At 59.7% G+C, this 226,963-nt stretch carries 207 protein-coding genes, 2 tRNA genes and 1 other RNA gene (2 of these 210 only partly in view); 117 read left to right on the top strand and 93 right to left on the bottom strand.

Annotated elements, in window-relative coordinates:
* Both AC2CGI_RS16965 and metC read right to left on the bottom strand, forming a co-directional pair.
* Positions 1-492 carry the 5' portion of a DedA family protein gene (locus tag AC2CGI_RS16965; RefSeq protein ID WP_004937300.1) on the bottom strand. Its footprint begins 171 nt before the window's first position, so 492 of the gene's 663 nt are visible here — the first part of the coding sequence; it begins with the start codon at positions 490-492; the stop codon falls past the left edge of the window.
* 145 nt (positions 493-637) lie between these two features.
* Positions 638-1,834: a cystathionine beta-lyase gene (metC, locus tag AC2CGI_RS16960; protein ID WP_033632075.1), complete on the bottom strand. Its 1,197-nt coding sequence runs from the start codon at positions 1,832-1,834 to the stop codon at positions 638-640.
* Positions 1,835-2,265: 431 nt separating this feature from the next.
* Between metC and exbB the strand changes: the two genes are divergently transcribed.
* Positions 2,266-3,246 carry a tol-pal system-associated acyl-CoA thioesterase gene (exbB, locus tag AC2CGI_RS16955; RefSeq protein ID WP_004937304.1) on the top strand — a complete coding sequence of 327 codons (981 nt, stop codon included), beginning with the start codon at positions 2,266-2,268 and terminating at the stop codon, positions 3,244-3,246.
* Positions 3,247-3,249: 3 nt separating this feature from the next.
* On the top strand, positions 3,250-3,672 hold the full coding sequence (gene exbD / locus AC2CGI_RS16950) for a TonB system transport protein ExbD (protein ID WP_004937307.1): 423 nt from the start codon (positions 3,250-3,252) through the stop codon (positions 3,670-3,672).
* Between the two features lie 57 nt (positions 3,673-3,729).
* On the opposite strand, the gene AC2CGI_RS16945 is transcribed toward exbD, so the two are convergent.
* From AC2CGI_RS16945 to AC2CGI_RS16910, 8 genes are all read right to left on the bottom strand, one after another.
* Entirely contained in the window at positions 3,730-4,773 is a 1,044-nt protein-coding gene (locus AC2CGI_RS16945; RefSeq protein ID WP_015379068.1) for a LacI family DNA-binding transcriptional regulator, read from the bottom strand.
* 21 nt (positions 4,774-4,794) lie between these two features.
* Positions 4,795-6,204 carry a sucrose-6-phosphate hydrolase gene (locus AC2CGI_RS16940; RefSeq protein WP_031300223.1) on the bottom strand — a complete coding sequence of 470 codons (1,410 nt, stop codon included), beginning with the start codon at positions 6,202-6,204 and terminating at the stop codon, positions 4,795-4,797.
* Complete coding sequence (locus AC2CGI_RS16935) at positions 6,204-7,574, bottom strand: sucrose-specific PTS transporter subunit IIBC (RefSeq protein WP_015379066.1); 1,371 nt, start codon at positions 7,572-7,574, stop codon at positions 6,204-6,206. Before AC2CGI_RS16935 ends, AC2CGI_RS16940 begins: the two co-directional genes overlap by 1 nt.
* A 63-nt stretch (positions 7,575-7,637) precedes the next feature.
* Entirely contained in the window at positions 7,638-9,047 is a 1,410-nt protein-coding gene (locus AC2CGI_RS16930) for a carbohydrate porin (RefSeq protein WP_044031944.1), read from the bottom strand.
* A gap of 194 nt (positions 9,048-9,241) precedes the next feature.
* Positions 9,242-10,168: an aminoimidazole riboside kinase gene (locus AC2CGI_RS16925; RefSeq protein WP_015379064.1), complete on the bottom strand. Its 927-nt coding sequence runs from the start codon at positions 10,166-10,168 to the stop codon at positions 9,242-9,244.
* A 178-nt stretch (positions 10,169-10,346) separates the two neighbouring features.
* Positions 10,347-11,873, bottom strand: a complete 1,527-nt coding sequence (abgT, locus tag AC2CGI_RS16920) for a p-aminobenzoyl-glutamate transporter (RefSeq protein ID WP_004937321.1) — start codon at positions 11,871-11,873, stop codon at positions 10,347-10,349.
* A gap of 100 nt (positions 11,874-11,973) precedes the next feature.
* A complete protein-coding gene (locus AC2CGI_RS16915) occupies positions 11,974-13,425 on the bottom strand; it encodes a M20 family metallopeptidase (protein WP_076740994.1) in 1,452 nt (483 codons plus the stop codon).
* Positions 13,422-14,738 (bottom strand): M20 family metallo-hydrolase, encoded by a 1,317-nt coding sequence (locus tag AC2CGI_RS16910; RefSeq protein ID WP_076740993.1) that lies wholly within the window; start codon positions 14,736-14,738, stop codon positions 13,422-13,424. Before AC2CGI_RS16910 ends, AC2CGI_RS16915 begins: the two co-directional genes overlap by 4 nt.
* 272 nt (positions 14,739-15,010) lie before the next feature.
* On the opposite strand from AC2CGI_RS16910, the gene AC2CGI_RS16905 reads away from it, so the two are divergent.
* Entirely contained in the window at positions 15,011-15,907 is an 897-nt protein-coding gene (locus AC2CGI_RS16905) for a LysR family transcriptional regulator (protein ID WP_076740992.1), read from the top strand.
* A gap of 26 nt (positions 15,908-15,933) precedes the next feature.
* On the opposite strand, the gene AC2CGI_RS16900 is transcribed toward AC2CGI_RS16905, so the two are convergent.
* From AC2CGI_RS16900 to AC2CGI_RS16825, 16 genes are all read right to left on the bottom strand, one after another.
* A complete protein-coding gene (locus AC2CGI_RS16900) occupies positions 15,934-18,057 on the bottom strand; it encodes a TonB-dependent receptor family protein (RefSeq protein ID WP_015379060.1) in 2,124 nt (707 codons plus the stop codon).
* Positions 18,058-18,217: 160 nt separating this feature from the next.
* Positions 18,218-19,354 (bottom strand): ABC transporter substrate-binding protein, encoded by a 1,137-nt coding sequence (locus AC2CGI_RS16895; RefSeq protein WP_076740991.1) that lies wholly within the window; start codon positions 19,352-19,354, stop codon positions 18,218-18,220.
* An 88-nt stretch (positions 19,355-19,442) separates the two neighbouring features.
* Positions 19,443-21,587 (bottom strand): phosphocholine-specific phospholipase C, encoded by a 2,145-nt coding sequence (locus AC2CGI_RS16890; RefSeq protein ID WP_076740990.1) that lies wholly within the window; start codon positions 21,585-21,587, stop codon positions 19,443-19,445.
* Between the two features lie 122 nt (positions 21,588-21,709).
* Positions 21,710-22,549, bottom strand: a complete 840-nt coding sequence (gene queF, locus AC2CGI_RS16885; protein ID WP_076741032.1) for an NADPH-dependent 7-cyano-7-deazaguanine reductase QueF — start codon at positions 22,547-22,549, stop codon at positions 21,710-21,712.
* Positions 22,527-23,423 carry a queuosine precursor transporter gene (locus tag AC2CGI_RS16880; RefSeq protein WP_004937338.1) on the bottom strand — a complete coding sequence of 299 codons (897 nt, stop codon included), beginning with the start codon at positions 23,421-23,423 and terminating at the stop codon, positions 22,527-22,529. Before AC2CGI_RS16880 ends, queF begins: the two co-directional genes overlap by 23 nt.
* A complete protein-coding gene (locus AC2CGI_RS16875; protein ID WP_004937341.1) occupies positions 23,424-24,038 on the bottom strand; it encodes a helix-turn-helix domain-containing protein in 615 nt (204 codons plus the stop codon).
* A gap of 529 nt (positions 24,039-24,567) precedes the next feature.
* Positions 24,568-25,869: a cytosine permease gene (locus AC2CGI_RS16870; RefSeq protein WP_004937343.1), complete on the bottom strand. Its 1,302-nt coding sequence runs from the start codon at positions 25,867-25,869 to the stop codon at positions 24,568-24,570.
* A gap of 20 nt (positions 25,870-25,889) precedes the next feature.
* The gene (locus AC2CGI_RS16865) at positions 25,890-26,579 is read right to left on the bottom strand and encodes a helix-turn-helix transcriptional regulator (RefSeq protein WP_004937346.1); all 690 of its coding nucleotides are present in this window, start codon (positions 26,577-26,579) and stop codon (positions 25,890-25,892) included.
* Between the two features lie 27 nt (positions 26,580-26,606).
* The gene (locus AC2CGI_RS16860; RefSeq protein WP_004937348.1) at positions 26,607-27,017 is read right to left on the bottom strand and encodes a GNAT family N-acetyltransferase; all 411 of its coding nucleotides are present in this window, start codon (positions 27,015-27,017) and stop codon (positions 26,607-26,609) included.
* Between the two features lie 427 nt (positions 27,018-27,444).
* Complete coding sequence (locus tag AC2CGI_RS16855) at positions 27,445-28,359, bottom strand: alpha/beta hydrolase (protein ID WP_049189060.1); 915 nt, start codon at positions 28,357-28,359, stop codon at positions 27,445-27,447.
* 638 nt (positions 28,360-28,997) lie between these two features.
* On the bottom strand, positions 28,998-29,882 hold the full coding sequence (locus AC2CGI_RS16850) for an ATP-grasp fold amidoligase family protein (protein WP_076740989.1): 885 nt from the start codon (positions 29,880-29,882) through the stop codon (positions 28,998-29,000).
* A 50-nt stretch (positions 29,883-29,932) separates the two neighbouring features.
* Positions 29,933-31,228 (bottom strand): lysine N(6)-hydroxylase/L-ornithine N(5)-oxygenase family protein, encoded by a 1,296-nt coding sequence (locus AC2CGI_RS16845; RefSeq protein ID WP_015379054.1) that lies wholly within the window; start codon positions 31,226-31,228, stop codon positions 29,933-29,935.
* 923 nt (positions 31,229-32,151) lie between these two features.
* Positions 32,152-33,012: a hypothetical protein gene (locus AC2CGI_RS16840; RefSeq protein WP_226883070.1), complete on the bottom strand. Its 861-nt coding sequence runs from the start codon at positions 33,010-33,012 to the stop codon at positions 32,152-32,154.
* 36 nt (positions 33,013-33,048) lie between these two features.
* Positions 33,049-33,531 (bottom strand): Hcp family type VI secretion system effector, encoded by a 483-nt coding sequence (locus tag AC2CGI_RS16835; protein WP_076740988.1) that lies wholly within the window; start codon positions 33,529-33,531, stop codon positions 33,049-33,051.
* Between the two features lie 47 nt (positions 33,532-33,578).
* Positions 33,579-34,061, bottom strand: a complete 483-nt coding sequence (locus tag AC2CGI_RS16830) for an Hcp family type VI secretion system effector (protein WP_004937362.1) — start codon at positions 34,059-34,061, stop codon at positions 33,579-33,581.
* A gap of 608 nt (positions 34,062-34,669) precedes the next feature.
* Positions 34,670-34,745 (bottom strand) — tRNA-Phe (locus AC2CGI_RS16825).
* A gap of 705 nt (positions 34,746-35,450) precedes the next feature.
* Here AC2CGI_RS16825 and speF point away from each other — a divergent pair.
* Positions 35,451-37,616 carry an ornithine decarboxylase SpeF gene (gene speF, locus AC2CGI_RS16820; protein WP_076741031.1) on the top strand — a complete coding sequence of 722 codons (2,166 nt, stop codon included), beginning with the start codon at positions 35,451-35,453 and terminating at the stop codon, positions 37,614-37,616.
* A 48-nt stretch (positions 37,617-37,664) separates the two neighbouring features.
* On the opposite strand, the gene mltC is transcribed toward speF, so the two are convergent.
* From mltC to mutY, 3 genes are all read right to left on the bottom strand, one after another.
* Positions 37,665-38,741 (bottom strand): membrane-bound lytic murein transglycosylase MltC, encoded by a 1,077-nt coding sequence (mltC, locus tag AC2CGI_RS16815; protein WP_004937402.1) that lies wholly within the window; start codon positions 38,739-38,741, stop codon positions 37,665-37,667.
* A gap of 63 nt (positions 38,742-38,804) precedes the next feature.
* Positions 38,805-39,077 (bottom strand): oxidative damage protection protein, encoded by a 273-nt coding sequence (locus tag AC2CGI_RS16810; RefSeq protein ID WP_004937404.1) that lies wholly within the window; start codon positions 39,075-39,077, stop codon positions 38,805-38,807.
* Entirely contained in the window at positions 39,074-40,174 is a 1,101-nt protein-coding gene (gene mutY / locus AC2CGI_RS16805) for an A/G-specific adenine glycosylase (RefSeq protein ID WP_004937408.1), read from the bottom strand. The genes AC2CGI_RS16810 and mutY overlap by 4 nt, the downstream gene beginning before the upstream one ends.
* 177 nt (positions 40,175-40,351) lie before the next feature.
* Here mutY and trmB point away from each other — a divergent pair, with 177 nt between their 5' ends.
* From trmB to AC2CGI_RS16775, 6 genes are all read left to right on the top strand, one after another.
* Positions 40,352-41,071 carry a tRNA (guanosine(46)-N7)-methyltransferase TrmB gene (trmB, locus tag AC2CGI_RS16800; protein WP_004937410.1) on the top strand — a complete coding sequence of 240 codons (720 nt, stop codon included), beginning with the start codon at positions 40,352-40,354 and terminating at the stop codon, positions 41,069-41,071.
* Positions 41,071-41,397, top strand: coding sequence for a YggL family protein (locus tag AC2CGI_RS16795; RefSeq protein ID WP_004937412.1), 327 nt, complete (start codon positions 41,071-41,073; stop codon positions 41,395-41,397). Before trmB ends, AC2CGI_RS16795 begins: the two co-directional genes overlap by 1 nt.
* A 95-nt stretch (positions 41,398-41,492) precedes the next feature.
* Positions 41,493-42,416 carry a glutaminase B gene (gene glsB / locus AC2CGI_RS16790; protein WP_004937414.1) on the top strand — a complete coding sequence of 308 codons (924 nt, stop codon included), beginning with the start codon at positions 41,493-41,495 and terminating at the stop codon, positions 42,414-42,416.
* 30 nt (positions 42,417-42,446) lie between these two features.
* Positions 42,447-43,169: a YggN family protein gene (locus AC2CGI_RS16785; protein ID WP_015379052.1), complete on the top strand. Its 723-nt coding sequence runs from the start codon at positions 42,447-42,449 to the stop codon at positions 43,167-43,169.
* 94 nt (positions 43,170-43,263) lie between these two features.
* On the top strand, positions 43,264-43,506 hold the full coding sequence (locus tag AC2CGI_RS16780) for a DUF4160 domain-containing protein (protein WP_004937418.1): 243 nt from the start codon (positions 43,264-43,266) through the stop codon (positions 43,504-43,506).
* A complete protein-coding gene (locus AC2CGI_RS16775) occupies positions 43,490-43,738 on the top strand; it encodes a DUF2442 domain-containing protein (RefSeq protein ID WP_004937422.1) in 249 nt (82 codons plus the stop codon). Before AC2CGI_RS16780 ends, AC2CGI_RS16775 begins: the two co-directional genes overlap by 17 nt.
* A gap of 36 nt (positions 43,739-43,774) precedes the next feature.
* Here the strand turns inward: AC2CGI_RS16775 and hemW are convergent, their stop codons facing one another.
* From hemW to AC2CGI_RS16745, 6 genes are read right to left on the bottom strand one after another with little or no spacing between them, the layout of a single operon-like run.
* Positions 43,775-44,917, bottom strand: a complete 1,143-nt coding sequence (gene hemW, locus AC2CGI_RS16770; RefSeq protein WP_076740987.1) for a radical SAM family heme chaperone HemW — start codon at positions 44,915-44,917, stop codon at positions 43,775-43,777.
* Positions 44,910-45,503, bottom strand: coding sequence for an XTP/dITP diphosphatase (locus tag AC2CGI_RS16765; protein WP_004937429.1), 594 nt, complete (start codon positions 45,501-45,503; stop codon positions 44,910-44,912). Before AC2CGI_RS16765 ends, hemW begins: the two co-directional genes overlap by 8 nt.
* Before the next feature lie 18 nt (positions 45,504-45,521).
* Positions 45,522-45,812 carry a DUF167 family protein YggU gene (yggU, locus tag AC2CGI_RS16760; protein WP_004948014.1) on the bottom strand — a complete coding sequence of 97 codons (291 nt, stop codon included), beginning with the start codon at positions 45,810-45,812 and terminating at the stop codon, positions 45,522-45,524.
* Positions 45,809-46,363: a YggT family protein gene (locus tag AC2CGI_RS16755; RefSeq protein WP_004937436.1), complete on the bottom strand. Its 555-nt coding sequence runs from the start codon at positions 46,361-46,363 to the stop codon at positions 45,809-45,811. The genes yggU and AC2CGI_RS16755 overlap by 4 nt, the downstream gene beginning before the upstream one ends.
* A gap of 31 nt (positions 46,364-46,394) precedes the next feature.
* Complete coding sequence (gene proC, locus AC2CGI_RS16750) at positions 46,395-47,216, bottom strand: pyrroline-5-carboxylate reductase (RefSeq protein WP_004937440.1); 822 nt, start codon at positions 47,214-47,216, stop codon at positions 46,395-46,397.
* 19 nt (positions 47,217-47,235) lie between these two features.
* Positions 47,236-47,943 carry a YggS family pyridoxal phosphate-dependent enzyme gene (locus AC2CGI_RS16745; RefSeq protein WP_076740986.1) on the bottom strand — a complete coding sequence of 236 codons (708 nt, stop codon included), beginning with the start codon at positions 47,941-47,943 and terminating at the stop codon, positions 47,236-47,238.
* A gap of 20 nt (positions 47,944-47,963) precedes the next feature.
* Here AC2CGI_RS16745 and AC2CGI_RS16740 point away from each other — a divergent pair, with 20 nt between their 5' ends.
* Positions 47,964-48,986 carry a type IV pilus twitching motility protein PilT gene (locus tag AC2CGI_RS16740; protein ID WP_075684624.1) on the top strand — a complete coding sequence of 341 codons (1,023 nt, stop codon included), beginning with the start codon at positions 47,964-47,966 and terminating at the stop codon, positions 48,984-48,986.
* On the opposite strand, the gene ruvX is transcribed toward AC2CGI_RS16740, so the two are convergent.
* From ruvX to AC2CGI_RS16710, 6 genes are all read right to left on the bottom strand, one after another.
* A complete protein-coding gene (gene ruvX, locus AC2CGI_RS16735; RefSeq protein WP_015379046.1) occupies positions 48,983-49,405 on the bottom strand; it encodes a Holliday junction resolvase RuvX in 423 nt (140 codons plus the stop codon). The two genes, AC2CGI_RS16740 and ruvX, sit on opposite strands and share 4 nt — an antisense overlap.
* Positions 49,405-49,968: a YqgE/AlgH family protein gene (locus AC2CGI_RS16730; RefSeq protein WP_004937452.1), complete on the bottom strand. Its 564-nt coding sequence runs from the start codon at positions 49,966-49,968 to the stop codon at positions 49,405-49,407. The genes ruvX and AC2CGI_RS16730 overlap by 1 nt, the downstream gene beginning before the upstream one ends.
* 133 nt (positions 49,969-50,101) lie before the next feature.
* Complete coding sequence (gene gshB / locus AC2CGI_RS16725; RefSeq protein WP_015379045.1) at positions 50,102-51,052, bottom strand: glutathione synthase; 951 nt, start codon at positions 51,050-51,052, stop codon at positions 50,102-50,104.
* A gap of 10 nt (positions 51,053-51,062) precedes the next feature.
* A complete protein-coding gene (gene rsmE / locus AC2CGI_RS16720) occupies positions 51,063-51,794 on the bottom strand; it encodes a 16S rRNA (uracil(1498)-N(3))-methyltransferase (RefSeq protein WP_075684625.1) in 732 nt (243 codons plus the stop codon).
* A 69-nt stretch (positions 51,795-51,863) separates the two neighbouring features.
* Entirely contained in the window at positions 51,864-52,559 is a 696-nt protein-coding gene (gene endA / locus AC2CGI_RS16715; RefSeq protein WP_015379043.1) for a deoxyribonuclease I, read from the bottom strand.
* Between the two features lie 101 nt (positions 52,560-52,660).
* Positions 52,661-53,173 carry a SprT family zinc-dependent metalloprotease gene (locus AC2CGI_RS16710; RefSeq protein WP_004937462.1) on the bottom strand — a complete coding sequence of 171 codons (513 nt, stop codon included), beginning with the start codon at positions 53,171-53,173 and terminating at the stop codon, positions 52,661-52,663.
* 349 nt (positions 53,174-53,522) lie between these two features.
* Here AC2CGI_RS16710 and fumA point away from each other — a divergent pair, with 349 nt between their 5' ends.
* Both fumA and AC2CGI_RS16700 read left to right on the top strand, forming a co-directional pair.
* Positions 53,523-55,169 (top strand): class I fumarate hydratase FumA, encoded by a 1,647-nt coding sequence (gene fumA, locus AC2CGI_RS16705; protein ID WP_004937467.1) that lies wholly within the window; start codon positions 53,523-53,525, stop codon positions 55,167-55,169.
* Between the two features lie 153 nt (positions 55,170-55,322).
* Positions 55,323-56,189, top strand: a complete 867-nt coding sequence (locus AC2CGI_RS16700) for a helix-turn-helix domain-containing protein (protein ID WP_004937469.1) — start codon at positions 55,323-55,325, stop codon at positions 56,187-56,189.
* Here the strand turns inward: AC2CGI_RS16700 and AC2CGI_RS16695 are convergent.
* Both AC2CGI_RS16695 and AC2CGI_RS16690 read right to left on the bottom strand, forming a co-directional pair.
* Entirely contained in the window at positions 56,113-57,165 is a 1,053-nt protein-coding gene (locus AC2CGI_RS16695; RefSeq protein WP_076740985.1) for an XdhC family protein, read from the bottom strand. The genes AC2CGI_RS16700 and AC2CGI_RS16695 overlap by 77 nt on opposite strands.
* 8 nt (positions 57,166-57,173) lie before the next feature.
* On the bottom strand, positions 57,174-57,758 hold the full coding sequence (locus AC2CGI_RS16690; protein WP_004937476.1) for a nucleotidyltransferase family protein: 585 nt from the start codon (positions 57,756-57,758) through the stop codon (positions 57,174-57,176).
* A 208-nt stretch (positions 57,759-57,966) separates the two neighbouring features.
* On the opposite strand from AC2CGI_RS16690, the gene AC2CGI_RS16685 reads away from it, so the two are divergent.
* From AC2CGI_RS16685 to AC2CGI_RS16675, 3 genes are read left to right on the top strand one after another with little or no spacing between them, the layout of a single operon-like run.
* Positions 57,967-60,756 carry a xanthine dehydrogenase family protein molybdopterin-binding subunit gene (locus tag AC2CGI_RS16685; protein WP_015379039.1) on the top strand — a complete coding sequence of 930 codons (2,790 nt, stop codon included), beginning with the start codon at positions 57,967-57,969 and terminating at the stop codon, positions 60,754-60,756.
* A complete protein-coding gene (locus AC2CGI_RS16680) occupies positions 60,753-61,307 on the top strand; it encodes a (2Fe-2S)-binding protein (protein ID WP_015379038.1) in 555 nt (184 codons plus the stop codon). Before AC2CGI_RS16685 ends, AC2CGI_RS16680 begins: the two co-directional genes overlap by 4 nt.
* Positions 61,304-62,539, top strand: a complete 1,236-nt coding sequence (locus AC2CGI_RS16675) for a cytochrome c (RefSeq protein WP_076740984.1) — start codon at positions 61,304-61,306, stop codon at positions 62,537-62,539. Before AC2CGI_RS16680 ends, AC2CGI_RS16675 begins: the two co-directional genes overlap by 4 nt.
* Before the next feature lie 66 nt (positions 62,540-62,605).
* On the opposite strand, the gene AC2CGI_RS16670 is transcribed toward AC2CGI_RS16675, so the two are convergent.
* Positions 62,606-63,982, bottom strand: coding sequence for an amino acid permease (locus tag AC2CGI_RS16670; protein ID WP_004937488.1), 1,377 nt, complete (start codon positions 63,980-63,982; stop codon positions 62,606-62,608).
* Positions 63,983-64,613: 631 nt separating this feature from the next.
* On the opposite strand from AC2CGI_RS16670, the gene pdhR reads away from it, so the two are divergent.
* The 6 genes from pdhR (at position 64,614) to yacL (ending at position 75,375) form a co-directional block, all read left to right on the top strand.
* Positions 64,614-65,378 carry a pyruvate dehydrogenase complex transcriptional repressor PdhR gene (gene pdhR / locus AC2CGI_RS16665; RefSeq protein WP_004937490.1) on the top strand — a complete coding sequence of 255 codons (765 nt, stop codon included), beginning with the start codon at positions 64,614-64,616 and terminating at the stop codon, positions 65,376-65,378.
* Positions 65,379-65,543: 165 nt separating this feature from the next.
* Positions 65,544-68,207 carry a pyruvate dehydrogenase (acetyl-transferring), homodimeric type gene (gene aceE / locus AC2CGI_RS16660; protein WP_004937495.1) on the top strand — a complete coding sequence of 888 codons (2,664 nt, stop codon included), beginning with the start codon at positions 65,544-65,546 and terminating at the stop codon, positions 68,205-68,207.
* Positions 68,208-68,220: 13 nt separating this feature from the next.
* Positions 68,221-70,104, top strand: coding sequence for a pyruvate dehydrogenase complex dihydrolipoyllysine-residue acetyltransferase (gene aceF, locus AC2CGI_RS16655; protein WP_004937497.1), 1,884 nt, complete (start codon positions 68,221-68,223; stop codon positions 70,102-70,104).
* Positions 70,105-70,337: 233 nt separating this feature from the next.
* Complete coding sequence (gene lpdA / locus AC2CGI_RS16650; protein ID WP_004937500.1) at positions 70,338-71,762, top strand: dihydrolipoyl dehydrogenase; 1,425 nt, start codon at positions 70,338-70,340, stop codon at positions 71,760-71,762.
* Between the two features lie 513 nt (positions 71,763-72,275).
* A complete protein-coding gene (gene acnB, locus AC2CGI_RS16645) occupies positions 72,276-74,873 on the top strand; it encodes a bifunctional aconitate hydratase 2/2-methylisocitrate dehydratase (protein ID WP_004937504.1) in 2,598 nt (865 codons plus the stop codon).
* Positions 74,874-75,012: 139 nt separating this feature from the next.
* The gene (gene yacL / locus AC2CGI_RS16640; protein ID WP_004937507.1) at positions 75,013-75,375 is read left to right on the top strand and encodes a protein YacL; all 363 of its coding nucleotides are present in this window, start codon (positions 75,013-75,015) and stop codon (positions 75,373-75,375) included.
* 32 nt (positions 75,376-75,407) lie between these two features.
* Here the strand turns inward: yacL and speD are convergent, their stop codons facing one another.
* The 3 genes from speD to AC2CGI_RS16625 form a co-directional block, all read right to left on the bottom strand.
* Complete coding sequence (gene speD / locus AC2CGI_RS16635; protein WP_004937510.1) at positions 75,408-76,202, bottom strand: adenosylmethionine decarboxylase; 795 nt, start codon at positions 76,200-76,202, stop codon at positions 75,408-75,410.
* Between the two features lie 27 nt (positions 76,203-76,229).
* Entirely contained in the window at positions 76,230-77,093 is an 864-nt protein-coding gene (gene speE / locus AC2CGI_RS16630) for a polyamine aminopropyltransferase (RefSeq protein ID WP_004937512.1), read from the bottom strand.
* A 125-nt stretch (positions 77,094-77,218) separates the two neighbouring features.
* Positions 77,219-77,566 carry a YacC family pilotin-like protein gene (locus tag AC2CGI_RS16625; RefSeq protein WP_004937515.1) on the bottom strand — a complete coding sequence of 116 codons (348 nt, stop codon included), beginning with the start codon at positions 77,564-77,566 and terminating at the stop codon, positions 77,219-77,221.
* A gap of 217 nt (positions 77,567-77,783) precedes the next feature.
* Between AC2CGI_RS16625 and cueO the strand changes: the two genes are divergently transcribed.
* Positions 77,784-79,451 (top strand): multicopper oxidase CueO, encoded by a 1,668-nt coding sequence (gene cueO, locus AC2CGI_RS16620; RefSeq protein ID WP_076740983.1) that lies wholly within the window; start codon positions 77,784-77,786, stop codon positions 79,449-79,451.
* 98 nt (positions 79,452-79,549) lie between these two features.
* Positions 79,550-80,086 carry a hypoxanthine phosphoribosyltransferase gene (gene hpt / locus AC2CGI_RS16615; protein ID WP_048234659.1) on the top strand — a complete coding sequence of 179 codons (537 nt, stop codon included), beginning with the start codon at positions 79,550-79,552 and terminating at the stop codon, positions 80,084-80,086.
* Positions 80,087-80,124: 38 nt separating this feature from the next.
* On the opposite strand, the gene can is transcribed toward hpt, so the two are convergent.
* Positions 80,125-80,781 (bottom strand): carbonate dehydratase, encoded by a 657-nt coding sequence (gene can / locus AC2CGI_RS16610; RefSeq protein WP_015379031.1) that lies wholly within the window; start codon positions 80,779-80,781, stop codon positions 80,125-80,127.
* A gap of 210 nt (positions 80,782-80,991) precedes the next feature.
* On the opposite strand from can, the gene AC2CGI_RS16605 reads away from it, so the two are divergent.
* From AC2CGI_RS16605 to AC2CGI_RS16595, 3 genes are all read left to right on the top strand, one after another.
* Positions 80,992-81,915: an ABC transporter ATP-binding protein gene (locus AC2CGI_RS16605; protein ID WP_021504747.1), complete on the top strand. Its 924-nt coding sequence runs from the start codon at positions 80,992-80,994 to the stop codon at positions 81,913-81,915.
* The gene (locus tag AC2CGI_RS16600) at positions 81,912-82,682 is read left to right on the top strand and encodes an ABC transporter permease (protein ID WP_004937535.1); all 771 of its coding nucleotides are present in this window, start codon (positions 81,912-81,914) and stop codon (positions 82,680-82,682) included. Before AC2CGI_RS16605 ends, AC2CGI_RS16600 begins: the two co-directional genes overlap by 4 nt.
* Positions 82,683-82,859: 177 nt before the next feature.
* The gene (locus AC2CGI_RS16595) at positions 82,860-84,140 is read left to right on the top strand and encodes a polysaccharide deacetylase family protein (RefSeq protein ID WP_015379029.1); all 1,281 of its coding nucleotides are present in this window, start codon (positions 82,860-82,862) and stop codon (positions 84,138-84,140) included.
* A 34-nt stretch (positions 84,141-84,174) separates the two neighbouring features.
* On the opposite strand, the gene panD is transcribed toward AC2CGI_RS16595, so the two are convergent.
* The 3 genes from panD to panB all read right to left on the bottom strand — a co-directional run bounded on the left by panD (position 84,175) and on the right by panB (position 86,373).
* On the bottom strand, positions 84,175-84,555 hold the full coding sequence (gene panD / locus AC2CGI_RS16590; protein WP_004937544.1) for an aspartate 1-decarboxylase: 381 nt from the start codon (positions 84,553-84,555) through the stop codon (positions 84,175-84,177).
* 145 nt (positions 84,556-84,700) lie between these two features.
* Positions 84,701-85,555 (bottom strand): pantoate--beta-alanine ligase, encoded by an 855-nt coding sequence (panC, locus tag AC2CGI_RS16585; protein WP_048325348.1) that lies wholly within the window; start codon positions 85,553-85,555, stop codon positions 84,701-84,703.
* A gap of 23 nt (positions 85,556-85,578) precedes the next feature.
* A complete protein-coding gene (gene panB / locus AC2CGI_RS16580) occupies positions 85,579-86,373 on the bottom strand; it encodes a 3-methyl-2-oxobutanoate hydroxymethyltransferase (protein WP_004937548.1) in 795 nt (264 codons plus the stop codon).
* Between the two features lie 166 nt (positions 86,374-86,539).
* On the opposite strand from panB, the gene qseB reads away from it, so the two are divergent.
* Together qseB and qseC are read left to right on the top strand one after the other, a co-directional pair.
* Entirely contained in the window at positions 86,540-87,202 is a 663-nt protein-coding gene (gene qseB, locus AC2CGI_RS16575) for a quorum sensing response regulator transcription factor QseB (protein WP_004937550.1), read from the top strand.
* Positions 87,199-88,557: a quorum sensing histidine kinase QseC gene (gene qseC, locus AC2CGI_RS16570; RefSeq protein WP_076740982.1), complete on the top strand. Its 1,359-nt coding sequence runs from the start codon at positions 87,199-87,201 to the stop codon at positions 88,555-88,557. The genes qseB and qseC overlap by 4 nt, the downstream gene beginning before the upstream one ends.
* Before the next feature lie 5 nt (positions 88,558-88,562).
* On the opposite strand, the gene folK is transcribed toward qseC, so the two are convergent.
* The 6 genes from folK to thpR all read right to left on the bottom strand — a co-directional run bounded on the left by folK (position 88,563) and on the right by thpR (position 93,664).
* Positions 88,563-89,063, bottom strand: a complete 501-nt coding sequence (gene folK, locus AC2CGI_RS16565) for a 2-amino-4-hydroxy-6-hydroxymethyldihydropteridine diphosphokinase (protein WP_004937558.1) — start codon at positions 89,061-89,063, stop codon at positions 88,563-88,565.
* Positions 89,063-90,610 carry a polynucleotide adenylyltransferase PcnB gene (gene pcnB / locus AC2CGI_RS16560; protein WP_071591451.1) on the bottom strand — a complete coding sequence of 516 codons (1,548 nt, stop codon included), beginning with the start codon at positions 90,608-90,610 and terminating at the stop codon, positions 89,063-89,065. The genes folK and pcnB overlap by 1 nt, the downstream gene beginning before the upstream one ends.
* 61 nt (positions 90,611-90,671) lie before the next feature.
* Complete coding sequence (gluQRS, locus tag AC2CGI_RS16555) at positions 90,672-91,583, bottom strand: tRNA glutamyl-Q(34) synthetase GluQRS (protein WP_004937564.1); 912 nt, start codon at positions 91,581-91,583, stop codon at positions 90,672-90,674.
* 195 nt (positions 91,584-91,778) lie between these two features.
* Entirely contained in the window at positions 91,779-92,234 is a 456-nt protein-coding gene (gene dksA, locus AC2CGI_RS16550) for an RNA polymerase-binding protein DksA (protein ID WP_004937569.1), read from the bottom strand.
* A gap of 183 nt (positions 92,235-92,417) precedes the next feature.
* Positions 92,418-93,125: a DNA/RNA nuclease SfsA gene (gene sfsA / locus AC2CGI_RS16545; RefSeq protein ID WP_076740981.1), complete on the bottom strand. Its 708-nt coding sequence runs from the start codon at positions 93,123-93,125 to the stop codon at positions 92,418-92,420.
* Positions 93,122-93,664: an RNA 2',3'-cyclic phosphodiesterase gene (gene thpR / locus AC2CGI_RS16540; protein WP_021504743.1), complete on the bottom strand. Its 543-nt coding sequence runs from the start codon at positions 93,662-93,664 to the stop codon at positions 93,122-93,124. Before thpR ends, sfsA begins: the two co-directional genes overlap by 4 nt.
* A gap of 190 nt (positions 93,665-93,854) precedes the next feature.
* On the opposite strand from thpR, the gene hrpB reads away from it, so the two are divergent.
* From hrpB to AC2CGI_RS16505, 7 genes are all read left to right on the top strand, one after another.
* Positions 93,855-96,293 carry an ATP-dependent helicase HrpB gene (gene hrpB, locus AC2CGI_RS16535; protein ID WP_175628162.1) on the top strand — a complete coding sequence of 813 codons (2,439 nt, stop codon included), beginning with the start codon at positions 93,855-93,857 and terminating at the stop codon, positions 96,291-96,293.
* A 118-nt stretch (positions 96,294-96,411) separates the two neighbouring features.
* Positions 96,412-98,904, top strand: coding sequence for a bifunctional glycosyl transferase/transpeptidase (gene mrcB / locus AC2CGI_RS16530; RefSeq protein ID WP_015379021.1), 2,493 nt, complete (start codon positions 96,412-96,414; stop codon positions 98,902-98,904).
* A 251-nt stretch (positions 98,905-99,155) separates the two neighbouring features.
* Complete coding sequence (gene fhuA, locus AC2CGI_RS16525; protein ID WP_015379020.1) at positions 99,156-101,348, top strand: ferrichrome porin FhuA; 2,193 nt, start codon at positions 99,156-99,158, stop codon at positions 101,346-101,348.
* A 47-nt stretch (positions 101,349-101,395) separates the two neighbouring features.
* Positions 101,396-102,193, top strand: a complete 798-nt coding sequence (gene fhuC / locus AC2CGI_RS16520) for a Fe3+-hydroxamate ABC transporter ATP-binding protein FhuC (RefSeq protein WP_076740979.1) — start codon at positions 101,396-101,398, stop codon at positions 102,191-102,193.
* Entirely contained in the window at positions 102,193-103,101 is a 909-nt protein-coding gene (gene fhuD / locus AC2CGI_RS16515; protein WP_076740978.1) for a Fe(3+)-hydroxamate ABC transporter substrate-binding protein FhuD, read from the top strand. The genes fhuC and fhuD overlap by 1 nt, the downstream gene beginning before the upstream one ends.
* Complete coding sequence (fhuB, locus tag AC2CGI_RS16510) at positions 103,098-105,086, top strand: Fe(3+)-hydroxamate ABC transporter permease FhuB (protein ID WP_076740977.1); 1,989 nt, start codon at positions 103,098-103,100, stop codon at positions 105,084-105,086. The genes fhuD and fhuB overlap by 4 nt, the downstream gene beginning before the upstream one ends.
* A gap of 312 nt (positions 105,087-105,398) precedes the next feature.
* On the top strand, positions 105,399-105,551 hold the full coding sequence (locus tag AC2CGI_RS16505; RefSeq protein WP_004937610.1) for a Hok/Gef family protein: 153 nt from the start codon (positions 105,399-105,401) through the stop codon (positions 105,549-105,551).
* Between the two features lie 124 nt (positions 105,552-105,675).
* Here the strand turns inward: AC2CGI_RS16505 and metK are convergent, their stop codons facing one another.
* Positions 105,676-106,830 carry a methionine adenosyltransferase gene (metK, locus tag AC2CGI_RS16500; RefSeq protein WP_004937596.1) on the bottom strand — a complete coding sequence of 385 codons (1,155 nt, stop codon included), beginning with the start codon at positions 106,828-106,830 and terminating at the stop codon, positions 105,676-105,678.
* Between the two features lie 530 nt (positions 106,831-107,360).
* Between metK and AC2CGI_RS16495 the strand changes: the two genes are divergently transcribed.
* The 13 genes from AC2CGI_RS16495 to AC2CGI_RS16435 all read left to right on the top strand — a co-directional run bounded on the left by AC2CGI_RS16495 (position 107,361) and on the right by AC2CGI_RS16435 (position 120,144).
* Positions 107,361-107,504: a hypothetical protein gene (locus AC2CGI_RS16495; protein WP_482822422.1), complete on the top strand. Its 144-nt coding sequence runs from the start codon at positions 107,361-107,363 to the stop codon at positions 107,502-107,504.
* A 234-nt stretch (positions 107,505-107,738) separates the two neighbouring features.
* Positions 107,739-109,715: a biosynthetic arginine decarboxylase gene (speA, locus tag AC2CGI_RS16490; RefSeq protein ID WP_004937600.1), complete on the top strand. Its 1,977-nt coding sequence runs from the start codon at positions 107,739-107,741 to the stop codon at positions 109,713-109,715.
* A gap of 841 nt (positions 109,716-110,556) precedes the next feature.
* Positions 110,557-111,051: a fimbrial protein gene (locus AC2CGI_RS16485; protein WP_076740976.1), complete on the top strand. Its 495-nt coding sequence runs from the start codon at positions 110,557-110,559 to the stop codon at positions 111,049-111,051.
* A gap of 115 nt (positions 111,052-111,166) precedes the next feature.
* Positions 111,167-111,679, top strand: a complete 513-nt coding sequence (locus AC2CGI_RS16480; protein ID WP_076740975.1) for a fimbrial protein — start codon at positions 111,167-111,169, stop codon at positions 111,677-111,679.
* A 128-nt stretch (positions 111,680-111,807) separates the two neighbouring features.
* Positions 111,808-112,482, top strand: coding sequence for a fimbrial biogenesis chaperone (locus AC2CGI_RS16475; protein ID WP_076740974.1), 675 nt, complete (start codon positions 111,808-111,810; stop codon positions 112,480-112,482).
* A 47-nt stretch (positions 112,483-112,529) separates the two neighbouring features.
* On the top strand, positions 112,530-115,058 hold the full coding sequence (locus AC2CGI_RS16470) for a fimbria/pilus outer membrane usher protein (protein ID WP_076740973.1): 2,529 nt from the start codon (positions 112,530-112,532) through the stop codon (positions 115,056-115,058).
* Between the two features lie 10 nt (positions 115,059-115,068).
* Positions 115,069-115,989 (top strand): fimbrial protein, encoded by a 921-nt coding sequence (locus AC2CGI_RS16465; protein ID WP_080497845.1) that lies wholly within the window; start codon positions 115,069-115,071, stop codon positions 115,987-115,989.
* An 11-nt stretch (positions 115,990-116,000) separates the two neighbouring features.
* Positions 116,001-116,540, top strand: a complete 540-nt coding sequence (locus AC2CGI_RS16460) for a fimbrial protein (protein WP_076740971.1) — start codon at positions 116,001-116,003, stop codon at positions 116,538-116,540.
* A 40-nt stretch (positions 116,541-116,580) separates the two neighbouring features.
* Positions 116,581-117,096, top strand: coding sequence for a fimbrial protein (locus AC2CGI_RS16455; protein ID WP_076740970.1), 516 nt, complete (start codon positions 116,581-116,583; stop codon positions 117,094-117,096).
* An 87-nt stretch (positions 117,097-117,183) separates the two neighbouring features.
* Positions 117,184-117,744 (top strand): fimbrial protein, encoded by a 561-nt coding sequence (locus AC2CGI_RS16450; RefSeq protein ID WP_076740969.1) that lies wholly within the window; start codon positions 117,184-117,186, stop codon positions 117,742-117,744.
* Between the two features lie 41 nt (positions 117,745-117,785).
* Positions 117,786-118,325: a fimbrial protein gene (locus tag AC2CGI_RS16445; protein ID WP_076740968.1), complete on the top strand. Its 540-nt coding sequence runs from the start codon at positions 117,786-117,788 to the stop codon at positions 118,323-118,325.
* A 408-nt stretch (positions 118,326-118,733) separates the two neighbouring features.
* The gene (gene speB / locus AC2CGI_RS16440; RefSeq protein ID WP_004937606.1) at positions 118,734-119,654 is read left to right on the top strand and encodes an agmatinase; all 921 of its coding nucleotides are present in this window, start codon (positions 118,734-118,736) and stop codon (positions 119,652-119,654) included.
* A gap of 337 nt (positions 119,655-119,991) precedes the next feature.
* Positions 119,992-120,144 carry a Hok/Gef family protein gene (locus AC2CGI_RS16435; protein ID WP_033638576.1) on the top strand — a complete coding sequence of 51 codons (153 nt, stop codon included), beginning with the start codon at positions 119,992-119,994 and terminating at the stop codon, positions 120,142-120,144.
* A gap of 110 nt (positions 120,145-120,254) precedes the next feature.
* Here the strand turns inward: AC2CGI_RS16435 and AC2CGI_RS16430 are convergent, their stop codons facing one another.
* A complete protein-coding gene (locus AC2CGI_RS16430; protein WP_076740967.1) occupies positions 120,255-121,496 on the bottom strand; it encodes an MFS transporter in 1,242 nt (413 codons plus the stop codon).
* A gap of 397 nt (positions 121,497-121,893) precedes the next feature.
* On the opposite strand from AC2CGI_RS16430, the gene AC2CGI_RS16425 reads away from it, so the two are divergent.
* The 14 genes from AC2CGI_RS16425 (at position 121,894) to AC2CGI_RS16360 (ending at position 134,864) form a co-directional block, all read left to right on the top strand.
* On the top strand, positions 121,894-122,211 hold the full coding sequence (locus AC2CGI_RS16425; RefSeq protein ID WP_004937614.1) for a non-heme iron oxygenase ferredoxin subunit: 318 nt from the start codon (positions 121,894-121,896) through the stop codon (positions 122,209-122,211).
* Positions 122,212-122,213: 2 nt separating this feature from the next.
* Positions 122,214-122,522 (top strand): recombinase-like helix-turn-helix domain-containing protein, encoded by a 309-nt coding sequence (locus AC2CGI_RS16420; protein ID WP_004937617.1) that lies wholly within the window; start codon positions 122,214-122,216, stop codon positions 122,520-122,522.
* A gap of 20 nt (positions 122,523-122,542) precedes the next feature.
* Complete coding sequence (locus AC2CGI_RS16415; protein ID WP_015379013.1) at positions 122,543-123,586, top strand: aromatic ring-hydroxylating oxygenase subunit alpha; 1,044 nt, start codon at positions 122,543-122,545, stop codon at positions 123,584-123,586.
* Positions 123,583-124,338, top strand: coding sequence for an SDR family oxidoreductase (locus AC2CGI_RS16410; RefSeq protein ID WP_076740966.1), 756 nt, complete (start codon positions 123,583-123,585; stop codon positions 124,336-124,338). The genes AC2CGI_RS16415 and AC2CGI_RS16410 overlap by 4 nt, the downstream gene beginning before the upstream one ends.
* A gap of 37 nt (positions 124,339-124,375) precedes the next feature.
* A complete protein-coding gene (locus AC2CGI_RS16405) occupies positions 124,376-125,170 on the top strand; it encodes an IclR family transcriptional regulator (RefSeq protein ID WP_004937625.1) in 795 nt (264 codons plus the stop codon).
* 109 nt (positions 125,171-125,279) lie between these two features.
* Positions 125,280-126,221: a VOC family protein gene (locus AC2CGI_RS16400; RefSeq protein WP_021504736.1), complete on the top strand. Its 942-nt coding sequence runs from the start codon at positions 125,280-125,282 to the stop codon at positions 126,219-126,221.
* Complete coding sequence (locus tag AC2CGI_RS16395; protein ID WP_076740965.1) at positions 126,218-127,429, top strand: NAD(P)/FAD-dependent oxidoreductase; 1,212 nt, start codon at positions 126,218-126,220, stop codon at positions 127,427-127,429. The genes AC2CGI_RS16400 and AC2CGI_RS16395 overlap by 4 nt, the downstream gene beginning before the upstream one ends.
* Positions 127,430-127,452: 23 nt before the next feature.
* Positions 127,453-128,709, top strand: coding sequence for an MFS transporter (locus AC2CGI_RS16390; RefSeq protein ID WP_015379009.1), 1,257 nt, complete (start codon positions 127,453-127,455; stop codon positions 128,707-128,709).
* A gap of 32 nt (positions 128,710-128,741) precedes the next feature.
* Positions 128,742-129,266, top strand: a complete 525-nt coding sequence (locus AC2CGI_RS16385) for a cupin domain-containing protein (RefSeq protein WP_004937634.1) — start codon at positions 128,742-128,744, stop codon at positions 129,264-129,266.
* Positions 129,266-130,084, top strand: a complete 819-nt coding sequence (locus tag AC2CGI_RS16380; protein WP_015379008.1) for an alpha/beta fold hydrolase — start codon at positions 129,266-129,268, stop codon at positions 130,082-130,084. Before AC2CGI_RS16385 ends, AC2CGI_RS16380 begins: the two co-directional genes overlap by 1 nt.
* The gene (locus AC2CGI_RS16375) at positions 130,081-130,875 is read left to right on the top strand and encodes an SDR family oxidoreductase (RefSeq protein WP_004937639.1); all 795 of its coding nucleotides are present in this window, start codon (positions 130,081-130,083) and stop codon (positions 130,873-130,875) included. The genes AC2CGI_RS16380 and AC2CGI_RS16375 overlap by 4 nt, the downstream gene beginning before the upstream one ends.
* 15 nt (positions 130,876-130,890) lie before the next feature.
* Positions 130,891-131,685: an aspartate dehydrogenase gene (locus AC2CGI_RS16370; protein ID WP_004937643.1), complete on the top strand. Its 795-nt coding sequence runs from the start codon at positions 130,891-130,893 to the stop codon at positions 131,683-131,685.
* Between the two features lie 16 nt (positions 131,686-131,701).
* Positions 131,702-133,171 carry an aldehyde dehydrogenase gene (locus AC2CGI_RS16365; protein WP_076740964.1) on the top strand — a complete coding sequence of 490 codons (1,470 nt, stop codon included), beginning with the start codon at positions 131,702-131,704 and terminating at the stop codon, positions 133,169-133,171.
* 52 nt (positions 133,172-133,223) lie between these two features.
* Entirely contained in the window at positions 133,224-134,864 is a 1,641-nt protein-coding gene (locus AC2CGI_RS16360; RefSeq protein WP_076740963.1) for a thiamine pyrophosphate-binding protein, read from the top strand.
* Between the two features lie 42 nt (positions 134,865-134,906).
* On the opposite strand, the gene loiP is transcribed toward AC2CGI_RS16360, so the two are convergent.
* Positions 134,907-135,659 carry a metalloprotease LoiP gene (loiP, locus tag AC2CGI_RS16355; RefSeq protein ID WP_004937650.1) on the bottom strand — a complete coding sequence of 251 codons (753 nt, stop codon included), beginning with the start codon at positions 135,657-135,659 and terminating at the stop codon, positions 134,907-134,909.
* 238 nt (positions 135,660-135,897) lie between these two features.
* Between loiP and tkt the strand changes: the two genes are divergently transcribed.
* Positions 135,898-137,892, top strand: a complete 1,995-nt coding sequence (tkt, locus tag AC2CGI_RS16350) for a transketolase (protein ID WP_033632127.1) — start codon at positions 135,898-135,900, stop codon at positions 137,890-137,892.
* Positions 137,893-137,961: 69 nt separating this feature from the next.
* On the opposite strand, the gene brnQ is transcribed toward tkt, so the two are convergent.
* The 3 genes from brnQ to AC2CGI_RS16335 all read right to left on the bottom strand — a co-directional run bounded on the left by brnQ (position 137,962) and on the right by AC2CGI_RS16335 (position 140,728).
* Positions 137,962-139,284: a branched-chain amino acid transport system II carrier protein gene (gene brnQ / locus AC2CGI_RS16345; protein ID WP_076741295.1), complete on the bottom strand. Its 1,323-nt coding sequence runs from the start codon at positions 139,282-139,284 to the stop codon at positions 137,962-137,964.
* A gap of 199 nt (positions 139,285-139,483) precedes the next feature.
* Positions 139,484-140,365, bottom strand: a complete 882-nt coding sequence (locus AC2CGI_RS16340) for a 2OG-Fe dioxygenase family protein (RefSeq protein ID WP_015379003.1) — start codon at positions 140,363-140,365, stop codon at positions 139,484-139,486.
* A gap of 30 nt (positions 140,366-140,395) precedes the next feature.
* Positions 140,396-140,728 carry a tRNA-binding protein gene (locus AC2CGI_RS16335; protein WP_004931561.1) on the bottom strand — a complete coding sequence of 111 codons (333 nt, stop codon included), beginning with the start codon at positions 140,726-140,728 and terminating at the stop codon, positions 140,396-140,398.
* 287 nt (positions 140,729-141,015) lie between these two features.
* Here AC2CGI_RS16335 and AC2CGI_RS16330 point away from each other — a divergent pair, with 287 nt between their 5' ends.
* From AC2CGI_RS16330 to AC2CGI_RS16315, 4 genes are all read left to right on the top strand, one after another.
* On the top strand, positions 141,016-141,933 hold the full coding sequence (locus AC2CGI_RS16330) for a DMT family transporter (protein WP_004931563.1): 918 nt from the start codon (positions 141,016-141,018) through the stop codon (positions 141,931-141,933).
* 168 nt (positions 141,934-142,101) lie between these two features.
* Positions 142,102-143,190 (top strand): ABC transporter substrate-binding protein, encoded by a 1,089-nt coding sequence (locus tag AC2CGI_RS16325; protein ID WP_041922370.1) that lies wholly within the window; start codon positions 142,102-142,104, stop codon positions 143,188-143,190.
* A gap of 78 nt (positions 143,191-143,268) precedes the next feature.
* On the top strand, positions 143,269-145,038 hold the full coding sequence (locus AC2CGI_RS16320; RefSeq protein WP_004931567.1) for an ABC transporter permease: 1,770 nt from the start codon (positions 143,269-143,271) through the stop codon (positions 145,036-145,038).
* Complete coding sequence (locus AC2CGI_RS16315; RefSeq protein ID WP_015379001.1) at positions 145,031-146,101, top strand: ABC transporter ATP-binding protein; 1,071 nt, start codon at positions 145,031-145,033, stop codon at positions 146,099-146,101. Before AC2CGI_RS16320 ends, AC2CGI_RS16315 begins: the two co-directional genes overlap by 8 nt.
* Positions 146,102-146,131: 30 nt before the next feature.
* Here AC2CGI_RS16315 and AC2CGI_RS16310 read toward each other — a convergent pair whose 3' ends face one another.
* The 5 genes from AC2CGI_RS16310 to AC2CGI_RS16290 all read right to left on the bottom strand — a co-directional run bounded on the left by AC2CGI_RS16310 (position 146,132) and on the right by AC2CGI_RS16290 (position 152,844).
* A complete protein-coding gene (locus AC2CGI_RS16310; RefSeq protein WP_076741296.1) occupies positions 146,132-147,097 on the bottom strand; it encodes a PDR/VanB family oxidoreductase in 966 nt (321 codons plus the stop codon).
* Between the two features lie 41 nt (positions 147,098-147,138).
* Positions 147,139-148,587 (bottom strand): NAD-dependent succinate-semialdehyde dehydrogenase, encoded by a 1,449-nt coding sequence (locus tag AC2CGI_RS16305; protein ID WP_015378999.1) that lies wholly within the window; start codon positions 148,585-148,587, stop codon positions 147,139-147,141.
* Between the two features lie 45 nt (positions 148,588-148,632).
* Positions 148,633-149,757 (bottom strand): aromatic ring-hydroxylating oxygenase subunit alpha, encoded by a 1,125-nt coding sequence (locus AC2CGI_RS16300; RefSeq protein ID WP_015378998.1) that lies wholly within the window; start codon positions 149,755-149,757, stop codon positions 148,633-148,635.
* A gap of 26 nt (positions 149,758-149,783) precedes the next feature.
* Positions 149,784-151,394, bottom strand: a complete 1,611-nt coding sequence (locus tag AC2CGI_RS16295) for a BCCT family transporter (protein ID WP_015378997.1) — start codon at positions 151,392-151,394, stop codon at positions 149,784-149,786.
* A gap of 364 nt (positions 151,395-151,758) precedes the next feature.
* Positions 151,759-152,844 (bottom strand): tartrate dehydrogenase, encoded by a 1,086-nt coding sequence (locus AC2CGI_RS16290; RefSeq protein ID WP_004931578.1) that lies wholly within the window; start codon positions 152,842-152,844, stop codon positions 151,759-151,761.
* Positions 152,845-152,926: 82 nt separating this feature from the next.
* On the opposite strand from AC2CGI_RS16290, the gene AC2CGI_RS16285 reads away from it, so the two are divergent.
* The 4 genes from AC2CGI_RS16285 to fbaA all read left to right on the top strand — a co-directional run bounded on the left by AC2CGI_RS16285 (position 152,927) and on the right by fbaA (position 157,644).
* The gene (locus tag AC2CGI_RS16285; RefSeq protein WP_274517900.1) at positions 152,927-153,886 is read left to right on the top strand and encodes a LysR family transcriptional regulator; all 960 of its coding nucleotides are present in this window, start codon (positions 152,927-152,929) and stop codon (positions 153,884-153,886) included.
* Positions 153,887-154,197: 311 nt separating this feature from the next.
* Positions 154,198-155,214: an erythrose-4-phosphate dehydrogenase gene (epd, locus tag AC2CGI_RS16280; RefSeq protein WP_004931582.1), complete on the top strand. Its 1,017-nt coding sequence runs from the start codon at positions 154,198-154,200 to the stop codon at positions 155,212-155,214.
* Positions 155,215-155,284: 70 nt separating this feature from the next.
* On the top strand, positions 155,285-156,448 hold the full coding sequence (gene pgk, locus AC2CGI_RS16275) for a phosphoglycerate kinase (protein ID WP_025160206.1): 1,164 nt from the start codon (positions 155,285-155,287) through the stop codon (positions 156,446-156,448).
* 116 nt (positions 156,449-156,564) lie between these two features.
* Complete coding sequence (gene fbaA, locus AC2CGI_RS16270; RefSeq protein ID WP_004931586.1) at positions 156,565-157,644, top strand: class II fructose-bisphosphate aldolase; 1,080 nt, start codon at positions 156,565-156,567, stop codon at positions 157,642-157,644.
* Positions 157,645-157,863: 219 nt separating this feature from the next.
* Here the strand turns inward: fbaA and AC2CGI_RS16265 are convergent, their stop codons facing one another.
* Positions 157,864-158,532, bottom strand: coding sequence for a DUF1345 domain-containing protein (locus AC2CGI_RS16265; RefSeq protein WP_075685374.1), 669 nt, complete (start codon positions 158,530-158,532; stop codon positions 157,864-157,866).
* Between the two features lie 205 nt (positions 158,533-158,737).
* On the opposite strand from AC2CGI_RS16265, the gene mscS reads away from it, so the two are divergent.
* A complete protein-coding gene (gene mscS / locus AC2CGI_RS16260) occupies positions 158,738-159,604 on the top strand; it encodes a small-conductance mechanosensitive channel MscS (RefSeq protein ID WP_015378992.1) in 867 nt (288 codons plus the stop codon).
* Positions 159,605-159,685: 81 nt separating this feature from the next.
* On the opposite strand, the gene AC2CGI_RS16255 is transcribed toward mscS, so the two are convergent.
* From AC2CGI_RS16255 to AC2CGI_RS16245, 3 genes are all read right to left on the bottom strand, one after another.
* Positions 159,686-161,035: an MFS transporter gene (locus AC2CGI_RS16255; RefSeq protein WP_076741297.1), complete on the bottom strand. Its 1,350-nt coding sequence runs from the start codon at positions 161,033-161,035 to the stop codon at positions 159,686-159,688.
* Positions 161,036-161,207: 172 nt separating this feature from the next.
* Positions 161,208-162,239, bottom strand: coding sequence for a methionine synthase (locus AC2CGI_RS16250; protein ID WP_004931594.1), 1,032 nt, complete (start codon positions 162,237-162,239; stop codon positions 161,208-161,210).
* A 25-nt stretch (positions 162,240-162,264) separates the two neighbouring features.
* Positions 162,265-163,242 carry a DUF1852 domain-containing protein gene (locus AC2CGI_RS16245; protein WP_033632135.1) on the bottom strand — a complete coding sequence of 326 codons (978 nt, stop codon included), beginning with the start codon at positions 163,240-163,242 and terminating at the stop codon, positions 162,265-162,267.
* A gap of 304 nt (positions 163,243-163,546) precedes the next feature.
* Here AC2CGI_RS16245 and AC2CGI_RS16240 point away from each other — a divergent pair, with 304 nt between their 5' ends.
* Positions 163,547-164,086: a DUF2058 domain-containing protein gene (locus tag AC2CGI_RS16240; RefSeq protein ID WP_004931599.1), complete on the top strand. Its 540-nt coding sequence runs from the start codon at positions 163,547-163,549 to the stop codon at positions 164,084-164,086.
* 7 nt (positions 164,087-164,093) lie between these two features.
* On the opposite strand, the gene AC2CGI_RS16235 is transcribed toward AC2CGI_RS16240, so the two are convergent.
* A complete protein-coding gene (locus AC2CGI_RS16235; protein WP_049186812.1) occupies positions 164,094-164,792 on the bottom strand; it encodes an RluA family pseudouridine synthase in 699 nt (232 codons plus the stop codon).
* 210 nt (positions 164,793-165,002) lie between these two features.
* On the opposite strand from AC2CGI_RS16235, the gene argO reads away from it, so the two are divergent.
* Entirely contained in the window at positions 165,003-165,620 is a 618-nt protein-coding gene (gene argO / locus AC2CGI_RS16230; RefSeq protein ID WP_004931603.1) for an arginine exporter ArgO, read from the top strand.
* Positions 165,621-165,741: 121 nt separating this feature from the next.
* Positions 165,742-166,473 carry an oxidative stress defense protein gene (locus tag AC2CGI_RS16225; protein WP_031300626.1) on the top strand — a complete coding sequence of 244 codons (732 nt, stop codon included), beginning with the start codon at positions 165,742-165,744 and terminating at the stop codon, positions 166,471-166,473.
* Between the two features lie 48 nt (positions 166,474-166,521).
* Here the strand turns inward: AC2CGI_RS16225 and AC2CGI_RS16220 are convergent, their stop codons facing one another.
* Positions 166,522-167,415, bottom strand: a complete 894-nt coding sequence (locus tag AC2CGI_RS16220) for a LysR family transcriptional regulator ArgP (RefSeq protein ID WP_004931613.1) — start codon at positions 167,413-167,415, stop codon at positions 166,522-166,524.
* A gap of 204 nt (positions 167,416-167,619) precedes the next feature.
* Between AC2CGI_RS16220 and rpiA the strand changes: the two genes are divergently transcribed.
* Together rpiA and serA are read left to right on the top strand one after the other, a co-directional pair.
* Positions 167,620-168,276, top strand: a complete 657-nt coding sequence (rpiA, locus tag AC2CGI_RS16215) for a ribose-5-phosphate isomerase RpiA (RefSeq protein WP_004931614.1) — start codon at positions 167,620-167,622, stop codon at positions 168,274-168,276.
* 292 nt (positions 168,277-168,568) lie between these two features.
* The gene (gene serA, locus AC2CGI_RS16210; RefSeq protein ID WP_004931617.1) at positions 168,569-169,807 is read left to right on the top strand and encodes a phosphoglycerate dehydrogenase; all 1,239 of its coding nucleotides are present in this window, start codon (positions 168,569-168,571) and stop codon (positions 169,805-169,807) included.
* 48 nt (positions 169,808-169,855) lie between these two features.
* Here the strand turns inward: serA and AC2CGI_RS16205 are convergent, their stop codons facing one another.
* From AC2CGI_RS16205 to zapA, 3 genes are all read right to left on the bottom strand, one after another.
* Positions 169,856-170,464: a 5-formyltetrahydrofolate cyclo-ligase gene (locus AC2CGI_RS16205; RefSeq protein ID WP_015378987.1), complete on the bottom strand. Its 609-nt coding sequence runs from the start codon at positions 170,462-170,464 to the stop codon at positions 169,856-169,858.
* A gap of 52 nt (positions 170,465-170,516) precedes the next feature.
* Positions 170,517-170,699, bottom strand: a non-coding RNA gene (ssrS, locus tag AC2CGI_RS16200) — 6S RNA.
* Between the two features lie 41 nt (positions 170,700-170,740).
* Positions 170,741-171,070: a cell division protein ZapA gene (gene zapA / locus AC2CGI_RS16195; protein WP_004931621.1), complete on the bottom strand. Its 330-nt coding sequence runs from the start codon at positions 171,068-171,070 to the stop codon at positions 170,741-170,743.
* A gap of 319 nt (positions 171,071-171,389) precedes the next feature.
* Here zapA and AC2CGI_RS16190 point away from each other — a divergent pair, with 319 nt between their 5' ends.
* From AC2CGI_RS16190 to AC2CGI_RS16155, 8 genes are all read left to right on the top strand, one after another.
* Entirely contained in the window at positions 171,390-171,968 is a 579-nt protein-coding gene (locus AC2CGI_RS16190; RefSeq protein WP_004931622.1) for a YecA/YgfB family protein, read from the top strand.
* A 55-nt stretch (positions 171,969-172,023) separates the two neighbouring features.
* Positions 172,024-173,340: a Xaa-Pro aminopeptidase gene (gene pepP / locus AC2CGI_RS16185; RefSeq protein WP_076741298.1), complete on the top strand. Its 1,317-nt coding sequence runs from the start codon at positions 172,024-172,026 to the stop codon at positions 173,338-173,340.
* A 1-nt stretch (position 173,341) separates the two neighbouring features.
* Positions 173,342-174,520 (top strand): 2-octaprenyl-6-methoxyphenyl hydroxylase, encoded by a 1,179-nt coding sequence (gene ubiH / locus AC2CGI_RS16180; protein ID WP_015378985.1) that lies wholly within the window; start codon positions 173,342-173,344, stop codon positions 174,518-174,520.
* Positions 174,521-174,601: 81 nt separating this feature from the next.
* The gene (gene ubiI / locus AC2CGI_RS16175) at positions 174,602-175,804 is read left to right on the top strand and encodes an FAD-dependent 2-octaprenylphenol hydroxylase (RefSeq protein WP_004931629.1); all 1,203 of its coding nucleotides are present in this window, start codon (positions 174,602-174,604) and stop codon (positions 175,802-175,804) included.
* Positions 175,805-176,310: 506 nt separating this feature from the next.
* On the top strand, positions 176,311-177,408 hold the full coding sequence (gcvT, locus tag AC2CGI_RS16170; RefSeq protein ID WP_004931631.1) for a glycine cleavage system aminomethyltransferase GcvT: 1,098 nt from the start codon (positions 176,311-176,313) through the stop codon (positions 177,406-177,408).
* 46 nt (positions 177,409-177,454) lie between these two features.
* Positions 177,455-177,841 carry a glycine cleavage system protein GcvH gene (gcvH, locus tag AC2CGI_RS16165; protein WP_004931633.1) on the top strand — a complete coding sequence of 129 codons (387 nt, stop codon included), beginning with the start codon at positions 177,455-177,457 and terminating at the stop codon, positions 177,839-177,841.
* 92 nt (positions 177,842-177,933) lie between these two features.
* Positions 177,934-180,813 carry an aminomethyl-transferring glycine dehydrogenase gene (gcvP, locus tag AC2CGI_RS16160; protein WP_015378983.1) on the top strand — a complete coding sequence of 960 codons (2,880 nt, stop codon included), beginning with the start codon at positions 177,934-177,936 and terminating at the stop codon, positions 180,811-180,813.
* 108 nt (positions 180,814-180,921) lie between these two features.
* Positions 180,922-181,887 (top strand): quinone oxidoreductase family protein, encoded by a 966-nt coding sequence (locus tag AC2CGI_RS16155; RefSeq protein WP_015378982.1) that lies wholly within the window; start codon positions 180,922-180,924, stop codon positions 181,885-181,887.
* A gap of 10 nt (positions 181,888-181,897) precedes the next feature.
* Here AC2CGI_RS16155 and AC2CGI_RS16150 read toward each other — a convergent pair whose 3' ends face one another.
* From AC2CGI_RS16150 to AC2CGI_RS16140, 3 genes are read right to left on the bottom strand one after another with little or no spacing between them, the layout of a single operon-like run.
* On the bottom strand, positions 181,898-182,425 hold the full coding sequence (locus AC2CGI_RS16150; RefSeq protein WP_031300620.1) for a GNAT family N-acetyltransferase: 528 nt from the start codon (positions 182,423-182,425) through the stop codon (positions 181,898-181,900).
* An 11-nt stretch (positions 182,426-182,436) separates the two neighbouring features.
* Complete coding sequence (locus tag AC2CGI_RS16145) at positions 182,437-183,843, bottom strand: ATP-binding protein (RefSeq protein WP_021505718.1); 1,407 nt, start codon at positions 183,841-183,843, stop codon at positions 182,437-182,439.
* A 4-nt stretch (positions 183,844-183,847) separates the two neighbouring features.
* On the bottom strand, positions 183,848-184,507 hold the full coding sequence (locus AC2CGI_RS16140; RefSeq protein ID WP_031300618.1) for a response regulator: 660 nt from the start codon (positions 184,505-184,507) through the stop codon (positions 183,848-183,850).
* A 189-nt stretch (positions 184,508-184,696) separates the two neighbouring features.
* On the opposite strand from AC2CGI_RS16140, the gene AC2CGI_RS16135 reads away from it, so the two are divergent.
* The 12 genes from AC2CGI_RS16135 to rbsK all read left to right on the top strand — a co-directional run bounded on the left by AC2CGI_RS16135 (position 184,697) and on the right by rbsK (position 194,774).
* Positions 184,697-184,930, top strand: coding sequence for a hypothetical protein (locus AC2CGI_RS16135; RefSeq protein WP_004931645.1), 234 nt, complete (start codon positions 184,697-184,699; stop codon positions 184,928-184,930).
* A 96-nt stretch (positions 184,931-185,026) separates the two neighbouring features.
* Entirely contained in the window at positions 185,027-185,773 is a 747-nt protein-coding gene (locus AC2CGI_RS16130; RefSeq protein WP_076741299.1) for an SDR family oxidoreductase, read from the top strand.
* Positions 185,774-185,850: 77 nt separating this feature from the next.
* Positions 185,851-186,174, top strand: coding sequence for a BrnT family toxin (locus AC2CGI_RS16125; protein WP_015378978.1), 324 nt, complete (start codon positions 185,851-185,853; stop codon positions 186,172-186,174).
* The gene (locus AC2CGI_RS16120; RefSeq protein WP_004931651.1) at positions 186,137-186,454 is read left to right on the top strand and encodes a BrnA antitoxin family protein; all 318 of its coding nucleotides are present in this window, start codon (positions 186,137-186,139) and stop codon (positions 186,452-186,454) included. The genes AC2CGI_RS16125 and AC2CGI_RS16120 overlap by 38 nt, the downstream gene beginning before the upstream one ends.
* Positions 186,455-186,835: 381 nt before the next feature.
* Complete coding sequence (locus AC2CGI_RS16115; protein ID WP_004931653.1) at positions 186,836-187,654, top strand: DeoR/GlpR family DNA-binding transcription regulator; 819 nt, start codon at positions 186,836-186,838, stop codon at positions 187,652-187,654.
* 47 nt (positions 187,655-187,701) lie between these two features.
* The gene (locus tag AC2CGI_RS16110; protein WP_076741300.1) at positions 187,702-188,685 is read left to right on the top strand and encodes a substrate-binding domain-containing protein; all 984 of its coding nucleotides are present in this window, start codon (positions 187,702-187,704) and stop codon (positions 188,683-188,685) included.
* A gap of 2 nt (positions 188,686-188,687) precedes the next feature.
* Positions 188,688-190,205: a sugar ABC transporter ATP-binding protein gene (locus tag AC2CGI_RS16105; protein WP_076741301.1), complete on the top strand. Its 1,518-nt coding sequence runs from the start codon at positions 188,688-188,690 to the stop codon at positions 190,203-190,205.
* Positions 190,198-191,184: an ABC transporter permease gene (locus AC2CGI_RS16100; RefSeq protein WP_015378975.1), complete on the top strand. Its 987-nt coding sequence runs from the start codon at positions 190,198-190,200 to the stop codon at positions 191,182-191,184. The genes AC2CGI_RS16105 and AC2CGI_RS16100 overlap by 8 nt, the downstream gene beginning before the upstream one ends.
* 10 nt (positions 191,185-191,194) lie before the next feature.
* Complete coding sequence (locus AC2CGI_RS16095; RefSeq protein ID WP_021505709.1) at positions 191,195-192,229, top strand: ABC transporter permease; 1,035 nt, start codon at positions 191,195-191,197, stop codon at positions 192,227-192,229.
* 31 nt (positions 192,230-192,260) lie between these two features.
* Entirely contained in the window at positions 192,261-192,932 is a 672-nt protein-coding gene (gene alsE / locus AC2CGI_RS16090) for a D-allulose 6-phosphate 3-epimerase (protein WP_015378973.1), read from the top strand.
* Between the two features lie 10 nt (positions 192,933-192,942).
* Entirely contained in the window at positions 192,943-193,851 is a 909-nt protein-coding gene (alsK, locus tag AC2CGI_RS16085; protein ID WP_076741302.1) for an allose kinase, read from the top strand.
* Positions 193,848-194,774: a ribokinase gene (gene rbsK / locus AC2CGI_RS16080; RefSeq protein ID WP_021505706.1), complete on the top strand. Its 927-nt coding sequence runs from the start codon at positions 193,848-193,850 to the stop codon at positions 194,772-194,774. The genes alsK and rbsK overlap by 4 nt, the downstream gene beginning before the upstream one ends.
* A gap of 40 nt (positions 194,775-194,814) precedes the next feature.
* Here rbsK and AC2CGI_RS16075 read toward each other — a convergent pair whose 3' ends face one another.
* Positions 194,815-195,423, bottom strand: coding sequence for an HD domain-containing protein (locus tag AC2CGI_RS16075; protein ID WP_004931670.1), 609 nt, complete (start codon positions 195,421-195,423; stop codon positions 194,815-194,817).
* Positions 195,424-195,606: 183 nt separating this feature from the next.
* On the opposite strand from AC2CGI_RS16075, the gene trhA reads away from it, so the two are divergent.
* Together trhA and AC2CGI_RS16065 are read left to right on the top strand one after the other, a co-directional pair.
* Entirely contained in the window at positions 195,607-196,281 is a 675-nt protein-coding gene (gene trhA, locus AC2CGI_RS16070; protein ID WP_021505704.1) for a PAQR family membrane homeostasis protein TrhA, read from the top strand.
* A 150-nt stretch (positions 196,282-196,431) separates the two neighbouring features.
* Positions 196,432-196,929 carry a DUF2165 family protein gene (locus tag AC2CGI_RS16065; RefSeq protein WP_044030541.1) on the top strand — a complete coding sequence of 166 codons (498 nt, stop codon included), beginning with the start codon at positions 196,432-196,434 and terminating at the stop codon, positions 196,927-196,929.
* A gap of 38 nt (positions 196,930-196,967) precedes the next feature.
* Here the strand turns inward: AC2CGI_RS16065 and ygfZ are convergent, their stop codons facing one another.
* On the bottom strand, positions 196,968-197,960 hold the full coding sequence (gene ygfZ, locus AC2CGI_RS16060) for a tRNA-modifying protein YgfZ (protein ID WP_015378968.1): 993 nt from the start codon (positions 197,958-197,960) through the stop codon (positions 196,968-196,970).
* A gap of 320 nt (positions 197,961-198,280) precedes the next feature.
* Here ygfZ and sdhE point away from each other — a divergent pair, with 320 nt between their 5' ends.
* Together sdhE and AC2CGI_RS16050 are read left to right on the top strand one after the other, a co-directional pair.
* Positions 198,281-198,547, top strand: a complete 267-nt coding sequence (gene sdhE / locus AC2CGI_RS16055; RefSeq protein ID WP_004931679.1) for an FAD assembly factor SdhE — start codon at positions 198,281-198,283, stop codon at positions 198,545-198,547.
* Positions 198,528-198,950, top strand: a complete 423-nt coding sequence (locus AC2CGI_RS16050) for a protein YgfX (RefSeq protein WP_004931681.1) — start codon at positions 198,528-198,530, stop codon at positions 198,948-198,950. Before sdhE ends, AC2CGI_RS16050 begins: the two co-directional genes overlap by 20 nt.
* Positions 198,951-199,015: 65 nt before the next feature.
* Here AC2CGI_RS16050 and fldB read toward each other — a convergent pair whose 3' ends face one another.
* Positions 199,016-199,534 (bottom strand): flavodoxin FldB, encoded by a 519-nt coding sequence (fldB, locus tag AC2CGI_RS16045; RefSeq protein WP_004931683.1) that lies wholly within the window; start codon positions 199,532-199,534, stop codon positions 199,016-199,018.
* Between the two features lie 106 nt (positions 199,535-199,640).
* Here fldB and xerD point away from each other — a divergent pair, with 106 nt between their 5' ends.
* From xerD to AC2CGI_RS16015, 6 genes are all read left to right on the top strand, one after another.
* Positions 199,641-200,540, top strand: a complete 900-nt coding sequence (gene xerD, locus AC2CGI_RS16040; RefSeq protein WP_004931685.1) for a site-specific tyrosine recombinase XerD — start codon at positions 199,641-199,643, stop codon at positions 200,538-200,540.
* A gap of 26 nt (positions 200,541-200,566) precedes the next feature.
* On the top strand, positions 200,567-201,283 hold the full coding sequence (dsbC, locus tag AC2CGI_RS16035) for a bifunctional protein-disulfide isomerase/oxidoreductase DsbC (protein ID WP_004931688.1): 717 nt from the start codon (positions 200,567-200,569) through the stop codon (positions 201,281-201,283).
* A 6-nt stretch (positions 201,284-201,289) separates the two neighbouring features.
* Positions 201,290-203,023, top strand: a complete 1,734-nt coding sequence (gene recJ / locus AC2CGI_RS16030; protein WP_015378966.1) for a single-stranded-DNA-specific exonuclease RecJ — start codon at positions 201,290-201,292, stop codon at positions 203,021-203,023.
* Between the two features lie 166 nt (positions 203,024-203,189).
* Positions 203,190-204,288, top strand: a protein-coding gene (prfB, locus tag AC2CGI_RS16025) for a peptide chain release factor 2 (protein ID WP_096242572.1) whose coding sequence is annotated in 2 segments (ribosomal slippage) — positions 203,190-203,264 and positions 203,266-204,288 — 1,098 coding nt in all. Because the reading frame shifts where the segments join, the coding sequence is not laid out codon by codon here.
* A 9-nt stretch (positions 204,289-204,297) separates the two neighbouring features.
* Positions 204,298-205,815 (top strand): lysine--tRNA ligase, encoded by a 1,518-nt coding sequence (lysS, locus tag AC2CGI_RS16020; protein WP_004931697.1) that lies wholly within the window; start codon positions 204,298-204,300, stop codon positions 205,813-205,815.
* Positions 205,816-205,962: 147 nt separating this feature from the next.
* A tRNA-Gly gene (locus AC2CGI_RS16015) sits at positions 205,963-206,036 on the top strand.
* A gap of 200 nt (positions 206,037-206,236) precedes the next feature.
* Here AC2CGI_RS16015 and AC2CGI_RS16010 read toward each other — a convergent pair.
* Both AC2CGI_RS16010 and AC2CGI_RS16005 read right to left on the bottom strand, forming a co-directional pair.
* A complete protein-coding gene (locus AC2CGI_RS16010; protein WP_044030560.1) occupies positions 206,237-207,547 on the bottom strand; it encodes an MFS transporter in 1,311 nt (436 codons plus the stop codon).
* Positions 207,548-207,632: 85 nt separating this feature from the next.
* A complete protein-coding gene (locus tag AC2CGI_RS16005) occupies positions 207,633-208,583 on the bottom strand; it encodes a 2-hydroxyacid dehydrogenase (protein ID WP_021505698.1) in 951 nt (316 codons plus the stop codon).
* A 571-nt stretch (positions 208,584-209,154) separates the two neighbouring features.
* Here AC2CGI_RS16005 and AC2CGI_RS16000 point away from each other — a divergent pair.
* The 4 genes from AC2CGI_RS16000 (at position 209,155) to AC2CGI_RS15985 (ending at position 213,631) form a co-directional block, all read left to right on the top strand.
* A complete protein-coding gene (locus tag AC2CGI_RS16000) occupies positions 209,155-209,625 on the top strand; it encodes a NanQ anomerase/TabA/YiaL family protein (protein ID WP_015378962.1) in 471 nt (156 codons plus the stop codon).
* Positions 209,626-210,000: 375 nt separating this feature from the next.
* Positions 210,001-210,588, top strand: a complete 588-nt coding sequence (locus AC2CGI_RS15995; RefSeq protein ID WP_015378961.1) for a sugar dehydrogenase complex small subunit — start codon at positions 210,001-210,003, stop codon at positions 210,586-210,588.
* On the top strand, positions 210,585-212,237 hold the full coding sequence (locus tag AC2CGI_RS15990; protein ID WP_004931708.1) for a GMC family oxidoreductase: 1,653 nt from the start codon (positions 210,585-210,587) through the stop codon (positions 212,235-212,237). Before AC2CGI_RS15995 ends, AC2CGI_RS15990 begins: the two co-directional genes overlap by 4 nt.
* A complete protein-coding gene (locus AC2CGI_RS15985) occupies positions 212,234-213,631 on the top strand; it encodes a c-type cytochrome (protein ID WP_076741303.1) in 1,398 nt (465 codons plus the stop codon). The genes AC2CGI_RS15990 and AC2CGI_RS15985 overlap by 4 nt, the downstream gene beginning before the upstream one ends.
* 119 nt (positions 213,632-213,750) lie before the next feature.
* On the opposite strand, the gene AC2CGI_RS15980 is transcribed toward AC2CGI_RS15985, so the two are convergent.
* From AC2CGI_RS15980 to AC2CGI_RS15970, 3 genes are all read right to left on the bottom strand, one after another.
* A complete protein-coding gene (locus AC2CGI_RS15980; protein WP_031300612.1) occupies positions 213,751-214,743 on the bottom strand; it encodes a LacI family DNA-binding transcriptional regulator in 993 nt (330 codons plus the stop codon).
* Positions 214,744-215,019: 276 nt separating this feature from the next.
* Positions 215,020-216,252 (bottom strand): cysteine desulfurase-like protein, encoded by a 1,233-nt coding sequence (locus tag AC2CGI_RS15975; protein WP_049240079.1) that lies wholly within the window; start codon positions 216,250-216,252, stop codon positions 215,020-215,022.
* Positions 216,249-216,863 carry a 2OG-Fe dioxygenase family protein gene (locus AC2CGI_RS15970; protein WP_226883068.1) on the bottom strand — a complete coding sequence of 205 codons (615 nt, stop codon included), beginning with the start codon at positions 216,861-216,863 and terminating at the stop codon, positions 216,249-216,251. Before AC2CGI_RS15970 ends, AC2CGI_RS15975 begins: the two co-directional genes overlap by 4 nt.
* A 607-nt stretch (positions 216,864-217,470) precedes the next feature.
* Here AC2CGI_RS15970 and AC2CGI_RS15965 point away from each other — a divergent pair.
* Together AC2CGI_RS15965 and AC2CGI_RS15960 are read left to right on the top strand one after the other, a co-directional pair.
* Positions 217,471-218,196, top strand: coding sequence for a hypothetical protein (locus AC2CGI_RS15965; RefSeq protein ID WP_130054947.1), 726 nt, complete (start codon positions 217,471-217,473; stop codon positions 218,194-218,196).
* 73 nt (positions 218,197-218,269) lie between these two features.
* The gene (locus tag AC2CGI_RS15960; RefSeq protein ID WP_076741305.1) at positions 218,270-219,529 is read left to right on the top strand and encodes a glycoside hydrolase family 75 protein; all 1,260 of its coding nucleotides are present in this window, start codon (positions 218,270-218,272) and stop codon (positions 219,527-219,529) included.
* Positions 219,530-219,587: 58 nt separating this feature from the next.
* Here AC2CGI_RS15960 and AC2CGI_RS15955 read toward each other — a convergent pair whose 3' ends face one another.
* Positions 219,588-220,157 carry an HdeD family acid-resistance protein gene (locus tag AC2CGI_RS15955; protein WP_076741306.1) on the bottom strand — a complete coding sequence of 190 codons (570 nt, stop codon included), beginning with the start codon at positions 220,155-220,157 and terminating at the stop codon, positions 219,588-219,590.
* Between the two features lie 149 nt (positions 220,158-220,306).
* Between AC2CGI_RS15955 and actS the strand changes: the two genes are divergently transcribed.
* On the top strand, positions 220,307-221,056 hold the full coding sequence (gene actS, locus AC2CGI_RS15950) for an amidase activator ActS (protein ID WP_031300610.1): 750 nt from the start codon (positions 220,307-220,309) through the stop codon (positions 221,054-221,056).
* A 34-nt stretch (positions 221,057-221,090) separates the two neighbouring features.
* On the opposite strand, the gene AC2CGI_RS15945 is transcribed toward actS, so the two are convergent.
* On the bottom strand, positions 221,091-221,948 hold the full coding sequence (locus AC2CGI_RS15945) for an AraC family transcriptional regulator (protein WP_076741307.1): 858 nt from the start codon (positions 221,946-221,948) through the stop codon (positions 221,091-221,093).
* Positions 221,949-222,128: 180 nt separating this feature from the next.
* Here AC2CGI_RS15945 and AC2CGI_RS15940 point away from each other — a divergent pair, with 180 nt between their 5' ends.
* Positions 222,129-223,898: an ABCB family ABC transporter ATP-binding protein/permease gene (locus AC2CGI_RS15940; RefSeq protein ID WP_033633586.1), complete on the top strand. Its 1,770-nt coding sequence runs from the start codon at positions 222,129-222,131 to the stop codon at positions 223,896-223,898.
* Between the two features lie 15 nt (positions 223,899-223,913).
* Here the strand turns inward: AC2CGI_RS15940 and betI are convergent, their stop codons facing one another.
* Complete coding sequence (gene betI, locus AC2CGI_RS15935; protein WP_049240074.1) at positions 223,914-224,510, bottom strand: transcriptional regulator BetI; 597 nt, start codon at positions 224,508-224,510, stop codon at positions 223,914-223,916.
* A 158-nt stretch (positions 224,511-224,668) separates the two neighbouring features.
* Here betI and AC2CGI_RS15930 point away from each other — a divergent pair, with 158 nt between their 5' ends.
* A complete protein-coding gene (locus AC2CGI_RS15930; RefSeq protein ID WP_015378949.1) occupies positions 224,669-226,213 on the top strand; it encodes a BCCT family transporter in 1,545 nt (514 codons plus the stop codon).
* Positions 226,214-226,219: 6 nt separating this feature from the next.
* Here AC2CGI_RS15930 and AC2CGI_RS15925 read toward each other — a convergent pair whose 3' ends face one another.
* Together AC2CGI_RS15925 and AC2CGI_RS15920 are read right to left on the bottom strand one after the other, a co-directional pair.
* Positions 226,220-226,651, bottom strand: a complete 432-nt coding sequence (locus tag AC2CGI_RS15925; protein WP_015378948.1) for a VOC family protein — start codon at positions 226,649-226,651, stop codon at positions 226,220-226,222.
* Between the two features lie 158 nt (positions 226,652-226,809).
* A protein-coding gene (locus AC2CGI_RS15920; protein WP_004931740.1) for a TIGR03571 family LLM class oxidoreductase crosses the window boundary here: on the bottom strand, positions 226,810-226,963 show its 3' portion. Its footprint extends 764 nt past the window's final position; only the last 154 of its 918 coding nucleotides appear in the window; the start codon falls outside the window, past its right edge; the stop codon is at positions 226,810-226,812.

Genomic DNA, 226,963 nt, shown 5'->3' with positions numbered 1-226,963 from the left:
CCAGATCGCCGCGCTCAGCCAGTTGAACACCTGGAAACGAGAGCTGTTGAGCCCGGAAATGCCGGCCATGGTCGGCAGCAGGGTGCGCACGAAACCGAGGAAGCGGCCGATCAGCAGCGCCGTCAGCCCGTGGCGGTTGAACAGGTTGTGCGCGCGCTGGTGGTACTGTGCCGGCAGTTGCAGCAGCCAGCTCTTCACCAGGCCGGTGTGGCCCAGCCAGCGGCCCTGGATATAGCTCAGCCAGCAGCCGAGACCGGCGGCGGCGGTCAGAATCAGCAGGGTGGGGGCAAAGCCCATCACGCCTTTGGCGATCAGCGCGCCCGACAGCAGCAGCAGGCTGTCACCGGGAAGGAAGGAGGCGGGCAGCAGTCCGTTTTCCAAAAACAGAGTGGTGAAAAGTACGGCGTAAACCACCCAAATTACGCTTGGATCGGCGAGGGCGATAAAGTCCTGCTGCCAAAGCGCATGAATAATCTCTCGTAATACATCCATTTTATGTCCTGTTGCATGCCGGTTGCGCCCGGGGTCACATTCTCCAGGATGCGGCGGTTACCGTATCTGACAGTTACCCGGTTAGTGTACCGCTAATAGCTTAAGCCGACATTAAACGAGACGAAGAAAATTATCGGAATCCGCCTTAGCGCACGCCGTTGAGGCGATCGAAGCCGGCCGCCAGATCGGCGATCAGGTCTTCGACGTTCTCCAGGCCGATATGCAACCGCACCAGCGTGCCGGAAAAATCGACGCCGCCCGCCGGGCGGATCGCTTCCAGTTCTTCCGGCTGGTTGGCCAGGATCAGCGACTCGAAGCCGCCCCAGGAGTAGGCCATGCTGAAGTGGCTGAAGTTATCCAGGTAAGCGGCCAACTGCGTATCGTCCAGCCGTTCCTTCAGCACGAAAGAGAACAGCCCGTTGCAGCCGCTGAAGTCGCGGCGGTAGAACTCGTGGCCCTTGCAGCTCGGCAGGGCCGGATGATTGACCGTCGCCACCTCCGGCCGCGCCGCCAGCCAGTTGGCGACCTCGATGCTGCTGCGTTCGTGCTGCTTCAGCCGCACGCTCAGGGTACGCAGGCCGCGGCTCGCCATGTAGGCGGTGTCGGCATCCACCATCTGCCCCATCAGATAGGAGTACTCGCGCAGTTGATCCCAACAGCGCGCGTTGGCGACGGCGGTGCCAAGCATGTAATCGGAATGGCCGATCAGGTATTTGGTGCCGGCCTGAATAGAAATGTCGATGTCGAAATCCAGCGCCTTGAACAGCACCCCCGCCGCCCAGGTGTTGTCGATCATGATCACCACGTCCGGCGCCACGGCGCGAATGGCCTGCACCATCGCCGGGATATCCTGCACTTCCAGGGTGATGGAGCCGGGGGATTCCAGGAACACCACGCGGGTATTGGGCTGGATCAGTTTGGCGATGTCGGCGCCGATCAGCGGATCGAAATAGGTGGTGCTGACGTTCATGCGGCCGAGGATATGGGTGCAGAAATCCTGGGTCGGCTCGTACGCAGAGCCGGTGACCAGCAGGTGATCGCCGGCGCCGACGAACGACAGGATCGCATTGGCCACTGCCGCCGCGCCGCAGGGGTACAGCACGCAGCCGGCGCCGCCCTCCAGCTCCACCATCGCATCCTGCAGGGCGAAGTGGGTCAGGGTGCCGCGTCGGCCGTAAAACAGCTCGCCGTGGGCGCGTTGCGCGGTGGCGTGTTTTTTGGCAGCGACGGAGTCGAAGACCAAAGAAGAGGCGCGTTGCGTGACGGGATTGACGGAGCCCTGGGTGTAGCGTTTGCCGCGGCCGGCGCCGATCAGCGCGGTTTCGATATGTTTTGACGTCATGGTACCTGGCTCACCTCTGGTTGCTCTGCACGTGCCCGTTTACGATAGCCCTTACGTTAACATGAGTTAATATAGCCATCCAGACGTTTTAACTTCCAGATATAGAAACGGCTATAATTGGCTGCCGGTCACGCATTTCTCGCGTAATCCTTCTGCCGAGTGGGAACAGAGAAGTCCATTCCTCGGCTGAGGCGCCGTTCGGCAGCGTGGCGTTGTTGCGCCGTTGTGGGATAAAAGTAACGAAATCACCCTATAAAAGGGGCATTTGGCGGTGAACGGACACAGATTGGCGCTTTGTAACGGGGCTGGCTAAAATTTTCTCGTTTATTTGGTAAATAATAATGAGAACCACTATCAATCCCCGGTTGGTTTGATATGATCGCACGCTGAATTATTCCTTAATTTTGATCGGTAATGGGTGGAGGCACAGCGTGAAAACGGCTGGCAAGAATTTAAATCAAGGATCGTTCGGCCAGGGCCGGGCGCAGTGGGGCAAGGCCTTCGGCCGCAGCCTGATGGCATCTATGGTGCTGGTCGTAGGGCTGGCCGGCAGCGCGCAGGCCGCGCCGGCGAGCAATCCGGCCGTTGCCGAAAGCGTTGCGCCGACCACCGCGCCTGCACCTGCTGCAGCCGCCGCGCCGGAGAGCATCACGCCGGTGAACCCGGCGCCAACGATCCAGCCACCGGAAACCCGCGGCATGGACCTGTCCGTTTGGGGCATGTACCAGCACGCCGACGCGGTGGTGAAAGCGGTAATGATCGGCCTGGTGCTGGCCTCGATCGTGACCTGGACCATTCTGTTCTCCAAAGGCAGCGAACTGCTGCGCGCCAAGCGCCGTCTGCGCCGCGAACAGCTGGCGCTGGCCGAAGCGCGCTCGCTGGATGAAGCCTCCGAACTGGCGCAAAACTTCGGTCCGGAGAGCGTCAGCGCGGTATTGCTGAACGACGCGCAAAATGAGCTGGAGTTGTCTGCGGAATCCAACGACAACAACGGCATCAAAGAGCGCACCGGCTTCCGCCTCGAGCGCCGCGTGGCGGCCTACAGTCGCAACATGGGCCGCGGCAACGGCTTCCTCGCCACCATCGGTGCCATCTCGCCGTTCGTCGGCCTGTTCGGCACCGTGTGGGGCATCATGAACAGCTTCATCGGCATCGCCCATTCGCAGACCACCAACCTGGCGGTTGTGGCGCCGGGCATCGCGGAAGCGCTGCTGGCGACCGCGCTGGGTCTGGTCGCGGCGATCCCTGCCGTCGTTATCTACAACATCTTCGCTCGCGTCATCAGCGGCCACCGCGCGCAGGTGGGCGACGTGGCGGCGCAGGTCTTGCTGCTGCAGGGCCGTGATTTGGATCTGGCCGCGACGGCGGAAGCCAAGCGCTCACAGCACGCGCACCAACTGCGGGCGGGGTGAGACATGGCGATGCGCTTAAATGAAGATCTGGACGACAGCGGCGAACTGCATGAAATCAACGTGACGCCGTTTATCGACGTCATGTTGGTGCTGTTGATCATCTTTATGGTGGCCGCGCCGCTGGCAACGGTAGATATCCGCGTCGATCTGCCGGCCTCCTCCGCCAAGCCGCAGCCGCGGCCGGAAAAACCGGTGTTCCTGTCGGTGAAGGCCGACAAACAGCTCTACGTCGGCGATCAGCCGGTGAATGCCGATCAGTTGACTTCGGTGCTGGATCAACGCACCCAGGCTAACAAAGAAACCACCATCTTCTTCCAGGCGGACAAGAGCGTGGACTATGAAACGCTGATGAGCGTGATGGACACCCTGCGTAAAGCCGGCTACCTGAAAGTGGGGCTGGTGGGCATGGAAGGCGCCGCCAAATAGCGGGCTGATGAAACAGAAAAGGGCGCTTCGGCGCCCTTTTTTACTGGTTCAGAGATATCACTCTTCGGCCAACAAAGCCCGGGAACCGGCATGGCGCCAGCGGATACGGCCCGGCAGATAAAGCGCGTTCTGTTCCAGAGGCCGCTCGTCGATCAGTGCGGTGACTTGGTCGAAGCTATGTTGCGCCAACGCCCGGCAGTCCTGTGCGACCGTATCGATCTTCAGCGTCATGCAGTCGAACAGGTAGTGATCGTCGAAGCTGCACAGGTGGATGTCGCTCTCCATCAGCTGATGTTGAGTCAGATAACGCAATACCCCTTCCAACAGGCCGCAGGCGGCGGTAAATAGCGCCTTGGGCGGCCGCCCCAGCTGGGCGCACAGCTGAGCGAACATCTCGTACCCTGAGCTGGGGTGATAGTTGCCGTTGATGATCCATTCCGGTTTGCACTCGATGCCGGCGCGCTGCAGGCCAAGCTGGAAACCGGCCAGCCGATCGCGGGTCGGCGAAATGCGCGGCTGCCCGCCGAGAAAATAGATCTCGTCCGGATGTTGGCGCGCGACCTTTTCCACCAGGTCGGCGGTCGAGTTGACCGAATCGGTGATCACCAGCGGCAGTTCGGAACCGGCGATCAGACGGTCCATCTGCACCACCGGCAGTCCGACATTGATCTTCTGGTATTCCGCGTCGTTTAGCTGGCTGGAGGCGACAATCAAGCCGTCCACCTGCCGCTGCACCAGACTGTTCACCGCCATCATCTCCTGCGCCGGGTTTTCATCGGTGCAGGCGATCAACAGCTGCAGGCCGGCTTCGCGGCACAGCGTTTCCAGCTCGCGCGAAATCACCGCAAAACCGTAGTTGGTCATCTCCGGCACCACCAACCCCAGCGTGTGGCTGCGGTTGGAGCGCAAAGAGCGGGCGTGGATGCTGGGCTGATAATGGTGTTCGTGCGCCAGCGCCAGAATGCGATCGCGGGTGTCGTCGGACACCCGGTATTCCTTGCTGCGGCCGTTCAGCACCAGGCTGGCGGTCGATTTCGACACCCCGGCCAGCGTGGCGATGTCACTGATGGTAATGCGTTTATTTTTTTTCACTGACGCCATCTGAAGTCATCGGAGGATGCGTCATTCTAGCATGCATGGCGTCAGCGGCCAGTATTCCAACGCCAGCGGCGCGCTCCCGCACAGCCGCAGTTGCGGCTCACCCGCCGGGAAGTAGCGTGCGCTCATCACCGCCTCGCCGTGGTTGATGAAAATCTCCACGCTGGAACGATCGAACAGCAGTTGCAGATGCGTGACCGGGCCGCGCCAGTAACGGTGCTCCGGCCGGCCGTCGGTCAGGGAAGCGCGCGTCAGCTGCAGCCTTTCGCCGTCCCATTTCAGCGTCATCGCGTCGCCAAAGGTTGCGTTGAATGGGCCCTGCGGCGTCAATTGCAGCTCCGCGGCCCCCAGCGCATAGGCGGGGGCGTTATCGGCGCGGCCTTGCCAGCCTGCTCGCTCACCGCGCAGCTGTTGCAGCTCGCGCGCCGGGCGCTGGTGGAGGCGGCCATGCCGCAGCGACAGTTCGCGCGGGCAGGTCATGGTGTGGATCCAGCCGTAACGGCGCGTCGGATGGGCTTCTTCATCTTGCTCGGGCACGCCCATCCAGCCGAACAGCAGGCGGCGGCCATCTTCCGCCAACGTCGTCTGCGGCGCGTAGAACTCGAAGCCGGCGTCCAGCTCGCGGAATTCGCCGTGGCTGAAGGCCGCCTGCCGGTAATCCAGCTTGCCGAGCAGATAACCGGCCTGATAACGGTTGAGATAGCGTTCCGGCTGCGGCGTCAGCCCCTGCGGACAGCAGATCAACACCTCGTCGCCGTCCAACGAGAACAGGTCCGGGCACTCCCACATGTAGCCGAATTCCTCTAAGCCGTTCAGTCCGGAACCGGCGATCTCTCCCAGCGCTTGCCAGTCGCGCAGATCGCTGGAACGAAACAGCAGCACCTTGCCGCGATCCTGCAGGTCACGCGCGCCGAGCACCATGTACCAGTCATTTTGATGACGCCACACTTTCGGATCGCGTACGTGACCGCTGTAGCCCTCCGGCAGCGGCAGCACCGGCCCGAGTTTGCGATATTCGCCCCGTTCGCTTTCCTGAGCCAGGCATTGGTAAGCGGTGCGTGAGCCGTCTGGGAATTTCACGTTGCCGGTGTAGATCAGCGTGATTTTGCCTTCCGCCACCACCGCCGAGCCGGAGTAACAGCCGTGGCTGTCGTAACAGGCGCCGGGCGCCAGGGCGATTGGCTGGTGCTCCCAACGCAGCAAATCAGCCGACTGCCAGTGTCCCCAGCATTTGTTGCGATGATCGCAACCCAGCGGATTCCACTGATAAAACAGATGATAAACGCCGTTGTGCTGGATAAAGCCGTTGGGATCGTTCAGCAGGCCAACGCTGGGTGCCAGATGCCAGTCCGGTCGGTGCGGATCGCGCAGCGCGAGCGGCTGGCCGTTCATTACCGCCCGCAGTGCCTGTTTGATTAAGCTGAGTTCTTCCATCATTGCGCGTCCGTGTTGTATTTCAGCAGTAGGGAGAGGACAAAGGCGCTGCCAAACGCGATCGCCAGGCCGATGATATAGCTGACCAGCGAGCTGGCCTGCACGATCGCCATGCCGGGGATCGCCGTCAGCCCGACCGCGTTCATGCCGACATGGTTGGCCACCACCCAGGCGCCGCCGAGCGCGCCGCCCGCCAGCGCCGCCAGGAAAGGCTTCACGAAGCGCAGGTTGATGCCGAACAGCGCCGCCTCGGTGATGCCGAGCATGGCGGAAAAGGCCGAAGGCACCGCAATGGCTTTGATTTTGGCGTCGCGGGTTTTGAAATAGACCGCCAGGCAGGCGCCGCCTTGAGCGATGTTGGCCATCGACCAGATCGGCAGCAGGAAGTTGACGCCGATATTGGGGTTGCCGAGCAGCCCGGCTTCTACCGCGTGGAAACTGTGGTGGATGCCGGTGATGACGATAGCGGAATAGAGGCCGCCGAACAGCAGCCCGGCTAACCACCCCGCATGGGCAATCAGCGTGCTGAGCACGAAGGAGATGCCGTCGCCCAGCGCGCGGCCGGCGGGGCCGATAAACAGCAGGGCGACAAAGCCTGAGATCACCACCGTCAGGAACGGCGTCAGGATCAGATCGAGCGCGTTGGGGATCACCTTGCGCAGCCGTTTTTCCAACAGGCTCATGAACCACACCGTCAGCAGCACCGGGAATACCGTGCCCTGGTAGCCGATCATGGCGATGTCCAGACCGAAGAAGTTCATGGTGTGGAACCCTCCGGCGACGCCCCAGGCATTGGTCAGCGCCGGATGCGTCAAAATGCCGCCGAGCGTGGCGCCCAGATAGGGATTGCCGCCGAATTCGCGTGCGGCGGTGAAGCCGATCAGAATCGGCAGAATAATGAACGCCGCCGAGCTGAACATATCCAACATGATGAACAACGCGCTGTTGGCATCGGCCCAGCCGTAGGTTTTCACCATGCCGAGCAGCCCCATCAACAGGCCGGAAGCGACGATCGCCGGAATGATAGGCACGAAGATGTTCGACAGCAGGCGGGCGATGCGCTGCAGCGGGTTGAGCTTTTTCGCCGCGATATCGGCGGCTTCGGCCTTGCTGGATTCGCTGACGCCCGCCGCCTTGATGAATTCCGCATGCACCTTATTGACCAGCCCGGTGCCGAAGATCACCTGGATCTGGCCGGCGTTGCTGAAGCAGCCTTTGACGCCGTCCAGTTTGCCGATGGCCTCTTTGTCCACCTTGCTGTCGTCCACCAGCACCAGGCGCAGGCGCGTGGCGCAGTGGGCGGCGCTGGCGATGTTCTCTTTACCGCCGAGCAGCGGCAACAGCGCGTTGGCGGTTGCGGTAATGTCCATGTTGTCCCCTTGCTAAATAAAAATGCCGCTGCGCAGTTTGCGGCGCAGCGACGTGAATCGATGTCAGAAGAAATACTTGAATCTGGCGCGCATGCCGTAACGCTGGTCGTTGTCGCCGTTGGCTATCTTGCTGTCGGCGTTGGCTTCCAGCAGCGAGACATAGGCGCCTAAATACAGGTTGAAATTCTTCATATTCATAATGTTAGGTATCTGATACGACGCATGAACGGTGTGGATGTCGTAGTTGCCCGGTTCGCTGAGCGGGTTGTGGATATCGGCGGCGATCCCGGCGGTATTGAACTCTTTGATATTGTTGTGCGCATAGATATAACCCAGTTCGAAGCGTCGCCACAGCACGTTGACGCCGGCGGTCAAGTCTTGCTCGCCGGCGGCATCCAGGTAGGCGGCGCTCAGGTTGGCCACCACGCCGTTATCCGGATCGGCCGCGTTGGTGTTCCAGCTCATGGTCATGCCGTAGCCGTTGCGCTTGGATTGATCGACGAAGCGGCCCTGGCTGTCCTGATAGCCGTAGGCGTTATTCACCACGTTGCTTTCCATCGCCGCCGCGATGCTGAAGGCGTCTTTCTTCCAGGCGATCACCGGGCGCAAATAGGCGACGTTTTTCTTATTTTCCAGCGCATTGCCGTGGTAGCTGTTGTCCTGGAACAGCGAGGTGCCGTCTTCTACCAGCGTGTTCAGTTCGAAATAGACATCCCCGGCGTATTTGCTCAGCATCAGGTTGCCGCCGCTGCTGCTACGGCCGCGGCCTTCTTTCATCATGTAGATATAGCCGAAGCCGTCGGCGTACAGGTCGTTGGCGGTATTGCCGGAGTATTGAATGAAGGTGTCCTGATTCAGCGGGAACATGTCGTAGGCTTCGAAGCGGCCGATTTTGGTTTGCCAGTTCTTTTCATTGCCGAAGAAGAAAGCGGCGTCGTCCAGGTTCATTTTGCCGCTCATGTCCGCCAGCGGCTGGACGCTGAAGCCGGAGAAGTTACCGTCCGGATTGCGGCGGTAGCCGTCCAGCCCGACCAGAATGCGGCCGTTGATGTCCCAGCGCTCTTTGTTGCCGGGTTTCCAGTCCTTGTGGTCGCTGCCTTTCAACGACGTCAGCTGGCCGCTGCGGCTGGCGCCGTCCAGGTTGAACTCCACGTCGCCATACAGTTTCAGATCGTTGAAACCGTTCAGTTTCAGCGCGCTGGTCGGAGAGGATTGCGTTTCCAGCGTGGCGGCGCGCTGCGCGACCTGCGCGGTTTGCCTTTCGGTGCTGGCGGTGCGCTGTTCCAGCTGTTGCGCCCGGCGTTCCGCCGCCGTGGCGCGGGTTTCAGCCTGAGCGGCGCGCCGTTCCGCCTGCGCCAGACGTTGTTCCAGCGCGTTGAGACGCGCCTCGATACTGTCGCCGCCCGAGGCCGCAGCGGCAGACGTGGAGAGGAAAAGCCCTGTTGTTATCGCCAAATAGCTGAGTTTTTTCATCATCGTCTATCATCCGGGAAGGGTTGTTATTATTTTTTGCTAAATTGCTAAACCGGTTTTTCATGGCGAAAGATAGCGATCGAGAAGCGGACTGGCAATCAAGTTTGCTAACCCGATTCAGCTATTGTGATCGAGTACGCAAATCGCGGGTTAAAAGACCACGGCGCTAAGGGGGGCGCCGTGGATGCAGGGGATCAACGCAGGAAAGCAGCCAACTCGTCGGCGCGGGGCAGGGCGGTCATGGCGCCCTTGGCGGTGGTGGCCAGCGCGCCGCAGGCCTGAGCCTGAGCGATAACCGCCGGCCATTGCGCTTCCTGCGGCAATGCGTGAAGGCGCGCCAGCGCCGCTAACAGTCCGGCGACGAAGGCGTCGCCGGCGCCGGTGGTATCGACCGGCACGACAGGCGGCGCGCGGAAATGGCGCAGACGATGCCCGTCGTGTACGCAGACGCCGTCGCCGCCCAGCGTCACCAGCAGCAGGCGCAGCGGATAGGTTTGCATCATCCAGCGCATGGCGTTCTCCAGATCGTCAAGATGGCTGATGAAAGCCAGCTCTTCGCGCGACAGTTTCACCACGTCCGCCAGCAGCAGCGCCTTTTGCAGGCAGGGGCGCAGCGCTTCCGGTTGGCGCCAGACCTCTTCGCGGATGTTGGGATCGAAACTGACCCGGCCGCCGACTGCCCGCATGCGTTCCATCGCCGTAAAGGCCGCGCTGCGGCTGGGCTCCTGCGACAGCGCGATGGAGCAGAGGTGCAGCCACTCGCCCCGCTGGAAAGCCGGCAGATCGTCGGGCTGCAAAAACAGATCGGCGCTGGGCTGCACCATAAACGTGAATGAGCGCTCACCCTGAAGATCGAGATCCACCACCACCGTGGAGGTGTGGTGTTCGGGATCCGGCCGCATATGGCCGATATCCACCCCTTCATCGCTCAGCACCTGCTGCAGAAAGGCGCCGAAGCTGTCTTGCCCCACCCGGCCGATAAAGGCGCTGTCGCCACCGAGGCGGGCGATACCCACCGCCACGTTCGCCGGCGCGCCGCCGGGGCATTTGAGATAACCGTTGGCATTTTCCGGCACCAGGTCGATCACGGCGTCGCCCAGTACCCATACGCGATTCATCATGCTTAATCCCTGTTTTTGTCGTTGTCAGATGGTGAGCTAAAATAGAAGAACCGGTTTAGCAAGGCAATGAAATAATCCTCAGAGCCGCTTGGTCAGTGAGGAAGATCAATCTTTCTGCTGGGCTTGGGGAGAAGGGGATCTGCCCCGCGAACCGGCGCGGGGAGAGATAGCGGTGCGTTTAGCCCAGCTTCGGATAGACGCCGGGACCGATTGGCAAGCCTAACGCATACCAGACCAGCAGCAGCAAAATCCACACGCTGAAGAACACCAAAGGATAGGGCAGGATCAGCACGTAATAGGTGCCGAGCTGCGCGTCTTTGCGGTAGCGCTGCAGGAAGCCGAGGAACAGCGGCAGGAACGGCGACATCGGCGCCAGCGGCAGCACCGCAGAGTCGGCGATGCGGAAGATCATCTGGGCGAACGCCGGGTGGAAACCGAGCAGCATAAACATCGGCACGAAGATCGGCGCCAAAATTGACCAGATCGCCGAGCCGCTGGCGATGAACATGCACAGGAAGGCGGAGAGGAACATCAGGCCGAGAAACGCCGGTGCGCCGCTCATGCCGGCGGCTTCCAGCATGTCGGTCAGGCCGACGGCCATAAACTTGCCCATGTTGCTCCAGTTAAAGAACGCCACGAACTGCGACAGCGGAAACACCATCACGATAAAACCCGCCATGCTTTTCATCGGATCGAGCAAGTGGTGGGGAATATCGTCCGGCCGCCGGATCTGTTTGGTGACCACGCCATAGGTAATGGCGACGGTGAAGAAGAACAGGATGATGATCGGCACAATACCCTTGATGAACGGGGAAGGGATCACCGAACCGGTGTTCGGGTCACGCAGCGGCGCGGCCTCCGGCACCACCAGAGCGGCGATGATGGCGATAAACACCAGCGCGGCGATGCCGCTCATCATCAGCCCCCGGTTCTGCAGCGGGGTCAGCGCTGCGATTTTGTCTTCGGCGCCGCCTTGCCACTTCGGCAGACGGGGCTCGATAAACTTGTCGGTGAGCAGCGCGCCGGCGATGGTCAGCACGATCACGGAGGTGGCCATAAAGTACCAGTTGTCGATCACGCTGACGTGAACCGCGCCATCCACCGCTTTGGTGGCTTCGGTGCTGATGCCGGAAAGCAATACGTCGGTGGTGACGATCAACAGGTTGGCGGTAAAGCCGGAGGCGACGCCGGCGATCGCCGCCAGCAGTCCGGCTATCGGGTGGCGACCCACCGCGATAAACATCAGCGCGCCGAGCGGCGGCATCACCACCAGCGCAGCGTCCGATGATATATGGCTGAAGAAGGCGATAAACAGCACCATATAGCTGGCGTAGCGGGCGCTGACGCGCGAGGCCATTTTGTACATCAGCGCCTGCAGCAGGCCGACCTTTTCCGCCAGGCCGGCACCTATCACCAGCGCCAAAATAGCCCCCAGCGGCGCAAAGCTGCTGAAGTTATGGATGATATTGGGAAATATCCACTGCATGCCCGCCACGCTCATCAGGTTATTCACCTTGATGAGCTCGCCGGTGGCCGGATTTTTCACCGCCACATCGAGCCAGGAAAACAGCGCGGTGGCCAGCATAAGCACCAGGATCAAATAGACGAACAGTAAAAACGGATTGGGGATCTTATTGCCGATGCGTTCCACCCAGTAAAAAACGCGTCCGGGGCTTTTATTGATTGGCGTTGTGGCCTCACTCATGATTTTACCCTCTGTGTTTGCTCTGTTGTGTGATTGTTATTATTTGATTTATTTATAATTATACTTAGTGGCCCGGTTGTCCGGGCCCTGTCTGTTCATGCTATTTCAATGGCGATGGTTGCACCCCCTGCGGGATTGGGCAGCGGTACGGCTGTTCGGCGCGCCGGCGCTCGAACTCGCTGCGGCAGCGCGCCAGCAGGGCGCTGTCGCTCAGCAGATCGATGGCGGTCGCCGCCATCACCTTGCCGGCCAGGCACATGCCCTTATGGGCGATAGCGGTGCGGCCCTGCGCCACCAGTTGCCAGGTGTGCAGCGGAGTGCCGAGTGCGAAACAGGGGCTAAAGCATTGGGCGGTCGGCGCCACCCAGCTCACGTCGCCAACGTCGGTAGAGCCGTACAGCAGATCGTCGGATTCCACATAAGGCGCGACCTCGTCCATCAGCACCTTATCTCCCAACTGCTGCACCCATTCGCGCCCGGCCGCGCCGCCGGTGCGGGCAATATTGAGTTTGGCGTTGCGCAGATCGTCGCGGCTCAGGGTTTGGCGGATTTCCTCGGCGAAGCGGCGCTCGGCGTCGCTGTACTCGGGCAGACCGAAATCGCACAGGTTTTGATACATCGCGCGTTCCAGGCTGCGGTTCGGCACATAATTGGAGCAGGCCTTGTCGAAGCGCACCTCCATCTGGGTGTCAGTCATCAGCGCTGCGCCCTTGGCGATGTTGATCACCCGCTGGTAAATGTCCTGCGCCTGATCGAGCTGCGGCGCGCGGATCAGGTACAACACTTCGGCATCGGCCTGCACCACGTTGGGGGAGCTGCCGCCGGTGTTGGTAACTGCGTAGTGCAGCCGCGCTTCCTGCACGATATGTTCGCGCAGGAAGTTGGCGCCGGTATTCATCAGCGTCACCGCGTCCAGCGCGCTGCGCCCCAGGTGCGGCGAGTTGGCGGCATGGGCGGCGACGCCCTTGAAGTGAAACGCCGCCTGGATGTTGGCCAGCGTGCTGGTATTGAACATGCCGCTGAAGCCTTCCGGGTGCCAGGTGAGTGCGGCGTCGACGTCATCGAACAGGCCTTCACGCACCATAAAGGTCTTGCCGGAGCCGCCTTCTTCGCCGGGGCAGCCGTAGAAGCGCAGGGTGCCGCTCAGCCGGTTCTGCTGCATCCACTCCTTGGCGGCGAAGGCGCCGGCCAGCGCGGCGGTGCCCAGCAGGTTGTGGCCGCAGCCATGGCCGTTGCCGTTTTCCACCAGCGGCTGCGGCGTGGCGCAACCGGCCTGCTGGCTCAGCCCGGCCAGCGCGTCGTACTCGCCCAGCAGCGCGATAATCGGGTGGCCGCTGCCGTAGCTGGCGATGAACGCCGTCTTGATGTCGCCCACGCCGCGTTCAACCGAGAAGCCTTCCTGTTCCAGCGCATCGGCCAGCAACGTGGCGGAATAGGTCTCGTTAAAGCGCGTTTCCGGGTGGTCCCAAATCGCGTCGCTCAGCGCGCTGAAGCGGGGCTGGCGTTGGTCAATGTAGTCGTCGATAAAGGCCTGCAGTTCTGAGTTGCTCATGCTCCGCTCCCGAATGTCGGCAGGTTCAGCGCCAGCGACGCCAGCGTTTTCACCGCCACCGCCATCACCTGCTCGTTGAAGTCGAATTTCTCGTTATGGTGCCCGGCGCTCAGTTCGGTGCCGAAAATGACGTATGAGGCCTGGCCGCCGCGGGATTTCACCCGTTCCATCATGTAGGTGGCGTCTTCTGAGCCGGCGGCCTGTTCGCGGCGATCGACCACCGAGGCCAGCTCGGTTATCTGCTGCGCCTGGCGGCGGATGTAATCCACCCACGGTTGGGTCGGTTTGCTGCTCTGCGCCGCGCCCATCAGCGCGATATCGCAGGCGACGCCGTGCATTTTGGCGGCGCCTTCGATGGCGTTCAGCGCCTGTTGATAGACAAACGCGTTGATCTCATTGGTGGCGCCGCGCGTTTCTACCTTCATAAACGCCCGATCGGCGATCACGTTGCGGCCGGTGCCGGCCTGCAGCACGCCGACATTGATGCGCGAGCTGCCTTCGCTGTGGCGCGGGATGGCGTAAAGCCCCAGCGCAGCCTGCGCCGCTGCCAGCAGCGCGTTGCGGCCGTCTTCCGGCTTGGCGCCGGCGTGGGAGGCGACGCCGCGGAAAGTAACGTCCAGCTTGCTGGTGGCCATAAAGCTATCGCTGCCGCACACCAGCTCGCCGGGCGGCACGCCGGTGCCGATATGCACCGCGGTGAAGAAATCGACGTCGTCCACCACGCCGGCCTCCACCATCGATTTTGCGCCGCGTGTGCCTTCTTCCGCCGGCTGGAAGATCAGTTTGACGGTGCCGCGAAGCTGGGATTCCAGGCTTTTGAACACGTGCGCCAGCCCCAGGCCGATGGTGGTATGGCCGTCATGACCGCATGCATGCATCATGCCGCTGTTGCAAGAGGCGAACCCTTCGAGGAACGGCAGGTGTTCGGGTTCCAGCAATTCGTTGAGATCGAGGGCGTCCATATCCACGCGGTAAGCGATAGTCGGGCCGGGGCGGCCGGTATCGAGCGTTGCGACGATGCCGGCGAAGCCGCCGGAAAAATGCGGCAGCCATTTCTCCAACGCCCCCTGATTGCGGGCGCGCTGTTCCTGCGCTTCCAGCTCGGCGGGCGAGGGCAGCCCCATGCGCGCCTCTGCCTTGATGACCTCGCGGCCCAGCTGCAGGCGATAGCCCAGCCGATCGAGTTCTTCCGCCACCAGGGTGGCGGTGCGGAACTCAAACCAGCCGGATTCGGCATAGCGGTGGAAGTCGCGGCGCCAGGCCTGCAATTGCGGGTACAAATCAGCCACCAACATCGAAAGCGAATTAGTCATAGTGATATCTCATAAGTTATCGCGCGCTGGATCGCTCCAGGCAGCAGTTATGCTCTGAACTGAAATCAGACGGTGAAGCTATTGCAAAGAAAAAGGTGCGTTTGGTTACTAACTGCCGTTAATGGCGCTTATTGGCGCAGAAAATGCGCTTAATTAAGCGAAATAAGAATTTGGTTATTTATTATGTTTTTTCCGAATGTACACAATGGAATCTGGCTAAATAAGATGCCAATATCTTGCTATTGATAAACAACGGTTATCGCCTTTCGCCTATGCCAGCCTCGATAAAATTGCACCAATTGCGTGCATTTGTGGACGTTAGCCGCCAGGGCAGCATCCGCGCCGCCAGCCGCACCTCTCGCCTTTCCCAGCCTGCGCTGACCAAGGCCATTCAGGAGCTGGAAGAGGTGCTGGGCGCCAAGCTGTTTATTCGCCGTAGCCAGGGGGTGGTATTGACCGACTGCGGCGATAACTTTTTCCAGCATGCCAGCCTGATCCTCGAGGAGCTGCGGGTGGCGCAGGAAGACATTCAGCAGCGGCTGGGGTTGGCGGGCGGCACGGTGAATATCGGCGTTGGCGGCAGCATTGCGCGCACCGTGATGCCGCAGGTGGTCACCCAGTTTCACCGTGAGTATCCCAACGTGAAGGTGCGCATCGTCGAGGGGCAACTGGTGTCGATGATCCCAGAACTGCGCCAGGGCGAGCTGGATTTTACCGTCAATACCTATTACCCCAGCAGCCTCGACAACGAGCTGCAGTATGAACGGCTGATGGAAAAAGAGTATCGGGTGGTGGTGCGCAAAGGGCATCCGATGGAGGGGGCGACCTCGCTGAAACAGCTGCAGCACTGCGACTGGACCATGCCGACGCCGAAAGGCAGTTACTATCGGCTATTGCACGATCTGTTCGGGGACTTGGGCATGGCGCCGTCGATCAGCGTGACCTGCGAGACCTTTATGGCCTGTACCAGCCTGGTGGCGCAGAGCGATTTTGTCAGCATTCTGTCGGTGGACGTGATTTCGGATCCGATTTTGGGCAAGCATTTGGTGCCGCTCGAGCTGAAAGAGCGTCTGCCGAAAGCGACGTTTTATCTTATCCAACGCAAGGACACCACCCTGACGCCGATGGGCGCGCACCTGGCGCGCCTGTTTCGCCTTTACTGTCGGTGATACCGAGGCCCTGCCGGGCCCCGGCATTAGAAGGCGATTGACCCCTGCACGAAGAAGGTGCGCGGTTCGCCGACGTACTTGCCGAAGTTGTTGTCGTTGGAGCGGGTGAAGTAGCGCTGATCGAACAGGTTTTTCACCCCGGCACCCAGCGTCAGGTTCGACAGCTGCGGCCCGAAGTTATATTCCCCGCGCATATTCCACACCATGTAACCGGCGATATTGCCGAACTGGCCATCGGCGCTTTCCTGCGTGATGTACTCCGGCCCGGTGCCCGGCGAATGCTGTTTCGACTGCGCATAACCGTCCAGATTCCATACCCAGCTGCCGGTGGCGTAACGTGTACCGACGGTATAGACCTGGCGCGAGTAGAACGGCAGATCTTTACCGGCGAAGTCGCCCTTGTCGGTGCTGGCCTTGGTGTAGGTATAGCTGGTGTAGACGCTGGCGCCGTCGAGCGCGCGATTCAGTTCGCTGAGATCGTAGCTGAGCGCCAGCTCGATGCCTTTGTGCTTGGTGGCACCCATGTTGGTCCAGCCCACGTCGTTGCTGATGTACTGCAGCTGGTTATCGAAATCGATGTAGAACAGCGTGGCCTCGGCCTTGACTACGGTGTCGTCGTAGCGGGTGCCGAATTCATAGGTGTGCGCTTTTTCCGCCGTTAGCCCCGGCGCCGGCTGGTTGCCGTTGCCGCCTTTGGTCAGTTGGAAATACTGCATGCTGCCGAAAGAAGTGTTGGCGTTGGCGAACAGTTTCCAGGCGTCGGACAGGTGGTACATCACGTTCAATGACGGCAGCGGCTCGCTGTAGCTTTTCTTGCGGCTGATGTTGTTGAACGAATCGTCCACGTGGGTACGGATGCTTTCATAACGCAGGCCCGGCGTGACCGTCCAGTTGCCGACGTTAATGGTGTCGTCGATATAGAACGCGTTGGCCGCGGTGCCGCCGGAGGTGTGCTGGTAATAATCCGGGGTCTCCGGCGTCGAGCCGATATTCGCCGGGTTATACCAGGCCGAACGCGACGCCTTTTCATCCATGGTTTCATTCAGATAGCGGTAACCGAGGGTGATCTCGTGCGCCATATCCCAGAAACGGAAGACCTGCGAATAACTTGGTTCGATAGCCCAGGTTGAATAGTGGCGCGGATAGGAGACCATGCGCCGCTGGCCCGCGTTTTTGCCTGTGCCTTCCGATTCGATGTTGCTGCCGCGGTAGCTGTCGGTGAAGTAGGTCAACACTTCGAACTGTTTGTCGTCTTCCTGATGTTTGTACTTGAACGACATATCCTTGCGGCGGCCTTCGAACTGGTCCCACGGCCGCGTGGATTGGAACGGGTTTTGCGCGTATTGCGCGGTGCTCAGCCCGCCCGGCATGCCGGCTTTGGCATCGTAGTAGTGGAAATTGGCCAGCAGCTCGTCACGATCGGTGAACGCATAACGCGTTTTCAACATGAAATCGTCGATGTCGGTGTTGTCGTTGTTGTCGCGGTAACCCTGGCCGTGCAGCCCGGAGTAGAGCAGTTCGGCACCGAGGCCGTTGTCTGCGGTGCCGCCCACGGAGGCGCTGGTCAGGGTCTTCAGGCCGCCGTGGCTGGCGCCCTGGGTTTGTACGCTGGCGGTGCCGCCAAACGTTTTGGGAATGTCACGGGTAACGAAGTTGATCACGCCGCCGACGTTCTGCGGCCCGTAGCGCACCGCGCCGCCGCCGCGCACCACGTCCACCGATTGCAGATTACCGATAGACAGCGGGGCCATCGACAGCTGCGGCTGGCCGTAAGGCGCGACCGCCAGCGGGACGCCGTCCATCAGAATGGTGGAGCGTGGAGAAAGACGCGAAGTCAGGCCGCGCACGCCGACGTTAAGCGAGATGTCACTGCCGCCGGTGCCGTTGCTGTCGCGCACTTGCACGCCGGGTACGCCGCGCAGGCTATCGGCGATGGTTTGGTCGCCCTGTTCGTGCATTTGCTGCTGGGTGACGATGGAACGCGCGCCCGGATGGTTGAGCAGCACCGAACTGGTATCGGGGTTGTCCAGCCAGTTGCCGACGACGGTCACGGTGTCGGTATCGTTCTGAGATGAGTTATCAGTAGCAAGGACAGGGAATGCGACGGCGATGGAAGCCGTCAGCAGAGAAAGCCGAAAAAGAGGTGACATAATAATGCCTTAAGAGTTTCAGACCCGGATGTGTTTTTTTAGAAAAGACAATCTTAATGATAATTATTGGCAAGTAAATAGAATTGTTACGGGATAGTTAAGCGGGTAACTAAATAATGAATGCGGGAAACAGGGCCCGGCTGGCGGGCCCTGGCGGGGGTTATTGCGGCGTAAGCCAGAAGACGCCGCTGTAATCCAGCGCGGTGAATTTCCGGTGCACCATTTCGATATCCGCTTGCGGATCAATATCTTTAAACAGCGCCGGGTGCAGGAACTTGGCGATCGCCTCAACCGCGATAAAGTTGAGCGGCGTGTCGTAAAATTGATGGTAAATCGCCATCACGCGTTTTTCTTTCACCGCTTTCAGCACGTTAATGCCGGTGCGATCCAGCAGATGCGCCAGTTTCTTTTGGCTGGTGGCCATATCGGTGGCGTAACCCAGCGGCACCGCCAGCGTGCCGCGATGCCCGCGGCTCCAGTCGGCGCCGGTCAGCAGATAGAAATCCGGGTTGCTGCTGATCACCTGTTCGACGTTCACTTCACCGCCCATGTCTGAAAACAGCGTGCTGCCGATATTATTGCCGCCGGCGGTCTCGATGAACTGCCCGAAGCTGCCTTTGCCGAAGGTGTTGCAGCACTGTTCGCCTTTGATGCCGGCGCTGCGCTCGATGAAGACGCTGGGGCGCTGCTCCGGTTTCAGCGTGGCGACCCGCTGCCGCACCAGCTCGAGGCGCTGCTGATAGAGACGGATGAAGGCGTCGGCATTGGGCTGCTCGTCAAATACTTTACCCAACAGCGCCATGCTGGCGACGGTGTTGGTCAGCGGCTGTTGGCGAAAATCGATGATCAGCACCGGGATGCCGACCTTTTCCAACTGGGTCAGCACGCCGCTGTCTTTCAATTTGCTCAGCAGGCCAATGTCGAAAATGACCAGATCCGGTTGGCGCACCACCGCGCTTTCCACGCTGAAATCACTGGTGTAGGGGTTGTCGAAGGTGGGGATCTGCATGACCTGCGGGAATTTTTTTGCGTAGGCCTCCACCAGATCCGGTGCTTTGACCTTCAGCGAGTTGTCCCAGGCGATGATGTTTTTCAGCGGTTCCTGCGGATGCAGAATATTGAGCGCCAACAGCGCACGGGCATCGGCCAGGATAACGCGTTTGGCCGGTTGCGGCAGAGTGACCTGACGGCCGGCGACATCGGTGACGACGATCGGCGCGGCCTGAGCGGCGCCGGCCAACAGCAGAATGCAGGCGGCCAGCCAGCGGCCGGCTTTGGCGATAAGAACAGCGGACATGGAGATCCTTGAGTAATCGGCGAGGAACGAGAGCGCAATGATAAGCGATATCCTTTCGCTTTTTGAACACCCTTGATGCCGATAGTGGCTACTCCTGGCCCATCAGCGGGTCGCTGACGCTGTGTTCGCCATCTTCCAACCGGCCCGCCAGGCGGCGCAGCCAGCCGGGGCTTTGCAGCGTAAGGTCATACCAACCGCCGCTGGCGCGGGCGTCAAACGTTTGCTGGTGGCTGCCGCCCGCCGGCAGCGTGATGTGCCACGGGCCCTGCTGCGTATAGGGGCAGCGTTCGAGGGTGACCGTTATCGCTTCGGGGGCCGGGTTATTCAACTGCAGCAGCAGGTTGCGGCCCGTCGGGCGCAAACGCACCTCCGGCTGCGGCCGGCTCAGGGCACCGCGCAACTCACGATGAAAGCCGTTGGGGCCAAGCAGCCACAGATGGTACTCATTCTCCGTTTGCCAGTCGTCGCTGACCGCCTTGCCCGCCTCGACGGTAAAACGGCGCGGGATCTGCGCCAGATCGCGCCGGTCGTAGACGTGAAACACCGCTCCCTGCTCGCCGGTATTGAACAGGTTCAGCGTCACGCGGCGTTGCTCGGCCGCGACGCCGGCCTCGACGTGCAGCTGGTAGGGCAACGCGCGGGAAGGGCGTGCCAGGCGGCGTTGGTGGGGTAAACGCTGGTGGGCGGGTGATGGCAGCGGCACTTGCGGCAGCTGTTCCTGACGCTGGCGCAGGCCGTCGGCGGCGTGGCGGCTGGTGGCGGGCAGGCTCGGCAGCGCTTCGCCGTTAGGATCGACAAAGTTGAACGCCGAAGTGAGATCGCCGCACACCGCGCGGCGCCAGGCGCTGATGTTGGGTTCATGCACCTGAAAGCGCTTTTCCAAAAATTGCAGCACCGAGGTGTGATCGAAAACCTGCGAATTGACCCAGCCGCCGCGGCTCCAGGGTGACAGCACCAGCATCGGCACCCGCGGGCCGGGCCCGTAGATGCGGCCGTCCGGCGGCGGTTGATCCTGCGAACCGGGTGGCGCCACGTGCTGGAAGATCTCGGTGTCGAACGGCACCGTCGATTTACCGGCGAAGCTGCCGTCTTCGCGCAGCGACGGCGCGGAAGGCGAAGGCATATGGTCAAAAAAGCCGTCGTTTTCGTCGTAGTTGACCAGCAGAACGGTTTTACTCCACACCTCCGGGTTGTTGGTCAGCGCGTTGAGGATCTCTTGGGTGAACCAGCCGCCCTGTACCGGGCTGGAGGGATCGGGGTGTTCCGAATAGGCCGCCGGCGCGATGATCCAACTGACCTGCGGCAGTTTGCCCTGCTGCACGTCGGCGCGGAATCCGGCCAGCATGGCGTCCAGATCGTTGCCGTCGGCGGCCGGCAGGGTGTTGCCGTTGCCTTTGTACAGCGGTGCGGCCTCGTTGAGCGCATCGCTATAAGGCACGAAAGCGTTGAAGTCTTTCGGCGGCCACGCCGGGTTGCCCACCTGAATGCTGGCGGCGCGGTATTGGCGAAAACCCGCCAGCGGGTTGTCGGTAAAGTTGTCCGGCAGGAATTGATACACCTTCCAGCTGATGCCGCTCGCCTCCAGCCGTTCCGGATAGGTTGTCCACTGGTAGCCGCGGTCCGCCGGGCCGGGGCTGTCCCATTCGTTGACCACCACCGCCACGTCGGCGGCGGACGGGCCGTTGGTGCCGGTCCAGTGGAACAGCCGGTTGGTGTTGGTGCCGGCGTGGATGGAGCAGTGATAGGCATCGCACAGGGTGAAAGCGTTGGCCAGCGCAAACTGGAACGGCAGCTCCCGCTGGCGGTAGTAGCCCATCGAGGCCGGCGTTTTGTAGGTGGGCCAGGCGCTCATGCGGCCGTGATCCCAGGCGGCTTGCTCATCCACCCACGAGTGCGGCGTGCCGGTGACGCGCTGGGCGTTGCCGCGTTTGCTGTCCAGATGGTAGGGCAGCACCAGCCGTTCGGCGCCCTGTTGCTGCCAGACCAGGCGATCGCCGGGCAGTGGAATGGTAAAGCGATCGCTGAAGCCGCGCACGCCCGGCAAGGTGCCGAAGTAGTGGTCGAAAGAGCGGTTCTCCTGCATCAGGATCACCACGTGTTCGACGTCGCGCAGGGTACCGGTGCGGTTATTGGCGGGAATGGCCAGCGCTTTGCGAATCGAGGCGGGCAACAGCGAGAACGCCGATCCGATGGCGGCAGCCCGCAGGATGTCTCTGCGAGAAAGGTCAGGCATGCGTCGTTAATCTCCGTCAGTGTGCTTTGAAGATAGCCGCTGACGACGATAATGGCGAAAAATAACAGGGAGATGAAAGCGAGAGAAACAATGCTCCCTGGCGGGAGCATTGGGGATGAGGCTTACTGTCTGATCAGGCGGCCGAGCGTCGGCGCCGTTTCGAAATCGCTGCGGAAGGGGTTGATGTCCAGGCCGCCGCGGCGGGTGTAACGCGCGAACACGCTGAGTTTTTCCGGGCGGCAGCTCTGCTTGATGTCGTTGAAAATGCGCTCGACGCACTGCTCGTGGAATTCGTTGTGCTGGCGGAAGGAGATCAGGTAGCGCAGCAGGCTTTCGCGATCGATTTTGCGGCCTTCATAGTGGATCACCACGCTGCCCCAGTCCGGCTGATTGGTGACCAGGCAGTTGGATTTCAACAGATTGGAAGACAGCGTCTCCGACACCGATTCCCCTCTCTCGGCCGCGCCGCTCAGGTATTCCGGTTTGAAGGCGAAGTCGTCGACCGCGATATCCAGATCGTCGATGTTGATGCCCGGCAGGCGATCGATTTGCACCGGATAACCTTCCAGACCCGGATAGAGCTTGACGGTGACCTGGCCATTGGCCGCCTGCGACAGATCCTTCTGCATGGCGGCGCTCACCTGTTCCACGCTGTCGAAGCGCGTTTGGTTGAAGCTGTTGAGATACAGCTTGAACGATTTGGATTCGATCAGGTTGGAAGAAGAGTGCGGGAAGGTAAATTCGCCGATGCCCACCACCGGTTTGCCCTTGCCGTTGAGCCAGGACAGCTCGAAGGCGGTCCACAGATCAAAGCCGCTGAACGGCAGCTGCCGCTCGTCCACGCCGATCAGATCGCGGCCGCGGGCACGCGGCAAGGCTTCGAGCAATGCGGGAGCATATTGATCCGGATAATCGGAGTTCGCGCCAAGATGGGTGATTTTATCTTGCTTTTGGATATGCATATTCATTGCCCTTTGCTTGTTCGGTATTGATGTAGCGATTAAACAGACTGCGGGTGGCGTAGATCGGCCCGACGCCCAGCAGGGCGTAAACCACCTTGATCAGGAACTGCGACAGGATCATGGTTTTGATGATGTCCCAGCTCAGCACGTTGTAGAACGCCAGCGTACAGAACACCACGCTGTCGATGGCCGAAGCCACTACGGTGCTGGTGATCACGCGCACAAACAGGTAGCGGGAATTGGTCAATTCTTTGATTTTGCAGAGCAGGTAGGAGTTGACGTTTTCGGAGATCAGATAGGCCGCCGACGAGGCCACCAGCACCGCCATGATGCTGTGCACGATGCCGTTGTAGGTCTCGCTGTACTCCCACTGCGGAATGCTCGGCACCAGCGTCGTTACCCAAACGCCCAGGACGAAGGTCAAATTGGCGATAAACGAGATGATGATGGTGCGCCTGGCCAGCCGTAAGCCATAGAATTCGTTGAGGATATCCACCAGAATGAACGTGAGCGGGTAAATGAAGATCGCCGGCGGCGTGATGAGATTCAGCACCGGGATTTGGATCGGCTTGACGCCGCACAGCGTTGAGAAAATATAAATCACGCTGAGCGCCACGGTAATAATCAGGTAGGCGTACCAGGATCGTTCATGGCGATCGCTGAGCTCGTAGGCGGTTTTTTGTTGGTTGTCACCATAGAGTTTACGGTACAGCGCCTGCAGCTCATGCCGGCTCAGATCTTCTGATATTTCGCTGTCGGCCAGCTCATTCAGCCCCATGGTGATGGTTTTGCCGGTGGCCAATACCATGACATTGGCCGCGATGGTGCCATGCCGGGTGAAGCCCAACAGCTTGAACTTCTGATTCGGTTCCATTTATAGCCTTTCTCCAACGATGTAACCCAGGAATTGCACGGTGTCCTGAGGGCGTTTGTCCATGCTTTCGCTGTCTTTGTCGTCAACCACAAAGAAGCCGCTTTTTCCCGAGTGATACAGCAAAGGCGAATCGCAAATCAGTACCGGCGGGCGTTTGATGATGATGACTTCGCCGGGAATAAATGACCCTTTAATTTCGGTCTCTATTTTCATTGCCAACATGTTCGACTCATCGCCGAAGAAATAAGTCAAAGGGAACTCAGTGACCAGTTGCCCGATCTTGCGCTGCGAGACGGCCAGATAGCGCGACTGCGGGATTACCGGAATGGCGGAAGGGTTCTTGTTGCCTTCGGTGGACAGCGTTTCGTTAAGCAGCTCCAGCTTTTCCAGATCGTAATCTTCGATCTCTTCACAGGAGACACCGAAGAAATCGGAGATCCTATTCACGGTGGATTGCTGAACGTTGTTCACTCTTCCGTCAAGAATTTTGTAGAGAGTCGTACGCGTCAGGCCGCTGCGATTGGAAAAGGAAGCCTTGGTTTCACCGCGGGTACGCATCAGATATTCAATATTTTTAATGATGTTGATTTTGCGCTGTGCGTTGGTGGTTTTCATTGGCTGTCCTTACAAACATTACGCAGGCTTCACTATATCTTACGCAGTGGCGTTGTCCAGATAAAAAGGCGCAGGCGAGCAGGTAACGAACTGATTATTAGCAGTAATTATTGTTTTCCGTCAGCCGTTTAGCGCAATGATATCAGCGGAGGCGGTCTGCTTCCTCTGCGCGAAAGATAAAGCCGTGCAAATCAATTGATTAGGTTTTTCTTATGGAAAAGTGAACACAAAAGCCGGTTTTATGTTTACTTTTATGTTGACCAAAGCCGATTTCATGGGCTACTGTTCATGCAAGCTGAAGTTTCTCTTTACGATCAAAACACGGAAGCCGACAGTTTTTATAATAAAAAGCTCAGAGGGGGCGTTGCCACACTCTGAGCATAATGGATAGCTTGCTACCGACACCAGGGACCCTAACCACCATGGCCGTTTGTCTGCGCGATCGGCTCATTCTTTTGCATTGAATCCCCTTTTCGAGCGTCTAACACTCCCCCGTTATCGGAGGAGTGCATTACCGCGTTCACGAAAATCAGAGCGATTTCTGTGATGCCAGCGGTTTTTGCGCCCGGCTGAAGACCAGTTTAAGCAGCCAATACAGCAGGCTGGCAGCGACCAGGGAATTGATGGTCGGTACGCCCCATTCGGTTGCCAGGCCAACGGCGCCGCCGGCGATGCTGGCGACGATCGCCGCCCAGCCGATAGTTGGCGTTTCGTTCGGCAGCTGGCCGGTCCGGCGGCTCTCATCCAGGATCTTGCGATGGCTGCGCAGCAGATAATAGTCCACCAGCATGATGCCGATAATCGGCGGGAAGACCACGCCAAGCACCGTCAGAAAGTCGACAAAGCGGTCAAGAATGCCCAGCACCGACAGGGTGGTGCCCAGAATACCGATCACCAGCGTAGTGTAGGTGTACTTCAGCTTCTTGCCGGTGATGCCTTCCACCGCATTGACGATGCCCAGCGAAGAAGAGTACAGGTTGAGATCGTTGACGCGCAGGGTGGAAAACACCACCACCAGCAAACCGGCGCCGCCGGCCGCTTGCGACATGATGGTGACCACATCCGCGGTGCCCAGGGTTTTGGCGATCAGGATCGCCAGGCCGTTCACCACGAACTCGCCGGCGATAATGGTGAAGAGCGTGACGCCGAGCACGTGCTTGCCGTTTTTGGAGTAACGGGTCAGATCGGGGGTCATCAGGCTGGCCACGATGGCGCCGCCGACGACGATGGTGATGCCGGCGCTGATGGTCAGCGGCTCACCCGGCGGCGCCAGCTGGATGATCTCCTGCAGGTTATGGCCGGAAAGCGCGGTCACCGAAATATAGGCCACCAGCATGATGAACATCGGCACCGCGATACGGGCGGCGATGCGCAGCGCCTTGAAGCCGAATGCCACCAGGATGGTCAATAGCGTGCCCGAGAGCCCGGCGGCCAGGCCGAAGCCCAGCTTATTGCCGAGCGCGAAGTCGAGCGACTTGGCGAAAATGGCGTTCTGAATGCCGAACCAACCCAGCAGGCTGACGGCAACCACCACGCCTATCAGCACCGAGCCCAGACGGCCGAAGCCGCACCAGCGCGCCAGCAGGCTGCCGGAAATGCCTTCGCGCATGCCCGCCAGCCCCAGGCCGTAGGTCACCACGCCGAAGATCAGGCTGCCGACGAAGATGGCGGTGAAGGCGTCAATCAGCGTCATGGAATTGCCGAGTACGGCGCCGAGCATGAACTGGTCCAGTGCGGTCAGCATGCCCATATGCACGATGGCCACGCTTAAAAACGAAACTCGTTTATCCTGCGGCACCCGGGTGAGCGGATAATCTTCGATCTTTATCACGGTGAGATCTTCCTTGCGGTTCAAATAAACTGAATGCCTTTGGTTATCAGGCGATCGGGAATGTAGTTATCCAGATTGGCGTATTTGCAGTATTCCTCAAATTGCTGCTGAGTATGCACGTTGGCCTTCTGGTAAATGTTATAAATGCGGTTTTCGATGGTCTTATTGCTGACATTATAGATTTTGGCGATCTCTTTCACCGTAAATCGTTGCAGCATAAGGAAAATAACATCGAGTTCGGCACGGGTGAACAGCTCGTTATTGACTTCGGTGGTCAACACGCTGGGTTTTTGCTGATTGATGTACTTCAGCGGTGACAGGCTGTTCATCGGCTTGGCGTTCCAGATCACGCCAATCACCTGTTTGTCATCGTTGTACACCGGCAGCTTTTCGCTGATAAACGGCGTCAGGCTGTCTTTGCCGTACCAGTAGTGCGTTTCTATGACCGTGACCCGATCGCGCGCCGCTTCGGTCATTTTGTCATGCTCGATAAAGTCGGCGGCGGAGTCGGCCCAGTCGGCGGGGAACTCGTGGTCATATTTGCCGGCGACGTCGAAATTCAGCGGCGTATTGGTATAGAGATAAGCGGCGCGGTTCATATAGAGGTGGCGGGACAGGTGGTCTTTGATGCCCCAGGGTTCGCTCAGGTGCTCCATCATGGTGATGAGGCCCTTAAAATAAGATTCATTATTTTTATGTGATGAACCCATACCCACCTCTGTGCCGCTCAGGCCGCGTTACAGGCTTTTAGCCAGATAATGGCGGGTGTGGCGATGCGCATAGTCGCCCAGCTCGCCGTAGACCCGGTAGCCCAATTTTTCGTAGAAGCCTCTGGCCTGGAAATCGAAGGTATCGACATAGGCCATATGGCAACCGCGCTTGCGGGCTTCTTCTTCGGCCAACTCCATCAATTGGCGGCCATACCCGCTTTTGCGGCATTGATCGCCAACCCACAGATATTGCACTTCCAGGCCGCCCCACCAGGTGCGCGCGACCAGGCCGCCGACGATCTGCTGGTTGTCGTCGGTAACGGTCAGGAACAGCGGGTGAATGTCTACGGGCTGGGTTTTGTGATTGTGCGCCCAAAGGCTGTCGATAACGAACTCTTCATCCTGCGGGTTGGGTTTGTCGGTGATATTAATATTCATTTTTAATATAATTCCCTGATTTAATTATTCAAAACTGAACTAGGCGCTTTCGCCCCAACCGCTTCTAATATCACTTTCGTTAATGTATTTCAAGGGTGGTTTTCACCCTTTTCCGCCTGGTGAACGGGCGCTTATGATAGGCGCCACAGGGAGAAGAAAATAGTGAAACAGGCGGTATTAAAACGCTGAAATGCCCTGCTTACACCATCTTTTCCTACTTGCGCCTCACCAGGGCCCCACCGGGAAAACTGCAGTACTGTATGGCTCCACCGGATAGAGCAAGCTCACTTGCCGACGGGGGAGCCACTTTGTTTTTTGACGCGCCCGCCCGCGGCCACCGTTCTCTGTCTCAGATATTAAACACTCTTCTTATCAGAAGATATGCGCTGCAGATGAAAATGTGGCCGATGCCTTCTGAGCCGCGAATTCAGTCTTCTGCGATGACGCTGCCCAGCGCCGGCTCGATGGTCGCGCCCAGCATGGCGCCGTGCCCTAAGGCGGGCCATTCCCGATAGCCGACGGTGAAACCGTCGAGCTGCGCCAGCTGTTCGGCCAGCAAATGCGTTGCGTCCGCCGGCAGAGCGGGGCTCTTTACACCGGGCGGGGCCGCGCGATCGCGTTCCGCCAGGCCAACCCACAGTTGCAGCCTTATCGCCGGCGCCGCGCGCCGTTCCGTCATCTGCTGCGCTTCTTGCAGGATCATGCCGTTGCCCCACCACAGCGAGGGTTCCACGGCGATATAGCGCTGAAAGGCGGCAGGATGGGTAAACAACGTGTGCAGAACGAAGAGCCCGCCGTAGGAGTGCCCCCACAGCGTCTGCCGCTGCGGATCGACCGCCAGTCTGGCGGCGATCGCCGGTTTGATCCGAGTTTCAATCAATTGCAGGAACGCATCCGCGCCCCCGCCGGCCCGCGGCGGTGTCTTCATGCCTGCCGGCAGAGGGAGCGTATAGTCGTAGGCGCGGCCGGCGGCATCGATGCGCAGATCGTTGTCATAGCCGATCATGACCAGCACCGGCGGCCGCTTCGCCGCCGCCAATTTGGCCAGTAAGGCGGCGTTTAACTCCATCAGCACCGCGTTGCCGTCGAGGAAATAAACCGTTGGATAGCCGCCCGGCTCAGGCGCCCGATGCGGTTGGGCGATGCGAACGCGGTAATGCCGTCGGCCATCGGCGGAGGTGAAGCGCAGGTCGCTGAAGCGGTAATCCGCAGAATCGCTATCGGCTACGGTAGTGCCGATCTTGCGTTCCAAATCGGGCCTGGCCAGCACGGAACCCGGCAGCCAAAGGCCGATGGCGAGCGCCAGAAGCGCAGAGATAAAATGCCGGTTGGACAAAAACATGCGGGTTAGCACCTTCGGAAAAAGGCCGATAGTAGCATCCGTTCGCGCCCGGCAAAAACCTACCTTTAGGGCGGACATTCCGGCCGCGAATGGCGGCCAAAACCCGGAAGAGGGCCGCCAGTTGCTTTGCCGGGTTAATAGCAACTCATTGTTATTATTGGTAAGTCAGGAATAAGAGAGATTGCAATTAATTAGAAATGATTATGGTTTTTATGGGGAGGGGAATGGCGAATAGCGGGGGAAATACACGGTTATCAACGATTTTTAGCAAAAAAAGCCCTATAAAATAGGGCAAAGACACACAACAACACCAGGGAAACTTTCCGGTATCTTATATTATAGCTTCCTATACATATAGAACATTTTATTATAAATATGTAAGTGATTCTTATTGATTATTTAATGCCATTATTTTTCAAATGGTTATGTGGTCCGGCTGAGGTATTGCGCCTGGGCCGGTTGCGGGCTATCAGGGATAGGTGGCGGGGTTTTTCTGTAACGGCGGTATGAACAAGCGAGATCATGGGCCCGATACCTTCAGGGCAATACCGGCCGGCAGGTTGCGAACATGTCGGCCGGTATTCCTCTCGCGCTGGGCACTGCGCCGCCCGATCTTCCCTGTGGGCGTCCGGTGAAAATCAGTGCTGCTGCAGCGTCAGCATCTTGCCAAGCAAAATATCGGTCGGCGGCAAAATATCCGTATCCAATCCGGCGGAGGGGGTAAAGGTTAGCTCGCCAAAAATGATCTGGCCTTGCGAGATGTAGAAATCAACGCGAACAAACTCAAAGGGCGCCGACAAGCGAGTGGCGTACTCAAACAGCTCATCATATCCCTCAGGTTTCACGAAAGCGTCTATCTCCTCCTGGCTCAATGCCAGACAGTCTTCGCTATAGCAAAGGAACTTGAACTCTTTGTCGAAGAAGTAATATTTTGGCGTCCCGGTATCCCTGCCGACGCACAGCAAGGTGCAGTAAGGCACACCGCGGAAACAATAGATTTTATAGTCTTCAGGCCCGTGACCATTGGTCGATTCGATATACTTTTCCCCAATGATCTTTTTTTGTATCCCTTTGTAGTTGAGTTCTACATAGGTTTTCCAGTAATCGTCTTTCATCCATCCATCGATCAGATGAGAGGCGCTTTTAATGTTCAACGATTGTTTATTTTGGCAAATTAAATTATACCCTGAACCGTGGTTTCCCTTAATGACAAATTTATCAGGCAGCGTTTCCCACGGTATTTCCTGCACTGAATCACAGGAAAAATACAACTCATTAAGAATCTCTTCGCATCCCTTTTCTTTGATGTACTCTCTCACCGCATATTTATCTGCACATTGAGTCACTAATGCGTTATTACTGTAGCCATTCAACTTAAGATGATTTATTTTTTCATTCCAGGTTGAGGGTGACTGTAAATTCAGCGGTTTGCCAAATGCCCTTTTGTATATCAATCTGGCCTTGAACTCGGGGGCTAATACGGCCAGCTGATTCAGAATAAACTTCTTGAATTGTCTCTTCATATACGTAATTCCATCAAAGCATAGTGACAATGATTAAGACGTTCTTGTATTTAAAACGCGGGCGGTACGCTTTCACTGCGCCATTGAATGGCTGTCGGCGTTGTTCCCAGATCAAATGGCTTGTGGTCTAACGCCCGATTAAGAATGCGGGCCGATCGCCAGGCCATCAGGCTCAGCTGAGGATCGGCAATGCCGTGATTATGCATACTGGCGTTCATCGCAAATAAGCAGTTCTCCGCTGGGCCTTCCCACTCAAAGGTAAAGTCTGGGGCTATGCGGTATTCACCGTCCGCAGTCTTTAACAACCGGTGGGCCAAAGGCTCAAGGAACTCAGGCGTCGCCGATTGATAACCGGTGGCAAAGATCACCACGTCCGCCTTGAAGGTTTCCTGGCCGTGATCGAGATGATGACGTGTTTCGAGTTGGTAGGCGTTATCCAGCGTGTGTTTCACGGCCGTCAGCGAACGGCTGGGCAGCAGGCGCACCCATAATTTCTCGCGCAGGACGTCGAAGCGGTGGTACATGGCGCGATAAATCGCCAGCAGCGACTCACTGGTGATGCCATCTGAGGTCATCTTCTGTTCGGCCAGCATATGCCGCTTGGCCGCGCTGTCCAGTGAGTAAAAGCTCTCGACGTAATCGGGCGTGAAGTATTCGTTGGCAAAAGCAGCCTCATCGAGCGCATTGTAGTTATTGCGGCGCGATATCCAGTCGAGCTGCGCCGGCTGCCCCCATTCCCCTTTAAAAATATTCAGGAACAGATCTGCGCCGCTCTGGCCGCCGCCGACGATCGCCACGCGTTTGCCGGTCAGATCGGGGTTGCGCAGCATCATTTCGCTGGCATGGAAACAGCGATCGCTTTGCGTCGTCACGCAATCCGGCAACTTTATTTTCTTGCCTATGCCAATGCTGACGTGTTTGGCGTGGAAGACCTTATTCGAGGTGGTCACCACAAACTGGCGCTGCCGATCGTCAAATTCGACCCGCTGAACGTCTTGATTGAATGCCAATGATCCCATCCCGGCGGCGGCCCAGGTGAGGTAATCGGCGAACTCTTCGCGCGATGCGGTGCGCTGCTCCGTCGTCAGGAAACGATAAAATTTTCTGTTTTTTACCAGATAGTTGAGAAAGCTGTAGCGATTGGTTGGGGCAACCGCGCTCACTAAATCTTTTAAAAAGTTGGTCTGCATGCTGCAATCCGCCAGGATCATCCCTGGATGCCAGGAGAAATGAGGTTTGCGCTCAAGGAACTGTCCCGTAAATCCCTCTATTTCACTTCCTAAGGCTGCCAGGCTAAGATTCGACGGGCCAAGGCCAATACCGATGATATCCAAACGCTGATTCATTAATAAGCTCCAGTATAATGAGAATAATACCCAGAAATACGGCTGCAGATAGGGTGGCTTATAGCAACCAGGCTGCCTTTTTCTTATAAGTAAGCTTCACGAATTAAATGTAATTAAAAGGTGTACGGGCCAAAAATACCGCAATTTTAAATGCCCGTTTAGCATTAGGTAGCGCATCAGGCAAAGGCTACGGGCGTATTTCTTTCCATGAAAATCCCTATGAAGGTTTGCGCGTGTATTTAATGAATATTCCTAAGTAAAATTCCGATGTCCCCCTGATTCATCAAGCCATGAAAACGGCCACCAGGGAGGATGCCCACCGTATGAGTTCTTATCTGCTTTTCTGATGTATATGCCATTGCACGCCGGGCTCGGTGTATTCGTTGCTTAGAATAGCCTTAAAATAGGCGCGGGGAAGGTGAAATAACGTGATATTAGAGGCAGGATGCTTTTTGCAAAGATGAAATCGGAAGTGAAATTATGAAATCCGTGCGTTGTAAGTTAATTTTTATCATTTAATTCAATGCTTTATTTTGTTTTTGCGGCAGGGTATCACACTTTTCCACTAAGGTGATACGCACACTTCTGTACCTTTATCTCCTCTTGTTGCCCCCCGAACGGCAATATTTTACCCCGAGTTGCACCCTATGGACGCGGAGGGTTCGCGTTAACTACCGGGGGGAGGGTTCGTTTAATTAATGCCGGACAAAGACTGCCCGGAGAGGGCGCTTGCTCGAGCCGAGTATGAAAAACCTGGCCACGCTGGCGCAACGATCGCGTCCGATCCGGCAGTCTGCCTTGTCATCGTCATTGACCATTCTTACCGACAATAAAAATCTTTTCGTCAGTTCGGGGCATTTTTTCACCCTGGACAGAATGACAACCGTTGCGCCAGAACCGCGAAGACCTGCCAGGTTGATCAATCACGGGAGCTTCAAATTGCTGAGGTAGTCATACTGGGCTTGCGAAATGTCCAGTTCCCCATCGCTGAAAAAGACTTTTATAAACATATCGCCCTGGCCGACGATATCTACACGTTGGTAAGTTCCCGTCACAAAACGGCGCACGATAGCCTGAATGGCATCGGTATGATTAGCAGGAACTGCATTGTTATCCGTGACTTTCTGTTCAAAAGTAATAGGGTGCTCTGCCTGAGGATCGGGACTGTATTGTGCGCGCTTGGCTGCGCTTTCGAACTTGAAATCATTAAAGGCGTTGTGGGTGGAGTTAAACATATCGGCAAGGTTTTTGATATGCGCCGCCATCTGATTCACGACCATGGTTTTATTGGTCACGAAGCGTTTACCCAAATACGTGCCAGTCACTACCGCGAGCTGGGCGGCATTTCTGCCTAAAATGCTGCCAACGCCAGAGCCGGCCCCCGTCCATAATCCCGCGATCAAAACCAGACCGGCTCCGCCGACGGTACTCGACGCGATATTCTCAAAATGCTGAACACGCGCTCCCATTTGCCATGAGGTTCCGGGAAAAGAGACATTAATGCGGTTATCCAGGTGATTAATTCTTCCACCTGGTCGTTGTCCTGACTCAATATTATTGGCTGTCAATCGGCGGTTGTTTTCATCTTTGAGTTCACCCAGCGTAAACGCGATCTGGCCGGTCTCCGTTTTTGTTAATCGAAAGACTTCTTCTGGTGACAGAGACCTGACGAGGATCAGCGCCTCATTCAAAATCTCACGGGTCAAAAAGTTGGCTGACACCCGATTATTCGATTCGTGTTGCGATGTCAGAGCTAAAATTTCATGTGACTTAGGAAATGCCATAATCCCCCCGCCATTACGATATGCACCGTAATGTGATTAGCTTTCTTTATTTTGCTTAATGTCCCAGCCCATCTGCACCGAAGCTCCTTTATTGCCTTGCTTCGCTTGCTCCCAGTATTCCATCGATACTTTACCGGCCTGAAAAGAGTATTCAATGCCTAGCGTGGAACCGTGCTCGACACCGATGAAGTCGGTATGAGTCACTAATACATCTTCCAGAGTAATGCGGGTATATTCCACTTCCTGCCCACCGGCTTTGCAAAGCGACAACTGCACCTTGGCGAGGTGTTTACCGGCCGAACAGTATTTCAATAAGGCAGGTGTCGCTTTATCTATCAGAGCCTGTACGGTCAGATCGCGAAAATTCACTTTACCCGTACCGCCGCCGCTGCCAACGGCCATATTGCCAGGCTGCCGCGCGCCCCAGTTAAAGGAAAAGACATCGATCCATTGCTTGTGATTCGCATTTTTCGATTCGCCATTAATGCCTTCAACTTTTAAAAACATATCCATTGCCATGATTTTATCACCCGATCATTAACGTATTGTTAGGTGCCAGAATGCACTTAGCTCTCTTTATTCTGCTTGATATCCCAACCAGATTTGCTTTCCGCGCCTTTAGTGCCGCTGCTGCCTTGTTCCCAGTAACTCATGGTGACTTTTGACGCCTGGAAGGCGTAATCAACCAGGATCGCATCATTTTGACCGACACCATTAAAATCGGTTTGCGTCACCAGCACGTCTTCGAGAACGATTTTGGAATATTCCACCTGGTTGCCGCCCGCTTTGCATACGGAAAGCTCGATTTTCGCGACATGTTTTCCACTGGAACAATATTTAAGAATGGCGGGTGTAGATTTGTCGATAAGCGCTTGAATACGGAGGTCTTGATAATTCACTTTCCCGGAACCGCCCCCACCGCCGACAGCCATATTTCCTGGCTGTGAAGCGCCCCAGTTAAACGAAAGTACGTCGGTCCATCCTTTATGATTGCTGTCTTGGGACTCGCCCGTCATTCCTTCAACTTTCATATACATATCAATTGCCATTGTCGCCGGATCCTCCATTATTTCGCGTTGGCAGCGGAATAGGTTAAAAATGTCTTATCAATAGGTAAAACTCAGCATAGCCTTATATGAATGAATTAACAGCAATGTCGTTTTTATTCGGAATGTTCCTAGTTTTAATCCAATATGTTTTTATTTAACAAAGTGATACCGTTAGAGGTTCGTGGCTATATTCCATCACCGAATGACAATAAAAAACACTCGATAAACGGAGAATATGAGTGCGCTCGTTTGACGCCTGGAGGATTGGGGGGGGCCTTTTGAGAAAGTGCACCTGTAATGCGAAATTGCACATCCATCGGATGATGCGGTGGCGCTTCAGCGCTGGCCCGCAGGGTGAGGCCTCTGGCCGAATAATCGAACGCAGTTCGATGGAGAGTCCTGTCTCTGAAAAGCAAAAACCCAGCCATAGGCTGGGTTCTCTAAATATGGTGCCCGGACTCGGACAACCGGCGCTGGCGCCGCGTTGAACAGCGCTTCAGCGCTGGCCCGCAGGGTGAGGCCTTTAGGCCGAATAATCGAACGCAGTTCGATGGAGAGTCCGTATCCCAGAAAGCGAAGAACCCGCCATAGGCGGGTTCTTCTGAATATGGTGCCCGGACTCGGAATCGAACCAAGGACACGGGGATTTTCAATCCCCTGCTCTACCGACTGAGCTATCCGGGCAACGGGGCGCATTAAACCGTATTGGCCGGATGGCGTCAATCGCTTTCTGTCACAAAGCCGATCGGTTGCTCTATTTTCAGGCAGCAAGCCCGGAGGGGCGGGGGACGGGGGGATATCCGCATTCAATAAATATGCATATAAAACGTGTATTTATACCATCTTAAAACGCGCGATTTTTGGTTTTTCAATTAAATAACAATGAATTATGCTTTAATCAATGGACGTTCAATCAAGGCGATTCTCGCTTGAACCCTGCAACGAATCATGCAATCATTGCGCAAATTTTAGCACTCTCCGTTCCCTGACGGTGTTTCCGCTTCTTATAAGCCAGAGGGTTATTGGCATGACTGGTTTTGTTGCTCAAGCGCTGCTGCGCACCAGACATCTGACGCCGCCACCGTTCCGCCGTTGTTTCCTCCGCACGTCATCCGCCCGAATACGCCTGCCGGCCATGCGGTAAGGCCGCCTGACGCTCGCTGTTAGGCATGCGTAAAGCCAGCGCTGCGGCCCTGATTTTACTGATGCCTGTCGGACGCTGCCAAGACCAGTTCCCCCGATAGCCGCCTGATGATCCCCGATCATGAGCCGGTCACGCACGCCGCTTATGCTGCCGTGCCCGGGTATCGCTTTTACCGGGATAACCGCGTTATCTCATTACCGTGCCGGTGGCACACCCTCATCCTTCACCGTTTGAGAGTCAGCATGATGAAAGAATTGAAAATCGCGACCAGCGCCAGCCTGGTCGCCACCATTGAGACGCTGCGCCAGATCGTGCGCGTAGAGCAGACGGACTACACTGACGTGGCGGCGGCGGTGGTGTCGGTCGCCGACGTGAACGCCGGCATTCTGGCGCGCTTGCAGGCGACGGGGTTCGACATTCCGACCTTCGTGGCGGTGGAAGGGGACGAGCATCTCTCGCCGGACTATCTGCCGTTTGTCAGTGGGGTTTTTGCGCTGCTGGCCGGCGCCAGCAAGCCGTTCTACATGGCGCAACTGGAGGCCGCCGCCGACGCCTACGAGCAGGCGCTGCTGCCGCCGTTCTTCAAAACGCTGAAGACCTACGTCGAGATGGAGAATTCGACCTTCGCCTGCCCAGGCCATCAGGGCGGCGAGTTCTTCCGCAAGCACCCGGCCGGCCGGCAGTTTTTCGATTTCTACGGTGAAACCCTGTTCCGTTCCGACATGTGCAACGCCGACGTCAAGCTGGGCGATTTGCTGATCCACGAAGGCTCGGCCAAGGATGCGCAAAAGCACGCGGCGCGGGTGTTCAACGCCGATAAAACCTACTTCGTGCTCAACGGCACCTCGGCGGCCAACAAGGTGGTGACCAACGCGCTGCTGACCCGCGGCGATCTGGTGCTGTTCGATCGCAACAACCACAAATCCAACCACCATGGGGCGCTGATCCAGGCCGGCGCCACGCCGATCTATCTGGAAACCGCCCGCAACCCGTTCGGCTTTATCGGCGGCATCGATGCGCACTGCTTCGACGAACGCTATCTGCGTGAGCAGATCCGCGAGGTGGCGCCGGAGAAAGCCGCGGCGGCGCGGCCGTTCCGGCTGGCGATCATTCAGCTCGGCACTTACGACGGCACGATTTACAACGCTCGCCAGGTGATCGACACCATCGGCCACCTGTGCGATTACATTCTGTTCGACTCCGCCTGGGTGGGTTACGAAGGCTTTATTCCGATGCTGAAAGAGTGCTCGCCGCTGCTGCTGGAGCTGGACGAGCACGATCCGGGCATCTTCGTCACTCAGTCGGTGCATAAACAGCAGGCGGGGTTCTCGCAGACGTCGCAGATCCATAAGAAAGACGACCATATCAAAGGGCAAAAGCGCCACTGCAACCACAAGCACCTGAACAACGCGTTTATGCTGCATGCGTCGACCAGTCCGTTCTATCCGCTGTTCGCCGCGCTGGACGTCAACGCCAAGATGCACGCCGGCCCCGCCGGGCGCCGCATGTGGATGGACTGCGTCAAGCTGGGCATCGAGACGCGCAAACAGCTGCTCAAGCGCTGTTCCCAACTGAAACCGTTTATTCCGCAGCAGGTGGCGGGCAAAGATTGGCAGGATCACGATACCGATCTGATCGCCAACGACGCGCGTTTCTTCACCTTTGTGCCGGGGGAAACGTGGCACGGCTTTGAAGGCTATGCCCAGGATCAGTATTTGGTCGATCCGTGCAAGCTGCTGCTGACTACGCCGGGTATTGACGCCGCGACCGGCCAATACACCGAGTTCGGCGTGCCGGCCACCATTCTGGCCAACTTCCTGCGCGAGAACGGCATCGTGCCGGAGAAGTGCGATCTCAACTCGATCCTGTTCCTGCTGACCCCGGCGGAGAACCCGGCCAAGATGGAACAACTGGTGGAGATGCTGGCGCAGTTCGAACGCTATGTCGAAGAGGATGCGCCGCTGAGCGTGGTGCTGCCGACGGTGTACCGCAAGAACGAGCAGCGTTACCGCGGCTACAGCATTCGCCGGCTGTGTCAGGAGATGCACGATCTGTACGTCAGCTTTGACGTTAAGCAGCTGCAAAAGGAGATGTTCCGTCAGGATCATTTCCCGCCGGTGGTGATGAACCCGCAGGACGCCAACGTGGAGTTTATCCGCGACAACGTCGAGCTGGTGCCGATCGGCCAGGCGGAAGGGCGCATCGCGGCGGAAGGGGCCCTGCCGTATCCGCCGGGCGTGCTGTGCGTGGTGCCGGGCGAAGTGTGGGGCGGCGCGGTGCAGCGCTACTTCCTGGCGCTGGAGGAGGGTATCAACCGCCTGCCGGGCTTCTCGCCGGAGCTGCAGGGGGTCTACATCGAGAAAAAAGATCACGGCTGGAAGCGCATCTTTGGCTATATGATCAAGCAGTAAAAAAAGGGCCGGTTCGCACCGGCCCTTCTCATTTCCACGCGGGAAGCGCTACTTTCTGCGGTAGCTCTTCTGTGCGGTATTCACTTTCACCAGATAGCGGCGCGACTCGGCGGCCGGGTGTTTGGTGGTCAGCGTTTGGTACACGTCGCCCGGCTGCATGCCGTTGATGATGCCCACCGCGCGCGTCCTGTCGCTGGAGAACACCCGCAGCACGCTGCCGGCGCCGCCGTTGTAGGCGGTGATCACCGCATAGCGGCGCGAGGTCGGGTTCTGAATGCCGCCCAGGTAGTTGTTCTGCAGGATCGCCAGGTAGGCGGTGCCGGTGTCGATGTTGTTCTCCGGATCGAACAGGTAGCTGCGGCTCGGGGTGCCCCATTTGCCGCGCATCTGGAACACATCCTTACCGGCGGTGTGCTGCACCACCTGCATCAGGCCCAGCGCGTCCGAACCGCTCACCGCATAGGGGTTGAAGCTCGATTCGGTCTGCATGATTGCCAGGATCAGCGACTCGTCTACGCCGTATTTTTCCGACGCCTTGCGCACCATCGGCAGATATTTATGCGCACGTTTGTCCAGGTGGTTTGGCACCAGTTGGATGGTGACCGAGTAGATGACGTGCAGGCCGGAGGTGCGTTTTTGCAGCTTGGTCTGCAGCAGGTAATCGGCGAAGTGCGCCGCGCGCCATTCCCAGCGGATCGGCGCGCCTTTGTTATCCAGCACCTGGCCGTACAGGAACGGCTCTTTGCTGATCTGGATATCGTTGGCGTCGGAATAGAGATCGATGGAACCCGGATCGTCACCCATCAGCAGCGTGCTGATGATCGCCTGGCGCAGGTGCGCGGCCGGATCGGTGGTGGCGATGGTTTCGATGGTGATGGCACCGGTGTCGAAGTTGATGTGGCTGCGGGTTTGGTATTGGTCGGTATATTTGACGTAGTCTTTCGGCCCGGCGATCAGAACTTCGTTCAGACCCCAGATGTTCTCGATGTTGTGAGCGAATTGCCCCATCAGAATGTCGAAGCCGTTGGTGTCTTTGATCCAGGCTTCGTTGATTTCTTCACTTTTTTTGCCGGAACAGGAGATCAGCAAAGGCGCTATTACGAGCAAAGCTAAAATTTTCTTCATCTTAAAGCCGTTTGGAAGAAGTATAAGAGGATTGAAGCGGGCCAGCGCCTGGCCCCAACAGCGTTATTCGCTCGGCGGCGTATAGCCTTCGATGTGCACGTCGTGCCCTTCGAACAGGAACTTGATCATTTCCTCTTCCAGCAGTTTGCGATCATCCACGTTCATCATGTTCAGCTTCTTCTCGTTGATCAGCATGGTCTGCTTCTTCATCCACTCGCCCCAGGCTTCCTTGGAGATCTCGTTGTAGATGCGCTTGCCGACGTCGCCGGGATAAAGCTGGAAGTCCTGGCCCTCGGCGTCGCGCTGCAGGAAAGTACAAAAAATGGTGCGGCTCATGCTAATTCCTCGTCGATGGCGCTATCGCCATATAAGTTTTGTTGGATCGGGGGCTGCTTCGCCAGCTGTTGCAACAGGCGATCCACCGGCGCTGCCAGCCCGACCGACGGCGGCTGCGCTAAGTTATACCAGAGACCCGCGCCCTCATCCATGCCACTGCCCGCCGCGTCGAGCGACAGCCACATCGGCACGATATCGAGATGGAAATGGCTGAACGTGTGGCGAAACGCGGTCAGCTGTTCCAGGCGCTTGCCTTTCAGACCGCGCTGCTGCAGCCAGAGTTCCAAATCCACGCGCGCGCTGAACTGTGGGAAGCAGAACAGGCCGCCCCACAGGCCCACCGCCGGGCGCTGCTCCAGCCACACGCGGTCGCCGTGCTGCAGCAATAAGAAGTAGGCGGTTTTTTCCGGCAGGGTCTGTTTGGGTTTCTTGCCGGGGTAGTTGGCCCAGCTGTGATTGGCATAAGACAGGCAGCCGACGTTGAGCGGGCAGAGTTCACACTTGGGCTTGGAACGAGTGCAGACCATGGCGCCCAGATCCATCATCGCCTGGTTGAACTGGCCGACGCCCTGCGCCGGGGTGACCTCTTCGCTGATTTTCCACAGCCGGTTTTCGACTTCTTTCTTGCCCGGCCAGCCTTCCACCGCGTAGCAGCGAGCCAGCACGCGCTTCACGTTGCCGTCGAGGATCGGATAGTGTTGGCCCAGCGCCAACGACAGCACCGCGCCGGCGGTGGAGCGGCCGACGCCCGGTAAATCGGCGATTTCTGCGAAGGTTGTCGGGAACTCGCCGCCGTGCTGTGCGACAATGGTCTGCGCCGCCTTGTGCAGGTTGCGGGCGCGGGCGTAATAGCCGAGGCCGGTCCACAGATGCAGCACTTCGTCCAGCGGAGCCTCCGCCAGCGCGCGCACGTTGGGAAAACGGGCCATAAAGCGCTGAAAATAAGGAATGACGGTGGCAACCTGAGTCTGTTGCAACATCACCTCGGAGAGCCATACTTGATAGGCGGTTTTCTCCAGCTGCCACGGCAGGGTCTTGCGACCGTAGCGCTGGTACCAGTCAAGCACCACCTGTGCGAATTGTTGTGCTTGCATCATGAGCAGCGTCGTTATCCGGCAGAAAATGAAGCGAGATTGCAGCATAGAGTCATGATGCTGTAAACCGGAACTTTCCGACGCCGCACGGTGGGTACAGAAGATGAACACTTGCTAAACCAATGTATCTTTGCATAATGCGCGTTTCCCTAATTGGCAGCCAAACAGACAGAAAGCACTATGATTAATGACGTCATCTCCCCGGAATTTGATGAGAACGGCCGCGCGATGCGCCGTATCCGCAGTTTTGTCCGCCGCCAGGGGCGGCTGACCAAAGGCCAGCAGCACGCGCTGGAGAACTATTGGCCGGTGATGGGCGTGGAGTATCAGGCTGACGCTGTCGATCTCGCTGCGCTGTTCGGCCGCGAAGCGCCGACGGTGCTGGAGATCGGTTTTGGCATGGGCGCCTCGCTGGTGACCATGGCGGGCAACAATCCGCAGCAGAACTTTTTAGGGATCGAAGTGCACTCGCCGGGCGTGGGCGCCTGCCTGGCCGACGCCCACGAGGCGAAGCTGAGCAACCTGCGCGTGATGTGCCACGATGCGGTTGAAGTGCTGGAAAACATGATCCCGGACGGCTCGCTGGACATGGTGCAGCTGTTCTTCCCCGATCCGTGGCACAAGGCGCGCCACAACAAGCGCCGCATCGTGCAAACGCCGTTTGTCGAACTGGTGCTGCGCAAGCTGAAGACCGGCGGGGTCTTCCACATGGCTACCGATTGGCAACCTTATGCGGAACATATGTTAGAGGTTATGAACGGGGTCGCAGGCTACCGTAATCTTTCCAGCGATAATGATTACGTGCCGCGTCCGGATTCGCGCCCGCTGACGAAATTTGAATTACGCGGCCAGCGCCTGGGACATGGCGTTTGGGACTTGATGTTTGAGAGGAAAGAATAATGGCTAAGAACCGCAGTCGTCGTTTACGTAAAAAGTTGCACATTGAAGAATTTCAGGAACTGGGTTTCTCCGTAGCCTGGCGCTTTGCCGAAGGCACGTCGGTGGAAGACATCGACAGCACGCTGGATACCTTCATCGATGAAGTGATCGAGCCGAACGGCCTGGCGTTTGACGGCAGCGGCTACCTGCAGTGGGAAGGTCTGATCTGCCTGCAGAAGATCGGCCACTGCACCGACGAGCATCGCGAACTGGTGAAAAACTGGCTGGAAGCGCGCAAACTGACCGACGTTAAGGTCAGCGATCTGTTCGATATCTGGTGGGATTGATCGCGCTTGCCCGATGAGTGCGGCTTCGCGCCGCGCCGTTTTATTGATCTAAGGTGCCTTAACGGCGCCTTTGTTTTGCCCGGAGTGTGACCGAGGTGGTAACAACATTGGATAACGCGTTGCTGGAAGAGATCCTGCAACAGGTGCGCCCGCTGATTGGCCAGGGGAAAGTGGCCGACTACATCCCGGCGTTGGCGGAAGTGCCCGCCGACCGGTTGGCGATCGCCGTGTGCACGGTGGACGGCGAACTGTTCCAGGCCGGCGACGCCGCGGAGCGCTTCTCCATCCAGTCGATCTCCAAAGTGCTGAGCCTGACGCTGGCGCTGACGCGCTATCAGGAGCCTGAGATCTGGCGGCGCGTCGGCAAAGAGCCTTCCGGCCTGCCGTTCAATTCGCTGCTGCAGCTGGAGATGGAGCAGGGCAAACCGCGCAATCCGTTTATCAACCCCGGCGCGCTGGTGGTGTGCGACATGCTGCAAACCCGGCTCAGCGCCCCCAAACAGCGCATGCTGGAGGTGGTGCGTCAGCTGGCCGGCGAAGACGACCTGGCCTATGACCTGCGGGTGGCGCGTTCCGAATTCGAACACTCCGATCGCAATGCGGCCATCGCCTATCTGATGAAGTCGTTCGGCAACTTCGAGAACGACGTGATCACCGTGCTGCAAACCTATTTCCATTACTGCGCGCTGCGCATGAGCTGCGTGGAGCTGGCGCGCAGCTTCGTCTATCTGGCCAATCACGGCCGCGATCTCAGCGGCGAGGCGGTGATCAGCCCGCTGCAGGCTCGGCAGATCAACGCCCTGATGATGACTAGCGGCATGTACGACGGCGCCGGCGAATTCGCCTATCGGGTGGGAATGCCGGGCAAGTCCGGCGTGGGCGGCGGCATCGTGGCCATCGTGCCGGACGAGCTGTCGATCGTCGTCTGGTCGCCGGAGCTGGATGCTTCCGGCAACTCGCTGGCGGGAACTGCGGCGCTGGAACTGTTGTCTCAACGTATCGGTCGTTCGATTTTTTAATCCCAGTCTGGATGGGAGTCAGGAGAAGCTATGTTGAAGAAAACCGGGTTAGCCTTACTGCTGCTGGCGGCGACTGCCGCGCAGGCCCACGCCGAGTACCAATGCAGCGTTAAACCCCAGGACGATGTGATCATCAGCCCGCAGAGCGTGCAGGTGAAAGGCGCCAGCGGCGACCTGCAAATTTCGCCGGATGGCGACGTGATCCGCAACGGCCAGGCGCTGAGCCTGAACGACAGCCAGCGGCAGAAAGCCTTCAGTTACCAGAGCGCCTTGCGCAAGCAACTGCCGTGGATCGACGACGGCGCGCAGAAACACCTGGAGAAAGCCCGCGCAGCGCTGGATAAAGTGATCGTCAAAGAGCTGGGCAGCAACAGCAACGTGCGCAACCGGCTGACCACCCTGAATGGCCAGCTGAAACAGCAGATGAACCGCATCATCGAGCACCGCAGCGACGGCCTGACCTTCCACCACAAGGCGATCGACCAGGTGGAACAGGACGGCCGCAACATCGTGCAGCAGAGCATGGGGGGCGTGCTGCAGGACAGCCTGAACGAGATGGGCGTCAAACAGGCCGCCAACAGCGGCGGTAACCCGCTGCAGGCGATCATGGGCAACCTGGGCGGCTTGCAGAAGGCGATCCAGAACGAATGGAACAATCAGGAGCAGGACTTCCAGAACTTCGGCCATGATGTGTGCAACCGCGTCACCGCACTGGAAACCCAGCGCAAGGATCTGCTGAAGGCGTTGAAGTAACGGATAGGCGTAGCCGCCGTGCGTTTTTGACCTCACGACGGCTATCTGACAAACTGGCTAAACTATAATCAATCGGCAAAAGGATTTTGCATTGATGCCAGTGATATTCCGTTATAAAGGCTACAGGTTCTTTTTTTATTCCAACGAGGGTGACCCGCTTGAGCCGCCGCATGTTCATATCAGAGACGCTGAGGCTGAAGCGAAATTCTGGTTGGTTCCTGGCGTGCAGTTGGCGCGTAATGACGGCTTTAACGCCAGAACGCTAAAAGAGCTGGCGGGTCTGGTTGATACCTATCAGGCATTGTTTTTGGAGGCTTGGCATGAGTATTTCGGCTAAACGCGTCAGCTTTGACGATGCGACGATGTGGGTCGAACTGAGCGACGCCAGAATTATTGGCGTGCCACTGGCCTGGTTTCCGCGTTTGTTGAATGCGACGCAAGAACAGCGGGCAGAGTATGAACTCAGCGCTCGCGGCATCCATTGGGATGCGTTGGACGAGGATGTTTCCGTTGAGGGATTGCTGAAGGGGCGTGGCGACGTGACGCATCGCCCTCATAATGCCGCCTGAACATGAAAAAAAGCGCTGATTATTCAGCGCTTTTTTTTACTCGTCGTCCGCCAGGAACTGTTCCAGCAGCGAGTTGAGGAACAGTTTGCCCTTCTCGGTGATCTGCCAGTGCTCCGCGGTTTCTTCCAGATAGCCTTTGGCCAGCGCCTCGTCCAACTGCGGGCGAATGACGCTTTCCGCCAGCCCGGTGTAGTTGACGAAGTCGGCGCGCGGCGCGGCTTCCAGCAAGCGGAAGCGGTTCATGAAGAACTCGAACGGCCGATCCGCCGCCGCCACCTCATGCTGCTTGTCCATGTAGTCGCCGCGCATAAAGCCGCGCGGGTGCTTGGTCTTGGCGGTGCGCAGGATACGCCCGTCGCTGAAGGTCACCTTGCCGTGCGCGCCGCAGCCGATCCCCAGATAGTCGCCAAAGCGCCAGTAGTTGAGGTTGTGCTGGCATTGGTAGCCTGATTTGGCGTAGGCCGAGGTTTCATACTGCTGGTATCCGGCGGCGCTCAGCAACTGGTGGCCGCGTTCGAAGATGTCCCACAGCGCGTCGTCGTCCGGCAAAACCGGCGGGCGTGAGCTGAACAGGGTGTTCGGTTCGATGGTCAGCTGATACCACGACAGATGCGGCGGATTGAGGGCGATAGCCTGGCGCAGATCGTCCAGCGCCTCTTCCAGCGACTGATCCGGCAGGCCGTGCATCAGATCGAGGTTGAAGCTGCGCAGGCCAAGGCTGGTCGCCAGCGTCGCCGCGCGTTTGGCTTCTTCCGGGCCGTGGATGCGCCCCAGACGGTTCAGCTTCTCGGCGCTGAAGCTTTGCACCCCGATGGAGATGCGGTTGACGCCGGCGCGCTGGTAGCCGCTGAAGCGATCGGCCTCCACGGTGCCGGGATTGGCTTCCATGGTGATTTCGGCGTCGTCGGCGACGCGAATGCGCGCCCGCACGCCGTCCAGCAAGGCCTGCATCGCCTCGGCGCTCAGCAGGCTGGGGGTGCCGCCGCCGATAAAGATAGTGCTGATTTCCCGGCCGCCGGCCAGCGGCAGATCGGCATCCAGATCCGCTAACAGATGATCGACATACTCCTGATGCGGCACGTCACCCTTCAGGGCATGGGAGTTGAAGTCGCAGTACGGGCATTTCTGCACGCACCACGGGATATGGATGTAGAGACTCAGCGGGGGCAGCTTAAGCATTGCGCATGGCTTCCAACATCAGCTTCAGCGCCTTGCCGCGGTGCGAAATCGCCCGCTTCTCGTCGCGGCTCAGCTCGGCGGCGGTGCGGCCCAGCTCCGGCACGTAGAAGACAGGATCGTAACCGAAGCCGCCTTCACCGGCGGCCTGCTCGGTGATTTCGCCGGCCCAACTGCCGTGGAACACCAGCGGCGTCGGGTCTGCCGCATGGCGCAGATAGACCAGCACGCAATGGAATTGCGCGCCGCGCCGGCCCGGCGCTACGTCTTTCATCGCCGCCAGCAGCTTGTCGAGGTTCTGCCGATCGTCGGCATCTTCACCGGCATAGCGCGCGGAGTAGATGCCCGGCGCGCCGCCCAGCGCGTCCACTGCCAGGCCGGAGTCGTCGGCGATCGCCGGCAGGCCGGTGACCTGTGCCGCATGGCGCGCTTTCAGAATGGCGTTTTCGATAAACGTCAGGCCGGTCTCTTCGGCGGACTCCACGCCCAGATCGGTTTGTGCGACCACGTCCAGGCCGAAATCGGCCAACAGGTCGGCGAGTTCGCGCACTTTGCCCGGGTTACCGGTGGCAAGAACGACTTTTTGCATAAATGACTACCTTGAAAATTATTCGATGAGCGCCGCGACCACGGCGGGGATCTGTTGCGGATTCACGATGCGTAACTGTTTATGCCGCCCCAGTTCGCCTTTCTCGATGGTGACGTTGCTTTTCGCCACTTTGAACTGCTTGGCGATAAACTTGATCAAATGGGCGTTGGCTTGGCCGTCGACCGGCGGGGCGGTGATGGCGACTTTCAGTTCGTCGCCATGCAAGCCGATAATTTGGTCGCGGCTGGCTTTCGGCTGAATATATAGCCTGATCGCCAGCCCGTCCAGCACCGGAGTGACTGCACTCACAGCAGGAACCAGATCTCACCGAACAGATCCATGCCCAGGTAGTTGATCAGATAGAGGATCAGGATCACCACCATGGCGGAAAAGTCGATGCCGCCCATCGCCGGGATGATGCGACGGATCGGCGCCATCAAGGGTTCGGTCAGTTGGTACATCACGTAGTCGATCGGGCTGCGGCCCTGGCTTACCCAGCTCATCAGCGCACGAATGATCATCACCCAGAAGATCAGGTAGCCGGCGGACTTCACCAGCGAGATCAGGCCGAACAGCAGGTTATACGGGCTGAGCGACATCGCGCCGCCCTGAATCAGCAGCAGCAGCGGGTACTTGATGGTCATCAGCAGGAACGCCAGCAGCAGCGAAGCGCTGTCGATGGGCCCCAGTGACGGGATGATGCGGCGCAGTGGGCCGACCACCGGCTGGGTGATCTTCACCACAAACTGTGAGAACGGGTTGTAAAAATCGGTGCGCGCCCACTGCATCCAAATGCGCAGCAACAGCACCATCACGTACAGATCAATAACGGTCTTGACCAGGAAAGTCAGCGTTAGCATGAAGTGGTCCTTCTCCTTAACTCGCGGTTATTTAAAATAATTTTTCCATCTCTTGGGCACGGGAAACGGCGGCCTGCATCGCTTGCGCTACGGTTTCCGGCAGTTGGCGTTCGTTGAACACCCGCAGCGCTTCGGCGGTGGTGCCGCCTTTGGAGGTCACCTGCTCGCGCAGCGTGCCCAGCGGCGTATCCGGGTTGGCTTCCACCAGCGCGGCGGCGCCGGAAGCGGCCTGTTGTACCAGATCGCGCGCGGTCTGGCTGTCGAAGCCCATGCGCTCGGCCTCTTTTTGCATCGCTTCCATAAACAGGAAGAAATAGGCCGGGGCGCTACCCGCGGCGGCGATCACGCCGTTGATGCCATTTTCGTCATCGACCCAGCAAACTTTACCGACCGACGCCATTAAATCGCCGGTGTAATCGCGATCCCGCTGGCTGACCTGCGCCGGCGCGTACAGCCCGCTCATGCCCTTGCCGACCAGCGACGGAGTGTTGGGCATGATGCGCACGATGTCCAGCTTGTCGCCGAGCAGCTGATAGAAACGGCTGACCTGAATACCGGCGGCGATCGACAGCACCAGCTTGCCGCTGAAGTCGACCTGTTCGCGCAGCGGCTGACACACGTCGGCCATCATCTGCGGTTTGACCGCCAGCACCACCACCTCGGCTTCACGCGCGCAGGCGACGTTGTCGCCGCTGCTGACGATGCCGTAGTCTGCGGCCAGCGCATCACGGTTTTTCGGCGAAGGGGCGCAGACGCTGATGGATTTGGCTGGATAGCCGCCCGCCACCAGGCCGGCGATGATTGCACGCGCCATGTTGCCGGCGCCGATAAAGGTAATCTTGCGATGTTGCATCAAATCCCTCGTCTGTGTGTCAGGCCTGCGAGTAGTCGCGGGCGCCAAAAATTGCGGTGCCGATGCGCACCAGGGTGCTGCCGGCGGCGATCGCCGCCGCCATATCGTCCGTCATGCCCATCGACAGCGTATCGGCCAGCGGATAACGCTGACGCAGGGCGAGAAATGCGTCGTTCATCCGGCTGAATACCGCCAGCTGCCGCTGATAATCCTCTTCCGGCGCCGGAATAGCCATCAGGCCGCGCAGCGTCAGGTTCGGCAGCGCGGCGATCGCTTCGGCCAACGCCGGCAGCTCGGCCAACGCAATGCCGGATTTGCTTTGCTCGTCGCTGATGTTGATTTGAATCAGCACGTTGAGCGGCGGCATGTCGGCCGGGCGCTGATCGCTCAAGCGCTGGGCGATGCGCAGCCGATCCACGGTATGGCACCAGGCGAAGTGTTCCGCCACCAGCCGACTCTTATTGGATTGCAGCGGGCCGATAAAGTGCCACACCAACTCGCCGCTTTGCGGCGACTCGGCGAAATGCCGGATCTTGTCTACCCCTTCCTGCACGTAGTTCTCGCCGAAGGCGCGCTGGCCGGCGGCGATGGCTTCTTCGATCGCCGCCACAGGTTTGGTTTTGCTGACGGCAAGCAGGGCAACTTCTTCTGGCGCCCGCGCGCAATTTCGCGCGGCGGCCGCAATGCGGTTTCTGACATCCTGCAGGTTCTGTTGGATAGTGCTCATTATTGACCCGGGAGAGTGATATGGATATCGATGAATTCGTGGCCCTTAGTGTAAAGCATAATGCTTCCGATCTGCACCTTTGTGCCGGTCATCCGCCGATGTTGCGCATCGACGGTGAACTGCAGCCGCTGGCGGCGGCGCCAACGCTGACGGCGCAAGGCGTGCAAGCGCTCTGCGACGGATTGCTGAATGCGCAGCAGCGCGAGAGCCTGCGGCGGCTGGGGCAGGTCGATCTGGCGCTGCACAGGCCGAGCGGGGAACGGCTGCGGGCCAACGTTTTTCAGCAAAGCGCGGGAATTTCTCTCGCGTTGCGGCGTATCGCCGGGCAGTCGCCTTCGCTTGCCGCGCTGGCGGCGCCGGCCATCGTCCCGGCGCTGCTGCGGCGCGCCGACGGATTGATCCTGGTCACCGGCGCCACCGGCAGCGGCAAGTCCACCACGCTGGCGGCGATGATCGACGAGATCAACCGGCACCAGCCGCGGCACGTTTTGACGCTGGAGGATCCGATCGAATTCCTGCACCGCAGCCGGCGATCGCTGATCCAGCAGCGGGAGATCGGCCGCGACAGCCACAGCTTCGATGCGGCGTTGCGCGCCGCGCTGCGCGAAGATCCGGATGTGATCCTGCTGGGCGAGCTGCGCGATACCGCCACCATCCGGCTGGCGCTCACCGCGGCGGAGACCGGCCACCTGGTGCTGGCGACGCTGCATACCCGCAGCGCGCCGCAGGCGGTGGAACGGCTGGTGGATGTGTTTCCGGCGGAAGAGAAACCCTATGTGCGCGCCCAGCTGGCGGGCAGCCTGCAAGCGGTGATCGCGCAAAAGCTGATGAGGCGCCCCGGCGGCGGACGCGTGGCGATCTTTGAAGTGCTGACGGCGACGGCGGCGGTCAGCAACCTGATCCGCGAAGGGAAAACCCATCAGTTGGCGAGCGTGTTGCAAACCGGCGCGCAGTCCGGCATGCAAACCTTTGAGCAGGGTTTGCAGCAGCGGATCGACGCCGGCGTGTTGGGGGAGTGCGCGGGGGAGGGAACGAGGGGTTAACCCAGCTGCCGTTCGAACCAGCTTTCGAGGATAACCACCGCGGAGGCGGAATCCACGCTGCCTTTATCAAGGGCGCGGAAGCCGCCGCGATCGAACAGGTTGGCGCGCGCCTCCACGGTGCTCAGGCGCTCGTCATGCAGATCGATCTGGATGCCGAAGCGACCGTGCAGGCGGTTGGCGAACTTGCGCGCCTGGGCGGTAACGGGCTGTTCGGTGCCGTCCATGTTCAGCGGCAGGCCGACCACCACCAAATCCGGCTGCCACTCCTTCAGCAGCTTTTCGATTTTCAGCCAGTCCGGCGAACCGTCCTGCGCTTTGAAAGCCGGCAGGGCGCGGGCGCTGCCGGTCAACTCCTGGCCAACGGCCGCGCCGATGCTTTTGGTGCCAAAGTCGAAGGCGATAATGGTGCGGTTACTCATCAGGCGTGTCCTGCGTGGTTGGCGATGCTGCGAATGTCGATACCCAAAAGGTTCCCCGCCTCGCGCCAGCGGCTGGCGATCGGCGTGCGGAACAAAATGTCGGTGTTGGCTTCGATGGTCAGCCAGGCGTTTTCCAATACTTCCTGCTCCAACTGGCCCTTTTCCCAACCCGCATAACCCAGCGCCACCAGCACGTCGTCCGGTTGCTCCGGCGTGCCGAGCGTTTCCAGCACGTCTTTCGAGGTGGTGATCATGGTGTTGGGGGAAATTTGAATGCTGGCGCCAAAGCCGTGGCGCGGCGTATGCAGGATAAATCCGCGATCGTCCGCCAGGGGGCCGCCGGCGAACACCGGCTTGTCCAGGCTGATGGCCGGATCGCGCGCAGGCGGCATGATCTTCAGCTTGCTCAGCACCGTGGCTACCGTGAACTGCTCCACCGGTTTATTGATCACCAAACCCATGGCGCCTTCTTCATTGTGCTCGCAAATGTAAATCACCGAGCGTTTGAAGCGAGGATCCTGCAGCGTTGGCATGGCGATCAGAAAATGGTGCTGTAAATTCATGGCGTTAGTATAAGGTAATCAATGGGTGAGAAAATAAACAGCCGCCAGTATGCGGCTATACCCGCCGCCTTTCAAGGCGCGCTTTGGCGGGCGCCATGCAGAACAGCGGGCGGCATGCCGCCCGCATTGCGCATTACTTCGCCGCCAGGCGCTTTTCAATCGCGTCCATCAGCATGCCGGTAATCGAAATCGGGAATGCCGCCTCGATCTCGCGCGCGCAGGTCGGGCTGGTGACGTTGATTTCAGTCAGGCGATCGCCGATCACGTCCAGGCCGACGAAGATCAGCCCTTTCTCTTTCAGCGTCGGGGCGACGGTGCGGGCGATTTTCCAGTCGCTCTCGCTCAGCGGGCGCGCTTCGCCGCGGCCGCCGGCCGCCAGGTTGCCGCGGGTCTCGCCCTGCGCAGGAATGCGCGCCAGGCAGTAAGGCACCGGCTCGCCGTCCACCACCAGGATGCGCTTGTCGCCGTCCTTGATCGCCGGCAGGAAGTTCTGCGCCATGCAGAAACGGCTGCCGTGTTCGGTCAGGGTTTCGATGATCACCGACAGGTTAGGATCGTCCTGCTTCACGCGGAAGATCGACGCGCCGCCCATACCGTCCAGCGGCTTCAGGATGATGTCGCCGTGCTGCTGGTGGAATTTGCGGATGTGCGCGGCGCTGCGGCTGACCAGCGTATCCGGCGTCAGCTCCGGGAACCAGGCGGTGAACAGCTTCTCGTTGCAGTCGCGCAGGCTTTGCGGCTTGTTGACCACCAGCGTGCCTTTAACTTCGGCGCGTTCCAGAATGTAGGTCGCGTAGATGTATTCGGTATCGAACGGCGGATCTTTGCGCATCAGGATCACGTCCAGCTCGTGCAGCGCCAGATCCTGCTCGGCGCCGAAGCTGAACCAGCTCTCCTTGTCTTCCTTCACGCTCAGCAGGCGGGTGCGGGCGCGCCCGTCACCGGCATGCAGATAGAGATCGTTCATCTCCATGTAGTGCAATTCGTAACCGCGGCGCTGCGCTTCGAGCAGCATGGCGAAGCTGGTGTCTTTCTTGATGTTGATGGAATCGATAGGGTCCATCACGATGCCGAGCTTAATCATCTTTTCTCCTTTAACCCAGGTCGCCGAAGCGAACCTGCAGAGCGGTAATGGCGGTGAGCGCTGTGGTTTCGGTACGCAGAACGCGTGGTCCCAGCAGAATATCAGTAAATCCGTGGTCGGTGGTCATGGCGATTTCGTCGGCGGACAAACCGCCTTCCGGGCCTATCAGCAGGCGAACGCGATCCACCGGCTGCGGCAGCGTGTTGATGCTGTGGCTGGCGCGCGGGTGCAGGTTGAGCTTCAGGCTGCCGTCCTGCTCGGCGCACCAGGCCTCCAGCGACATCGCCTCGCGGATTTCGGGAATGCGGTTGCGGCCGCACTGTTCGCAGGCGGCGATGGCGATCTTTTGCCATTGCTGGATTTTCTTCGTCAGACGCTCGCCGTCCAACTTCACGCCGCAGCGCTCGGAAAACAGCGGGGTGATGACGTTGACGCCCAGCTCGATGGATTTCTGGATGGTGAACTCCATTTTCTCGCCGCGCGAGATCACCTGGCCCAGGTGCAGGTTGAGCGGCGATTCGATGTCATCCACGCGGCCGTCGCCGAGGCGCACCAGCACGCTCTTTTTGTCCACCCGGATTATTTCGGCGTCGAACACCTGGTTGCTGCCGTCGAACAGCTGCAGCGCCTGGCCGGCGCTCATGCGCAGCACGCGGCCGACGTGGTTGGCGGCGTCCTCGCTGAGGGCGATCTCCGCCCGGTCGGTCAACGGTTGTGGATGGTAAATGCGGGGTATGCGCATGGGTAGTCTGATCCTGACGAAACGGCGCCGCGGGTTGGCGGCGCCATGAAAGATAAAGGCTATAGTAGGTTAGCTTTTCCGCTGCTGACAAGCCTGTTGAATATAGGGGTTGTGGTTGCCCTGCACCTTGGCGATACGTGCTTCGCGCTGACATTCCCATTGGCTCACCGGATATTGCCGGTTCCACACTTCGAACAGCTGGGTTTGCTGGCGTGACAGCCGCAGCTGGTAGCGATCGCGCATGTAGAAGTAGGTGCGGGCAATGGCGCCGCGGGCGCGGGCGGGCGGCTCCGCCTGTTTATTCTTGAAGTCCACCTTCATTGGGCACTGCCCGTACTGGCCTGCGCCGCCGTTCCATTGGCTGTACATGAAGTTGTTGCGGTCGCCGTTCACTTCGCCGATCGCCGGCTGCAGGTTGTGCAGATCGGTTTCTATCTGGCGATAGGTGGCGTCTTTGTTGCAGTTTTTGCGCCCGCCGTCTTGCCAGCACTGCAGCTGGTGGCCGAACTGCCAGGCCGGCACCACGTGTTCCCATTCAATGCGCTGCGCGCGTTGGGCGTTTTTACGCACCTGATAGCCGCAGCCGGCGAGATCGGGAATGCCCTTCTTGCCTTGCCACTCGATGCGGCAGCCGCAGTAAAAACTGCCCGGCGCATCCTGGTTAATCTTGGCCGCCGCCGTCTTGGCCTGAGAGAAGTTATTGATGCCGTGCGCCTGTGCGGCGCCTGCGGCGAAAACCGCCATAAACAAAATTCTGCGAAGCATATTCCAAAACAGCTCAAAATTGGAAAAGCAGGCAGGGTAACGGAACTTGTCGGCAGTGGCAAATGGCGATATTTACTTGTTTTAACGTATAAATCGTTTAACTAAAGGTTCTCGCTAGCAAGAAATTTCAGTTTTTCGCCGCACCGGCGGCAGCGGTATTCGCTTTCGCCGCGCAGCACGCGGTTATGGCGGCGAATGGTGAGCTGGTGCTGCCCGCAGCCGCAGCGGTAGGGGAAGGTTTTGCTTTGCACCGAGGCGGTTTCGAAACGATGAGTGCGGCTGGCGGGCGTCAGCAGCACGCTTTCCATCATCCAGCGCCATTCGCGGCCGTGCGGCGCTACCCGGCCGAATTGGCGAAACACCAGCAGGTGCGCCAGTTCGTGCGGCACCACTTCATCGATAAACGGCTGTTGGTTTTCCAGCAGCAGCACCGGGTTCAGACGGATTTCCCAGCTTTGCAGCCAGGCGGTGCCCGCGCTGGTGCCGCGTTGCTGATAGACGATGCTGGGTTCGGGGAATTCGACGGCAAAATGCTGGCGGGCCAACTGCAGCTTTTCTCGCAGGCAGCGCATCACCGCTTGTTGCAGCGCGATGGGGATTCTCGGTTTGTTCATTGCGGCTAGCTTAAGCAATGGCGCGGCGGCTGACAATATGCCCCGGCGCAAATCGCATCCGGCGCTTTTTCACCACATTGATAAGACGATCGCTGCCGATGGATTGTAATCAATGTGTTAACTGCGGGATAATAAAGCGTGCATGATGAGCCTGTACCCGCAGTTCTCACCGAGCAAGGTTGAAACGCCGCCTGTGGTAATTCCTTACGCAAAGAGCGGTTATTTTGCGATTTGGCGCAATAACTGACTGATTAAAAATACGTAAGGTGGAGGCAGTTTTTTGACAAGGCGCCGTGTCGCGCGCCGCAAGTGTGAATTTAACGCAGCTGATGTTGCAAGTGAGAGATCAATGTCGAATAAACCGTTCCACTATCAAGATCCGTTCCCGCTGAAGAAAGACGATACCGAATATTACCTGCTGAGCCGCGACCATGTTTCCGTGAGCGAATTTGAAGGCCAGGAAATTCTGAAAGTTGCCCCTGAAGCGTTAACCCTGCTTGCCCAGCATGCGTTCCACGACGCCTCGTTCATGCTGCGCCCGGCGCACCAACAGCAGGTGGCCGATATCCTCAAAGATCCGGACGCCAGCGAAAACGACAAGTACGTTGCGCTGCAATTTCTGCGTAACTCAGAAATCGCCGCCAAGGGTATTTTACCGACCTGCCAGGACACCGGCACGGCGATCATCGTCGGCAAAAAGGGCCAGCGCGTCTGGACCGGCGGCGGCGATGAAGAGGCGCTGTCGCGCGGGGTGTATAACACCTACATCGAAGAGAATCTGCGCTATTCGCAGAACGCCGCGCTGGATATGTACAAAGAGGTCAATACCGGCAGCAACCTGCCGGCGCAGATCGATCTCTACAGCGTGGACGGCGAAGAGTACAAATTCCTGTGCATCGCCAAGGGCGGCGGCTCCGCCAACAAAACCTATCTGTATCAGGAAACCAAGGCGCTGCTGTCGCCGGGCAAGCTGAAAAACTACCTGGTCGACAAGATGCGTACTCTGGGCACCGCGGCTTGCCCGCCGTACCATGTGGCGTTCGTCATCGGCGGCACCTCGGCGGAAGCGACGCTGAAAACCGTCAAACTGGCCTCGACCAAGTATTACGATGGCCTGCCGACGGAAGGTAACGAGCATGGCCAGGCATTCCGCGATCTGGAACTCGAAGCGGAACTGCTGCAAGAAGCGCAAAACCTGGGGCTGGGCGCACAGTTCGGCGGCAAATACTTCGCACATGATATCCGCGTCGTGCGCCTGCCGCGCCACGGCGCCTCCTGCCCGGTTGGCATGGGCGTCTCCTGCTCGGCGGACCGCAACATCAAAGGCAAGATCAACCGCGACGGCATCTGGCTGGAAAAACTGGAGCACAATCCGGGTAAATTCATTCCTCAGGAGCTGCGCCAGGCCGGGGAGGGCGAGGCGATCAAGGTCGATCTCAACCGCCCGATGGCCGAGATCCTCAAACAGCTGTCGCAGTATCCGGTTTCCACCCGCCTGTCGCTGAGTGGCACCATCATCGTTGGCCGCGATATCGCGCACGCCAAGCTGAAAGAGCGCCTGGATCGCGGTGAAGGCCTGCCGCAGTACGTCAAGGATCACCCGATCTACTACGCCGGCCCGGCTAAAACGCCGGAAGGCTATGCGTCCGGTTCCTTGGGGCCGACCACCGCCGGGCGTATGGATTCCTACGTCGACCTGCTGCAATCCCACGGCGGCAGCATGATCATGCTGGCGAAAGGCAACCGCAGCCAGCAGGTGACGGATGCCTGCCACAAGCACGGCGGCTTCTACCTCGGCAGCATCGGCGGCCCGGCGGCGGTGCTGGCGCAGCAGAGCATCAAGAGCCTGGAGTGCGTGGAGTACCCTGAGCTGGGCATGGAAGCGATCTGGAAAATCGAAGTGGAAGATTTCCCGGCGTTTATCCTGGTGGATGACAAAGGCAATGACTTCTTCCAGAAGATCCAGGCCGGTCAGTGTTCCAGCTGCCTGAAATAATCGCCTCTCCCCCTCCACCGCCCGCGGGCGGTGGAGGGGGTTGTGTAAAGTCCTGTAGCTTGCTGGACGCCGAGTTTTAACCTGTATACCCTACGTGGATAGCACTAAAATTCGACTAATGGAATATCGGCAACAGAAGGTTTCAGCAAGCACATGGGAACGCAGGAAAATCATATCAGGGAACTGCTGGTCTGGATTGAAGATAACCTGACCAATCCGCTGTCGTTGGATATCGTTTCCGCCAAGTCAGGCTATACGAAATGGTACCTGCAGCGCATGTTCAAGAAGCAGACCGGATTATCGTTAGCTTCCTACATTCGCGCTCGCCGCCTCTACATCGCCGCCTTCGCCTTGCGTTTCACGCAGAAGAGCATCCTCGATATTTCGGTCGAGTATCAATTCGATAACCAGCAGACGTTCTCGCGCTGTTTCAAGAAACACTTCGCCGAATCGCCCAGCGTGTATCGTCATGCCCGCAAACAGGACTTCAGCAATCTGGTGCGTTCGCTGGCGGCCAGCCAGCCCGGCGATATTCAGGTCGAACGCGTCAGCATCGCCAGAGGGCAATACGCCTTTCACGGCAAACAGTACGCTTATCACCTGGATATCGAAAAGTTGGATAAGTCGCATCTGCCGCAGCGCAGCGCGCTGCGGGCGCAGTTCTACACTTTGTTGGGCGAGCGTCCGGCGCAAACCTATTCGTTTACCCAACTGGTGCCGGACGGCGAGCGGGTCAGGGTCGACTATACCCTGGGCGTGACGGCGGACTACCCGCTGCGTGAAGGCGTGGCGCTGGAGCCGCTGCCGGAGATCCACGGCGAGTTTTGCCGTTTTCGCTATTCCGGCAAGCCGGTGGCGCTCAATGATCACATCATTCAAATCTACACGCAGGTGCTGCCCGAAATGGGGCTGGCCCGCGGTGACGGGCCGGACATGACGGTGTTCAGCTATTCGCTGAGCGGGAAAGAGGAGTTGCACCTGGAGCTGCAGCATCTGGTGCCGGTGGTGCCGCTGCACTGATCCCGTCGGCGGCCGGCAGCCGGTTTTTTTGCTGCACGATCGCCGCCATCACCGCCAGGGCGATTTCCGCCGGGGTTTTGCTGCCGAGCGGCAGGCCGATCGGCGCATGAATGCGTTCCAACTCCTGCGGCGTGAATTCGGCAATCTGCTGCAACCGCTGGCGCCGGCGCGCGCTGTTTCTGAGCGAGCCCATGGCGCCGATATAAAACGCCGGGGTGTGGATCGCTTCCATCAGCGTCAGATCGTCCATACGCGGATCGTGGGTCAGCGCCACGACGGCGGTATTGGCGTGGCAGCCCCCCTCTTCGATGAACTTGGCCGGAAACTGGCGCAGCAGCGTCACGCCGGGCTTCAGCTCGGCGGCGAAGTTGTCCAGCGCCTCCGGGCGGTTCTCGCACACCAGCACCTCAAACCCCAGCGCCACGGCGAAATCGGCGCAGTACAGCGCCACGCTGGACAGCCCGGCGATCAGCAGGCGCGGCGCGGCCGCGATGTGCAGGGTGATCTGCTCGAGCCGGCGTTCGACCTGAGTGGCGCTGGTGAAGTGGCTCTGCTCAAGGCTGTGGCAGGCGTTGGGCAGCGTCAGGCGTTTGAGCAACGCGTGATGCCCTTCCAGCGCGCCGGCGATGCGCTGCAGGTAAGCGACGCTGGCTTCTCCCGCCGGCAGATACTCGATCAGCACGTCCAGCACGCCGCCGCACGGCAGCGCCACGTTGGGCGTCATGCCGCCTTCGCCGTAACGAATCACCTGGCTGGCCGCCTGATACTCCCCGGCGGCCACGCGCCGCAGAAAGTCCTCCTCCACGCATCCGCCCGACAATGAGCCGCTGTAGCGGCCGTCGCGGGTCGCCGCCATCAACGCGCCCGGCGAGCGCGGCGAAGAGCCATAGGTGCTGAGCACGGTGCATAACCAAACCGGCTGTTGTTGCAGCCAGCTTATCGCCTGGCTGACCACGGTGACATCAAGATGTTGCATAGGTGAATTTACTCGCTGGCCGGGAGTTGCGATGGAAGATCAATATCCCGCACGACGCCGGGGTGCTCAAGCGGCAGCAGGTGGACTGCCGCGCCTTGCAGCAGTTCACGCGCGCCATTATCGCCGCGCAGTTGGCAAAGTGGTTTGCGCAATCGGGCGGAAAAGCCGACCGGGTGACCGGGCTGTTGCGCATAACAGGGGCGCACGATCGGGTGCTGCCGTAAGGCATCCGCCACCTGTCGGAAAACGTCGGCGCCGACGAATGGCATATCGGCCAGGTGGATCAGCCAGCCTTGCCAGTGCGGCGTGGCCGCAACGCCTGCGGCGATCGAGTCGCCGAGGCCCGCGCTGGCGAGCAGGGTGACCGGCACCTGGTTGGCGGCGCAGGCTGCCAGTACCGGCAGATTATCCGGCCGGGTCACCACCTGTACCGGCAGGCCGGAGGCCAGCGCCTGGCATAGGGTGTGCTCGAACAGCGAACGCCGCTCGCCCGCCGCATCGGCAAACCCGGCGTTCAATTTGTTGCCCTGGCCGCCGGCCTGAATAAAGCGCTCTCCGCGTCCGGCGGCGGTAATGACAATGCCCGTGGTCATGGTTGAAGTCCGCGTTTGCGCAAATTATTTATTAGCCTACAAACTACCTGTGTTTTGTAAATGTTTTTTTGTTGAAAACAGCCTGTTAATCATCACATAATTTTAGTTATAAGCATATGCTTATGACGTCTACGGCAAGGTCGTCAGCGTTTGCGCAACAACACCGCGAACAAAAACCAATTACAAGAAAGACGTGAAGGACTTATTTATGAGCAATTTCAACCCGTCGCGGCGCCGCTTCATCAAAAGCGCCGTGATTGCGGGGGTCTCCGTGTACCTCGCTCCCCTGTACAGCCGCGCCTACGCCGCGCTGTTCGAGCAAAAAATCCTCCAGTCACCCAACTGGGATCCGCAGGCCAAGCGCGTGCGTTTCCGTATCGACGGCCGCGCCAAGGTCATGGGGCAGAAGGTGTTCGCACGCGATATCCGCGCGGTGGACATGCCGCACTGGCCGCAGAAACAGGCGCACGCCTTCATTCTGCGCGTGACCAAAGCCGACCGGCTGTTCGAGGGGGTCGATCTGTCGCTGCTGGGGGACGATCTGCAGCCCGATCGCCTGGTGACGGCGGAAGATCTGGCGCGCGATGGCCTGGCCTTTCCGGCGTTCTACGGTGACGACATGCTGCTGCCGAACGGCAAAACCCCTGCCTATCTCGGCCAGGCAGTGGCGATCCTGATCTATCACGACTTCGCCCGTTTCCGCTTCGCCAAGGACAAGCTGAAATTCCGTGAGGAAACCATCAAATACGGCGCGGTCACCGGCCCGCTGGAGCGCGATCCCTGGGGCAGTTTCCGTTACGTGCGGGTGGGGGGAGAACAGCCGTTCGACGACGATCGCTTCTCCAGCCTGAAGGATACGCCGATCTTCCCGGTATCGATGAAAAAACATCTGCCGGTGTGGCCGGAAGGGCGCGAGGGCGGCAAGCTGGATCAGGAAGGCATGCGCTATGCGGGCCTGATCGCCGACGAGTTGGCGAATCCGCCGGCCGACTGGCTGGTAATGTCGCGCCGCTATACCACGCAGTCGATCGACACCTCGGCGCTGGAGCCGGACAACGCCAATGGCTGGTTCGACGCGCAGACGCAAACCCTGCATCTGGTGGTGCCGACTCAGTCGCCGCAGGAAGTGGCCGACGAGATGCCGCGCATGCTGGCCAAGCGCAATCCGCCGGTGAAACAGCTGATCCTGCACCCGTGCTACACCGTGGGTTACGGCTCGAAAGACCACTACAACTTCCCGTATTACGGCGCGGTGGCGGCGATGTACGGCGACGGCCACCCGGTGCGCCTGGCCAATGACCGCTTCGAGCAGTTCCAGACGGCGCTGAAGCGCCATGCGTTCGACATGAACTACCGCATCGCGGTGAATAAGCAAACCGGCGTCATGCAGTCGTTCCTCGGTGACATGACCGCGGACGGCGGCGGCCGCAGCAACTTTACCCCTTCGGTGGTGATGGTCGGCGCGACCGCCGCCCAGTCGATTTACTACTTCCCGAAAAGCGATCTGTCGTCGGTCGGGCTGGCCTCACGCGCCATCGATGCCGGCTCGGCGCGCGGTTACGGCACGCTACAGAGCATGGCCGCCACCGAGATGATGGTGGATGAGCTGGCCGCCGAGCTGAAGATCGACCCGATCGAGTTTCGCCTGCGCAACGTGCTGAAATCCGGCATGAAAAACACCCAGGGGGCGATCCCGGCCGGTGCGATCCGCGCTGATGAAGTGCTGGAGAAGGCGGCGAAGCACGAGATGTGGCTCAAGCGCGCCGAACGCAAGGCCGAGTTTGAGAGCCGCCATCCCGGCAAGCGCTATGGCGTCGGCTTCGGCTGCGTGCAGAAAGATTTCGGCACCGGGGCGGAAACCTCGTTCGCCCGGGTGGAGCTGAGCGAAGACGGCCGCATCACGCTGCATCACAGCGGCGCGGAGATGGGCACCGGCATGTCGACCTCGCAGTCGGTATTGTGCGCGCAGTGGCTGGGCAAACCGGCCGACGAAGCCCACTTCTCGGTCACCGACTGGTCGGTATTGCCGATGGTCACCAGCGGCGATCCTTACCTGATGTCGCAGGAAGAGCAGGATAAGCTGCAAACCAACCCCAACTGGACGCCGAGCTACTGTTCGCCGTCGAGCGCCAGCAACTCGGCCTATTACTTCTCGCACAGTACCCGCGAAGCGGCGCGCCTGATCTTCGATCACGGCCTGTGGCCGGCGGCGATGGCGCTGTGGCAGGCCGGCATCGGCGGCGGCCAGGCGGCGCCGCTGGTGGTGCGGCGCGAAGATGCGCGTTGGGTCGAAGGCGGCCTGACGGCGGCGGGCATGTCGGTGCTGAGCCTCGAGCTGCTGGCCAAGACGGCTTATCAGATGGGCGGCGTCACCGGCGCGGCGGTGCACGTCTTCAACCGCTGGCAGTGGGCGGAGGCCGATTTCACGTTGAACGGCAAAAGCGAGCGCCTGCCGATCGACGGCATGGCGCTGCGCAATGCCAACGGTGAATTCAAGCCGCTGGCGCGCGGGCAGGTCTACTACCCGCCGACCCAGCGCAACAATGCGGCAGTGACCTACTACAGCGCCGTCGGCACGCTGGCGGAAGTGGCGGTGGATATCGCCACCGGCCAGGTGGAGTTGCTGAATCACCACTCGATCATGGAGTGCGGCAACCTGATCGTGCCGGAACTGGTTTCCGGCCAGCTGCAGGGCGGGCTGGCGATGGGCATCGGCCATGCGCTGCACGAATATTTACCGCTGTACGAAGACGGCCCGGGCAACGGCACCTGGAACTTCAACCGTTACCACCTGCCGCGCGCCAGCGACGTGGCGGTGTGGAAACAGAGCGGCGACATCCTGCCGGCGCTGTCGGAAACCGATCCGCCGAAAGGCATGGCGGAGGTGGTGATGATCCCGATCGTGGCCGCACTGGTCAACGCCATTGCCGACGCCACCGGTCACCGTTTCCGTGATTTGCCCGTTCGTGCAGAAAATATTCGTGAGGTATTACAATGAGCATTAAAACCCAGCCGATTTCCCTGACCATCAACGAGAAACAGTACGGCCCGATCGAGGTGCCGGAAGGCTTGATGATGATCGATTTCCTGCACGAGTATCTCGATTTGACCGGTTCGCGCCTCGGCTGCGGGCAGGGCATTTGCCATGCCTGCGTGGCGATTGTCGATCACCCGAGCGGCACCAGCGAAGAGGTGCGCACCTGCATCACCGGCGCGCATTTCTTCAACGGCAAGAAAGTGCGCACCGTCGAAGGCCACGCCAGGGTGGACGAACAGGGGGAGGTGGTTGAGCTGTCGCCGATCCAGCAGGCGTTTCTGGAGCACTACAGCTTCCAGTGCGGCTACTGCACGCCGGGCTTCGTCAACGCCGCCACCATTTTCGTGGAAAAGCTCAAGCGTGAGCCGATCGCCCGCGATCAGCTGGAGAACGCCATCGAGCAGGCGCTGGACAGCCACATCTGCCGCTGCACCGGCTACGTGCGCTATTACGAAGCGGTGCGCGACGTGGTGCTGAAAACGCCGGGCCTGCTGAAGGAGACGGCGCAATGAAAAAACGTCTCGCAGTGTTGATTGTGCTGGTGGCGATCGTGGTGATCGCGCTGCTGTGGTGGCGGGAAAACCGCCGTTACGACGGCCCGGTGCAGCAGGTGACCGCCGGCGCCGAACAGATCGCCCGCGGCCGCTATCTGGCGCAGGCCGCCGACTGTGCCGCCTGCCATACCGCCAGCGGCGGGGCGCCGTTGGCCGGCGGCTATCCGTTGGAAACGCCGTTCGGCACGATTTACGGCAGCAACCTGACGCCGTCGGCCGACCACGGCATCGGGCGCTGGAGCAAGGACGACTTCTTCCTGGCGCTGACGCAGGGAGTGGCGCCGGGCGGGCGGCACCTGTACCCGGCGATGCCTTACACCTCGTATAAGGGCATGTCGCGTCAGGACGCCGACGACATCTACGCTTACCTGATGACGCGCCCGGCGGTGGACGTGGCCATTCCGGCCAACGAGATGCCGTTCCCGTTCAACCAGCGCATGGCGCTGATCGGCTGGAACCTGCTGTTCCGCAGCCAGGATCCGCTGCCGGCCAGCTCGCAGGGCAGCTCACCGCAATGGCAGCGCGGCCGCTATCTGGCCGATGTGCTGGGCCACTGTGGCGAATGTCACACGCCGCGCGGCGCGCTGGGGCAGATGGATCTCGGCAAGCCGATGCAGGGCGGCGATCTCGGCCGCTTCATGGCGCCGGACATTACGCCGCACGGTCTGGCGCAGCGCGGCTGGACGCCGCAGGACGTCAGCCGCTTCCTCGGCACCGGCCTTGCGCCGCAGGGTTCGGCCTTCAGTGAGATGCATATGGTGGTGGATCTCAGCACCCGTCATTTGACGCCGGAAGATCATCAAGCGCTGGCGCTGTATCTGATGGGCGAGCAGCCGCCGGCGGCTGTGCCGGTGAAAATGGGGCAGGGCAGCGATGCCGGGCGCATGGCCTATCTGGATCAGTGCGCCGGCTGCCACGCGCGCGAAGGCGTGGGCAAACCGCACGTCGCGCCGGCGATGCGCGATAACGCCACGCTGCGCCAGGCGGACGGCAAGAACCTGATCGTGTCGGTGCTGGACGGCCTGCCGGCCCAGCAGTTCCCGAACGGTGAAAGCATGCAGAGCATGCCGGGCTTCGGCGAGCGTTTGAGCGATGCCGACGTGGCGGAACTGGTAAATTACCTGCGGGTGACCTGGGGCGGTTTGCCGGCGGACATCACCGCCGAGCAGGTGAAAGCGCTGCGCAAGTAAGCGGCGTTCAGGCAAAAAAATGGCCCGCATCTGCGGGCCGTTTTGTTTACTGCGCGGTCACGGGATTCAACGGCTGGTGACGCCGTCGACGCGCTGGCTGCGCTGTTTGATGGCGTAACCGACGGCCAGGATCGCCACCCACACCGGGATCAGCAGCACCGAGATTTGAATACCCGGCGTCAGGTACATGATCACCAGGATGCCGGCCATGAACAGCAGGCACAGGTAGTTGCTGAACGGGTACCAGAACGCTTTGAACTTCGGCACCACGCCTTCGCGGTTTTTGGCGGCGCGGAACTTCAGGTGCGCCAGGCTGATCATCGCCCAGTTGATCACCAGCGCCGACACCACCAGCGCCATCAGCAGTTCGAAGGCGCGGCCCGGGATCAGGTAGTTAATCAGCACGCACAGCGCGGTGGCGAGGGCGGAAATGCCGATGGCCACCACCGGCACGCCGCGGCCATCGACCTTCAGCAGGCTTTTCGGGCCGTTGCCCTGCTGCGCCAGGCCGTACAGCATGCGGCTGTTGCAGTAGACGCAGCTGTTGTAGACCGACAGCGCGGCGGTGAGCACCACGATGTTCAGCACGGTCGCTACCAGGTTGCTGTTCAGCGCGTGGAAGATCAGCACGAACGGGCTGCCGCCTTCGACCACTTTGCCCCACGGGTATAGCGACAGCAGAATGGCCAGTGAACCGATATAGAAGATCAGGATGCGGTAGATCACCTGATTGGTGGCTTTCGGAATGCTTTTTTGCGGGTTGTCGGCTTCGGCGGCGGTGATGCCGACCAGCTCGAGGCCGCCGAAGGAGAACATGATCACCGCCATCGCCATCACCAGGCCCATGACGCCGTTCGGGAAGAACCCGCCCTGCGCCCACAGGTTGGTGACGGTGGCTTCCGGGCCGCCCATGCCGCTGAACAGCAGGTAGGCGCCGAACACGATCATGCCGATAATCGCCACCACTTTGATGATGGCGAACCAGAACTCCATCTCGCCGTAAACTTTGACGTTGGCCAGGTTGATGGCGTTGATCGCCAGGAAGAACACCGCGGCGGAAACCCAGGTGGGGATCTCCGGCCACCAGTACTGCACGTAGATGCCGACTGCGGTCAGCTCCGCCATCGCCACCAGGACATACAGCACCCAGTAGTTCCAGCCGGAGGCGAAGCCGGCGAAGTTGCCCCAGTATTTGTAGGCGAAGTGGCTGAAGGAGCCGGCGACCGGCTCTTCCACCACCATTTCCCCCAGCTGGCGCATGATCAGAAACGCGATGAAGCCGCCGATGGCGTAGCCGAGAAGCACTGACGGGCCGGCCATTTTTATTGTTTGAGCGATACCGAGAAATAACCCGGTGCCGATTGCGCCACCTAAGGCGATGAGCTGAATATGGCGGTTTTTCAGGCCGCGCTTCAGCTGGTCACCATGCTGTTGACCATCCATCAATCTAACCCTCTGTCGTTGTGAATGCCCACCTGCCTGTAAAGCAGTGGTTACGATGTGTGTTTTGTTTTATTTACGGCGTTATAGCTATTAATTCCACGGCGCCGCTACCGTTTGGCAGAGAATAATGTTATGCGCGTCGGTTTGCACCTGCTTTGTCGTGTGAGTGATTAAGATTGCAGCAGTTTAGGAAACAAAATGCGGGTTGTGTGACGGCAGGGGGGATTCAGTGCATGAAATAAGCAACAAATCACATAATGCGCAAAAATAACGTAGATCTGAACGGTGGGCTGCGTTCAAATAATGAACGAACCGCCGTTGCGCTGCTCGCCAAATAGCCATTCATTAAAGCGTAATAACCATGCAATAAAACTCGGGCAAAAAGTTTGCACTCTGCCTTGCGTAAGGTTTGGTAAAAGTTAAATCCCCAACCCGCCGCGTAAATGGTAATACCATCACGGCGTTACCGGTTTGCAGCGGGGTTTTCAGCGGGGTGTTAAAATGTGCGGGTAACCTGATTTCGATCAAGGCCCGTATGGACAGGAGGTGAATACTTTGTTACTTTACCGTCACGTTTTTGAAATTGGTATTACCAATTGACTCCGCGCCATTCGCAGAGAAGAATTCACTCATGGCCTACAGCAAAATCCGCCAACCCAAGTTGTCAGATGTTATCGAGCAACAGCTCGAATACCTGATCCTCGAGGGGACACTGCGCCCAGGCGAAAAACTGCCTCCGGAGCGCGAGCTGGCGAAACAATTTGATGTCTCCCGTCCTTCTCTGAGAGAGGCCATTCAGCGCCTTGAAGCGAAAGGGCTGCTCCTGCGCCGTCAGGGCGGCGGCACCTTCGTGCAAACTAATCTGTGGCAGAGCTTCAGCGATCCGCTGGCCGAGCTGCTGGCCGACCATCCCGAATCACAGTTCGATCTGCTGGAAACCCGTCACGCGCTGGAAGGCATTGCCGCCTATTACGCGGCGCTGCGCGGCACCGATGAAGATCTGGCGCGCATCCGCGACTGCCATATCGTGATTCAACAGGCTCAAGACAGCGGCGATCTCGACGCCGAGGCCGATGCGGTCATGCAGTATCAAATCGCCGTGACCGAAGCCGCTCACAACGTTGTGTTACTTCACCTGCTACGCTGCATGGGGCCGATGCTGGAACAGAACGTGCGTCAGAACTTTGAATTGCTCTACTCGCGCCGTGAGATGTTGGCAAAAGTGAGCAGCCACCGCGCCGGAATTTTTGAGGCGATTGTGGCACGCGAGCCGGAAAAGGCCCGTGAAGCCTCGCATCGCCACTTGGCGTTTATCGAGGAAATCTTGCTGGATCTCAGCCGGGAGCATACTCGGCGCGAGAGATCGCTGCGGCGTCTCCAGCAACGCAAGGATTAAGAGCTGTCCTCTTCAGGGTACACCAGCCTGCGGGGATTAAGTTCGAGGTACTTAGTTAAGTACTTAAGCGGCAACTAAACTGATGGGCCTGTCTTCGTGTGTTTTGGCACAGAACACAGGAAGACAGGCTCCAAACAAACCATTAGACAGATAAGGAATACCACCATGTCAGAACGTTTAAACAATGACGTGGATCCGATCGAAACCCGCGACTGGCTGCAGGCGATCGAATCGGTCATCCGTGAAGAGGGTGTTGAGCGAGCTCAGTTTCTGATTGATCAGGTATTGGGAGAAGCCCGCAAAGGCGGCGTTAACGTTGCGGCTGGTGCTGCAGCGCACAACTACGTCAACACCATCGCGGTAGAAGACGAACCGGCTTACCCAGGCAACCTGGATCTGGAACGCCGCATTCGCTCTGCGATCCGTTGGAACGCGATCATGACCGTTCTGCGCGCATCCAAGAAAGACCTGGAGCTGGGCGGCCACATGGCTTCCTTCCAGTCTTCCGCGACCTTCTATGAAGTCTGCTTTAACCACTTCTTCCGCGCACGCAACGAGAAAGACGGCGGCGACCTGGTCTACTTCCAGGGCCACATCTCTCCGGGCGTTTACGCGCGCGCCTTCCTTGAAGGCCGCCTGACCGAAGAACAGATGAACAACTTCCGTCAGGAAGTGCACGGCAACGGCCTGTCCTCTTACCCGCATCCTAAGCTGATGCCGGAATTCTGGCAGTTCCCGACCGTATCCATGGGCCTGGGCCCAATCAGCGCCATCTATCAGGCGAAGTTCCTGAAATACCTGGAACACCGCGGCCTGAAAGACACCTCTGAGCAGACCGTTTACGCCTTCCTGGGCGACGGCGAGATGGATGAGCCGGAATCCAAAGGCGCCATCACCATCGCCACCCGCGAGAAGCTGGACAACCTGGTGTTCGTCATCAACTGCAACCTGCAGCGCCTGGACGGCCCGGTCACCGGTAACGGCAAGATCATCAACGAACTGGAAGGCATCTTCTCCGGCGCAGGCTGGCAGGTGCTGAAAGTGATCTGGGGCGGCCGTTGGGACGAGCTGCTGCGCAAAGACACCAGCGGTAAACTGGTTCAGCTGATGAACGAGACCCTGGACGGCGACTACCAGACCTTCAAATCCAAAGACGGCGCTTACGTGCGCGAGCACTTCTTCGGCCGTTACCCGGAAACCGCGGCGCTGGTTAAAGACATGACCGACGACGAAATCTGGGCGCTGAACCGTGGTGGTCACGATCCGAAGAAAATCTTCGCTGCACTGAAAAAAGCGCAGGACACCAAAGGCAAACCGACCGTTATCCTGGCCCACACCATCAAAGGTTACGGCATGGGTGAAACCGCGGAAGGTAAAAACATCGCTCACCAGGTGAAGAAAATGAACATGGAAGGGGTTCACCACTTCCGCGATCGTTTCAACGTGCCGGTTGCCGATGCTGACATCGAAAAACTGCCGTACATCACCTTCGAGAAAGATTCCGAAGAGTACAAATACCTGCACGAACGTCGCCAGGCGCTGAAAGGCTACGTGCCTACCCGTCTGCCGGAGTTCACCCAGAAGCTGGAAATGCCGGCGCTGGAAGATTTCAGCTCGCTGCTGGAAGAGCAGAACAAAGAGATCTCCACCACTATCGCCTTCGTGCGTGCCCTGAACGTGATGCTGAAGAACAAGTCGATCAAAGATCGCCTGGTGCCAATCATCGCCGACGAAGCGCGTACCTTCGGTATGGAAGGTCTGTTCCGTCAGATCGGTATCTACAGCCCGAACGGCCAGCAGTACACCCCGCAGGACCGTGAGCAGGTTGCTTACTACAAAGAAGACGAGAAAGGCCAAATCCTGCAGGAAGGCATCAACGAACTGGGCGCAGCCTCTTCCTGGCTGGCCGCAGCGACCTCCTACAGCACCAACGATCTGCCGATGATTCCGTTCTACATCTACTACTCGATGTTCGGTTTCCAACGTATCGGCGACCTGTGCTGGGCAGCGGGCGACCAACAGGCGCGCGGCTTCCTGATCGGCGGGACCTCGGGCCGTACTACCCTGAACGGCGAAGGTCTGCAGCACGAAGATGGCCACAGCCACATTCAGTCTCTGACCATCCCTAACTGCATCTCTTACGATCCGGCTTACGCGTACGAAGTGGCGGTGATCATGCACGACGGTCTGGTGCGCATGTATGGCGACAACCCGGAAAACGTGTACTACTACCTGACCACGCTGAACGAAAACTACCACATGCCTGCGATGCCGCAGGGTGCGGAAGAAGGTATCCGCAAGGGTATCTACAAGCTGGAAACGCTGGAAGGCAGCAAAGGCAAGGTGCAGCTGCTGGGCTCCGGCGCCATCCTGCGCCACGTGCGCGAAGCTGCGCAAATCCTGGCGAAGGACTACGGCGTGGGTTCCGACACCTACAGCGTGACCTCGTTCACCGAACTGGCGCGCGACGGCCAGGATTGCGAGCGCTGGAACATGCTGCACCCAACTGAAACGCCACGCGTGCCTTACATCGCTCAGGTGATGAGCGACGCGCCGGCGGTAGCCTCTACCGACTACATGAAACTGTTCGCCGAACAGGTTCGTACTTATGTGCCGGCCAGCGATTATCGCGTACTGGGCACCGACGGCTTCGGTCGTTCGGACAGCCGCGAAAACCTGCGTCACCACTTTGAAGTCGATGCGTCCTACGTGGTGGTTGCTGCTCTGGGTGAACTGGCTAAACGCGGTGAGATCGAAGCTTCTGTGGTTGCTGACGCAATCAAGAAATTCGACATCAACCCGGAAAAAGTTAACCCGCGTCTGGCCTAAGAGGTACTGAATAATGTCTATCGAAATCAACGTACCGGACATCGGTGCAGATGAAGTCGAAATCACCGAGATTCTGGTGAAGGTCGGCGATAAAGTTGAAGCGGAACAATCGCTGATCACCGTGGAAGGCGACAAGGCTTCCATGGAAGTGCCCTCCCCGCAGGCGGGCGTGGTGAAAGAGATCAAAGTGGCGGTCGGCGATAAAACCGAAACCGGCAAACTGATCATGATCTTCGAAGCGGCAGGCGCAGCGGAAGCTGCTCCGGCGGCGAAAGCGGAAGAAAAACCGGCGGCAGCAGCAGCTGCCCCGGCTGCCGCTGCGGCCAAAGACGTTGCCGTGCCGGACATCGGCGCCGACGAAGTCGAAGTGACCGAGATCCTGGTGAAAGTGGGCGACAAGGTGGAAGCCGAGCAGTCCCTGATCACTGTGGAAGGCGACAAGGCTTCCATGGAAGTCCCTGCGCCGTTCGCGGGTACCGTGAAAGAGATCAAGATCGCGACCGGCGACAAAGTGAAAACCGGTTCCCTGATCATGGTGTTCGAAGTGGCCGGCGCCGCTTCCGCTGCTGCTCCGGCTGCGGCTGAAGCACCGGCTGCCGCTGCAGCGCCTGCGGCCTCTGCGGCCAAAGACGTCGCCGTGCCGGACATCGGCGGTGACGAAGTCGAAGTGACCGAAGTGATGGTCAAGGTAGGCGACAAGGTTGCCGCCGAGCAGTCTCTGATCACCGTGGAAGGCGACAAGGCCTCCATGGAAGTGCCAGCGCCGTTCGCGGGCACCGTGAAAGAGATCAAGATCGCGACCGGCGACAAAGTGAAAACCGGCTCCCTGATCATGGTGTTCGAAGTGGAAGGCGCTGCGCCTGCCGCTGCCGCCGCGCCAGCCGCTAAAGCGGACGCTGCGCCGGCGCCGGCCGCCGCTAAAGCCGCCGCGCCGGCTGCGAAAGCTGAAGACAAAGGCGAGTTCGCCGAGAACGCGGCCTACGTGCACGCGACTCCGGTCATTCGTCGTCTGGCGCGTGAATTCGGCGTTAACCTGGCGAAAGTGAAAGGCACCGGTCGTAAAGGCCGCATCCTGCGCGAAGACGTTCAGGCTTACGTGAAAGACGCGGTGAAACGCGCTGAAGCGGCTCCGGCTGCTGCCGGCGGCGGTCTGCCGGGCATGCTGCCATGGCCGAAAGTGGACTTCAGCAAGTTCGGCGAGATCGAAGAAGTCGAAATGGGCCGCATCCAGAAGATCTCTGGTGCGAACCTGAGCCGCAACTGGGTGATGATCCCGCACGTGACTCACTTCGACAAAACCGATATCACCGATCTGGAAGCGTTCCGCAAGCAGCAGAACGAAGAAGCGGCCAAGCGCAAGCTGGACGTGAAGTTCACGCCTGTCGTGTTCATCATGAAAGCCGTTGCTGCCGCTCTGGAGCAGATGCCGCGCTTCAACAGCTCGCTGTCCGAAGATGGCCAGAAGCTGACGCTGAAGAAATACATCAACATCGGCGTGGCGGTAGATACCCCGAACGGCCTGGTGGTTCCGGTGTTCAAGGACGTGAACAAGAAGAGCATCACCGAGCTGTCTCGCGAGCTGATGACCATCTCCAAGAAAGCGCGCGACGGCAAGCTGACCGCGGGCGAGATGCAGGGCGGCTGCTTCACCATCTCCAGCCTGGGCGGTATCGGGACGACTCACTTCGCGCCGATCGTCAACGCGCCGGAAGTGGCTATCCTGGGTGTCTCCAAGTCTGCGATGGAGCCGGTCTGGAACGGTAAAGAGTTCATGCCGCGCCTGATGATGCCGATGTCGCTGTCCTTCGACCACCGCGTTATCGACGGTGCCGATGGTGCGCGCTTCATCACCATCATCAACAACATGTTGTCCGACATTCGCCGTCTGGTGATGTAATGCAAAAGGGGCGCAGCATGCTGCGCCCCTGACGATTCTGTAGCAGTTTTGTCGGATTTTGCATAACTCGACAAAATTGTTGAGACACGGGTCACTCGAACACGCTTTGCAGATTATTAACAATTCTGTAAACTGCTCGCGGTGTAAGCGTCCCGGTGGATGAAGGGCGTTATGAGATCGATTAGCAATAAAAATGACGTCTGACCCGCCGGACAATCAATTAAGAGGTCATGATGAGTACTGAAATTAAAACTCAGGTCGTGGTACTTGGGGCGGGCCCGGCAGGTTACTCTGCAGCCTTTCGTTGCGCTGACTTAGGTCTTGAAACCGTTCTGGTTGAACGTTATTCCACTCTGGGCGGGGTTTGCCTGAACGTGGGATGTATCCCTTCCAAAGCACTGCTGCACGTTGCCAAAGTGATCGAAGAAGCCAAAGCGCTGGCCGAACACGGCATCGTTTTCGGCGAGCCGAAAACCGACATCGACAAAGTGCGCGTCTGGAAAGAAAAAGTCATCACTCAGCTGACCGGCGGTCTGGCTGGCATGGCCAAAGGCCGTAAAGTGAAAGTGGTCAACGGCCTGGGCAAGTTCACCGGCGCTAACACCCTGGTTGTGGAAGGCGAAAACGGCCCAACCACCATCAACTTCGACAACGCCATCATCGCCGCAGGTTCTCGTCCGATCCAACTGCCATTCATTCCTCATGAAGATCCACGCGTGTGGGATTCTACCGATGCGCTGGAACTGAAAACCGTCCCAGAGCGTCTGCTGGTTATGGGCGGCGGCATCATCGGCCTGGAAATGGGCACCGTATACCATGCGCTGGGTTCACAGATCGACGTCGTTGAAATGTTCGATCAGGTTATCCCGGCGGCAGATAAAGACGTGGTGAAAGTCTTCACCAAACGTATCAGCAAGCAGTTCAACCTGATGCTGGAAACCAAAGTGACCGCGGTAGAAGCCAAAGAAGACGGCATCTACGTCACGATGGAAGGTAAAAAAGCGCCGGCAGAACCACAGCGTTACGACGCGGTACTGGTGGCGATCGGCCGCGTGCCGAACGGCAAACTGCTGGATGCCGGCAAAGCCGGTGTTGAAGTTGACGAGCGTGGCTTCATCAACGTCGACAAACAGCTGCGCACCAACGTGCCGCACATCTTCGCCATCGGCGACATCGTCGGTCAGCCGATGCTGGCGCACAAAGGCGTGCACGAAGGCCACGTCGCCGCAGAAGTTATCGCCGGCATGAAGCACTACTTCGATCCGAAAGTGATCCCATCCATCGCTTACACCGAGCCGGAAGTGGCGTGGGTGGGTCTGACCGAGAAAGAAGCGAAAGAGAAAGGCATCAGCTACGAAACCTCCACCTTCCCGTGGGCGGCTTCCGGCCGTGCGATCGCTTCCGACTGTGCAGACGGCATGACCAAACTGATCTTCGACAAAGAAACTCACCGCATCATCGGTGGCGCGATTGTCGGCACCAACGGCGGCGAGCTGCTGGGTGAAATCGGTCTGGCTATCGAGATGGGCTGCGACGCGGAAGACATCGCGCTGACCATCCACGCTCACCCGACCCTGCACGAATCCGTGGGTCTGGCGGCGGAAATCTACGAAGGCAGCATCACCGATCTGCCTAACCCGAAAGCCAAGAAGAAGTAATTCTGCTGGTTTGACCGGTCATCAAGCGGCTCCTGAAAAGGGGCCGTTTTTTTTGCTCAGATGCAGAACGCGGTTTTTTGTGGCCGCTGCGCCAAATTCCGATCCTTATGCTTATATCCACTCTAATTATATGGATATAATGTCCTGCTAGTCCGGCAGCCGATTACGCTGCGCTCAACGATTCAGCAAAGATTTAATGTTGCTTTTATGTGAACGAATTAACAACCGTTTCAAATCCTGATATGCTGGCTGAGCGGAACCGGGCACTGTACCTTACAGTCCAGGACATCGACAGCAGTGCCCCGTCAGGATAGATGGCATCAATATCGCCGTGCGCTCTACCCATCAGTCTTTCATGCTGTAACGCTGTTTGACCGTGCTTGTTTGCCCCAATCACCGTTTCGGGGCCTTTACGGGCCGATCGCCTAGCCACAGAGTGAAACCCAAAGGGTATAAACCCGGTTTGCATATACGCCAGGCACAATAAATGACAATGAGAGCGAGGAGAACGTCGTGCTAGAAGAATACCGTAAGCACGTAGCCGAGCGTGCTGCTGAGGGCATCGCCCCTAAGCCGCTAGACGCCACCCAAATGGCCGCGCTGGTCGAACTACTGAAGAATCCGCCAAAAGGCGAAGAAGAATTCCTGTTAGACCTGCTGATTAACCGTGTTCCACCGGGCGTCGACGAAGCCGCCTACGTCAAAGCAGGTTTCCTGGCGGCCATCGCCAAAGGTGAAGCGACATCCCCCCTGGTTACCCCCGAGAAAGCCATTGAACTGTTAGGCACCATGCAGGGTGGCTATAACATTCATCCGCTGATCGAAGCGCTGGACAACGAAAAGCTGGCGCCGATCGCCGCCAAAGCGCTGTCCCACACGCTGCTGATGTTCGACAACTTCTACGACGTGGAAGAGAAGGCCAAGGCCGGTAACCCGCACGCCAAACAGATCATGCAGTCCTGGGCCGATGCCGAATGGTACCTGTCGCGCCCGGAGCTGGCGGAAAAGATCACCGTCACCGTGTTCAAAGTCACCGGCGAAACCAACACCGACGACCTTTCTCCGGCGCCGGACGCCTGGTCGCGCCCGGACATCCCGCTGCACGCGCTGGCGATGCTGAAAAACGAACGTGAAGGCATCGTGCCGGATCAGCCTGGCAGCGTCGGCCCGATCAAACAGATCGAGCTGCTGAACAAGAAAGGCTTCCCGCTGGCCTACGTCGGCGACGTGGTCGGCACCGGTTCCTCCCGTAAATCCGCCACCAACTCGGTGCTGTGGTTCATGGGCGACGACATCCCGCACGTGCCGAACAAGCGCGGTGGCGGCGTGGTGCTGGGCGGCAAGATTGCGCCTATCTTCTTCAACACCATGGAAGATGCCGGCGCCTTGCCGATCGAAGTGGACGTGTCCGAGCTGAACATGGGCGACGTGATCGACGTTTACCCGTACAAAGGTGAAGTGCGCAACCACGAGACCGGCGCGCTGATTGCCAACTTCGAGCTGAAAACCGACGTGCTGCTGGATGAAGTGCGCGCCGGCGGCCGTATCCCGCTGATCATCGGCCGCGGCCTGACCACCAAGGCGCGCGAAGCGCTGGGTCTGCCGCACAGCGACGTGTTCCGCATCGCCAAACCGGTAGCCGCCAGCAGCAAAGGCTTCTCGCTGGCGCAGAAAATGGTCGGCCGCGCCTGCGGCGTCGCCGGCATTCGCCCTGGCGAATACTGCGAACCGAAGATGACCTCCGTCGGCTCTCAGGACACCACCGGCCCGATGACCCGCGATGAGCTGAAAGACCTGGCCTGCCTCGGCTTCTCCGCCGATCTGGTCATGCAGTCGTTCTGCCACACCGCTGCGTACCCGAAACCGGTCGACGTGACCACGCACCACACGCTGCCTGATTTCATCATGAACCGCGGCGGCGTCTCGCTGCGCCCGGGCGACGGCGTGATCCACTCCTGGCTGAACCGTATGCTGCTGCCTGACACCGTCGGCACCGGCGGCGATTCCCACACCCGCTTCCCGATCGGCATCTCCTTCCCGGCCGGTTCTGGCCTGGTGGCGTTTGCCGCCGCGACCGGCGTCATGCCGCTGGATATGCCTGAGTCGGTGCTGGTGCGCTTCAAAGGCAAAATGCAGCCGGGCATCACCCTGCGCGATTTGGTGCACGCCATCCCTTACTACGCGATCCAGCAAGGTCTGCTGACCGTCGAGAAGAAGGGCAAGAAAAACATCTTCTCCGGCCGTATTCTGGAGATCGAAGGCCTGCCGGATCTGAAGGTCGAGCAGGCGTTTGAGCTGACCGATGCGTCCGCCGAACGTTCCGCCGCCGGTTGTACCATCAAGCTGGACAAGGCGCCGATCGAAGAGTACCTGAACTCCAACATCGTGCTGCTGAAGTGGATGATCTCCGAAGGCTACGGCGATCGCCGTACGCTGGAGCGCCGTATTCAGGGCATGGAAAAATGGCTGGCGGATCCGCAACTGCTGGAAGGCGATGCGGATGCGGAATACGCGGCGGTGATCGACATCGATCTGAACGAGATCAAAGAGCCGATCCTGTGCGCACCGAACGATCCTGACGACGCACGCCTGCTGTCCGACGTGGCCAACAGCAAAATCGATGAAGTGTTCATCGGTTCTTGCATGACCAACATCGGCCACTTCCGCGCGGCCGGCAAGCTGCTGGATCAGCACAAGGGCCAGTTGCCGACCCGTCTGTGGGTGGCGCCGCCAACCAAGATGGATGCGGCTCAGCTGACCGAAGAAGGCTACTACAGCGTCTTCGGCAAGAGCGGCGCGCGTATCGAGATCCCGGGCTGCTCACTGTGCATGGGCAACCAGGCGCGCGTGGCGGACGGCGCGACGGTGGTTTCCACCTCAACCCGTAACTTCCCGAACCGTCTGGGCACCGGCGCTAACGTCTATCTGGCGTCTGCCGAACTGGCCGCGGTAGCGTCCCTGCTGGGCCGCCTGCCGACGCCGGACGAGTACCAGACCTATATGGCGCAGGTCGACAAGACGGCGGCGGATACCTACCGCTACCTGAACTTTGACCAGCTGGGGCAGTACACCGAAAAAGCCGACGGCGTGATCTTCCAAACCGCCGTGTAAGCCGCTATATTGCGCAGCTGTTTAACGGGAGGCCTTGGCCTCCCGTTTTATTTTGCTCAGTTGCCAACTTTGCGAGCGCTCACTGAGTTAGTCCGCCATTTATGTTTACACTAAGAAAAAGGGCTCAGGAGGGCATGCTATGGATTACGAATTTCTGCGTGACGTCACCGGTCAGGTGATCGTCAGATTTTCGATGGGGCATGAGGCGATTGGCCACTGGATCAACGAAGAAGTCAAAGGCGATTTCAACCTGCTGGACCGCATTGAAGCCGGTGCGGCCGAGGTTAAAGGCAGCGAGCGTCAATGGCAGTTGGAAGGCCATGAATATACGCTGCTGATGGATGGTGAAGAAGTGATGATCCGCGCCAATCAGCTGGAGTTCGAGGGCGATGAAATGGAAGAGGGGATGAACTATTACGACGAAGAAAGCCTCTCATTCTGCGGCGTTGAGGATTTCCTGCTGGTGTTGAAAGCCTATCGTTCTTTCATGCTGAAGTACTAAGCATCAGGGCGCGGCGTGCCGCGCCCTTTCCATCACAGATGCGGAATATTGCGGCCGTAATAGATTTCCTGCATCTCTTTCCATAACAGATCGGTGATCTGCTTGCGTTCGGCGGCGCTCAACGCCTCCGGCTCCGCGTTAAACAGGTAGTGCTTCAGATCGAAATCCTTCAGCAACATCTTGGTATGGAAGATATTTTCCTGGTAAACGTTCACGTCCATCATGTGGTACAGCGCCTTGATGTCTTCCGACATAAAGTTCTGGATCGAATTGATCTCATGATCGATGTAATGTTTCACGCCGTTCACGTCGCGGGTAAAACCGCGCACGCGATAGTCCATGGTGACGATGTCGGATTCCAACTGGTGAATTAAGTAGTTCAGCGCCTTGAGGGGCGAAATGACGCCGCAGGTCGAAACCTCGATATCGGCGCGGAAGGTGCACAGCCCGCCTTCCGGATGGCTTTCCGGGTAGGTGTGTACGCAGATATGGCTTTTGTCCAGGTGCGCGACGACCGTATTCGGCAGCGGACCGGGGTGTTCCGACGTATCGACGTCTTTCGGATCGATCGGCTCTTCGCTGACCAGGATGGTGACGCTGGCGCCCTGCGGCTCGTAGTCCTGACGCGCGATGTTCAGAATATTGGCGCCGATGATCGAGCAGGTTTCGCTCAGGATCTCGGTTAACCGGTTGGCGTTATATTGTTCGTCTATGTAGGCGATATAGCCGTCGCGATCGTCCGCGGTTTTGGCGTAACAAATATCGTAAATACAAAAACTCAGGCTCTTGGTCAGGTTGTTGAAGCCGTGCAGTTTTAGCTTATGCAATTTGGGCCACCTCCTTTATCTTCTCGCTTAACGTGTTACGTTCAGGGCATTGAGCAAATATTGCGGCAGGGCAAAGCTGCCGACGTGAATTGCCGGGTTGTAATAACGGCAGTGTAGGCCGCTTTGGTTAAAGCGCTGTTGCAGGGCAGGCAGATCGCGCTGGCGCAGCGCCGGGTCCTGGCTCGCCCAGGCGAAGGTCATGATGCCGCCGTAATAGGTCGGGATCGCCGCCTGATAGAAGCTGACGTCGCTAAAGTAGCGGCTCAGTTTGGCGTGGCTGTTGACCGCCTCGTCCTGCTGCAGAAAACAGACGCCGTTCTGCGCGACGAAAATGCCGCCCTCATTCAGGCAGCGGGCGCAGCCTTCATAAAACGCCGAGGTGAACAGGCTTTCGCCGGGGCCGATCGGATCGGTGCAGTCGGAGATGATCACATCGAATGTTTCGTCGGTTTGATTCACGAAGTTGACGCCGTCGTCGATCACCAGCTTGAAGCGCGGATCGTCATAGGCGCCGGCGCTGTGGTTGGGCAGGTATTGGCGGCAGAACTCGACGACGCCGGCGTCGATCTCGACCATGGTGATCTGCTCCACGCCAGGGTGCCGGCTGACTTCACGCAGCATACCGCCGTCGCCGCCGCCGATAATCAGCACTTTCTTCGCCCGGCCGTGCGCCAGCAACGGCACGTGGGTCAGCATTTCGTGATAGATGAACTCGTCACGCTCGGTGGTTTGCACCACGCCGTCGAGCGCCATCACGCGCCCCAGCTCCGGGTTCTCGAAGATCACCAGATCCTGATGATCGGTCTTCTCGCGGTACAGCACCTTCTCTACCGAGAAGTACTGGCCGAAGCCCGTATGCAGCGTTTCGTACCAAATTTCTTTCTGGGTCATGTGCGGGAAACTCCGTAATAACAGCCATGAAAAATCGGCGCAACATCATAGCTAACTCTGCCTGGCGATGCACGGTTGAATTTCAGACAGAGAGAGCGTTAAGCGGATGGGAGAAGGGGAAAGAATTAATTGGCGTAGGCCAGCAGGCTCAACGAGTCACGCGCCAGCGATTTGCACTTCTTGGGCGTTGGAATGGCGATGCCGCTGAGATCGCGATAGCTGTCTTCGCCCAGCGCCTTCATATTGAAACTGTTGTAGTTGCTCAAATCCCAGCGGTTTTGTTGCGCGAAATAGACAATGGCGCGTTTGATTTGCGCGTTTGGCAAATCGTTGTAGCCGCAATCATTTTTCAAATAAATAAATACCGCCGTAAGATCGGCCAGATCTTCCGCCTCGGATTCATTCAGCGCCAGACTGGCGTTGGAGAAGCCCAGCATCGCCAGCAACAGCATCGATAACGTTGTTTTTTTCATCATGAAATAGGCCTGTTTGTCGTCTGCTGACGTTACCACACTTGTCTGTAAAGGCACCAAATTTTATTGCCGGCGGGCCGGCGTCGCGCTTGCCAGTCACACTCTCTTGATTGTGAGGCATAGCTTAAAATACCGCCAGGAAAGGCTTGACCTTCCGCCAGGGGGAAGGTTTAGGCTGGCGGCATTGAGTTATGTCACTGAGAAAAGGGAGTCAGCGATGTTACGCCGTGATTTTATTAAATTAACCGCCGCGCTGGGCGCGGCGAGCGCATTGCCGTTATGGAGCCGAGCCGCCTGGGCGGCCGATAGGCCGGCCCTGCCGGTACCGCCGCTGTTGATGCCGGACGCGCAGGGAAAGATTGCGCTGGCGCTGCAGGCGGGGGAAACCCGCTGGTTGCCCGGCGCCGCGACCAAAACCTGGGGATTCAACGGCGCGCTGCTCGGGCCGGCGGTGAAGCTGCAGCGTGGCCAGCCGGTGACGGTCGATATCAAAAACCGCCTGGCGGAGGCCAGTACCGTCCACTGGCACGGTCTGGAAATTCCCGGCGACGTCGATGGCGGCCCGCAGGCGCTGATCCATCCCGGCGCAACGCGCACGGTGAATTTCACCGTTGATCAACCGGCAGCCACCTGCTGGTTCCACCCGCATACGCACGGTAAAACCGGCAGCCAGGTGATGATGGGGCTGGCGGGGCTGGTACTGCTGGAAGACGACGAAAGCGCCAAACTGCCGCTGCCGAAAACCTGGGGGCAGGATGATATTCCGGTGATCCTGCAGGATAAGCGGCTGGGCAAAGACGCGCAGATCGAATACCGCCTGGACGTGATGAGCGCGGCGGTGGGCTGGTTTGGCGATCGCATGTTCACCAACGGCGCGCAGTATCCGCAACATCTGGCGCCGCGCGGCTGGCTGCGTCTGCGTTTCCTCAACGGTTGTAACGCCCGTTCGCTGAATCTGGCGGCCAGTGACAACCGTCCGCTGTACGTCATCGCCAGCGACGGCGGTTTCCTGGCGGAGCCGGTGAAGCTGACCGAGCTGCCGATGCTGATGGGCGAGCGCTTTGAAGTGCTGGTCGATGCCTCCGACGGGAAAGCATTCGATATCGTGACGTTGCCGGTGAAACAGATGGGCATGACGCTGGCGCCGTTCGATCAACCGCTGCCGGTGTTGCGCATTCAGCCCTCGCTGGCGCAGGGCATTAAAGCCATGCCGGACAGCCTGGTGAAGCTGCCGACATTGCCTGCCACCGCCGGCATCCAGGAGCGTTGGCTGCAGCTGATGATGGATCCGCAGCTGGATATGCTCGGCATGCAGGCGCTGATGGATCGTTATGGCCACCAGGCGATGGCCGGCATGAGCATGAATCATGGCGCGATGGGCGGTGGCGACATGAAAGGCATGGACCACGGTAACATGAAAGGCATGGAAAAGGGCGGCATGCAGGGCATGGATCACGGCAACATGAAAGGCATGGATCATGGCAAGATGGCCGGGATGGATCACGGCGGCGCGCAGGGCAAAGCCAAACCGTTCGACTTCAGCCACGGCAACATGATCAACGGCAAGGCCTTCGACATGACCAAGCCGATGTTCGCCGCCAAACGGGGCCAGTATGAGAAATGGACCATTTCCGGCGAGGGCGACATGATGTTGCACCCGTTCCACATTCACGGCACCCAGTTCCGTATCTTGTCGGAAAACGGCAAACCGCCGGCGGCGCATCGCAGCGGCTGGAAGGACACGGTGCGCGTCGAAGGGTGGCGCAGCGAAGTGCTGGTGCGCTTCGATCATCCGGCAAGCAGCGAACATGCGTATATGGCCCACTGCCACCTGTTGGAACACGAAGATACCGGCATGATGATGGGCTTTACCGTCGCCGATTGATCGCGGCCCGGCGCTCATGTGGCGGCGCGCTCGCGTCGCCACCGGCGAAAGGCTATGCTAAACTCCGCACCTTTCTTCCGGCAACTGACCTGAATACTATGAAACACACTGTAGACGTAATGATTTCCGAGCAGGAAGTTAAGACCCGTATCGCCGAACTTGGCCGCCAGATCACCGAACATTACCGCGACAGCGGCAGTGACATGGTGCTGGTCGGGCTGCTGCGCGGCTCCTTCATGTTCATGGCCGATCTGTGCCGCGCGATTGACGTGCCGCACGAAGTCGACTTCATGACGGCTTCCAGCTACGGCAGCGGCATGTCCACCACTCGCGACGTGAAGATCCTCAAGGATCTGGACGAAGACATTCGCGGCAAAGACGTGCTGATCGTGGAAGACATCATCGATTCTGGCAATACGCTGAACAAAGTGCGCGAGATTTTGGCGCTGCGTGGGCCGAAGTCGCTGGCGATTTGCACCTTGCTGGACAAGCCTGAGCGCCGTGAAGTGCAGGTGCCGGTCGAATACGTCGGCTTCTCGATCCCGGATGAGTTCGTGGTGGGGTATGGCATCGACTACGCCCAGCGCTACCGTCACCTGCCGTACGTCGGCAAAGTGGTGCTGCTGGACGAGTAATTGGATGTGGGGCGCGGCAAGCCGCGCCCGCGGCGGGGTTATACGCCTTTATCCTGCTTCAGTTTGGCTATCGCTTTGCGGTAGCCCATCTCCAGGCTCTCGCGGCTGGTCGCCAGCACTTCCATATCGCGCAGACGGCCGTCCTGAATGCCGTACACCCAGCCGTGGATCATCACCTTTTGGCCGCGTTTCCAGGCCGATTGCATGATGGTGGAGTGGCCCAGGTTGTACACCTGCTCAATGACGTTGATCTCGCACAGCATGTCGAAACGCTGTTCCGGCGGCAGCTCGCCCAGCAGCGAACTGTGCTTGTACCACAGATCGCGAATGTGCAGCAGCCAGTTGTCGATCAGCCCCAGCTCCGGGTTTTCCACCGCGGCCTGCACGCCACCGCAGCCCAGGTGGCCGCAGATGATGATGTGTTCGACCTCCAGCACATCTACCGCATACTGCACCACCGACAGGCAGTTAAGATCGGTGTGGATAACGAGGTTCGCCACGTTGCGATGGACGAACAGTTCACCCGGCTCGAGGCCGGTCAGGCGTTCTGCGGGAACGCGGCTGTCAGAGCAACCAATCCATAAGAAGCGGGGCTTTTGCGCCTGGGCTAAACGTTCAAAAAAATCCGGGTCTTCCTGACTGATATTGGCCGACCAGGCCTGGTTGTTGGCGATAAGCTCTTCGATTTCTTTCATGAAGGTGATTGACCCGTAACGGACAGATTGCGTTGGGGTAATATAGGGTAAGCGTCACAATTTGGAAATCGGAACAGTGGTGCAGCCTCATTTACCGCACGGATTCGACGCAGTGAAAACGCCGTCGATGCTAGGATTATTGTTAGTGTTTCAAGCCTCGCAAACAGGGGCGCGGCGGCATACTCATCGTTATAAGGTACTATTTTACATATGAATTATGCACTGGAATTAGCGCAGCTGACCAAGACTTACGCCGGTGGCGTCAAGGCGCTGCGCGGCATCGACCTGAGCGTCGAAGCGGGGGACTTTTATGCCCTGCTGGGGCCAAACGGCGCCGGAAAGTCCACCACCATCGGCATCATCAGCTCGCTGGTGAACAAAACCGCCGGCAGCGTACGGGTATTCGGTTACGACATCGATAAAGACATCGTCAACGCCAAGCGTCAGCTCGGCCTGGTGCCGCAGGAGTTCAACTTCAATCCGTTTGAGACCGTGTTGCAGATCGTGGTGAATCAGGCGGGCTACTACGGCGTCACGCGGCGTGAAGCGATGGCGCGCGCCGAAAAATACCTCAATCAGCTGGATCTGTGGGGCAAGCGCAACGAGCGTGCCCGCATGCTGTCCGGCGGCATGAAGCGCCGCCTGATGATCGCCCGCGCGCTGATGCATCAGCCGAAGCTACTGATCCTCGATGAGCCGACCGCCGGGGTGGATATTGAGCTGCGTCGCTCGATGTGGGGCTTCCTGAAAGATCTGAACGCCCAGGGCACCACCATTATCCTCACCACCCACTATCTGGAAGAGGCGGAAATGCTGTGCCGCAACATCGGCATCATCCAGAACGGGGAACTGGTGGAAAACACCTCGATGAAGGGGCTGCTGGCCAAGCTGAAGTCGGAAACCTTCATCCTCGATCTGGCGGCGAAGAGCCCGCTGCCGAAGCTGGACGGTTACCACAGCCGCCTGACGGATACCTCGACGCTGGAAGTGGAGGTGATGCGCGAGCAGGGGCTGAACGGCCTGTTCGCCCAGCTGAGCGCGCAGGGCGTGCAGGTGCTGAGCATGCGCAATAAGGCGAACCGCCTGGAAGAGCTGTTTGTCACCCTGGTTAACGGCAATGGAGAGAAAGCATGACGCGTTTGTATTGGGTGGCCTTACAGAGCATCTGGGCCAAAGAGGTAAACCGGTTCGCGCGCATCTGGATCCAGACCCTGGTGCCGCCGGTGATCACCATGACGCTGTACTTCATCATCTTCGGTAACCTGATCGGCTCGCGCATTGGCGATATGCACGGCTTCAGCTACATGCAGTTCATCGTGCCCGGCCTTATCATGATGGCGGTGATCACCAACTCCTATGCCAACGTCGCCTCGTCGTTCTTCAGCGCCAAGTTTCAGCGCAACATTGAGGAACTGCTGGTGGCGCCGGTGCCGACCCACGTGGTGATCGCCGGCTATGTCGGCGGCGGCGTGGCGCGCGGCATCTGCGTCGGCGTACTGGTGACCATCATCTCACTGTTCTTCGTGCCGCTGCAGGTGCACGCCTGGTGGGTGATTGCGCTGACGCTGCTGCTGACGGCGATCCTGTTCTCGCTGGCGGGGCTGATCAATGCGGTGTTCGCCACCACTTTCGACGACATCAGCCTGATCCCGACCTTCGTGCTGACGCCGCTGACTTACCTGGGCGGGGTGTTCTACTCGCTGTCGCTGCTGCCACCATTCTGGCAGGCGGTGTCCAAGCTGAACCCCATCGTTTATATGATCAGCGGCTTCCGCTACGGTTTCCTCGGCATCAACGACGTGCCGCTGGCGTTCACCATGGCGGTGTTGGTGGCGTTTATCGCGGTGTTTTACCTGCTGTCCTGGTACCTGATCGAGCGTGGCCGCGGCCTGCGCAGCTGATCGTATCGCGCCCTCGCTTTCCCGGCGGGGGCGTTTTTCTTGATTTGGCGCAGGCGGCGCGTAAATCAATAGAATTGCTCAAATAACCGCTAGTTCCCCGCTGTTCAAATCGTGCTATGCTGGCGCTCCACATTTCCTCCACTTTTGTCATTACGCACTCGTAAGCAGAACATCATCATGCGGTCTCAATACACGTTAACGGCTGGGTTGCTCGGCATTCTGATGTCGTTGGTTTCCCCTGTGAGCCTGGCTAGTCTGCTGTCGGAAGACAGCGCGGTTAAATCTGAATACATGGAAGCGCAGCGCGATAGCGAAGTCTATGCGTTGGTGGGCGAGCATGTGATCCCGGTAGGGGAAGTGAAGCGCGGGCAACTGCTCCAAGTCTTCCCGGCGGATGCGGAATACTACGAATTCAAATTCGGGCACGGTACCGGCTTTATCGATAAAGACGACGTGCGTGAATTGAAGAAGTCGCGCAAGGTGCAAGACGATCTGGGCGAGCTGAACAAACCGCTGACCAACCAGAATCTGATCACGCAAAAAACGATCGACGTATACACCGCAGCGGACAAGGACAGCGAGGTATTGGGCACGCTGGAAGGCAACCTGCGCTATCCGATCATCGGCAAGCTGAAGGATCGCCTGAACAACACCTGGTACGAAGTCAACATCGGCGAGCGGCTGGGGTTCATTAATGAGTTGGACTGCGAGATCGATAACGGCATACCGGTGCTGACTTACCACCACCTGCTGAAAAACGAAGAGAACAAACGCTTCCGCCACACCTCGACCACCACTTCAGACGTGGCGTTCAGCAACCAGATGACCTACCTGAAGCAGGCGGGCTACGACACCATTTCGCTGTACCAGCTGGAAGCTTACCTGAAAAATCAGATCAACCTGCCGGGCAAGGCGGTCGTGCTGACCTTCGACGACGGGCTGAAATCGGTGTATCGCTACGCTTACCCGGTGCTGAAGGATTACGGTTTCCGCGCCACGGCGTTCATCATCTCTTCGCGCATCAAACGCCATCCGCAGAAATGGAACCCGGACTCGCTGCAGTTTATGAGCGTCTCGGAGCTCAAGCAGATTCAGGACGTGTTCGACGTGCAGTCGCATACCCATTTCCTGCACCGCACCGACGGTAATCGCCAGCCGATTTTGCTGAGCCGTTCACTGCACAATATCGAGTTTGATTTTGAGCGCTCACGCCGCGCGCTGTCGCAGTTCAATCCGCACGTGCTGTATCTGTCTTACCCGTTCGGCGGCTATAACCAACGGGCGATTCAGGCGGCGCAGGACGCCGGTTTCCATCTGGCGGTGACCACGGTGCAGGGCAAGGTAAAGCCGGGGGATAACCCCTATACGCTAAAGCGGCTGTATATTCTGCGCACCGACTCGATCCAGACCATGGCGGATCGGATAGCCAACAAGCCGGGCACGGTGGTGGTGCAATAAGGAAGAACGGGCGCGCAAGGCGCCCGTTTTATTGTCAGGCGACCTGAACCGGCACGGCTTTCGCCTTGCGCTGCAGGTTGTTGTCACCTTCGAAATAGGCGACTTTCGGGTGGTGTTGGCGGGCGTCGGCGTCGGTCATTTGCACATAGGAGCAGATGATCAGTTTGTCGCCGACGCAGGCGCAGCGCGCGGCGGCGCCGTTGACCGAAATGATGCGCGAACCGCGCTCGGCGGCGATGGCGTAGGTGGAGAAGCGCTGGCCGTTATCCACGTTGTAAATATCGATCGCTTCATATTCCAGAATGCCGGCGGCCTCCAGGAAATCCTGGTCGATGGCGCAGGATCCTTCATAGTGCAAGTCAGCCTGAGTGACTTTGACGCGATGCAGCTTGCCTTGCAGCATAGTACGTATCATAGCTTTACCTAACTGAATATCGGCCTTCACAGGCGCTGGGGTTGAACATCTCTCCTGCATCCCTGCAATCTCTATCGTCACCGATTGCCCCGCCATTGTCTACCTATGGTCAGGGCGGTAGGGTGACGACAGTATAAAAAACGGCTTACAGCGTCAGATCGACCTGCTGGTTGTCGATAAGACGCGCCTTGCCCAGCCAGGCTGCCATCAGCACCACCGCTCGCCGGCTGTCCACCGTCAGCGGCTGCAGGCTGTCGGCGTCGCGAATAAACAGCTCATCCGGCGTAAAGCCGGCGGCGCGCAGCTGCTCGGCGGTCTGCTCCAGCAGCGCTTCGATCTGGCGCTCGCCATTGGCCAGCTGTTGCGCCAGCGCGTTCATGATCTTGCTCAGCTGCGGCGCTACCTTGCGCTCTTCGGCGGTCAGGTAGCCGTTGCGCGAGCTGAGGGCCAGGCCGTCTTTGGCGCGCACGGTCGGCACGCCGACGATATCGATGTCGTAACCCATGTCCGCCACCATTTTGCGGATCAACGCCAGCTGTTGGTAATCCTTCTCGCCGAAACAGGCCAAATCAGGCTGCACCAGGTTGAACAGCTTGCTGACGATGGTGGAAACGCCGCGGAAGTGGCCCGGCCGGCTGGCGCCTTCCAGGATGGTGGAGATGCCCGGCACGTCGACGTAGGTCTGCTGCTCCAGGCCCTGCGGATAAACCGCGGCCGGGGCCGGCGCGAACACCAGATCGACGCCGCGGCGGGTCAGCTTTTCGCTGTCTTCCTGCAGCGTGCGCGGGTAGCGCGCCAGATCGTCCGGGCGATCGAACTGCATCGGGTTAACGAAGATGCTCACCACCACCACGTCGGCGCGGGCGCGCGCTTCATCGACCAGCGTCATGTGGCCGTCGTGCAGGTTGCCCATGGTCGGCACCAGCGCGATGCGTTTGCCTTCCTGGCGCCAGCGGCGGATCTGCTGACGCAGCATCGGCAGGGTTTCGATAATAATCATTGGGTGACTCCTGGAACCATCGCTTAGTTAAAAGAGTGTTCAGCCGCCGGGTAGAGGCCTTGCTCCACTTCCTGAATGTAGTGCTGCACCGCCGTGCGGATATCGCCGCTCTGCGCCAGGAAGTTCTTGGCGAACTTCGGCGTGTGGCCGCCGGTGATGCCGAAGGCGTCGTGCATCACCAGGATCTGGCCGTCGGTGCCGTTGCCGGCGCCGATGCCGATGACCGGAATGGACAGCGCTTCGGTGATCTGGCGCGCCAACTCGGTCGGCACGCACTCCAGCACCAGCAGCTGAATGCCGGCCAGCTCCAGATTCTGCGCGTCCTGCAACAGCTGTTTGGCGGCCAGTTCGTCGCGCCCTTGTACCTTATAGCCGCCGAACACGTTGACCGACTGCGGCGTCAGGCCCAGGTGGCCGCATACCGGCACCGCGCGCTCGGCGAGCATTTTCACCGTGTCGCACAACCAGCTGCCGCCTTCCAGTTTCACCATGTTGGCGCCGGCGCGCATCAGCTCGGCGGCGTTGGCGAAGGTTTGTTCGGGGGTGGCGTAACTCATGAACGGCAGATCGGCCAGCAGCAGACAGGCCGGCGCGCCGCGGCGCACGGCGCGCGTGTGATAGGCCACGTCGGCGACGGTGACCGGCAGCGTGGAGTCGTGGCCCTGCAGCGTCATGCCCAGCGAATCGCCCACCAACAGGACTTTGATGCCTTGCTCTTCAAACAGTTTGGCAAAGCTGGCATCGTAGGCGGTAAGGGTAGCAAACTTGCGTTGCTCCTGTTTCCACTGGCGCAAGTGGGTCACGGTGGTGGGTTTCATCACAACGTCTCCTGAAACGGGCCGTGCGGCGTACGCAGGCCCAGGCTGCAAAAAAGTGCAGTCATTCTACTGTAACCCGATCGGGGTGGGTAGCGCGGATCGCCATGCTTAAGCGGTTCTTAAGAACCTTGTGGTGCAATGGCGCCAAGACTCAAAAGGGATACTCATGCGAATTCTGTTGATCGAAGATGACAAACTGATCGGGGACGGCATCAAGGCCGGGCTGACCAAACTCGGCTTCAATCTGGACTGGTTCACCGACGGCGCCGTCGGCAAAAATGCGCTGGACAGCGCGCCGTACGACGCGGTGATCCTCGATCTCAGCCTGCCGGGCCTCGACGGCCTGGATCTGCTGCGCCAGTGGCGCCAGGCCGGGCAGGACGTGCCGGTATTGATCCTCACCGCCCGCGATGCGCTGGAGCAGCGGGTCAGCGGGCTGCAAAGCGGCGCCGACGATTATCTGTGCAAGCCGTTCGCGCTGGCCGAAGTGGCGGCGCGCCTGCAGGCGCTGATCCGCCGTCGCCACGGCCAACTGATGCCGCAGCTGACGCACGGCAACGTGGTGTTCGACAGCGCCACCCGCAGCGTGAGCTGCAACGGCGAACCGGTGACGCTGACGCCGCGCGAATTGGCGGTGCTGGAGCTGTTTTTGCACAACAAAGGGCGGGTGCTGGCGCGGCCGTTGATTCAGGAGAAACTGTACAACTGGGACGACGAGGTGAGCAGTAACGCGGTGGAGGTGCATATTCACCACCTGCGGCGCAAGCTGGGCAACGGCTTCATCCGTACCATCCACGGCGTGGGTTACACGCTGGGGGATGCGCCGTGAAGCGTCTCAGCCTGCGGCTGCGTCTGATCCTGATCTTCAGCCTGCTGGCGCTGCTGACCTGGTGCACCGCCAGCGTGGTGGCCTGGGTGATGTCGCGCAACACCATCAACGAAGTGTTCGACACCCAGCAGATGCTGTTCGCCAAACGGCTGGCGACCGCCAACCTCGGCGATCTGTTGGCCGATGAAAGCGCGCGCAGCCTGCCGAAAACCAAGAAGCTGGTGCATCACGGCAAGCGCGGCGAACAGGACGACGACGCGCTGGCGTTCGCCATCTTCGATCGCCAGGGCAAGATGCTGCTCAACGACGGCGAGAACGGTGCCGACTTCCTGTTTGACGGGGAGCGTGAAGGTTTTACCGACGGCGAACGCAAAGGCGATGACGACAGTTGGCGCCTGGTATGGTTGACCAGCCCGGACGGGCGCTACCGCATCGTGGTCGGCCAGGAGTGGGACTACCGGCGCGATATGGCGCTGGGCATGGTGACCGGCCAACTGGTGCCCTGGCTGGCGACGCTGCCGGTGCTGATGCTGCTGATCGCGCTGATGGTCGGGCGCGAGCTGCGGCCGCTGCGCGCGGTGGCGGCCGGTTTGCGCCGGCGCGCGCCCGATGATGCGACGCCGTTGGACGCGTGCCAGGTGCCGACCGAGGTGCGCCCACTGGTGGATGCGCTCAACGCGCTGTTCGCCCGCATCAACGCTTTACTGGTGCGGGAGCGGCGTTTCACCTCCGATGCCGCGCACGAATTGCGCAGCCCGCTGGCGGCATTGCGGGTGCAGACCGAAGTGGTGCAGTTGGCGGGGGACGATGCGCCGATGCGCGAGCATGCGCTGGACAATCTGACGGTCGGCATCGATCGCGCCACCCGGCTGGTGGATCAGCTGCTCACGCTGTCGCGGCTGGATTCGCTGTCGGATCTGGCCGAACTGGCGCCGATCGACTGGAACAATCTGGTGACGATGACCCTAGCGGAACAGGACCGGCAGGCGCATGCGGCGGGCGTGACGCTACGCTATGAACATCGGGGAACGCCGCCGCCGCGTCAGGGAGAAACCTTGCTGCTGTCGCTGCTGTTGCGCAATCTGCTGGACAACGCGGTGCGCTATACCCCGCAGGGCGGCGTCGTCACCGTGACGTTGAGCGAACGTTCGCTGACGGTGGAGGACGACGGTCCGGGTGTCACCACGGAGCATCTGGCGCGGCTCGGAGAGCGCTTCTATCGCCCGCCGGGGCAGGAACAGACCGGCAGCGGGCTGGGGCTTTCGATCGTACAGCGTATTGCCGGCTTGCATGGTTTACAGATCAGTTTCGCCAATCGCCCGGCGGGGGGATTTGTCGCGCGGTTGGCGCTGTAGGCGGGTCAGGATTTCGGTTTTGGCGAGTGCCACAGCGCCATGCCGTTTTCCGGCACGCGCTTGAGGCAGCTGGCGAGCGGTTCGCCATCGGGGAAAATCAGATCGGGGGCGATTTCCGCCAGCGGGTAGAGCATGAATTCGCGCTCTTTCAGGCCGTAATGCGGCACCGTCAGGCGATCGGTATGGATCACCTTGTCGCCGTACAGCATGATGTCCAGATCGAGCGTGCGCGGCCCCCAGCGTTCATCCTTGCGCACGCGCCCCTGATTGCGTTCTATCGCCTGGGTATGGTCGAGCAGCTGTTCGGGCGGCAACAGGGTATCCAGCGCCACCACCGCATTGAGAAAGTCCGGCTGGTTTTGCGGCCCCAGCGGCTTGGTGCGGTAAAACGAAGAACAGGTGACCAGCCGGGTGCGCGGGAGATGCTCCAGCGCCTCCAGCGCGGCGTTAACCTGTTGCAGCGGCTGCGCCAGGTTGCTGCCCAGCGCGATATAAACGCGGATCATTATGCCCCTTCTTTACGCGGTGCCCGGCGGCGAGGGCGGCGTTGGCGCGCGCGGCGCGGCGCCGGATCGTCACCCAGGGTGCTCAGCATGGCTTTCTGCCGCGCCGGCGTGGCGTCCTGGAACTCGCCCCACCACTCGGCCAGACGCAACATTTCCTGATTGTCTTCCACTTCCGCACGCAGCGCCAGCAAATCATAGGCGGCGCGGAATTTCGGATGCTCCATCAGTTTGTGCGCGCGTTTGCCCTGGCGGCGGGACAGGCGCAGCTGCAGCTGCCAGATATCGCGCACCAGCGTGGTGATGCGTTTCGGGATGGCCAGCGAGCGGCACTGCTCGTCGAGCACGTCGTTCATCGCCAGCGCGAAGGCGTCGTAGTAGGCCAGGCCGCTTTCCTGCGCCAGCTTCTGCGCATGCTCCAGCAGCGGGTACCACAGCATGGCGGCGAACAGGAACGCCGGGTTGACGCGCATGTCGTTCTGCAGACGGTGATCGGTGTTCTTCAGCACCTGCACCAGAATGCGCTCCATCGGCGTATCGTGGTTCGGCGTGAAGTTACGGGCGATCAGCGGGAACAGCGGTTGGAACAGCTGGTATTCGCACAGCTTCAGGTAGGTCTGGAAACCGTAACCCGCCTGCAGCAGCTTGAGGGATTCTTCGAACAGGCGCGCCGGTGGGATCTCATGCAGCAGCGAAGCCAGACGCGGGATCGGCTCGGCGGTCTCTTCGCTGATGCGCATGTCCAGCTTGGCGGCGAAGCGCACCGCGCGCAGCATACGCACCGGATCTTCGCGGTAGCGGGTTTCCGGATCGCCGATCAGGCGGATCACGCCTTGCTTCAGATCGTTCAGGCCGCCGACGTAATCGCGCAGGGTGAAATCCGCCACGCCGTAGTACAGGCTGTTGATGGTGAAATCACGGCGCTGGGCGTCTTCCTCGATCGAACCGAAGATATTGTCGCGCAGCAGCATGCCGTTTTGCGCCTGCTGGGAGGAATTCTTGTCGGATTCCTGATTCTGTTCGTGGTGACCGCGGAAGGTGGCCACTTCGATGATCTCCGGCCCGAACATCACGTGCGCCAGGCGGAAACGGCGGCCGACCAGGCGGCAGTTGCGGAACAGCTTGCGCACTTGCTCCGGCGTGGCGTTGGTGGTGATGTCGAAGTCTTTCGGCTTTTTGCCGAGCAACAGATCGCGCACCCCGCCGCCGACCAGATAAGCCTCGTAGCCGGACTTGTTCAGGCGATAAAGCACTTTCAGCGCATTCTCGCTGATGTCTTTACGGGAGATCGAGTGCTGTTCGCGCGGGATCACGGTCATCGAGTCGTTGCTCTCGGCGATAGGAAAAGGCGGACGCTTGCGCGGCGTTGAGCGGCGGGCAGGGGCGTTGCTGCCGTTATCGGCGGCGCGCGGCTGCGGCGCAGGGCGGCTTGGCGCCGCGGCACGCTCTTCGCGGACTACGTTTTTATCGCCGGCCGCCGCGTCGTCGCGGGGCAGCTTGTCATCGCGGGTCAGTACCTTACGACAGAAGTTGGCTACTCGGGTAAAAATGGTACACCTCGATAGTGACTGATAAAAATGGAGCTAACAAAAAATAGCGGCTAATCATAGCTCACCATGGCTCCTTTGAGAATGCCGGCGTGTTTTCATCCAGAGGGATAGCCTCCTGACGCGGCACGTTTTCCAACCGCCAGTGTTCGATCGCCCAGCTCAATAATAATGGCAGGTCAAGATCTTGCCAGCTTTCCGGCAGCGGTTGGCGCAGAAATTTCAGCGCGGCGATCAGCACCGGGCGCGGATCGCCGGCGGGCAACGCCGGCGCATGATTTTGCTTCGACAGCTTGATGCCGTTGGCGCCCAGAGCCAGCGGCAGATGCACATAGGCGGGCACCGGCGCCTGCAGCTGGCGGTAGAGGGCAATTTGGCGCACCGTCGGTTCGATCAGATCGGCGCCGCGGACAATCTCGGTCACGCCCTGAAAATGGTCGTCGATCACCACCGCCAGGTTGTAGGCGAACAGCCCATCGCGGCGGCGAATGATAAAGTCTTCCCCCGCCAGCGCCGGATCGGCGTGCAATTCTCCCTGCAGGCGATCGTGGAACCGGTAAACGGGGGCGGTCTGACGCAAGCGGATAGCGGCACCCTGCGGGCCGAGCTGCAAATCGCGGCAGTGGCCGTCGTACAATCCGCCGATGTGCTGGATGCGGCTGCGGGTGCAGGTGCAGTAATAGCTGAGCCCCTGGCGCTGCAACAGATCCAGCGCGGCGCGATAGGCGTCGTGACGTTGGGATTGATAGATGACCTGGCCGTCCCAGTGGAGACCATAATGTTCCAGCGCAGACAGGATGCGAGCGGCGGCGCCGGGGACTTCGCGCGGCGGGTCGATATCTTCGATGCGAACCAGCCACTGCCCGCGTTGGGCGCGAGCCTGAAGGTAGCTTCCCAGAGCGGCAATCAGCGAACCGAAATGCAGATCCCCGGAAGGCGATGGGGCAAAGCGCCCCACATAATGACTTTCTTGCATATCAGAGGGGAGAGGTTCCCTTTTCTCTGTGCGGCGCACGCGGGTGCGCACGCCGCAGCGATAACATACTCGTTATGCTTGAAACTGCATCTGTGTTAGCTGCGCCTGCTTACCCGAATCACTTACTTGAGTAAGCTCATCGGGATGCGCATTCTTGCCGCCTTGATGCAGCTCCAATCATGTAGAGTAGCGGTATTAGCCGGCCATCTGCTTTTCGCGGATCTCAGCCAGCGTCTTGCAGTCGATGCACAGATCGGCGGTCGGACGCGCTTCGAGGCGACGAATACCGATCTCCACGCCACAAGATTCGCAGTAGCCGAAATCATCGTCTTCCACTTTCTTCAGCGTTTTCTCGATCTTTTTGATCAGTTTGCGTTCACGGTCACGGTTACGCAGTTCAAGGCTGAACTCTTCTTCCTGAGTGGCACGGTCGGCCGGATCAGGGAAGTTGGCTGCCTCTTCTTGCATATGCGATACAGTACGGTCCACTTCGTCCCTGAGCTGGTTGCGCCACGCTTCAAGAATGCGCTTGAAATGCGACAACTGGGCGTCGTTCATGTACTCTTCGCCCGGCTTCTCTTGGTACGGCTCCACCCCAGCGATGGCGAGAATGCTCAAGGACGAGGTTTTACGGTTTTGCCCTTCTTGCATGTTGCTTCTCCTACATACACACGCACTATCGAATCCCCAATGCGGGGGAAAAACAGGCCGCTATAAATAACAGAAGGAAGGTAGGTTGGCAATTATTCCTGTCGCCCGCTTGACAATCGTGTGAAGGAGGGCGTATTTGGCGATCGTGCTGGCCGGTTGTCTATTTATAGGGACCCGACTGCGCTAATCGATAAAAAACGGCAGCTTATCGCAGAGATAAATACCGTCAGGTGATAACTTTGCCCCGTAGCAAACCACTTCCACTCCCAACTGCCGGACCTGTGCCAACAGCGCCGCATAGCGCTCATCTACATGATGTGCCGGTGCGACCTGCTCAATACCGCTGTGTAACACGGCAAAGAACAACACCGCCCGTTGCCCGCTTTCAACCACGCTGAGCAACTCACGCAGGTGCTTTTGCCCTCTGAGCGTTACCGCATCAGGAAAGTAACCACGTTGTTGTTGCAGTAATGTGACTGACTTAACTTCAATATAGCAGTTAACCCGATTTTCTGCCTGTAATAACAAATCGATACGGCTGTTTTCACCGCCGTATTTCACCTCGCCGCTGATTTTACTGTAACCGGATAATTCATTGATTAAATTATGTTCAATCGCCTCGCGCACCAGCGCGTTGGCGCGCAGGGTATTGACGCAGATCCAGTGCCCCTGTTGGGTATGGGTCAACTCCCAACTGTGGGCGTATTTGCGCTTGGGATTGTCCGAGGTGGAGTACCAAACGGTGTCGCCGGGCGTGGCGCAGCCGGTCATGGCGCCGGTATTGGCGCAGTGCAGCGTAAAGGTTTCCCCTTCCGGGGTGATCACGTCCGCCAGAAAGCGTTTGTAACGTTTGATCAGCGTAGCGGAACGCAGCGGTGGAGAGAAAATCATGCGGATGCCTGTTTGGCCAGCGGCCACTGTTCGAGGTGTTGATAGCGGGTGCGGCCGTTTTCGAACACCGACTCATATAAGGAAAAGGCGTCGGCGCTGAACGCCCAGCCCGGCGTCGCCGGCGGGATCGCCACCGGCTGAGTGGCGGCGCGCAGCAGCGTGATGTGCGGATGGAACGGCAGCGCGCTTTGATGGCAGCCGCTGCGTGCGGCCTGCGAACGCAGCAGCTCGGCCAGCTGCAGCAGCCCGCGCGGCGCGCGGCGGGTGCCGAGCCAGACCACGCCGGGGCGCGGCCAATGGCCGAGATCGTCGAGCCGCATGCTGAAGCCGGGTTGCACGATACGGCCGGCCAGTTTGCGCAGCGCCAGTTCTTTCTGCGCGCTGACCTCGCCGAGAAACGCCAGCGTCAGGTGCAAATTGGCCGCCGCCACCGGCCGGCCGGCCTCCGGCGCAAACGCCTCGGCGCGCCAGCGGATCACCTGCTGTTGCAGGGCGTCAGGCAAGGACAGGGCGAAAAACAGGCGGCGCGAATTGGACATAAGGACTCGGCAAATGCATGACAAAACGGTCGGGAACAGCGGTAAACGTTACTGGCAGCGGCCCCGCGAGCGGCGCGGCGCACGAATGAGCTCCGTACTATAGCTAACGCCGCCGCAGTTTGAAAGGTTACGGGGACAAAGCTAATGCTACACTGTACGCCGTTTAACGCTAACCACTACGGAGAATTCAGTGTCTTCATTGCCCGTCAGCGCGGTGCTCGATGAGTTGCTGGCTGCGCTGCAGTCTGCCCCGCAGGTGCTGTTGCACGCCCCGACCGGCGCCGGTAAATCCACCTGGTTGCCGCTGCAGATCCTGGCTAAGGCCGGGTTGCCGGGGCGCATTATCATGTTGGAGCCGCGGCGGCTGGCGGCGAAAAACGTCGCCTATCGCCTGGCGCAGCAACTGGGGGAGGAGCCTGGTCAGACCGTGGGCTACCGCATGCGCGCCGAAAGCAAAAGCGGGCCGCAGACTCGGCTGGAAGTGGTGACGGAAGGCATTCTCACCCGCATGCTGCAGCAGGATGCTGAGCTGCAGGGCGTGTCGTTGGTGATCCTCGATGAGTTCCATGAACGCAGCCTGCAGGCCGATTTGGCGCTGGCGTTGCTGCTCGACGTGCAGCAAGGGCTGCGCGACGATCTGAAGCTGCTGATCATGTCGGCCACCTTGGATAACGCTCGCCTGTCGCAGTTGCTGCCGGAAGCGCCGGTAGTGGTGTCCGAGGGGAGCAGTTTCCCGGTTGAACGCCTGTATCAGCCGTTGGCCAGCCATCAGCGGCTGGAGGACGGCGTAGCGGCGGCGGTGAAGCGGTTGCTGGCCGAACAGCCGGGATCTTTGCTGCTGTTCCTGCCGGGCGTGGCGGAGATCAATCGGGTGCTGGAGCGATTGACCGGCGAGGTGGCGAGCGATACCGATCTTTGCCCGCTGTATGGTGCCTTGCCTCTGGCGCAACAGCAAAAAGCGATTCAGCCGGCGGCGCCTGGCCGCCGCAAGGTGGTGCTGGCGACCAACATCGCCGAAACCAGCCTGACGATCGAGGGCATTCGGCTGGTGGTGGACAGCGGCCTGGAGCGCGTGGCGCGTTACGACGTGCGCAACGGTTTGACACGGCTGGCGACACAGCGCATCAGTCAGGCCTCGATGGTACAGCGTGCCGGGCGCGCCGGGCGCCTGGAGCCGGGCCTTTGCTGGCATCTGTTCGCCAAAGAACAGGCGGAACGCGCGGCGGAACATGCCGAACCGGATATTTTACAGAGCGATCTCACCGGCTTCTGGCTCGAACTGTTGCAGTGGGGTTGCCACGATCCGGCGCAGCTGACCTGGCTTGATGCGCCGCCGGCGGCGGCATTGGCGGCGGCCAGGGCGTTGCTGCGTCGGTTGGGGGCTACGGATGACGGCGACAAACTCACCGCGCCGGGGCGCCAGATGGCCGCGTTGGGATGCGAGCCGCGGCTGGCGGCGATGCTGGTCGCCGGCGCGACGCTGAGCGCCGACGGCCTGGCGACGGCCGCGTTGCTGGCGGCATTGCTGGAAGAACCGCCGCGCGGCGGGCAGATGGATATCGGTTATTGGCTGAGCCGCCCGCAGCCGAACTGGCGGCAGCGCGCCGCGCAGTTGGCCAAACGCCTGCCGCAACGTGCGGGGCAAGTCGACGTCGAGTTGGCACCGCACCTGTTGGCGTCGGCATTTGCCGATCGCATCGCCCAGCGCCGTGGCCAGGACGGTCGCTACTTGCTGGCTAACGGCATGGGGGCGGCGATGAACCAGGATGAGGCGCTGTCGCGCGCGCCCTGGCTGATCGTCCCCAGCCTGTTGCAGGGCCACAACAGCCCCGATGCGCGTATCCTGTTGGCGTTGCCGGTGGACATCGAAGCGCTGGCGGCGCAGCTGCCGGCGATGGTCATGCAGCGCACGGCGGTGGAATGGGATGAAGAGAAGGGCACGCTGCGCGCCTGGAAGCGCCAGCAGATCGGCCGTCTGACGCTGCGCGCTCAGCCGCTGGCCAAGCCGGCGGACGAAGAGCTGCAGCAGGCGCTGCTCGATTGGGTGCGCGCGCAGGGGCTGGCGGTGCTCAACTGGGAGGGCGCCGCCGAACAATTGCGGGTGCGCCTGCAGTGCGCGCAAGCCTGGCTGCCGGAGGCGGAGTGGCCGGCGATGGATGAAGAGCCGCTGCTGGCGGCGCTGGATCAGTGGCTGCTGCCGTCGCTGAACGGCGTGCGCGATCTGCGCGGCTTGAAGCAGGTCAACCTCGCCGAGGCGTTGTCCCGCCTGCTGGACTGGCAGCAAAAGCAGCGGCTGGATAATGCGCTACCCACTCATTACACTGTGCCGACCGGCAGCCGCCTGCCGATCCGTTATGAGGCCGGCAAACCGCCGGCGCTGGCGGTGCGTTTGCAGGAGATGTTCGGCGAGCAGCGCAGCCCGATGTTGGCGGAGGGTCGCATCCCGGTGGTGCTTGAGTTACTCTCACCGGCGCACCGGCCGTTGCAAATCACCGGCGATCTGGCGGCCTTCTGGCAAGGCGCCTACCGCGAGGTGCAAAAAGAGATGAAGGGCCGCTACCCGAAACACGTGTGGCCGGACGATCCGGCCACGGCGGTACCGACGCGCCGAACGAAGAAATATCAGTAGGTCGCGATCATTCAAGGTTTGGAATTCAGATGTTTCTTCTGGTCAGCGCTGCGGCGTCGGCACAGATTAAGCGACTAATCATGGCCGGCAGTGTCGGCAAGCTCGGAGAACAACAGCCATGGCTGGGGATGACCGCGAGCCCATCGGGCGCAAAGGAAAACAACCAAAAAGCACCGCGTCGCGCAAGCCGCCGCGCCGTCGCCGAGACGACGATTATGACGATTACGAAGAAGACGAGTATGACGATGATGAGTATGAAGAGGAGGAGGAACGCATGCCGCGTAAGGTAAAAGCGACTCCGCCGCGTAAAAAACGCCGCTGGCTCGGCCTGATTATCAAACTGATCCTGGTGCTCGCCGTCCTGTTGGCGATCTACGGCGTCTATTTGGATTCCCAGATCCGCAGCCGCATCGACGGCAAAGTCTGGCAATTGCCGGCGGCGGTGTACGGCCGCATGGTCAACCTGGAACCGGGCATGCCGTACAGCAAGAAGGAGATGGTCAACCTGCTGGAAGGCATGCAGTACCGTCAGGTCAGCCGCATGACGCGTCCGGGCGAGTTTACCGTACAGGCCAACAGCATCGAGATGCTGCGCCGCCCGTTCGACTTCCCGGATGGTAAAGAAGGGCAGATCCGCGCCCGCCTCGATTTCCAGAACAACCGCCTGGCGAAGATCGAAAACCTGGACAGCGGCCGCAGCTTCGGCTTCTTCCGCCTCGATCCGCGTCTTATCACCATGCTGCAGTCGCCGAACGGTGAACAGCGCCTGTTCGTGCCGCGCTCCGGTTTCCCGGATCTGTTGGTGGATACGCTGATCGCCACGGAAGACCGCCACTTCTATGAGCATGACGGCATCAGCCCGTACTCCATCGGCCGCGCGGTGCTGGCCAACCTGACCGCCGGCCGCGCGGTGCAGGGCGGCAGTACCCTGACGCAGCAGCTGGTGAAGAACCTGTTCCTGACCAACGAACGTTCGCTGTGGCGTAAGGCCAACGAAGCCTATATGGCGCTGTTGGTCGATTACCGTTACAGCAAGGATCGCATTCTGGAGCTGTATCTGAACGAGGTGTATCTCGGCCAGAGCGGCAGCGACCAGATCCGCGGCTTCCCGCTGGCCAGCCTGTATTACTTTGGCCGCCCGGTGGACGAGCTGAGCCTCGATCAGCAGGCGCTGCTGGTCGGCATGGTCAAGGGCGCGTCGCTGTACAACCCGTGGCGTAACCCGAAACTGGCGCTGGAACGCCGCAACCTGGTGCTCAAACTGCTGCAGAACCAGGGTGTGATCGACGGCGAGCTGTATGACATGCTGAGCGCGCGTCCGCTGGGCGTACAGCCGAAAGGCGGCGTCATTACGCCACAGCCGGCGTTTATGCAGATGGTGCGTCAGGAACTGCAAACCAGGCTGGGCGATAAGGTCAATGACCTGTCCGGCGTGAAGATCTTCACCACGCTGGATCCGGTGTCGCAAGACGCGGCGGAAAAAGCGGTCGAAGACGGCATCCCGGCGCTGCGCGCCGCGCGTCACCTGCAGGATCTGGAAGCGGCGATGGTGATTGTCGATCGCTTCAGCGGTGAAGTGCGCGCCATGGTCGGCGGCGCCAACCCGCAGTTCGCCGGTTTCAACCGCGCCATGCAGGCGCGCCGTCTGGTCGGCTCGTTGGCCAAGCCGCCGACGTATCTGACCGCGCTGTCCGAACCGGATAAATACCGCCTCAACACCTGGCTGGCGGATGCGCCGCTGTCGCTGAAACAGCCGAACGGCGCCGTCTGGCAGCCGAACAACTATGATCGCAAATTCCGCGGTCAGGTGATGCTGGTGGATGCGTTGGCCAACTCGCTGAACGTGCCGACAGTGAACCTCGGCCTGTCGGTCGGGCTGGATCAGATCAGCGCCACGCTGCAACGCCTGGGCATCCCGAAAGCGGAGATCAACCCGGTGCCTTCGATGCTGCTGGGGGCGATCGGCCTGACGCCGATGGAAGTGGCGCAGGAGTACCAGACCATCGCCAGCGGCGGTAACCGTGCGCCGCTGTCGGCGGTGCGTTCGGTGATCGCCGAAGACGGCACGGTGCTGTACCAGAGCTTCCCGCAGGCGGAGCGCATGGTGCCGGCGCAGGCCGCTTACCTGACGCTGTACGCGATGCAGCAGGGCGTGGCGCGCGGGACCTCCCGATCGCTGTCGGTGAAGTTCCCGAACTACAACCTGGCGGCGAAAACCGGTACCACTAACGATCTACGCGACAGCTGGTTCGCCGGCATCGACGGCAAGGAAGTGGCGATCGCCTGGGTCGGGCGCGATAACAACGGCCCGGCCAAGCTGACCGGCGCCAACGGCGCGTTGACCCTGTATCGCCGCTATCTGGAAAACCAGACGCCGCTGCCGCTGATGCTGCAGCCGCCGGAAGGCATTAACCAGATGAGCATCGACTCCGCCGGCAACTTTATCTGCGGCGGCGGCAGTTGGCGCACCATCCCGGTCTGGACCGACAATCCGCAGGGATTGTGCCAGGCCAGCCAGGCGGCGGTGCAGCAACAGCAACAACCGGCGGCGGGTGAGCAAAAAGATGGCGATGGCGTCGCCGGCTGGATCAAGGATATGTTCGGCCAGTAATCGCTACCGGGGCGTCGGCCCCGGTGAAAGTTTTTTCTTTGTTATTAAGCCCGTAACCTTGGTTGCGGGCTTTTTTATTTTTCCGCTCGTTTTATTTCCCTGTTAACTGCAAGGCTAAGCGCCTAATCCTTAACCTATTTGCCCTATGAATTCGGCTTGCAGTTTAATTTGGCTTCTGCATAAAATGCGACGCTTATAATAATTATTATCGTTTACATTCGTCATTTAATAATTCATCAGAGAAATAAATCATGCTGACCAAGCGTCTTTCATCATCCGCGGCCAAGCAGGGCCGTCTCCCCGTCAACGCGTTAGCGATCACCGTCGCTGCGGCGTTGGGCACGCTGGCGATGCCGGCTTTTTCCGCCGACGCCAAGCCGGCCGCCAAGGAAGACACGATTACCGTTGTGGGCGGTAGCAACACCGCCCAGCAGGAAAGCGCCTGGGGGCCGGTCGGCACCTATGTCGCCAAGCGCAGCGCCACCGGCACCAAAACCGATACGCCGATCGAGAAGAACCCGCAGTCCGTTTCCGTGGTAACGCGTGAAGAGATGGACATGCGCCAGCCGGATACGGTGAAGGGCGCACTGGCCTATGCGCCGGGCGTATTCGCCAGCCGTGGCAGCTCCACGACCTATGACGCGGTGGCAATCCGCGGCTTCCCGGCCACCAACACCACCCAGTATCTGGATGGCCTGCGGTTGCTGGGCGACAACTACAGCGAAGCGTCCATCGATCCTTATTTCCTCGAGCGTGCCGAGCTGCTGCGCGGCCCGGTCTCGGTGCTGTACGGCAAAAGCAACCCGGGCGGTTTGGTCTCGATGGTCAGCAAGCGGCCAACCACCGAGCCGCTGCGCGAAATCCAGTTCAAGATGGGCAGCGACAACCTGTTCCAGACCGGTTTCGATTTCAGCGACGCGCTGGACGATCAGGGCATCTATTCCTATCGCCTGACCGGCCTGGCGAAAGACAGCGATACGCAGCAAAACATGAGCAAAGAGAAGCGCTATGCGATCGCGCCGTCCTTTAGCTGGCGCCCGGATGACAAAACCAACTTCACGCTGCTGGCCAACATTCAAAACGATCCCTATACCGGTTATTACGGCTGGCTGCCGAAGCAGGGCACGCTGATCCCGTTGCCGGACGGCAGCAAACTGCCGACCGATTTCAACGAAGGCGAAGCCAGCAACTATATGGCGCGCAAGCAGCGGATGATTGGGTACAGTTTCGAACACGCCTTCAACGATACCTGGGCGGTGCGCCAGAACCTGCGTTATATGCAGGTGGACACCGATATGAAGAGCATCTACGGATTTGGCTTGTCATCACCGACGACGATCAATCGCGCTTATGTTCAGTCGAAAGAGCACCTGAACAATTTTGCGGTTGATACTCAGGCGCAGGCGAAGGTGAAAACCGGCGATATCGACCATACGCTGTTGTTTGGCGTAGATTATTCGCGTATGCGCAACGATATCAATTCCGACTATGGTTCCGCAGACGGCCTGAGCATGACCCAGCCGCAGTATGGCAATGATGTGGTCAACATCAACTTCCCATACAAGTATTTGAACCGTCAGGAGCAAACCGGCCTGTATGTGCAGGAGCAAGGGGAGTGGAACCAGTGGCTGTTGACGCTGGGCGGGCGCTATGACTGGGCGAAAACGTCGGCCAATAACCGCGTTCTCGGGTACACCAACGAACGCTCCGATGGGCAGTTTACCTGGCGCGGCGGATTGAATTACCTGTTCGACAACGGCGTGACGCCGTATTTCAGCTACAGCGAGTCGTTTGAACCGACCCTCGATACGTCAATCAACGGCCAGACCTTTAAGCCCTCGATCGGCAAGCAGTATGAAGCCGGTGTGAAATACGTGCCGAAGGATCGCCCAATCGTGTTGACCGGCGCCCTGTATCAGCTGACCAAGAACAACAACCTGACGCCGGATCCGGATAACGCGCAGTTCAGCGTGCAGAGCGGCGAGATCCGTTCGCGCGGCGTGGAGCTGGAAGCCAAGGCGGCGTTGAATGCCAACGTCAACCTGATCGCCTCCTATACCTATACCGATGCGAAGTACACCAAGGACAATACCTATCAGGGCAAACCGACCGTCGAGGTGCCGAAACATATGGCGTCGCTGTGGGCGGATTATACCTTCCACGAAACGGCGGTGAGCGGTCTGACGCTGGGTTCCGGCGTGCGTTACGTCGGCTCCAGCTCGAGCTTCAACAGCGATAACTCCACCTTCAAAGTGCCGGACTACACGCTGGTGGACGCGACCATTAAATACGATCTGGCGCGCTTTGGCCTGCCGGGTTCGTCCGTGGGCGTCAACATCAACAACCTGTTCGACAAGACCTACGTGTCGAGCTGCTACCGCGACTACGCCTGCTACTGGGGCGCAGAACGCCAGGTGGTCGCCACCGCAACCTTCCGTTTCTAACCGGATAGCCGGGGCGGCACCGCGTCGCCCCGGACAAAGCAGGATCTATGCAGGACAAACTTCTTAATCCCGGCGCGACCTTCGCGCTGGATAACGCCAGTTTCGCCGTCCCCGGCCGGGTGCTGCTGCAACCGCTGTCGCTCAGTTTTCCCCAGGGCAAAGTCTGCGGCCTGATCGGCCATAACGGTTCCGGTAAATCCACCCTGTTGAAACTGCTCGGGCGGCACCATGCGCCCAGCGGCGGCCAGGTCTTGCTCAATCGGCAGCCGTTGGCGCAGTGGGACAGCAAATCCTTCGCCCGCCAGGTGGCCTACCTGCCGCAGCAGTTGCCGGCGGCGGAAGGCATGACGGTGCGCGAGCTGGTGGCCGTCGGCCGTTATCCGTGGCATGGCGCGCTGGGGCGTTTTGGCGCCAACGATCGTCAACAGGTGGAAGAGGCCATCGCGCTGGTGGGCTTGAGGCCGTTCGCCAACCGGCTGGTGGACAGCCTGTCCGGCGGCGAGCGCCAACGCGCCTGGCTGGCGATGATGGTGGCGCAGGACAGCCGCTGCCTGCTGCTCGACGAGCCGACTTCGGCGCTGGATATCGCGCACCAGGTCGAGGTGCTGGCGCTGATCCAGCGCTTGAGCCGCGAACGCGATCTCACGGTGATCGCCGTACTGCACGACATCAACATGGCGGCGCGCTACTGCGACCATTTGGTGGCGCTGCGCGGCGGTGAAATGATCGCCCAGGGCGGCCCGCTGGAGCTGATGCAGGGGCCGGTGCTGGAGCAAATTTACGGTATTCCTATGGGCACGTTGCCGCATCCGAGCGGCGGCGCGCCGGTGAGTTTTGTCTACTGATGTCCTCTGCATTCACTTCTTCTCACGATCCGCTGCGCCGCCGTTTGTTGATGGCGCTCGCGCTGTCGCCGCTGTTGGGTTCGTTGCCCGGCCGAGCGGCGGATGCGCCGCCGGATATCGCGCGCGTTGCGGCGCTGGAATGGCTGCCGATCGAGCTGCTGTTGGCATTGGGCGTGACGCCGCTGGCGGTGGCCGATGTGCATAACTATAACCTGTGGGTGGCGGAGCCAAAGCTGCCGGCGACGGTGGTCGACGTCGGCCAGCGTACCGAACCGAACCTCGAACTGCTGCAGCAGCTTCGGCCTTCGCTGGTGTTGTTGTCGCAAGGCTATGGCCCAACGCCGCGCAAAATCCAACCCATCGCGCCAACCATGAGCTTCGGCTTCAACGACGGCAGCGGCAAACCGCTGACCGTCGCCCGCCAGTCGCTGCTGGCGCTGGGCCAGCGGTTGGGCATAGAAAGCCGGGCGGTAAACCACCTGGCGCAGTTCGACAGCTTTATGCAGGACGCGCGTCAGCGCCTGCAAAGCTACACCCGGCAACCGCTGCTGTTGTTTTCGCTGATCGACACGCGCCATGCGCTGATCATCGGCCAGAAAAGTCTGTTCCAGGAAGCGATGGATCAACTCGGCATTCGCAATGCCTGGCAGGAGCCAACCGATTTTTGGGGCACGGCGGTGGTGGGGATTGAACGATTGGCCACGGTGCGTAACGCCCGGGTCATTTATCTCGATCACGGCAATCAGGCGATGATGGACAAGGTCAGCGCGACGCCGCTGTGGCAGTCGTTGCCCTTCGTGCGGCAAAACCAGCTGCGGCAGGTGCCGGCGGTGTGGTTCTATGGCGCTACGCTGTCGACGATGCGGTTTTGCCGCCTGTTGGCGCAGGTTCAGGAGAGTACGTCATGAATGCGGGCATCCGGAAATTGCCGCTGACGCTGATCTTGCTGTTGCTGGCGGCGGCAGGCGGTTTGACGATATATAACCTGGTGCAGCAGCTGCCGCCGGCGCAATGGGTGTGGGCGCTCAGCGCGCCGGACATCGACGACGTGCGGCAAATGCTGTTCCATTACAGCCTGCTGCCGCGGTTGACGGTGTCGCTGTTGGCCGGCGCCGGTCTGGGGTTGGTTGGCGTGCTGTTCCAGCAGGTGTTGCGCAATCCGTTGGCGGAACCGTCGACGCTCGGCGTGGCCGCCGGCGCGCAGCTCGGCCTGACCATCGCCACGCTGTGGGTGCTGCCGGGGGGCGAGTTCACCCGCCAGTTGGCCGCTATGGTGGGGGCGATTGTGGTGGGCGGGCTGGTGTTCGGCGTCGCCTGGGGCAAGCGGATGTCGCCGGTGACGCTGATTCTGGCCGGGCTGGTGCTGGGACTTTACTGCGGCGCGGTCAACAGCCTGCTGGCGCTGTTTCATTACGATCAACTGCAGGGCATGTTCCTGTGGGGCACCGGCGCGCTGAACCAACAGGACTGGAGCGCGGTGCAGTTCCTCCTGCCGCGTTTGCTGGTGGCCGGTGCGCTGGCGGCGCTATTGCTGCGCCCGCTGACGCTGCTGGGGCTGGACGACGGCGTGGCGCGCAACCTGGGGTTGGGGCTGTCGATGGCGCGCTTCTGCGCCCTGGGGCTGGCCATCATCTTCAGCGCCATGTTGGTGAGCGCCGTGGGCGTTATCGGCTTTATCGGCCTGTTTGCGCCGCTGATGGCGAAGATGCTGGGCGCGCGCCGTCTGGCGCACCGCATGATGCTGGCGCCGTTGCTGGGGGCGCTGTTGCTGTGGCTGACCGATCAGGTGATGCTCGGGGTGACGCAGGTGTGGCGCGAGATCCCGACCGGTGCGGCCACCGCGCTGTTCGGCGCGCCGCTGCTGCTGTGGCTGTTGCCGCGTTTGCGCAGCGCCGCCACGCCGCCGCCGATGAACCTGGGCGATAAGGTGCCTGCCGAGCGCGGGAATCTGCCCGGCTGGATCCTGCTGGGTGGCCTCGTATTGCTGATCGGCCTGACGCTGGCGCTGATGCTGGGTAAAAATGCCGGCGGCTGGCACTGGAGCCTGGGGGCGGAGCTGGACGCCTTGCTGCCGTGGCGCTGGCCGCGGGTGCTGTCGGCGTTGGCCGCGGGCATGATGCTGGCGGTCGCCGGCACGCTGATTCAGAAACTGACCGGCAACCCGATGGCCAGCCCGGAAGTGTTGGGCATCAGTTCCGGCGCCGCTTTTGGCGTCGTGATGATGTTGTTTATGGTGCCGGGCGACGCCTTCGTTTGGCTGCTGCCCGCCGGCAGTCTGGGGGCGGCCGTTACGCTGCTGATCATCATGATCGCCGCAGGCCGCGGCGGTTTCTCGACGGAACGCATGCTGCTCGCCGGTATCGCGCTCAGCACCGCCTTTACCACCGTCATCTTCCTGCTGTTGGCCAGCGGCGATCCGCGTATGGGGGGCTTGCTGACCTGGCTCTCTGGCTCGACCTATTCGGTGGAGCCGGCGCAGGCGCTGCGCACCGCGCTGGTGGCCGCCGGCCTGATGATATTGGCGCCGCTGTGCCGTCGCTGGCTGACCATCCTGCCGCTCGGCGGAGCCACCGCCCGTTCGGTGGGGATTGCGCTGACGCCTGCGCGATTGACCATCCTGTTGTTAGCCGCCACGATGACCGCCATGGCGACCCTGACCGTGGGGCCGCTGAGCTTTGTCGGACTGATGGCGCCGCATATGGCGCGCATGCTGGGCTTCCGCCGCGCGCTGCCGCAGATGGTGATCGCCGCGCTGTTGGGTGGCTTGCTGATGGTGTTTGCCGACTGGTGCGGGCGGATGCTGCTGTTCCCGTATCAGATCCCCGCCGGGTTACTGGCGACCTTTATCGGCGCGCCGTACTTCGTTTATCTGTTGCGTAAGCAGACGTCGTAATCGGCATCTCGGCCGTGCTTTTTCTGCCATCAAAGGCTCAGCGTCGCTGAGCCTTTTTTTATTTTTCATGGTGTTGTAAGGCGCTGCGAGCGGTCGCGCAAAAATGATATTGGGGGCGAAAAGGAACACGAGGCGTGGTGGTGAGATGAATATACTGCGGGCGGGTGCTCTGGATCTTTGTCTCTGGAGCCCGAGCGAAAGATACAAAGAGAAAAGCCCCGAGTCGATATTCATCAACCCGAGGCCTACTCTAACGCATCACAACGTTAAGTTAGTCTCTTACCCGCCGCGAGGCAAGGAGAAGAAGGCATGATGCCGAACAAACGGAGCCTGTTAAAATTGGTGGTTATTTGTGCCACAGTAATATCACTGGCATGGATAACCCGCAGCACGCTGTGTGAGCTGCGGATCCGATCGGGCACTACGGAGGTTGCGGCCATTTTGGCTTACGAATCCGAACGGTAAGGCAACCCGGCGGCGGGGGCGGTGCCTCCGCTTGCTGGCAGTCGATGCGTTGATCCGGGAGCACCCATCCGCTCAAAAAAAACGGCGAGCCTTGGCTCGCCGTTTTTCATGTTGATGTCGGGGCTTATTTCAGGCCGGCGGCATCGCGCAGCAGCTCAGCTTTGTCGGTCGCTTCCCACGGGAAGTGCTCGCGGCCGAAGTGGCCGTAGGCGGCGGTTTCGCGGTAGATCGGCTGCAGCAGATCCATCATCTGGATCAGGCCGTATGGGCGCAGATCGAAGAATTCGCGCACCAGCAGCGTCAGCTGTTCGGTTGGCACTTTCTCGGTACCGAAGGTTTCCACCATGATGGAAGTCGGTTCCGCTACGCCGATAGCGTAAGACACCTGGATCTCGCAGCGATCGGCCAGGCCGGCGGCGACGATGTTTTTCGCCACGTAGCGCGCCGCGTAAGCCGCGGAACGGTCAACCTTGGACGGATCCTTACCGGAGAAGGCGCCGCCGCCGTGGCGAGCCATGCCGCCGTAGGTGTCGACGATGATTTTACGGCCGGTCAGGCCGCAGTCGCCCATCGGGCCGCCGATAACGAAACGGCCGGTCGGGTTGATGTGGTATTTGGTGCCCGCCGTCAGCCATTCCGCCGGCAGTACCGGCTTGATGATCTCTTCCATCACCGCTTCTTGCAGATCTTTCAGCGCGATGTCTTCGGAATGCTGGGTGGACAGAACGACGGCGTCGATGCCGACGATTTTGCCGTCGTCGTATTGGAAGGTCACCTGGCTCTTCGCGTCCGGGCGCAGCCACGGCAGGGTGCCGTTTTTACGCACTTCGGACTGGCGCTGCACCAGACGGTGTGCGTAGGTAACCGGAGCCGGCATCAGCACGTCGGTTTCGTTGGTGGCGTAGCCAAACATCAAGCCCTGATCGCCGGCGCCCTGCTCGAGAGGATCGGTACGGTCAACGCCCTGATTGATATCCGGGGATTGCTTGCCGATAGCGCTCAATACTGCGCAGGAGTTGGCGTCAAAGCCCATGTCCGAATGAACGTAGCCGATCTCGCGCACGGTCTTGCGGGTGATCTCTTCGATATCGACCCAGGCGCTGGTGGTGATTTCACCGCCGACCAGGACCATGCCGGTTTTCACGTAGGTTTCGCAGGCGACGCGCGCCTTCGGATCTTGTTCCAGGATGGCGTCGAGGACGGCATCGGAGATCTGGTCGGCGATTTTATCTGGATGTCCTTCGGAGACGGATTCGGACGTGAAGAGGTGTTTAGCCATTGTGTTCTTTACCTTGCATAAGACGGGTTAGAAATTACTGCACAGCGCTGGAGATCCGGCATCGAAGCGAAGGGTCTTCCGCTGATGGCGCGAGATGCATCCTGCAACGCCCCTCAGGCAAAGCCGTTAAGCAGTTTATCAGTTAACCAGTATAGATGGATTAACATCTGGACGTCTATTTTAGGTCAGGGTTTAGCCAGATTGCCAGTAATTTTTTGCGCTTTCGCTCTTTTGCGCAAACGGGTTGGCGCCATTTTCATCGCTTGAAACAGTTTTCGGCGAATTTTCATTTTGCTTTTTCACCTGCTTACCGGTATAAACTGCGCGCGCGGTTCATTTGCTGCACAGTACGGCGGTCTGGCGTGGGGGAAGGTACGATAAACTTCCGCTTTGCATTCGCCGGCATTGCGCTATTATCCGTCGCGGGCGTTCGCCATGGCGCCGCCGCTTCATCGAACGGTCACGTTCTTACACTATTTTAGAGGCTGGGTCGTTCACTCCGAACGGCGCGCGTGGAGGTGGTTGGATTAATGATCCGTTGTCTACCGGTTGTTGGTTCCCAACAGCAGTGCCGTTCTGGCGCATATTCTTCTGCTATTTCCCGTCTTGTCTCTCTGTCACTTACCAGGTGCGATAAACACTTGGCCGCTACTCAGGATTCTCGGGCCGGCTAACGGTCGTCTGAAGAACTGAACAAGGGTAGCCTGCAGCCTTCCTGTGGGATGTTTCTTGGCCCGATTCACGAGGTTTGAACAGGGTGTCTTACAATTATATGAGTGATAAACCGATCGCTGACCGCGAACGGCAGTTCTCTTCGCTGCCGCCGGCGCGGCTTGTTGGGTTGTTCTCGCGGGTTGTAGCTGCGATAGTGGCTGGCGGTTTCGTCAGTACGGAATGTGAGGCGAACCATGTCTGATGATCTGTTGATTCACCGTCCGCCGGTTGCGGGCGAGTCTTTATCTTTGCGCTCCATGCAGGAGGTTGCCATGAATGATCGTAATGCCAGCAAGATGCTGCGTACTTATAACGTCGCCTACTGGGGCAACAATTACTATGACGTCAACGAGCTGGGCCATATCAGCGTGTGCCCGGATCCGGATGTCCCGCAGGCACGCGTCGATCTGGCAGAACTGGTGAAAACGCGCCAGCAAGACGGCCAACGTCTGCCGGCGCTGTTCTGCTTCCCGCAGATCCTTCAGCATCGCCTGCGTTCGATCAACGCCGCGTTCAAACGCGCGCGCGAGTCCTTCGGTTACCAGGGCGGCTATTTCCTGGTGTATCCGATCAAGGTGAACCAACATCGCCGTGTGATTGAATCGCTGGTGAATTCCGGCGAACCGCTGGGGCTGGAAGCCGGCTCCAAGGCCGAGCTGATGGCGGTGCTGGCGCATGCCGGCATGACCCGCTCGGTGATCGTCTGTAACGGTTATAAAGATCGTGAATACATTCGCCTGGCGCTGATCGGGGAAAAACTGGGGCACAAGGTGTACCTGGTGATCGAAAAGATGTCCGAGATCAACCTGGTGCTGGAAGAAGCCGAACGCTTGAACGTCATACCGCGCCTGGGCGTGCGTGCGCGTCTGGCGTCGCAAGGCTCCGGCAAATGGCAGTCGAGCGGCGGCGAAAAGTCCAAATTCGGTCTGGCGGCGGTGCAGGTGCTGAAGCTGGTGGAGACCCTGCGCGAAGCGGGCCGTCTCGACAGCCTGCAGTTGCTGCACTTCCACCTGGGCTCGCAGCTGGCCAACATTCGCGATATCGCCACCGGCGTGCGCGAATCGGCGCGCTTCTACGTTGAGCTGCACAAGCTGGGCGTCAACATTCAGTGCTTCGACGTGGGCGGCGGTTTGGGCGTCGACTACGAAGGCACCCGCTCGCAGTCCGATTGCTCGGTCAACTACGGCCTGAACGAATACGCCAACAACGTGATTTGGGGCATCGGCGACGCCTGTAACGAACACGGCCTGCCGCACCCGACGGTGATCACCGAGTCCGGCCGCGCCGTGACCGCGCACCACACGGTGCTGGTCTCCAATGTGATCGGCGTAGAGCGCAACGAATTCAGCGAACCGCAGCCGCCGGAAGCCGACGCGCCGCGCGCGCTGGAAAGCATGTGGGAAACCTGGCTGGAAATGAACGAGCCGGAGAACCGCCGCTCGCTGCGTGAATGGCTGCACGACAGCCAGATGGATCTGCACGATGTGCATACCCAATATGCGCACGGCATGCTGGACCTGACCAAGCGCGCCTGGGCCGAGCAGCTGTATCTGAACATCTGCAACAAGATCCAGCAGCAGCTCGATCCGAGCAACCGCGCGCACCGCCCGATCATCGACGAATTGCAAGAGCGCATGGCGGACAAGTTCTACGTCAACTTCTCGCTGTTCCAGTCGATGCCGGATGCCTGGGGTATCGATCAACTGTTTCCGGTGCTGCCGCTGGAAGGGCTGGATAAGCCGCCGGAAGGCCGTGCGGTGCTGCTCGACATCACCTGCGATTCCGACGGCACCATCGACCATTACGTCGACGGCGACGGCGTGGCGACCACCATGCCGATGCCGCCGTACGATCCGGAGAACCCGCCGGCGCTGGGCTTCTTCATGGTCGGTGCGTATCAGGAGATCCTCGGCAACATGCACAACCTGTTCGGCGACACCGCCTCGGTTGACGTGTACGTGTTCCCGGACGGCAGCGTCGAGACCGAATTGTCCGACGAGGGCGACACCGTGGCGGACATGCTGGAGTACGTGCAGCTCGATCCGAGCGCGCTGCTGTCCAAATTCCGCGATCAGGTCAAAGAAACCGATCTGGACAGCGAGCTGCAGGCGCAGTTCCTGGAAGAGTTTGAAGCCGGCCTGTACGGTTACACGTATCTGGAAGACGAGTAATGAAGTGAAGAAAGGCCGGGCGGCTTAAGGACGCCCGGCCTTTTCTTTTTTGTCGAACGACTAAGTTTTCGATGGCGTACAGGTTGCAGGCAGCCATGCTGCCGTTCGAACGGCGGCGCAGGGCGTACTTAACATTACCGGGCTTTTGCCGCCCTGATGCAACGCCCAACTCTGCAGTGGTGAGTTCAACGCGTTACGAAAAGTATGTTTTCTTTCATCCATCTTCTTTATTGAATGCATCCTATATTATAAATCCATTTACTAAATACAAGAAGTTTCTGAAATTAACCTTTTCATTCACTAATTAGATCTTTAGATTAGAAAGTATAACCAGTATTAGTTATTTTTGTTCATTATAAATGAGATAATTGATCAGTTTCTCTTTCATTTTACCTCTTTTTCTTGATGGGTTTGAATTTTTAATCAAGTATCTATATGGTTTTGTCTTTCTGAGAGCGGTGGGTAATCTCTTTGTTTTATAATGGATTATATTTTATTTTTATATTTTATATTCCTGTGAACAGGGCACTATTCTGATTTTTTAAAAAAACAAAATCATTAATTATGAATTATGGTTATGTTTTTTTGTTCCGTTTCTCTTTGTGGTTGAATTAATGTTTTTAAATGACTTATTATCCTTGGTGGGTTTCTGATTACTAATGACCTTCCTTAGGTTTTATAAAGCCGATGCAATGCATGGTGCCCGTATTTTTCGTGCATATGCACAATATATTGGCATCGGTAATAGCGACGCGCAGTAAGCGTGGTGTTCATGCCACGGTCAATGGATGTATGTATGTCGATATATAACTTAGTAGTTTAAATAATATAAGGGAATTATATGAAAAAATATCTGGTAGCGTCTGCACTGGCCTGTACGGTGCTCTCTTCTTCTGCATTTTCCGCTGATGGTGTGATTAATTTCACCGGTAAAATTGTCGATAACGCCTGTGTGGTAAACCCGACGCTGAATGTACAGATGGGCGATGTGGCGGCGGCTGCGTTTAAAAATGTGGGTGATGAGTCCGGCGCCCGGAACTTTGAACTGGAGTTGAAAGACTGCCCGGCCAATCTGGAGGCTAAAGTGATGCTGGAAGGCGCGGCGGATGCCAGCAACCCGGATTTGTTCAAACTTGATGAAGCCGGCGCAACCGGCCTGGCCTTGCGTATTGAGGGGCCGGAAGGGAAAAACGTTTTCCCGGGTAGTACCACGGCGCACATCAAGTTGTTCGAAGGGAATAATTTAGTGCCATTCATTGCGGCTTATAAATCGACGGATAAAGTCACCGCCGGTGATGCTAATGCCACTATCCAATTTAGCGTTTTATATAATTAATTTATTTGTCAGGGCGTCAGTTACCGGCGGAAATCCGCTTTCGCCGGTAATTAGCCAATTTCTCACTGGGTGGAAGGCTTTTCAGGTGAGATGAGTATTTGTTTAGGGGACTTCGATGAAAAAGTATCTGGTTACTTCTGTGTTGGCGTGTACGGCGCTCTGCTCCTCTGCGTTTGCGGCAGATGGCGCGATTAACGTTACTGGCAAAATTGTTGATAACGCCTGTGTGGTGAGCCCAACTCTGGATGTGCGTCTGGGAGACACGGCTGCGGCTGATTTTGAACACGTGGGAGATTGGGGTTATGCAGAAGAGTTCTTCTTGGAGCTTAAAGATTGTCCGGCAAATATCAAGGCGGCTACTGTACAGCTGGATGGCGAGGCAGATTCCAATAATAAAAATCTATTCCAACTTATCTCTGGCGGCGCCACTGGTGTAGCTTTAGAACTTATTGCAATAAGTGGGAGTGGTTGGGGAAAACAGCCGATTGTGCCTGGTGGTACTTCGGAGGAATTTTCGCTGAATGAGGGTGAGAATCGTCTGTCTTTTGCGGCACGTTACAGATCAACAGATAAAGTCACCGCCGGTGATGCTAATGCCACTATCCAATTCAGTGTTTTATATAATTAATTTATATGCCTGAATTGCTATTTGCCGGCGAGGCTGTATTTAGCCGGCTATTAGTTTTGCTTCAATCATATTGCAGCAGTTATTGCTCTAAAGCGTTTCAGTAAAAAACATCAAGGGAATGACACATAATGAAACCAGTCTATATTGCGCTTTGTGCCGCACTGTTAATCAACAGTTTTCAGGCCGCTGCCGGTGTGGTGATCGGCGGCACCCGGCTGGTGTATCCCGGCGGCAAGAAAGAAGCGACCATCACGGTGAAAAATCCGGACGATATTCCTTATCTGGTGCAATCGTGGGTCAACGCCGATCTGGAAGGCAACGTCAAGGCGCCGTTCCTGGTCACGCCGCCGCTGTTTCGTTTGAATGGCGGCAAAGAGAATACGCTGCGGGTGGTGAAAACCGCTCAGGCGCTGCCGGAAGATCGCGAGTCGGTATTCTGGTTCAGCGTCAAGACCGTGCCGCCGGAGGCGGAAGGCAAGGGCAACCATCTGCAAATCGCGGTGCGCACCCGCATCAAACTGTTCTATCGCCCGGCGTCGCTGGCCGGCTCGCCGGAAGAAGCGGCGAGCAAAGTACGCTGGGAGCGCAGCGGCAATACGCTGAAAGCGATCAATGATTCCCCCTACTACCTGAGTTTCTCCACGGTCTCGGTCGCTGGTGAAAAGATCAAAGAGCCGCAGATGGTGGCGCCGTTCGCCACGCTGGCCTATACCTTGCCGCCTTCAGCCACCGGCAAACAGGTGAGCTGGCAGGTGATCAACGACTACGGCGGCCTGAGCGCGCAGCACCAACAAGCGTTGTGATGGCGCGGTTGATAACCAGGGGCGCGGTGTGAACAGGGATGTGGAACATGAACAGCAAAACAGCGCGTCGCCAATCTGGGCGGCGCGGCGAATATCGGCTGACGCCGTTGGCCTGGCAACTTGCCGGCCTGCTGATGTACAGCGGTGTGGCACAGGCGGAATACCGTTTTAGCTCTGCTTTATTGCAGATAGGCAATACGCCGCAAACCGAAGTGGACCTGGCGCTGTTCAGCGATGAGGAGAAACAGCCGCCGGGAGAGTATCGCGTTGATCTGTTCCTCAACGAGCAGCGGCTGGATACCCGCACGCTGGCCTTTTCTCTGCAGCCGGATGAGCAGGGCAAAGAGCGTCTTCAACCCTGCCTGCAGTGGGAGGATCTGAAGGGCTTTGGCGTGGATCTGGCCGCCTTTCCCGCGCTGCAGCCCTCCGAGGCGTGCATCAACTTGCCGCAGGCCATTCCCAGCGCCAGAACGGAACTGCTGTTCGAGCAACAGCAGTTGAAGCTGAGCATCCCGCAGGCGGCGTTAAAACGCCAGGCGCGCGGCTATGTGCCGCCAGAGCAGTGGGACAGCGGCATTCCGGCGTTGCTGAGCAACTATACCCTGCGTGGGGCGCGCGATCGCAGCCGTCAGGGCGGCGGCAATGAAAGCAGCTATTTCGTCAATTTGCGCAATGGCGCCAACTGGGGAGCCTGGCGGTTGCGCCACGACGGCGTGTGGAACCGGAACGGCCAGGGAGAGGCGCACTGGCGCACCCTGAACAGCTATGTACAGCGGGACATCACCCCGCTGAACGGGCTGTTGACGCTGGGCGATGCCACCACGCCGGGCGATATCTTCGATTCGCTGCCGCTGCGCGGCGTGCAGCTGGCTTCGGTGGAGGAGATGTACCCGGACAGCCTGCGCGGCTACTCGCCGGTGGTGCGCGGCATCGCCAAAAGCAACGCGGAGGTGATCATTCGCCAGAACGGCGTGGTGGTCGATCAGCGCTATGTGCCGCCAGGCGCCTTTGAAATCAGCGACCTGTATGCGGTTTCCGGCAGCGGCGATCTGGATGTCATCATCAAAGAAAGCGACGGTACGGAACAGCGCCTGCTGGTGCCGTTTGCTTCGCTGCCGGTGCTGCAGCGCGAAGGGCGGCTCAGCTACGGCCTGGCCGCAGGGCAATACCGTGCGCAGGACGCGAGCGCCGATGACGAGAAGTTTATGCAGGGCACGCTGATCTACGGCCTGCCGCTCGGCGCCACGCTGTATGGCGGTGGCCAATGGGCCAATCGTTACCGTTCGCTGGCGCTGGGCGTGGGGCAAAACCTGGGCCGCGCCGGCGCGTTGTCGCTGGATATGACGCAAAGCTGGGTCCGGCGGCCGGAAGAGGCCGTTCAGAGGGACGGTCGGCAGGGCAAAATGTGGCGTCTGCGCTATGAAAAAAGCTTCCCGCTCACCGGCACCCAGCTGAGTATGGCCGGTTATCGCCATGCCAGTGAGAGCTACACCACGTTGCAACAGGCGATGCAATCCCGCGAAAGCACAGGCAACAGCGCTACCCGCAGCCGTAAAGAACTGTCGCTGCAGCAGGAGTTGGGGCCGCTGCCAGGCTCGCTGTCCCTGAGCCTGGCGGAAGATCGGCGCTGGGGAGAACAAGGCAAGCGCCAGTCCGTCAGCCTGGGCTACAACGGCAGCATCAAAGGAGTGAGTTATGGCCTTAACTACAGCCAGAACCAGAGTTATCAGGCCCAGACCGATCGCGTCGTGGCGCTGAATGTCAGCATTCCACTGAACCTGTGGGCACACAACACCTGGGCCGGTTACGGCATCAGCAATAGCAACAACGGCAAAACGTTGCAGACGCTGGGGCTGAACGGCACCGCGCTGGAAGGCGATAACCTGAACTGGGGGCTGACCGGCGGCTATGGCAATCAGGGGGAGGGCGAGAACGGCAATCTGGCGCTGGGCTATCGCGGCAGCAAGGCGTTGCTTGGCGCCGGGCTGAGCAACGATGGGCAGCGCCAGCGGCTGAATTACGACATTCAGGGCGGGGTGTTGCTGCATGCCGGCGGGGTGACGCTGTCGCAACCGCTTAACGATACGGTGGCGCTGGTGCGCGCGCCGGGTGCCGGCGGGGTCAGCGTGGTGAATCAGGTGGGGGTGAAAACCGATAGCCGCGGCTATGCGGTGGTGCCTTATCTCTCTGCCTATCGCCAGAATGCGATCGCGCTGGATCCGACCACCCTGGCGGACAACGTGGAGCTGGGGCTGACCAGCCAGACGGTGATCCCAACCCGTGGCGCGGTGGTGCTGGCGGATTATCAAACCAAGGTAGGCGCACGGATGATGATGACGCTGACGCGCGCCGATGGCCGGCCGGTGCCGTTCGGTGCGATTGCCAGGCTGACGGGCGCAGGCGGTGACGGCAGCATTGTCGGCGACGGCGGGCAGCTGTTCCTGGCCGGCATGCCGGCCAACGGCATGCTGCACGTGCAGTGGGGCAAACAACCGGACCAGCAATGCCAGGTCGTCTACAGCCTGCCGGAAACGGCCGGCCCGGAGATCCCAGAGATAGCGGCAGAGTGTCGTTAAGGAGCAAAGGATGAAAGCGGGAGTATGGATGCTCGGCCTGTGCGGGCTGTGGGCGGCGGGCGGCGCCTGGGGAGCGGAATGTCCGCCGGCCGGCAACCCGGAACGGCTGCTGTTCGACATTCCGGCGCAGACGTTGCAACGCGATCTGCCGGTCGGCAGCGTGGTGTGGCAGGGCACGCGCCAGGTGCAGCAAGCCGCGTCGCTGGCGCCCTGTGCGGGAGCGGAAGACGCACGTCTCAACCTGTTGGGCAGTGATAGCGGGTTGAAAAGCGGCAACAGCGCGGTCTACGGCACCACGATCAGTGGGCTGGGTTATGCGCTGGATACCGACGCCGCCTTCAGCGAGGGTTGGCCGGCGAGCGGCGCCCTTGCCGCCGGAAAACGGCAAATCAGCCTGCGGCTGGTGGTGACCGGGCCGCTGGCCTCCGGCGTGTTGGCGACGGAAACCCTGGCCCGCCGCACGCTCAACGGCCAGCCGGTGCTGGATATCGCCTTGCAAAAGCCGGTTGCCATCACCCGGCTGGCCTGTGAGCTGCAGGGCGGCCGCCACCGCACGGTGGCGTTGGGCGAGGTGGCGCGCAGCGATTTTCGCGGCGTGGGCAGCACGCGCGGCGAACAGCCGTTCTTGCTGGATCTGGCCTGCGATGCCGGCGCCCGGGTCAATATTCAGTTCGATGGCATCGCTGCAGAGGATGACCTGCCCGGCGTGTTGGCGCTGGTTAACCCCGATGCGCAGGCCAGCGCGCGCGGCGTCGGGGTGCAGTTGCTCTACCGCGGCGTGCCGCTGACGCTGGGCGAACGGCTGCCGCTGGAAACGGCCTTACAGGGCCTGCGCAGCTACCCGTTCAGCGCCCGTTATTACCAAACGCAACCGCAGATCGCCGCCGGCGAGGCCAACGCGGTAGCAACCTTTAGCCTCACCTATCAATAAGGACGAAGATAATGATGAGAAAAATAGCACTGCCCCTGACGCTGCTCGGCGCCGCCATGCTGGCACCGCCGCTGCAGGCGGCGGATGGGAATATTAATATTACTGGCAGAGTGACAGAAAGCAGTTGCGTGCTGGATGCCAGGACAACGCGTAAAATAGATTTCGGCACCCGCCTTGTTAAAAGTACCAACGTTCAAATATATGGGGGTTTTTATATATACTTGGCTGATTGCCCCGATAGCATTAAGCAGGTGAAAGTTAGGTTCGAGGGAACACCGGCCGAGAGTAAAACAAAGCCTGGTAAAGTGTTTGCTATCGATAATATTAATGAGCCTGGTGCAGCAAAGAATGTTGGTTTCACTTTTTATGATATATACAGGGAAGGAGTCCCTGATTACGCTCTTGGTGTTAATGAAATCAGTCCATTGATAGATTTAAAAGAGGGGGAGGTAAATAGGTTTTCCTTTGGGTATGGATATACTACTGACGGTCTGATGCCCACGGCAGGGATTGCTCGATCACGGGTGCAGTTTAGTTTGATTTACCCTTGATATTATTACGTACCTCATTTTATTTACATAAGGAAAGATAATGAAAAATATCATCAAGGGATTGTTATTGGTCGGCTACGGGCTGTCTTTCTGCGCCTATGGTGCGGATGGAAGTGTAGATCTTGAACTGAAACTCGTTAATGATACCTGTAATTTGACATCAGATAGCAAAAATATGCAGGTGTTACTGGGGGACGTTTCTCGTACCGAACTAAAATCTATCGGCGCGGCCAGCAAGCCGGTTGAATTTACCATTAAAGTAACAGATTGTGCTCCGGATATAAGGGTCGATTTCAATATTCATGGTAATGCAGCTAACCGACATAAGGAGAGAAGAAATACTTTTGAATTAGATAGTGACTCTGTTGCATCAGGGGTTGGGGTACAGGTAGCCGTTGATGGTGGCGAATGGGAGTCGGAATACGCTTTTTTAGGCCGTGCTAACGCTGATGGTGCGATATCTAAGGTCTTTAAGGCTCGTTATATTGCCTTGGATGATAAGATAATCCCTGGCCGTGCTAATGCCGCTGTGCAGTTTAATCTGCTCTATCCATAACTAAACTACTCCACCCGACGCCCCCTGCGTCGGGTTTTTATATCATCAGAGTAAATAGGCTGTTATCCAGCAATAAGGAAGATAGCGATGATAACGACAGTAAAAAGCAAGATGCAGCCGCTGATATTCCTCTGTGCGGTAATGCTTTCCCCACCGCTCTACGCGGCGGACGGCAATATTAATGTAACCGGCCGGGTAGTGGAGAATGCCTGTGCGGTAGCCGCCGAGTCGAAGAATATCATGGTGGATTTTGGTGTGCAGGCGGGTAACTCCAGGTATGGTGGCAAGGGTACTCCTCAAGAAATATGGCTTCTGGATTGCCCTTCGGGGGCTAAGCAGGTGAAGATTAGATTTGAAGGTACCGCTAGTAGTGATTTTGTGTGGTATGAGAAAGAATATACTTTCGCCCCCGATAATCAGGGGCAGCCGGGAGCTGCACAGAACGTAGGGTTCAGGATATACAATAGGGATGATAATTCTTGGATTAAAGTTAACGGTGAGTCGAAACCTTATGAGCTGAAAGACAGCGGTTCCGGCAGTGCGAATAGACTTGATTTTGGTGTGATGTTGTCTTGGCCTGACTATAGCAAGCCTATCCCACTTGGTGAGGCGACGAGCACTATTCAGTTCAGCATTCTTTATAACTAAATCCGTCATGGCCTATTTTTATGGTGACGAAGGAAAATGTGATGAATAAAGCAATCAAAAGAATCGTTCAGGGTTTGTCAATTTGCCTGATTGGCCTGACCTGCGCGGCACAAGGTGCAGATGGCACCATCAAAACCAAAGTGAAGTTTATTCAGTTCACCTGCAACCTGACGGCCGCCAGCAAGAACATGCGCGTGCCGATGGGAGATATCAACCGCAGTCAGTTGGCTAAAACCGGGAGCCTGAGTTCGCCAGTGTTGTTTGAATTAAAAGCAACCGGCTGCCCGACAGGAGGCGAAACTAAAGTTGGCGTGCATTTTTCAGGCATGGCAGCGCCGGAGGATGGGGAGGCTTATGTTTTGGATAAAGACTCCGGGGCGTCGGGTGTCGCAGTTAAAATAGCGACTGAACTTTACGGTAAGTATTATTTCATTAGGCCCAATGATTCTAGATATGAACCTTATCCAAACTCCGACGGTGAGGTCACCCTGAAGTACGCGGTACGGTATGTCGCCCTCAATGATAAGGTTACGCCCGGTACTGCCAATCTGACAACCCAAATTGATTTGGCTTACTATTGAGTTACCTGGCCCGATGGCGTAAAAACTGTTGGGCTGATGCTATTGATAGCAAAGTAAAACTACCCAAAATAACTCGCGCCGCAGAGCGGCGGCAACGGAGCGAGTTCCCACGAGCTTATTTCCGACTTCTTCAGGTGAATGATGCTTATTCGCCTTAATTTATGGGTAGAGTCAGGGCACCATTTTCCTCATCAGCTGGGGAAAATACGATTGATATGGCCGCCAGCCTGCGCGCATCATCCCCCTTGAAGCTCGAGCAAAATGCGGCCATAATCTGCCGTATCGGTAGCACCGAAACACACATCGAATAAATCCCTTTCTCGTCGGGCTAACGACGCGGGAGGGATTTTTTTTTTGTCACGGCCCGGCGTCTGCGCCCGGCAACTTGTTGAACTACGAGGGTTTACTATGAGCACCTTAGGCCATCAGTCCGATAATTCATTAGTGTCCAACGCCTTTGGTTTCCTGCGCTTTCCGCTGAACTTCATGCCTTACGACAGCGATGCAGAGTGGGTCATCACCGGCATTCCGTTTGACATGGCGACCTCCGGCCGCGCCGGCGGCCGTCATGGCCCGGCGGCCATCCGCCAGGTGTCCACCAACCTGGCCTGGGAAGGCAACCGTTGGCCGTGGAGCTTCGATCTGCGCGATCGCCTGAACGTGGTTGACTGCGGCGACATCGTGTTCAACTTCGGCGATGCGCAGGACATGAGCGACAAGCTGCAGGCGCACGCGGAGAAACTGCTGAAGGCCGGTAAGCGCATGCTCTCGTTCGGCGGCGACCACTTCGTCACCCTGCCGCTGTTGCGCGCGCACGCCAAGCATTTCGGCAAGCTGGCGCTGGTGCACTTCGACGCCCATACCGATACCTACGCCAACGGCAGCAAGTTCGACCATGGCACCATGTTCTATCATGCGCCGAACGAAGGCCTGATCGATCCGCATCACTCGGTGCAGATCGGCATTCGCACCGAGTTCGATCATGACAACGGCTTTACCGTACTGGACGCCGCGCAGGTGAACGATCGCAGCGTGGACGACCTGCTGACGCAGATCAAAGGCATCGTCGGCGATATGCCGGTGTACCTGACCTTCGACATCGACTGTCTGGATCCGGCGTTCGCACCGGGCACCGGCACGCCGGTGATCGGCGGGCTGACCTCCGATCGCGCGCTGAAACTGGTGCGCGGCATGCAGTCGCTGAACATTGTCGGCATGGACGTAGTGGAAGTGGCGCCGGCTTATGACCAGTCCGAGATCACCGCGCTGGCCGCGGCGACGTTGGGTCTGGAGATGCTGTACCTGCAGGCGGCCAAGAAACACGCCTGACGCCAGGCCACGCCTCGCTGAAAAAGCGGCTCCCATCGAATTGGGGCCGCTTTTTTTATTTCGTTTGTCGCCATCCGCGCGGCGATTTTCAGCCTGTTGCAACGCCTTTGCGCAATCCTGCGCAGAAATGAAAAAGAGTCAGGAAAAAGGGAGCCGGGATAGCGGGGTGGATGAATATACTGCGCGCGGGTGCTCTGGATCTTTGTCTCTGGAGCTTCTGCGAAAGATACAAAGAGAAAAGCCCCGAGTCGATATTCATCAACCCGAGGCCAACTCTAACGCCAGACAACGTTAAGTTAGCCTCTTACCCGCCGCGAGGCAAGGAGAAGAAGGCATGATGCCGAACAAACGGAGCCTGTTAAAATTGGTGGTTATTTGTGCCACGGTAATATCACTGGCATGGATAACGCGCAGCACGCTGTGTGAGCTGCGGATCCGATCGGGCAACACGGAGGTTGCGGCCATTTTGGCTTACGAATCCGAACGGTAAGGCAACCCGGCGACGGGGGATGTCCCCCGTCTGCTGGTTGTTGGCGTCCAGATCCCTGAGCACCCACTCACAGCATTCGGTTTCTCGCCGCAGAGGAGAGAGAAATGGGTTTATGCCCGGTTAACCTGTCGCGCCAGCAACATACGGCTAAACAGCGCCCCGCCCGCCAGCAGCGTCAGCAGCTGTGAGGCAATCAGCACCGCAAAGCCCGAGGACACCTTGCCCTGGCTGGCCATCACCATGCCCATCGCCATCGGCACGAACGCCGAGAATAGATTGCCGATGCCGTTAATCAGCCCATAGGCGCTGCCGACCGCCTCCGGCCGTGCATAATGCTGCAGCAGCGTGGGGATCGCCGCGCCCTGCACGCCCCAACAGGCGTTGGCCGCCAGCAGAAAGAAGGCGATCCAGCCAAGCTGATGGCTGTTCATTACGCCATAGATGCACAGTGCGGTCGCCGCGCCGCCAAAGACGAAGATCAGCGGCGCCTGATAAGGACGGATGCGATCGAGCAACGCGCCGCCGAGGTATTTGGAGGCGATGCTGACGATGAAAGGCAGCGCGGCCATCCAGCCCATTTGCTTGATGGAGAACCCCTTTTCATCGGTCAGGTAAGCCGGCAGCCAGGCGCTGGAGCCCCACAGGTAACTGAGCGTGGCGATCTCGATCAGCAGGATCCAGCCGAGCATCGGCGTGCGCCAGGCCAGCGCAAAGGTGTGCCAGACGCGGCTTAGCACCGGTTGCGGATCGGCGGGGCGTGAAGATGAAGATAAGGCGAGCGGATGAACGAACAACCGCACCAGCGCCAGGCCCAGCAGCAGGTTGAGCAGCGCCAGCAGGTGAAACGACATCGCCCAGCCGAAGTGCGCCATCAGAAAACTCACCAGCGGAAAGCCGATCACCAGCCCCAACGAGACGCCCAGCGCGCTGACCGCGTTGGGCTTGCCGCGCTCGTCGGCGGCGAAATGATCGCTGATGTACATGGTTTTCAGCGAGAACAGCGGCCCTTCGCTGACGCCAAGCAGCGCGCGCACCACGCACAGCAACAGCAGCGATCCCGCCAGCGGCGAGGCGGCGGTGAGCAGCGCCCACAGCACCACGCTCAGCGTCAGCGCGCGGCGGTAACCCATCAGCGTTTCCAGAAACGGCGTCAGCAACATGGCGGAGAGGCCGTAACCGAATAAAAACACCGTCATCAGCGTGCCCTGGTGAGCGCGGTCACCGCCGAGTTGAAAGTGTTGCAGGAAGTCGGGATTGACCAACATCACGGCGATATTAACTCGATCCGCATAGGCGATAACGATCAGAAACAGCAGGGCGATCACCCCAAACCAGCGTTGACGTTGTTGCACGGCGCGTTCCTCAGTGCGAGCGGTTGACGAATTCAGGCAGCAGTAAACTCACCCGAGGATGCCATTTGGCGCAAACGCGGGGATGGGGCTGATTGATGTAAATTTATTGTTATCAAATAGGGTGTAAAAGACAGAGAGAAAACACTTTTACGCGCAATACGCCGCCGGGATCAACGCATTTTTTGCCATAAATTAGCGAGGGAGCGCACAACTGACATAGGTTTTTCATATCGGTGCATGATTTCGTGATCTTTCCCGCATTTGTCATTTTTAAACAACCTTTCATTAACATTTGCCGTTCCGCTCGCTTGACGAAAGTTTCGCCAGACTTATAGTGGCTGTATTAAATAAGAAACTGAGTTTCATATATGAAACAATCAGATAGAGGATAAAAGCAATGAGCTGGAAGAATGTGTGCGAAGTGTCTCAGGTGAAAGAAGATTTTCCTTTCTCCGGCAAAGTGGAAGGAAAGGAGATCGGGGTGTACCTGCTCGACGGTAACTACTACGCGCTGGAAGACGTCTGCCCGCATGCTTATGCCTTGCTCAGCCAGGGGTTTGTAGACGACGGCAAGGTTGAGTGCCCGCTGCACGAAGCGCTGTTTGACGTGCGTACCGGCCAGTGCCTGCGCGAGCCGGGCGGCCGCGATCTGCAAACCTATCCCACCCGGGTGGTCGACAACCAAATCCAGATCACTTTTATCGCGGAGGAGTAATCATGCAGCACATCACCGATTTCAATCCCTGGCTGCCGGACACCCAACAGGTGACGCCGGCCCGCGAAGGCGGCAACGGTCAAATCCATCAGCCGGGCCAGTTCCGCAATGTCATCTGGCAAAACCGTGCCCGGGTGCCGGACGGCTTCGAAACTGCCCTGGTGGCGGCGCTGGAAACGATCTTCGATCAGGGGGCGGAAGAGCTGGAGCAGATCGTCAGCGCGTTGAATCAGCGTCGTCTGTTCGATCGCAGCGGCCAGCCGTGGAATGAGGCGACGTTCCGCGAATTCCTTCACGTTAACGGTTTCTGAGCGACACCCGGGAGAAGACAATGACAGCAAACACAACATCCTCCGAACAGAGCTTGCAGGACTATCTTGACCAGGGGCTGCGCGGCATGTGGTATCCGGTGCTGGCCAGCTGGGAAGTGGGCAACAACCCGGTCGGTATCACCCGCCTGGGGCAGCAAATCGTGGTGTGGCGCGACGGTGAAGGCCAGATCCATGCGCTGGAAGACCGCTGCCCGCACCGTGGCGCGCGGCTTTCCATGGGGTGGAACCTCGGCGATCGCATCGCCTGTTGGTATCACGGGGTGGAAGTCGGCGGCGACGGGACGGTGAAAGACGTGCCGGCGGTGGATCGCTGCCCGCTGGTGGGGCAAAAATGCCTGCGATCTTACCCGGCCAAAGAAGCCTATGGCGCGGTGTTCCTCTATTTCGGCGTGACGGCGGATGAAACGCCGGCGGAGCTGACTTTCCCGCAAGAGCTGGCGGACGAAGCGTCGTACAGTCATTTTCTGTGCACCGCCAGCTGGAACTGCAACTACCAGTACGCCCTGGAAAACGTGATGGATCCGATGCACGGCACCTACCTGCACTCCTCTTCACACTCGATGGCGGAAGGGGATCGCAAGGCGGACATGGCGCTGGAGCCGACCGACAGCGGCTTCATCTTCAAGAAAAACGGCCAGATCGGCGTCAACTTCGACTGGGTGGAATTCGGCAACAGCGGCGCGTATTGGATGCGCCTGTCGATCCCGTACAAGAAGCGCTTCGGGCCGGGCGGTCACTTCTGGATCATCGGCATGGTGGTGCCGGAGGACAAGGATCACTGCCGGGTATTCTTCTGGCGCATTCGTAAGGTCAAGGACTGGCAGCGCGACATGTGGCGCTTCATGTACCGCAATCGTCTGGAATCGTTGCATTGGGACGTGCTCGAGCAGGATCGCATCGTGCTTGAGAACATGGCGCCTAACGCCCGCGGCCGCGAATATCTGTACCAGCACGACGTCGGTCTTTCTCGCCTGCGCCGCCTGATGCAGAAAGAGGCGCAAAAACAGCTGGCGACGCTGCGCGAGCGGGAGGCGGCGCAGTGAACGGCCTGCTGAACGGTAAACGCATCGTGGTCACCGGCGCGGCGCGCGGCCTGGGCTACAGCTTCGCCGCCGCCATCGCCGCTGCCGGCGCGCAGGTGGTGATGTGCGACATTTTGGCGGATGAGCTGGTGGCGAGCGGTGCCGCGCTGCGCGAGCAGGGTGCTCAGGTGGAAACGCAAACCATCGATCTGGCGTCACCGGATTCGATCCGTTCGGCGTTCGAGAAGATCGCCGCCGGCGGCGGGATCGACGGCCTGGTGAACAACGCGGCGCTGGCGACCGGCGTCGGCGGTAAAACCATGATGGAATACGATATCGAACTGTGGGATCGGGTGATGCAGGTCAACGTGCGCGGCACCTGGCTGGTGAGCCAGGCGGCGGTGCCGCTGCTGGCGCGCAACCCGCACGCCAAGATCGTCAACGTGGCGTCGGACACCGCGCTGTGGGGCGCGCCGCGCCTGATGGCCTATGTTGCCAGCAAAGGCGCGCTGATCGCGATGACCCGATCGATGGCGCGTGAGCTGGGTCCGCAGGGCATCTGCGTCAACGCCATCGCGCCGGGCCTGACGCGGGTGGAAGCTACCGAGTATGTCCCCGCCGAGCGCCACCAGCTGTACGAGCAGGGGCGCGCGTTGGCCGGGGCGCAGCACCCGGACGATGTGAACGGTACGGTGCTTTATCTGCTGTCGCCGCTGGCGGATTTCGTCACCGGTCAACTGCTGCCGGTCAACGGCGGCTTCGTATTCAACTGACGGCCCGCAGGGCAGGCGCACAGCGCAGGAGCGAGAGATGGCGGACGAGCAAGCATGTAAATATCTGATCCCGGGGCTGGATCGCGGGTTGCAGTTGCTGCTGGCGTTTGGCGAGCAGCATAAGGAGATGACCTTCGCCGAGTTGCATCGCCTGGTCGATATGCCGAAGGCCACCGCTTATCGCGTGGTGCAGACGCTCGAACACCTGGGCTTTCTGGAGCGCAATCCGCGCACCAACACCTTTGCGCTCGGCATCAAGGTGCTGCGTCTCGGCTTCGAATATATCGCGTCGCTGGACGTGGCGCAGGCCGGCCAGCCGGTGATCGAGCAGTTGCGCGATCGCAGCCAGTGCAGCAGCCATCTGGCGATCCGCGACGGGCGTGACGTGATCTATATCGCCCGCGTCAGCGCCGCCGGTTCGCAGATCAATCAGGTCAGCGTCGGCACCCGCTTGCCGGTGCACCAAACCTCGCTCGGCCGCATGTTGTTGACCAGCGCGACTCGCAGCGAGTTCGAACAACTGTATCCAGACGCGCAGCTGCCGGGCAATGCGCCGGGCACCCCGGCGGATCGCGAAACGCTGTGGCAGATGGTGCAGCAAGACAAGGCGCGCGGCTATGTGATCGGCGAATCGTTCTTCCGCCACGGCATCTCCTCGATCGTCTACCCGATCTTCAACCGCGAGCAGCGGGTCGAGGCGGTGGTCAGCATCATGGTGCCGTCCGATGAGATCCCGAAAGCGGATCGCGAGCGGCTGCGCATGGAAGTGCGCGACGCGGCGGAGAAAATTTCCGGCTTCCTCGGCGCGCCGCCGCAGGCCAACGTCGGCTAACCGACAGGACCGACTCTTTTACTCAGGCAGGGACAAGGCCCGTAGCAAACAGGGGCCGGGGTTCACTCATGCCTGAAAACCGTATGCAGCGAGAACGTGAGGCTGAACAATGAGCGTAATCGGAATCGAAAAACTGGAATTTGGCGTCGAAGATCTGCCAACCTGCGAAAAATTCATGCAAGACTTCGGCCTGCAGCCCGCCACGCAACATTGGGGCGAAGCGCAGCGCGAATTCACTACCCTGAGCGGGGCGCGGGTTGTCCTGCATCCGCTGCAAAGCGCGGCGCTGCCTGCGGCGTTTGAAGGCGGTTCCACCCTGCGCCGCATGACCTGGGGCGTGGCCTCGCCCGCCGATCTGGCGCGCCTGCAGCCGCGTTTGGCGCTGATGCCCGGCTTCCGCCAGGTGGGAGAAGAGCTGGAGTGCCTCGATCCCAACGGCATGACGCTGCGCTTCGTCGTCAGCCGCCAGCAGGCGGTCGAGGTGCCGGTCACGCCGATCAACCAATGGGGCGACGTGCGCCGCATCGATCAACCCAGCCCGGTCTATTCGCAGGCGCAGCCGATCAACATTGGCCACGTGGTGTTCTTCGTTGAAGATCTGGCGGCGACCGAGCGTTTCTACCGCGAGCTGTTGGATTTCCAGGTTTCCGATCGCTATATCGATCGCGCCGTCTTCCTGCGCACCCAGGCGCGCGGCGGCCACCATAACCTGTTCCTGCTGAAGCTGCCGAACCGCCCACGCGGCCTGAACCACGTGGCGTTCACCGTGCGCGATATCCACGAAGTGATCGGCGGCGGCATTGCCATGAACAAAGAGCAGTGGAGCACCTTTATCGGCCCCGGCCGTCACCCGATCTCCTCGGCCTATTTCTGGTACGTCAACAGCCCGACCGGCGGCGCGTTCGAGTACTACACCAACGACGATTATCTGACGGAAAACTGGCAGCCGCGCGAGCTGGAACATTCGCTGGTCTCCTTCACCGAATGGGCAGTAGAGGGCGGCATCGATCACGACACGCGCCGCCAGCATAAAAAGGCGGAGGCGTTATGAACCGGCCGGAGCAGGCGGGCATCGTCATCGTCGGCGGCGGCCAGGCCGGCGGTTGGGCGGCCAAGACGCTGCGCGACCGGGGCTACAGCGGCCGGCTGACGGTTGTCAGCGACGAACCCTACGATTTTTACGAGCGGCCGCCGCTGTCGAAAGCGGCGCTGCTGGATGCCGCGGCGCCCCTCAGCCGGCTGTTCAGCGAACAGACGGTGGCGGAGCTGAATATCGACTGGCGCCGCCCGCTGCGCGCCGAGTCCATCGACGCTGAACAGCAAATCGTTACGCTCAGCGACGGGCAGCGGCTGCAGTTCGAGCAGTTGCTGATCGCCACCGGCGGGCGGCCGCGTTTGCCGAGCGCTGCCTGGGCGCAGCACCCGCGCGTGATGACGCTGCGTTCCTGGGACGATGCGGCCCGGTTGCGGCAGGGGCTGCAGGGCTGCCGTCGCCTGGCTATCGTCGGCGGCGGTTGGATCGGGCTGGAGATCGCCGCTTCCGCGCGGCGTCTCGGCGTCGAGGTGACGGTGTTTGAACGCCAGCCTGCGCTGTGCATGCGCAGCGTCGGCGCCGATGTCTCACAGGCGTTGCTCGAACTGCATCGCCGGCAGGGCGTCACGGTGCTGTGCGGCTGCGGCGAGATCTCGCTGGAAGATCGCGACGGCGCCGCCTGGATCGGCAGCGAAGTCAGCGATCCGCAGGTCTTCGATCTGGTGGTGGTGGGGATCGGCGTCGAGCTGAATCTCGAACTGGCGCGCAGCGCCGGGCTGGCGATCGAGTCCGGCATCGTGGTCGACGGCCAGGGGCGCACCAGCCATCCGGCGATCTTCGCCGCCGGCGATGTGGCGCGCCACCCGACGCTTGGTCTGTGCCTGCAGTCCTGGGCCTACGCGCAAAATCAGGCCATCAGCACCGCCTGCGCGATGCTCGACGCCTTCGCCGCTCCGTATGACGACGTGGCCTGGCTGTGGTCGGATCAATATGACGTCAATATCCAGATCCTCGGCGTGCCGAGCGGCGGCGTGCACCATGTGGTGCGCCGCACGCCGCAGTCGCAGGTGTTCTTCACGCTGAACGCCGATCGGCAGCTGGTGCAGATGGTGGCGTTCAACGACGCGCGCACCATCAAGCTCGGCAAGCGTTGGTTGGCGAGTGGCCGGGTGCTGGATCCGCAGCAACTGGCGGATGCGGAGTTTTCTTTGATGGCGTTGAAATAACGCCCGAACCTCGGGAGCGTTTTATGACTACGCAAGACATTGACGCCCGCGCTGGACGGGCGGGGGAAACCGTTGCCGAAAATCCGCAGCAGCGGGTGCGCTGGTCGGTACCGATCGCGCTGTTTGCCTGCGTGCTGCTGGCGTTTTTCGACAAGATCAGCATCGCGGCGCTGTTTTCCGACGCCGAGTTTCAGCAGGCGTTGGGCATCGGTTTTGACCCGGCGCGGCTGGGCTTGCTGATGAGCGCGTTTCTGTTCTCCTACGGCATTTCCTCCATGCTGCTCAGCGGCATCGGCGATCGGCTTAATCCGGTCAAGGTATTGATTGGCATGATGGTGGTGTGGGGCGTGCTGATGGTGTTGATGGGGCTGGTGCGTTCCTATCACGCCATGATGACGCTGCGCATCCTGCTCGGCATCGCCGAAGGGCCGCTGCTGCCGATGGCCTACGCCATTATTCGTCAGGCTTTCCCGCCGCAGCTGCAGGCGCGCGCCACCATGCTGTGGTTGCTCGGCACGCCGCTGGGGGCCGCGCTCGGCTTCCCGGTCACCCTGTACATTCTCAATACCTTCGACTGGCAGGCCACCTTCTTCTTTATGGCGTTTCTGACGCTGCCGGTGATGTTGCTGGTGCTGTTCGGCATGCGCCACCTGAACGTCGCGCGTCCGGCGGCGGCGGCCAAACCGGCGGTGTCCGAACGCAAACAGCATCGCCGCGAGCTGCTGCGCAGCCCGCATTTCTGGATGATTTGCCTGTTCAACATCGCCTTCCTGACCTACCTGTGGGGCATGAACGGCTGGCTGCCGAGCTATCTGATCAAGGGCAAAGGCATTCATCTGGAACATGCCGGTTACCTCTCTTCGCTGCCGTTCATCGCCATGCTGCTCGGCGAAGTGCTGGGCGCCTGGCTGTCGGACAAGCTGGATCGCCGCGCGCTGGCCTGCTTCCTGTCGCTGTGCGGCGCCGGCCTCGGTCTGGCGGTGGTGTTGCACCTGCAGGGCACCTACAGCGTGATCGCCGCCATGGCCTTCAGCACCTTTATGTGGGGCGCCGGCGCGCCGAATATTTTCGCGCTGTTGGCGAAGGCCACCAGCAGCAAGGTGAGCGCCACCGCCGGCGGCATCTTCAACGGGTTGGGCAATTTTGCCGGCGCGCTGGCGCCGGTGCTGATGGGGGCGTTGATCGCCGCCACCGGCAATATGGATAACGGCCTGCTGTTCCTGGTGGTGATGGCGTTCGTCGGCTGCCTCATTCTGCTGCCGTTGCTGAGAAAGTACTGATTAATCAATCGATTCAACAGAGGAGTGACAACATGTCTCAGGTTGAGAACAAAGCCGGCGTCAAGCCGCAGGATCTGTCGATGGAAAACTGGGTGGAGTCGCGCATCGCCCGTTTCGAGGGCCGCAAATATGACTGGAACGCGCTGAAATTCCAGGCCGACTTCGACCCGAAATACCGCCGCGCGCAGATGCGTTACATCGGCACCGGCGCTACCGGCGTGGCCAGCGATGCCAACACCATTCCGGCAGGCAACTTCACCTTCTCCACCATGGTGTTGCCTTCGAAGTGCGAGGGCCCGCTGCACCTGCATGACGACGTGGAAGAAGTGTTCTTCATGCTGAAAGGCAGCATCACGCTGATGATTCAGGATGGCGAAGAGTATTACGAAACCAGGCTGAAAGAGCGCGATCTGATCTCGGTGCCGGCGGGGGTGTATCGCGGCCTGTTCAACCACGGCGAGGAAGAGGCGCTGATGTGCGTGATGCTCGGCACCGCCAAGCCGGAGATCCCGACCTATCCGGCGGATCACCCGCTGTCCAAAGTGAAGCGCAACTGATGAACGGCCTGGCGCAACGCCAACGGGCGCGCTGCGGGGCGTACACCCTGAGCTGGCGCGAGGCCGGGCAGGGGCGGCCGGTGGTGTTGCTGCATGGCATCAGCTCCGGATCCGCCTCGTGGATCAAGCAGTTCAACGATAACGGCCTGACGGACGGCCACCGTCTGGTGGCGTGGGATGCGCCGGGCTACGGCGGCAGCCTGCCGTTGGCGGATCCGCAGGCCGATGCCGCCGGTTATGCGGCGGCGTTGGCGGCGCTGATTGATGAGCTGCAGCTGGTGCAGCCGCTGATCGTCGGCCATTCGCTGGGGGCGCTGATCGGCAGCGCCTATGCCGCCGGCTATCCGGATGGGCTGTGTGGGCTGGTGTTGGCGGATCCGGCGCAGGGCTATGCCACGGCGCCGGAGGAAAAGCGTCGGCAGGTGTACGGCCAGCGCCAGCAGATGATAGAGACGCTGGGGCCGGTGGGCTACGGCGAGCAGCGGGCGGCGGCCTTGCTGCGTGAAGGGGCGGATCCGCAGGATATCGCCTGGGTGCGCAACGGCATGCAGCAGCTCGATCCCGACGGTTTTCTGAGTGCCGCCTGGATGCTGGCCAACGATGATATCGGCCGCTATCTGGCGCGCTATCGCGGCCCGCTGGAGGTGTGGTGCGGCGAACAGGATCGCATTACGCCACCGGAGAAGGCGGCCGAGCTGGCGGGTGAACAGGACGCGGCGCTGCGTCTGATCGCCGCCGCCGGTCATGCCAGCTACCTCGATGCGCCGGCGTGTTTCAACCGCTATCTGCGGGACTTTACGGGAGCAATCCAACGATGAATTTTCAGCTTGAGGATCGGGTGGCGGTGGTGACCGGCGGCTCGTCGGGCATCGGTTTCGAAACCCTGAAGCTGCTGCTGGCCGAAGGGGCGAAAGTGGCGTTCTGCGGCCGCGATCCGGACAAACTGGCCGGCGCAGCAGCCAGCCTGCGCGCGGACTTCCCGCAGGCGGATATCCTGGCGCTGCGCTGTGACGTACTGGACGCGCAGCAGGTGGCGCAGTTCGCCGCTCAGGTGACGGCGCATTTCGGCGGCGTGGATCTGCTGATCAACAACGCCGGTCAGGGCTTCGTCGCCCATTTTGACCAGACGCCGCGCGAAGCCTGGCTGCATGAGGCCGAGCTGAAGCTGTTCGGCGTGATCAACCCGGTGCAGGCGTTCTTACCGGCGCTGGAACGATCGGCGATCGCGTCTATCACCTGCGTCAACTCGCTGCTGGCGCTGCAGCCGGAAGAGCACATGATCGCCACCTCGGCGGCGCGTGCCGCGCTGCTCAACATGACGCTGACGCTGTCGAAAGAGCTGGTGGGCAAAGGCATTCGCGTTAACTCGATCTTGCTGGGGATGGTGGAGTCGGGCCAGTGGCGCCGCCGTTTCGACGATCGCAGCGATAAAGATCAAAGCTGGGAGCAGTGGACGGCGGCGATCGCCGAACGCCGCGGCATCCCGATGAAGCGCCTCGGCAAGCCGCAGGAGCCGGCGCAGGCGCTGCTGTTCCTCGCTTCACCGCTGGCTTCCTTTACCACCGGCGCGGCGCTGGACGTTTCCGGCGGCTTTAACCGTCATGTGTAACAGGGGCCGAAAAAGATGAAGAAGATCATGATGATTGGCTATGGCGCGATGGCGAAGGAAGTGATCGCCCGTTTGCCTGAAGGCGTGGAGGTCGGCTGGATCCTGGCGCGCGCAGCTCATCATGCGGCGATCGCCGAGGCCTTTGGCGGGCGGGTGCAGGCGCTGACCCATCCGGAGCAGTGTTCGCAGCGGCCGGATTTGGTGCTGGAGTGCGCCAGCCAGCAGGCGGTGGCGGAGTTTGGCGAGGCGGTGCTGCAGCGCGGTTGGCCGCTGGCGGTGATCTCGACCGGCGCGCTGGCGGACGCCGCATTGCAACAGCGGCTGCAGCAGGTTTGCCGCAGCCATCACGGGCAACTGATCGTGCTGTCCGGCGCGGTGGCGGGGATGGACGGGCTGGCGTCGGCGCGTGAAGGCGGGTTGGAGAGCGTGACCTATCAGGCCAGCAAGAGCCCGGCCAGCTGGCGCGGCAGCCCGGCGGAGCAACTGATCGACCTCGATGCGGTGCGCGAGGCGCAGGTATTTTTTGAAGGCTCGGCGCGCGAAGCGGCGCGTTTGTTCCCGGCCAATGCCAACGTGGCGGCCACTATTGCGCTCAACGGTCTGGGGATGGACGCCACCCGGGTGCGCCTGCAGGTCGATCCCGCCACCCGGCGCAATACCCATCGCCTGCAGGTGTGCGGCGACTTTGGCGAGTTTCACATTGAGCTGAGCGGTAACCCGCTGGCGAGCAATCCCAAAACATCAACCCTGGCGGCGCTGAGCGCGGTACAAGCCTGCCGCCGTCTGGTGGACGGCGGTTTTATTGCCTGAACGGCAGGAGCGGAGCATGGAACGATTGAATATTTTTGTCGCCGGGCGCTGGCGTGAAGGGCGTGGCGAAGAGATGGCTTCGGTATTCCCGGCCGACGGCAGCGTCAACGCGCGGCTGCGCGCCGCTAACGTCGAGGACGTGAACGAGGCGGTGGAAGCGGCGGAACGCGCCTGGCGCGCGCCGGAGTGGCGCGGACTGGTGCCGCACCAACGCGCCTCGATTCTCTACCGCGTCAGCAACCTGATCCTGGCGCAGCAGGAACAGCTGGCCGAGCTACAGACTCGCGACAACGGCAAACCGCTGGCGGAAACCCGCGGCCTGGTGGCCAGCGCGGCGGCGACCGCGCGCTATTTCGCCGCCGCCTGCGAGGTGTTGGAAGGCGAGCTGCCGACCCCGCGCAGCGCCGAGGTGATGACCCTCAGCCAGTATCAACCGATGGGAGTGATCGCCGCCATTACGCCGTGGAACTCACCGATCGCCAGCGAAATGCAGAAGGTGGCGCCGGCGCTGGCGGCGGGCAACGCGGTGGTGCTCAAACCGGCCGAAGCCACGCCGCTGATGGCGCTGAAGCTGGCCGAGCTGTTCGAACAGGCGGGGCTGCCGGCCGGGCTGCTCAGCGTGTTGCCGGGCAAAGGTTCGGTGATCGGCGAGGCGTTGGCGCGCCATCCGCTGGTGAAGAAGATTTCCTTTACCGGCGGGACCAGCACCGGGCGCCATTTGGCGCACATCGCCGCCGACAAGCTGATCCCCACCTCGCTGGAGCTGGGGGGCAAATCGCCGACCATCGTGTTGGAGGACGCCGATCTGGAACAGGCGGCGCGCGGCATCTGCTACGGCATTTTCAGCTCCGCCGGCCAGGCGTGCATCGCCGGATCGCGGCTGCTCGTACACCGTTCGCTGTATCAGCCGCTGCTGGCGCGCTTGACCGAACTGACGGCGGGGCTGCGTATCGGCAACCCGCTGGTGCCGGGCGTGCATCTTGGCCCGCTGATCAGCGCCAAACATCGGCAAAGCGTGGCGGACTACGTGGCGCTGGCGCGGCAGGAGGGCGGCCGGGTGGTCATCGGCGGCGAAGCGCCGGCCGATCCGCAACTGGCGAGCGGCAGCTATTACCTGCCGACCATTATTGAGGGTTTGAACAACGATGCCCGCGTGTGCCAGGAAGAGATCTTCGGCCCAGTGCTGGTGGCGCTGCCGTTCGACGACGAGCAACAGCTGATCGAACAGGCCAACGACTCGGTGTATGGCCTGGCGGCCGGCATCTGGAGCCGCGACTTCCCTCGCGCGATGGCGCTGGCGGAGCGGCTGGAAACCGGCACCGTCTGGGTCAATACCTACAAAACGTTCTCGATTTCCACGCCGTTCGGCGGTTTCAAGGAGAGCGGGTTGGGCCGCGAAAAGGGCCTGAACGGCATCAAGGCCTACATGCAGCAGAAAAGCGTGTATCTGGCGCTGAGCCATCAGGTGAACCGCTGGAGCGACTAGGCCGACACCTCTACGCATAACCCTAATAACGATTACCTTAAGAAGGCAGATGATGAGCGATAAAATCACGGTTGGCGAGGCGATAGCCCGGACTCTGGAACAGTACGCGGTGTCGGCGATGTACGGCATCATTTCGATTCATAATCTGCCGATCGCCGATGCGGTGGGGCAGCGCGATAAAATTCGCTTCGTGCCGGCGCGCGGCGAAGCGGGGGCGGTCACCATGGCCGACGCGCACGGGCGGTTCTCCGGCCTGGGCGTGGCGTTGACCAGCACCGGCGCCGGCGCCGGCAACGCGGTGGGGGCGATGATTGAGGCGCTCAACGCCAACACGCCGCTGTTGCATATCACCGGCCAGGTAGAAAAAGCCTATCTGGATGCCGACGCCGGTTTTATTCATGAAACCCGCGATCAGCTCGGCTTCCTGCGCGCCTGCTCCAAGCGCGCTTACCGTGTCAATTCGCCGGAGCAGGCGGTGGCGGTGATCCAGCGAGCGATCCTGGATGCGCAAACCGTGCCCTGCGGCCCGGTGGCGGTCGAGATCCCGATCGATATTCAAAGCAGCCTGGTGTCCCGTTCGGTGCTGACCGAGCCGTTGGCGCCGGCGCCATTGCCGAAGGCGGACGATGCCGCGGTGGAACGGCTGCATCAGCGGCTGAAACAGGCCAAGCGTCCGCTGCTTTGGTTGGGCGGCGGCGCCTTGGCCTGCGGCGACGCGGTGCGCAAGCTGGCGGACGCCGGCGTGGCGGTGATCTCCAGCACCCACGGGCGCGGCATTCTGCCGGACAGCCATCCGCGCAACCTGCGGGCGTTCCATAACTCACCGAGCATCGAAGCGATCCTGACGCAGTGCGATCTGACGCTGGTGGCCGGTTCGCGCCTGCGCAGTAATGAAACCCGTACCTGGACGCTGCCGCTGCCGCGCCCGCTGGTGCAGATTGACATCGATCCGGCGGCGGCCAACCGCAACTACCTGGCCGATGAGCAGATCAACGGCGACTGCGCGGCGCTGCTGGCGGCGCTGGCGGCGCGGTTGGCCCCCGGCGAAAAGGTCAACGCCGAGTGGGATGCCGAAATCGCGGGGGCGGTGCAGCAGGCGGAGAGCGCGCTGCGCCAGCAGTCCGGTGAATACGCCAAACTCAATGACGCCATCGACGCCGCACTGCCGCAGGACGGGCTGTTGGTGCGCGATATCACCGTTTCCGGCAGCGTCTGGGGCAGCCGTCTATTCCGTGCGATCTCGCCGCTGTGCAACATTCACTCGCTGGCCGGCGCTATCGGCATGGGGCTGCCGATGGCGATCGGCACCGCGATTGCCAACCCGCAGCGCAAGGTGGTGGGGCTGGTGGGCGATGGCGGTTTGGCGCTGGGCCTGGGGGAGCTGGCGACCATGGCGCAGGAACAGGTGAACATCACTCTGCTGATCATGAACGATGGCGGTTATGGCGTAATGCGTGGCATTCAGGACAAGTATTTCGCCGGGCGCCAGTATTACAACGAGCTGCATACGCCGGCCTTTACCCAGATCGCCGAAGCGATGGGGTTGAAAGCCTGGAAGGTGGACGCGGCGTCGCAGTTCAACGGCGTGCTGGCCGAGGCGATCAATTACCCGGGGCCGTCGGTGGTCGAGGTGGACATGAAGCAGGTCGGGCCGCTGACCTTCGCCGGGCCGCCGCAGAAAACGCTGTATTGAGACGATAAAAAAACGCCCGGCGATTGCCGGGCGTTCTCGTGGTTATTTCTCTGCCGCGATGCGATCGCGAATGTGCTGTGCGCGCGCTTGGGAAGACGGGTGATCGTCGAACATGCTGCTCTGACGACCGGCTTCCATTTGGGCCAGTTTTTCGAAGCTGGTGGCCAGGCCGTTCGGATCGATACCGCGTTTTTTCAGCAGATCGAACGAGTAATCATCCGCTTCGCTTTCCTGCTTCTGCGAGAACTGGGCGCTGACCAGCTTCTCGCCGATATCCGCCAGCTGCGACTGCGACAGCGAGCCGATGACGCCGCCGGCGGAGGACGCCGCGGTGCGCAGCGCCACGGTGCCGTAAGCCACCTGCATCGCTTTACGGGTGTGGCCCAGCGCCACGTGGCCCATTTCGTGGCCCAGCACGCCTTCCACTTCGTTGTCGTTCATGATGTCCATCAGGCCGCTGTAGACGCGAATGCAGCCGTTGGCCATCGCCCAGGCGTTGACGTCTTTGGTCACGTAGACCTTGTAGTTGGCCGGGGTGCCGTTGATGTTGTCGCCCAGTGCCGCAGCGATTTTGTTGAGGCGCTTGGCATAGGTGCTGTCGGCCGGCGCGATTTGTGCCTTGCTGTCCATCTCGGCGCAGGATTTATCACTCAGGGCCTTAACGTCGTTGTTGCTCAGGGTCGCCGCCTGGAACGCCTGCGCGCCGGACTGCATCAGGGTTTCGGTATTCAGGTTTTGACAGCCGGTTGCCAGGGTGGCAATGCCCAACGCAATCAAAGAGGTACGAATTTTCATAACGCCATCTTCCTGTGAAGGTAACAAGGTAAAAGAGTCATTTTGCCTGGAGGAAATCGTGTCGCAAGAGCCTAGTGTACGCCAGCCGGAGCGAGAATAGTGTTATTCCGAAAAAGCGTCCAATCGTGCTAATAAGTGGTGAACTCGCTCTCATTTGGCATTAGGGATTGCCGTTGTGATGTGGAGTCTGAGAAAATAGGGAACTTGACTGCTTTTTTTATCCGACCTGGAGTAAAACATGTCCTCTCGTAAAGAGCTTGCCAACGCCATCCGCGCACTCAGCATGGACGCCGTACAAAAAGCAAATTCCGGCCACCCGGGGGCCCCTATGGGCATGGCGGACATCGCCGAAGTCCTGTGGCGTGACTACCTCAACCACAACCCGACTAACCCGCACTGGGCTGACCGCGACCGTTTCGTGCTCTCCAACGGCCACGGCTCCATGTTGATTTACAGCCTCCTGCACCTCACCGGCTACGACCTGCCGATGCGCGAGCTGGAAAACTTCCGTCAGCTGCATTCCAAAACCCCGGGCCACCCGGAGTACGGCTACACCCCGGGCGTTGAAACCACCACCGGCCCGCTGGGCCAGGGCATCGCCAACGCCGTCGGCTTCGCCATCGCCGAACGCACCCTGGCGGCGCAGTTCAACCGCCCTGGCCACGACATCGTCGACCACCACACCTACGCCTTCATGGGCGACGGCTGCATGATGGAAGGCATCTCGCACGAAGTCTGCTCCCTGGCCGGCACCCTCAAGCTCGGCAAGCTGACCGCCTTCTACGATGACAACGGCATCTCCATCGACGGCCACGTCGACGGCTGGTTCACCGACGACACCGCCCTGCGCTTCGAAGCCTACGGCTGGCACGTGGTGCGCAACGTCGACGGCCACAACCCGGACGCCATCAAGGCGGCGATTGAAGAAGCCCGCAAGGTGACCGACAAGCCGTCGCTGCTGATGTGCAAGACCGTTATCGGTTTCGGTTCGCCGAACAAGGCCGGCACCCATGACGTGCACGGCGCCGCGCTGGGCGCCGCCGAAGTGGCCGCCACCCGCGAAGCGCTGGGCTGGAAATACGCCGCCTTTGAAATCCCGCAGGACATCTACGCCCAGTGGGACGCCAAAGAAGCCGGTCAGGCCAAGGAAGCGGCCTGGAACGACAAGTTCGCCGCCTACGCCAGGGCCTTCCCGGAACTGGCCGCCGAGTTCAAGCGCCGCATGAACGGCGAGCTGCCGGCCGACTGGAAAGCCGACGCCAAGGCGTTCGTGGAAAAACTGCAGGCCAACCCGGCCAACATCGCCAGCCGCAAGGCGTCGCAGAACGCGCTGGAAGCGTTCGGCAAGGTGCTGCCGGAGTTCCTGGGCGGCTCCGCCGACCTGGCGCCGAGCAACCTGACCATGTGGTCCGGCTCGAAAGCGCTGAACGTTGACCCGGCGGGCAACTACATTCATTACGGCGTGCGCGAGTTCGGCATGACCGCCATCACCAACGGCATCGCGCTGCACGGCGGCTTCCTGCCGTACTCGGCGACCTTCCTGATGTTCGTGGAATACGCCCGCAACGCGGTGCGCATGGCGGCGCTGATGAAGCTGCGCAACGTGTTCGTCTACACCCACGACTCCATCGGTCTGGGCGAAGACGGCCCGACCCACCAGCCGGTGGAGCAGCTGGCGAGCCTGCGCGTGACCCCGAACATGAGCACCTGGCGTCCGTGTGACCAGGTGGAATCGGCGGTAGCGTGGCAGTACGGCATCGAGCGCAACGACGGCCCGACCACGCTGGTGTTCTCGCGCCAGAACCTGACCCAGCAGCCGCGCACCGCAGAGCAGCTGGCGAACGTGTACCGCGGCGGCTACGTGCTGAAAGACTGCGCGGGCACGCCGGACGTCATCCTGATCGCCACCGGCTCCGAAGTGGGCATCACGGTGGAAGCGGCGGACAAACTGACCGCGGCGGGCCGCAAGGTGCGCGTGGTGTCGATGCCGTCGACCGACGCGTTCGACAAGCAGGATGCGGCGTACCGTGAGTCGGTGCTGCCGGCGGCGGTGACGGCACGTGTGGCGGTGGAAGCGGGTATCGCGGACTACTGGTACAAGTACGTGGGGCTGAACGGCGCCATCGTGGGCATGACCACCTTCGGTGAGTCGGCGCCGGCGGAGCAGCTGTTCGCCGAGTTCGGCTTCACCGTGGACAACGTGGTGGCGAAGGCGCAGGCGCTGCTGAAGTAAGCCGCCGGGCGCCAGCCGATAAAAAAGCCGGTCATCATGACCGGCTTTTTTTATGGGCGGAAATCGCGATTACGACGCGGCCTTGACGCTTTCGGCGCTGCGCAACCGGTCGTAAGCCGCCGCCAGCAACAGCACCAACAGCGTAGGCTGCAGCCAGACCAGACCCTGCTCGGCCAGCGGCAGCTTATCGAACCAGGCGGGCAGCAGGCCGCTGAAGCTGGAAGCCTTCAGGCCATCGGCCAGGCCGAACACCAGGCTGGTGGCGATCACCGGCGCGAAGACGCGCCTGGCGCTGCGCCAGCGGTTCTGGCTGAAGCTGAGCAACACCAGCGCGATGCAGGGCGGGTAGATCGCCGTCAGCACCGGCAGTGAGACGCGGATCAGATTGGCCAGCCCCATGTTGGAAACCAGCATGGCGAAGAGGGCGAGGATGACCACCAGCGCGCGATAAGAGAGCGGCAGGTAGCGTGAGAAAAAGTCCGCGCAGGCGCAGGTCATGCCAACCGCCGTTACCAGGCAGGCGATGAACATCAGCACCGCCATAAAGACGCTGCCCAGATCGCCGAAGGTGTGCTGTACATAGGCGTGCAGGATTGCCGCGCCATCCTGAGCGCCATTCTCGAGCAGGCTGCCGCTGCCGGCGCCGAGCTTGAACATGCAGATATAGACCAGCGTCAGGCCGACGCCGGCGATCAGGCTGGCCCACAGCGTATAACGCAGCAGCAACCCGCTATCGCTGACGCCGCGCGAGCGGGCGGCGGTAACGATAATCGAACCGAACATCAGCGCCGACAGCGTGTCCATGGTTTGATAACCCTGTACGAAGCCGGTGGAAAACGCCGCGGCCTGATAGCTGCCGACGGCGGAGAGCGGCGCGCCTGCGGGCCAGATCAGGGCGGCGATGCCGAGCGCGGCCAGCGCCAGAATTTTCAGCGGCGCCAGAATATGGCCGACGTTATCGAGCAACCGTCCGGGATATAGCGACACAATCATCGCCAGGGTAAAGAACAGCAGGCTGTAGATGAACTGCGGCAGGGCGCCGTCGCCGGTGAAAGGCGCAATGCCGAGGGCGAAAGAGACATTGGCGGTTCGCGGCGTGGCGAACAGCGGGCCGAGCGCCAGATAGCAGACGGTCGCCAGCAGCAGGCCGGCGGTGCGGCCGATAGGGCCGGTAAGCAGGCTGATGCTGCCGCCGACGCGCGCCAACGCGATCACGGCGATCACCGGCAGGGCGACGGCGGTCACCATAAACCCGAGGGCGGCCGGCCACAGATGTTCGCCGGACTGCAGCCCCACCAGCGGCGGGAAAATGATGTTGCCGGCGCCGACAAACAGGGCAAAGGTCATAAAGCCCAGGGCGATAATGTCTTTCGGGGATAAACTCTTGGTCATAACGGTATGGCACTGCCTGTATTCATGAAATAAACGGCCCGCCTGCAGAGGGCTGGCGCGTGGGGCAGCGAGCGCCCGCAAAAATTTTCGTCCGGCAGGATATAATAATTCGGCGACAAAAACCTGATTAATCCAGCGCTGTTTATCCTGGCGTGAACCGGCCGCACAGAGGGATCATGGCGGCCGGCCCGGCAGCGCGTTAGCTCGCGCGCGCCACCATGTCTATCGACAGCGGGATTTCGATATGCGGTTTAAAAGAGTCGTACGCGAAAGAGACGTGGCCGTCTTCGACCGGTTTGCGGGTGAAAAAGATCAGCATATCGCGGGTTGAATCCTTACGTTTGTCCTGCGCTTTCACCGGAGAGAGGCTGTGTTTGCGCTCGTGGTCGACAATCAGCAGGGTGTCGAGGAAATGCCGATGCTGTATTTCGCCCAAAATCCATTCCGGCCGGGCCCGATCGAATTTGATCCCGCTGGTTTCGCGCATATCGTGAATAAAGGTCTTGGCGCTGTCGTCGGTCATGTTGTCGCAGCCGAGGAAGGTTGTCATGGTGTGGTCGACGCCGTCGCTGTGCACGCCTTCCAGCGCCGGTTCGCCCAGCATCTGCGGCGTGGTGACGGTGCGCAGGTTGAATACGGTGCAGACGAACTTGTTGATCTTCTGATTAAGCCGGGGGCGCGGCGTCACGCCCACGCCATCGATCACGTAGGCTTTGAATTTCATCAGCGCCTGAAAGGCCGTATTCAACTGCAGATCGTCGTTGATGCCGCGGAAATGACGCACCTTTCCTGAATCGTAGCGGATGAAGTCTTCCTCGACCGAGAGCACGAAAGGCTGGAACTCCAGCCGCTCAATCCGGGCGCGATCGAAGTCGAAACAGAAACGGCCGTTTCTGGACTTGCGGAAAGGCAGCGTGGGATCATCCGCCAGATTGGCGCTGACCTGCTGCAGCCTGGCGAAATCTTCCGGCCGCGCGCCCAGCGCCAGCAGGATTGCCTGCATGGTAGCGCCGGGGATAAAGGCTGAACGGTGTTCCTGGTATGCCTTCTTAACTTCATCAAGCAGAGATAACTGTCGCATTTCTCGGTGGCCTCACGAATGATGGGGCGGTTATAAAATCTTGCTGCCGATCTCCACGTCGAAATCGGGTTTCAGCAAGACGGTGCCTTGATCCCTGGTGACCGCGGCAAGAACCAGCACTTCGGATTTAAATCCGGCAACCCGCCTGGCGGGGAAATTAACGACGGAGATGACTTTTCTGCCAAGCAGGTCATCTTCCTGATAGTTTTCGCATAATTGTGCCGAGCTGTTTTTAATGCCAATTTCCTCGCCGAAATCAATGCGCAGCTTATAGGCGGGTTTTAACGCCTTGTCGTTATATTCCACGGAAATAATTTCGCCAATACGCATATCCAGTTTCATAAAATCAGTGATTTCGGCCATGAGTCAGTCCCGTTAATTAAATGGCTTCAGAAAGGCTAGCAAAGGGGAATTATCCCGACAATGTCGCCAAGAGGGGAATATTTATACCCGATGTAGCAATTAATTTACATTGTCGTAACGTGGCGTAATTAATTATAAGCTTGATGAATTATATGAAATTGAAACTTCATTATTCACCGGTAATTATGTGCACCATCTGAACTTGGGCGTCCGCTCGGCACTGTTAAGCCCGTGTTAAATTGGTTAGTATGCCTTCATTCATCAACCGCATTCTTTCAGGTAGTGATATGGAAATAACCCCGCGTGAAAAACGCGATCGGCGAAAGGCATTTATCGCGCCGTTTTTCCTGATATTAATTTGGTCGACGGGTTTTATTGCCGCGCGGGCGGTGGCGGATCATGCCGATCCCAACCTTTTCCTGACCTTTCGCTTTTTGATCGCCGCCGCGGTATTCGCTTTGCTGGCATTGCATTGCGCCTGGCCCAAGGGGCGGCAGTTCGTGATGCACCTGCTGACCGGCATGTTGATGAATGGCGTTTATCTCGCTGCAAGCTGGTGGGCGGTAGCGAACGGCCTGGCGGCCGGGGTGATGTCGCTGATCGGCGGCTTGCAGCCGCTGTTCACCGCGCTGATTTTCGCGTTGGTGCTGCGCAAATCGATAGGGTTGCGCTCCTGGGCCGGGCTGGCGATCGGCTTTATCGGCGTTGCGCTGGTGCTTTCTCCCCGGCTGACCGGCATTGATGTCGGCAATATGGCGCTGTTGCCGATCCTGATGGGGTTTGGCAGCATCGTCGCGCTGACGATCGGCATCATGGTGCAGAAGTCTTCGCTGGCGGCGGCCGATCTGCGGGCGGCGGGCGCCATTCAGCACCTCGGCGCGGCGATCGTGACCGGCGCGTTGGCGGCCGTGATGGGCTCCGGCGCCTGGGACAATTCGCCGACGCTGTGGTTCTCGCTGCTGTGGTCGGCCGGCGTGTTGTCGCTGGGCGGCACCGCGCTGTTCATCTGGATGGTGCGCCACGGCGATTTGACTCGCATTACCGCGCTGATGCTGCTGGTGCCGCCGGCGGCAGCGCTGCAGGCTTATGCGCTGTTTGGCGAGGCGCTGTCGCTGGTGCAGTTGGCGGGGTTTGCCCTGACCCTGCTGGGGGTCGCCATCGTACAGCGAATTCGCCTGCTGCGGCGTTCTCGTCTGGCCGAATAGTTTGCGACTGGAAGCGCCGTAAAGCCCGCGCTGCCGGGCTTTTTATTGGCTGAAAAACGTCCAACCTCACAAAACCGAAAGATAACAAAGCAACGCCGTTGCCTCGTCACAGTTATTAACTATATGTTAATTTTTGGTTTATTAAATGTGATCAGGGGATGGATGATGATGATGAAAAAAATCAGCGCGACCGTAGCGGCAATCACCTTGCTGGGCTCCGTTTCCGCCTATGCGGCCTTCCCGGCGGGCTACCCCGCCGACTATCAGAAACTGGTCGACGGCGCGAAGAAAGAAGGCAAGGTGGTGATTTACTCGACCACCGACACCAAGGCGGCGGCGCCGTTGATCCAGGGGTTTGAGGCGTTATATCCGGGCATCAAGGTCGAATACAACGACATGAACAGCACCGAACTGTATAACCGCTTTATCAGCGAGCAGGCGGCCGGCGGCACCAGCGGCGACGTGGTGTGGAGCTCGTCGATGGACACCATTTTGAAACTGGCGGGCGATTACGCGCAGGAATATGCCTCCCCCGAGCAGGCTCAGCTGCCGAAATGGGCGGTATGGCAAGAGAAGGTGTATGGCACCACCTACGAGCCGGTGGTGTTTATCTATAACAAACGCCTGATCCCGCAAGGCGATGTGCCGGATTCGCATGCGGCGCTGGCCAAGCTTATCGCCGGCCAGACGGACAAATTCAAGAAGAAAGTCACCACCTACGACATCGAAAAATCCGGCGTCGGCTTCATGCTGTCGGTGCAGGACTTCAAGGCCGATCCTAACTACTTCAAAACGCTGGCCGATGTGGCCAAGGGCGGGTTGGCGGTGCAATCCTCCACCGGCACCATGATGGAACGCGTTTCCTCCGGTGAAAACCTGATCGGCTTCAATATCCTCGGTTCATACGCCGAGGCCCGCGCCAAGAGCGACCCGTCGCTCGGCATTGTCTATCCGAAAGACTATACCCTGGTGCTGTCGCGCGTGAGCTTCATCAGCAAAGAGGCCGGCAACCCTAACGCCGCCAAGCTGTGGTTCGATTACGTGCTGTCGGAGAAAGGGCAAAATATTCTCGCCAATCAGGCGGATATCCCCTCGATCCGCAACGACATCGAAGGCAAGAACGACATCGATGGCATGACCAAGCTGTTGGGTAACGCGCTCAAGCCGATCCCGGTCGATGACAGCCTGCTGGAATATCTGCAGCCGGCCAAGCGTCTCGACTACATCAAACAATGGCGCGCCGCCGCGGCGAAATAACAGGGACTGCATTCGGACGCGCGCCTGTCGCACGGGCGCGCGCCCTTTGGTCGTCGTTTACAACCATAGGGAGCATTTATGCAAGCATGGCGCAGAAAGTGGCAGAGCCTGCCGCGCGGCCTGGTGGTGTTGATAACCGCGCTGGTTATCTATGTCCCCCTGTCGTTTATCATCATTCAAAGCTTCCTCTCGGCACCGTTTTTCTCTCCTTCCAAGGTCTTCAGCCTTGAGGCCTTCGAGTTCATCTTTACCGACCCGGATTTCTACAAAGCCCTGAAAAGCGGATTTATTCTGGCATTCGGCCTGGTGATTATCGCCATCCCGCTCGGCGGTATTTTGGCCTTCCTGATGGTGCGCACCGATCTGCCGGGGCGGCGAATCATCGAACCGCTGATTCTGGTGCCGATCTTCGTGTCGCCGATGGTGCTGGGTTTCGGTTACGTGGTGGCGGCGGGGCCGGTAGGCTTCTTCTCGCTGTGGGCGGAGGCGCTGCTGGGCTTCGTGCCGTGGAACATCTACTCAATGGCCAGCATCGTGGTGATAGCCGGATTGACGCACGTGCCCCACGCCTACCTGTACATCTCCTCGGCGCTGCGCAGCGTGGGCTCCGACGTTGAAGAAGCGGCGCGCACCGCCGGCGCCACGCCGCTGCAGGTGATGACCGCCGTCAGTCTGCCGATGGTGCGGCCGTCTATCTTGTACGCCGGGGTGCTGCTGTTCTTCCTCGGGCTGGAAGTGTTCGGCCTGATGCTGGTGCTGGGCGATCCGGAAGGCAACCTGGTGCTGGCGACCTACCTGTACCAGTTGACCAACAAGCTGGGCACGCCGTCTTACCATCTGATGGCGGCGGTGGCGGTGGTGCTGATTTGCATCACTATTCCGTTGGTGATGCTGCAGCGCCGGCTGATGCGCACCGCCAACCGCTTTGTCACCGTCAAGGGCAAAGCCTCGCAGGCCCGCGCGCTGCCGCTGGGTAAATGGCGCTGGGTGGCCGGCGCGGTGGTGGTGTTCTGGCTGACCGTGACCATCGGCGTGCCGCTGATCGGCGTGGTGCTGCGCGCCTTTATCTCCAACTGGGGCGTGGGCGTGTCTGTCTGGGACGAACTGTCGATCAACACCTTTCGCACCATCTGGGCGCAGCCCAACCTGCTGCGCGCCATCGTCAACTCGATGGCGATCGGGGTGATCGGCGGAGCGCTGGCGGTGGCGTGCTACCTGTTTATCGGCATCGCGATGCACCGCAAGCCGGATGGCGCCACGCGCTTCCTCGACTACAGCGTGCTGGTGCCGCGCGCGGTGCCGGGGCTGCTGGCCGGTCTGGCATTCCTGTGGGTGTTCCTGTTCCTGCCGATGTGGCTGGACAAATCGCTCAAGGAAGGCTGGCTGTCGGCGTTGCCGATGGCCGAATGGCTGCGTGCTAACTGGATTGTCTGGCTGCGTTCGCTGCGCAGCACCATATTCAGCGTCTGGCTGGCCTACACCGTGGTGTGGATGGCCTACGGCCTGCGGCTGATCTCTTCCACGTTGCTGCAGGTGGGGCCGGAGCTGGAAGAGGCGGCGCGCAGCGCCGGCGCCAGCCGCGGCCAGATCACCCGCCACGTCACCATTCCGCTGTCGCGCTATGGCCTGATCGGCTCCTGGCTGCTGATGTTCCTGATTTTTGAACGCGAATATTCCACCGGGGTGTATCTGCTGTCTCCGGGCACGGAAACCATCGGCTCGATGCTGGTTTCTCTGTGGGCCGCGGGCGCTATCGATATCGTCGCCGCGCTGTCGTTCATCAATATTCTGCTGGTGGTGCTGGGGCTGGGGATCGCCTTGCGCTTTGGAGTGAAATTACATGATTGAACTTTCGGTAGAGAATCTGCATTTGACCTATGGCGACAACCCGGTGCTGAAAGGGGTGTCGATGGATCTGAAACGGGGCGAAGTGGTCTCGCTGCTGGGCCCGTCGGGCAGTGGCAAAACCACGCTGCTGCGGGCGGTGGCCGGGCTGGAGAAACCGAGCCAGGGGCGGATCGTCATCGGCAACAGCGCGGTGTACAACGGCAGCGCGCGCAGCGAAATTCCCGCCGAAGAGCGCAACCTGGGGCTGGTGTTTCAGTCCTATGCCCTGTGGCCGCATAAAACGGTGTTTGAGAACGTCGCTTACCCGCTGAAGCTGCGTAAGACCGGCTCGGCGGAAATCGCCCAGCGAGTGCAGGCGGTACTGGATCAGCTCGGGTTGGGGCATCTGGCCAAGCGGCACCCGCACCAGCTTTCCGGCGGCCAGCAGCAGCGCGTGGCGATCGGGCGTGCGCTGGTCTACAACCCGCCGGTGATCCTGCTGGATGAGCCGCTGTCCAACCTCGACGCCAAGCTGCGCGAAGAGGCGCGGGTATTCCTGCGCGAGCTGATCATCAAGCTCGGTCTGTCGGCGCTGATGGTGACTCACGATCAGAACGAGGCGATGGCCATTTCCGATCGCATCCTGCTGCTCAATAACGGCAAAATCGAACAACAGGGCACGCCGCAGGAGATGTACGGCTCGCCCACCACGCTGTTCACCGCCGAGTTCATGGGCAGCAACAACCGCTTGCCGGGCAAGATCGTGGCGCTGGAAGGCGACCGGGCGCGCATCGAAGGCAAGGATTGGGCGCTGTGGGGCAAAGCGGGCGCCGGCGTGCAGGTCGGGCAGGAGGGCACGGCGGTGATCCGCGTGGAGCGCGTGCAGTTGGGCGAAGATCCGCAGGGCAACCAGCTTGAGCTGCCGTTGTTGACCAGCATGTATCTCGGCGATCGTTGGGAATACCTGTTCCGCACCGTGGCCGAAGACTTCGTGGTGCGCGCCTATGGCCACGAGGCGCGCGATCGGGCGCTGTGCCGGCTCTCCCTGCCGGCCGAGCATCTGTGGATATTCCCGAAAGCCTAACCAGGACGCCCGCCGATGCGGGCGCTCCTTTTACAAATCCAGCACCAGCCGGCTGCCTTTGGCGCGCGAGCAGCAGATCAACAGGGTTTGCTGCGCCGCGCGTTCTTCGTCGCTGAGATACTGATCGCGGTGGTCGGCTTCCCCCTCGACGATGCGGGTTTCGCAGGTGCCGCAAATGCCTTCGCGGCACAGGCACTCGACCCTGGCTGCCTTGCTGTTTTCCAGCGCCTGCAGGATGGTCATGTCTTCCGCCACTTCAAGTTCAATACCCGACCGGGCCAGCACCAGCGTAAAGGCGCCGCCCGCCGTGTCTTCGGCGGCAAAGGCTTCGCTGTGTAAACGCGCGGCGTCGATACCCCGTTCGGCGGCGATCCGGTAGACCGCTTCGTTCAGCGCCGCCGGGCCGCAGACGTAGATATGGGCGCCGGGTTCCACGTCGGCCAGCGTGCGCGCCAGATCCAACCGGCCGCCAAGGCTGGAGACATGGCAACTGACGTTGTCTGCGAACGGCGCTTGCATCAGCTGCTGCTGGAAGGCGTTGTGCTCTTCACTGTGGAAGCAGTAGTGCAGATGGTAGCGTTGGCCGCTGCGTTGCAGCTCATGCAGATGGGCCATAAACGGCGTGATGCCGATGCCGCCGGCGATCAGCACGTGATGTTGCGCTTCCGGCGCCAGCGCGAACAGGTTATTCGGGGTGCTGATGGTCAGCGTATCACCGATCGCCAGCCGATCGTGCATGAAGTCGGAACCGCCTTTGGAAGGGGACTCACGGCGCACGGCGATCTGGTAACGGTCGAGCTCGAACGGTGAACTGAGCAGCGAATAGGCGTTGCTGTAGCGCTGCTCGCCGTCCTGCATTTGCACGATGATGTGGCTGCCGCCGCTGAAGGCGGGCAGTGGCCGGCCTTGCGGATCCGCCAGGGTAAAGCGCTTGACCTGTGCGGTGACGGTTTCGATGTCGACGACGCGAACATCAAGCATCTGATAGCTGGTCATTCATTGGCTCCAAAGCGCGGGCGTCCCCGCGCATAAAAAAGTTATACCGCCTGGCACAGGTATTTGAGCTCCAGATAGTCTTCGATGCCGTATTCGGAGCCTTCACGCCCCAGGCCTGACTGTTTCACTCCGCCGAACGGCGCCACCTCGTTGGAGATAAGCCCGGTATTGATGCCGACCATGCCGTACTCCAGCCGCTCCGAAACGCGCCAGATGCGCGCCGCATCGCGGGTGTAGAAGTAGGCGGCCAATCCGTAGATGGTGTCGTTGGCCTGGCGGATCGCCTCGGCTTCGTCATCGAATATCACCAGCGGCGCGACCGGGCCGAAGATCTCTTCTTCCAGCAGCAGCGAGCCGGGCTGTACGTCGCCCAGCACCGTCGGGGTGAAGAAGTTGCCGCCCAGCGTGTGCGGCGTAGCGCCGGTCAGCACCTGGGCGCCTTTGCTCAGCGCATCATCGAGTAGCTCCAGCACCTTGTCGCGCGCCTTGCGGTTGATCAGCGGGCCTATTTGCACGCCCGGTTCGAAACCGTTGCCGACCTGCAGCGCCGCTACCCGGGCGACAAATTTTTCGGCGAACTGGGCGTAAACGCCGCGCTGTATGTAGAACCGGTTGACGCACACGCAGGTCTGCCCGGCGTTGCGGTATTTGGCGATCAGCGCGCCTTCCACCGCGGCATCGATGTCTGCATCGTCAAACACGATGAACGGCGCGTTGCCGCCCAGTTCCAGCGACACCTTCTTGATGGTGTCCGAGCTCTGGCGCATCAGCAGCCTGCCCACCGGCGTGGAGCCGGTAAAGCTGAGTTTGCGCACCTGCGGGTGGCGGGTCAGCTCGGCGCCGATCGCCTGCGAGTTGCCGGTCACTACGTTGAACACCCCGGCGGGAATGCCGGCGCGCTCGGCCAACTCGGCCATCGCCAGCGCCGAATAAGGGGTTTCGTTGGCGGGTTTGACCACCAGCGTACAGCCGGCCGCCAGGGCCGGTGCGGCCTTGCGGGTGATCATCGCCGCCGGGAAGTTCCACGGCGTGATCGCCGCGCACACGCCGATGCCCTGCTTCAGCACCATCAGGCGTTTATCGCTGCTCGGCGAGGGGATGATGTCGCCATTGGTGCGCTTGGCCTGTTCGGCGAACCATTCGATAAAGGAGGCGGCGTAGCGGATCTCGCCCAGCGATTCCGCCAGCGGTTTGCCTTGCTCCAGCGTCATCAGGCTGGCCAGATCCTGCTGGTGTTCCAGCATCAGTTCGAACCAGCGGCGCAGCAGCTGCGCGCGCTGTTGCGCCGGCAGCGCGCGCCAGCCTTCCAGCGCCTGCTGGGCGGCGTCGATCGCCGATTGGGTTTCGGCCGTCGCCATGTTGGGCACGCTGCCGATGAGTTGGCCGGTGGCGGGATCGCTCACCGGCAGGGTTTCCTGGTTGTCGGCGTCGCGCCATTGGCCGTTGATGTAGGCCTGTTGGCGGAATAGCGCCCGATCGGAAATATTCACGAGAACCTCACAAGTCAGGGGAAGGGGCCCTTGGGCCCCGTCGCATCAGGGTTGATAAACCTGCGCCAGCAGGTTGTGGAAGTGGGCGATGCCGTGCTCGCTGACGCCGCTGCCAGCGCCGTCGGCCATGATGCGCCCCTGCCCGCGATAGCCGCGCGATTTGAGGCCTTTTTGCACGCTCTCCACCAGCCGCAAATCTTCCGGGCGGAACACGTCGCGGTACCAGTCGATCAGTTTGAGCTGTTCGTCGCTCAAATCGGCGTTGGTGAAGTAAATGTCGTAGTGCTGCAGGGTGGTTTCCGCATCAACCGGGAACTCATAGATCACCGTCATCATGCCTTCCAGCGGCGGCATGTTGAACATGGTGCACGGCCACAGCCAGATGCCGTGGAAGCTGGCTTCTTTACCCTCTTCAAACTTGAACGACTGCTCGGAAGGGCGGGCGTAGCCGAACTGCAGCGTCCAGTTGCCGTGCAGGGTGTGCCAGTAGCGGTCGACCTGCACCGAGTCGGCGAAGCCGGGGTGCGCCGGGCCGCAGTGGTAGCACTCGAGGTAGTTGTCGACGATGTTCTTCCAGTTGGCCGGGGTGCGGGTGACGAAGCGCGCCGCCAGCTTGAGATCGTCGACCTGCGGGCAGGCCTCGCGCACTTTGGCGCCGAGGCCCGGCAGCTGGTCTTCCACCGTGCCGGCCTGCGAGTCCAGATTGACGTAAATAAACCCGGCGTACTCTTCGACCCGCACCGGCACCAGATGCGAGTTTTCCTTATCGAAGTTCTGCACGTTTTCGCAGTTGCGCGCGTGCGCCAGTTCGCCGTCCAGCTTGAACGCCCAGGCGTGATAAGGGCAGGTGATGACGTTTTTCGCCCGGCCGTCGCCCGCCAGCAGCTGGTGGCCGCGGTGCGGGCAGACGTTGTAAAAGGCGCGCAGTACTTTGTCGCGGCCGCGCACCACCAGAATGTTTTCACCGATGATCTCGCGGGTGATGTAGTCGTTCGGTTGGGCGAGCTCGCTGCGGTGCGCCACGCAGATCCAACTGGTGGCGAACACCTGCTCTTTCTCGTGCTCGAACGCTGCCTGGTGGGTATAGAACCGGGCCGGAATGGTGTAAGCCTCGCGGGCGTCGGCGCAGAAATCTTTCGGTAAGGTAAATTCAGGGATCAGAGTGCTCATAAGTTAACCTTCCTCTTTTCTTATTGTCATTTCGCCATAGGGCGCGGTTGATACGACGATGGAGCGGAGAGTTCGGCGGCCGGCGGCGCGTCTGGCAGCGCCGGTGGGCTGCTTTCGATCAGGTGCGCCGGGATGGCCGCGTAGTCCTGTTTCAGCCAGCGGGCAAAGCCGTAGGTTTTCACCAGCAGCACCAGCAGGAACGGCAGCGCGGTCAGGATCACCGTGGTTTTCATGGTGTCCAGCGAGGCGCCGGTAAACAGGATCGACAGCGGGATCAGGGTGATCACTACGCACCAGAACAGGCGCAGCATCGGGCTGGGATCTTGCCCCTCCTGCAGGTTGCGGGTGCTGGTGGCGGCCATGGTGTAGGCCACGGCGTCCATGTGCGAGGCCAGGAAAATGATCATGATGAACAGATAGGCGGCCAGGAACAGCTTGCCGAGCGGCAGCGCTGTCAGCAGCATCTGCACGGCGGTTTCGCCGCCCTGGGTGCTGAGGATCTCCGGCACGTTGAGCTGCCCGCTGATGAACTGGTGCATGGCGTAGCTTTCCAGCGAACCGAAGAAGAACCAGCAGCCGAGGGTGCTGCCGAGCAGCAGCGCCCAGATCACTTCTTTAATCTTGCGGCCGCGCGAGACGCGGGTGACGAACATCGCCACGCCCGGGGTATAGGAGATCCACCACAGCCAGTAGAACACCGTCCAGCTGCGGCTGAAGCTGCCGTCGCCCATCGGGTCGGTGAACAGGCTCATCTGCAGGAAGTTTTGCGCCGTCAGGCCGATGGCGTTGATGGTGTTGTTGATGGTGAACTCGGTGGGGCCGACCAGCAGCACCAGCCCGGCGAAGGCGAAGGCGCCCCAGCCGACCATTTTGCTCAGGCGCTGCATGCCGCCGTCGATGCCGATGTAAGAGCTGAGACAGAAGATCACCGCCGCCAGCAGGATCACCGTCGCCTGTACCGTGAAGTTATCCGGGATGCCGGTCAACGCCGTCAGCCCGCGGGTAAAGGTGGAGGCGGTCAGCACCAGCGAAATGGTGAGGGCGCCGACGGTGGCGACCAGGAAAATCAGATCCACCATCCGCCCGATCGGGCCGTTGGCACGCACGCCGGTGATGGCGGCAATGATCCCCGACAGGCTGAGCCCTTTGTTCTTACGCACGTGGAAGTGGTAGGCCATGATCAGCGAGGCGAGGGCGTAGGTCGCCCAGGCGCTCAGGCCCCAGTGGAAGAAGGAGTAGCTGATGCTGTATTCCAGCGCCTTTGGGGTGCGCGGCGCGATGTTCAGCCCCGGCGTCTGGTAATAATACGCCCATTCCATCACCCCCCAGTACAGGGTGGACGAGCCCAGGCCGGCGCAGATGAACATGAACAGCCAGGCCAGCGTGGAGTATTGCGGTTTGCCTTCGCCGAGGCGGATGTTGCCGTATTTGCTCAACGCCAGATACAGCACCACCAGCAGGGCGATCAGCACCAGGATTTGAATGGTTGAACCGAACAGCCGGGTGACGCCGTTGAAAATGGTGTTGGCGATAAGCGCGGATTGGGCCGGAAAGAGCATCAGGCAAAGGGCGATCAGCGCAATGCTGCACAGGCTGATGGCGATGAGCGTGACATCCTTTTTGGGATTGCTCTGCATGGGAGTGAACTCCTGTTATCGGTGGTGGGCCGGTGCGCAAAGCGTAGGGGGCGCCCGGGCCTTATTGGTTTGAACCCTTTGTTTTGTTACACCACGAGGAGCAAACGCCCCGGCTGAACGCCACCGGAAATGTTTACTCTTCATTAACATTTTTGAGTGTGCACAAATTACAGGAGGGCCACAATTAGGGCATCTGTAAAAGGATAAAACACAGTATGTAAACAATTTGTTGTGATCTTGACCGGGGTATTGGCGTGCTTTCTGCGGTGATTTTCAGCGGATTTGCGGCGGCGATCGAAGCGGAAAAACGGACGTGGCAAAGCAGGGCGCGAAAGGGCGCCCTGCGCAGGAAAATCAACGGCGTTTAGCGTTGCAGCAGGGCGGCGATCGCCTGGCCGACTTGCTGGGTGGAGGCGTCGCCGCGCATGTCCGGCGTGCGCGGCCCGTCGGCGATAATGCGCTCAATCGCCTGCAGGATGCCGTCGTGCGCCTGGCGGTAGCGGGCATCGCCGTCGCCGAGGAAGTCCAGCATCATCGCGCCGCTCCAGATCATGGCGATCGGGTTGGCGATGTTTTTGCCGAAAATGTCCGGCGCCGAGCCGTGTACCGGCTCGAACAGCGACGGGAAGTTGCGTTCCGGGTTCAGGTTGGCCGACGGCGCGATGCCGATGGTGCCGGTACAGGCCGGGCCGAGATCCGACAGGATATCGCCGAACAGGTTGGAGGCGACCACCACGTCGAAGCGTTCGGGGTTCAGCACGAAGCGCGCGCACAGAATATCGATGTGCTGTTTATCCCAGGCGATATCAGGGTATTGGCGCGCCATCTCCGCCACGCGCTCATCCCAGTACGGCATGCTGATGGCCATGCCGTTGGACTTGGTGGCGGCGGTCAGACGCTTGCGCGGGCGCTGCTGCGCCAGCTCAAAGGCGTACTTGAGGATGCGGTCCACGCCCTGACGGGTGAACACCGATTCCTGGATCACCATCTCGCGTTCGGTGCCTTCGAACATCCGTCCGCCGAGCGAGGAGTATTCCCCTTCGGTATTTTCGCGCACCACGTAGAAATCGATGTCTCCCGGCTGCTTGTTCGCCAGCGGGCAGGGCACGCCGGGAAACAGTCGCACCGGGCGCAGGTTGACGTATTGCTCGAAGTCGCGGCGAAATTTAAGCAGTGAACCCCACAGCGAAATGTGGTCGGGCACCGTGTCCGGCCAGCCGACGGCGCCGAAATAGATGGCGTCGAAGCCCTTGAGCTGCTCAAACCAATCGTCCGGCATCATCTGGCCGTGGTGCTGGTAGTAGTCGCAGCTGGCCCACTCGAAGGTGTCGAATTCCAACGACAGATCCCAGCGCGCCGCCGCCGCCTGCAATACCCGTATGCCTTCCGGCAACACTTCCCGTCCGATACCGTCCCCGGGGATTGCGGCAATCTTGTAAGTTTTGCTCATACAGAGGTCTCATTTGTAGGTAGGGGAGATTGACAACACTCTTATCCTATAATTGACTAACTGTTAATCAATCGCGAAAACGGTGAAACATAAAACACGAATCATGAACAATATGCCGATCCTGAGTGACCTGCGGGTGTTCGTGCTGGTGGCGCGTCGCGCCGGGTTCGCCGCCGCCGCCGAAGAGCTGGGTGTTTCGCCTGCCTTTATCAGCAAGCGTATTGCGCTGTTGGAGAAGGCGCTGGACGTGTCGTTGCTGCACCGCACCACGCGGCGGGTGGCGATCACCGAAGACGGCGAACGCATCTACGAATGGGCGCAGCGCATTCTCAACGATGTCGATCAGATGATGGACGAACTGTCCGAGGTGCGCCAGGCGCCGCAGGGCATGCTGCGCGTGGTCAGCAGCTTCGGCTTCGGCCGGCGTTTCGTGGCGCCGGCGCTGTCGGCGCTGGCGCGGCAGTACCCGCAGCTGGAACTGCGGCTCGACGTGTCCGATCGGCTGGTGGATCTGGTCAGCGAAGGATTCGATCTGGATATCCGCATCGGCGACGATATCGCCCCCAATTTGATTGCGCGCAAGCTGGCGGACAATCAGCGCATCCTGTGCGCTTCGCCGGCGTACCTGCAGCGCCACGGCGTGCCGAAAAATCCGGCTGAGCTGGCGGGCCGTTCCTGTCTGGTGATCAAGGAACGCGATCACCCGTTCGGGCTGTGGCGGCTGCAGGGGCCGGGCGGCGAAGAGACGGTGAAGGTGACAGGGGCGCTGGCGTCGAACCACGGCGAAATCGTGCACCAGTGGTGCCTGGACGGGCAGGGCGTCGCGCTGCGTTCCGCCTGGGACGTGAAAGAGAACATCGACAGCGGCCGGCTGGTGCACATCCTGCCGGAGTATTATCAGCCGGCCAATATCTGGGCGGTGTACGTTTCCCGGCTGGCAACGTCGGCGAAAGTGCGGGTGACGGTCGAATTTTTGCGCGACTATTTTCGTGAGCACTACGGCGAAACGGGGCCGGCGAGCGAAAATCCGTCGCGGTCTTGAGGCCAAAAATGTGCGCCAGATCATCTTATGCTCGTAAAACTCCCCTCCGTTACCTGAGGAACTGTTGCACCTGTTCCTTTTGCCAAAACTTTGGTTTATGCTCAGCTGAAGCGTTTCAGTTGAAGCACTCTTCAACAGAAATGCCAATGTGACGGCGGTGAAAAACCGCTGAAGTGCGGGAATAATGCAAACTCGGCGATTCACAGCGGGCGGTACGATCCACTACTCTATGCGGGTTAGTGAGACAACCAGTCAGCGCCGGGCGGCGCCGGTGAGTCACCCGGCGTGGACGGCCCTTTTTCAGGAGCAGCATGACCATCCGCATAGCGATAAACGGCTTTGGCCGCATCGGCCGCAGCGTATTGCGCGCACTGTACGAATCGGGACGACGGGCGGAAATCTCCGTGGTGGCGATCAACGAGCTGGCGAACGCCGAAGGCATGGCCCATCTGCTGAAGTACGATTCCAGCCACGGCCGCTTCGCCTGGGATGTGCGGCAGGAGTGCGACACGCTGAGCGTCGGAGACGACGCGATTCGCCTGTTGCACCAGCCGGCGGTGGAGCAGTTGCCCTGGGGCGAGCTGGGCGTCGACGTGGTGCTGGACTGCAGCGGCGTGTACGGCAGCCGGGCGGATGGCGAAGCCCATCTGGCGGCGGGGGCGAAGAAAGTGCTGTTCGCCCACCCGGGCGGCAACGATCTGGACGCCACCATCGTGTTCGGCGTCAACCATCAGACGCTGCTGGCGGAACATCGCATCGTGTCCAACGCCTCGTGCACCACCAATTGCATTATTCCGGTGATCAAGCTGCTGGACGACGCCTACAGCATCGAGTCCGGCACCGTGACCACCATTCACTCGGCGATGAACGATCAGCCGGTGATCGACGCGTATCACGCGGATTTGCGGCGCACCCGCGCGGCGAGCCAGTCGATCATTCCGGTCGATACCAAGCTGGCCGCGGGCATCACCCGTATCTTCCCGCAGTTTTGCGATCGCTTCGAGGCGATCTCGGTGCGCGTGCCGACCATCAACGTGACGGCTATCGATCTGAGCGTCAGCGTGAGCGCCGCGGTGAAGGTGGCGGAGGTCAACCAGCTGTTGCAAAAGGCCGCACGGGAATCATTTCGTGGTATAGTTGACTACACGGAATTACCATTGGTCTCGATCGATTTTAACCATGACCCGCACAGCGCTATCGTCGACGGTACGCAGACCCGGGTCAGCGGGCAGCACCTGATAAAGACCTTGGTCTGGTGCGACAATGAATGGGGCTTTGCCAATCGGATGTTGGATACAACACGGGCAATGGCTGCCAGCGGTTTCTAGTACGGCGGCGCCGGCGTGATTGGCGCGCTGCTCAGGCAATTTTATAGAGATTCAATAAAGAGGGTTCACCATGTCTGTAATTAAGATGACCGATCTGGATCTGGCGGGTAAACGCGTACTGATCCGCTCCGATCTGAACGTGCCGGTAAAAGACGGTAAAGTGACTTCCGACGCGCGTATCCGCGCTTCCCTGCCGACTATCGAAGCTGCGCTGAAGCAAGGCGCCCGCGTGATGGTAACCTCCCACCTGGGTCGTCCTACCGAAGGCGAGTACAACGAAGAATTCTCCCTGCTGCCTGTGGTCAACTACCTGAAAGACCATCTGAAATCCCCAGTGCGTCTGGCGAAGGATTATCTGGATGGCGTCGACGTCGCCGAAGGCGAACTGGTGGTGCTGGAAAACGTCCGCTTCAACAAGGGCGAGAAGAAAGACGACGAAACCCTGTCCAAGAAATACGCGGCGCTGTGCGACGTGTACGTGATGGACGCATTCGGCACCGCGCACCGCGCGCAGGCTTCCACCCACGGCGTGGGCAAGTTCGCGCCTGTCGCCTGTGCCGGCCCGCTGCTGTCCGCCGAACTGGAAGCGCTGGGCAAAGCGCTGGGCAACCCGGCCCGTCCGATGGTCGCCATCGTGGGCGGTTCTAAAGTCTCCACCAAACTGACCGTGCTGGATTCCCTGTCCAAAATCGCCGATCAGCTGATCGTCGGCGGCGGCATCGCCAACACCTTCGTGGCGGCGCAGGGCAACAACGTGGGCCAGTCCCTGTACGAACCTGACCTGATCCCGAACGCGCAGAAACTGCTGGAAACCTGCGACATTCCGGTGCCGACCGACGTGCGCGTGGCGACCGAGTTCTCTGAGACCGCGACCGCGACCGTGAAGCAGGCCAACGAGATCCAGGACAACGAGCAAATTCTGGATATGGGCGACGTCTCTGCCGAGCGTCTGGCCGTTATCCTGAAGAACGCCAAGACCATTCTGTGGAATGGCCCGGTTGGCGTATTCGAGTTCCCTAACTTCCGTAAGGGCACCGAAATTGTCGCCCGCGCGATCGCCGATAGCGACGCTTTCTCTATCGCTGGCGGCGGCGACACTCTGGCAGCCATCGATCTGTTCGGTATCGCTGACAAAATTTCCTACATCTCCACCGGCGGTGGCGCATTCCTGGAATTCGTTGAAGGGAAACCGCTGCCTGCAGTCGTGATGCTGGAAGAGCGCGCTAAGCAGTAATTCAGACAACGGGAGGCGAAAGCCGCCCGTTTGTTTTATACCGCGCGGCTAACGCTGCGCGGCGTGAAAACATCGATTTACATCCATCTACGGCCGACGAAACAGGACAAAGTAACATGTCTAAAATTTTTGATTTCGTAAAACCGGGTGTCATCACGGGTGATGACGTTCAGAAAGTCTTCGCAGTTGCTAAAGAGAACAACTTTGCGCTGCCAGCGGTAAACTGCGTGGGTACCGACTCCATCAACGCAGTGCTGGAAGCCGCGGCTAAAGTGCGCGCGCCGGTCATCGTTCAGTTCTCCAACGGCGGCGCCGCGTTTATCGCCGGCAAAGGCGTGAAGACCGATGTGCCTCAGGGCGCTGCGATTCTGGGCGCTATCTCCGGCGCACACCACGTTCACCAGATGGCTGAACACTACGGCGTGCCGGTGATCCTGCACACCGACCACTGCGCGAAGAAACTGCTGCCATGGCTGGACGGCCTGCTGGACGCCGGCGAGAAGCACTTCGCCGCTACCGGCAAACCGCTGTTCTCTTCCCACATGATCGATCTGTCTGAAGAATCTCTGGAAGAAAACATCGAGATCTGCAGCGCCTACCTGAAGCGCATGGCCAAAATCGGCATGACGCTGGAAATCGAACTGGGCTGCACCGGCGGTGAAGAAGACGGCGTGGACAACAGCCATATGGACGCTTCCGCGCTGTACACCCAGCCGGAAGACGTGGCTTACGCGTACGAAAAACTGAACGCCATCAGCCCGCGCTTCACCATCGCAGCCTCGTTCGGTAACGTGCACGGCGTGTACAAGCCAGGTAACGTTAAGCTGACTCCGACCATCCTGCGCGATTCTCAGAAATACGTTTCCGAGAAATTCAACCTGCCGCATAACAGCCTGAACTTCGTGTTCCACGGCGGTTCCGGTTCCAGCGATGCGGAAATCAAAGAGTCCGTCAGCTACGGCGTGATCAAGATGAACATCGACACCGATACCCAATGGGCGACCTGGGACGGCATCCTGCAGTACTACAAAGCGAACGAAGCTTACCTGCAGGGCCAGCTGGGCAACCCGAAAGGCGCCGATCAGCCGAACAAGAAATACTACGATCCACGCGTCTGGCTGCGCGCAGCACAGACCAGTATGGTGACGCGTCTGGAGCAGGCCTTCAAAGATCTGAACGCGGTAGACGTTCTGTAATCTTCGCCAGCTGTTGCACGATGCAAAAGGCTCCCTGCGGGGAGCCTTGTTGTTTATGACAAGCCTGATGGCGTTGCCTGGCTCGCCGTTGGCAAAATATAAAAAATAAGGAAAATCAATTTATTGATTTTCGGCTGATGATCACAAAGGAGGAAAAACCACGTTTTTTCCTCCTTTGTTTGTGATTAAAAGGCTCCCTGCGGGGAGCCTTTTTCGTTTTCAGCTCAGCAAGCCGGCGCCGACGTTGATAGACAGGCCCAGGATCAGCATGTTGAACGCGAAGGAGATCACCGACTGCAACAGGGTGATCTTGCGCACCTCTGCCGCGCCGACCGCCACATCGGCGGTCTGCGACGCGACCGCGATGGTGAAGGAGAAGTAGGCGAAATCCAGATAGGTCGGCTCGGTGAGATTGCCGGGGAACAGCAGCGGCAAAGGATCCTGCTGTGCGCCCTGGCGATAAAACTGATGAGCATAGTGCATGGTGAAGGCAGTTGGCAGCAGCAGCCAGGATACCGCCAGCGTTCCGCCGGTTAGTGCCAGATGCAGGGTTTTCAGCGAGTCGCTGGCCTGTTTGGCGCTGCTCAATTCGAACAGGATCGCCAGAATGCTCACCAGACAACCGAAACTGACCAGCGCCAACACCGTGCTGGCGCTTTCATCCTGTCGCCGGGCGATCTGGCGAATGTGCTGCGGCGTGCTGACCAGCATCAGCCGCCAGAGAAACAGCAGATAGAGCCAGGCCAGCGTATTCCAGCCGATCATCAAGCGTTGCAGCAGCGAGAGCTGGGCGGGCAGCAGCAGGAAGCACAACAGCCCGGCGCCGACGGAAAGCAGCAGCCTGGGCCGCACTTGCCAATAGTGTTTAAGCGAAGAGCGAATGTGCATGAAGAACGGATCCCTTGTCGTGAAATGGCCAACGCGCTGTTTTCAGCATAGAAGAAGCGGCGGGCGGTTTCGGCTATTTTTAACGCTGACGGTTGGCATGAGCCTTTAATGTTGGTTACCCTTAGGCGGTGGTTTCCTACTGGCTGCCGAAGCCAGTGTATTTTTGCGAGTTTCTCCCGTTAGGGACTGAGTTAGGACGACACGAATGAAAGATTTGAATGTAGTAGACGGCATCAACGGTGCCGGCGACTGGTTGGTGAAGAACCAGGATCTGTTGATCCAGTACGCGGTGAATATCGTCGCCGCCATCGTTATCCTGATCATCGGTTCGATCGTGGCCCGCGTGGTCGGCAATGCGCTGAACCGCGTAATGAAGCTGCGCGGCATCGACGCCACGGTGGCGGACTTCCTGTCGGCGATCGTACGTTACGGCGTGCTGGCGTTCACCTTCATCGCGGTGCTGGGGCGCGTCGGCGTGCAGACCACCTCGGTGATCGCCGTGCTGGGTGCCGCCGGTTTGGCCGTCGGCCTGGCGCTGCAAGGCTCGCTGTCCAACTTCGCCGCCGGCGTGCTGCTGGTGATCTTCCGCCCGCTGCGCGTGGGTGAGTATGTCGATCTGGGCGGCGTGGCCGGTACCGTCGATCAGGTGCAGATTTTCTCCACCACCCTGCGTACCGCAGACAACAAAACCATCGTGGTGCCGAACGGTAAAATCATCGCCGGCAACATCATCAACTATTCCCGCGAACCGAACCGCCGCGTGGACATCGTGGTAGGCGTGGCCTACAACGCCGATATCGACGTGGTGAAGAAGGTGTTGGGCGACGTGATCGCCGCCGACAAGCGCATTATGCACGCTAAAGGCGTGACCGTGCGTCTGAACGAGATGGCGCCGTCCTCTCTGAACTTCGTGACTCGTTCCTGGACCACCAACGCGGAATACTGGAACGTGTACTTCGATCTGATGGAAAACTTCAAGCGCGCGCTGGATGCCCACAACATCGGCATTCCGTTCCCGCAGATGGACGTGCACCTGTATCGCACCGAAGACGCTTCCGCCAAGGCGGAATAACAGAGAGGGGGCCTTGGCCCCCTTTTTGATTGCAGGCCGAGACGTCACTGATGGCGTCTCGGCCTTTTATTTTCCGCGAGTTCAGATGCCGGCCGCCGGTTCGGTGAGCGGCGCGCGGCGGCGCAGGCTGAGGCGATAAAGCAGGAAGATGGCGACTGCGCCCAGCAGCGCCGGCAGCGCCAGCCAGAGGAAGAACACTTCCGGCGAACCGGCGGCGGTCATCATCCAGGCGCCGAGCATCGAGCCGACGATCGAGCCGAAGCGGCCATTGGCCATGGCCCAGCTGACGCCGGTCACGCGGGCTGCGGTCGGGTAAAGGGTGGCGGAAACCAGATTCAGGCCGTTTTGCGCGCCGGCCACGCCGAAGCCTATCAGGAACACGACGGCGGCCAGCGTGTATGCGTCGCCCATCAGGTAACCGGTAGCGCCGATCACCAGCGCGGCGCCCAGGTAGGAGAAGGCCAGCACGCGATAGGGCCCGACCCGATCCATCAGCAGCGCCATCAGGATGGCGCCCAGGGTGCCGCCGAGCGGCACCATCGCGCCGATGCGCGAGGCGTGGGCGATATCGAAACCGGCGTCTTTGAGGATCGTCGGCAGCCAACTGGTGAGCAGGTAGAACACGAACAGCGAACAGAAGAATGCCGCCCACAGCAGCAGGGTGCGCACGGCGCGCCCTTCGATAAACAGGTGCGAGATCGGCGACCTGGCCTGCGCCGGGCGCTCGTCATCGAAAATGGATCCCCCCGTCCAACGCTGGCCGGTGATACGCTCGACCACCCGGCGCAGCCGATCGGCATGTTTGGCGCTGGCGGCCATAAAGCGCACCGACTCGGGCATCTGCCAGGCCAACAGCGGCAGCAGCGCCAACGGTGCAATGCCGCCGACCAGCAGCAGGCCGCGCCAGCCGAACGCCGGGATGATCTGCCCGGCCAGCAGGCCGCCCAGGGCCAGCCCGGCGGTAAAGCCGCTCCAGCTTAGGGTGACCATCAACATGCGCCGGCGCGCCGGTGAGTACTCAGAGCTGAGGGTGATGCAGGTCGGTATCGCGCCGCCGAGGCCAATGCCAGTGATGAAGCGCAGCAGGGTCAGGGATTCGATCGAATGCGTATAGGCCGAAGCCAGGGTGCAGCCGCCAAATACCAGCACCGCGACGAGCAGCACGCGCTTGCGGCCGATAGCGTCGGCGATCGGCCCGAACAGCAGGCTGCCGATCAGCAGACCGAACAATCCCGCACCGAAGGCGGGGGAGAGCTGCGCTGGCTGCAGGCCCCACTCTTCGCGCAGCGCCGGGGCGATATAGCCGATGATGGCGGTATCGAAGCCGTCCAGCAGGGCGATGAGGAAACATAAGGTCAGGATCAGGATTTGGTAGGGTGAGATCCTGGCGCGATCGATGATTTCGCTGATGCGAGCGGTATCTGGGCTCATGAGGGTTCCACTGTTATTAAGCTGGTGTGGGCTGGCTGAGGGGCCGTTCAGGCCGCTGTGGCTGGCATCGCGTAGAAATCCGAGTATACACCAGCGCGGGGGCGTTGCGGGGAGAAGGAGTCGATTGATAATCGCCCGCCGCAGGAGGCTACTGCGGCGGGCGCTGGCGCGGTTATTTGGCCAACAGCTCTCGGCGCACGATCTCGGCGCCTGCGCTTAACGCATTCAGCTTGCCGCGGGCGACCTGACGAGGCAGGGGAGCCATGCCGCAGTTGGTCGACGGATAGAGCTTGTCGGCATCGACAAACTGCAGCGCTTTGCGCAGCGTAGCGGCCACTTCTTCCGGCGTCTCAACGGCATGATTCGCCACGTCGATGGCGCCGACCATCACCTTTTTGCCGCGGATCAGTTCAAGCAGATCCATCGGCACGTGCGAGTTATGGCACTCCAACGAGATAATATCGATAGTCGACGTTTGCAGCTTGGGAAACGCCTCTTCATATTGTCGCCACTCAGAGCCCAGCGTCTTTTTCCAGTCGGTATTGGCCTTAATGCCGTATCCATAGCAGATATGTACGGCGGTTTCACACTTAAGCCCTTCAACGGCTCTTTCCAGGGCGGCGATGCCCCAGTCATTCACCTCGTCAAAGAACACATTAAATGCGGGCTCATCAAACTGAATAATGTCGACGCCTGCGGCCTCAAGCTCTTTGGCTTCCTGATTGAGGATCTTGGCGAACTCCCAGGCCAATTTCTCGCGGCTTTTATAGTGGTTGTCATAGAGCGTGTCGATCATGGTCATCGGCCCCGGCAGGGCCCATTTAATCGGCTGCTGGGTCAGCTGGCGTAAAAATTTGGCGTCTTCAACGAAAACGGGCTTTTGACGCGAGACCGCCCCCACCACGGTTGGCACGCTCGCCTCGTAGCGATTGCGGATTTTAACCACTTCGCGTTTCTCGAAATCGACGCCGCTGAGGTGTTCGATAAACGTAGTGACGAAGTGCTGACGGGTTTGCTCGCCATCGCTGACGATATCGATGCCGGCCTGTTGTTGCTCTGCCAGCGATAAACGCAGGGCGTCTTGCTTGCCTTCGATTAATTCTTCATTTTGCAATTTCCAGGGCGACCACAGGGTTTCCGGTTGGGCCAGCCAGACCGGTTTGGGTAAGCTGCCGGCGGTCGATGTGGGGAGCAATATTTTCATGATAGGTGACCTGTATTTAAGTGAATCAAAGCGCGTAGTGGGCAGACCATTGCTCAAGAATAGGCTTGTAGGGTTTGATAAATTGCTCTTCCGTAAATTTCCCCTGCTCAATCGCCAACTGGCTACGCTCTTCGCGATCGTAAACAATCTTGGTTAATGAATGATCCTGGTTATTCAGGCTTGGCTGATAGCATTGCCCCGCCGCCGAGTTGGCATTGTAAATTTCAGGCCGATAGATTTTTTGGAAGGTCTCCATCGTGCTGATGGTGCCAATCAGCTCCAGATCGGTGTAATCGCTCAGCAAATCCCCGGGGAAATAAAACGCCAGGGGGGCGACGCTATTTTTCGGCATGAAATAGCGCACCTGCAGGCCCATTTTTTTAAAATACCGGTCGGTCAGCGAAGCGCCGTCTTGCCGATACTCGTCGCCCAAGACCGGGTGTTGATTGCCCGTCCGATGATAGGTGTCTTTGCTGGACACGCTGAGGCAGATCACCGGCGGTTTGCTGAAATTCTCATGGTATTCGTTTGAATTGACGAAGTGCTTAAAGATATTGCCATGCAAATCGCCGAAATCATCCGGAATGGTAAATTCCGCCGTGTTTTTATTGTGCGCCGGCAGCAAGACGCTAAAGTCGTAATCGCGCACGTAAGAGGAGAAATTGTTCCCGACGATGCCCTCGATACGCGTTTGCGTTTTTTTATCAAGGATGTTGGTTTTCAGGATTTCTATCACCGGGAAGCTGGCGCTGTGATCTTCAATGCGCATCTCAACCGAAATGATTTCAAGCTCGACCGCATAGCGATCGGCCTTGGGGTTATCCCAATGCGCCAACGAATTGAAGCGGTTGTTAATCATCACCAGCGTGTTGCGCAGGTTCTCCCGGCGGTTTTCTCCTCTGGCCAAATTGGCGAAGTTGGTGGTGATACGCGTATTTTCAGAAGGGTTATAATCTTCATCGAAAGAACTGCTCTTAATCGTAAAGGTAAAGTCTCTATTCATCGTCTTATAGCATCCTGTTATATGATATGAGGGCTGGGTTTATCCATTTATTTCAATGGCTTGTTTTTCTATTTTTTCATTCAGCCGATTTCATATTGTCTGTCGTTAATGAGGTCTATTTTTGCCAGAGTCCCGGTGGGAGTGAAAGAGACTTAATTTCATTACCACATGAGCCACATTCATGATCTGGGGTTCAGGTGGGGTTGCCGCCGTTGCCCTGCGTTGCAAGCCGCCCGGCAAGCTGGTGCAGCCTGAAAAATTACGGGTATAATCCCACCATGACCCCACTGCTTCAGACACGAACATGACAAAACTCACCTTACAAGAGCAGATGCTCAAAGCGGGCTTGGTAACCAGCAAGAAAATGGCCAAAGTCCAGAGAACGGCTAAAAAATCACGCGTTCAGGCGCGCGAGGCCAGAGAGGCGGTGGAAGAGAATAAAAAGGCGCAGCTTGAGCGCGATAAGCAATTGAGCGAGCAGCAAAAGCAGGCCGCGCTGTCCAAAGAATACAAGGCGCAGGTGAAGCAACTGATCGAGATGAACCGCATCGTCCTGGCGAAAGGCGATATCGGTTTCAACTTCACCGACGGTAACCTGATCAAGAAAATTCTGGTGGATAAAGCGACCCAGACGCAGCTGATCAATGGCCGCCTCGCCATTGCCCGCTTGGTTGTCGAGAGCCGCGAAGAGTGTGAATACGCGATTATCCCCGCGAGCGTCGCCGATAAAATCGCGCAGCGCGATGCGGCCAGCATAGTGCTGCACAGTGCGCTGAGTCAGGAAGAGCAGGATGAAGACGATCCGTACGCCGACTTTAAAGTGCCCGACGATTTGATGTGGTAAGCCGCGTTCAGAACGGCGCGGCGTGACGAGCGGCTATCCGCTCTCCGCTGATGGGGTGCACAAAGTCCAGCTCGCTGGCGTGCAGCATCAGCCGCGGCGTCTGTTCGGTACCCGGCAGCAGGCGCCCGCCATACAGATCGCAACCTAAAATAGGATGGCCCAATTGCCGGCTGTGAATACGTAGCTGGTGGGTGCGTCCGGTCTCCGGGGTGAGCTGCACCCGCGTCAGCGGCAGCGAGATCCCGCCTTCCGTTTCACGATAAAAACGTTCGACGACCCGATAGCGGGAGCGGGCGGGCTTGCCGTGGAGGGCGCAAATCGACATCAGCGGGAACAACGCCGGATCTTTGGCGATCGCTGCGTCTATGACCCCTTCGTTATCCGCCAGATGGCCGCAGAGCAGCGCGCTGTACACTTTGCCGATGGTGCGTTCGCTGAACTGCCGGCAGAGCGCGGCGTTGACGGCCTTGTTGCGGGCCACCACCATCAAACCGGACGTGCCGAAATCCAGGCGGTGCGCCAGGGCGCAGCCGGGGAACAGCTGTACCAGCCGGTGGTGTACCGAATCGAGATTCTGCGGGTTTTTGCCCGAGAGGCTGAGCAGCCCGGCCGGCTTATTGATCAGCGCCAGATGATCGTCCTGATAGAGGATCTCTATCTGGTCATGGCATGGCGGGGCGATAAAGGTATCGGTGATCGTAGACATCGGGCGGCCGGCTGGAGGGTGGGGGCGGATGATAGCGAATTTCGCGTCGATGAGCGAATTTGACGGCGCAATCCCGCCGCTTGGAGTATTAGTGCTTCTGATACTGGATTAGAAACATCAATTTCACCTAATGATCGCTTCCTCGTATGATGCGCGTGTTGACCGATACGCGCCCACGTCCGGCGCCTTTTATCATTCGAGGAATTTCCCATGTTAGCCGTCTTCCTGCAGGGTTTTGCCCTGAGCGCCGCCATGATCCTGCCGCTGGGCCCGCAGAACGTATTCGTGATGAATCAGGGCATTCGCCGTCAGTACCATTTGATGATCGCCTCATTGTGCGCACTGAGCGATATCGTGCTGATCTGCGCCGGTATTTTCGGCGGCAGCGCGTTGCTGACCCGCTCGCCGCTGCTGTTGGCGTTAGTCACCTGGGGCGGTGTGGCGTTTCTGCTTTGGTACGGCTGGGGCGCGTTCCGTTCCGCCTTCAGCCCGCAACCGGCGCAGGCCGCGGCGCAGGAGCTGGCGCAGAGCCGCTGGCGCATCGTGGTCACCATGCTGGCGGTCACCTGGCTGAATCCGCACGTCTATCTGGACACTTTCGTGGTGCTCGGCAGCCTGGGCGGACAGCTGACGGCGGACGTGCGTTCCTGGTTCGCGCTTGGCGCGGTCAGCGCGTCGGCGGTGTGGTTCTTCGGCCTGGCGCTGCTGGCCTCCTGGCTGGCGCCGTGGCTGAATACGCAGCGGGCGCAGCGCATCATCAACGCGCTGGTCGGGTTGGTGATGTGGGGTATCGCGCTGCAGCTGGCCTGGCAGGGGGCAAATTTATAAGAATTTGTCACTAATCCGAATTCAAAACGCCGTGCGATATGCTACGTTTGATGCCAGGAATCCGGCGGTTCTCGCAGGGAAAAGCCGGCGATCAGAGACAGCCTGTCATTAAGGAGACACTGTGAAGCTAAAAGCATTGGCTATGGCCGCAATGGTCGGATTAGGGACGCTACCGATGGCGCTGCAGGCGGCTGAATTGCCTGAAGGGCCGCACGTCGTCACCTCCGGCACCGCCAGCGTGGACGCCACGCCGGATATCGCCACCCTGGCGATCGAAGTGAGCGTTTCCTCCAAAGACGCCGCCCAGGCGAAGAAGCAGGTGGACGAGCGCGTGGCGCAGTACTTTGATTTCCTGCAGAAAAACAACATCGAGAAGAAAGACATCAGCGCCGCCAACCTGCGCACTCAGCCGGAATACGACTACCTGAAAACCGGCGAGTCGGTGCTGAAGGGCTACCGGGCGGTGCGCCAGGTGCAGGTTACCCTGCGCCAGTTGGACAAGCTGAACGAGTTGCTGGATGGTGCGCTGAAATCCGGCCTGAACGAGATCCGCGCGGTGGAGCTGGGCGTCGCCAAACCGGACGTCTATCGCGAGCAGGCGCGGCAAAAAGCGATCGAGAACGCGACTCAGCAGGCGGAATCCCTGGCCAAAGGCTTCCACGCCAAGCTGGGGCCGGTGTACAGCATTCGCTACCGGGTCGCCAACTACCAGCCGATGCCGGTGGCGCGGATGTATAAGGCGGCCGGCGCGGCGGCGGAAAACGACGCGGCGCAAACCTATGAACAGCAAAGCATTCACTTCGACGATCAGGTGGATGTGGTGTTTGAGCTGCAGCGTAACGCCGCGCAGTAAGGGTGTGGTATTGAAGAAAAGGTTCGCCGCGGCGAACCTTTTTTCGTTTTAATCCTGGCGCAATACCTGGTGACCGTGCTCCAGCAACGCGTCGGTCACTTTACGCATCATGCGGCTTTCCGGCGCGAAGCGGTGCCAGTACAGCATGCGGCGCTGGTACAGCCCCGGCGTCAGATCGATCAGTTCGCCGGATGCCAGCTCCTTTTCGATCTGCAGATGCGGGATCATGCAGCAGGTGGTGCCCTGACGCGCCAGCTGGACGAAGGCTTCCGATGAGTTCACGATGTGGCAGGGCACGCTGCCCGGCGACAGATCGAAGTTCTGCTGCAGGAATGCCTGGTGCATGTCGTCGAGATGGTCGAAGGCCACCGCCGGCGCTTTCAGCAGCGCGGAGCGGGTGACGCCGTTCGGGAAATAGCGCTCGGCGAAGCCGCTGGAGGCCACAAACAGGTAGTCCAGCGCCCCCAGCCGATCCACCAGGCAGCTCGGCAGCGGCTGCGGCTGAATACTCACTGCGCCCACCACTTCACCGCGGCGCAGCCGCTCCTGGGTGCGGGTTTCATCTTCCACCTGCAGATTCAGGCGAATGGGGGAGTCCGCCAGCACCGGCTTCAGCGCCGGCAGCAGCCAGGTCGCCAGACTGTCGGCGTTGACCGCCAGCGACAGCAGCAGCGGCGTATCGACGCCGGTGTCGTTGCCCAGCCACTCTTCTTCCAGCAGCTCCACCTGATGCAGCAGCGCCAGCAGCTTTTGCCCCTGTTCGGTCGGGCGCGGCGGCACGGTACGAACCAGCAGCGGTTGGCCGAACAGGTTTTCCAGCTGTTTGATGCGTTGGGATACCGCCGATTGCGTGATACAGAGTTTTTGCGCGGCGCGCTCGAAGCCGCGCTCACGGATCACCGCGTCCAGCGCTTGCAGCGTACGATAGTCTGGGCGTTTCATCGGAAAGATATCCCTTAAATTAGAATGATACCGGCACTATGCCACATTTTACGCATGGCGCAGGTGGAAAAATTACGCTCCCAGCTCGCCGCCAGGCGGGTAAAAATGCGGGCTGCGGTAAATAAGTGTGATCCTGCCGGCGTGAAAAACAGCGTTTTACCCTATAATACGCACACGTTTTCGTACAGAGGCAAGGGACATATTATGACGCAGGATGAACTGAAAAAAGCGGTGGGCTGGGCGGCGCTGGAATACGTGACGCCGGGCACCATCGTCGGGGTCGGCACCGGCTCTACCGCCGCCCACTTTATTGACGCGCTGGGTTCCATCAAGCACCAGATCGAAGGCGCGGTGTCCAGCTCCGATGCCTCCACCGCCAAGCTGAAAAGCCTCGGCATCCACGTGTTCGACAGCAACGAAGTGGACTCGCTCGATATTTACGTGGACGGCGCGGACGAAATCAACGGCCATATGCAGATGATCAAGGGCGGCGGCGCGGCGCTGACGCGCGAGAAGATCATTGCCGCCATTGCCAAGAAGTTTATCTGCATTGTCGACGCCAGCAAGCAGGTGGACGTGCTGGGCAAGTTCCCGCTGCCGGTGGAAGTGATCCCGATGGCTCGCTCTTACGTGGCGCGTGAGCTGGTGAAACTCGGCGGCCTGCCGGAGTATCGCCAGAACGTGGTGACCGACAACGGCAACGTGATCCTCGATGTGCATAACCTGAGCATTACCGACGCCGTGGCGCTGGAGAACAAGATCAACGGCATCGCCGGCGTGGTGACCGTGGGGCTGTTCGCCAACCGTGGCGCGGACGTGGCGCTGGTCGGCACCCCGGAAGGCGTGAAAGTGGTCAAATAAGCTTCTGCCGTCTGTGGCCCGGCGGTGCCGGGCCGCATAATTCTTCGGTTAAAATATCTTTTCTGAAAAACGGCAAATTTGGTGACTTATGTCACATTGTGAAAACTGACTCCCCAAAGCTTCTGCCGAAAACTTTCCCTATGGCATTTTCTGCCGTAAACCGCCATCAACGCTGCGCCTTGTCCTGCCGGGCAGGCAATCGTTTGTATTGCCGCCCGCGTTATTTTTGTTATGTTGGATGGGAGCTGTGTCGTCACAGCCGCTTCTGAAGTCTGAACATAGGGTCGGGTAAATGGCAAAAGTATCATTGGAGAAAGACAGGATTAAATTCCTGTTGGTGGAAGGGGTTCATCAGAGCACGGTCGATAATTTGCGTGCCGCCGGTTATACCAACATCGAATACCACAAGGGTGCGTTAGACACCGAATCTTTGAAGGCATCCATCCGCGATGCACACTTCGTCGGCATCCGATCGCGTACGCATCTGACTGAAGAGGTGTTCGCCGCCGCAGAAAAACTGGTGGCGGTGGGCTGCTTCTGCATCGGCACCAACCAGGTTGATCTGAAAGCGGCGACCAAACGCGGTATTCCGGTCTTCAACGCCCCCTTCTCCAATACCCGATCCGTGGCCGAAATGGTGCTGGGCGAGCTGCTGTTGATGCTGCGCGGCATTCCGGCCGCCAACGCCAAGGCGCACCGCGGCGTGTGGCACAAACTGGCCGTGGGCTCCTATGAGGCGCGCGGCAAAAAGCTGGGCATCATCGGCTACGGCCATATCGGCACCCAACTGGGCATTCTGGCCGAAGGGCTGGGCATGAAGGTGTTCTTCTACGACATCGAGAACAAGCTGCCGCTGGGCAATGCGCAGCAGGTGCGCCATCTGTCCGATCTGCTCAATATGAGCGACGTGGTGACGCTGCACGTGCCGGAAACGCCATCGACCAAAAATATGATGGGGGCGGAAGAACTGGCGCTGATGAAACCGGGCGCCATTCTGATCAACGCCTCGCGCGGCACCGTGGTGGATATTCCCGCGCTGTGCGACGCGCTGGCCAGCAATCACCTGGCGGGCGCGGCGATCGACGTCTTCCCGGAAGAGCCGGCGACCAACAGCGATCCGTTCAACTCGCCGCTGTGTGAGTTCGACAACGTGCTGCTGACGCCGCACATCGGCGGTTCCACTCAGGAAGCGCAGGAGAACATCGGCGACGAAGTGGCCGGCAAGCTGGCGAAATACTCCGACAACGGATCGACTCTGTCCGCCGTCAACTTCCCGGAAGTGTCGCTGCCGGCGCATGGCCCGAACGCCAGCCGCCTGCTGCACATCCACGAAAACCGTCCGGGCGTGCTGACGCAGATTAACCAGATCTTTGCCGAAGAGGGGGTTAACATCGCCGCACAGTATCTGCAAACCGGGCCGGAAATCGGCTATGTGGTGATCGACATCGAAGCGGAAACCGCGCGCGCCGACGCCGCGCTGCAGCGCATGAAGGCCATCGACGGCACCATCCGCGCCCGCCTGCTGTTCTGATTCGGCGGCATGCCGCAACGAAAAAGGCCGGAGCGATCCGGCCTTTTGCTATTTTGGCTCGTGCCACGCCCAGCTGCAGAGCGGGGTGAGGATTTCCGGCAGCGGGATATCCCAGTGTTCGGTCGGCAGATGCTCCACCTGCTGGCAATCATGGGCCAGGCCGATGGGATAGGGGCCGCCGCTGCGCCAGTTTTGCAGGGTGCGATCGTAAAAGCCGCCGCCCATGCCCAGACGCTGCCCGGTATGATCGAACGCCACCAGCGGTGTCAGCACCACCTCCAGTTCACCCAGCGGCAACACCTTGCGCACATCGAGGCGCGGTTCGAGAATATTGAAGCGATTGCGCACCAGCGGCGTTTCCGGCGCATAGCGCAGGAACAGCAGGTGGCCCGGGCTGAACGGATGCAGCACCGGCAGGTAAACCCGTTTGCCGAGCGTCCACAGCCGTTCGATCAGCGGCCCGGTATCGAGTTCGCCGTCAAACGACAAAAACACCGCGATGCTGTGCGCCGTCTGAATGCGTTCATGCGTGACGAGGCGTTCGGCTATCTTTTCTGCGGCAAAGCGTTGCTGGCCCGGCGTAAGCTCGCGCCGACGTTGGCGAATGTGTTGACGAATGGTTTGGCGCTGCTGCGCGAATTGGGGTTGAAAAGGCATCGTATCAGGCTTGCTCTGTGTGGTGTTCAGCACACATAAACCGCTGAGAAGGGGAATCTCCGAGATGCCGTCGCAGGCTGTAACCCTTGAACCCATGGTTCAAGGTGAACGTGCCGTCGCAATCTTAAGGCTTCTCGGCGCACCGAGCGTGCTCACCGATCGCGGAGCAACACATTCTGTTTGTACTAAATATCGGCTCAGGGGACTGGCCCGCTGGCGAACATCTCAGAGAAATTTTGTACTCGTTGCTGAAAACTGTGATTTCAACAACTTAAGTTATTCGAATTGTGCATCCTGACGTTCAGAGATGCGACCTTGTTCAAGCAGCGCTTGTTCAATGGTCTGCTGCAGCATCCGTATGCGTTGTTCCATATTGGACGCATAGTCACGGGTTTTCAACCGTTCTTGAGCAAGTTCGTGACAGACGTTCAATGCCGCGATGAAAACCAGTTGCTCAGTATTGGAGACTCTAGTGCGAACTTTAAGATCTTGCAACCGTTGGTTAAGATCGTCCGCCGCCATATTCAACGCATCTTGTTGTTCTGGCGGGCAATTGACTCTTAACGAGCGGCCAAAAATTTGAATATCTACCGGTTGTGCAGACATGCCACCTTCCTGCCTAAATTTCGCGCCAGCCTTGTCCGCCCTGGCCGGGCCGTCAAAGCGGGCGCCACTATATATACCTCGGTACCAAGATACAACCCCTTTTTCAGTACCTGGTTGTAATCTACTGTGGCGCACATTGCCAGTCAAAAAAGGGTTTCAAAATGCGTATTTACCGCACTTTCGTCACCCGCCGGCGCAGTGTGAAACCTGCCACATCGCGATTATAACTAGCCACTGAGGTGTCGCGCTTATCTGGTATAGCGACGGACCTTGGTGGTAGCATAACACGAACTTATCCTGCCAACGATGACGAATGCGCATGTCTATACAGAATACATTTCCAAGTTACCAATCTTTAACCGTGGCCCTCAACCAGCAGTCGGTGGCGTTGACCGCGGCAGAAATGCACGGCCTGATCAGCGGCCTGCTGTGTGGCGGCAGCCGTGACGCCGGCTGGCAGGCGCTGGTGCACGATCTGACCAACGAAGGCGTCGCCTTCCCACAGGCGCTCAGCCAACCGTTGCAGCAGCTGTATGAAGCGACGCGTGACACGCTGGAAGATGACGAATTCCTGTTCCAACTGATGCTGCCTGAAGGGGAGATCGTCAGCGTGTTCGATCGCGCCGACGCGCTGGCCGGTTGGGTCAACCACTTCCTGCTCGGTCTGGGCATGATGCAGCCGAAGCTGGCTCAGGTGAAAGACGAAGTCGGTGAAGCGATCGACGATCTGCGCAACATCGCGCAACTGGGCTACGACGAAGACGAAGATCAGGAAGAATTGGAACAGTCGTTGGAAGAAGTGGCGGAGTATGTGCGGGTCGCCGCCATTATGTGCCACGGCGAATTCACCCGTCACAAACCGACGGCGCCGGAAAATATCAAACCGACGCTGCACTAAACGTTCTATCGCCCCTCCGCCGGCGGTGCGGATGGCATGATTTCAGGAGAAGGTAATGACTCAGCAGGAATTCAACAACCGCCGCCAGGCGCTGTTGGCGAAAATGGCGCCGGCCAGCGCGGCGGTTATTTTCTCTGCGCCGGAAACGACGCGCAGTGCAGATTCAGACTATCCCTACCGGCAGAACAGCGATTTTTGGTACCTGACCGGCTTCAATGAGCCGGAAGCGGTGCTGGTGCTGATTAAAAGCGACGAAACGCACAACCACAGCGTGTTGTTCAACCGGGTGCGCGATTTGACGGCGGAAATCTGGTTTGGCCGCCGCCTGGGGCAAGACGCCGCACCGGCAAAGCTGGGCGTGGATCGCGCGCTGCCGTTCGATGAAATCAATGACCAACTGCACCTGCTGCTCAACGGCCTGGATACGGTCTACCACGCGCAGGGCGAATACGCCTATGCCGATCAGATCCTGTTCGGCGCGTTGGACAAGCTGCGCAAGGGGTTCCGCCAGAATCTGCAGGCGCCTGCCACCGTGACCGACTGGCGGCCGTGGCTGCACGACATGCGCCTGTTCAAATCGCCGGAAGAGCTGGCGGTGATGCGCCGCGCCGGTGAGATCAGCGCGTTGGCGCATACCCGCGCGATGGAAAAATGCCGCCCGGGCATGTTCGAATATCAGCTGGAAGCGGAAATTCATCATGAGTTCACCCGCCTCGGCGCTCGCTACCCGTCTTACAACACCATTGTCGGCAGCGGCGAAAACGGCTGCATCCTGCACTACACCGAGAACGAGAGCCAGATGCGCGACGGCGATCTGGTGCTGATCGACGCGGGCTGCGAGTTCCAGGGGTATGCCGGCGACATCACCCGCACCTTCCCGGTCAACGGCAAGTTCAGCCGGCCGCAGCGCGCGGTGTACGATATCGTGCTGGCGTCGCTGCAGCGTGCGCTGGAGCTGTTTAAGCCCGGCACCAGCATCCGCGAAGTCAACGACGAAGTGGTGCGCATCATGGTGGTCGGGCTGGTGGAGCTGGGCGTATTGAAAGGTGAAGTCGATCAATTGATCGCCGAGCAGGCTCACCGTCAGTTCTTTATGCACGGGTTGAGCCACTGGTTGGGTCTCGACGTGCACGACGTTGGCCACTACGGCACGCCGAGCCGCGATCGGCTGCTGGAGCCGGGCATGGTGCTGACCGTGGAGCCGGGGCTGTATATCGCGCCGGATGCGGACGTGCCGGAGGAATACCGCGGCATCGGCATCCGCATCGAGGACGACATCGTGATCACCGCCGACGGCAATGAAAACCTGACCGCCACCGTGGTGAAAGACGCCGATGCCATCGAGGCCTTGATGGCGGCGGCAAGGTCGTAGCATGAGCGTTATTATCGTTGGCGGCGGGATGGCGGGCGCGACGTTGGCGCTGGCCATTTCGTCGCTTACTCAGGGAAAAATGGCGGTGGATTTGGTCGAGGCGACCCGGCCGGACGACCGCAGCCATCCTGGCTTTGACGCCCGCGCCATCGCTTTGGCGCAGGGCACCTGCCAACAGCTGGCGCGCATCGGCGTTTGGCCGGCGCTGCGCGACTGCGCCACGCCGATCACTCAGGTGCACGTCAGCGATCGCGGTCACGCCGGTTTCGTTAATCTGCAGGCGCAGGATTATCAGGTCGATGCGCTCGGCCAGGTGATCGAACTGCACGACGCCGGGCAGCGGCTGTTCGCGCTGCTGGCGAAGGCGCCGGGCGTCACGCTGCACTGCCCCGCGCGGGTGGTGGACGTGATTCGCACCGCGGAGCGGGCGGAAGTGCTGCTGGACAACGGCCAGCGTCTGCGCGGGCAGCTGCTGGTGGCGGCCGACGGCTCGCGTTCGGCGCTGGCGCAGGCCTGCAACGTGCAGTGGCGGCAGGAGGACTATCCGCAGTTCGCCACCATCGCCAACGTCACCACGGCGGAAGATCCGCAGGGGCGAGCTTTCGAGCGCTTTACCCGTTATGGGCCGCTGGCGCTGTTGCCGATGTCACAGGGGCGCAGTTCGCTGGTGTGGTGCCATGCGCGCGAAGATCGCGCCCGGGTGGATGCCTGGGACGACGCGCGTTTTATCGCCGAGCTGCAACAGGCCTTCGGCTGGCGGCTGGGGCGCATCCTCAAGGCCGGTAAGCGGCACAGTTATCCACTCGGTCTGCTGACCGCCGATCGCCATGTCAGCCACCGGCTGGCGCTGGTGGGCAACGCGGCGCAGACGCTGCATCCGATCGCCGGGCAGGGGTTCAACCTTGGTCTGCGCGACGTGATGTCGCTGGCGGAAACGCTGGCGGAAGCGATGAACAGCGGCGAAGACGCCGGCGGTTATGCGCTGCTGAGCCGCTATCAGCAGCGGCGACAAAACGATCAGCAGGCGACGATCGGCGTGACCGACGGATTGATTCGCCTGTTCGCCAACCGTTATGCCCCGCTGGTGGTCGGCCGCAATCTGGGGCTGATGGCGATGGAGCGTTTGCCGGCGGTGCGCGACGCCTTCGCCAAGCGCACATTGGGCTGGGTGGAACGTTAGACACAGAATCGGGCGCCCTGTGGCGCGCCCAAAAACGCGGCGTGGCAAGGCGTCGCGCGTTATTTAAGGAAATCGAGCAGCATGCAATCATTTGACGTGATTATCGCCGGTGGCGGTATGGTGGGGCTGGCGTTGGCCTGCGGCCTGCAGGGCAGCGGGCTGCGCGTGGCGGTGCTGGAGCAGCGCCAGCCGGATATGGCGCCGCCGTCGGAGCAGCCTGCGCTGCGCGTTTCCGCCATCAATGCCGCCAGCGAGCGTTTGCTGCAGCATATCGGCGTGTGGGACGACATCCTCCAGCAGCGCGCCAGCGCCTACAACGCGATGGAAGTGTGGGATCGCGACAGCTTCGGCAAAATCGCCTTCCGCGGCGACGAGTGCGGTTTCAGCCATCTCGGCCACATCATCGAAAATTCGGTGATCCAGCAGGCGCTGTGGAAGCGCGCCGAAAGCCTGTCGGACATCACGCTGATTACCCCGGCCGCGCTCAAGCAGGTGGCGTGGGGCGAGAATGACGCCTTCATCACGCTGGAGGACGGCCGTATGCTGACCGCCCGGTTGGTGATTGGCGCCGACGGCGCCCAGTCATGGCTGCGCCAGCATGCCGATATCCCGCTGACCTTCTGGGACTATCGCCACCACGCGTTGGTGGCCACCATCCGCACCGAAGAGCCGCATCAGGCTACGGCGCGGCAAATTTTCCACGGCGACGGCATTCTGGCGTTCCTGCCGTTCAGCGATCCGCATTTGAGCTCCATCGTCTGGTCGGTCGCGCCGGAAGACGCTGAGCGTCTCAAGCAGCTGGAGCCGGAACAATTCAACCGCGAACTGGCGATGGCCTTCGATATGCGTCTGGGCGCCTGCAGCCTGGAAAGCGAACGGCTGGCGTTCCCGCTGACCGGCCGCTATGCGCGCAGCTTCGCGGCGCACCGCCTGGCGCTGGTGGGCGATGCGGCGCATACCGTGCATCCGCTGGCCGGACAGGGCGTGAATCTGGGCTTTATGGACGCCGCCGAGCTGATTTCCGAACTGCGCCGCCTGCAGCGGCAGGGCAAGGATATTGGCCAGCACCTCTATCTGCGCCGCTATGAGCGCCGCCGCAAACACGGCGCGGCGGTGATGTTGGCCAGCATGCAGGGGTTCCGCGAACTGTTCGACGGCAACCACCCGGCCAAAAAGCTGCTGCGCGACGTGGGGCTGCGGCTGGCGGACAGCCTGCCTGGCGTCAAGCCTAAGCTGGTGCGTCAGGCGATGGGCCTGAACGATCTGCCCGAGTGGCTTGCCTGACACCTGCCTTCTGCGAGCCCGCAGCGGGCTCGCGCTTCTCGCTTTATGCCATCGCGTTTCCTTATATAACCCTTCATTTGAAATAATCTAATTTCAGCCGCTTTTTATCATTACTTTTTCTAATTCCATGTTCGGTTATCAAAAGTCCGGATCCCATGTGCGGCCATAGGTTTGTTATATAAGTTCGGCATTTTGCCGCTTTAATTGTTAATTTTGTGCCTTAAGGCGCATTTTTCCAGTGAAAAACTCTGCACACTAGCCCGGCATTTTACCGCCCCGGAACGGCGATGAGCCTATTTTAACTTATGGTTAATGTGGTCGTTCGGTGATAAGTTCGGGGGAAAGGTATCGTTTGCGTCACGGCGGTTGCACGCAGTTTTCGCCCGTCCCGGCGCAGCATTTGTGTTGAGCAGTCAGTGCGCCATGGCGATCGGGCCGCGAGCCAGGCTCCGCCGCATTGCGTGGCAGCACCCTAACTTCTAGCGACGAGTGGAAAGAGGGAAAAGATGGCAAAGCAAACCCCACTGTACGACCAGCACGTGGCGTGCGGTGCGCGCATGGTAGACTTTCACGGCTGGATGATGCCGCTGCACTACGGCTCGCAGCTCGATGAGCACCACGCGGTACGTCAGGATGCCGGCATGTTCGACGTGTCTCACATGACCATCGTGGATCTGCACGGCGCTCGCACCCGCGAGTTCCTGCGCTACCTGCTGGCGAACGACGTCGCCAAACTGACCCAACCCGGCAAAGCGCTGTACACCGGCATGCTGAATGCTTCCGGCGGCGTGATCGACGACCTGATCGTTTATTTCCTCACTGAAGACTATTTCCGCCTGGTGGTGAACTCCGCCACCCGCGACAAAGACCTGGCCTGGATCGAAGAACACGCCGCGCCGTATGGCGTCGCGCTGACGGTGCGCGACGATCTGGCGCTGATCGCGGTGCAGGGCCCGCAGGCCAAAGAGCGCGCCGGCACCCTGTTCACCCCGGAACAAAAAAGCGCGGTCGAAGGCATGAAGCCATTCTTCGGCGTGCAGGCCGGCGAGCTGTTCATCGCCACCACCGGTTACACCGGCGAGGCCGGCTATGAGATCGCGCTGCCGAAAGAGCAGGCGGCTGATTTCTGGCAAAAATTGCTGGCCGCGGGCGTCAAGCCGGCCGGTCTGGGCGCGCGCGACACCCTGCGCCTGGAAGCGGGCATGAACCTCTACGGGCAAGAGATGGATGAAGGCGTTTCGCCGCTGGCCGCCAATATGGGCTGGACCATCGCCTGGCAGCCGGAAGATCGCCGTTTCATCGGCCGCGAAGCGCTGGAACAACAGCGCGAGCAGGGCACCGAGCAACTGGTCGGCTTGATCATGACGGAAAAAGGCGTATTACGTAATGAGCTGCCGGTGCGTTTCACCGACGCGGCGGGGCAAACCCACGAAGGCGTGATCACCAGCGGTTCGTTCTCCCCGACGCTGGGCTTCAGCATCGCGCTGGCGCGCGTGCCGGCGGGTATCGGTGAGCAGGCCATCGTGCAGATCCGCAACCGCGAGATGCCGGTCAAAGTGACCAAGCCTGGTTTCGTTCGCGCCGGCAAGCCGCTGACAAATTGATTTTTTATTGATTGATTCTTTTATTTCTTCGAAGGAGTAACCGGCGATGAGCAATGTGCCAACAGAATTGAAATACGCATCCTCTCACGAGTGGGTTCGCGCAGAAGGTAACGGCGTTTACACCGTAGGCATCACCGAACACGCGCAGGAACTGCTGGGCGATATGGTGTTTGTCGATCTGCCGGAAGTGGGCCGCACAGTCGCCGCCGGTGAAGACTGCGCCGTGGCGGAATCCGTCAAGGCGGCGTCGGACATCTACGCGCCAATCAGCGGTGAAATCGTGGCGGTGAACGCCGAGCTGGAAAGCTCCCCGGAGCTGGTGAACAGCGAACCTTACGGTGACGGCTTCCTGTTCCAGATTAAAGCCTCCGACGAAGGCGAGCTGGCGAACCTGCTGGACGCCGCGGCTTATCAGGCCTCGATCGACGAGTAATCGTGCCCACGCCCCAGGCCTTTCGGCCGGGGCGTTTTAGTTACCGTTCAAGCTATATCCCGTATCACGCAAGCATTCAGGAATTTGTAGCAATGACTCAGACACTCAGCCAACTCGAACACAGCGAAGCGTTCATCGAACGCCACATCGGCTCTTCTGCGGAACAACGCCAGGAGTTGCTGGCAGCGGTGGGCGCTCGCTCGCTCAGCGCGCTGATCCAACAGATCGTGCCGGCGGACATTCAGCTGCCGGGGCCGCCGCCGGTTGGCGACGCGGCGACCGAACACCAGGCGCTGGCTGAGCTGAAGGCGATCGCCTCGCAGAATCAGCGCTACAAATCCTATATCGGCATGGGCTACAGCGCCGTGCTGACGCCGCCGGTGATCCTGCGCAACATGCTGGAAAACCCGGGCTGGTACACTGCTTACACCCCTTATCAGCCGGAGGTGTCGCAGGGCCGTCTGGAAGCGCTGCTGAACTTCCAGACCGTGACCCTCGATCTGACCGGTCTGGATCTGGCCTCCGCTTCGCTGCTGGATGAAGCCACCGCCGCCGCCGAGGCGATGGCGTTGGCCAAACGCGCCAGCAAGCTGAAAGACGCCAACCGCTTCTTCGTGGCTGACGACGTGCATCCGCAGACGCTGGACGTGGTGCGCACCCGCGCCGAAACCTTCGGCTTCGACGTCATCGTCGATAAAGCGGAAAAAGTGCTGGAGCTGGACGGCGTGTTCGGCGTGCTGCTGCAGCAGGTGGGCACCACCGGTGAACTGCACGACTACAGCGCGCTGCTGGCCGAACTGAAATCGCGCAAAATCATCACCAGCGTGGCTGCCGACATCATGGCCCTGGTGCTGCTGACCGCGCCGGGCAAGCAGGGTGCCGACGTGGTGTTCGGCTCCGCGCAACGCTTCGGCGTGCCGATGGGCTACGGTGGCCCGCACGCCGCCTTCTTCGCCTGCCGCGACGAGTTCAAGCGCTCGATGCCGGGCCGCATCATCGGCGTTTCCCGCGATGCCGCCGGCAACACCGCGCTGCGCATGGCGATGCAGACTCGCGAGCAGCATATCCGCCGCGAGAAGGCCAACTCGAATATCTGTACCTCGCAGGTGCTGCTGGCCAACATCGCCAGCCTGTATGCGGTGTATCACGGCCCGCAAGGCCTGCAGCGCATCGCCGGGCGCATCCATCGCCTGACCGACATTCTGGCCGCCGGGCTGCAGAAGGCCGGCCTGACGCTGCGTCACCACACCTGGTTCGACACCCTGACCGTCGAAGTGAAGGACAAGGCCGCCGTGCTGGAGCGCGCGCTGAGCTTCGGCATCAACCTGCGTACCGACATTCACGGCGCCGTCGGCATCACGCTGGATGAAGCCACCTCGCGTGAAGACGTGCAAACGCTGTTCGCACTGCTGGCCGGCGACAATCACGGTCTGGACATCGACGCGCTGGACGCGGCGGTGAGCAAAAACAGCCAATCGATCCCGGCCGCCATGCTGCGCCAGGATCCGATCCTGACCCACCCGGTATTCAACCGCTATCACAGCGAAACCGAGATGATGCGTTACATGCATCGCTTGGAGCGTAAGGATCTGGCGCTGAACCAGGCGATGATCCCGCTGGGCTCTTGCACCATGAAATTGAACGCCGCGGCGGAAATGATCCCGATCACCTGGCCTGAATTCTCCGAACTGCACCCGTTCTGCCCGCCGGAGCAGGCTGCCGGTTACCAGCAGATGATCGGCCAACTGTCTCAGTGGCTGGTGCAGCTGACCGGCTATGACGCGGTGTGCATGCAGCCGAACTCCGGCGCGCAGGGCGAATACGCCGGCCTGCTGGCGATCCGCCGCTACCATGAAAGCCGCAACGAAGCGGGCCGTCACGTCTGCCTGATCCCGAGCTCGGCGCACGGCACCAACCCGGCCTCCGCCCAGATGGCGGGCATGAGCGTGGTGGTGGTCGCCTGCGACAAGAACGGCAACATCGATCTGCACGATCTGCGCGTCAAGGCGGAGCAGGCAGGCGAAGAACTCTCTTGCATCATGGTGACCTACCCGTCGACCCACGGCGTGTATGAAGAAACCATCCGTGAAGTGTGCCAGATCGTGCATCAGTTCGGCGGTCAGGTGTATCTGGACGGCGCCAACATGAACGCCCAGGTGGGCATCACCACGCCGGGCTACATCGGCGCGGATGTTTCGCACCTCAACCTGCATAAAACCTTCTGCATCCCGCACGGCGGCGGCGGCCCGGGCATGGGCCCTATCGGCGTGAAAGCGCACCTGGCGCCGTTCGTACCGGGCCACAGCGTGGTGCAGATCGACGGCGTAACCACCCAGCAGGGCGCGGTCTCCGCGGCGCCGTTCGGCAGCGCCTCCATCCTGCCTATCAGTTGGATGTACATCCGCATGATGGGCGCGGAAGGCCTGAAGCAGGCCAGCCAGATGGCGATCCTGAACGCCAACTACATCGCCACCCGTCTGAAAGACGCGTATCCGATTCTGTATACCGGCCGCGATCACCGCGTGGCGCACGAATGTATCCTCGACATTCGTCCGCTGAAGGAAGAGACCGGCATCAGCGAAATGGACATCGCCAAGCGCCTGATCGACTTCGGCTTCCACGCGCCGACCATGTCGTTCCCGGTAGCGGGCACGCTGATGGTCGAGCCGACCGAGTCGGAAAGCAAAGTGGAGCTGGATCGCTTTATCGATGCGATGCTGGCGATCCGCAGCGAGATCGACCGCGTCGCCAAAGGCGAATGGCCGCTGGAAGACAACCCGCTGGTGAATGCGCCGCACGTGCAGGCGGAGCTGGTCAACGACTGGCAGCACCCGTACAGCCGCGAGCTGGCGGTGTTCCCGGTGGCCGGCGTACGCGAGAACAAGTACTGGCCGAGCGTTAAGCGTCTGGACGACGTGTATGGCGACCGTAACCTGTTCTGCTCTTGCGTGCCGATGAGCGATTACGAATAACACGTTCGGCAAAGTTTGTGTTTGGGGGACACCGCATGATGCGGTGTCCCTTTTTATTTTATCGCGGCCTATTCTTTCCTGTACGTTCCCACGATTTGAGGAGTCATCATGCAAGCGGCAATCGTAACAGCGCTGGGGCAAGCCCCGGTTTTCGGCACCTTTGAGGAGCCTCAGGCGCAGGCGAATGAAGTGCCGATCGATGTTCTGGCGGCCGGCATCAAGCAGCTGGATCGCGCCACCGTCGCCGGCACTCATTATTCCAGCCCGAAGCAATTGCCGATCGTGCCCGGCACCGACGGCGTAGGCCGTACGGCGGACGGGCAACGGGTGTACTTCGCCTCTTTCCGCCGCCCTTACGGCGCGATGGCAGAGCGTAGCGTCGCGTCATGGACGGTGCCGGTGCCGGAGGCGGTGGACGACGCCACGGCGGCGGCGCTGATCAATCCGGCCTTCGCCGCCTGGCTGCCGCTGCGCTGGCGGGCGGATCTGCAGCCCGGAGAAACGGTGCTGATCATTGGCGCCACCGGCACCTCGGGCAAGCTGGCGGTCGCGGCGGCGCGTCAGGCGGGGGCCGGGCGCATCGTTGCCGCCGGTCGGCGCCTGAGCGTGCTGGAGGCGTTGGGTGTGGACGCCACGGTGGATCTGAGCCTGCAGGGCGAGGCGCTGGCGCAGGCCTTCGCGGCGGCGGCGGGGCCGGGCGGTTATCAGGTGATTGTCGATTACATCTGGGGCCCGGCGACCGAAGCGCTGCTGGCGACGCTCAATAATCACGATCTCTCGTCTTACGCCGGGGGGCGCGGCATTCGCTTGGTCAACGTCGGCTCGATGGCCGCGCCGGACATCCGGCTGCCGGCGGCGGTGCTGCGCAGCAATCAGCTGCAGATCCTCGGCAGCGGCACCGGCAACTTCCCGCCGATCCCGGAGATGCAGCGCTACGCGACCGAGATTTTGGCGCTGGCGGCGACCGGAGCGCTCACTATCGAGACGCAGGAGCACGCGCTGGCGGAGATCGCCGAGGTGTGGGATCTGAACAAGAAAAGCGACGTGCGTTCGGTGATACGCATCGCCCGCTAAGCCCTGGCCGCTAGCGGCAGAGGCAGACCAGGTGAATGTCCTCCGGCTCACGGGCGAACAATTCGGTATCCGGCTGTTCGATGAGCCGGCAGCCCTGCGCCAGATAGAAGTCTACGGTGCTTTTGTTGGGAATGGAGGAGACGTACAGCCCGGCGGCGCCTTCTTGCGCCGCCTGCCGCAGACAGAGCTGGAACAGCTGCTTGCCTAACCCCTGGCCGCGTTGGTGCGCGCTGACGTAAAAGAACAGCAGCTGGCGCAGATCTTGCCGCGGGCCGCGCGGTTCGGTGTCCAGCGCCGCCGCTGCCACGATCTCCTCGCCTTCGAACAGCGCGAAGAACGCGCCGCCGCGATCGAAGCACGCTTCGTGGATCGGCGTATAGGTTTCCCGATCGTGCGGATCCCAGCCGCGCACATCGTAGTAGTCCGGGTAGGGGTGTAGCTTGCCGTCCTGCAGGCGATACAGGGTGTCGATAATTTCGCTGCGGTCGATATCCCACAGCCGGTCGAGTTGCTGCCGTTGCAGCAGTACAGGGGCGATCATGCTCGTGGTTAACTCTCAATCTGTGGCCGGTAACTTTCCGGCAAATCGATGATAAAGCCGATGCCGCGATCGTCGAGACCTTCGGTGACGCGCAGCTGCGCGCCGATTTTGTCGGCCAGGTTGCGGGCGATGGCCAATCCCAGCCCGCTGCCGGTCTGCTGCGTGCCGGGCACGCGGTAAAAGCGCTCAAACAGGCGCGGAAGGTGCTCTTCGCTCACCCCGGGGCCGTTGTCGCGCAACGTAATATAGCAGCCGAGTGGCGCCAGCGAGCGGATATTGGCTTCGATGCGGCTGCCGGGCGGCGCATACTTGAGCGCATTGTCCAGCAGGTTGGTGAAGATGGCGATCAGCGCATGGCGGTCGGTACTCACCACCACCTCCTCGCTGCCGTCGAGCGACAGTTCGACATCTTTTTCCAGCGCATAGGGGACGTGCTGCGCGATGCATTTTCCAATTTCGGCGTAGATGTCCACCGCCTCAATCTTCAGCGGAAAATCTTCCGCCTCCAGCTTGGCCAGGTTGATCAGCTGGCGCGACAGCGACGCCGCCCGATCCAGCCCTTGCTGCATGTCGCCGATGATTTCCCGGCGCTCCTGCTGCTCGCTGACCTGGGTCAGCAAATGCAGCTGCGCCAGCACGGCGGCGATCGGCGTGCGCAGCTCATGCGCGGCGTCGGCCATAAATCGTTTCTCGCGCTGATTGGCGGCGTCGATGCGCGCCATCAGTTTGTTAACCTCCATCACCACCGGCCGGATTTCCTGATACTGCTCGCTGACGTTGATCGGCGACAGATTGCCGGGCTGACGATCGGAAATGGTTCGGGCGATCTGGCGCAGCGGCCGCAGGCTGAAATAGGCCGTAAACAGCAAGGTGATGATGATGGCCGCCAGAATGCCCAGCAGCGGTACGGCGGTGCTCTCCGCCGGGTTGCCGAACAGCGTGGTGCGATCGTTAAACGATTCGCCGACGATCACCCGGTACTGGCGATTCTCGCTCCAGCTGCCGGCGAGATGCCAGTTGGCGCCGGCGTAATTGACCGAGCCGGACAGCACCGAAGGCGGCAGGCGCAGCGGCTCTCCCTGCGTTTGCGAACTGTAAAGCACCCGGTTGTCTCGATCGTAAACCACAAACAGCGGGTGATAGTCGATTTCATCCTGCATGCCGTTATTGATGGAATCAATGTACATGCCTTCAATGGTCTTGATGATGCCGCGGTAATCGATATGGTCAGTGCCGGTTTCGTCGAGAATATTGGCGATGCCTGCAGCGACGATGCGTTGCTGGTTATCGAAATATTTCTCCATGTCGGGGTAATACCAATATTTCACCCAGGCGACGAGGATCCCCCACAATAATAAAATGGCCAGCACCTGGAAAATAATGGTGCGCATAAAGAAGGATTTGAAACCGATCATTTCGCTACTCTTTCTTCAGCAAATAACCAATGCCGCGTACGGTAATAATTCTTTCTTTACCGATCTTGCGCCGTAAATTATGCATGTGCACTTCCAGCGAGTTGCTTTCCACGCTGTCGCCGTGGCCGAACAGCCGCTGTTCCAACACCGCTTTGCGCACCACGGTGCCGGCGCAGCGCATCAGTTCGTGCAGCAGGTGATACTCTTTTTTCGACAGCATCAGCAGTTCGTTATCCAGCATGACCTGATGGTTGACCGGATCGAGATACAGCGCGCCGAGGCTCCAGGTTTGTGACGCGAAGCCCGCCATGCGCCGGTTGACCGCCTTGACGCGCGAGATGAGTTCGGGCAGCGCAAAGGGTTTGGCCAGAAAGTCGTCCGCGCCGGAATCCAGGCTGTTCACCAGGCTTTCAATGCGGTCGCGGGCGGTCAGGATGATGATCGGGATATTTTGCCCGACGGCGCGCCAGGCGATCAGCCTCTGCAAACCGTCACCGTCCGGCAGCGTGAGATCCAACAGCATCAAATCGAACCCGCCGGATGAAAGTTTATTTTCCGCGTCGACGAGCAGGCGCACCCAGCACAAATTAAAGCCGGCCAGCTCCAATGCTCGGCACAGCGCCTTGCCTAATTGCAGGTCGTCTTCCACCAACAGTATGTTCACGTTATTTCCGCTGAGATCCTTGAGTCGCGCTTATCTAACTATAACGCTGACGGGAAGACAACGGGGAAACCTGCGCTGCCTGCACGTTCTTAAGCAAACCTTAATCTGGCTTTAATCTCGCGTTAAGGGAACGAGGGGGAATTTCAGTTATTTTGCTGCCATTCGAAATCATGGCTGAGGGAGCGAAACATGCAGACTGACGGTTCCCCGCTCGCGGGCGCCTCGCGGCGGCTGATGTATTCAGGCGTGGCGATGCTGCTCGTGCTGTTGATGCTGTCGTTTCGCGGCGATGTGCACAGTCCTGCTCACAAAGGCCTGCATGCTTCCGGTTTGCAGCGGGGCCATCAGGTGGCGGTAACGGACGCCTCCGGCTGCGCGAAATATCGGATTAAAAAGCTGCTGCGCCGCCTGGCTCAGCTCTGAAGCGTTTTCTAGAGCGCCGCTCTATACTCTGACTGGCAAACGGGGAGCCTGTGCGCAGGCCGTTATTTTTATATCGCCAACCAGAGAAAAAATACGATGACGAAAGTGGCATTGGTGACTGGCGCAAGCCGGGGAATTGGCCGCGCGACCGCTTTGCTGCTGGCCCGGCAGGGCTATGCGGTGGGCGTGAATTACCTGCGTGACGAAAATGCGGCGCGGCAGGTGGTGGCGGAGATTGAGACGCAGGGCGGTAAGGCGCTGGCATTGCAGGCTGACGTGGCCGACGAAGCGCAGGTGATGGCGATGTTCGGCGCACTGGATGCCGGGCTGGGCACGCTCAGCGCGCTGGTCAACAACGCCGGCATTCTGTTCCAGCAGGCGAACATTGAACAGTTGACCGCCGAGCGCATCAATCAGGTGCTCGGCACCAACGTTACCGGTTACTTCCTGTGTTGCCGCGAGGCGGTGAAGCGCATGGCGCTGCGCTATGGCGGGCGGGGCGGCGCCATCGTCAACGTTTCCTCCGCGGCGTCCCGACTGGGGGCGGCGGGAGAGTACGTCGACTATGCCGCCTCGAAAGGCGCCGTCGATACGCTGACCATAGGTTTATCGCGGGAAGTGGCGGCGCAGGGCATTCGCGTCAACGGCGTGCGGCCCGGATTCATCTATACCGAGATGCACGCCAGCGGCGGCGAGCCTGGCCGGGTGGATCGCGTGAAGGACAGTTTGCCGATGCAGCGCGGCGGCCAGCCGCAGGAAGTGGCGGAGGCGATCGCCTGGTTGCTGTCTGACGCCGCATCTTACGTGACCGGCACCTTTATCGAGGCCGCAGGCGGGCGTTGAACGCATCCGTAGGGTTTTGACATCCCTCCGGATGCGAGGTGTTTTGATTAAATAACAATCAAAATGTAGTTACAAAAATGTATGTTTATTTTGAATGGAATCAGGATAAAAATCACAGTAACCAGCGCAAACACCGTGTCAGTTTTGAGATTGCGCAACGGGTTTTTCTGGATCCCAACCATTTGGCTGTGTTGGAAAGGATCGAGGGTGGAGAAGAACGTTGGCAAACGATCGGCATGGTCGGATCCTGCTTGCTGTTGCTGGTGGCACATACGACGATCGAAACGGATGTCGAAGGCGATACAGTAGAGATCGTGCGTATCATTTCAGCACGCAAGGCCGATGCCAAAGAGAGGGGAAGAGATGAAGCGCAAAAATTCCGCCAAAAATCTGGCCCATAGCGTACTCCCGCCGTTGACGGAGGAGCAGAAAGCGCAAATTGCTTCACTGAGTGCGTTGCCGGACGAGGACATCGATTATGCCGATGCGCCGGCACTGGATGAGGAAAAGTGGCAGGCTGCGGTTCAGGGGCGTTTTTATAAACCGATGAAAGTATCGAAAACCATCCGCATCGATGCGGATGTGTTGGCCTGGCTTCAGCGGCCAGGCAAAGGCTATCAGAAACGCCTGAACGCCGTGTTGCGTGAGGCGATGTTGAAAGAGCATGAACACGGGGAATAATGTGTGCCAGGCGGCTAACGATCCGGTGAGGTTCTCACCGGATTTTTTTTGCTGTTTTTTCAGGTAATGCGTTATCAACGCTGGCGGTCTAATTGCGGCGCTCGGTCAAAACCACACAAACGGTCATTAACGGTCATGCTGCGGAGCGTGGAATTGTGACCGTTTACCGTTTCTCTCCTGTTTACCTCAGGCGTACGCGCATCATAACTGCCTGTTACTCCACACTTTCGTAATTATTCATTTCATTTCCTTCCCGATTTTTTTGACAACTATCACATCGCGATCGTTGACCGATCGCAGGGCGATGCGCTTTGCGTCCGCGCGCAAAACGCGACGCGGCAAATCGATATCGTAATCAACGTTGTGGAGGAGAAAAGAAACATGCTGCCTGTAGAACGTCATCGCTTTATCACCGAAGTCTTGAGCCAGCGCGGCCGCGTGATGGTGCAGGAGGTGGCGCAGCTGTGCCACATCTCTATCGAGACGGCGCGGCGTGATCTGGCCTTGCTTGAACGGCGCGGCCTGCTGCTGCGCAGCCACGGTGGCGCGGTGTTCGTCGAGCCGCCGGCGGTGGAGAAAACCTATGTGCCCGCCGAGATAGACCAGGGGGAATCTTTCCGCCAGCGCAGCAACGAGGCGCCGGAACAGAAGACGCGCATTGCCAAACGCGCGCTGGAATTTATCGCGCCGGGGGACTGCCTGCTGCTGGACAGCAGTTCCACCAGTTGGTTTTTGGCGCGCCAACTGCCGGATATCTCGCTGGTGGTGCTGACCAACTCGCTGCACATCATCCAGACGCTGGCCTGCAAGGCCAACGTGCGCACCATCGGCCTGGGGGGCGAGTATTCCGCCAAGTACGAGGATTTTATCGGCGTGCTGGCGGAGCAGATGCTGAAGGAGTTCGTGATCAACAAGCTGTTTTTCTCCTGCCACGGCATCTGCCAGGACGGCGGCATCCGCGAAAGCAATGAGCACCATGCGCGGCTGAAGCAGCAGATGCTGCTGGCGTCGGAACGCAAGTTCCTGCTGGTGGACAGCAACAAGTTCGGCCGCCGCTCGTTCGCCCGCATTTGCCATTACCGGGAAATAGACACGCTGATCACCGACAGGCTCAGCGACGACGAATTTCGTCAGGAACTGGCCTGGAACAACGTCGACGTGATTGAAGTTTCACCCGCCGCGAAAAGGGCGGCGCGATAACAACAATGAAAACCCTTATTACAGCCAACACTTGTGGAGAGAGAACAATGAAAAAATCCGTACTGGTCGGTCTGTTTGCCTCGCTGCTGCTGTCGGTCTCCGCGCAGGCGGCGGACAAGCTGAAAATGGGCGTGGTGGTGAAGATCGGCGGCATTCCCTGGTTCAACGCCATGGAGGCCGGCATCAAAAGCGAGAGCGCCAAACGCGACATCGACGCCTGGATGGTTGGGCCGACGGCGGCGGATCCGGCGCTGCAAGTGCGCGCCATCGAGGATCTGATCGCGCAGAAGGTGGACATCATCGGCGTGGTGCCGAACGACGCCCGGGTGCTGGAGCCGGTGCTCAAGCGCGCGCAGGAGGCGGGCATCAAGGTGATCGTGCACGAATCCCCCGGCCAGAAGTACGCCGACTGGGATTTTGAGCTGGTGGACGCCTCGCAGCACGGGGTCAACCACATGAAAGCACTGGCCGCCTGCATGAAAGAGCAGGGCAAGTACGCGGTATACGTCGGCAGCCTGACGGTGCCGCTGCACATCACCTGGTCGGACTCGGCCATCAACTACCAGAAGCAGCACTACCCGAACATGCAACTGGTGGGCGACAAGTTCGGCGTGGGGGAATCGCTGGATGACAGCGTGCGCACCACCAACGATCTGATGGCCAAGTATCCCGATCTGAAAGGCGTGCTGGCGTTCGGCTCGCAGGGGCCGATCGGCGCCGGGCGCGCGGTGCTCAACCGCGGCAAAAGCAACGATATCTGCGTCATCGGGCCGTTCAGCCCGGGCCAGGGCGCTTCGCTGGTCAATCGCGGCGCCATCAAGGGCGGTTATATCTGGAATCCGATGGTGGCCGGCGAAGTGTTCGTGCGCATCGCCGACATGATGCACAAGGGAGAGAAAATCACCGACGGCATGACCATCGAAGGCATGGGCAAGGTGCAGGTGGATGCGCAGCAGCACACCATTCTCGGCAACGCCACCGAAAGCCTGGATAAGCAAAACCTGCCGAAGCTGGCGAAAATGGGGCTGTAATCATGGCGATTTCCGGCAATACGGCAACGCAGGGCGCGCCGCTTATCGAACTGCAACAGCTGTCGATGACCTTTGGCGGGCAGCGTGCGCTGAACGATATTTCATTGGCGCTGATGCCGGGGGAGGTGCACTGTCTGGCCGGCACCAACGGCTGCGGCAAGAGCACGCTGATCAAGGCGATCGCCGGCGTCTATCAACCGGACGACGGCAGCCGCATTACCCTCGATGGGCAAACCTTCGGCCGGCTGTCGCCGGATCAGGCGCGCGCCTTCGGCATTCAGGTGATCTATCAGGATCTGTCGCTGTTTCCCAACCTGACGGTGGCGGAAAACATCGCCTTCGAACACAACCTGCGCGGGTTGCTGGGTTGGCACCGCCCGGCGCGGCTGCGGCGCGCCGCCGAACGCCAGCTGCAATCGCTGAGTTTCAATCTGGATCTCGACAAACGGGTGGCGGAGCTGCCGATCGCGCAGCGCCAACAGGTGGCGATCTGCCGTGCGCTGGTGGCGCAGGCGCGGCTGGTGATCATGGACGAACCGACCGCTTCGCTGACCCGCACCGAGGTCAACCAACTGCTGCGCACGGTGGACTATCTGAAAGCGCAGGGCATCTGCGTGGTGTTCGTCAGCCACCGGCTGGACGAGGTGCTGGAGATCTCGGATCGCGTCACGGTGATCCGCGACGGCAACAAAGTCGGCACCTGGCCGGCGGCGGAGATCACCGGCGATCGTCTGACCGAGCTGATGACCGGTCTGAAGCTGGACTATCGCCTGAAAGCGCCCAGCCTGAATAAGGAGCGGGTGATGCTGGAGGCGGATCGCCTGAGCCGCGCTGGGCAGTATCAGGATGTGAGTTTCCGTCTGCATCAGGGGGAGGTGCTCGGTCTGTGCGGGCTGCTCGGCTCCGGGCGTACCGAGCTGGCGCTGAGCCTGTTCGGCATGACCCGGCCGGACAGCGGCAAACTCTACCTCGACAGCAAACCGGTGCGCTTTCGCGGCCATGAGGACGCGATCAAGGCCGGCATCGGCTACGTCTCGGAGGATCGCCTGACGCTGGGTCTGGTGCAGCAACAGTCGGTGGCGGATAACGCGGTGCTGACCATTCTCGATAAGCTGCGCGGGCGTTTTCGCCTGATAGACGACTACCGCAAGAATCGCATCGTCGCGGAGTGGATCGCCAAGCTCGGCGTGCGGGTGGCGGATCCGGATCAGGTGGTTTCGACGCTGTCCGGCGGCAATCAGCAAAAGATCGTGCTGGCCAAGTGGGTGCTGACCCAGCCGCGGATCTTGATCCTCGACTCGCCGACCGTCGGTGTCGACGTCGGTGCCAAGGCCAGCATCTACCAACTGATCCATCTGCTGGCGCAGGAGGGGATCGCCATTTTGCTGATCTCCGACGAGGTGCCGGAGGTGTATTACAACTGCGATCGGGTGCTGCACTTCAGCGGCGGCAGCGTGATCGGCGAATACCTGCCGGGGCAGGTGAGCCAGCAACAGCTGGCGGAGGCGGTCAATGCGTAGATTCAGTTTGAAACCGCGCGGCAACGAAGGCTATCTGGCCTGGGTGTTGCTGCTGACGGTCATGGTCTTTTCACTGCTCAGCGATCGGTTTTTAACGGTGCAAAACCTGCTCGATCTCAGCGAAAGCTATGCGGTGAGCGGTATTTTCGCCCTCGGCCTGTTTGTAGTGCTGGTGACCGGCGGCATCGATATCTCCTTCGCCGCAGTCGCCTCGGTGGTGCAGTACCTGATCGCCACGCTGGCGACCCACTACGGCCTGGCCAGCCCGGCGGGCAGCATTCTGCTGGCGTTGGCGATCGGCGCCGCGCTGGGCATGGTCAACGCGCTGCTGATCTACTGCCTGCGCATCGTCTCGATCATCGTCACCATCAGCATGCAGGCGTTGTTGTTCGGCATGCTGATGTGGCTGACCAACGGCCGCAGCCTGTACGCATTGCCGGACTGGTGGACGCTGCCGCGCAGCGTGCTGCCGTTCCAGCTGGATGAGCAGAGCTATCAGCTCGGTTTGCCGACGCTGGTGATGCTGGCGGTGGCGCTGCTGACCTGGCTGCTGCTGAACAAAACGCACCTCGGGCGCCAGCTGTTTGCCGTGGGCGGTGATGCGGAATCGGCGCGGCGCATCGGCATCCGCGTTGGCCTGCTGCATTTGTTCGCCTATGGCTATCTGGGCGCGATGGCGGCGATCGGCGGCCTGGTGCAGGTGTACCGCATGGGGGAAGTGGTGCCCAACGCGCTGGTGGGCGGGGAGCTCGACGTGCTGGCGGCGGCGGTGCTGGGCGGCGCTAGCCTGAACGGCGGCAAGGGCAGTGTGGTCGGCACGCTGATGGGCGTGTTCCTGATCGGCGTGCTGAAAAACGGCCTCAACCTGATCGGCGTGTCCAGCTACTTCATGAACGTGGTGATCGGTCTGGTGATCGTCGCGGCGATCACCGTCACTCACTACAAGAAACGCAAAGAAACCGACGTCGGTTTCGCCTGAGGAGCGCCTGATGGGCAACAACCTGAAATTTCGTCCGGACGGGGTCGCCGTCGGTCTGCTGGCATTGCTGCTGGCGGTGGTGCTGGGCTTTAGCCTGCTGATGCCGGGGCGCTTCTTCAGCGGCGCCACCTTCACCAGCGTGGCCTTCCAGCTGCCGGAGCTGGGCCTGCTGACGCTGGCGATGTTCATCCCGATCCTCAGCGGTGGCCTGAACCTGTGCATTATCGCCAGCGCCAACCTGACCAGCCTGCTGATGGCCTGGCTGTTCATCAGCTACCTGCCGGCGGATGCCGGGCTGGGCTTGCAGGCGCTGTGGCTGGCGTTGGCGCTGGCGGCGGCGATGCTGTTGGCCGGGCTTATCGGCGCGGCGACCGGCGCGTTGGTGGCCTACGTCGGCGCGCATCCGATTCTGGTGACGCTGGCCACCATGACGACGGTCAACGGCATCGGCATTTACCTGACGCGCGGCGCGGCCCTGAGCGGCATGCCGGAGATCGTGCGGTTTATCGGCGCCGAGCGCGTGCTGGGCGTGCCGGTACCGCTGTGGATCTTCCTGGTGGTCGCCGCCTTGCTGGCGCTGTTCTTGCAGAAAACCCGGCTCGGCAAATGCATCTACATGAGCGGCAGCAACATCAACGCCACCCACTTCAGCGGCGTGAATACCCATCGGGTGTTGATCGCCATTTACACCCTCTCCAGCCTGCTGTGCGTCATTGCCGGGCTGGTGATGATGGCGCGCTTCAACTCGGCGCGCATGGGTTACGGCGACTCCTACCTGCTGCTCACGGTGCTGGCGATCATACTGGGCGGCACCGATCCGTTCGGCGGTTTTGGCCGGGTCAGCGGCGTGGTGTTGGCGCTGATCGTGCTGCAGGTGATCGCGACCGGTTTGAACCTGATGAACGTCAGCCCGCATTTCAGTCTGGCGATGTGGGGCGCGGTGCTGATCGCGGTGCTGGCGCTGAAGTTTTTCCGCCATCGCTATCAGCAGCGGCGGGCGATGCGCCGCAGCGCGGCCCAGGCCAGAATCGCGGCGGGCCACTGATCCCTTTTCCCTTTTGCGCAGGATAACGCTAATGAAATACCAGATTTCACCTTCACTGATGTGCATGAACCTGATGGATATCCGGCAGCAATTGGCGGTGCTGAATCGCCGCGCCGATATGCTGCATATCGACATCATGGACGGGCACTACGTTAAAAACATCACGCTGTCGCCGTTCTTTATCGAACAGATCCGCCCGCATACCTCGTTGTTGCTGGACGTGCATTTGATGGTGGAGAACCCAACCGATTTTATCGAGCCGATCGCCCGCGCCGGGGCGGACTTTATCTGCCCGCACGCCGAAACCATCAACCGCGACGCGTTCCGCGTGATCAATCAAATCCGCGCGCTGGGCAAAAAAGTGGGGGTGGTGCTGAACCCGGCCACGCCGGTGGAGTTTATTCGCCACTACCTTCACCTGCTGGACAAGGTCACCGTCATGACCGTCGATCCGGGCTATGCCGGGCAGCCGTTCATTCCCGAAATGCTGGACAAGATCCGCCAGTTGCGCGATCTGAAACGCCAACAGGATCTGAACTATCTGATCGAAATAGATGGATCCTGTAACCAGCGCACCTACCGCGATCTGATGGGCGCCGGCGCGGAAGTGTTGATCGTCGGCAGTTCCGGGCTGTTCAACCTCGATCCGGATCTGGAAACGGCGTGGGAAAAGATGCTGGATCAGATGCGGCAGGCGGCCTGAGGCGGGGGATATGATGCGGTATTTTCTTGGCGTTGACGTCGGCGGCACCAATACCCGCCTGCTGTTGATGGATGATGAAGGCGAGTTTAGCGGTTACCGCAAGATAGCGACCGCCGATTGGGCGCAGCGGGCCGATCCGCTGGCGGCGTTGGGCGATCTTATCGCCCGGCATTGCGAGGATCGTCAGGTGGCGCAGGTGATGCTTGGGTTGCCGGGGATCCTCAGCCGCGATCGCTCGCGGGTGCTGTCGCTGCCGTTCATTCCGGCGCTGGATGCCCAGCCGGTGGCGGCGCTGTTGGCCGATTTGCTGGCGCTGCCGGTGCGAATGGACAAGGACGTCAACCATCTGCTGTGGTGGGATTTGCAGCAGCTGCCGGCGCTGCCGCAGGTGGCGGTAGGGCTGTATCTGGGCACCGGCATGGGCAACAGCCTGTGGCTGAACGGCGATTTTTACCACGGGGCGCATGGCGCCGCCGGCGAGCTGGGGCACATTCCCTGGCCGGGCCATCTGGGCGAGTGCCCGTGCGGCAAACGGGGCTGCGTCGAGAGTCTGACCTCCGGCCATTGGCTGACCGGCTGGGCGCGCGCCAACGCGGCGCAAACGCCGTTCGACCGGCTGTTCGAACGCCATGGCGATCATCCGGATTTGCAGCGTTTCGTTGAACGATTGGCGCAGACCATCGCCATCGAAATGAACGTGATCGACCCCCAATGGCTGATCCTGGGCGGCGGCGTGATCGCCATGCGCGGTTTTCCGTTGGCGCGGCTGGAGCAAGAGATCCGCCGTCATCTGCGCGGGCCCCAGCCGGCACAGGGATTGGCGATCTCCATCAGCCGCCTGACTGATGAAACCGGCAGCAAAGGCGCCTGTCTGGCCGCCCGGCGCCACCTCCAATTGAGCAGGGAGTACCAGCAATGAAAGGCAAAGTCTGCGTGTTCGGTTCGTTCAACCTGGATATCGTCGCCGGCATGGCGCGGTTTCCGCAGCCCGGCGAATCGCTGATCGCCCGTAACAGTATGATGGGGGCGGGCGGCAAGGGCGCCAACCAGGCCACCGCCGCGCTGCGCGCCGGGGCGCGGGTGCATTATATCGGCAAGGTGGGGCGCGACGACTTCGGCACCTTCGCCCGGCGTCATCTCGCCGCGGCCGGCTTCGATGCGGTGACGCTGTTCTCGACCGGCGATTGCCCGACCGGCAATGCGCTTATCTACGTTGCCGGCGAGGATGCGGAGAACATGATCGCCGTCGATCCCGGCGCCAACCTGACGGTCAGCGAGGACGAGGTGCGCCAGTGCCGCCCGGCGATCGCCGCGGCGGATATTCTGTTGACCCAGTTGGAGAACAACCTGCCGGCGATCGAACAAGTGATTGCCATCGCCCGCGAGGCGCGGACGTTCATCATTCTCAACCCGGCGCCGTTTCAGCCGGTGCCGGACAGCCTGTTGGCGCAGGTCGATCTGCTGACGCCCAACGCCACCGAATGCACATTGCTGACCGGCGTGCCGGTGCGGGATGTGGCTTCGGCGCGTCAGGCGGCGCAGGTGCTGCACGCCAAGGGCATTCGTTTGCTGATCGTGACCTTGGGCACGCAGGGAGCGTTGTTCTCGGACGGGGAACACAGTGAGCTGATCCCGGCGTTTCCGGCGCAGCCGAAAGACACCACCGGCGCGGGGGATGCGTTTAACGGCGCTCTGGCGGCGCAGCTGGCGAATCAGGTGCCGTTAGCCGATGCGGCGCGCTTCGCCGCCGCCTACGCGGCGGTCTGCGTGGAACGCGCCGGGGCGGCGGGATCGATGCCGAGTTATGAGGAGGCGTTGGAACGCCAGCAGGCGTTCGCTTGACGTTGACGGGCTGCGGCGCAGAGGCGGCAGCCCGGCTCCCTTACTTCAACCAGCCTTTGCGCTGCGCGTCCCGCAGATGTTGCTCCATATGGCGCCACAGCTCGGGATGCACGTCGGCGATCGACGCATTGCGCGCCAGCACCTGCTCCAGGCTGATGCCGTTTTCCACCCAGCTCTGGCCTTCATTGTGCAGGTTCATCAGCATCGGCATGGTGCGATCCAGCAGCAAGGCAAAGCGCGCATCGGCGCTTTCGCCGTCTTCATATTCCTGCCATAAAGCGGTGAAATACTCGCGCTGAGCCTCCGGCAACATGCCGAACAGACGGCGCGCCGCCGCCACTTCCTGATCGTGGATCGCCGCGCGGGCCGCCAGATCGTAGACCAGCACGTCGCCGGCGTCGATTTCCACGATGTCATGCAGCAGCGCCATCTGGATCACGCGCTGAATGTCTACGTCATCACCGGCGTAGGGCGCCAGGCTCATGGCGGCGATGGCGAAATGCCAGCTGTGTTCGGCGGAGTTTTCCTGGCGCTGGGTGCCCAGTACCTTGGTGCGGCGTTGCACGCCTTTCAACTTATCGATTTCCATCAGGAACTGGATGGCCTGGGTCATTGAACCGAAATCTAACGCGGGTACAGCGGATGACATGGTGTAAACCTCAAGGTGGGTGGGTTGAAGCCTGACGATTGTAGACCAGCGGGCGGGGGATTTCGATGGTTACACGCGTTCACATTTTTATTTTAGCGTACACGTGTACACTGGAATTATTCTCAGTTAAGCTGCTTTGCGTTAATTTCGCACAAAGCAGGGCATTTTGAGGGGTTGCGCGTTATGGGGAAAACGGACGTAGTGAAAGCCGGGAACAATAAGATTGTCACCGCGGCTTATCCGTGGGCGGAAGAGATCGCCAACAGCATCAGCCACGGCATCGGGCTGGTGTTCGGTATTGTCGGCCTGGTGTTGCTGCTGGTGCAGGCGGTGAATACCGGCGCCGATGCGACGGCCATCACCAGTTACAGCCTGTACGGCGGCAGCATGATCCTGCTGTTTCTCGCTTCTACGCTGTACCATGCGATCCCGCATCAAAAGGCCAAGCATTGGCTGAAAAAATTTGACCACTGCGCCATTTATCTCCTGATTGCCGGCACTTACACGCCGTTCTTGCTGGTAGGGCTGGATTCGCCGCTGGCGAAGGGCCTGATGGCGGTAATCTGGGGGTTGGCGCTGCTTGGCGTACTGTTCAAGCTGGCCTTCGCCCACCGTTTTGAAGCCCTGTCGCTGGTGACCTACCTGACGATGGGCTGGCTGTCGCTGATCGTGATTTATCAGCTGGTTACGCGGCTGGAGGCCGGCGGCGTCACGCTGCTGGCGATCGGCGGGGTGGTCTACACCCTGGGCGTGATTTTCTATGCCTCCAAGCGCATTCGCTTTGGCCACGCCATCTGGCACGGCTTCGTGCTCGGCGGCAGCGCCTGCCACTTCATGGCGATCTACCTGTACGTCTAAGCGTTGCCGCTACGTCTGAATGCGTATTGAACAGGCGCCTCTTTTGTTTTAAAAAAGAGGCGCTTGCTTCTTTCGGGTATCCAGCAAGCCCGTTCCTTCATTTCTGAGCCCGCATACCGTTTCTTTAACCTCTGTTCAGGACTCATCAAGATGATCGTTCGCTTATCCAAAGCGCTGCTGGTCTGCGCTATCGCCTTGTTCGCTTCGCTGGTCGCCTTCGGCAACCTCACCGACTACGGCTCCAATTTCGCCTTCGTGCGCCACGTCTTTATGATGGATACCCTTTTCCCCGACGCCACCATCGGCTACCGCTCGATACAGACGCCGTGGCTGCATCACGCCGGTTATATTTTCATCATTGCGTTGGAGAGTCTGACCGCGCTGCTGTGCTGGATTGGTGGCCTGCGCCTGCTGTGCGGCCTGAAACTGCCCGCCAACGCTTTCAACGGCCGCAAAAAATGGGCGGTAGCGGGGCTGACGCTGGGCTTCCTTACCTGGCAGGTCGGTTTTATGTCGATTGGAGGGGAGTGGTTCGGCATGTGGATGTCGCAGCAATGGAACGGCGTACCGAGCGCGTTTCGCTTCTTCGTCACCATCATCTTGGTGCTGATCTATCTGGTGCAGCGCGACGGGGAGTTGGACGAGTAACAAAGATGGCCGCAGGCAGGGGGCCTGCGGCCGACGGATTATTTCTCTTCGGCCAGCGAGTAGGGCAACGGTTTGATCGCCAGCTGGCTGGCGGCATCGTCGCGCACCCGCAGCTTGCTGTCGGCATCCAGATCGTTGTTCATCACCACCTGCACCCACAGCGTACCGTCGGCTAACTGGCTCGACGCCAGTACGGTGCCGGTGCGACGCCAGTTTTCCCCCAGCTGCAGCTCCAGATCTTCCGCCGCCTGCGGGGCGCGAGCCGCTTTACCTTCCAGCCAGTAGAGCGCACGTTTGTTGGCGCCGCGGAACTTGGCGCGCGCCACCATCTCCTGACCGGTATAGCAGCCCTTGCTGAAACTGATGCCTTCCAGCGCCTGGAGGTTGGTGGCCTGCGGGATCAGCTGCGCGCTGTTGGCGGCGTCGATAACCGGATAACCGGCTTCGATCTCCAGCGCCAGCCACTGGTTGCTGTCATTCCGTTCCGCCTGGTCATGCAGTTTGCCGATCAGCTGTTCGGCCACGGCGGGGCGGGTCACCAGCAGAAAACGCTCCGCCGGCGCATTGAAGTGCAGAATCGTGGTCTCGCCGTCCTGCACCACCGGGTGCTCAGCGCTTGGCAGCGTGGCGAACAGGCCCGCCAGCGCGGCGCGCGCCTGGAAACCGGCGACACCCAGCAATACCGCGTCATTATCGGCGGCGATGGTGACTTTGGAGAACACCGCGTATTTTTTGATTTCCGCCAGTTGGCTGTCCAGCACGCTGCGGCGCTCCAGATAGGCGAAGCCTTCGCCACGGTGGAACAGACGCAGGTTGCTCCACATTTTGCCCTTGGCGTCGCAGTGGGCGCACAGCACGTGTTGATCGGCCGCCAGCGCGTCGATGTCCGCCGTCACCTGTCCCTGGAGATATTTCACCGTGTCCGGCCCGTTCAGCGTCACCAGCGCCCAATCTTCCAGCGAGATCAGCGTCAGGGGCAGATGGGTGGAAGCGGAGGGCTGACGGGGTGGGAATGGAATGTTATGCGCCATAGTAAGTTCCTGCTCAACGTTTAGCTTACCTGAAGGGTATTGGACCCATGGTAAAAGAGGCGGCGGGCTTTGCAAACTGTTATTCGCGCCGCGGCGCCGGGGGGCGCTTTTTTTGGCATTTTGCGCTTTATTGCGTTTTCCGCCACAAAGCGCCTTCCCGGCGTGTATGTCAAATTGTTACTCTATAGGCTTGCGGCCAGGGCACCCTTGCAGACAGATCCCCGGTTGATGGAATTATATTGCGACGGCGTTGCCATACAGTGTGTCATTTGAACCCTGCGCTGGCGCTGCCGCGCTGAAAAGAGGTGAGTCATAACAACATGGATATTAACAACAAAGCACGTATTCACTGGGCTTGCCGCCGTGGCATGCGCGAGCTGGACATCTCCATCATGCCGTTCTTCGAATACGAATACGACAGCCTGAATGACGCGGACAAGGCGCTGTTTATCCGCCTGCTGGAGTGCGACGATCCCGATTTGTTCAACTGGCTGATGAATCATGGCGCGCCGCAGGACGGCGAGCTGCAGAGAATGGTGACCCTGATCCAAACGCGAAATAAAGACCGTGGCCCAGTGGCGATGTGATATCCGCATTTCCTGGCGCACCCAGCTGTTTTCACTGTTGACCCACGGCGTTCTGATCCTGCTGATCCTGATTTCGCCCTGGCCGGAAGGCTTTGGCCCGCTCTGGCTGGTGCTGCTGACGCTGGTGGTGTTTCAGTGCATTCGCAGCCAGAAGCGCATCGCCGCGGTGCAGGGCGAGCTGCGGCTGCTGGCGGATCGGCGTTTCAGCTGGCACGGCCGCGAGTGGCGGCTGGCGAAAAAACCGTGGATGCCGGGTTACGGCATGCTGTTGACGCTACAGCCGATGGAAGGCAAAAAGCGCCGCCGGCTGTGGCTGGCTTCCGACTGCATGAGCAAAGAGGAATGGCGCCACCTGCGGCAGCTGTTGCTGTATCCGCCGGCGGGTGACGGCGAACAAGGTTGATAGGGGGCGCCGGCGCGAATCATGCCGCCGGCGCTCGGCGTTTGGGGAGGAACGCCCGATAGCGGCTACAGCAGCGGCTCCATCTCCAACAGGATCTGTTCGCACCATTGCTGCAGGCGCTCTTCGCTCAGATCGTATTGGTTGACCTCATCGAGCGCCAGGCCGACGAAGTGTTTGCCGTCGGCGCTCAGCGGTTTGGGGCTGGTGAACTCGAAGCCCTCAGTGGGCCAGAAGCCGATGAACTGTACGCCCAGCGGCGCGATGTGATCGTGCAGCATGCCCAGCGCGTCGAGGAACCACTCACCGTAACCGAGCTGATCGCCCATGCCGTACATGGCGACGATTTTGCCTTTCAGATCCAGCGCCGCCAGCTGCGGCCAGATCGCTTCCCAGTCTTCCTGCAGTTCGCCGAAATCCCAGGTCGGGATGCCGAGGATCAGAATGGAATAGTCCTCCATCAGCTTGGGCGAGACGTCTTTCAGGTTGTGCAGGTCGACCAGGTCTTCACCCAGAATCTCACGGATTTTTTCTGCCGCCATTTCGGTGTAGCAGGTGCTGGAGCCGTAAAACAGACCAATCTTCATGTGTAAACCGTTACGTTGCTGTTTAGAGAATTGCAGCGAGTATACCTGATTTGCGCCGGCTTAAGGCATAATGGCGCGGGTGGAAATGCAACAAAGAGAGGACCGCGTGCAACAGCAAGACAATGCGCTGATTGAACAATTCCTGGATGCGCTTTGGCTTGAGCGCAATCTGGCGGAAAATACGCTGGCCTCCTATCGGCTGGATTTGCAGGCCCTGGGCGCCTGGCTTGGCCAGCAGAAGACCGATTTGCTGCAGGCGCAGGCGCTGGATCTGCAGGCGTTTCTCGCCGAGCGGGTGGATGGCGGTTACAAAGCCACCAGCTCCGCGCGTTTGTTGAGCGCCATGAGGCGCCTGTTTCAATATCTGTACCGCGAAAAGCTGCGCGCCGACGATCCCACCGCGCAGCTGGCGTCTCCCAAACTGCCGCAGCGCTTGCCGAAGGATCTGAGCGAGGCGCAGGTCGATGCGTTGCTGCAGGCGCCCTGCGTCGATCAACCGCTGGAGCTGCGCGACAAGGCGATGCTCGAAGTGTTGTACGCCACCGGGCTGCGGGTTTCCGAGCTGGTGGGGCTGAACATCAGCGACGTCAGCCTGCGCCAGGGCGTAGTGCGGGTGATCGGCAAGGGCAACAAGGAGCGGCTGGTGCCGCTGGGCGAAGAGGCGGTCTACTGGATCGAAAATTATCTGGAGCACGGCCGCCCATGGCTGGTCAACGGCCAGACGCTGGATGTGCTGTTCCCCAGCACCCGCTGCCAGCAAATGACCCGACAGACGTTCTGGCATCGCATCAAACACTATGCCATCCTTGCGGGCATCGACAGCGAGCGTCTGTCGCCGCACGTGTTGCGGCACGCGTTCGCTACCCATTTGCTGAACCATGGGGCCGATCTCCGTGTCGTACAGATGTTGTTAGGGCACAGCGATCTCTCGACCACGCAAATTTATACTCATGTAGCGACCGAACGACTGAAACAGCTACATCAACAGCATCACCCGCGCGCCTGAGCGGCGGGTTCGAAAGGATTGGAATAATGAAAAAAGGTTTAATGCTGCTTTCACTGCTGGTGGCCTCGGTGGCCGGCGCCGCCCATGCCGATGACGCGGCGATCAAAAAAGCGCTCGCCAGCCTGGGCATCCAGCAGGCGGACGTGCAGCCTTCACCGGTCAACGGCCTGAAAACCGTGCTGACCGACAGCGGCGTGCTGTACGCCTCCGAAGACGGCAAGCACATCCTGCAGGGCCCGCTGTTCGACGTCAGCGGCAAAGAGCCGGTCAACGTGACCAACCAACTGCTGAGCAGCAAGATGGACGCGCTGAAAGATCAGATGATCGTGTACAAGGCGCCGAAAGAGAAACACGTGATCACCGTGTTCACCGACATCACCTGCGGTTACTGTCACAAGCTGCATCAGCAGATGAAAGAGTACAACGATCTGGGTATTACCGTGCGTTACCTGGCATTCCCGCGCCAGGGGCTGGCATCCCAGGCTGAAAAAGACATGCAGTCGATCTGGTGCACCGCCGACAAGGCCAAGGCGTTCGACGCCGCCATGAAGGGCGACGCCGTTTCTCCGGCGACCTGTAAAACCGACATCAGCAAGCATTACGAGCTGGGCGTACAGTTCGGCATTCAGGGCACGCCGGCCATCATCCTGGAAAACGGCATGATGATCCCGGGCTATCAGGGGCCGAAAGAGATGGCCGCCATGCTGGATGCGCACCAGGCCGCCACCAAAGCCGGTGGTTAATCGCCGGTGAGTATCAAAACGCAACTACGCCGCCGCCCGGCGGCGGACGACACGCATCTGCCCGCCAGTTTGCCGCCGCTGCTGCGCCGGCTTTACGCCCTGCGCGGCGTGCAGGCTGAGCAAGAGTTGGAACGCAGCGTCAAGGGCATGCTGCCCTGGCAACAGTTGGACGGTATCGACGACGCCGTCAGCCTGCTGCAACAGGCGCTGGCCGACGGCCGCCGCATCATGGTGGTGGGCGATTTCGACGCCGATGGCGCCACCAGCACCGCGCTGACGGTGTTGGCGCTGCGCAGCATGGGCGGCGCAGCCGTCGATTATCTGGTGCCAAACCGCTTCGAAGACGGCTACGGCCTGAGCCCTGAAGTGGTGGAGCAGGCGGCGGCGCGCGGCGCAGAACTCATTGTCACCGTCGATAACGGCATCTCCTCCCACGCCGGCGTCGACGTGGCGCACGCCAAAGGCATGCAGGTGCTGGTGACCGATCACCACCTGCCGGGCGAGACCCTGCCGGCGGCTGAAGCGATCGTCAATCCCAACCTGCGCGGCTGCGCCTTCCCGTCCAAATCGCTGGCGGGGGTAGGCGTGGCGTTCTACCTGATGCTGGCGCTGCGCGCCCGGCTGCGGGACAGCGGCTGGTTCGAGCAGCGCGCGCTGGCGATGCCGAATCTGGCGGAACTGCTGGATCTGGTGGCGCTCGGCACCGTGGCCGACGTGGTGCCGCTGGACGCCAACAACCGCATTCTGGTGTATCAGGGGTTAAACCGCATCCGCGCCGGCAAATGCCGACCGGGCATCCGCGCGCTGCTTGAGGTGGCCAACCGCGACGCCCGCCAGCTGGCGGCCAACGATCTCGGTTTCGCCCTCGGCCCGCGCCTCAACGCCGCCGGCCGGCTGGACGACATGTCTATCGGCGTGGCGCTGCTGCTGAGCGACGACATTGCGCAGGCGCGCATGCTGGCCAACGATCTCGATGCGCTGAACCAGACGCGCCGCGAGATAGAGCAGGGCATGCAGGTGGAAGCTCTGCAGCTGTGCGATCAGTTGGAGCGCACCAGCACCGAGCTGCCTTATGGGTTGGCGATGTATCACCCGGAATGGCATCAGGGCGTGGTGGGCATCCTCGCTTCGCGCATCAAAGAGCGTTTCCACCGCCCGGTGATCGCGTTCGCGCCGGCGGGCGACGGCATCCTGAAGGGCTCCGGCCGTTCGGTGCCCGGCTTGCACATGCGCGACGCGCTGGAGCGGCTGGATATGCTGAACCCCGGGCTGATGATGAAGTTCGGCGGCCACGCGATGGCGGCCGGGCTGTCGCTGGAAGAGGCCAAATTCGACGAGTTCCGCCAGCGTTTCGGCGAGCTGGTGGGGGAATGGCTCGATCCGGCGATGCTGGAAGGGGTTATCTGGTCCGACGGCGAACTGGCGATGCAGGAGCTGTCGCTGACCACGGCGGAGCTGCTGCGCGAGGGCGGCCCGTGGGGCCAGGCGTTCCCTGAACCGACCTTCGACGGCAAGTTCCGCATTCTGCAGCAGCGGCTGGTGGGCGAGAAACACCTGAAGCTGATGGTGGAACCGCTCGGCGGCGGCCCGCTGCTCGACGGCATCGCGTTTAACGTGGACACCACGCTGTGGCCGGACAGCAGCGTGCGCGAAGTGGAACTGGCCTACAAGCTCGACGTCAACGAGTTTCGCGGCAACCGCAATGTGCAACTGCTGATCCAGCATCTTTGGCCGCGCTGAAGTGAAATTGAACACAATTCGGGGATTGGGCTCTCCAATCCCCGGCATCCTTCCCGATCGCCACAAAAACTGACCAACTCGCTATAAACTGCCGCCCGGATCCGTTAGAATTAGCGGTTCCAATGGCATTCCGCCATCGACGACATCAACGTAAAAGAACGAAACCATGTTTGAAATTAACCCGGTAAAAAACCGAATTCAGGACCTGTCCGAGCGGACTGCGGTTCTTAGGGGGTATCTTTGACTATGATGCCAAGAAGGAACGCCTAGAAGAAGTCAACGCCGAGCTGGAGCAGCCGGACGTCTGGAACGAGCCGGAGCGCGCACAGGCGCTCGGCAAAGAGCGCGCCGCGCTGGAAGCCATCGTTGAAACCATCGATCAGCTGGAGCAGGGCGGCGAAGACGTCGGCGGGCTGCTGGAACTGGCGGTGGAAGCCGACGATGAAGAGACCTTCAACGAAGCGGTCGCCGAGCTGGATCAACTGATGAGCAAGCTGGATCAGTTGGAATTCCGCCGCATGTTCTCCGGCGAATACGACAGCGCCGACTGCTACCTGGATATCCAGGCCGGCTCCGGCGGCACCGAAGCGCAGGACTGGGCCAGCATGCTGCTGCGCATGTACCTGCGCTGGGCTGAAGCCAAGGGCTTCAAGACCGAAGTGATCGAAGAGTCCGACGGCGACGTCGCGGGCCTGAAATCGGCCACCATCAAGATCATCGGCGACTACGCGTTCGGCTGGTTGCGCACTGAAACCGGCGTGCATCGCCTGGTGCGCAAGAGCCCGTTCGACTCCGGCGGCCGTCGCCACACCTCGTTCAGCTCGGTGTTCATCTACCCGGAAGTCGACGACGATATCGATATCGAAATCAACCCGGCGGATCTGCGTATCGACGTGTACCGCGCCTCCGGTGCGGGCGGTCAGCACGTCAACAAAACCGAATCCGCCGTACGTATTACTCACCTGCCAACCAACATCGTGGTGCAGTGCCAGAACGATCGTTCTCAGCATAAGAACAAGGATCAAGCGTTTAAACAGCTGCGAGCCAAGCTGTACGAGTTTGAGATGCAAAAGAAAAATGCTGATAAGCAGACGATGGAAGACAACAAGTCCGACATCGGCTGGGGCAGCCAAATCCGTTCTTACGTGCTGGATGACTCCCGCATCAAGGATTTGCGCACCAACGTCGAAACGCGTAACACGCAGGCCGTACTGGATGGCGACCTGGATAAATTCATTGAGGCAAGTTTGAAAGCCGGGTTATGAGGAATAGAAATGTCTGAACAACAAGTACAGGGCGCCGATCAGGCGCTGGATCTCAATAACGAACTGCAGTCCCGCCGCGAGAAACTGGCCGGCCTGCGTGAGAACGGCATTGCGTTCCCGAACGACTTCCGTCGCGACTCCACCTCCGACAAACTGCACGCCGCGTACGGCGATAAAGACAACGAAGAGCTGGAAGCGCTGGGCGTAGAAGTGACCGTCGCCGGCCGCATGATGACCCGCCGCATTATGGGCAAGGCATCCTTCGTCACGCTGCAGGACGTGGGCGGCCGCATTCAGCTGTACGTCGCGCGCGACGATCTGGCTGAAGGCGTGTACAACGAGCAGTTCAAGAAGTGGGACCTGGGCGATATCCTCGGCGCGCGCGGCAAGCTGTTCAAAACCAAGACCGGCGAACTGTCGATCCACTGCACCGAACTGCGTCTGCTGACCAAAGCGCTGCGCCCGCTGCCGGACAAATTCCACGGCCTGGCGGATCAGGAAACCCGTTACCGCCAGCGTTACCTGGATCTGATCGCCAACGAAGAATCGCGCAACACCTTCAAGGTGCGTTCGCAGGTGATGTCCGCTATCCGTAACTTCATGGTGGAACGCGGCTTCATGGAAGTCGAAACCCCGATGATGCAGGTGATCCCGGGCGGCGCGTCCGCGCGTCCGTTCATCACCCACCACAATGCGCTGGATATCGACATGTACCTGCGCATCGCGCCGGAACTGTATCTGAAGCGTCTGGTGGTCGGCGGCTTCGAGCGCGTGTTCGAAATCAACCGCAACTTCCGCAACGAAGGCGTTTCTCCGCGTCATAACCCAGAGTTCACCATGATGGAACTCTACATGGCTTACGCGGATTACAAAGATCTGATCGAGCTGACCGAGACCCTGTTCCGCACCCTGACCGAGAAAGTGCTGGGCACCTCTCAGGTGCAGTACGGCGACGAAGTGTTCGACTTCGGCAAGCCGTTCGAGAAGTTGACCATGACCGAGGCGATCAAGAAATACCGTCCGGAAACCGATCTGGCTGACCTGGCCGACATGGGCAAAGCGGTGGCCATCGCTGAATCCATCGGCATCAAGGTTGAGAAGAGCTGGGGCCTGGGCCGCGTCGTGACCGAGATCTTCGAAGAAGTGGCGGAAAGCCATCTGATTCAGCCGACCTTCATCACCGAGTACCCGGCTGAAGTGTCGCCGCTGGCGCGCCGCAACGACGTGAACCCGGAAATCACCGACCGCTTCGAGTTCTTCATCGGCGGCCGTGAAATCGGCAACGGCTTCTCCGAGCTGAACGACGCCGAAGACCAGGCGCAGCGCTTCGCCGATCAGGTGAATGCTAAAGACGCCGGTGACGACGAAGCGATGTTCTACGACGAAGACTACGTCACCGCGCTGGAGCACGGCCTGCCGCCGACTGCCGGTCTGGGCATCGGTATCGACCGCATGGTGATGCTGTTCACCAACAGCCACACCATCCGCGACGTGATTCTGTTCCCGGCGATGCGCCCACAGAAATAATCCCGTTTAGCGTGCAACAACCGGTGCAGGCAACTGCGCCGGTTTTTTTTCGTCTACGGGACTTAACCGCTTAAAACATCGACAGTTACGCGCCATCTCCGCTTGCCCGTCGCCGATAACCGGTTATAATGCCTGTCGCACACCGATGCGGGTGTAGTTCAATGGTAGAACGGCAGCTTCCCAAGCTGCATACGAGGGTTCGATTCCCTTCACCCGCTCCAATCTCCCTATGCATCACCCCATTGAGTTATAACCGTTTTTAGAAAAGCTGATTCTCAACGATTGCATCACCGTTTGGTGCGGGTTGGCTTGTGAGTCGCTCAAGCCATTGGCCTGGCATTTAACCGCGATAATACAACGCGCCGCCCAATCCTGATGCGGGTGTGAGCCGCCGTTGCTGCCCACAGCGCGCCATTGCCGTTTAACTCCACTTCTGTTTAGCCCCGGATGGCAGGCGGTTGTCCGTTTCTTCGCAGGAGCGGTCGCATTCTTTCGGCAGCAGGAAGGTGATACTTCCTGCCAGCAACAGCGATGCCGCCAGCGCGCAAACCGCGACGTTCTGTCCGTACAGATAAATCATGACGCCTACCAGATAGGGGCCGCAGAACCCACCGAGGTTGCCCAGCCCGTTGATCACCCCGCGTGCGCTGCCCGCCACTTCCGCCGCCGCAATGCGTCCGGGAATTGACCAGAAGGGGCTGGTCGCCGCTTTAAGGAAGAAGCCGCACACCACCAGCGCGATATAGGCGGCCACCACGTGCTCATGCAGGATCACCGAGGCTATCAGCGCCGCCGCAAAACAGTACAGGGAGATCCTGACCCACAAACGGCGGTTACCGCTGCGATCGCTGAACATCGAAATCACATAAATCCCCGCCAGAGTGGCAACAAACGGCAGGATCGCCAATACCCCAACATTGGCCATGCTGCCACCGGTCAGGTTTTTCAAGATGGTGGGCAGCCACAACGTATACCCATAGTCTCCGGTCTGGTAAAAGAAATTCAGCACGACCAGGCGCATCAATCCCTTGTTGCGAAACACCGCTTTTAACGGCGCCTTCGCTGCCGGCACCCTCCCTTCCCGCGCTTTGCGCTCCCGGGCCAGTTCGGTCAATAAATAGTCGCGTTCCTTCGCCGGTAGCCAACGCGCTTCTTCCGGACGGTCACTGATTACCAGCCACCAAATGGTCAACACCACGACCGACAACAAGCCTTCGATAATGAACAGCCAGCGCCAGTCGAGAGTGGCAATAATCGCGCCGGAAACCGGGGCGGTCAGCATCCCCCCTAGTGGGGCAAACATCATGACAAAGGCATTGGCGCGCCCCAGTTCTTTTTCCGGGAACCAATTGCTTACCATGGTCAGCACGACGGGCAACATTCCCCCTTCGGAGATCCCGAGAATAAAACGCAGCACGAGCAGTTGATATTCATGGGTGACGAACCCGGTGGCGATAGAGACAATCGCCCAGGCCACGAGCGACCAGGCTATAAAACGTTTTCCGCTACCGTAAACCGCAAGTCGTCCGCCAGGGATTTGCAGAAATAAATAACCAATAAAAAAGATACCGCTGGCCACGCCAGCCATCTGGCTGGTAATACCTAAATCCTGTTCCATGCCACCCGGCAGAGCAAAGCTGATATTAACGCGATCCATAAATGAAATAATACAGGTGATAAGGATCGGCGCGATAACCCGCAGCCAGCGGGTTCCTGGTATTTTATCGGTCATAATAGCGTCTCGATGATATCCGCCATTCACAGAGGATATTGAGTTGGCGGATAAAAATGATTATTCGTAACTCAAACGATCATTTTTATTGAATTAACCCAGGAATATCCTGATGTGAAAAATAACCTGCCAGATTATCCAAAACGGATTGGCTCATTCCCTGACGAGTTTCTACGGTAGCGCTGGCCACATGGGGTTGAAGCAGAACATTCTCGAGAGCAAAGAACGCTGTCGGGACATGGGGTTCGTTTTCAAAGACATCCAGAGCGGCCCCGGCGATAACATGATTTTGTAACGCCTTTATCAGCGCCGCCTCATCGACCAGGCTGCCGCGGGCAATATTGATAAGCCAGGCGCGTTCGGGCATGGCGTTAAATACGCTGGCATCAATAATCCCGCGGTTTTCCGCACTGCCGGATGCCGCGATCACCAGGAAATCACTCTGTGCTGCGAGCGTGTGCAGATCGGCGCACCACTGGTAATCCAGGCCGTCTTTGCGCTGGCGGTCAGTATACAGGATGGTCATATCGAAGCCTTTCGCCCGGCGGGCGATGGCTTGGCCGATATTCCCCATGCCGAAAATACCGATGCGTTTACCGCTCACTTTGGTCGCCAGCGGTGGCGGCGTCGTTTCCCAGCGGCCTTCGCGTACAAATCGGTCCCCTTGGCAGAGGCGGCGGCTGGCGGACAGCATTAGCCCCAGAGCCAGATCTGCCACATCATCGGTCAGCACGCCGGCGGTGATCCCGACGCTGATATGGCGTTCCCGGGTGTAGTCGAGATCGATAGCGTCGGTTCCCACGCCAAAGACAGCAATCATGCCCACCTGCGGCAATTGCTCCAGCGTCTCTCGGGTTACCCCCACATCACCACGGGTGACCACCGCCTGAACGTCTGCGCCATGGCGAACCAGGAAGGCTGGAATATCTGATTGTTCATAGAGACGGAATACCCGGTAGCGGGCGTCCAACGCGGCTTGCAAAGCATCCATCACCGGCGCGATAAGCAAAATGGTAGGTTGAGTGTCAGTGTGCATCGTTGCGATCCTGTCTGAAAAATAGGGGATACCCTGTATCAGACGTTTTTTTACCGCTTATTTTTGCGATCTGCATCACGCCAAAGAGTGTTAAAAAAGCATGTTACTGCTGGCGTGATCTCGTGTGCAATTTCGTGGTTTCTGTCAGTGACTATCGGGGAAAATAACTCATTATGCCCGTAGGGGGAGAAGGCTAAATCGATCGATTTTGGTGAGAGCGGTGAATATCCAGTGATTTTCTGCCGTGGATCACAGGATAAGTAACGTCGTTTCGTAACACTTAATTAAGTGACTTTTGTCACAGTTTTAAGCGGCTAAAAACCGTGAGATAGGTCATGACTTATTTCACCATGCCGAATAGCCTTTCAGGTGGAGTTTACTCACAGTGGTGATAGGCTGTAAATATTAACAAGAAAGCGGTTTGCTTTGTTGCTTATTCATAGTGGCGCCCGTAGAACGATCGAATAGCGATTCTACCGTAATTACGCCGAGATTGCCTGTTGCCATAAAACTACCCAGCCATTGTTCTTGTCGGTGAAATACCGAATCGATATCTACCAGAGAAAATATTATGATTATTGATGCCTTAACCACTGCCGTAAATAATAAATTCTATCCGGCAGCCATTCGAAAAATGCTGGCCAGCATTATTGAAAGTGAGCCGTACAATTTACCTGTCGGCCACTATCAGGTGCAGGGTAAACAGATGTTCTTTAACGTCGTTGAAGGGGAAACCAAACTGTTGGCCGACCAGAAGCCGGAGTTTCATCGCCAGTATCTGGATATCCATCTTGTCCTAGAAGGGCGAGAAGTGATTGGCGCCGGGGTTCTGGGGCTGCCTTTGCCGTTGAGTGAGCCATTTAACGAGGCGCACGACCTTGGGTTTAGCCCGGCGATCCCCGGTGAGACTCTCATCCACCTGCAACCCGGTGAACTGGCCGTTATCTTTCCGGGGGAACTACATCGCCCGATGAGTACCTGCACAACGCCGGCAGTTCTGCGTAAAATTGTGGCGAAAATCGACGGCGCCCTGCTGACGTAGCAAGACGTTCAGCGGCGGCTGGTATCGCTACTTCAGGCTGCCCGGCGGAAAGCCTTGCTCATCCGCCGTCTGCAGCGCTTCCGAAGAATGCGCCTTTCCCGTCAAAGCCATAGCCCCTAACTTTTAAAGATTGAGTTGGGTTGAATAAATGTACGGCAGAGATTACGCCGTATTATTTACAGGGATATTTGCTTCAGATTCAGATTACATCATTAAAGGCCGGAGTTTACCTCTGTAGTCGATGTAGCCAATCTCATAACGCCTTGATCTTTTAATGCGGTTCCTCCCCATTAGCACAATTTTTTATTTTGGTTTGCCTGCGTTCTGATAGATATTAAAAAAACTATATAAAAATAAATTATTTCGGAGCTAATAATGTCGTTGCAAATCGTGCTTACCCGCAGGGAGGCGCTGGGGAAAATGGTGGGCGTCATCGTCGCCGCCAGCCTGTTGCCTTATTCAAATATAACCTATGCCGAACGGGCGCAAATTGCCGCCTCGCCCGTTGAATACGCGCAATTTTTGCAAATTTCGAGAAAAATTACCGAGTTTGACGATTTGGACGTCACACTCTCCGCCCGCTATTTTTCCGCACTGCGCGAACATTTTCCGCAGTTGAACTCGCAACTCAACGCCCTGTTCATCCTGAGCCAGCAAGCCACCGATGCGGAAACCTTGAACCGACATGCGATTGAACAGGGGCAGAGGGAGCTTATCCAGGCGATCGTGACCGCGTGGTATACCGGAACCGTAGATCCTTCAAACGCTGAGCAGGGTCAGTTGATTAGTTATAAAGAGGCGCTGATGTATCGCACGGTTCAGGATGCCCTGATTGTGCCGACCTGGTGCAATTTTGGCCCGCTGTGGTGGACCGGCTTGCCGCCGGGCGTTACCCGCCAACCTTCCATTCCCGCAACAGATTTGCCTGCCGTAGCCGATAAAAAATATGAGGACCGCGTGTGAAAAGCCCAATAATTAATGCTTCCGGCGATGCAGAGGCCGATGTCGTCATTGTCGGTTCCGGTATTGTGGGCGGTCTGATGGCGGATGCTTTGGTGAGCCAGGGCTACTCGGTGCTGGTGCTTGAGGCAGGCCCGCGCATTGAGCGCGCACAGGCTGTGGAAAACTGGCGCAATATGCCACTGCACAATCGTGCGGGGTCGGATTTTCAGGGGCTTTACCCGCAATCGGAGTACGCCACCGCGCCGCTCTATTTCCCGGAGAACGACTATATCAAACTGACCGGCCCCAATGGCTCAGGCTTTAAACAGGGCTATTTGCGTGTGGTGGGGGGAACCACCTGGCACTGGGCCGCTTCTTGCTGGCGCAACCATCCCAATGATTTTCGCATGAAATCCCTCTATGGCGTGGGGAGAGACTGGCCTATTTCCTACGAAGATATCGAACCGTGGTACGCGAAAGCCGAAGAGGAAATAGGCGTTGCCGGCCCGAATAATCCGGAGTGGCAGTCCCCTGCGGAACGCAGCGGGCCTTACCCGATGGACATGGTGCCCTGGGCCTACGGCGACAGACGCATTGCTGAGATTGTTAATCCTCACGGTTTTAAATCGGTGCCCATTCCGCAAGGCCGCAGCACCCGGCCCTGGAACGGACGGCCCACCTGCTGCGGCAATAACAATTGCCAGCCGATTTGCCCTATCGGGGCGATGTACAACGGCATTCACCACGTTGAACGGGCCGAACACAAGGGGGCGAAGGTGATCCCCGAGGCGGTGGTGTACAAAATTGACACCGACGACAATAACCGCGTCACCGCCGTTCACTGGTACGACACGGCGCATAACTCCCATCGGGCGATCGGTAAAACGTTCGTTCTGGCCTGCAATGGGATTGAGAACCCGCGCTTGCTGCTGCTGGCGGCCAACGAAAAGAACCCGAACGGCATCGCGAACAGCTCGGATCAGGTGGGGCGCAACATGATGGATCACTCTGGCCTGCACTGCTCCTTCCTGGCGCGAGAGGCCCTGTGGGTTGGCCGCGGCCCGGCGCAGAGCAGCTGCATGGTGGGGTATCGTGACGGCGCGTTTCGCAGCGACCACTCCGCCAACAAGATCATCATCAACAATATCAACCGGGTGATCCCCTCCGCCCTTGAAGTCCTGAAAACGGGCAAGGTCGGCAAGGCGCTGCAGGATGAAGTGCGCGATCGCGCCAGCCGCTCGGTGGATCTCTCCATCAGCCTGGAACCGCTGCCGGACCCGAACAACCGTCTGACCCTGAGCCCTACCCGCAAAGACAAGCATGGCCTGGCCTGCCCGGACATCCACTACGACGTCGGCGATTATGTGCGCAAAGGGCTGGAAGTGGTCAAAATCCAGCTACGGCAGATTGGCGACTTGTTTGATGCGCAAGAGTTTGTGATTAACGACAAGCTGAATGCCAACAACCACATTATGGGCGGCACGATCATGGGCAGCGATCCCACGAACTCGGTGGTGAACGGCAATTGCCGCGCCCACGATCATGACAACCTTTGGATCCCGGGTGGAGGCGCCATGGTTTCAGCCAGCGTTGTCAACACCACGTTGACGATGGCGGCGCTTGGACTCAAGGCGGCCAATGACGTACTGCGCGCCCTGGAGAGCAAATGAATAAAATCACCCACTCGCTGGCAGCGACGCTGCTGCTGGGAAGCGGCTTCGCGGCGCATGCCCAGGACGGCGATCTGATCGCTAGAGGGCAAGCGCTGGCTATCGCCTCGGACTGCATGGCCTGCCATACGAATACGCAGCAGCAGGGCAAGCCTTTTGCCGGGGGGTACGGCATTGCTTCTCCCATGGGCACTATCTACGCCACCAATATAACCCCATCGGTAAAATACGGCATCGGCGGCTATTCTGAAGCGGCGTTTGCCGACGTTCTGCGTTCTGGGATCCGGCAAGATGGGACGTATCTCTATCCGGCAATGCCTTACACCGCCTATACCCGTCTGAGTGATGACGAGATCCACGCGTTGTATACCTATTTCATGCATGGCGTTGCCCCGGTCGATGAGCCGGCCAAGCGCCAAACCGATCTGCCGTTTCCGTTCAACATCCGCCTCTCCATGGCGGTGTGGAACATGCTTTATTTGGACAATCGGCGTTTCACCCCGGATGTGACGAAAGGTGAGGCGTGGAACGAGGGGGCTGCGCTGGTGCAGGGCCCGGCTCACTGCGGAACCTGTCATACGCCGCGTAATGTGCTGATGGCGGAAGACAATTCGCGCTTCCTGATGGGGGCATCGTTGGGGGCTTGGTACGCGCCGAATATCACCGCCGATCGCCAGGAAGGGATCGGCGACTGGAGCGAGCAGGAGTTAGTGGACTACCTGAAAACCGGTCGGGCGGAAGGGCGCGCACAAGCTGCGGGGCCAATGGCTGAAGCCGTTGAGCACAGCTTCCAATACCTGACCGACCGGCAGCTGCGGGCGATTGCAACTTACCTGAAGACCGTGCCGTCACAGGGCGAGGGGCGCCAGGGCAATGGCCTTAGCCAGGCGCACTACAACGTTGAGCCCCATCTCCGCGGCATGAATTCGCCCAACGCCAACCACACGCTCAATAGCGGCGAGGCGCTCTACAGCGGCTACTGCGCCAGTTGCCATCAGCCGGACGGCAGCGGCAGTTTGAACCAGGCCTACCCTTCGCTATTCAACAACTCCACCACGGCCGCGAGCAATCCGTCAAACCTGATTGCCGCCATTTTGCAGGGGGTTGATCGCCGGGTTGACGGCAAGCACGTACTGATGCCGAGCTTTGGCGCCGGTTCCTATGTCGGAGAGCTGACGGATAAGCAGGTTGCCGATATCGCTAACTTCGTGCTGCAGAAATACGGCAACAGCACGCTGAGCGTGACTGAGGAGGACGTGAGTGAGGTGCGCGCCGGGGGCCCGAAACCGCTGTTGGCGCGCGCACAGCCGATGATTCTGCCTGGCATGGCCGTCGCGGCGGTCGTCATTATTCTGCTGGTCCTATTCTGGCTCCGGCGCCGCAAGGCACGTTAAGGGGGCGTTCGGTCAGGTGGGTGGCGCCATCTGGCCGAATTTCTGGTCGGGATAGCGAGTGATGTTTTTCTGGCGAAGCGGGCAATTATGGCCAGTGCTGAAGTGACTGGCGGGGAAAGCTATATTGTCTCCCCCATTGACAGGCGGAAGTGGAGATCGACACGTTCAATGGTCGGCAGCCCTTTAATTTTTTTTATTATGATTTCTGTCGCCACTTTCCCCATCTCATACCGTGGCGTCAGTACGCTGGCTAACCGGGGGGTGATGATCTGCCCGATCTCAAGACCGTGAAATCCGGCAATGGCAATTTGCGCTGGAACGCTGATACCGTTTGCCAGGCATTCCTGTAACACCCCAACGGCCAGATCGTCGTTGGTACAGAGAATACCATCCATATCCGGATACATTTGGCTCGCAAGCGTCATCATGCCTGTCCCAATTGAAATGGAAGAGATCTTATTGGGGGAAATACGACCGGTAGGTAAATCATGGTTAGCCATTGCCTGACAATATCCCGTGTAACGCTGTTCATCGCGGATATCAGACATTGAACCAAAATAGATAATGCGTTTTTTACCGCTGGCCAGCAACATGGTGGTCATATCGTAGCCGGCTTTCACATTATCAAAACCCACGTTAATTCGATCTGCATTGCCTGACAGCCCCATGATTTCAGCAACGGGTATTTTTGCCGTCTTCAGGAATTTTTCCGCCCGCAGACTATGAACCGACTCGGTCAGCAGCAGCCCTTTGATCTTAAAAGCCAGGATCGCGGCAATTTGCTCCTCTTCGCGTTTGCTGTTGTAGTCATAATTGACGACCAGCGTCTGATAACCCTGTACAGACGTCACGGATTCAATGCCGGCGAGGACATCAGCAAATATCAGATTGTTAAAAGAAGGAACCAGAACGCCGATGAGGGGAGGGCTATTGGAATAGAGGGCGGGATTGTCAGGATCGGCCTGATAGCCGACTTCCTCGATCACGGCGGCGATGCGCGCAGCGGTTTCCGGTTTAACCCTGTCCGGCGTGCGCAGATAGCGGCTGACCGTCATTTTGGTGACACCAGCCAGTACAGCAATGTCATTTAACGTAATGCGCTGCGACTTCACCATTCATACTCATCTGATCCAGACCGTGTTTGTCATTATGCCCACTGCCGAGTCAAAAGAGAATGCACGCAATGTGCTGCCTCCGCCGTATCCGGTGACAACCGCACGATGCGCCGATTCCGGTCTCCGGCATTATATGTTCGTTATCTCCGCATTTCGTAACGCGGGGAAAGAAAGGCACGCATCTGTGCGCCGTGGACGCGGTGGAAGAAAAGACGGGCAGTTTGATACTTGATTCGGCCCGCTCAATAAGATGAACGGGCCGATATGGCCGGATTAACTGAGAATATCTTCGGCGATCACGTTGAACAGCGTATCGATCTCGCCCCGAGTGTTGTAGTGCATCATGCCGATGCGCAGCACGCCGCCGTCCTGCAACCCCAGCTGTTGCACCAAGCCCAACGCATAGAAATGCCCGCTGCCGGCGCAGATGTTGTGCTGCCCCAGGCGGCGGGCGATCGCGTCAGGCGTGTGGCCGCTGAAGGTCAGGGCGAAGGTCGGCGTGCGGCGCGCGCTGTCCGCCCGGGGGTTGCCATAAAGCCGCACGCCGTCGAGTTGTTGCAGCCTCTGCAGGAAGTGGCTGCACAACGCCTCTTCATGCCGGTGGTAGGCGGCGAAGCTCTCCTGCAAACGCTGCCTCAACGGCGCACCGGGCGTGCCCCACTGCGCCAGATACTCGATAGCGGCCGCGACGCCGGCCAGCGCTTCGAAGCTTTGCGTGCCGGTCTCGAAACGGCCGGGGCCGACGTCGGTGGCCGGCTCGACCTTGTAAGGGCGCAGGCGCTGCAACCACTGCGGCGCGATGTAGGCCATGCCGACGTGCGGGCCAAAGAACTTGTAGGCGGAGCACACCAGGAAGTCACAGCCCAGCGCCTGCACGTCAATCAGGTTGTGCGGCGCATAGTGCACGGCGTCGACATACACCTGCGCGCCGACCCGATGCGCGGCTTCGACGATGGTTTTGATATCGACGATGCTGCCGGTGACGTTGGAGGCGTAGCTGACCGCCACCAGACGGGTGTTGGCGTTGATGCGCTCGCACACTTTCGCGGCATCCAATGCGCAGTCGGCGCTCTCCAGCGGTATCTGATGCACCGCGGCTCCTTTGTCAGCGGCAGCCTGCTGCCAGCTGGAGACGTTGGCGTAGTGATCCAGTGCGGTGACGATGACTTCATCGCCGGCCTGCCAGTCGCGGCTGATGATGCGGCTGAGATGGAAAGTCAGCGTGGTCATGTTCATGCCGAAGACGATGTTGTCGGGCGACGGCGCATTTAACAAGGCGCGCACTGATTCCCGCGCCTGGCCCATCACCTCGCCGGTGACCCGGCTCGAGAAATAGTGGCCGCCCAGGTTGGCGTTGTACCTTCCCAGGTAGTCGGTCATTTTTTCCAGCACGCCCCGTGAAACCTGCGCACCGCCGGGGCCGTCGAAAAAGATGGCCGGTTTGCCGTCGATCTGCTGTGACAGCGCGCTGAACTGGGCGCGGGCGAGCTCGGGGGTAAAGGTCATGCTTTCTCCCCCCGCGCGGTGAGGACAAAGAGATCCAAATGACCTTCTTCTTCCGGGCTCACGGCGTTGATCGGCGTGGCGTTGTGCCACAGTTTGCTGTCCGCCAGCAGCACGGCTTCACCGTCCGCCAGCGCTTTTTTAAAGAAAGGGTCGTGGTGGCTGTCGTCATACAGCATGATTTCACCGCCGACGATGTTGTGCCGATGAATGGCGATCATTGCGATATGGTCGAAACCGTCCTGGTGAATGCCTTCCGGCGCCACCTGGGTGTCTTTCTCGATGGCGACCACGCGCATCTGGTGGATCTCTATCTCGGCGCCTTCCGGCAGTTCGTTGCTTTCTGCAAACAGGTTGCACATCTCTGCCATGCCGGCGCTCTGCAACACGGCGCTGTCGATAGGTTCGAAGCGGCGTACCACATTGCCCTGGAAGTGGTTGATCTGATCCGACTGCATGAAGGTGCGTGGCCCCACTTCGGCGACGTTGGGGTTGAGGTATTTAACGACCGAATAACGGCGCAGGCGATATTTGCCGTCGGCGTGTTGCGTGTGGGGCAAGGAGGAGAACGATGGCATCAGCTGTTGGGTGGCTTGCGGGCTTAGTACAGTCATACTTATTACGTTTTCGTGTTTCTGTAACATAATCACCTCTAATAATAATAATTTCTGATGTTGTAGGGGGTAATTCGATTGAATTGTAGACGACTCTATAACCAACGCAATTTAGCGGTAGCGAGGTGTGACGGCGGTCGTAAAGTGGGGTGAACAGCAGAGAGGGGGGGTTGCATCAACGCGTTTTTCGGTGGTAATGAGAGGTAAGCGTCATTTTTACAAGAGCATCCCAATCAAGCCTGGTTTACTCCTGGCTAAGGATTGGAGGCATGATAGAACACTGCCTGTCAGATGAGGGGGTAGGGATAAAAGGACATATTATCGAATAGTGTGCACAAGACTATCATATCTATTGGCGATTTTCCGTCAGGGCAGAGGTCTGCTTTATTATATTGAATATTTTAATTTTAGTGAAAAGGAGCGGTGGTCAAAGATATTCTATCCAAGATTTTTATGCATAGGTAAACCATTGTGAAGAACAAAATATCAGTCTATCGTTGGTTTTTTAGATTTAAATTTCAAACTAAAAGTCTATAACTAGAAAAGTGGAGGAAAAAAAGTGCTGAGCTATTTTTATAAGTAAGTGTCTGTGTTGTGAGCTTGGAATATGAATAATCTATTAGCTTCATTATCATTAGCGTGGATGCTTTCTGGCTGTACCAGTCCTTATCCGATCCCGGTAGAAACACCTCGGCCTGCACCGTGGCCGGTCGAGGAAGAAAAAAAGCCTAAGATTGATAACATTAAGAAAATCGCTTTGGTTTATCGGAATTTATGGCGAGAAAAATACATAAGTCTTTATCAGCAAATCTATGGATATAATGAAGTGGGTTTTTTTGGTACTCTCGTTGCTGTGATTTCCGCCGCAAGTGGTTCAGTGACCACTGCGATGTACAGTGGCGGCATTGCTGCTGGCGCTAATATCTTTCCCGGTCATTATAATTATGCAACGCAAATCTATAATTACAAGACGGCTGCGGCATCGGCTAATTGCATGTATGAAGCTATCAACCTTTTAGATCAGGACATTACGTTAATTATTAATGCTAATAAGGCATACTATACTGATATTGGAAACTATCTTTACCAGAATCTGGAGGATTTGGCCTATGAATTGGAGGTCAGGCAGGCGGGTGTTGAATTAATCACGCCTAATCTTGATGCGCTGGCGGAAGCCATTAAAAAAGAACAACAAAATAAAGAAAAATTGCTGAGTGTCACAATGAGTCAGGAAAGTAAATTTTACAGTAAAGAAGACAAGGAGTTGGTGGTCGCATCTGTTAAATCGAAAATAAAACTCTGCCGAATTAATATGACCGACAAACCGTCATAATGTATCACGTATATCTTTGTACTTGTCGGAAATATATATCGCTTGATGCCATACTTTCAACGAGGGTAACATTATGTCAAATATCGTCACCCACCCATGGAAAAATAACCGAACTTCCCCAGATGAGCCGGTCATGCCAGATCCTGTGGTTATGATTAAAGATGATGGCCATATTTTAATTATTTCCGATGCGGATACGGATGCCGATGGCAGTCCTGATGCCGAGGAAATCGATCCGACAGGGCAAAAGGAAACTAGCTTAAGAAGAGGGAATGGTTGGCGAGGTGAGGGAGATTATGTTAATGCACGTATTATTCCATATTTTGTTATTCCAGGTAATTGGAAGAAGATCACCGGGGTCGCTGTGAATATGGGAGATATGGCTAAAATAAATTATAGAAATAATCATGTCTATGCAATCTGTGCAGATATCGGTGGAAAAGATTCTATAGGAGAGGCCTCCATTGCCGCAGTCGAAGCGCTTGGAGTTAACCCATGGAGTAAAAATAAGAAAAAAATAATCAGGGGGATCGGATATGGTGTGACCTATGAGGTCATTGCAGGTTCTGCAAGCTTGGGGGCAACAGTGAGTTTTGAAACGATCCAGGCATATGGTAGAGAGTTATTCAAGGAAAATTTGCCTTTTAGTTTGCCGATGAAAGTCGAAGATATCTCCGGTGTTATGTTAGGTAGTAATGTAAAGGGAACGCCGACGGTGGTTATCTCGTCGAAATCGGGCGAAAGTCATGTTAAAGAATATAGTGATACTCAGGAACTCGCTCTGATATTGCAACTACTGCCCAAAACAAAGGTCACGATAGATGCACCGTTTGTTGTGCAACTGGCTGATGCCATGGTGTGGAATGATCACTTTCCCAGCAATGCTGAACGGTTTGTCGGGATGTTTAAAGAAGATTACCGTTCAATCAGGGAAGCAGTAGAAGACTGGTTTGTGCCGGAATACAGCCCTACCGCGACAAGTAATGCCTGCGTTGCACACCAGGTCAGTTGCCTTAAACTTTGTGACCTACCTTATCCGCAACTTGGCAGCATACAGTCTATCAATGTTGATTATTTCGTTGAATGGGCTCTGGAGCAGGGATGGCAGAAGATAACCAATCGCGCGAGTCTGGTGCCGGGAGATATCTGTGTCTCCGGGCCGATTGGCCACCTCAAGGAATTTGACCATGTTTATTGCTTTGTCTCGTTTTCTGCCGAGCAGGTCGGCTATGCGGCTATTTTTGATAATCAATATTTTGGTATCCACCTACGTTCTCTTGATGGTATAGGTTCAACGATTGGGGAATGGCGTTACGCAATAAGAATGCCCTAGGGAATTTTTATTGGCGTGTTATTCAAAGCCGCCGCTCAAGGGAGTGGCGGCTACCGATTTAGCTTTTTCTAAACAGATTCGCCGCCTGGAACAGTGCAAAGGAGCTGACCAGCATTTCGATGCCGACGATCGCCGTCACCAGCGTGACCGACGCCGCCGGGCCTGAGCCGATCAGCATCCAGGCGATGATCAAATCGAGTACGCCAATGACGAACTGCAGCCAGTTGCCCGGCAATCCGCGGCGCATATAGCCGGCTGCCAGGCGCGCGATGCCGCCGAGCGCAAACAGCACGGCGAGGTAGACCGCCAGCGCCAGAATGCCCGCCAGCGGACTGGTGATGAACACATAGCCGATAATCAGGTAGGCCACGCCCAGCAGAATGCCGCCGATCATCGGCCAGGTATTCTGCGCCCGGTTGGCGATCATGGCGATAATCAGCCCGGCGCCGCTCAACAGCAGCAGGACGCCCACCACGATGCTCAGCGCCGCGCCGGAGGCGAAAGGGTTGACCAGGCACAGTATGCCGCCCGCCAGCAGCAGGAAGGCGATGATCAGCAGGGTGGTGCGTTGCTTTTTGAGCAGTTCTTCGCTCAGGAGGGGCAGATTATTGCGGTCGAGGTTCAACATGACAGTACTCCATTTCGTCGTTGGGTAATTAATCAGTCATCCTTATCTGTTTAGCATAGACCGTCTGGGGGTTTTTGACTGACCCGGCGCAAATGTTACACTGTGCGGCTGAGGCGTATCAGAACCGAAAAGACGATTGGGGACAGGATTTGAGCACAGGAAGCAAGCTGGCGAGGTGGCGCCGCATCGCGGTGTGTCTGACATTGGGGCTGTTGTTGGCCGGATGTTCGGGTAAAAACACCTACAACCGCGACTACGACAAACTGCCGAAGGGCAGCTACACCGGCAAGTCCTACACCGTCAAACGGGGCGATACGCTGTATTACATCGCCTGGATCACCGACAGCGAAGTCAGCGATCTGGCCAGAATCAACAAGATACGCCCGCCCTATAATCTGGAAGTGGGGCAAAAGCTGCGGCTGAGCGGCGGCGCGCCGACCAAAACCGCCGCCACGCGCCGTAAAACATCTTCCTCCGCGATCGCCAAGCAAACGCCGCCGCCGGGCGCCGCACGTTGCTGGCGCTGGCCGACCAGCGGCCGGATCGTGCAGGCGTACTCCAATGCCGATGGCGGCAACAAGGGCATCGACATCGCCGGTAAACGCGGCCAGCCGATCTATGCTTCCGCCAAGGGCAAAGTGGTGTACGTCGGCAACCAGCTGCGCGGCTACGGCAACCTGATCATGATTAAGCACGGCGAAGACTTCATTACCGCCTATGCGCACAACGACACCACGCTGGTGCGCAACGGCCAGGATGTGAAAGCGGGGCAGAAGATCGGCACCATGGGCAGCACCGGCACCGATTCGGTGTTCCTGCATTTCCAGATCCGCTACCGCGCCACCGCGCTCGATCCGCAGCGCTATCTGCCGCCGCAGGGATCGTCGCCGTCCTGTTAACGTCAATCCGGCTCCTTGCGGGGCCGGATGTCAGCTATTTCAGCGGCAGATAAAGATCAGTCACCAGTTCATATTCCGCTACCTCGTGCACGAAGTTGTGGTAGTGGAAATAGAGCGGGAAATCGCGCAGCTCCTCGCCGCTGGCCGGCAACCACTCGCTGTAAAGATAGCGGGCGCTTTCCGAGAGCCCATCCAGCGATCCGAGATGGCGCAGCACCGCGCAGCGCCCGGCCGGCAGCGTGCTGTTCACCACGCCGAAGGCGTTGTCCTCCAGGATCGGCGCAGTGACCTCTCCGCAGATGTAGAAGCGGAAGTCCTGCGCTTCGGTGGTGGCCGGATCGTGCGGCGCGATACCGTAAGTGCGGCTGCTTCTGACCGGCGACAGGCCGCTGGTTTTGCGCCACTCGATAAAGCGTGCGGCGGTTTCGTTGACCAGCGCGGATGGGCCGCGATGTTCGATCATCGCCACCGGCGTGGCCGGGAAGTCGAGAATGTCTACCTTCATGGGTTGTTTCCTTTTGTGTTTCGGCTCGGGAAAGCGCTGTTGCCAATCGATCCAGGCCGGCCGTTTGCGAAACTGGCTTGGCGTTTGGCTGAACGCCTGTTTGAAGGCGCGGCTGAAGGACTCCGGGTTTTGAAAACCGGCGTCCAGCGCGATGTCAATCACCGGCTCCAGCGGGTTATACGCCAGGCGGTACGAGGCGCGTTTGAGCCTCATCCACTGGATATAACGCCACACCGAGATGCCACAATACGCGCTAAACTGGCGTTGAAAGTGAAAACGCGAAAAGTGGGCCACTTCGCTCAGTTTTTCGACGGTGAGCGCCTCGTCCAGGTGGCGGTCGATATAGTCAAAGACCAGCGCAAAGCGCTTTGCATACGTCTGGGTCATGTGATTGTCTCCTCCATGCCTGAACTTTGCCCGAGCCGCCGCCGCTTCTCCTGACGGATGATGCTGAGTTATCGCTGCAGGAAAAGGGAATGGTGCGGCGTTCGCCGCCGGCCAGGCCAAACTCATAACCCCCGCGCGGCTGTGCGCCGCGATCCCGACCGAGAAGATGAATATTACATGATGGATCGTTCCCGTTTGCTGAAATTCCTGCTGCCCTATCTGTGGCCGAAAGATAACCCGCGGCTGCGTTGGTATCTGGTGGTGGCCTTCGTGTTCATGGTGGCGGCCAAGGTCAGCACCACGCTGGTGCCGCTGGCCTACAAAGCGATGGTTGATGCGCTGAGCGGCGAGACGGCGAAAATGCTGGCGGTGCCGCTGGGGCTGATCGTCGCCTACGGCGTGGCGCGGGTGGGCGGCGCGCTGTTTGAGGAACTGCGCAACGTGATGTTTATCCACGTCAGCCAGAACGCCACGCGCCTGTTGGGTGTGCGGGTGTTCCGCCAGCTGCATGCGCTGAGCCTGCGTTTCCATCTGGAGCGCCAGACCGGCGGATTGTCGTTGTCCATCGAGCGCGGCACTCAGGCGGTGTCCACGGTGCTGTCGCGGCTGCTGTTCTCCATCGTGCCGATCCTGTTCGAGCTCTCGCTGGTCACGGCGATCATGTGGCATATGCTGAACGGCTGGTTCGCGCTGGCGATCCTGACAACGGTCGGCTGCTACATCCTGTTCACCGTGCTGGCGGTCAGCTGGCGCACCCGCTTTCGCCGCGAGCTCAACAAGGCCAACGCCGACGCCAACAGCAAATCCATCGACAGCCTGCTGAACTATGAGACTGTGAAGTACTTCGGCAATGAAGAGTTCGAGGCCGAGCGTTTCGACCTCTCGCGCCGGCTGTACGAATACGCCGCCATCAAGAACCAATTCAGTTTTACGGCGATCAACCTGGGGCAAACCGCCATTATCTCGATCGGACTGATCGTGATGATGACCATGGCGGCGCGGGGCATTACGCAGGGGACGATGACGGTCGGCGACTTCGTGCTGGTCAACGCCTATCTGCTGCAGCTGTATCAGCCGCTGAACTTCTTCGGCTTTATTTATTCCGAGGTGCGTCAGGCGCTGATCGACATGGAGAACATGTTCGATCTGCTGCAGGAACCGCGTGAGATCGTCGATAGCCCGGATGCGCAGCCGCTGCGCCTCGATCGCGGCGAAGTGAGGTTCGACGCGGTCAGCTTCGGTTACGACACGCGCCGGCCGATCCTCAAGCAGGTGAGTTTTACCATTCCGGCGGGCCACACGGTGGCGGTGGTCGGCGCCTCCGGCGCGGGCAAGTCCACGCTGTCGCGCCTGCTGTTCCGCTTTTACGACGTGCAGGGGGGCGCCATTACCCTCGACGGCCAGGACATTCGCCAACTGACCCAGGCCAGCCTGCGGCAGGCGATCGGCATCGTGCCGCAGGATACGGTGCTGTTCAACGATACGTTGCGTTATAACATCGGTTACGGCAAAACCGGCTCCAGCGATGAAGAAATCGAGCGGGCGGCGCGGCTGGCGCATATCCATGATTTTATCGTCGGTCTGCCCGACGGTTACGACACCCGGGTGGGCGAGCGCGGGCTGAAGCTGTCGGGCGGGGAAAAGCAGCGGGTGGCGATTGCGCGCACCATTCTGAAAAATCCGGCCATCCTGGTGTTTGACGAGGCGACCAGCGCGTTGGATACCCAGACCGAGCGCGAAATCCAGGGGCACCTGCGCGAGGTGAGCCGCAACCACACCACGCTGGTGATCGCTCATCGGCTCTCCACCGTGGTGGACGCCGATGAAATTATCGTGCTGGAGGCGGGGGAGATCGTCGAGCGCGGGGGGCACGAGGCGTTGCTGGCCGCGAACGGCCGCTACGCCGCCATGTGGCAAACCCAGTACAGTGAAGAGCAGGAACCGCACTGACGGAACCGTTCACGTTCACCCCTGCGGCTGAGCGGCGTTGAGCCGCTGAGCCACGTAGTCGCAGGCGATGCGGCAGTCCCGCTTTAGGTCGGTCTCGTCGCCGGCCAGGCTGCCGCGCAGCCAAAGCCCATCGATCATCGCCGCCAGCCCGCGCGCCGCGTCGCGCGCCTGCTGCAGCGGCAGCTCGCGGCGGAACTGGCTGCAAATATTGGAATAGAGCCGCCGATCGTTGGCGCGCTGCAGGCGGCGCAGCACCGGCTGATGCATGCTGGCGGCCCAGAAGTCGAGCCAGGCGCGCATGGAAATGGCGTTGGTTTGGCTGGGGTGGAAGTTGCCCTGAATGATGGCGCACAGCTGCGATTGGCTGTCGCTCGCCGCTTGCGCGCGGCACTCGGCCACCGCGTCACGCAGATCGCGCAGGATCTTGCGCATGGTGGCGCTCAGCAACCCCTCTTTATCGCCAAAATAGTGGCTGACGATGCCGGTCGACAGCCCGGCTTCTTTCGCGACCTGAGACAGGGTGACGCCGGCCAGCCCGACGACGTTTATGGTCTCGAAGGCGGCGTTAATCAACTGCTCCTTACGCTGCTCCGGAATGTCTCTTCGGTACATATTTTCCTCAACTGATAGGCCAATCACACTTTGGATTTGATTGATTGAACGGTCAATCAATACTCTATATGCTGCGAAAATGTCAAATAAATGACGATAAAATGTTAATTAAAAGTTGCTTTTAAATCGTCTGTCTTTCGCATCATGGAAGCCTGCCAATGACAACAAAAACTCCTCCATCGCTTGACGAAGAACCTGTCAGATTGAATGTCCCGGTATTTTTCGGCTCGGCGGCGGTGATCCTGCTGCTGGGATCGCTGGTCGTGCTGTTTCCCGCAGCCAGCAAACAGTGGTTGAACGTCGCGCAAAGTTGGGTCGCCGACGTGTTCGGTTGGTACTACATGCTGTTGATGGTCGCCTGCATGGTGTTCGTCTTCTGGCTGGCGCTGTCGCGCTTCGGCCATATTCGCCTCAGCCAGGATGACGAACCGCCGCAGTTCAGCTATCCCTCGTGGGTGGCGATGCTGTTCTCATCGGGCATCGGCATTGCGCTGGTGTACTACGGCGCCTATGAGCCGTTGGATCATTTTTTGTCGCCACCGGAAGGCAGCGGCGGCACCGTGCAGGCGGCGCGGCAGGCGATGGCGCTGACCTTTTTGCACTGGGGGCTGCACGGCTGGGCGCTGTATGCGCTGATCGCCACCGCGCTGGCCTATTTCGCCTATTGCCGCGGCCTGCCGTTGGCGCTGCGCTCTGCGTTATACCCGATCTTCGGCGAGCGCACCCACGGCGGCGCCGGCCATCTGGTGGACAGCTTCGGCATTCTGGTGACGGTGATTTCGATGGTAACCAACCTGGGGATCGGCGCGCTGCTGGTGAACTCGGGGCTGTTTTATCTGTTCGATATTCCGCAAAGCACCGGCGTGCTGCTGGCGCTGATCGTGGTGATGATGGTGGTGGCCACGCTGGCGGCGGTCACCGGCGTCGAGAAGGGCATTGCGATGCTGTCGAACATCAACGTCGGCTTCCTGTGCCTGCTGTTGCTGTTCGTGTTTCTGGCCGGCCCGACGCTGAATCTGCTCAACGGCATGTTGCAGAACCTCGGCGATTATCTCACTTCGCTGGTCAGCCGCAGCTTCGATATGTATCTGTACGGCAAGGCGCGCCAGTGGCAGGGCGCCTGGACGTTGTTCTATTGGGCCTGGTGGGTGGCGTGGGCGCCGTTTGTCGGGCTGTTCATCGCGCGCATTTCCAAAGGGCGCACCATTCGTGAATTGATCTTCGGCGTGTTGCTGATCCCGCTGGGCTTCACGCTGGCGTGGCTGTCGATCTTCGGCAATACCGCCATCAGCCTGGTGTTGGAAGGCGGGCAGGCGATCCTCGGGCAGGTGGCGCAAAGCGATCCGCCGATGGCGGTGTTCAAGCTGTTCGAATACCTGCCCTATACCCAGCTGACCGCCGGTTTTGTGGTAGTGATCAGTTTCGTGCTGTTCCTGACGCCGGTTGATTCCGGCACGCTGATGATAGCGAACCTCTCCTGCCAGGGCGGTTCCGCCCACGATGACGCGCCGGCCTGGCTGCGGGTATTTTGGGCGGCGGTCACCACGTTGATCTGCGCCGGGTTGCTGTACGCCGGCAGTTTCAGCGCGATGCAGACCGCGGTGGTGCTGTGCGGCCTGCCGTTCTCGGCGGTGATCGTGTTGTACATGGTCAGCCTGCGCAAGGATCTGCGCGGTTACGCCATGACGCCGGCGCTCCCTTGAGGCGGCTTATTCGTCCGCGCGCGGCCGGTGATGCACGTATTCGATAATCGTGCCGTCCGGCAGGCGCGCATTGAAACAGGCGCCGGTGGGCACGTCCACCGGGCCAAAGAAGATATCGGCCCCGGCGGCCAGCAGCCGCTGGTGGTAAGGATAAATGTCATCGACCAGCAACGTGCCGACGGTGCTGCGGAAAGGACGCAGGCTTTCTTCCGAGCCTTCCAGGATCAGAAACGGCCCCACCGCCGCCAGCACCAGCCGATGTTCGGGAAAGTCGAAACGCATATCCGCTTCCACGCCGTGCAGCCGCTCGTAAAACGCAATGGCGCGGTCAATCTCGCCTTCGTCGACGTAGACCCGGATCAGCACGCGCGGCTCGCGCAGCGATGAAGAGTCGGCGGTTTTGCGCCAAAAGCCCGCTTCTGTCAGTTTTGCCGTCATTGCTCATTCCTCATGGTGGCTCGTTTCCCCGTCATCATGCCGCCGTTTGGCCGCAGGGATTAGACTGAGTTGTTATGAACTAGCAGCGGCGGAAATAAAAAAGCCCCGGTAACGGGGCAAAGACCCGCTCAGGTCGGAATAGCGGGCTAAAGCGGGCTTCAGGCGCGATGGAATTCCGGCAACACCAGTTGACCGATCTCCTGCATCGTCTCTTCCAGCGGCCGCTGGTTGCGGCGGAAATGCAGGCCGATGTGGTTGACCCCGGCGTCACGCATGGCGCTCAGTTCCTGAATCAATCCATTGCGGCCGCTC

It is taken from the genome of Serratia sp. LSHTC3 (assembly GCF_057197125.1).
Note: the sequence above shows the minus strand (reverse complement) of the source record. Positions and strands in the feature narration are given on the sequence as shown.

What these genes read in the sequence shown, in the direction of transcription:
- sfsA (WP_076740981.1), bottom strand. Translation starts at nt 93,125, where the DNA reads ATGATTTTCTCTCCACCGCTGCGTTCCGCTACGCTGATCAAACGTTAC.
- AC2CGI_RS16205 (WP_015378987.1), bottom strand. Translation starts at nt 170,464, where the DNA reads ATGCCTTTTCAACCCCAATTCGCGCAGCAGCGCCAAACCATTCGTCAA.
- AC2CGI_RS15930 (WP_015378949.1), top strand. Translation starts at nt 224,669, where the DNA reads ATGACAACAAAAACTCCTCCATCGCTTGACGAAGAACCTGTCAGATTG.
- dsbC (WP_004931688.1), top strand. Translation starts at nt 200,567, where the DNA reads ATGAAAAAAGGTTTAATGCTGCTTTCACTGCTGGTGGCCTCGGTGGCC.
- AC2CGI_RS16685 (WP_015379039.1), top strand. Translation starts at nt 57,967, where the DNA reads ATGAGCAATTTCAACCCGTCGCGGCGCCGCTTCATCAAAAGCGCCGTG.
- panB (WP_004937548.1), bottom strand. Translation starts at nt 86,373, where the DNA reads ATGAAACCCACCACCGTGACCCACTTGCGCCAGTGGAAACAGGAGCAA.
- AC2CGI_RS16880 (WP_004937338.1), bottom strand. Translation starts at nt 23,423, where the DNA reads ATGGAACCGAATCAGAAGTTCAAGCTGTTGGGCTTCACCCGGCATGGC.
- AC2CGI_RS16115 (WP_004931653.1), top strand. Translation starts at nt 186,836, where the DNA reads ATGCTGCCTGTAGAACGTCATCGCTTTATCACCGAAGTCTTGAGCCAG.
- mrcB (WP_015379021.1), top strand. Translation starts at nt 96,412, where the DNA reads ATGGCTGGGGATGACCGCGAGCCCATCGGGCGCAAAGGAAAACAACCA.
- AC2CGI_RS16095 (WP_021505709.1), top strand. Translation starts at nt 191,195, where the DNA reads ATGGGCAACAACCTGAAATTTCGTCCGGACGGGGTCGCCGTCGGTCTG.
- dksA (WP_004937569.1), bottom strand. Translation starts at nt 92,234, where the DNA reads ATGCAAGAAGGGCAAAACCGTAAAACCTCGTCCTTGAGCATTCTCGCC.
- AC2CGI_RS16435 (WP_033638576.1), top strand. Translation starts at nt 119,992, where the DNA reads ATGCCGAACAAACGGAGCCTGTTAAAATTGGTGGTTATTTGTGCCACG.
- AC2CGI_RS16765 (WP_004937429.1), bottom strand. Translation starts at nt 45,503, where the DNA reads ATGCAAAAAGTCGTTCTTGCCACCGGTAACCCGGGCAAAGTGCGCGAA.
- AC2CGI_RS16460 (WP_076740971.1), top strand. Translation starts at nt 116,001, where the DNA reads ATGATGAGAAAAATAGCACTGCCCCTGACGCTGCTCGGCGCCGCCATG.
- AC2CGI_RS16855 (WP_049189060.1), bottom strand. Translation starts at nt 28,359, where the DNA reads ATGTTTTTGTCCAACCGGCATTTTATCTCTGCGCTTCTGGCGCTCGCC.
- AC2CGI_RS16895 (WP_076740991.1), bottom strand. Translation starts at nt 19,354, where the DNA reads ATGTCCGCTGTTCTTATCGCCAAAGCCGGCCGCTGGCTGGCCGCCTGC.
- gcvP (WP_015378983.1), top strand. Translation starts at nt 177,934, where the DNA reads ATGACTCAGACACTCAGCCAACTCGAACACAGCGAAGCGTTCATCGAA.
- proC (WP_004937440.1), bottom strand. Translation starts at nt 47,216, where the DNA reads ATGCAACATCGCAAGATTACCTTTATCGGCGCCGGCAACATGGCGCGT.
- alsK (WP_076741302.1), top strand. Translation starts at nt 192,943, where the DNA reads ATGATGCGGTATTTTCTTGGCGTTGACGTCGGCGGCACCAATACCCGC.
- AC2CGI_RS16120 (WP_004931651.1), top strand. Translation starts at nt 186,137, where the DNA reads ATGAAGCGCAAAAATTCCGCCAAAAATCTGGCCCATAGCGTACTCCCG.
- AC2CGI_RS16245 (WP_033632135.1), bottom strand. Translation starts at nt 163,242, where the DNA reads ATGAATAGAGACTTTACCTTTACGATTAAGAGCAGTTCTTTCGATGAA.
- epd (WP_004931582.1), top strand. Translation starts at nt 154,198, where the DNA reads ATGACCATCCGCATAGCGATAAACGGCTTTGGCCGCATCGGCCGCAGC.
- AC2CGI_RS16395 (WP_076740965.1), top strand. Translation starts at nt 126,218, where the DNA reads ATGAACCGGCCGGAGCAGGCGGGCATCGTCATCGTCGGCGGCGGCCAG.
- alsE (WP_015378973.1), top strand. Translation starts at nt 192,261, where the DNA reads ATGAAATACCAGATTTCACCTTCACTGATGTGCATGAACCTGATGGAT.
- AC2CGI_RS16840 (WP_226883070.1), bottom strand. Translation starts at nt 33,012, where the DNA reads ATGGCATTTCCTAAGTCACATGAAATTTTAGCTCTGACATCGCAACAC.
- AC2CGI_RS16390 (WP_015379009.1), top strand. Translation starts at nt 127,453, where the DNA reads ATGACTACGCAAGACATTGACGCCCGCGCTGGACGGGCGGGGGAAACC.
- AC2CGI_RS16365 (WP_076740964.1), top strand. Translation starts at nt 131,702, where the DNA reads ATGGAACGATTGAATATTTTTGTCGCCGGGCGCTGGCGTGAAGGGCGT.
- AC2CGI_RS16320 (WP_004931567.1), top strand. Translation starts at nt 143,269, where the DNA reads ATGCAAGCATGGCGCAGAAAGTGGCAGAGCCTGCCGCGCGGCCTGGTG.
- AC2CGI_RS16475 (WP_076740974.1), top strand. Translation starts at nt 111,808, where the DNA reads ATGAAACCAGTCTATATTGCGCTTTGTGCCGCACTGTTAATCAACAGT.
- fhuD (WP_076740978.1), top strand. Translation starts at nt 102,193, where the DNA reads ATGTCCTCTGCATTCACTTCTTCTCACGATCCGCTGCGCCGCCGTTTG.
- AC2CGI_RS16890 (WP_076740990.1), bottom strand. Translation starts at nt 21,587, where the DNA reads ATGCCTGACCTTTCTCGCAGAGACATCCTGCGGGCTGCCGCCATCGGA.
- AC2CGI_RS16380 (WP_015379008.1), top strand. Translation starts at nt 129,266, where the DNA reads ATGAACGGCCTGGCGCAACGCCAACGGGCGCGCTGCGGGGCGTACACC.
- AC2CGI_RS16745 (WP_076740986.1), bottom strand. Translation starts at nt 47,943, where the DNA reads ATGAGCACTATCCAACAGAACCTGCAGGATGTCAGAAACCGCATTGCG.
- AC2CGI_RS16235 (WP_049186812.1), bottom strand. Translation starts at nt 164,792, where the DNA reads ATGTCTACGATCACCGATACCTTTATCGCCCCGCCATGCCATGACCAG.
- AC2CGI_RS15940 (WP_033633586.1), top strand. Translation starts at nt 222,129, where the DNA reads ATGGATCGTTCCCGTTTGCTGAAATTCCTGCTGCCCTATCTGTGGCCG.
- loiP (WP_004937650.1), bottom strand. Translation starts at nt 135,659, where the DNA reads ATGAAAATTCGTACCTCTTTGATTGCGTTGGGCATTGCCACCCTGGCA.
- AC2CGI_RS16135 (WP_004931645.1), top strand. Translation starts at nt 184,697, where the DNA reads ATGCAGACTGACGGTTCCCCGCTCGCGGGCGCCTCGCGGCGGCTGATG.
- sdhE (WP_004931679.1), top strand. Translation starts at nt 198,281, where the DNA reads ATGGATATTAACAACAAAGCACGTATTCACTGGGCTTGCCGCCGTGGC.
- AC2CGI_RS16130 (WP_076741299.1), top strand. Translation starts at nt 185,027, where the DNA reads ATGACGAAAGTGGCATTGGTGACTGGCGCAAGCCGGGGAATTGGCCGC.
- AC2CGI_RS16845 (WP_015379054.1), bottom strand. Translation starts at nt 31,228, where the DNA reads ATGAATCAGCGTTTGGATATCATCGGTATTGGCCTTGGCCCGTCGAAT.
- AC2CGI_RS16155 (WP_015378982.1), top strand. Translation starts at nt 180,922, where the DNA reads ATGCAAGCGGCAATCGTAACAGCGCTGGGGCAAGCCCCGGTTTTCGGC.
- AC2CGI_RS16480 (WP_076740975.1), top strand. Translation starts at nt 111,167, where the DNA reads ATGAAAAAGTATCTGGTTACTTCTGTGTTGGCGTGTACGGCGCTCTGC.
- AC2CGI_RS15925 (WP_015378948.1), bottom strand. Translation starts at nt 226,651, where the DNA reads ATGACGGCAAAACTGACAGAAGCGGGCTTTTGGCGCAAAACCGCCGAC.
- AC2CGI_RS16330 (WP_004931563.1), top strand. Translation starts at nt 141,016, where the DNA reads ATGGAAATAACCCCGCGTGAAAAACGCGATCGGCGAAAGGCATTTATC.
- lysS (WP_004931697.1), top strand. Translation starts at nt 204,298, where the DNA reads ATGTCTGAACAACAAGTACAGGGCGCCGATCAGGCGCTGGATCTCAAT.
- AC2CGI_RS16795 (WP_004937412.1), top strand. Translation starts at nt 41,071, where the DNA reads ATGGCTAAGAACCGCAGTCGTCGTTTACGTAAAAAGTTGCACATTGAA.
- AC2CGI_RS16670 (WP_004937488.1), bottom strand. Translation starts at nt 63,982, where the DNA reads ATGGATGGTCAACAGCATGGTGACCAGCTGAAGCGCGGCCTGAAAAAC.
- hpt (WP_048234659.1), top strand. Translation starts at nt 79,550, where the DNA reads ATGAAACACACTGTAGACGTAATGATTTCCGAGCAGGAAGTTAAGACC.
- mscS (WP_015378992.1), top strand. Translation starts at nt 158,738, where the DNA reads ATGAAAGATTTGAATGTAGTAGACGGCATCAACGGTGCCGGCGACTGG.
- AC2CGI_RS16775 (WP_004937422.1), top strand. Translation starts at nt 43,490, where the DNA reads ATGAGTATTTCGGCTAAACGCGTCAGCTTTGACGATGCGACGATGTGG.
- AC2CGI_RS16925 (WP_015379064.1), bottom strand. Translation starts at nt 10,168, where the DNA reads ATGATGAATCGCGTATGGGTACTGGGCGACGCCGTGATCGACCTGGTG.
- gcvH (WP_004931633.1), top strand. Translation starts at nt 177,455, where the DNA reads ATGAGCAATGTGCCAACAGAATTGAAATACGCATCCTCTCACGAGTGG.
- AC2CGI_RS16935 (WP_015379066.1), bottom strand. Translation starts at nt 7,574, where the DNA reads ATGGACATTACCGCAACCGCCAACGCGCTGTTGCCGCTGCTCGGCGGT.
- AC2CGI_RS16810 (WP_004937404.1), bottom strand. Translation starts at nt 39,077, where the DNA reads ATGAGCCGCACCATTTTTTGTACTTTCCTGCAGCGCGACGCCGAGGGC.
- AC2CGI_RS15995 (WP_015378961.1), top strand. Translation starts at nt 210,001, where the DNA reads ATGTCGTTGCAAATCGTGCTTACCCGCAGGGAGGCGCTGGGGAAAATG.
- AC2CGI_RS16255 (WP_076741297.1), bottom strand. Translation starts at nt 161,035, where the DNA reads ATGAGCCCAGATACCGCTCGCATCAGCGAAATCATCGATCGCGCCAGG.
- AC2CGI_RS15975 (WP_049240079.1), bottom strand. Translation starts at nt 216,252, where the DNA reads ATGACCTTTACCCCCGAGCTCGCCCGCGCCCAGTTCAGCGCGCTGTCA.
- tkt (WP_033632127.1), top strand. Translation starts at nt 135,898, where the DNA reads ATGTCCTCTCGTAAAGAGCTTGCCAACGCCATCCGCGCACTCAGCATG.
- AC2CGI_RS16125 (WP_015378978.1), top strand. Translation starts at nt 185,851, where the DNA reads ATGTATGTTTATTTTGAATGGAATCAGGATAAAAATCACAGTAACCAG.
- speF (WP_076741031.1), top strand. Translation starts at nt 35,451, where the DNA reads ATGAAAGAATTGAAAATCGCGACCAGCGCCAGCCTGGTCGCCACCATT.
- AC2CGI_RS16940 (WP_031300223.1), bottom strand. Translation starts at nt 6,204, where the DNA reads ATGGAAGAACTCAGCTTAATCAAACAGGCACTGCGGGCGGTAATGAAC.
- AC2CGI_RS16730 (WP_004937452.1), bottom strand. Translation starts at nt 49,968, where the DNA reads ATGAATTTACAGCACCATTTTCTGATCGCCATGCCAACGCTGCAGGAT.
- fumA (WP_004937467.1), top strand. Translation starts at nt 53,523, where the DNA reads ATGTCGAATAAACCGTTCCACTATCAAGATCCGTTCCCGCTGAAGAAA.
- AC2CGI_RS16465 (WP_080497845.1), top strand. Translation starts at nt 115,069, where the DNA reads ATGAAAGCGGGAGTATGGATGCTCGGCCTGTGCGGGCTGTGGGCGGCG.
- AC2CGI_RS16755 (WP_004937436.1), bottom strand. Translation starts at nt 46,363, where the DNA reads ATGCTAACGCTGACTTTCCTGGTCAAGACCGTTATTGATCTGTACGTG.
- AC2CGI_RS16740 (WP_075684624.1), top strand. Translation starts at nt 47,964, where the DNA reads ATGGATATCGATGAATTCGTGGCCCTTAGTGTAAAGCATAATGCTTCC.
- AC2CGI_RS16675 (WP_076740984.1), top strand. Translation starts at nt 61,304, where the DNA reads ATGAAAAAACGTCTCGCAGTGTTGATTGTGCTGGTGGCGATCGTGGTG.
- fldB (WP_004931683.1), bottom strand. Translation starts at nt 199,534, where the DNA reads ATGAAGATTGGTCTGTTTTACGGCTCCAGCACCTGCTACACCGAAATG.
- AC2CGI_RS16240 (WP_004931599.1), top strand. Translation starts at nt 163,547, where the DNA reads ATGACAAAACTCACCTTACAAGAGCAGATGCTCAAAGCGGGCTTGGTA.
- AC2CGI_RS16785 (WP_015379052.1), top strand. Translation starts at nt 42,447, where the DNA reads ATGTTGAAGAAAACCGGGTTAGCCTTACTGCTGCTGGCGGCGACTGCC.
- AC2CGI_RS15955 (WP_076741306.1), bottom strand. Translation starts at nt 220,157, where the DNA reads ATGTTGAACCTCGACCGCAATAATCTGCCCCTCCTGAGCGAAGAACTG.
- AC2CGI_RS16455 (WP_076740970.1), top strand. Translation starts at nt 116,581, where the DNA reads ATGAAAAATATCATCAAGGGATTGTTATTGGTCGGCTACGGGCTGTCT.
- AC2CGI_RS15985 (WP_076741303.1), top strand. Translation starts at nt 212,234, where the DNA reads ATGAATAAAATCACCCACTCGCTGGCAGCGACGCTGCTGCTGGGAAGC.
- AC2CGI_RS16485 (WP_076740976.1), top strand. Translation starts at nt 110,557, where the DNA reads ATGAAAAAATATCTGGTAGCGTCTGCACTGGCCTGTACGGTGCTCTCT.
- AC2CGI_RS16315 (WP_015379001.1), top strand. Translation starts at nt 145,031, where the DNA reads ATGATTGAACTTTCGGTAGAGAATCTGCATTTGACCTATGGCGACAAC.
- serA (WP_004931617.1), top strand. Translation starts at nt 168,569, where the DNA reads ATGGCAAAAGTATCATTGGAGAAAGACAGGATTAAATTCCTGTTGGTG.
- hemW (WP_076740987.1), bottom strand. Translation starts at nt 44,917, where the DNA reads ATGCTTAAGCTGCCCCCGCTGAGTCTCTACATCCATATCCCGTGGTGC.
- AC2CGI_RS16910 (WP_076740993.1), bottom strand. Translation starts at nt 14,738, where the DNA reads ATGACTAATTCGCTTTCGATGTTGGTGGCTGATTTGTACCCGCAATTG.
- AC2CGI_RS16110 (WP_076741300.1), top strand. Translation starts at nt 187,702, where the DNA reads ATGAAAAAATCCGTACTGGTCGGTCTGTTTGCCTCGCTGCTGCTGTCG.
- AC2CGI_RS16000 (WP_015378962.1), top strand. Translation starts at nt 209,155, where the DNA reads ATGATTATTGATGCCTTAACCACTGCCGTAAATAATAAATTCTATCCG.
- AC2CGI_RS16265 (WP_075685374.1), bottom strand. Translation starts at nt 158,532, where the DNA reads ATGCACATTCGCTCTTCGCTTAAACACTATTGGCAAGTGCGGCCCAGG.
- AC2CGI_RS15960 (WP_076741305.1), top strand. Translation starts at nt 218,270, where the DNA reads ATGTCAAATATCGTCACCCACCCATGGAAAAATAACCGAACTTCCCCA.
- ubiI (WP_004931629.1), top strand. Translation starts at nt 174,602, where the DNA reads ATGCAATCATTTGACGTGATTATCGCCGGTGGCGGTATGGTGGGGCTG.
- yacL (WP_004937507.1), top strand. Translation starts at nt 75,013, where the DNA reads ATGGATTACGAATTTCTGCGTGACGTCACCGGTCAGGTGATCGTCAGA.
- AC2CGI_RS16495 (WP_482822422.1), top strand. Translation starts at nt 107,361, where the DNA reads ATGATCCGTTGTCTACCGGTTGTTGGTTCCCAACAGCAGTGCCGTTCT.
- AC2CGI_RS16190 (WP_004931622.1), top strand. Translation starts at nt 171,390, where the DNA reads ATGTCTATACAGAATACATTTCCAAGTTACCAATCTTTAACCGTGGCC.
- mltC (WP_004937402.1), bottom strand. Translation starts at nt 38,741, where the DNA reads ATGAAGAAAATTTTAGCTTTGCTCGTAATAGCGCCTTTGCTGATCTCC.
- aceE (WP_004937495.1), top strand. Translation starts at nt 65,544, where the DNA reads ATGTCAGAACGTTTAAACAATGACGTGGATCCGATCGAAACCCGCGAC.
- AC2CGI_RS16420 (WP_004937617.1), top strand. Translation starts at nt 122,214, where the DNA reads ATGCAGCACATCACCGATTTCAATCCCTGGCTGCCGGACACCCAACAG.
- pgk (WP_025160206.1), top strand. Translation starts at nt 155,285, where the DNA reads ATGTCTGTAATTAAGATGACCGATCTGGATCTGGCGGGTAAACGCGTA.
- AC2CGI_RS16605 (WP_021504747.1), top strand. Translation starts at nt 80,992, where the DNA reads ATGAATTATGCACTGGAATTAGCGCAGCTGACCAAGACTTACGCCGGT.
- endA (WP_015379043.1), bottom strand. Translation starts at nt 52,559, where the DNA reads ATGCTTCGCAGAATTTTGTTTATGGCGGTTTTCGCCGCAGGCGCCGCA.
- AC2CGI_RS16860 (WP_004937348.1), bottom strand. Translation starts at nt 27,017, where the DNA reads ATGAATATTAATATCACCGACAAACCCAACCCGCAGGATGAAGAGTTC.
- AC2CGI_RS16405 (WP_004937625.1), top strand. Translation starts at nt 124,376, where the DNA reads ATGGCGGACGAGCAAGCATGTAAATATCTGATCCCGGGGCTGGATCGC.
- AC2CGI_RS16360 (WP_076740963.1), top strand. Translation starts at nt 133,224, where the DNA reads ATGAGCGATAAAATCACGGTTGGCGAGGCGATAGCCCGGACTCTGGAA.
- AC2CGI_RS16415 (WP_015379013.1), top strand. Translation starts at nt 122,543, where the DNA reads ATGACAGCAAACACAACATCCTCCGAACAGAGCTTGCAGGACTATCTT.
- lpdA (WP_004937500.1), top strand. Translation starts at nt 70,338, where the DNA reads ATGAGTACTGAAATTAAAACTCAGGTCGTGGTACTTGGGGCGGGCCCG.
- AC2CGI_RS16300 (WP_015378998.1), bottom strand. Translation starts at nt 149,757, where the DNA reads ATGAGCACTCTGATCCCTGAATTTACCTTACCGAAAGATTTCTGCGCC.
- fhuB (WP_076740977.1), top strand. Translation starts at nt 103,098, where the DNA reads ATGAATGCGGGCATCCGGAAATTGCCGCTGACGCTGATCTTGCTGTTG.
- speE (WP_004937512.1), bottom strand. Translation starts at nt 77,093, where the DNA reads ATGACCCAGAAAGAAATTTGGTACGAAACGCTGCATACGGGCTTCGGC.
- AC2CGI_RS16945 (WP_015379068.1), bottom strand. Translation starts at nt 4,773, where the DNA reads ATGGCGTCAGTGAAAAAAAATAAACGCATTACCATCAGTGACATCGCC.
- AC2CGI_RS16930 (WP_044031944.1), bottom strand. Translation starts at nt 9,047, where the DNA reads ATGAAAAAACTCAGCTATTTGGCGATAACAACAGGGCTTTTCCTCTCC.
- panC (WP_048325348.1), bottom strand. Translation starts at nt 85,555, where the DNA reads ATGATTATTATCGAAACCCTGCCGATGCTGCGTCAGCAGATCCGCCGC.
- fhuC (WP_076740979.1), top strand. Translation starts at nt 101,396, where the DNA reads ATGCAGGACAAACTTCTTAATCCCGGCGCGACCTTCGCGCTGGATAAC.
- queF (WP_076741032.1), bottom strand. Translation starts at nt 22,549, where the DNA reads ATGCATATCCAAAAGCAAGATAAAATCACCCATCTTGGCGCGAACTCC.
- AC2CGI_RS16065 (WP_044030541.1), top strand. Translation starts at nt 196,432, where the DNA reads ATGATCGTTCGCTTATCCAAAGCGCTGCTGGTCTGCGCTATCGCCTTG.
- cueO (WP_076740983.1), top strand. Translation starts at nt 77,784, where the DNA reads ATGTTACGCCGTGATTTTATTAAATTAACCGCCGCGCTGGGCGCGGCG.
- AC2CGI_RS16220 (WP_004931613.1), bottom strand. Translation starts at nt 167,415, where the DNA reads ATGAAACGCCCAGACTATCGTACGCTGCAAGCGCTGGACGCGGTGATC.
- AC2CGI_RS16105 (WP_076741301.1), top strand. Translation starts at nt 188,688, where the DNA reads ATGGCGATTTCCGGCAATACGGCAACGCAGGGCGCGCCGCTTATCGAA.
- AC2CGI_RS16310 (WP_076741296.1), bottom strand. Translation starts at nt 147,097, where the DNA reads ATGACCAGCTATCAGATGCTTGATGTTCGCGTCGTCGACATCGAAACC.
- AC2CGI_RS16710 (WP_004937462.1), bottom strand. Translation starts at nt 53,173, where the DNA reads ATGAACAAACCGAGAATCCCCATCGCGCTGCAACAAGCGGTGATGCGC.
- ygfZ (WP_015378968.1), bottom strand. Translation starts at nt 197,960, where the DNA reads ATGGCGCATAACATTCCATTCCCACCCCGTCAGCCCTCCGCTTCCACC.
- zapA (WP_004931621.1), bottom strand. Translation starts at nt 171,070, where the DNA reads ATGTCTGCACAACCGGTAGATATTCAAATTTTTGGCCGCTCGTTAAGA.
- AC2CGI_RS16680 (WP_015379038.1), top strand. Translation starts at nt 60,753, where the DNA reads ATGAGCATTAAAACCCAGCCGATTTCCCTGACCATCAACGAGAAACAG.
- AC2CGI_RS16340 (WP_015379003.1), bottom strand. Translation starts at nt 140,365, where the DNA reads ATGCGACAGTTATCTCTGCTTGATGAAGTTAAGAAGGCATACCAGGAA.
- qseB (WP_004937550.1), top strand. Translation starts at nt 86,540, where the DNA reads ATGCGAATTCTGTTGATCGAAGATGACAAACTGATCGGGGACGGCATC.
- AC2CGI_RS16075 (WP_004931670.1), bottom strand. Translation starts at nt 195,423, where the DNA reads ATGTCATCCGCTGTACCCGCGTTAGATTTCGGTTCAATGACCCAGGCC.
- exbD (WP_004937307.1), top strand. Translation starts at nt 3,250, where the DNA reads ATGGCGATGCGCTTAAATGAAGATCTGGACGACAGCGGCGAACTGCAT.
- AC2CGI_RS16875 (WP_004937341.1), bottom strand. Translation starts at nt 24,038, where the DNA reads ATGAAAACCACCAACGCACAGCGCAAAATCAACATCATTAAAAATATT.
- AC2CGI_RS16400 (WP_021504736.1), top strand. Translation starts at nt 125,280, where the DNA reads ATGAGCGTAATCGGAATCGAAAAACTGGAATTTGGCGTCGAAGATCTG.
- aceF (WP_004937497.1), top strand. Translation starts at nt 68,221, where the DNA reads ATGTCTATCGAAATCAACGTACCGGACATCGGTGCAGATGAAGTCGAA.
- AC2CGI_RS16425 (WP_004937614.1), top strand. Translation starts at nt 121,894, where the DNA reads ATGAGCTGGAAGAATGTGTGCGAAGTGTCTCAGGTGAAAGAAGATTTT.
- gluQRS (WP_004937564.1), bottom strand. Translation starts at nt 91,583, where the DNA reads ATGCAAGAAAGTCATTATGTGGGGCGCTTTGCCCCATCGCCTTCCGGG.
- AC2CGI_RS16830 (WP_004937362.1), bottom strand. Translation starts at nt 34,061, where the DNA reads ATGGCAATTGATATGTATATGAAAGTTGAAGGAATGACGGGCGAGTCC.
- trmB (WP_004937410.1), top strand. Translation starts at nt 40,352, where the DNA reads ATGATTAATGACGTCATCTCCCCGGAATTTGATGAGAACGGCCGCGCG.
- can (WP_015379031.1), bottom strand. Translation starts at nt 80,781, where the DNA reads ATGAAAGAAATCGAAGAGCTTATCGCCAACAACCAGGCCTGGTCGGCC.
- AC2CGI_RS16690 (WP_004937476.1), bottom strand. Translation starts at nt 57,758, where the DNA reads ATGACCACGGGCATTGTCATTACCGCCGCCGGACGCGGAGAGCGCTTT.
- ruvX (WP_015379046.1), bottom strand. Translation starts at nt 49,405, where the DNA reads ATGAGTAACCGCACCATTATCGCCTTCGACTTTGGCACCAAAAGCATC.
- fhuA (WP_015379020.1), top strand. Translation starts at nt 99,156, where the DNA reads ATGCTGACCAAGCGTCTTTCATCATCCGCGGCCAAGCAGGGCCGTCTC.
- AC2CGI_RS16250 (WP_004931594.1), bottom strand. Translation starts at nt 162,239, where the DNA reads ATGAAAATATTGCTCCCCACATCGACCGCCGGCAGCTTACCCAAACCG.
- folK (WP_004937558.1), bottom strand. Translation starts at nt 89,063, where the DNA reads ATGATCCGCGTTTATATCGCGCTGGGCAGCAACCTGGCGCAGCCGCTG.
- AC2CGI_RS15970 (WP_226883068.1), bottom strand. Translation starts at nt 216,863, where the DNA reads ATGACTGTACTAAGCCCGCAAGCCACCCAACAGCTGATGCCATCGTTC.
- AC2CGI_RS16370 (WP_004937643.1), top strand. Translation starts at nt 130,891, where the DNA reads ATGAAGAAGATCATGATGATTGGCTATGGCGCGATGGCGAAGGAAGTG.
- AC2CGI_RS16445 (WP_076740968.1), top strand. Translation starts at nt 117,786, where the DNA reads ATGAATAAAGCAATCAAAAGAATCGTTCAGGGTTTGTCAATTTGCCTG.
- AC2CGI_RS16325 (WP_041922370.1), top strand. Translation starts at nt 142,102, where the DNA reads ATGATGAAAAAAATCAGCGCGACCGTAGCGGCAATCACCTTGCTGGGC.
- AC2CGI_RS16905 (WP_076740992.1), top strand. Translation starts at nt 15,011, where the DNA reads ATGCCAGCCTCGATAAAATTGCACCAATTGCGTGCATTTGTGGACGTT.
- speA (WP_004937600.1), top strand. Translation starts at nt 107,739, where the DNA reads ATGTCTGATGATCTGTTGATTCACCGTCCGCCGGTTGCGGGCGAGTCT.
- thpR (WP_021504743.1), bottom strand. Translation starts at nt 93,664, where the DNA reads ATGTCCAATTCGCGCCGCCTGTTTTTCGCCCTGTCCTTGCCTGACGCC.
- metK (WP_004937596.1), bottom strand. Translation starts at nt 106,830, where the DNA reads ATGGCTAAACACCTCTTCACGTCCGAATCCGTCTCCGAAGGACATCCA.
- ubiH (WP_015378985.1), top strand. Translation starts at nt 173,342, where the DNA reads ATGAGCGTTATTATCGTTGGCGGCGGGATGGCGGGCGCGACGTTGGCG.
- AC2CGI_RS16865 (WP_004937346.1), bottom strand. Translation starts at nt 26,579, where the DNA reads ATGGGTTCATCACATAAAAATAATGAATCTTATTTTAAGGGCCTCATC.
- AC2CGI_RS16145 (WP_021505718.1), bottom strand. Translation starts at nt 183,843, where the DNA reads ATGATCGGTTTCAAATCCTTCTTTATGCGCACCATTATTTTCCAGGTG.
- AC2CGI_RS16450 (WP_076740969.1), top strand. Translation starts at nt 117,184, where the DNA reads ATGATAACGACAGTAAAAAGCAAGATGCAGCCGCTGATATTCCTCTGT.
- AC2CGI_RS16005 (WP_021505698.1), bottom strand. Translation starts at nt 208,583, where the DNA reads ATGCACACTGACACTCAACCTACCATTTTGCTTATCGCGCCGGTGATG.
- AC2CGI_RS16850 (WP_076740989.1), bottom strand. Translation starts at nt 29,882, where the DNA reads ATGAAGAGACAATTCAAGAAGTTTATTCTGAATCAGCTGGCCGTATTA.
- AC2CGI_RS16915 (WP_076740994.1), bottom strand. Translation starts at nt 13,425, where the DNA reads ATGAGCAACTCAGAACTGCAGGCCTTTATCGACGACTACATTGACCAA.
- AC2CGI_RS16835 (WP_076740988.1), bottom strand. Translation starts at nt 33,531, where the DNA reads ATGGCAATGGATATGTTTTTAAAAGTTGAAGGCATTAATGGCGAATCG.
- AC2CGI_RS16295 (WP_015378997.1), bottom strand. Translation starts at nt 151,394, where the DNA reads ATGCAGAGCAATCCCAAAAAGGATGTCACGCTCATCGCCATCAGCCTG.
- AC2CGI_RS16010 (WP_044030560.1), bottom strand. Translation starts at nt 207,547, where the DNA reads ATGACCGATAAAATACCAGGAACCCGCTGGCTGCGGGTTATCGCGCCG.
- pdhR (WP_004937490.1), top strand. Translation starts at nt 64,614, where the DNA reads ATGGCCTACAGCAAAATCCGCCAACCCAAGTTGTCAGATGTTATCGAG.
- speB (WP_004937606.1), top strand. Translation starts at nt 118,734, where the DNA reads ATGAGCACCTTAGGCCATCAGTCCGATAATTCATTAGTGTCCAACGCC.
- AC2CGI_RS16695 (WP_076740985.1), bottom strand. Translation starts at nt 57,165, where the DNA reads ATGCAACATCTTGATGTCACCGTGGTCAGCCAGGCGATAAGCTGGCTG.
- brnQ (WP_076741295.1), bottom strand. Translation starts at nt 139,284, where the DNA reads ATGACCAAGAGTTTATCCCCGAAAGACATTATCGCCCTGGGCTTTATG.
- AC2CGI_RS16600 (WP_004937535.1), top strand. Translation starts at nt 81,912, where the DNA reads ATGACGCGTTTGTATTGGGTGGCCTTACAGAGCATCTGGGCCAAAGAG.
- panD (WP_004937544.1), bottom strand. Translation starts at nt 84,555, where the DNA reads ATGATACGTACTATGCTGCAAGGCAAGCTGCATCGCGTCAAAGTCACT.
- betI (WP_049240074.1), bottom strand. Translation starts at nt 224,510, where the DNA reads ATGTACCGAAGAGACATTCCGGAGCAGCGTAAGGAGCAGTTGATTAAC.
- AC2CGI_RS15945 (WP_076741307.1), bottom strand. Translation starts at nt 221,948, where the DNA reads ATGACCCAGACGTATGCAAAGCGCTTTGCGCTGGTCTTTGACTATATC.
- rpiA (WP_004931614.1), top strand. Translation starts at nt 167,620, where the DNA reads ATGACGCAGGATGAACTGAAAAAAGCGGTGGGCTGGGCGGCGCTGGAA.
- AC2CGI_RS16625 (WP_004937515.1), bottom strand. Translation starts at nt 77,566, where the DNA reads ATGAAAAAAACAACGTTATCGATGCTGTTGCTGGCGATGCTGGGCTTC.
- fbaA (WP_004931586.1), top strand. Translation starts at nt 156,565, where the DNA reads ATGTCTAAAATTTTTGATTTCGTAAAACCGGGTGTCATCACGGGTGAT.
- AC2CGI_RS16290 (WP_004931578.1), bottom strand. Translation starts at nt 152,844, where the DNA reads ATGAGCAAAACTTACAAGATTGCCGCAATCCCCGGGGACGGTATCGGA.
- AC2CGI_RS16595 (WP_015379029.1), top strand. Translation starts at nt 82,860, where the DNA reads ATGCGGTCTCAATACACGTTAACGGCTGGGTTGCTCGGCATTCTGATG.
- rbsK (WP_021505706.1), top strand. Translation starts at nt 193,848, where the DNA reads ATGAAAGGCAAAGTCTGCGTGTTCGGTTCGTTCAACCTGGATATCGTC.
- metC (WP_033632075.1), bottom strand. Translation starts at nt 1,834, where the DNA reads ATGACGTCAAAACATATCGAAACCGCGCTGATCGGCGCCGGCCGCGGC.
- AC2CGI_RS16100 (WP_015378975.1), top strand. Translation starts at nt 190,198, where the DNA reads ATGCGTAGATTCAGTTTGAAACCGCGCGGCAACGAAGGCTATCTGGCC.
- AC2CGI_RS16780 (WP_004937418.1), top strand. Translation starts at nt 43,264, where the DNA reads ATGCCAGTGATATTCCGTTATAAAGGCTACAGGTTCTTTTTTTATTCC.
- mutY (WP_004937408.1), bottom strand. Translation starts at nt 40,174, where the DNA reads ATGATGCAAGCACAACAATTCGCACAGGTGGTGCTTGACTGGTACCAG.
- pepP (WP_076741298.1), top strand. Translation starts at nt 172,024, where the DNA reads ATGACTCAGCAGGAATTCAACAACCGCCGCCAGGCGCTGTTGGCGAAA.
- argO (WP_004931603.1), top strand. Translation starts at nt 165,003, where the DNA reads ATGTTAGCCGTCTTCCTGCAGGGTTTTGCCCTGAGCGCCGCCATGATC.
- AC2CGI_RS15965 (WP_130054947.1), top strand. Translation starts at nt 217,471, where the DNA reads ATGAATAATCTATTAGCTTCATTATCATTAGCGTGGATGCTTTCTGGC.
- AC2CGI_RS16375 (WP_004937639.1), top strand. Translation starts at nt 130,081, where the DNA reads ATGAATTTTCAGCTTGAGGATCGGGTGGCGGTGGTGACCGGCGGCTCG.
- trhA (WP_021505704.1), top strand. Translation starts at nt 195,607, where the DNA reads ATGGGGAAAACGGACGTAGTGAAAGCCGGGAACAATAAGATTGTCACC.
- AC2CGI_RS16505 (WP_004937610.1), top strand. Translation starts at nt 105,399, where the DNA reads ATGCCGAACAAACGGAGCCTGTTAAAATTGGTGGTTATTTGTGCCACA.
- rsmE (WP_075684625.1), bottom strand. Translation starts at nt 51,794, where the DNA reads ATGCGCATACCCCGCATTTACCATCCACAACCGTTGACCGACCGGGCG.
- abgT (WP_004937321.1), bottom strand. Translation starts at nt 11,873, where the DNA reads ATGAGTGAGGCCACAACGCCAATCAATAAAAGCCCCGGACGCGTTTTT.
- AC2CGI_RS16700 (WP_004937469.1), top strand. Translation starts at nt 55,323, where the DNA reads ATGGGAACGCAGGAAAATCATATCAGGGAACTGCTGGTCTGGATTGAA.
- gcvT (WP_004931631.1), top strand. Translation starts at nt 176,311, where the DNA reads ATGGCAAAGCAAACCCCACTGTACGACCAGCACGTGGCGTGCGGTGCG.
- AC2CGI_RS16900 (WP_015379060.1), bottom strand. Translation starts at nt 18,057, where the DNA reads ATGTCACCTCTTTTTCGGCTTTCTCTGCTGACGGCTTCCATCGCCGTC.
- gshB (WP_015379045.1), bottom strand. Translation starts at nt 51,052, where the DNA reads ATGATTAAGCTCGGCATCGTGATGGACCCTATCGATTCCATCAACATC.
- AC2CGI_RS16335 (WP_004931561.1), bottom strand. Translation starts at nt 140,728, where the DNA reads ATGGCCGAAATCACTGATTTTATGAAACTGGATATGCGTATTGGCGAA.
- AC2CGI_RS16470 (WP_076740973.1), top strand. Translation starts at nt 112,530, where the DNA reads ATGAACAGCAAAACAGCGCGTCGCCAATCTGGGCGGCGCGGCGAATAT.
- AC2CGI_RS16385 (WP_004937634.1), top strand. Translation starts at nt 128,742, where the DNA reads ATGTCTCAGGTTGAGAACAAAGCCGGCGTCAAGCCGCAGGATCTGTCG.